Here is a 230,686-nt window from a genome sequence, read left to right on the forward strand (position 1 = left end):
GTCCTCGCGGGCCAGCAGCACCGCCTCGTTGATACCGGGGAGCTGATTGAGGCGGGTCTCGATTTCGCCCAACTCGATGCGCATGCCACGGATTTTTACCTGATCGTCGTTACGCCCCAGATAGTCGAGCGAGCCGTCTTCGCGCCAGCGGGCAAGGTCACCGGTGCGGTACATGCGCGCATTCGGCGCGCGGCTGAACGGGTCGTGCAGGAAACGTTCGGCGGTCAGGTCGGCGCGGTTCAGATAACCCCGGGCCACGCCCGCGCCACCGACGTACAACTCGCCCATCACGCCCATTGGCACCGGGCGTTGCTGCTCGTCGAGCAAATAAACCGCCGCGTTCGCCACCGGTTTGCCGATGTGCAACGCCGCGCCCACTTCGACATGCCCGGAGGTGGCGACCACGGTGGCCTCGGTCGGGCCGTAGTTGTTGATCACGGCGAAGCGCTGCTGACGGCTGAACTGACGCAAGCGATCGCCACCGATCAGCAAGGTGCGCAAGGTCGGATGATCAAGGTTCTGGCTGAACGCGTATTCGGCGACCGGTGTCGGCAAAAAGCTCACGTCCAGCGGTTGCGCGCGCCACCAGTCGAGCAACGCATCGATGTCTTCAGCGCCGTCATGGGTCGGTGCCAGGTGCAAAGTCGCGCCCGCGCACAGGGCCGGCCAGACTTCCCACGCCATCGCATCGAAACCGAAGCCAGCAAGACTGGAGGTGTGGTTGCCGGCGCGTAAATCGAACGTTTCACAATGCCAGTCGACCAGGTTGGACAGCGTCTGATGCTCGACCATGACCCCTTTTGGCAGGCCGGTGGAACCCGAGGTGTAGATCACGTACGCCAGGTGCTTGACCGTCAAGTCTGGTACCAGAGGGTTGTGCTGCGCGTGCGCCGGCCATGCGCTCAGGTCGACATCGATCACTGGCACGCTCAGCAACGGCAGTCTCTGGTGCAGATCGCTTTGCGTGAGCACCGCGACCGGTGCGCTGTCGTTCAACAAATAGCTGATCCGCTCGGCGGGATGCGCCGGATCGATCGGCACATAGCCGGCGCCGGCCTTGAGAATGGCGACCAGACCGACCAGCGTATCCAGTCCACGGCGGGCGACGATGGCCACGCGGTCATCCGGTTTCACGCCCAATTCGATCAAGTGATGCGCCAACGCATTGGCCTGGCGATTGAGCTGCAAGTAAGTCAGTGGCTGTCCGCCAAACACCGCGGCCACGGCCTGCGGACGCTCGGCGACCTGCGACTCGAAGCGCTGGGCAATCGTCAGTCCACGCGAGTAATCGGCCTCGGTTGCATTGAAGCGCACCAGCAACTGTTCGCGCTCTGCTGCCGGCAGGATCGACAAGCGATCAAAGCCTGCGTGCGGCGTATGCTCCAGCGCCTCCAGCAAAGTCATCAACGCAGCCTGCATGTAGCCGCAGATACGCAGCGCATCAATGCCGGCCCCGGCCAATACCTTCAGGCGGAAGTCTTCACCGAGATCATCAACGCTGAGGGTCAGGCGATAGTTGCTGTGTTCCTCGGCATCGAGCAGTTGCATGCCGTGCCACGCCGCTTGCACCTCGGCGGATATCGGCCCGATCGGGGTGCTGTGACGATAATTGAGCAGCGTGCTGAACAGCGGCGTGCCCGTCGGCATGGCGCTGCACTGTTGCACCTGTGCCAGTTGCGCATGCTCGTGGGCGAGCAACTGACTCAGGCGTTCATGGGTCGCCAACGCGGCGCCTTTGACGCTGTGCGCATTGAGTTCGATGCACAACGGCAAGGTGTTGATGAACACCCCAAGCGCACGCTCCGAGCCTTCACCACCCTGCAATCGGCCGAGCAACACCGTGCCGAATACCACGGCGTCGCGCCCGGACAATTGCCCCAGCACCTGCGCCCAGGCGAGGTGCATCAGGCTGGCGGCGCTGACACCCAGGCGTCGCGCCTGTTGCCGCACGCTGTGGCTCAGCGAATGTGGCAACGCCAACTGCGCCTCTTGCGCTGGCGCGTCGTCGACCCGTTGCTGACCATACGGCAAAGTCGGTTCATCAACAGCGCCGAGCATCTCGCTGAAAAAGCTTTGGTGCTCTTGTTCGCTCAGCCCGGAGCGGGTGTGCGCCACGTAATTGCGGTACGGCACCGGCTCGCTCAATTGCTCGGCATTGCCCAGCAGAAACGCCTGCATCTCGTGCTGCAGCACTTCGAGCGCGACGTGATCCATCACCAGGTGATGGAACAGCAGCAATGCCACCACACGTTGACGGGCTGCATCGCGGCTGTAGACCATGCGCATCAGCGGAGCTTCGGTAACCGGCATACGGTAGGTATCGACGGTGAATCGCGCATGCAACCGGCTCAGTGCATCGCCTGCTTCGGCGTCCAGTTGCAATGCCTCGCAGCTCAGCGAAGCCTGACGCCAGACCACTTGCACCGGCTCGTCGAGACCTTCCCAGAACAGCGAAGTACGCAGAATGTCGTGGCGCTCGATCACCCGTTGCAGGGCGTCGGTGAAGGCTTGCAAACGCTGTTCATCGGCGAAGGCAAACTGCGCCTGCAACACGTACGGATCGCCCTGCGCGGCTGACAGATGATGGAACAGGATGCCGGTCTGCAACGGCGCCAGCGGATAGATGTCCTGCACGTTGCGCGCACCGCCGGGAACACTCGCGACGATCCGGTCGATCGTCGCTTGATCCAGCGCCACCAGCGGCAGAAGTTCGGGGGTGATGCGCGGGCAATCGGCCGGAATCAGGTTTGCCGGCACCGCCGCTTCAGGCTCCCCGCCCACTGCCGCCGCCAGCGCGGCCAGCGTCGGTTGGCCGAACAGCACGCGAATATCCGCCGACAGCCCGGCGCGGCGCATGCGCGCAACCAGATTGACCGCCAGCAACGAATGGCCGCCCAGTTCGAAGAAATGATCGAAGCGCCCTACTCGCTCGACCTTGAGCAACTCGGCCCAGATCCCTGCAATCACGGTCTCGATTTCACCGACCGGGGCTTCGTACGCGCGGGTCAGCAGCGCCGAATGGTCAGGGGCCGGCAAGGCCTGGCGATCGAGTTTGCCGTTGGGGCTCAGTGGCAAGGCCGGCAGATGCACAAACAGCGCAGGCACCATGTAGTCCGGCAAATGCTTGAGCAGTTGACTGCGCAGCTGATCGATGTCCAGCGGCTCGCCGCTGTAGTACGCGACCAGACGCTGATCGCCCGGCACATCTTCACGGGCCAGCACCGCCGCTTCGCGCACGCCGTCGATGTGCGCCAGATGCGCCTGGATCTCGCCCAGTTCGATGCGCAAACCACGGATCTTGACCTGATCGTCATTGCGCCCCAGGTACTCGATGTTGCCATCGGCCAGGTAACGCGCAACGTCGCCGGTGCGGTACAGACGCGCGCCTGGCTGATCGCTGAACGGGTCGTCGAGGAAGCGTTCGGCCGTCAGCTCAGGCCGATGCAGATAACCCCGCGCCACCTGCACGCCGCCGAGATACATCTCCCCGACCACGCCGAATGGCACCGGTTGCTGATGAGCATCGAGGATATACACGCGGGTATTGCACAGCGGTTTGCCGATCGGCGGCGTGCCTTCCGGTACCGGCGAATCGGGCTCCAGCGTCCACACCGTGCTGTCAACGGTGGCTTCAGTCGGGCCATAAACGTTGTGCAGGCGCACCTGCGGCAGGCGCTCGCGCACGCTGCGCACCAATGCGGCTGTCAGCTCACCGCCACCACAGAACACATCGGTCAGGCTGCGGCATTCACCGACTGCTTGCTCTTCAAGGAACTGCTGCAACAGCGCCGGTACGAACTGGATGACATTGACCTGTTGCTGACGAATCAACTGCACCAGCGCGGCCGGATCGCGGTGCTCGTCCGGGCCGGCGAGGACCAGGCGCATGCCGCTGGTCAACGGCCAGAACAGCTCCCACACCGAGGCATCGAAACTCAACGGGGTTTTCTGCAACAGCGCAGCACCGCTCGCCAGCGGGCACAGGTTGGCGCTCCAGTGCAGAAGATTGCCCAGATTACGATGCTCGACCATCACGCCTTTCGGGGTGCCGGTGGAACCGGAGGTGTAAATCACATAAGCCAGGTTCGCGGCGCTCAGGTCCGGCACCTGCGGATTACTCGGTTCAAGGTCTTGCCAGGTGCACTGGTCGAAATCGACCAACACGCCGGCCCACTCGCCGATCAACACGCGCGTCGGCGCATGCACCAGCGCCGCCACGGGCGCGCTGTCCTCGAGCATGTACGCCAGACGCTCGGCGGGATAACTGGGGTCCAGCGGCACATAAGCGCCGCCGGCCTTGAGAATCGCCAGTAGACCGACCAGCAGTTGCGGCCCGCGCTCGACGCAGATCGCCACCCGCGCATCGCGATCTACACCGCACTGGCGCAGGTGATGGGCGAGTCGGTTGGCGCGGCGGTTCAACTCGGCGTAACTCAAGCGCAGCTCACCGGCTACCACGGCGTCAGCGTCGGGCGTGCGCAACACCTGCGCCTCGAAACGACCGTGAACGGTCTGCTCAAGATCGTGTTTGACGGCGGTGTCGTTCAGATCAACCAGCAGATGCTGACGTTCGTCGTCCGCCAACAACGCGACCTGATCCAGTACCGCTTGATCGTTGCTGACCATCGCCTGCAACAGTCGCTGGAAGTAGCCGACATAACGCTCAATGGTCGATTCGTCGAACAGGGCAATCGCGTACTCCAGCACACCGCGAATCCCGCCCGGCGCGTCTGCCAAAGTCAGCGACAGATCGAATTTGGCGAAGTGGCTCGGTTCGGCGACGCTTTCCAGGGTCAGATCGCCGAGGCTCAGACTGGCGCCATGGCCGCTGTCCCAACTGAACATCACCTGAAACAACGGGCTGTGCGCCATGCTGCGCGCAGGTTTGGTGATTTCCACCACTTGTTCGAACGGCAGGTCCTGATGGGCCTGCGCTTGCAGTGTCCGCGCCTTGACCCGCGCCAGCAGCGCTTCGCTGCTCAACTCACCCGACGTATCGATACGCAGGGCCAGGGTGTTGACGAACATGCCGATCAGGCCTTCGATCTCGGCACGAGTGCGGTTGGCCACCGGCGAGCCGATGACCACTTCCGATTGCCCGGACAAACGACTCAACAGACTCGCCCAGGCACTGAGCATGAGCATGTACATCGTCACACCGTGACGCTGGGCCAAAGCCTTGAGTCCGGCACTCAGGCGTTCATCGAGTACCACGTCGACGGTGCTGCCGGCGTAATCCTGCTGTGCCGGGCGCACGCGGTCGGTCGGCAGCGTCAACAGTGCCGGCGCGCCGGCCAGGGTCTGTTGCCAATATTCACTTTGGCGCTGCAACACCTCGCCACTGAGCCAGCGCCGCTGCCACACCGCGTAGTCGGTGTATTGCAGCGCCAGCGGCGGTAGCGGATCCGGCTGGCCATGGCTGAACGCTTGATACAACGCCATCAGTTCACGGGTCAGAATCCCCATCGACCAGCCATCGGAGATGATGTGGTGCAGGGTCAGCAACAGCACATGATGATCGTCGGCGAGGCGCACCAAGCGACCGCGAATCAGCGCATCGTCCTGCAAATCGAACGGCCCTGAAGCCTCGCCCTGAATCAGCGCCTGCAAGGTTTCGTCGGGTTGCGGATGCTGGCGCAGGTCCTCGACGCGCAGCAGCAGACCGCTGTCGAGCGGGGCGATCAGTACTTGCGCCTGATCATTGAACTGGGCAAAACGGCTGCGCAGGGTTTCATGCCGCGCGACGATGCGCGCCAAGGCTTGTTGCAGCGCAGGCTCATTCAGTTGGCCGCGCAGACGCAGGCCGATGGGAATGTTGTAGGCGGTGTTGGCGCCTTCCATTTGCGCCAGAAACCACAAGCGTTGCTGAGCGAATGACAGCGGCAAGGCGCCGTCACGGGCCACTGCGATAATCTCCGGTTGCGTGCTGCGCCCGGCCTGCGCCACGGCCTCGGCGACCGCCGCCAGTTCGGCGTTGGCAAACAGATCACCCAGCGCCAGTTCGACGCCAAGGCGCTGGCGAACCTGGGACACCATGCGCATGGCCAACAGTGAATGGCCGCCGAGTTCGAAGAAGTGATCCTGACGACCTACTCGCTCGACTTGCAGCACCTGCGCCCAGATCTGCGCCAAGGCACTTTCCAGCTCATTAAGCGGCGCCTCGTATTCGCGGGTGAACAGCGCCGCACGCTCGGGTTTCGGCAGGGCTTTGCGGTCGACCTTGCCATTGGCGGTCAATGGCAGTGCGTCGAGCCGGACGAAGGCCACCGGCACCATGTACTCCGGCAACTGGGTCAGCAGGTGCGCGCGCAACTCGGCCACGGCCAGCGGTTCGACCTGGCTCTGCTCGGTGAAATAGGCCACCAGGCGCGGCTGACCGGGTTGATCTTCGCGCGCCAGCAGCACGGCTTCCTGAATGCCGGGCAACTGATTGAGGCGAGTTTCGATTTCGCCGAGTTCGATGCGCACGCCACGGATTTTCACCTGATCGTCGTTACGCCCCAGGTATTCAATGGTGCCGTCGGCGCGCCACCGTGCGAGGTCGCCGGTGCGATACATGCGCGCGTTCGGCACGGGGCTGAACGGGTCATGCAGGAAGCGCTCGGCGCTCAGATCGGCGCGGTTCAAATAACCGCGCGCGACCCCGGCGCCGCCGACGTACAACTCGCCCATGACGCCAATCGGTACCGGACGCTGCTGTTCATCGAGCAGGTACATCGTGGCGTTGGCCACCGGTTTGCCGATGTGCAAGGCGTCGCCCGCCTCGATTCGCCCTGAGGTCGCGACAACGGTGGCTTCGGTCGGACCGTAGTTGTTGATCACGTCGAATTGCTGATTGCGGCTGAACTGGCGCAAGCGGTCGCCACCGATCAGCAGCGTGCGCAACGTCGGGTGTTCGAGGTTCTGGCTGAAGGCGTATTCGGCGACGGGCGTCGGCAGAAAACTCACGTCCAGCGGTTGCGCGCGCCACCAGTCGAGCAGTGCATCGATGTCCTCGGTGCCTTCGTGAGTCGGGGCCAGGTGCAGGGTCGCGCCGGCACACAACGCCGGCCAGACTTCCCAGGCCATGGCGTCGAAACCGAAGCCGGCAAGACTTGAAGTGTGGCGACCGGCGCACAGGTCAAACGCGCTGCAATGCCAATCGACCAGATTCGACAAGGTGCGGTGTTCGACCATCACCCCTTTGGGCAGGCCGGTGGAACCTGAGGTGTAGATCACGTAGGCCAGGTGCGCGGCAGTCAGGCCCGGGACGTGCGGATCATCGGCTTCGCTGAGCGGCCAGCTCAGTGGATCGAGATCGATCACCGGCACCTGCAACGCCGGCAAGCGCTCACGCAGAGTGTTCTGTGTCAGCACGGCAACCGGCGCACTGTCGCTGAGCAAGTAGTGCAGCCGCTCGGCCGGGTGCGCCGGGTCGACCGGTACATAACCGGCGCCCGCCTTGAGAATTGCCACCAGCCCGACCAGCGTGTCGAGGCCTCGGCGGGCGACGATGGCGACGCGATCGTCGGGCTTCACCCCTAGCGCGATCAGATGATGGGCCAAGACGTTGGCCTGTCGGTTGAGCTCGCCATAGCTCAGTTGCTCACCCAAGAATTGTGCTGCCAGCGCTTCTGGTCGCTGCGCCGCTTGCGCCTCGAAACGTTGGGCAATGGTCAACATCGCCGGAAAATCAGCGTGGCTGGCATTGAACGCCATCAACACTTGCTCGCGCTCGGCCGCCGGCAGAATCGGCAATCGGTTGATCGCGGTATCGGGCGCCTGCTCCAGCGCCAGCACCAGACTTTCCAGCGCGCAGTGCAGGTAATCGCAGAGGCGCTGTGGATCGACCTCGGTGGTCGCCAGCAACGTCAGGCTGAAGGCATCGCCGAAATCATCGACGCTCAGGGTCAGTGGGTAGTTGGTGCGTTCTTCGGAGCTGATCGTGCTGATGCCTTGCCACGCGGCGAGGGTCTCGGCACTCGCGGTCGCCGCCGTGTGGCTGTGACGGTAGTTGAGCAACGCGCTGAACAACGGCGTCGGCGCGACCACGCCGCTGCAACGCTGGGCCAACGCCAGTGGCGCGTGTTCGTGGCGCATCAGCGTGGTCAGGCGTTTGTGGGTCGCCTCCACCGCCGCACGCACGCCCTGCGCATCGACATCGACCCGCAGCGGCAGGGTGTTGATGAAAATCCCCAGTGCACGCTCAGTGGCTTCGGCGCCCTGCATGCGTCCCATCAACACCGTGCCGAAGACCACGTTGTGCTTGCCGGTGAGCACCGCCAATACCTGCGCCCAACCCAAGTGAAACAGGCTCGCGGCACTCACGCCGAGCTGCCGCGCCTGTGCGCGCAGACGCTGGCCAAGCAGCGGTTTGATCGGCAGGCTCAGCTCGGCGATGCCGAGGCCGTCGCCCTGCACATCCTGTAAACCGTACGGCAGCGTCGGCTCGGCAATGTCACCGAGCATCTCGCGGAAAAACGCCTCGTGTTCGGCTTCGCTGATGCCCAGCCGCGCTTGCGCCACGTAATTGCGAAACGGCACCGGGCGCCCGAGCGATTGATCCTGGCCGGTAAGGCAGGCGAGCAGTTCGTGACGCACCACGTCGAGCGCCGAGTGATCCAGCGCCATGTGATGGAACAACAACGTCGCGACCACGCGCTGGCCGTCCTCATCCCACGCGTAGGCCAGTCGCATCATCGGTGCGTACTTGACGTCGAGACGGTAATGCCGCGCATCGAAGCGCTCGTGCAATTGCTGCAGTACAGCGCGTTCGCTGTCGTCCACCGCGACTTCTTCCATCGGCAACTGCGCCTGACGCCAGACCACTTGCAGCGGCACGTCCAGCCCTTCCCAATGCACCGCCGTGCGCAGGATGTCGTGGCGGTCGATGACCTTTTGCAACGCTTGGGCGAAATCCTGCAAACGCTCACGGCTGTTGAACGCGAAGTACGATTGCATGACGTACGGATCGCCCTGCTCGTTGCTCGCGTGGTGATAGAGAATGCCTTCCTGCAACGGCGCCAGTGGGTAGATATCCTGGACATTGGCGGCGCCGCCGGGTACGTCGGCGATCAAGCGGTCGAGGGTCGGCTGATCGACTTCAGCCAGGGTCACCATCGCTGGCGTGATGTGTGTACTGCCGGGAAGAATGCCGTTGGCCGGAACGTCGATCTGGCCTGCTCGATTGGCCGAGTATTGGCCGGCCTTGATCAGTTCGATCAGTGCCGGTTTGTGCTCGCGCAGCGCCGCCAGCAGCGCCGGATCGCTCAACGCCTGTTTGTTGCCATTGACGCGCAATTGTTCATCGGCCACCGCCAACTGAATGTCTTTTGCCTTCAGGGTTGCCAACAGTTCGAGCACATTCACAGGACGATCTCCATTCTTTCCGTATTTGCGGCGTAGCCGGCCAGGGTCGGTTGTTCGAACAACGCCCTGACGTCGGCTTCCATGCCTTCCTGACGCAACCGGCCGATCAGACTGACCGCCAGTAATGAGTGACCACCCAGTTCAAAGAAATGGTCGTGGCGCCCTACCCGCTCGACGTTGAGCAGCTCGGCCCAGAGCCGTGCGAGGGTGATTTCGACGTCGCCGACAGGGGCTTCGTATTCGCGTGTTTGCAGCGATTGCTGATCCGGCGCCGGCAGCGCCTTACGGTCGAGTTTGCCGTTGGGGCTCAGCGGCAAAGCGTCGAGATGCACGAACACGGCGGGCACCATGTAGTCCGGCAAATTTTCCAGCAGATGGGCGCGCAGTACGTCTATTTCCAGCCGCTCACCGGTGTAATACGCGACCAGGCGTTTGTCGCCCGGCACGTCTTCACGGGCCAGCACCGCCGCCTCCTGCACACCAACGATCCGGGTCAGGCGTGCCTGGATTTCACCCAGTTCAATGCGCAGACCGCGAATCTTCACCTGATCATCGTTACGCCCCAGGTACTCGATATTGCCGTCCGCCCGATATCGCGCGACGTCGCCGGTGCGATACATCCGCCCGTTCGGATGGAAAGGATCATCGAGGAAACGTTCGGCACTCAGCTCAGGCCGGTTCAGATAACCGCGCGCCACCTGCACGCCAGCGATGTACAGCTCGCCGATCACGCCTTGCGGCACCGGTTGCTGTTGCGCATCGAGGATGTACATGCGGGTGTTGGCGATGGGTTTGCCGATTGGCGTGTTGTCCGGGGTCTGCTCGATCGGACCGGCGCAGTCCCACGCGGTGACATCGACGGCCGCTTCGGTCGGGCCGTAAAGATTGTGCAAGCCGCTGCCCGGCAATTGCAGTTTGAAGCGCCGCACCAGACTGCCCGGCAACGCCTCGCCGCTGCACATCACCTGACGCAGACCGCTGCAGCGCGCGGTGTCGCTGTTGGCGAGGAACACGTCGAGCATCGATGGCACAAAGTGCAGCGTGGTGATGTTTTCGGCTTCGATCACTTGCGCGAGGTATTGCGGATCCTTGTGCCCGTCCGGCCGCGCCATGACCAGGCGTGCACCGGTCATCAACGGCCAGAAGAACTCCCACACCGACACGTCGAAGCTGAACGGGGTTTTCTGCAACACCGTGTCGGCAGCCGTCAGGCGATAGGCGTCCTGCATCCACAGCAAACGGTTGACCACACTGGCATGCTCGTTGACCACGCCTTTCGGTTGGCCGGTCGAGCCGGAGGTGTAGATCACGTAGGCAGTGTGTTGTGGTGTCAGCGCCGGGATTTGCGGATTGTCGGCGGACAGGGATTGCCAGGTGTTCTGGTCAAGATCGACCGCCTTGATATCCCCCAGCAACTCGCGGGTCGCCCCGTGCACCAACACCACGGCCGGCGCGCTGTCTTCGAGCATGTAGGCGAGGCGTTCCGGCGGATAGGCCGGGTCCAGCGGCACATAACCGGCACCCGCCTTGTTGATCGCCAGCAAACCGATGACCATGTCCAGGCTGCGTTCGACGCAGATTGCTACCCGCGAATCCACTTGCACACCGAGGCTGATCAAGTGCCGGGCCAAGCGGTTGGCGCGCTCGTTCAACTGCGCGTAGCTCAATGCCTGTTCGCCAGCGACGACGGCCACAGCCTGTGGCGTACGCCGCACCTGCGCTTCGAACAAGCCGTGCAGCGTCTGCTGCAAATCGTAATCAACGTCGGTGTCGTTGAGGCCGAACAGCAACGTCTGCCGCTCCTCGTCCGACAACACCGTCAGGCGATTCAACGCTTGCTGTGGTGTGTGCTCCAAGGCTTCAATCAGTGCGATCAGCGCGTTGTGCATGTACTGACCGAGACGTGCCGCACCAATGCGCGACGGGGTCATTACGGTCAGTTCAAAACCGCTGCCCAGATCATCGACGTTGAGGGTCAGCGGGTAGTTGGTGCGCTCCTCACCGGCCAGGGATTCGATGCCCTGCCAAGCCTCACGCTGGGTATTTTGCTGAGTTTCACTGTCGCTATGCCGGTAATTGAGCATCGCGCTGAACAGCGGCGACGGCGCCGCGACACCGCTGCAACGCTGGGCCAGCGCCAGCGACGCATGTTCGTGCGCCAGCAGCGCACTGAGCCGCGCATGGGTCGCCTTGACCCCGGCGCGCACATTGCTTTCGTCAACGTCCACGCGCAACGGCAAGGTGTTGATGAACATGCCCAGCCCGCGATCCGCGCCCGCGCCGCCCTGCATGCGGCCCAGCAGCACCGTGCCAAAGACCACGCGCTCGTGACCGGACGTTGCCGCCAGCACCCGCGCCCAGGCGAGATGAAACAGACTGGCGACGCTGACGCCGAGCAACCGCGCCTGACTGCGCAGACGCTGCGCCACCACGGCAGGCAGCGGCTGGCAGACTTCCTCGATGTCATTGCCGTCGCCCTGCACATCCTGCAAGCCGAACGGCAACGTCGGTTCGTCGATGTCGCCAAGCATCTCGCGGAAGAACACCTCATGCTCTTGTTCGCTGACGCCAAGGCGGGTCTGCGCAACATAATTGCGGTATGGCACAGCGGCCATCGGCAATCGCTCATCACCGCGCAAAATCGCCTGCATTTCTTCGCTGACCACCGCCAGCGCGGTGTGATCCATGGCGATGTGGTGGAACAACAGCATGGCAACCACGCGCTGATTGTCCGGATCGAGGGCATACACCAGACGCAGCAGCGGTGCCTGATCCAGCTGCAGACGCCAGTGCCGCGCATCGAAGCGCGCACGCAACTGATCGATGGCTTCCCCCTGCGCCGGCTCCAGCGCCACAGCGTGTACCGGCAGCTCGGCAAGCCGCCAGACCACTTGCACCGGCGCCGCGAGTCCTTGCCAGACAATCGATGTGCGCAGGATATCGTGGCGTGTCATGACCTGACGCAACGCCGCCGCGAACGCTTGAAAACGCTCGATACTGTCGAATGCCAGACACGATTGCAGTAGGTACGGATCACCCTGCGCGGCGCTGAGGTGGTGATACAGAATCCCTTCCTGCAACGGCGCCAGCGGGTAAATATCCTGCACATTGGCCGCGCCGCCCGGCACCGTCGCAACGATGCGCTCGACACTGGCCTGATCCAGTTGCACCAGCGGCAGCATGTCCGCTGTGATGTGCGTGCAATCGGCAGGAATCAGATTGTCCGGCACGCTGACCTCGCGACCGCTGCCCACCGCTGCGGCCAACGCAGCCAACGTCGGTTGGCTGAACAGCACACGCACGTCGGTGCTCAGATCGACCTGACGCATGCGCTCGATCAGCGTCACCGCCAGCAAGGAATGCCCGCCGAGTTCGAAGAAATTATCGTGACGACCGATCTGCTCGACCTTGAGGACGTCCGCCCAGATCTGCGCCAGCGCGATTTCCACCGCGCCCTGCGGCGCTGCATATTCGCGACTCAGCCAGGCGTTCTGATCAGGCTCCGGCAGCGCTTTGCGATCAAGTTTGCCGTTGGCCGTCAGCGGCAGTGCTTGCAGGCGCACGTAAGCGGCGGGCACCAAGGCTTGTGGCAACTGCACTTGCAGATGCTTGCGCAGATCTTCGATGTCGACGTTCAGGCGTTCGGTAAACCACGCCAGCAACTGGCCGTCGCGCACCAGCACCACGCAATCCTGCACGGCCTCGTGACCGCTTAACGCCGCTTCGATTTCCCCCAGTTCGATGCGCACGCCGCGCAGTTTGACCTGATCGTCGTTGCGCCCCAGGTATTCGACGGTGCCATCCGCGAGCCAGCGTGCGAGGTCGCCGGTGCGGTACATGCGCGCCTGCGGTTCGTCGCTGAACGGGTCGTCGAGGAAGCGTTCGGCAGTCAGCTCGGGACGATGCAGATAACCGCGCGCGACACCGGCACCGCCGACATACAACTCACCCGCCACGCCGACCGGTACCGGGCGCTGCTGGTCGTCGAGCAGATAAATTTTCGCGTTGGCCATCGGCCGACCGATGTGCAGCACCTGCCCGGTTTCAACCGCACCAGACGTCGCGACCACCGTGGCTTCGGTCGGGCCGTAGTTATTGATCACCGCGAAAGTCTGCTGACGGGGGAACTGCCGCAGTTTGTCGCCGCCAATCAACAGCGTGCGCAAGGTCGGATGACCGAGGTCACGACTGAAGGCGTATTCGGCAACCGGCGTTGGCAGGAAGCTCACCTGCAACGGCTGCGCGCGCCACCATTGCAGCAACTCATCGAGGTGCTCGTTGCGCACCGACTCCGGCGGCAGGTGCAGGGTCGCGCCGACACACAGCGCCGGCCAGACCTCCCACGCCATGGCATCAAAACCGCAGCCGGCAACGCTCGACGTGTGACTGCCGGCGCGCAGCTCGAAAGCCTCGCAGTGCCAGTGCACCAGGTTCTCCAGCGTCGCGTGTTCGACCATCACGCCTTTTGGCTGGCCGGTGGAGCCGGAGGTGTAGATCACATAGGCCAGATGCGCCGGGGTCAGCGTCGGCAATTGCGGATTACTCTCGGAGAGCTGTTGCCAGGTCGGATTGTCGAGATCAATCAGCGGCACGCTTCCTAGCAAATCAGCCGTTGAAGCCTGCGCCAGCACCGCCATCGGCGCGCTGTCCTGCAACAGATAGGCGATGCGTTCTGCCGGATACGCCGGATCGACCGGCACATAACCGGCGCCGGCCTTGAGGATCGCCAGCAACGCGACAAGCATGTCCGGGCTGCGGCGCAGACACACGGCGATGCGGTCATCGGGCTGCACGCCGAGCCCGAGCAAGTGATGAGCCAGGCGATTGGCGCGCTGATTGAGCTGGGCGTAGGTCAGATGCTGAGCGCCCTGAACCACTGCCAGTGCATCCGGCTGCTGCTCGGCCTGAACCTCGACCAAGCGCTGAATCGTTGCGCCACGCGGATAGGCCGCGCAATGCGGGTTGAAGCCCACCAGCAGGTGCTCGTATTCCGCCACCGAAAGCACCGGCAAACGGTTGAGCGGACGTTGCGGCGCCTGTTCCAGAGCTGTCACCAGATGTTCGAGTGCGGTGTGCATGTAACGGCAGATCCGTTGCGCACCGATCTCGGCGACCGCGAGTACGTTGAGGGCAAAAGCTTCGCCCAGATCATCCACCGACAACGTCAGCGGATAATTGCTGCGCTCCTCGCCGCCAAGCATGCGCACACCCTGCCAAATGCCTTGGCCGTCGCGCGGCTGCTGGGCGGCAGCGCTGTGCCGGTAGTTGAGCAAGGCGCTGAACAGCGGCGCCGAACCGGCCATGGCCGTGCAACGCTGGGCCAGCGCCAGCGACGCGTGTTCATGGCCGAGCAGCGCCGTCAGCCGTGCATGGGCGGTTTTCACCCCGGCGCGCACACCTTCAGCGAGATCGACGCGCAGCGGCAAGGTATTGATGAACACCCCCAGCGTGCGGTCGGCGCCCTCGCCGCCCTGCATCCGCCCCATCAGCACCGTGCCGAAGACCACGTCGCGGCGCCCGGAAACCACGCCCAGCACCTGCGCCCAGGCCATGTGCATCAGGCTCGCCGGGCTGACGCCCAACTGCCGGGCCTGTTCGCGCAGGCGCAGATTGAGCGCGGCATCGACCGATTGCAGCGCTTCTTCGATGCCACGCCCGTCGCCCTGCACATCCTGCAGACCGAAGGGCAAGGTCGGCTCGTCGATATCGCCGAGCATCTCGCGGAAGAACGCTTCATGTTCCTGCTCGTCGGCGCTTAAGCGTGCCTGCGCCACATAGTTGCGGTAAGGCATCGGCGGCGTCAGCGTGTCGGGCTGATCGAACATCAACGCGTGCATTTCCCGGCCGATCACCTCCATCGCGGTGTGGTCGAGAATCGAGTGATGGAACAGCACGATGGCGACGACTCGCTGTTGCGCCGGATCCTCGGCGTAGACCATGCGGATCAGCGGTGCGAGGGTCAGATCGAGGCGGTAATGCCGTGCATCGAATCGCGCATGCAGCTGTTGCAGAATATCGCCATCCCGAGCGTCCAGCGGCACTTGCTGCACGACCATCTGCGCCTCGCGCCAGACCACTTGCTGCGGGCTGGGCAAGCCTTCCCAGACCACGCTGGTACGCAGAATGTCGTGACGCGCGATGACCTGCTGCAAGTGCTCGGCGAAGGTCTGTAACCGTTCGAGACTGTCGAAGGCCAGACGCGATTGCAGCAAGTACGGATCGCCCTGTTCGGCACTCAGATGGTGATAAAGAATGCCTTCCTGCAACGGCGCCAGCGGATAGATATCCTGCACATTGGCCGCGCCGCCCGGCACCGTGGCGACGATGCGCTCGATGCTGGACTGATCCAGTGTCGTCAGCGTCAGCATGTCGGGCGTGATGTGCGTGCAACCGGCTGGAATCAGGTTGGCCGGCACCTCGATTTCCCGGCCACTGCCCAACGCGCGCGCCAAAGCAGCCAGGCTCGGCTGATTGAACAGCACGCGCACATCGGCGCTCAAACCGACCTGACGCATGCGCTCGATCAGGCTCACCGCCAACAGCGAATGGCCGCCGAGTTCGAAGAAGTTGTCGTGACGGCCGATCAGTTCGATGTTCAGGACATCGGCCCAGATCTGCGCCAACGCGATTTCAACCGGGCCTTGCGGCGCCTCATATTCGCGGCTGAGCCAAGCGTGTTGATCCGGTTCGGGCAAGGCCTTGCGGTCGAGTTTGCCGTGGGCGGTCAGCGGCAGGCTGTCGAGTCGCACGTACGCGGCCGGGACCAATGTGTCCGGCAGTCGCGCTTGGAGATGCCGGTGCAGATCGCTGATGTCGACCGATCTGATTTCGGTAAACCAGGCGACCAAGCGTCCGTCACGCACCAGCACCACACATTCCCGGACCAAATCGTGAGCGTTCAGCGCGGCTTCGATTTCACCCAGTTCAATGCGCACGCCACGCAATTTCACCTGATCGTCATTACGTCCCAGGTATTCGATATTGCCGTCGTCCAGCCAGCGCGCGAGGTCGCCGGTGCGATACATCCGCGCGTGCGGCTCGTCGCTGAACGGGTCGTCGAGGAACTGCGCAGCGGTCAGTTCCGGGCGATTCAGATAGCCGCGCGCAACCCCGGCGCCACCGACATACACCTCGCCCTGCACACCGCTCGGCACTGGCTGTTGCTGACGGTCCAGCAGATAGACTTTGGCATTGGCAATCGGCCGGCCAATGTGCAGAACCCGCCCGGGTTCGATGCGCGCGGAAGTCGCCACCACCGTGGCTTCGGTCGGGCCGTAATTGTTGATCACATCGAAGGTCTGAGCACGCGGAAACTGGCGCAACTTGTCGCCACCGATCAGCAGTGTGCGCAGGGTCGGATGACCCAGCCCGCGACTGAACGCGTATTCGGCCACCGGGGTCGGCAGAAAGCTCACCTGCAACGGCTGCGCGCGCCACCATTCAAGCAGTTCATCGAGGTGTTCGTTGCCGATCAACGCCGGCGGCAGATGCACCGTCGCGCCGACGCACAGCGCCGGCCAGACTTCCCAGGCCATGGCGTCGAAGCCGCAACCGGCGACGCTGGCGGTGTGGCTGCCGGCGTGCAGATCGAAGGCTTCGGCGTGCCAGTGCACGAGGTTTTCCAGGGTGCGGTGCTCGACCATCACGCCTTTCGGTTGCCCGGTAGAACCCGAGGTGTAGATCACGTAGGCGAGATTTTTCGGGGTCAATTCCGGCTGTTGTGGGTTGGTGTCCGGCAGGTCCCGCCAGTCGCTGGCGTCCAGATCGATCAAGGGAACAGCGCCGAGCAAGTCACGCGTCGACGCCTGCGCCACTACCGCGATCGGATCGCTGTCCTGCAACAGATAGGCGATGCGCTCTGGCGGATAATCCGCATCGATCGGCACATAACCGGCGCCGGCCTTGAGAATCGCCAGCATCGCAACGAGCATGTCCGGGCCGCGACGCAGGCACAGCGCGACACGGTCATCGGCTTGCACGCCAAGGCCGATCAAGTGATGCGCGAGGCGATTGGCGCTTTTGTTCAATTCGCCATAGTTCAACCGGTGCTCGCCCTGCACCACCGCCAACGCCTCGGGATGCGCCAGGACTTGCGCTTCAACGAGGCGCGGCACTGTCTGCGCAGGCGGATACTCACGATCACTGATGTTGAAGCCGACCAGCATCCGTTGCCGCTCGCTTGGCGACACGATCGTCAGTTGCTGCAATGGCGTCGTCGGCGTGTATTCCAGCGCCGTGACCAGACTGTGCAACGCGGTTTGCAAGTAATCGCAGACCCGCGCGCCGTCCACTTGCGGCACGGCTTGCACGCTCAAACGGAAACCTTCGCCGAGGTCATCGACACTGACCACCAGCGGATAATTGCTGCGCTCGCGCGAGCTGAGAATCTGCACGCCGTCCCAGGTGACAGCGGCCGATTCCGGCGCACTGTGGCGGTAGTTGAGCAAGGTGCTGAACAGCGCCTGCGAACCGGCGACACCGCTGCAACGCTGGGCCAACGCCAGCGACGCCTGCTCATGGCCGAGCAACTGCGCCAGACGCGCATGGGTGGCACGCACGCCATGCTCTACCGAATCGGCACCCACACTGACGTGCAACGGCAAGGTATTGATGAACATGCCCAACGCCCGATCGGCGCCCTCACCGCCCTGCATGCGCCCGAGCAGCACCGTGCCGAACACCACATCTTGTTGACCGGAGACCTGCGCCAGAACCTGAGACCAGGCTTGATGCACCAGGCTGGCGACGCTGATACCAAGCCGCCGCGCCTGCTCGCGCAGACGTTGGCCAAGGCCGGCGTCCAACTCCGAATGACTGTCGAGGATATCGCTGCCATCGCCGTGCACGTCCTGCAACCCAAAGGCCACGGTCGGTTCGTTGATGTCGCTGAGCATCTCGCGGAAGAACACCTCATGCGCCTGATCATCGACGCCGAGCCGTGCCTGCGCGACAAAGTGGCGGTATTGCACCGGCGGCGGCAGGTCGCTGCTGCGACCGAGCATGACGTCGTTCATTTCCGCGATCAGCACTTCCAGCGCCGTATGATCGAGGACGATGTGGTGCAGCAGGAGCATGCCTATCCAGCGCTTGTTTGGCTGATCTTCGGTGTAGGCGAAACGCATCAGCGGCGCGCGATTGAGGTCGAGGCGATAGTGGCGCGGATCGAAACGCGCCTGCATCTGCTCCAGCACGTCGCCGTCGAGTTCGTCGGCATCGACGCGTTCCAGCGCCAGTGGCGCCTTGCGCCAGACCACTTGCACCGCCTCTTCCAGGCCTTCCCAGACGATGCCGGTGCGCAAAATGTCATGGCGTGCGATCACGCCGTTCAAGGCGCGAACGAAGGTTTTGATCTGCGCCAGACCGTCGAAGGCAAATTGCGCCTGCAACACATACGGATCACCGGCGCGGGTTGCCAGATGGTGATAGAGAATCCCCGCCTGCAACGGCGCCAGGCCATAGATGTCCTGCACATTGGCGACGCCGTCCGGCACGCTGGCGACGACACGGTCGATAGCGGCCTGATCGAGATTGGTCAGCGGCAACATGGCCGGGGTAATGCGCGTGCAACCTGGTTCGATACGGTTTTGCGGGACGATAATCGCGCGTTCGCTGCCCAAGGTTGCCGCCAGCGCCGCCACAATCGGCTGACCGAACAGAACACGCACGTCGCAATGCAGATCCTGTTGGCGCATGCGCTCGATCAGCTTCACCGCCAGCAGCGAATGACCGCCAAGTTCGAAGAAGTTGTCATGGCGGCCGACCTGTTCGACACCGAGCAACGTCTGCCAGAGCCCGGCGATCAGGTTTTCCACGGCACCGACCGGCGCTTCGAAACCACGCCGGGCGAAGGCCTCGCTGTCCGGCGCAGGCAGGGCTTTGCGGTCGAGCTTGCCGTTGCTGGTCAGCGGCAAAGCGTCCAGACGGACGAAAGCGCTCGGCACCATGTATTCCGCCAGCGAAACCAGCAATTGATCGCGCAATTGCGCCACGTCCGGCGCCGCACCTGCGTCGGCCAGCCAATAAGCAACCAGACGCTGATCGCCGGGGCTGTCCTCACGAGCGATCACCACGGCTTCGCGCACACCTGCGCAAGCGGACAGGCGCGCCTCGATCTCGCCCAGTTCGATGCGGAAACCGCGAATTTTCACCTGATCGTCATTGCGGCCCAGGTATTCGAGGCTGCCGTCAGCGGCCCAGCGAGCAAGGTCGCCGGTTTTATACAAACGTGCCTCGGCGTTTTCACTGAATGGATCATTGATAAAGCGTTCGGCCGTCAGCGCTGCGCGATTCAGATAACCGCGCGCCACGCCGGCGCCGCCGACGTACAACTCGCCAATCACGCCGACCGGCACCGGTTCACGCTGCGCATCGAGGACATACAGTTGCAGGTCCGGAATGCGCACGCCAATCGGGCTGACGCCGAGTAACTGCGCGTCGGCGGCTTGCAGCGGCCGATAGGTCACGTGCACCGTGGTTTCGGTGATGCCGTACATGTTCACCAGCCGTGTGCCGGCGTTGCCAACCCGCGCATACCATGGTTTGAGCAAGCCCGGCTCCAGCGCTTCGCCACCGAAAATCACTTCGCGCAAAGAGTGCTGCAACTGACTGCGACCCTGCGCGGCGATCAGTTGGCGGAACGCGCTCGGCGTCTGGTTGAGCACGGTCACGCCGCTTTTGCAGAGCAGTGCATAGCAGTCGTCCGGCGCACGGCTGACAGCTTGCGGGACCAGCAGCAATTGCCCGCCGAACGCCAGCGCGCCCCAGATTTCCCACACCGAGAAGTCGAAGGCGAAAGAATGGAACAGCGCCCAAATGTCCTGCTGATTGAACTGGAACCCGTCATGGGTGGCGGAGAACAGCCGCGCCACGTTGCGGTGCTCGACCATCACGCCTTTGGGCAAACCGGTGGAGCCGGAGGTGTAGATCACGTACGCCAGATGCGCCGGGGTCAGCTCGGGAATCTGCGGATTGCTGTCGAGTTCGGCTTTGAGTTGGCCGCTGTCGAGGTCGATCTGCGGCACGTCGAGATCGGCCACGCAGTCGCGCGTCGCGGCTTGCAGGAGCACCGCTGCCGGGGCACTGTCCTGCAAGGTGAAGTGGATACGTTCCAGTGGATAAGCCGGATCGATCGGCACATAACCAGCGCCGGCCTTGAGTACGCCGAGCAGGCCGATGATCATTTGTGGGCCGCGTTCGACGCAGATGGCCACGCGGTCGTCAGGGCGTATGTGCAGCGCCAGCAAATGGTGGGCGACCTGATTGGCGCGGCGGTTGAGTTCGCCGTAGTTGAGCGTCTGCCCGTCGAAAATCAGCGCTGTGGCGTCAGGTCGGGCCTGCGCGTGGGCTTCGAATTGCTGGTGGATCAGCGGCTTTTTGGGGAACTGCGTCACCGGCGAATTGATGCCGCGCAGCAGTTGTTCGCGTTCGCTGGCAGGGAGGATTTTCAGCGTTTGCAGCGCCACATCGGCGCTGGATCGCAGGGCCGCCACCAAACTCTCCAGCGCCGTTTTCAGATAGCTCGCCATGCGCTCAGCACCCAGCGCCGCATCCGCCAGCGCGGTGATGCGCAAGTCCACGCCGAGGTCATCGATGTTGATGGTCAGCGGATAGTTGGTGCGCTCGCGGGCGCCGAGCACCTGCACACCAGGGGCGATATCGACCACGTCCGCGACTTCTTCGACGCTGCTGTGCCGGTAATTGAGGATCGCGCTGAACAGCGGCGCCGGCACCTCCACGGCGCTGCAGCGTTGCGCCAGGGCCAGCGAAGCTTGCTCGTGCGCCAGCAACGCGGTCAGGCGCCGATGGGTCGCCAGCACGCCGGCACGCACGCTTTGCTCGCCGACATCAACGCGCAGCGGCAAGGTGTTGATGAACATTCCCAGCGCCTGCTCACCACCCTCGCCCGCGTCCATCCGCCCGAGCAGCACAGTGCCGAACACCACCGCCGTGCGCCCGGACAATTGCCCCAGCACGCGGGCCAGGGCCAGATGCGTCAGGCTCGCGACACTCACGCCGAGCTGCCGCGCCTGCTCGCGCAACTGCCGGCTCAAGCGACTGTCGAGCAGCAACGCGGCTTCCTCGATGGCGTGGCCGTCGCCCTGCACATCCTGCAAACCACACGGCAGCGTCGGCTCGTCGATGTCGGCGAGCATCTCGCGGAAAAACGCTTCCTGCGCCTGCTCGTTGCCGGCACTGCGCGCCATCGCCAGGTGATCGCGATACGGCACCGGCGCCGGCACTTGCGCGGTCTGCCCGAGCAGGAAGGCCTGGATTTCCCGGCGCAGCACATCCAGCGCCACGTGATCCATGATCATGTGATGAAACAGCAACAGTGCGACCACGCGGTCCTGAGCGGGATCCAGCGCGTAGACCATGCACAGCAGCGGTGCTTGCTGCATGTCGAGGCGGAAGTGCTGCGGGTCGTGGCGTTCCAGCAGTTGTGTGAGCACATCGCGGTCGCTGTCGACGCTGATGTCTTCACACACCAGCGGCGCCTCGCGCCAGACCACTTGCACCGCTTCGTCGAGGTATTCCCAGACAAACGAGGTGCGCAGGATGTCGTGGCGCTTGACCACCCAGCGCAACGCCTCGGCAAAAGCCTCCAGCCGTTGCGGGCTGTCGAACACGAAGCGCGCCTGAGAGATGTAGGGATCGCCGGCGACGGCCGAGAGATGGTGATAAAGCATGCCTTCCTGCAACGCCGACAACGGATAGATGTCCTGCACGTTGGCAGCGCCGCCCGGCACCGTGGCGACGATGCGGTCAAGGGTGTCTTGACTGAGCTGCACCAGCGGCAGCATGTCCGGGGTGATGCGAAAGGCCGGGCTCAGCCAGTCGCCGCCGTGTTCGGCGACCAGTTCCAGCAGTTGCGCCTTGTGCGCCGAGAGGCTGTCCCACAACGCGTCGTCCAGCGCGTCGTCGCTGCCCAGAATGACCAGGTCTTCATCTTCCTGTTGAAGGCGGATCGCATGGGTGGAAATAACAGCCATCAGTTCGCTGAAATGCATGAGGTAACCTGCTGTAAATGCGGAAAAAAGGAGCGCGCAGCAGCGAGTCCGTGCACGCGGCGCGCAGCCTGGAAAAACTAAAACATCGAGCCGTGGGTGTCTGACATGGGAAGCGGGGACAAGCCGCCCTCCCGCTACTCGCCTCTGTAGGAGCTGCCGCAGGCTGCGATCTGTTGATCTTGCTTTTAAAAACAACATCAAAAGATCGCAGCCTTCGGCAGCTCCTACAGGGAGGGTTCAGATTGCGAGGTCAGAGGCGGCGTTTGCGGTTGAGGTTGGGGATGGTGGTCGGGGCGATCTCGACCTGCTTCGCCTGCCGCGAGGTCTGTGCCGCCAGTGCGGCCAGTGTCGGCTGGCTGAACAGCGTGCGCGCGTCGACATGCAACCCGGCCAGGCGCATGCGCGCGACCAGACTCACCGCCAGCAACGAGTGCCCACCCAGTTCGAAGAAATTGTCGTCGCGCCCCACCTGCTCGACCTTGAGCACCTGCGCCCAGATCTGCGCCAGGGCCGTTTCCACGTCGCCTTCGGGCGCGGCATAAGGCCGGCTGAGCAGCGCCTCCGCCCCCGGTTCCGGTAACGCCCTGCGATCAATTTTGTCGTTGGGCGTCAGGGGCAGCGCCGCCAGCAGCACGTAGGCGCCGGGCACCATGAACTCCGGCAACCGCGCCAACACATGCGCGCGCAACGCTTCAAGTGTCGGTGCAGCCGACTCGGCACGCACGCTGTAATAAGCCACCAGTCGCTCATCGCGCACCAGCACCACCGCCTCACGAATGGCCGGATGCTCCAGCAGACGCGCTTCAATCTCGCCCAGCTCAAGGCGAACCCCGCGCAACTTGACCTGAAAATCATTGCGCCCGAGAAACTCGAGATTGCCATCAGCGCCGTAACGCACCAGATCACCGGTGCGATAGAGGCGATCACCGGCCACGAACGGGTTGTCGATAAAGCGTTCGGCCTGCAATTGCGGCAGCCCCAGATAGCCGCGCGCCACGCCCGCCCCACCAATGTGCAGATGACCGCTGACGCCAAGCGGCACCGGTTGATCGCAGCCATCGAGGACATACAGCCGCGTGTTGCTCAGCGCCTTGCCGATCGGCACCCATGTCGGCGGCACAGGTTCACCGGGTTCCAATGTCCAGCCGCTGCTATCGACCGTGGTTTCGGTCGGCCCGTAGACGTTGTGCAGGCGCACCCACGGCAGGCGCTCGCGCACTTGCCGGGCCAGCGCAACGGTCAATTCGCCGCCACCGTTGAGCACATCGGTGAGGCTGGTGCACTGGCTGACGTCGTCCTGTTCGATGAACTGCTGCAACAACGCCGGCACGAACTTGACCACGGTAATGTTCTGCTCGCGGATCACTTGCGTCACATAGGCCGAATCGCGGTTGCCGTCGGCCCGCGCCAGCACCAGGCGCATGCCCGAGCACAGCGGCCAGAAAATTTCCCACACCGAACTGTCGAAACTGTACGGGGCCTTTTGCAGCAACGCCCCGTGTTCGGTGGGCGGCGCCAGTTGCGAGCCCCAGTGCACCATGTTGCAGGCGCTGCGGTGTTCGATCATCACGCCTTTCGGCGTACCGGTGGAGCCGGAGGTGTAGATCATGTAGGCCAGATTCGTCGCGCCGAGATCCGGCACCTGCGGGTTGTCGTGCGGCTGGTCCTGCCATAAACCGAGGTCGAGATCGATCAACGGCACGCCGGGTTCGCCGAGCAGATCGCGCGTCGCCGCATGCACCAGCAGCGCGACCGGTGCGCTGTCCTGCAACATGTAGTTGAGCCGTTGCAGCGGGTAATCCGGATCGAGCGGCACGTAAGCGCCGCCAGCCTTGAGAATGCCCAGCAGACCGATCACCAGTTCAGGGCCGCGTTCGACGCAGATCGCTACCCGCGAATCCGCTTGTACGCCGAGTCCGCGCAGGTGATGGGCCAAGCGGTTGGCTTGCTCGTTCAGTTCGCGATAGGTCAGGCGCTGCTCGGCAAATTGCACCGCAATCGCATCCGGCTTGCGCAGCACCTGTTGCTCGAACAGCGCCTGCAGCGGCTGGTCCATCGGGCAATCGACGGCCGTATCGTTGAACTCGACCAACAGCTGGTGCAGTTCTTCTTGCGGCAGCAACGCCAGACTGTTCAACGGCCGTTGCGGCGTAGTCTCCAACGCCTCGACCAAACCGTTCAAAGCCGCCTGCACGTAAGCGCAAATCCGCTGCGCGCCAATGTTCGACAAGGTTCTGCTGGTCAGGCGCAAGCCCGTGCCGAAGTCATCGACACTCAAGGTAAACGGGTAGTTTGTGCGTTCCTCGTTGGCCAGGGTCTCGATGCCCTCCCAGGTTTGCCGGGAGTTTTTTTGCTCGACATCATCGCTGTGCCGGTAGTTGAGCAAGGCGCTGAACAGCGGCGCTGGCGCGGCGACGCCACTGCAACGCTGGGCCAGTGCCAACGAGGCATGTTCATGGGCGAGCAAAGCGCTCAGCCGTGCATGGGTGGACTTCACCGCAGCGCGCGCGCCTTCACCGACATCGACCCGTAGCGGCAAGGTGTTGATGAACACCCCCAGCGCGCGATCGGCCCCGGCGCCACCCTGCATGCGGCCCATCAGCACCGTGCCGAACACCACACTTTGCTGAGCGGATGTCGCCGCCAACACCTGCGCCCAGGCGAGGTGGATCAAACTGGCGACACTCACGCCGGCCAGGCGTGCCTGCTGCTGCACGCGTTGATAGAGATCGGACGCCACAGCTTGCTCGGCTTCTTCGATGTTGCTGCCATCGCCCTGAACGTTCTGCAAGGCGAACGGCAAGGTCGGCTCGTCGATGTCGCCGAGCATCTGCCGAAAGAACGTTTCATGTTCCTGCTCACTGACGCCCAGACGCGTCTGCGCCACATAGTTGCGGTATGGCACCGGTGCCGCCAGCGGTTCGGCGCTACCCGAAAGGCAGGCGTGGATTTCTTCGCGCATCGCCTCCAGCGCGATGTGATCCATCGCCAAATGATGGAACAACAAGATGCCGACCACGCGGTTATTTGCCGGGTCAGGGGCAAACATCAGACGCAACAGCGGTGCCTGACTGACATCGAGGCGATAGCGCCGCGCGTCGAAGCGCTCGTGCAATTGATCGATGATCGCGCCGTGGACAGGGTCAAGTTCAACCTCCTGCACCGGCAAAATGGCCTCACGCCAAACCACTTGCACCGGTGACGTCAGCCCTTCCCAGACCACGGCCGTGCGCAGGATGTCGTGGCGTGCCATGACCTGACGCAACGCAGCGGCGAAGGCCTCGACCCGCTCGGTGCTGTCGAACGCCAGCAGTGATTGCAGCAGATACGGATCGCCCTGCGCGGCGGTGATGTGGTGATAGAGAATGCCTTCCTGCAACGGCGCCAACGGGTAGATGTCCTGCACGTTGGCGGCGCCGCCCGGCACTGTCGCGACGATACGTTCGATCATCGCCTGATCCAGTTGCACCAGTGGCAGCAGGTCAGGCGTGATGTGCGTGCAATCGGCAGGAATGCGGTTGGCCGCCACCTCGACTTCGCGACCACTGCCCTCCGCCGCTGCCAGCGCTGCCAGTGTCGGCTGGTTGAACAGCACCCGCACATCACTGCTCATGCCGATCTGGCGCATGCGTTCGATCAGGCCGACCGCCAACAACGAGTGGCCGCCCAGCTCAAAGAAATGGTCGTGACGCCCTACCCGCTCGACCTGTAAGACCTCGGCCCAGATCTGCGCCAAAGCGATTTCGACGTCACCCTGTGGCGCCTCGTACTGACGACGGATCAACGCTTCCGGCCCCGGTGCCGGCAGGGCCTGGCGGTCGAGCTTGCCATTGGCCGTCAGCGGTAACGTCGCCAAACGTACGTAAGCGGCCGGCAGCATGGCGGCCGGCAAGCGCGAGGTCAGGTGCGCGTGCAATTGCAGGATGTCCAGCGCTTCACGCTCGGTGAACCACGCCAACAGTTGGCCGTCGCGCACCAGCACCACGGCCTCCTGCACCGCCGCATGGCTGGCGAGAGCGGCTTCGATTTCGCCCGGCTCGACACGCACACCGCGAACTTTCACCTGATCGTCGTTACGGCCGATGTACTCAAGATTGCCATCGGCGCGCCAACGGGCGAGATCGCCGGTGCGGTACATGCGCGCATCCGGCTGCGTGCTGAACGGGTCGTCAAGGAAGCGTTCGGCGGTCAATTGCGGCCGGTTCAGATAACCGCGGGCGACACCGGCGCCGCCGACATACAACTCGCCGATGATGCCGAGCGGCACCGGGCGCTGCTGCTCGTCGAGCAAGTAAGCCGTGGCATTGCTCAGCGGTTTGCCGATGTGCAACGCCTGCCCCGGGGTGATCAGGCCTGAAGTGGCGACCACCGTGGCTTCGGTCGGGCCATAGTTGTTGACCACCGCAAACGACTGCGCACGATTGAACTGACGCAGGCGATCACCGCCGATCAGCAAGGTGCGCAAGGTCGGGTGATCGAGTTGTTTACTGAAGGCATATTCGGCAATCGGTGTTGGCAGGAAGCTGACGTCCAGCGGTTGCGCACGCCACCAGGCGAGCAGTGCGTCGATGTCTTCGTTGCCTTCGCTCGCGGGTGAAAAATGCACCGTCGCCCCGGCACACAGCGCCGGCCAGATCTCCCACGCCATCGCGTCGAAACCGAACCCGGCGAGGCTCGACGTGTGCTGCCCGGCGCCGAGAGCGAAGGCCGCGCAGTGCCAATCAACCAGATTGGCCAACGTGCGGTGTTCGACCATCACCCCCTTGGGCAGCCCGGTCGAGCCGGAGGTGTAAATCACATAGGCGAGGTTGCCGGTGTTCAGCCCGGGTACGTCGAGATTAGTGATGTTGTCGAGAGACCATTCGCGTCGATCAAGCTCGATCACTGGCAACGCGGTGGCGGGTAAACGCTCGCGCACAGCGCTTTGCGTCAGCACCACCACGGGAGCGCAGTCGCTGAGCAGATAACTCAGGCGCTCGGGCGGATGCGCCGGGTCAATCGGCACATAAGCGGCGCCAGCCTTGAGCGTCGCCAGCAGCCCGACCAGTGTTTCCAGGCCCCTGCGCGCAACAATCGCAACCCGCTCATCAGGCCGTACGCCAAGGCCCAGCAGATGATGGGCCAGCGCATTGGCCTGCCGATTCAGTTCGGCGTAGCTCAGCGTTCGTCCCTGATAAGTGGCGACGACCGCGTCCGGCTGTTCGGCTGCCCGCGACTCGAAGCGCTGATGAATCATCTGGCCTTGCGGATAGCCGACCCCAGTGTCGTTCCACTCATTGATCCGGGCGATTTCTGCCGGCGTGCTCAGGTCGAAATCGGCGACCGCCCGTTCGGGAGATTCCAGGCCTTGCTCAAGGATCAGCAACAAGCGCTCAGTGAACGAGGCGATCTCATCCGCCGCGAAATATGCCGGCGAATACACCAGATGCAACCAGGCCTTGTCGTTGTAACGGTTGCTGCGCAGGTGAATGGCCAGCGGTGTCGCTTCGTGCTGGTTGGAGACCTTGATCACGTGCCCCGGCGCCTCACCGTAGCGATATTCATGGTCATCCTGCTCGTAGGACACCGACAATTCGAACAGCTGCGAACGGTCTTCGCGCAACAGGCCCAGCGCGCGGTTCATCTCGCTCAGCGGGTAGCGCTGATGACGGAAATCCTGCTTCAGGCCAGCGCCGATCGCCTTGATCAATTCGGCAAATGAAAGTGTTCGACCAAAGCCCATGCGCATCGCGCTGACCTGAGTGAACAAGCCCAAAGTGCTTTTGAAAATGGCCCCGGAGCGATTGAGGATCGGCAAGCCGACCACCCACTCGTCACGTTGCGCGGTGCGACTGAAATACACGTGCAGCGCTGCCAGCAGCACATGAAACGCCGAGCCGCCGAGCTGCCGCGCGGTGTCTTTCATGCGTTCGTGCAACAGCGTCGGAAAAGCCTCGACATGGATCAGGCTGGGCGCCGTTTCAGGGTCGAGGGGTTCGTGATGACGCGGCGTCAGCAAGGGTTCGGGAATACTGCGGTACTTGTCCAGCCAGTAGCGTTGATCGAGTTCATAGCGCGATGACTGCCGGTAGCGCGCGTCATCGTCGATGAAGCCGACATAGGACGGCGCCGCCACGGCTGGCTGCTCGCCACGGCACAACGCGCTGTAGATTTCCCCCAGCGATTTGAACAACAGACCGAAACCCCAGCCATCGATGATCAAATGGTGCGCCTGCGCCGCAAGCCAGTGACGGTGCCGATCAAGGCGAATCAGGCTGAAGCGAAACAATGCTTGGCCGCTCAACAGGCACGCCTGCGCCATCTGTTTTTCGATCAACGCCTGTGCCGCTGACTGTGGTGCTGGATGCTCGCTGACATCATGCAGCGGCATGGCCACCGGCAACTGCCGGGCAAATCCCTGCAACGGCAGGCCGTCGTCACCGACCTCGGCGAGCAGCACCGTGCGCAAGCCATCGTGGCCTGCAACCAGTCGCTCAAGTGCCGCTTGCAGCACCTGCGGATCCAGAGGCCCGCTCAGTTCGACGTAACCGCCAATGTTGTACAGCGGCGAATCTCCGCGACACAGTTGGTCCAGCCAGATATCCCGTTGGGCGGCAGTCAGAGGGAACGTCTCGACAGGCGCGGACTGATCGTCCGCCACGTTGGCAGAAATAGGCGGCATAAGATCCATCTCATGTAATTTGCCGGGTATTCAAGCATCGGCCCCGACACCGACATGACACCTGAAACCCGGACAACCACATCGCCTGCACGCGGCTGTTTGGCCGTTCTGGCGTGGCTAGCGTAGGCACTGCCTAGAAGTTCGGAGAGGAAATTCTGAAAAGCTTGTAGGAAAAGAACCACATAGCAGCGCCGCCATTTGCCTGGGCATCGCCGATCAGCCAAAAGCATTACCCCGGTTTTCAGGGTCTTGGCATGACTGAACAGTCACTTGCGACGCCTCGCTGGTGTTGCGCCCCGCCAGAACCCCGGCGCCAAGATTCAGAAATAGTGGCACTTTGTGTCCCTGTTTTCCCCTACAGACGTAGGACAAATCCATAGGCTTAAATCCCCCACCGGATCATGTTCAAGGAGAAATGACTGCGTGGGCGGCTTTTACATAGACGGCAGACGATTCAGTGATGGCTCTGAAACAGGGATGACAAGGATATGAATCTGACCGGCAGCATTCGCAACATGGAAAACCCGCACTTTTACTGGCAACTGGGGGAGCTGATTGCAAGCACGGGCGACGATCACTTCGCCACCAACATGTTCCAGTTGGTCGACACCCTGGTGCCGGTCAACCGCGTCGATCTGAGTGAATGGACGCTGGATGAGCGTCAGGCCAGCGTGGTCGAGATCAAGCCGCTGGGCAGCGCCGGGCAGGCGCAGACTTTCCCGCCGCCCGACCCGTTGCAGCGACCGGACGATCATCCGTTGCTACAGAAGATGATCGAGATGAACGACTCGCTGTTGATCCAACTGAAAGCCTCGCTCCAGCCACGCCACCCGCAGCACAGCGCCCACCAGTGCAATCTGGTCTCGCGCACCTCGAACCGCCGATGCGTCATCTCGTTTTACCGACCGCACACCCAACGCGTGTTTTCCCTGCCGGAACTGTCATTTCTCAAGAGCCTTTCCGACACCTTGCTGCCGCTGATCGAGCGCCATGCGCAGATCAGTCGGCAACTCCTCGCCAGACAACCGCGCCAGCCCTTGGCCGAACTGGATCAAGCCCCGCTGGCGCAGGTATTCGATGAACGCCTGGGACTGAGCGGCATCGTTCTCTCGGCACGCGAAAAGGAGGTGTGCCTGGGCCTGTTGACCGGCGGCACGGTGCCGCAAATGGCAGAACAGCTGAGGGTCAAGAACAGCTCGATCGAGACTTATCTCAAGCGCGCCACGGCGAAACTGGGGGTCAGTGGCCGGCATGGGCTGGCGAAATGGATGGCCGGGGCCTGAGCCGGTTCAACTGACTTCCCCCCCTGTAGGAGCTGCGGCACGCTGCGATCTTTTGATTCTGCTTTTTTTGGATCAAAAGATCGCAGCGTGCCGCAGCTCCTACGGGGGGAGTGTCTGGCTTAGGTTATTCACTACAAGCATCTGCTCTTTCATGAACGAGGCTGTTTGATGTCGACGTTGCGATTTTCTCTGCTGTCCATGGCCATGCTGATGGCCGGCTGCTCCTTGATTCCCGACTACCAGCGGCCCGCCTCACCGGTTGCAACGCAATATCCGCTGCCAACGCAGGCCGCCACGTCCAGCGAAGACTGGCGCACGCTGTTCAACGATCCGGCCCTGCAACGACTGATCGAAAGCGCCCTGGTCAACAACCGCGACCTGCGCGTCGCGGCGCTCAACGTCGAAGCGTTTCAGGCGCAATACCGCATTCAACGCGCCGACTTGTACCCGGCAGTGTCGGCCAATGCCAGCGAATCACGCCAGCGCATGCCGCCTAGCGTGACCCAAGGCAAGGCGCTGATCAACTCGACCTACGCGGTCAACCTCGGTATCAGCGCCTACGAACTGGATTTCTTCGGCCGGGTGCGCAGCCTCAGCGAGCAGGCGCTGCAAACCTGGCTGGCGACCGAACAGGCGCGGCGCAGCGCACAATTGAGTCTGGTGGCCAACGTCGCCAATGCCTACCTGACCTGGCGCGCCGATCAGGAACTGCTCGAACTGACCCGCGACACCCTCGCCGCCGACGAGCAAAGCCTGCACCTGACCACGCGCAATCGCGATGCCGGCAAATCCTCGGCGCTGGAGCAGGCGCAGGCGCAAACCAGCGTCGACAGTTCACGGGCCAATCTGGCGCGCTACCAGCGCCAGGTCGCCCAGGACCTGAACAGCCTGACCTTGCTGGTCGGCACGCCGGTGCCGGCGTCCTTGCCCGGGCAACCGCTGGCCAGCGATCTGGTCGAGCAACTGCCGGCCGGCTTGCCCTCGGACTTGCTGCAACGGCGCCCGGACATTCTCCAGGCCGAATACAAACTGAAAGCCGCCAACGCCAATATCGGCGCGGCGCGGGCGGCGTTTTTCCCCAGTGTCAGCCTGACCGCCAATGCCGGCACTTCCAGCCGCGATCTGTCCGGGTTGTTTGGCGGTGGTTCCGGCGCGTGGACCTTTCAACCGCAAATCAACCTGCCGATCTTCAACGCCGGCAGCCTGCGCGCAAGCCTGGATTATTCGAAACTGCAGAAAGACGTTGCCGTCGCCGAATACGAAAAATCGATTCAAACGGCGTTTCAGGAAGTCGCCGACGGGCTCGCCGCGCGCGCCACCTATCAGCAGCAATTGCAGGCGCAACGCGATCTGGTCGAGGCCACGCAAACCTATTACAACCTCGCGCAAAATCGTTACAAGAACGGCGTCGACAGCAGCCTGACGTTCCTCGATGCGCAGCGTTCGCTGTTCAGTTCGCAGCAAGGATTGATCACCGACCGCCTCGCGCAACTGGTCGCCGAGGTCAACCTGTACACCGCGCTGGGCGGCGGCTGGCGGGCCGATGCGGCGCAAGCGCAGTAAGCACTCGTCACTTTTTCTTACACCTTTTGTCGCCAGATCCCACACCGCGCGGCGATCCGCAGCCGTCGTCTGGTCTCAGTTTGGTATCATGCGCCGCTTTTACGGTTAACCCCCCGCCAGTCCTGTCGACTGACGGGCTGCAAAAGGCGGTATTAGATGACGGCTTTGTTGACTCGCCGCAAGGTGCTTGCGGGAATGGGCGTACTCGGGCTCGGCCTGCTCGCCGGCTGCGACACCCGCGGCCAACTGTCGTACAAGTACGGCAAGGATCTGAGTAACAAGATCATGGGACGCACCTTCAAACTGAAGAACACCGATGGCGAAACCATGACGCTGTCGAGCTTTCGCGGCATGATGCCGATGGTGTTCTTCGGTTTCACCCAGTGCCCGGCAGTCTGCCCGACCACCCTCGCCCGCGCGGCGAAAATCAAGAAGCTGATGGGCGCCGATGGCGACCGCTTGCAGGTGATTTTCATCAGCCTCGATCCCGAACGCGACACCCCGGAAATCCTCGACGCCTACATGAAAGCCTTCGACCCGACGTTCGTTGCGCTGTACGGCACGCTTGAGGAAACCGCGGCCACGGCCAAGGAATTCGACGTGTTCTACGAGAAAGTCCCGGCCGGCGACACCTACACCATCTCGCACACTGCCACCAGTTACGTTTACGACTCCAATGGCGGTCTGCGCCTGGGTCTGTCCACATCGCTTTCGGCAGAACAATGCACGGAAGATTTGCTTACTGTTATGGAGGTTTGCTGATGCACCCTGTTCTGAACCACATCAAACGCGCCGCGCTGACCCTGTCGCTGATGGGCCTGGCGTTCCAGGCGTCGGCACAGACCCAAATCGACGACGCCTGGGTCCGCGCCACCGTGCCGACCCAGACCGCCAGTGGCGCGTTCATGACCCTCACCGCCGACAGCGACAGCAAACTGCTCAGCGTCGCCACACCAGTGGCCAAAGACGTGCAGATCCACGAAATGACCATGAAGAACGACGTCATGAGCATGGGCCCGGTGAAGTTCGTCGAACTGCCGGCCGGCAAAGCCGTCAAGCTTGATCCGAACGGCTACCACGTGATGCTGATGGGCCTCAGCGGTCAGTTGAAAGAAGGCGAAACAGTGCCGCTGACCCTGACCGTCGAGAACGCCAAGGGCGAGAAAGAAACCATCGAGGTCAAAGCGCCGGTGCGCGCGCTGACCAACATGGAAGGTCACGATCACAGCAAGATGCATTGATCTGACTGGGCTGTAAAAAAAGGGGCGGCCTGATCGATGATCAGGCCGCCCCTTTTTTGTTTTGGGTATGCACTAACGCTTGCGGGCCAAAGCCCTGCGCACGCTTTCCCGTGACATCCCCGAGGCGGAACGGGTCACGGCTTTATCTACGGGCGCCTTGGCCAACTGTTCCTTGCGCTTCTCAACCTCACTCCACTGGTAACCGAGATATCCGCCTGCCGCCACAATCCCCAGCCAACCAAACACCGAACTGACGAAGAACCACAGCCCGAGGGTGATCCATACGGTTTTCGAGGTGAATAACTTCAAGCTGTCATCGGCAGGCACCGGTTCAACCGGCGTCTGTTGCGTCGCCGTTACTTTTTGCACGCCGTCCAGATCAAAGCGCAGCGCGAAGTCCGCCCCGGGCACCGGAACGTCTAGCTGATTGCCTTCAGCACGATGCACCCGAATCTCGCCATCGACGAGCGACATCGAGCTGAAACTGATCTGCGTTTCACAACGAATCTCGCCGTTGACCAGGGTCACGACCGTTCGTTGCGGATCATTGGGGGTGTCACGCATGTCGATTCCTTGAGCGTTCCACGTCGGACGACGTGCGAAGGGATAATCCGTTGGAATCGAATGCTACTGAGTGGCTATTACGCTGTCCAGAAACAACCCCCGGTGTTCCCACCTTGACCCGGCGTTCCCTCCTTGACCCGGCGTTGTCAGTTCCCCGCGCCGCCATGCGCTTCCTCAAAGAAATAATACTTCCAGCTCTCTGCCTTGTTCTTCAGCACGCCCGGCTCCTGCAATTTCTCGGCATAGATAAAGGTGCGCTGCGGCACCACGGTGAAATCGATTTCCGGGTCTTTGACGATTTGCTCGACCAAGGCCAGCGGATTTGCTAAAAGGCCGGACTGTATCGCTATAAAAAACTTACATTAAATACCTTTATTGCATATCGATAGCACGCGGCTGCTTGGCGGGCAGAAAGCGTCGGGCGGTATCTACAAAGGGCATGACGATCAGGCTGTACAGCGTCAGGTAGCGATCGCGATCCGCCTCACCGGTGCCGAAGCGCAATGGCTCCGGCGTTGAGGTGGTGACGTATAACGTGCCAAACATCCAGTCCCACACCGACAGATTGGTGGCGAAGTTCCTGTTGCGGTGGCGCGCGGCGTCACTGTGATGGATCTGGTGCTGCGCCGGGCTATTCAGTACGTGTTCGATCGCCGGGCCGAACGACAGCCAGACATGGCTGTGGCGCAGGTTCGACGCGAGGCTATTGAGGATCAGCACCAGCCAGGTCACGCCGAACAAGGTGTAGCGGCTGATTTCGCCACCACAGTAGTACCAGACCGCTCCGGCAAACGCAGCGATGCCGACGGTCATCACCAACCGCTCGACCAGGGTTTCGACAATATGAATCCGGCTCGCCGTGGCGGGCACCAGCACCGGCGCCGAATGATGCACCTTGTGAAACTCCCACAGGTAGCGCGAATGAAAGGCGCGATGAATCCAGTAATGCAGGAAGTCCTTGAGCAGAAATACGCCGACGCCGTAGAACAGTGCGATGAAGGGGTGATTCGGCACTTGTTCGCGCGCGCCCCACAGATGGCTGAAAAACTGCTGATAGTCGCCGGAACGCAGGATCCACGGATCGACCAGCGCGACGATCGGCAGCACCCAGATGACTTTGAGAATGGCCTTGATGAAGTAATAGCGATAATCCAGCCATGCCGAGCGATGCCCGAACACGCGGTTGCCGCCGATGAATTGCCAGAACGACGGCGCTGCCGTGAGGTGCCGGGATTTACGATAGCGAAACAGCACGTAGGCGACGCTGTAGGAGGCGACGATAAACCCCACGCCGAGGCGCCCATTCAGATCGAACAGACCGACAAACTGCCCGCTGACCGGGGCGATGATCCACCGATCAAGGTGAACATAGAGTTGTTCGAGAACATCCACGAAGGCTGATCTCCATCAGAGGTCGGCCATTGTAAATCGCAGCGTTTCGCAAATGCAGCTTTAACAGATCAAAGGCCCGTTCAACACCAATCCCCTGTAGGCGCTGACGAGTGCAACGAGGCTGCGATCTTTTGATCGTGTTTTTTAAAAAATCAGGATCAAAAGATCGCAGCGTGCCGCAGCTCCTACACGGATCCGGTGCCGGCTAAACAGCCTGAAACAATAAATCCGCCGTCGGCAATATCGCTGATTACCCGCCGACGCGAGGGCTGGCCGGGGTTACAGGTATTTCATCGGTATCGGAAGCCGCTGCGTCGGCGCATCAGTTGAGCGTTTAAAAGAGCGATCAGACAGCCCACCCTTGGTATCATCGCGCACACTTTTATGACGTTTTAATGGCTGGAAGGTCTTTTTTGTGAACGCTCTTTTTAACCGGTTACGGCAGCCCTCTGCCCGCCTCTTTTCGCTGATCTTTCTCACGCTGATCGTGCCGCTGTGCCTGCGCGCGGCGCTGGGCTGGTCGACCCCGTTGGGTTATCTGTCGGATCTGGCCATCGGCAGCCTGCTGGTCGTGCTGTTGCATCGCCGGGCGTGGTGGCTGGCGCTGCCGCTGCTGCTGTTCTGCGGCCTGCTGGCAGTGGCGACTGCCGAACTGGTCAGCGCCGTCGGCCGCTTGCCGACACCTTCGGACATTCATTACCTGATCGACCCGCAATTCGTCGAAAACTCCACCGGCGGTGGCCTCGCGCATCCGGCGTTGGCCATCACCCTGCTGCTGGCGCTGCTGTTCTGGCTGCTGACGCAATTCACTGCACGTGGTACATCGCGCCCAGCCCTGCCCCGCGTGGTCTGGAGCGCGCCGCTGGTGCTGTTCGCCGCACATTGGGCAGTGCAGAACCTGTGGCCGAGCGAGGCTGATCCATGGCGTGCCTACAACCTGCCGCATCAACTGATGGCCAGCGAGGTCGCGGACCTGCAGATCCGCGCCGAGGAATGGCTGGATGGCGATGTCGAAGAACCCGCGCCGGCCATGGCCGGGCTGACTGACGTCGATCTCAACGGGCAAAAACTGCTGGCCGCGCCGGGTCAGGCGCGCAACGTCTTGATCATCGCCCTGGAAGGCATTCCCGGTGCCTACATCCGCGCCAACCGCGAAGCCATCGGCAGCCATTATCAGGAAGACCTGATGCCCAACCTCAGCCGCTGGGCCGAGCGCGGCATGAACACTCCGGATTACGTGCTGCACACGCACCAGACCATTCGCGGTCTGTACGCGATGCTCTGCGGCGATTACGACAAGCTCAATAACGGCACGCCCAAGGGCGTGGAGATGCTGACCCTTAACGAACGCAATCAGGCTTGTCTGCCGGCGCAACTGCGCGAACACGGCTTCAGCACGCACTACCTGCAAGGTGCCGGCCTGCGCTTCATGGCCAAAGACAAGATCATGCCGCACATTGGTTTCGATGCGACCCATGGCCTGGAATGGTTCACCAACAGCAACTATCTGGAATTCCCCTGGGGCAAGGATGACAAGGCGTTTTTTGAGGGTGCGCTGGATTATGTCGGCCAACTGAAAAAGCAAAAACAACCGTGGATGCTGACGTTGTTGACCGTCGGCACTCACCAGCCCTACTCCGCACCGGAAGACTATCTGCAGCGCTATGAAACGCCCAAGCAAGCCGCCGTCGGTTATCTCGACGATGCGCTGGAGCAGTTCCTCAGCGGGCTGGAACGCCAAGGCGTGTTGAAAGACACGCTGGTGGTGATCACTTCGGATGAATCCCACGGCATCGACGGCGTGCGACTGGCCTCGTCGTGGGGGTTCAATCTGACGCTGGCGCCGGAGCACGAACAGCTGCCACGGCTGAACAAAGGCGTGTATGGCCACGTCGATCTGAGCACCTCGATCCTCGATTATTTCGACCTGCCGGTGCCCTCCGCGCTGAGCGGTCGTTCGTTATTCCGCGATTACGATACCGGGCGCGAGATCATGTCGTTCACCAACGGCAAACTGCGCTACCACAATGGCCAGGGAATCTTTTCCGAATGCGACATGCCGCGCCGCTGTCGTTATTACCAAAGCGCCGGCTTCATCGCCGAAAACGCCACGTACAAAGGCACCTACAGCGGTCACCCCGCCCGGCAGATCGCCGCCCGCGCCAACGCGCTGGACCTGTCGTTGCTGCGCACACCGCTCAATCATCGCTATCAGTTCGGCAGCACCAACGTCATCCCGCTGCAAGCGCAGATCAAGGATGACTGGGCCGACAACCTGATCGGCGCGCAGTATCTGGAAATGCCCAAGGGCTCGCACACCCGCGTGCGCCTGACCGTGCGTTCGGTTGATCCGCAGCAGGCGGCGTACATTCAACTCAAGGCCAAGGAGTTTGAACAGGACGTGCAGATCGGTCTGCCAGCAGAAATGGTGGCAACTGCCGACCAGCCGCTGCAAATGAATTTCAGCTTCGACAACCCGCAAGAGCGCAAAGCGTTTTCCTTTCATTTGCTGGGTTATGGCTTGGGCGCCGTCGAGGTCACGGACTTCAGCGTGATCACTGAACTGCCGGGGCAAGAGGACATGCTCGACGACGTGCCGGACGACGACACCGCGCAATCCACTTGATCACCCATCTGATCATCCACCTGTAGGAGCTGCCGCAGGCTGCGATCTTTTGATGTTGTTTTTAGAAAGACAAGATCAACAGATCGCAGCCTGCGGTAGCTCCTACAGGGATGGGGGTCAGAACGTTGTGCGCAACCCGACCTGAATGCTGCGTCCTTCTGCCGGCGCAATGTCGCGCAGGATCGAACTGGCGTAACGCACGGTTTGATTGGTCAGGTTCTCGGCATTGACGAAGGCCAGCCATTTGCTCTGGCCGACGTCGAAGTGATAACCGAGATTGGCACCCAGCGTGGTGTAGCCATCGGTGCTGCTTTCATTGGCCGGCACGCGATGTTGTGCACTGGCGTGCTCGACATCGATCCGCGCCTGCCATTTGTCCAGTTCCCACAACAACCCGCTGTTCAAGCGCAACGGCGCGATGCGTGGCAAGTCTTCGCCGGTGTCGAGGTTCTTGGCACGGGTGTAGTCGCCGGACAGCTCCAGGGCAAACTTGCCGTAGGCATTTTCGCCAAGCGTCCAGCGATCCTGCGCTTCGATACCGCTGAAGCGTGCACGTACGCCGGAGTAGGTGTATTCAGGGATGCCGTTGGCGTCCACCTCACCTTCGTCATTCAGCGTGCGGCCGGTGCCGAGCAAGCCGATGTAATTGGAGAAATGGCTGTAGAACACGCCGAAGCTGCCCTTGTGCGTGCCGTTGTCGAATCGCAGCGCGAGGTCGCTGGACACGGCTTTTTCTTTCGACAGTCCGGCATCACCGACCTCATAGGTGCCGGTCGCGACGTGGGCACCGTTGGCGTACAGCTCGTAGAAGGTTGGTGCGCGTTCGGTGTAGCCCAGCGTCGCGGCCACCGACCAGATCGGCGTCAGCGTGTACACCGCACCGGAGGAAAGACTGCCGGCGGTGAAACTGCTGGAGCGCTCAGCGTTGGCAAACCGTTCGTTGCCTTTGGCGTCGGGATCGACCGTGGTGTGTTCCAGACGTCCGCCGAGGGTGAACAGCAATCGATCGGTGGCTCGCAGCTCTTCAAGAATGAACAGTGCACCAGCGTCGGTATCGGTCTGCGGCACAAACGCTTCCTCGCCGAGTGCCGAGAATTCATTGCGGCTGACCTGCGCGCCGATCACTCCATTGAACGGCCCCAACGGCTGGTGCCGCGCCTCGATTCGCGCCTCGTAGCCCTTGTTCTTGAACGTCGTCCCGACCTCGCCGCCTTCGATTTCGCGGTGCTGGTAATCGGTGTAACCGGCATCCAGCTTGATCGAACTGAACGGCCCGTCGAGATTGCGCATCTCGGACGCGAAAGCGTAATGCTCCTGTTGCATGCGAATACGCACATCGTCTTCGGCCGGCGAGCCGTAATTCGAATCGTAATTGCTGTAGGACAGCCCGGCATAACCATCATCCCAGGTGTAGGAGCCACCCACCGCACCGCCGTCCTGACGCCCATCGCTGTTGGCCAGGCGATGTTTTTTCGAATCACCGTCGTCTGCACGTTCGCGAGCGGTTTTCGCATATCCGGGGATCTTCAGATCATTGAATTCGCGGGCGCTGGCGTCCAGGTGCAAAGCGAATTCGCCGTTGCCCGCCTCAAGTTTGCCTGCGCTGCTGCGCGTGGTGTCGGCACCGCCATAACGCAATTCGCCGGCACCGTGGATACCGTCGATGGCCTCGGTCGGAATGCGATTGTCGAAGGTGTTGATCACCCCGCCGATGGCGCTGCCGCCATACAGCAAGGCTGCCGGGCCGCGCACGATTTCAATGCGCTCGACGTTGACCGGGTCGAGTGGCACGGCGTGATCGTAAGACAGCGATGAGGCGTCCAGTGCGCCGACACCGTTACGCAGAATACGAATGCGGTCACCGTCCTGCCCTCGAATGATCGGCCGGCTCGCGCCCGGGCCGAAATACGATGACGACACGCCGGGTTGCTTGTTCAGGGTTTCGCCGAGGCTGCCCTTTTGTTGAAACGTCAGGTCGTCGCCGCCCAGCACGGTTGAGGGCGAGGCGAGTGTCTGGCTGCCAAGCGGATTGCCGGTGATGACCTGGGGTTGCAGTTCGAGGGTGTCGGCGGCGAACACCGGCGCGGCAAAAAGCAGCGCGGCGGCCAACGGATTCAGGCGTCGTTGCAGGGGGTGGGAACGGGCAGGCATTGCAGAACTTCCATGAGCTGAAAAGTGACGATCGCTGCCAGCGCTTGTAGAAAACGCCGGCAGAAACAAAATGAAACCGATTTAATGTTATACAATAACATTTCTTTCTACCATCCCGTTTCTTGTTTCATTCATCACAACAGCTGCTCAAGGACACGGCTTTCGGGCTGGCATCGGGTCTGCGGCGAGGCCCGCACCGCACGGTGAAAGCGCTAAAAGACTTTACCTATCGGCGCCCAATAGTCGGCCTATTAGCTGCATCTCCAAGTCGGGTCTAGCCTTACTAGTCCGAAGTCGGCACGAGCCGGCCGTAGCAGACCTGATAAGGACCCGAACATGGCAAACGAATCGAAATGCTCGTTCAACCACGCCGCCGGTGGTGGTACGACGAACCGTGACTGGTGGCCGAATCAACTCAACCTGAAAATCCTCAGCCAGCATTCGCCCAAGTCCGATCCGCTCGGCAAGGATTTCGACTACGCCAAAGCCTTCAAAAGCCTCGATTTTCAAGCGCTGAAACAAGACCTCACGGCGTTGATGACCGACTCTCAGGACTGGTGGCCAGCAGACTTCGGCCACTACGGCCCCCTCTTCATCCGCATGGCCTGGCACAGCGCCGGCACCTATCGAACCGCGGACGGCCGCGGTGGCGCCGGCTCCGGCCAGCAACGGTTTGCTCCGCTAAACAGCTGGCCGGACAACGTCAGCCTCGACAAGGCCCGCCGCCTGCTGTGGCCGATCAAACAGAAATACGGTCGCAATATTTCCTGGGCCGACCTGATTGTCCTCACCGGCAACGTCGCGCTGGAATCGATGGGCTTCAAGACTTTCGGTTTCTCTGGCGGACGGCCGGATGTGTGGGAGCCGGACGAAGATGTCTATTGGGGTTCGGAACACGAATGGCTGGGCGGTGACAGCCGCTACGGCAAAGACAAGTCCGCCATGCAGGAACCCGGTGACGGCACGCTGGTAGCGGAGCCAGATCTGCACGGCAAGGAAGAAAGCCGTACCGATCAGGGCGAACGCAATCTGGAGAATCCGCTGGCTGCGGTGCAGATGGGCCTGATTTATGTCAACCCGGAAGGCCCTGAGGGTAATCCGGATCCCGTGGCCTCGGCGCTGGATATCCGCGAAACCTTCGGCCGCATGGCCATGAACGATGAAGAAACCGTGGCCCTGATCGCAGGCGGCCACGCCTTCGGTAAAACCCACGGCGCCGGCCCCGCCGACAACGTCGGACCTGAGCCGGAAGCTGCCGGACTTGAAGAACAGGGTCTGGGCTGGCGCAACGCCTTTGGTACCGGCAAGGGTGGCGACACCATCACCAGCGGCCTCGAAGTGACCTGGACCACAACGCCCACCCGCTGGAGCAACAACTACCTGGAAAACCTCTTCGGTTTCGAGTGGGAGCTGAGCAAAAGCCCGGCCGGCGCGCATCAGTGGATACCGAAAAATGGCGGCGGTGCCGGCACCGTCCCCCACGCCCACGACCCGAGCAAGAAACTTTCGCCAACCATGCTGACCTCTGACCTGGCGCTGCGTTTCGATCCGGCGTACGAGCAGATTTCGCGGCGCTTCCTGGCCAACCCGGATCAACTGGCCGATGCCTTTGCCCGCGCCTGGTACAAACTCATTCACCGTGACATGGGCCCGTTGTCGCGCTACCTCGGCCCGGAACTGCCCAATGAAGAACTGCTTTGGCAAGACCCGATTCCCCAGGTCACGCATGCACTGATCGACAACAACGACGCTGCAGCACTGAAAAGCAAAATCCTCGCCTCTGGATTGTCGGTAGCGCAATTGGTCTCGACCGCGTGGGCGGCGGTTTCAACGTTCCGTGGTTCGGACAAACGCGGTGGCGCCAACGGTGGTCGTCTGCGCCTGGAGCCACAGCGTTCCTGGCAAGCCAATCAGCCGGAACAATTGGCCAAGGTCCTGCAAACGCTCGAGGGGATTCAGAACGAGTTCAATGGTGGCGCCGCCGGCAAGCAAGTCTCGTTGGCGGATCTGATCGTGCTGGCAGGTAATGCGGGGGTCGAACAGGCGGCGAAAAACGCTGGCCATTCCGTCTCAGTACCGTTCACACCGGGCCGTACCGATGCCACCCAAGCGCAAACCGATGTTGAGTCGTTCGGCTTCCTCGAACCGATTGCCGATGGCTTCCGCAACTACAGCAAAGGCAAATACACCGTTTCGGCCGAAGCACTGCTGATCGACAAGGCGCAACTACTGACGCTCACCGCGCCGCAAATGACTGTGCTGCTGGGTGGCCTGCGGGTGTTGAACACCAACGTCAGGCAAACCCGGCATGGTGTGTTCACTGCGCAAACTGAAGCGCTGAGCAATGACTTCTTCACCAACCTGCTGGACATGGGCGTGGAGTGGAAGCCGACTTCAAGGGATGCGGATGAGTTCGAAGGACGCGACCGTAAAACCGGCAGCGTGAAGTGGACGGCGACGCGGGTTGATCTGGTGTTTGGTTCCAATGCGCAATTGCGCGCATTGGCCGAGGTGTATGCCAGCTCGGATGCCAAGGAGCAGTTCGTCAAAGACTTCGTCGCAGCCTGGACGAAAGTCACCAACCTCGACCGTTTTGACCTGAAGTAACTTTTAGTCAATAAAAAACGCCGCATTGATTAATGCGGCGTTTTTTATGTATATGGCTTGGGCTTAGTAGTGAGGTTTACATCTTACCCCAGCCCTCTCCCCCAGGGGGGCGAGGGGGAAAGGGAGCCGATCTTCGTGCTGTTCAAAACCTGAGTTCGACTCCGGACTTTCAGGTCGGTGTAACTCGAACATGCACCCCGGTCAGTCCCCTCTCCCACTGGGAGAGGGTTAGGGTGAGGGCCGGTCCACAGCTGGAACACCGACTTCAACACATAATCAAGCCAGGCTCTTGCTCACCACCTCAAACACGTCACTCGACAACTGCCCCGACGCCCGAATCCGCTCCAGCTCAGCCTTCATCAACGCCTGACGGGCGCTGTCGTATTTGCGCCAGCGGGTCAGTGGCGCCAGTTGGCGCGAGGCGATCTGCGGGTTGAAGCCGTTCAGCTCGATTACCAGATCCGCGAGGAAGCGATAGCCGGAGCCATCTGCCGCGTGGAAGTTGATCAGGTTCTGCCCGGCAAACGCGCCGACCAGCGCACGCACCTTGTTCGGGTTCTTGATGTTGAACGCCGGGTGCTGCATCAACGCTTTCACGCGTTCCAGACCACCCGGCAAGGTGCTGCCAGCCTGCACACTGAACCACTGATCCATGACCAGCGGGTTGTCCTTGAAGTGTTCGGCGAAACTCGCCAGCGCCGCCGCCTTCTGCTCTTCGAACGGCGAGTTGACCAACACCGCCAGCGCAGTCAGGCGCTCGGTCATGTTGTCGGCCGCTTCGAATTGCTCCAGCGCCGCGGCCAGCACTTCCGGCTTGCCGCTGAGCATCAGGTACGACAGCGCAATGTTCTGCAGCGCGCGACGGGCGAAATGCTCGGCTTCGGCGACGTACGGGGTTTTCTTCGACAGGTCACGGTTGACCTGATAACGCAGCCACAGCGCCTCGAACAAGCCTTCGGCCAATTGCTTGCGGGCGAACTCACGAGCGATATGGATCGCATCGACGTCAGCCACTTCGCTGATTTCGGTGAGGTACGCCTCACCTGGCAGCGAAAGCATTTCCGCGACCATCGCCTGATCCAGCGATTCGTCCGACAGCACCGTGCGCAGCGCCGACACCAGACGCGGGTCAAGCTTCAGACTCTCGCCCTTCTGCTGCTGGCCGATCAGTTCTTGCAGGACTTGTACCGACAGTTGCTGCCCGGCATCCCAGCGGTTGAAACCGTCGCTGTCGTGCTGCATCAGGAACATCAACTGATCGCGGTTGTACGGGAAGCTCAGTTTCACCGGTGCCGAGAAGCCGCGCAGCAGCGATGGCAGCGGCTGTTCAGCGACGTCGACGAAAGTGAAGGTCTGCTCGGCTTCGGTCACCGAAATCACGCGGGTGGTGCCCTGCGCTGATGCTTCGCCAGCCAGACGCAGGGCAATTTCGTTGCCTTTGCTGTCGAGCAGGCCGAGCTCGACCGGGATCACGAACGGCAGTTTTTCAACTTTGTCCGGGGTTTCCGGGCAGCTCTGGCGGAAGGTCAGGCTGTAGGTTTTTGCCGCTGCATCATAAGACTCGCTCACCGCCAGACGCGGTGTACCGGCCTGACTGTACCAGCGCTTGAACTGGGTCAGGTCGACGCCGTTGGCATCTTCCATGGCCTTGATGAAGTCATCGCACGTCACTGCCTGACCATCGTGGCGTTCGAAGTACAGATCGCTGCCCTTACGAAAGCCTTCGGCGCCGAGCAAGGTGTGGATCATGCCGACCACTTCCGAGCCCTTTTCGTACACGGTCAGGGTGTAGAAGTTGGAGATCTCGATGAAGCTGTCCGGGCGCACGGCGTGGGCCATCGGGCCGGCATCTTCGGCGAACTGGTGGGTACGCAGATAAGCCACGTCCTGAATGCGCTTGACCGTGGCCGAGTTCATGTCGGCGGAGAAGCCGGAATCACGGAACACCGTGAAGCCTTCCTTCAGCGACAACTGGAACCAGTCGCGGCAGGTCACGCGGTTGCCCGACCAATTGTGGAAATATTCGTGGGCGACGATCGCCTCGACGCGCTGGTGTGCAGCATCGGTAGCGGTTTCGGCGCGAGCGAGCACGGCGCTGGAGTTGAAGATGTTGAGGCCCTTGTTCTCCATCGCACCCATGTTGAAGTCATTCACGGCGACGATCATGAAGATGTCCAGATCGTACTCGCGACCGTAGACCTCTTCGTCCCAGCGCATCGACTTCTTCAGGCTGGTCATCGCGTGCTGGCACTTGTCGATGTTTTCCGGCTCGACGTAAATGCGCAGCGCGACGTTGCGCTCAGTCATGGTGGTGAAGGTGTCTTCAACGCACCACAAATCACCGGCCACCAGTGCAAACAGGTACGCCGGTTTCATGAACGGATCTTCCCACGTCGCCCAGTGCCGGCCGTCTTCGCCCGGGCCCGAGGCAATCGGGTTGCCGTTGGAGAGCAGCACCGGATAGCTGTGCTGTTCGGCGACCACGGTGGTGGTGAACTTGCTCATCACGTCCGGGCGGTCGAGGTAATAGGTGATCTTGCGGAAACCTTCGGCCTCGCACTGGGTGCAGAACATCGTGCCGGACTTGTACAGGCCTTCCAGTGCGGTGTTGGTTTCCGGGTGGATCTTGACGCTGGTGTCGACCGTGAAGGTTTCGCTGGTCGGTTGCAGGGTCAGGTGGTTCTCGGACAATTGATAATCAGCGGCATCAAGCTCTTTATCGGCCAGGGTCACCGAGAGCAATTCCAGCTGCTGGCCATCAAGTACCAGCGGCGGCAGGCCCGGGCCACGCGCCGGGTTGCGGCGCATCACCAACTGCGCGTGCACCAGGCTGTGATCCTCGAACAACTCGAAGGTCAGGTGTGTTTCGTCGATCAGGTACTCGGGCGCCTGATAGTCCTTCAGGTAAATCATCTTCGGTTGTTCGGTGCGCATGCTGAAGTCCTTATTGATGCACGGCGAGCTGGTAAGCCGTGTATTTACGAATGTTGATCACGCCGGTGTCGAAGATCAGGTACTGGCCCTTGATCCCCAGCAGCGTGCCTTCGGCAATCGGGTTCTTGTCCAGGTTGAAGCTGACAATCTTGGCCGGGTATTGCTCGACTGGATAGCGGATCTCCAGCGGTTCTACATCGGTAATTTTCTGAATTGCCTGTAGGCCGAATCGCTCCTGCAAACCGAGCAAACCTTCGGCGCAGCTGTCGAACAACTGCTCGCGCACCTGCGCCAGATCCACCGCCACGGCATCGCCCTTGAGCAATGCGCGCCAGTTGGTCTTGTCCGCCACCTGGCTGCGGAACAGGTCTTCGACGAAACCCGACTGCTGCCGCGTGGCCACGCGCACGATCGGCAACGCCTGACTGGCGCCCTGATCGAGCCAACGCGTCGGCAATTGCGTAGCACGGGTGATGCCAACCTTGATCCCCGACGAATTGGCCAGGTAAACCACGTGGTCGGTCATGCAGAACTGCTCGCCCCACACCGGATCGCGGCAGGTGCCGGCATCAAAGTGGCAGCGCTCCGGGCTCATGATGCACAGGTCGCACTGCGCCAGTTTGGTCATGCACGGGTAGCAATAACCCTGACTGAAACTGGTTTTGGTCTTGCGCCCGCAATGGGTGCAGTGGATCGCCCCGAGGTATTCCAGACGCACCGTGGTGCCGATCAATGGATTGACCGGCACCTCGACGTCATCCAGACGAAACGCGTATTGCACGTTCGGCCCGTCCAGGCGCGCCGACATTTTGCTGATTGCACCACGGCCAATCTCGATCAATGGATGGCATCCGACTTGAACAGGATGTTCGGCACTTCGATCGACTTCGATGCACATTCCTGCGGGCCCATGTAACCGGTGCGCTGGTCTTCAGGCAGGTTCTGGATTTCCCAGGCGATCATCGCCTGCAGCGACAGCTCGCGCTGCTCGGCGGTGAGTTTGCCACCGTCGGACCACTTGCCGATTTCGACAGCCAGTTTCAGGCTCTCGTAGATGTCCGGGGTAATGTTGTTGATCATGTCGTTAAAAGAGGACATCAAGGTCTCCGTGCTCTTTATCTACAGTAAAATTTCAGGCCGCCAGTTTACGGCGGTTATACAAACCGCCCAACAAACCGGTGAAGCATCCGATGAGTAACCCGCCGACGTGGGCGGCGTTGGCGATTTCGCCGAAACCGATCATCGAGATCAGCCCGGACATGCACACCAGCAACCACACCAGCATCATCACCAGCACGCCGCGCGGCAGACGATAGGCCGGGTTCGGCGCCAGCAGCTGGAAGATCCAGCAATGCCCGAGCAAACCGTACAGCACGCCGGACAGACCGCCGAACAAGGTCGCGCCGCTCCAGGCAAACTGCGCGTAGTTCGACACCAGGCTGAACAACAGCGTCAAGCCGATCAGGTTGATACTGCCCTGACGCGACTCGATGCGCCGCCCCAGCTCCCAGTACCACATGCCGTTCATGGCCAGATGCAGGATGCCGAAGTGAATCAGCATCGGTGTGACCAGACGCCACCACTGCCCCGCCGCCAGGCTGTCGGCCAATGGCGTGAAATGGATGTACTCGCCGACCACCTGGAAATCGAGGAAGGTCAGCCAGCGCAAGGTTTGCAGGTTTTCACCGAGGTAAGTCAGGCCGCCAACGATCAGGCACAGCAGCAAAATGAACCCGGTGGCCTTGGCGTGTTTCAGCTGTTCGGCGAAGCTCGGGCGCTTGAAGGTTGGTGCGACGGGAATGTCCATTTGCTGGTCGGGATCGCCCGCCGGGAAGCGTTCGTACAGTGAACGCACGTCCTCGCTGATCTCCGCCGGCGCCCACAACACCTGTTCGCCGGCCTCTTCGCTGACCCGATGCGGGACCTGCATGCGTTGCAGCAGTTTGACGAAACCGCTCAAGTCCACCGCCAATGGCAGACGCAATACCACTACCGCACTCATTGCAGCACCTCCGGCCGCTCGACATCGACCCAGACAAATTTATGCGGATCCAGACGTGTTTCCTGATCCAGACGATAGGCGACGAGTTTGCCGTAGAGCACCGCGCTGTAATCCAGGCACGCGAGGTTCGGGCGGATCGGCGCCGGTTTGCCGCTGCGCCAGTAGTGGCCGACGAACAACAAGGGTTCATCGACGCCGTAGCGCAGCAGATTGTTTTTCTCGCTGGAGGTCAGCGGCTTCTGCGCCACCGGTTCCGGCAGTGCGTCAGGCTGGAAGACGATATCGCCGTAGGTTTTCGGGTCGTCTTCCCAGAACTTGGTACGGAAGAACGAGCGCACCAGGCCATCGCCGCTGGTCATGGTCAAACCATCGGGCAGGCGCATGTCGGTGCCGCGCAACAAGCGGTCGAACACGGTGCAGGCAAAACTGCCGGGCACGGCGGACGCCTGAAGAAAATGTTCGTCAATGCAGCCATTCGCAAATTGCGCGCGCAACGGCTCAATCAGACCGGCATCCCAACAGGCATGCACGACACGGAAGCGTCCGGCATCGACAAACAGCGGCAGCTCATAGAACCAGCGCTGGAAATCGTGCCAGTCGCCAGGATGGTCTTCGAACTGGGTCAGGGTTTCATGCAGCAGGCGCGCATGACGCGGCGTGTGTTCACGGACGAACTGCTTGCCGCTGCCCGGTAGTGCTGGCGTGCTCCAGCCGAGGGCGTTGAATTCGTGGTTGCCCATGATGCACAAGGCCTGACCGGCCTCGACCATGTCGTGGACGATGTGCAGCGCCTCGCGGATGCGCGGGCCACGGTCGATGATGTCGCCGACGAACACGGCCATGCGCGATGGATGCCGCCAGACCCCGCCCTGCTTGTGATAACCGAGTCGGTCAAGCAAGTGTTCGAGGGTCAGGGCGCATCCGTGCACGTCACCAATCAGGTCATAACTGCGCGCGGGATCGAGCATCAGTCGCCTCCACCGCCCAGCTTGCTGCCCCAACCGAGCTTGGTGCGGCAGACTTCGTAGTAATTGTGGTCGAGCGGGTGAATCAGCCGCAGCTTCTGCGCTTTCTTGCTGACGGTGATGGTGTCGCCCGGCGCGCAGGTGAAGTGGTTCTGCCCATCGCAGGAGACTTGCGGGTAAATCTGCATGTTTTTCGACACGACGATTTTCAGCTCACTGTTGCCATCGACCACAATTGGCCTGCTCGACAACATATGGGGGTACATCGGCACGATCACAATGGCATCGAGCTTGGGATGCATGATCGGCCCGCCGGCAGACAGCGCGTACGCGGTGGAGCCGGTCGGGGTCGCGACGATCAGGCCGTCGGCCTTCTGGCTGCAGACGAACTGGCCGTCGATGTACAGCTCGAACTCGATCATTCGTGTCGATTTGCCAGGGTGCAGGACCACGTCGTTGAGCGCATCGCCCTGGCCGATGGCCTCAGCGTGGCGGCGAACTTCGGCTTGCAGCAGGAAGCGGTTTTCCACCAGATAGTGGCCGTCGAGCACCTTGGCGACTTCGACTTCCAGCTCGTCCGGGCGAATGTCTGTCAGAAAACCGAGGCTGCCACGGTTGATGCCCAGCACCGGAATATTGTGTTTGGCCAGCGCCCGCGCGGCGCCGAGCAGGCTGCCATCACCGCCGACGACGATGACCATGTCACAGACTTCACCGAGCATCTTGCGCGACGAGGTTTGCAGGCCGTGGCCCGGCAGGACTTCAGCGATGGTGTCTTCGAGGATCACATGCAGGTGACGATCGAGCAGAAACCGTTTCAGTCGGCGGACGGTATCCAGCACCTGGGAACTGCCCAGGCGACCGATGATGCCGATATTACGAAATTGCTCCATGGGACCTCTGCGGACAATCGAAAACGCGAAAAGGACGATTATGGGCGAAAGCGCCGGTTAGACAAAATCCTTTCAGCCTCAAGGGTGTGCTCGTGTTTACAGCTATGCTCGCAAGATGATCCTATTTCCTGACTTGCTGCAGTTGCCCCACCAGTTGCGCCATCCGGAAGTGCGGGATCTGGCGTGGGTGATCCTCGCCCCGCCGATGCTCGCCACCACGCCGTGGCCGCAGCGCCATCCGCTGGCCGGCAGCGATTGGGTGGCTGACCCTCAACGTCTGGAACACTGGCTGCGTCAACTCGATCGTGACAGTTATGGCTTGCTGCACTGGCTGTCGCAGGCCCGCACGCGGCGTCTGGGTCTGTATTACGAGCGGCTGTGGCAGTTCGCCGTACAGCATGCGCCGGGCATTGAACTGCTTGCGGCCAATCTGCCGATCCGTCGCGAGGGCCACACCCTTGGCGAGCTGGACATGCTCCTGCGTGATCGCGATGGCGTGCATCACCTGGAGCTGGCGATCAAACTTTATCTCGGCCCGCAGGATGGCGATGGTCGTGATTCGGCGCAGTGGTTGGGGCCGGGTTGTCATGATCGACTGGACCGTAAACTGGCGCATCTGGCCGAGCATCAATTGCCGATATCGGCGCGCCCGGAAAGCCGCGAGGTATTGGCGGCGCTGGATATCGAGGTGTTCAGCGCACAACTGTGGCTGGGCGGTTATCTGCTGTATCCATGGCCCGGCCAGGCGCAATCGCCGGGCGGCGCGCACCCGCAGCATTTGCGCGGTAGCTGGTTGCATCAGAAGGACTGGCCAGCGTTCGTCGCGCAACGTCCGGCCGGGCGCTGGCAACCGCTGCCCCGCCATGCCTGGCTGGCGCCGGCGCATTATCCGGCGGATCAGACCTGGACTTCAGAGCATCTGCGGATGTGGCTGGAGGATTTGGAACCGCTGGCCCCGGCACAGCTGATGGTGCGCCTGACCGAGAATGCGCGGGGAGAATGGGAAGAGGCCGAGCGGTTGTTTCTGGTCTCGGATCTTTGGCCGAATGTCCCGGGCCAGCCCTGAGAATTTCAGTGCCGGACCCGGCCTCTTCGCGAGCAGGCTCGCTCCCACATTTGGACTGCATTTCAAATTGGGGGAGGCGATACATTCCCCTGTGTGAGCGAGCCTGCTCGCGATGGGGCCGACTCGGTCTAGAGCGAAAGCCGCAAAGCCAATGCCGCCAACGTCACCAACAACACCGGCACCGTCAGCACAATCCCCACCCTGAAATAATACCCCCAGCCAATATGAATCCCCTTGCGCTCCAGCACATGCAGCCACAGCAACGTCGCCAGACTGCCAATCGGCGTGATCTTCGGCCCCAGATCGCTGCCGATCACGTTGGCGTAAATCATCGCCTCCTTGACCACCCCACTCGCCTGGCTCGCATCAATCGACAGCAAGCCGATCAGCACCGTCGGCAAGTTGTTCATGATCGACGACAGCAACGCGGTCAGCACGCCGGTGCCCAGTGCCGCGCCCCACACACCGTGACCGGCGAAAACGTCCAGCCAACCGGCCAGATACCCGGTCAGCCCGGCATTGCGCAGACCGTAGACCACCAGGTACATGCCCAACGAGAAAATCACGATCTGCCACGGCGCTTCTTTCATCACCTTGCGCGTGGAAATCTTGTGGCCGCGCGCAGCGATGCCCAGCAATAACGCGGCACACACAGCGGAAATCGCACTGATCGGAATGCCCAACGGTTCCAGCGCGAAACAGCCGATCAACAGGATCGCCAACACCGCCCAGCCGGCATAGAACGTGGCTTTGTCGTGGATCGCGGTTTGTGGATGCTCAAGCTGTTCGGGATCGTAGGCCTTGGGAATGTCACGGCGAAAGAACCACAGCAACATGCCCAGCGTCGCCGCCACGCTGACGAAGTTCACCGGCACCATCACCGCCGCGTAACGGTTGAAGCCGATGTGGAAGAAGTCTGCGGAAACGATGTTGACCAGGTTCGACACCACCAGCGGCAGGCTTGCGGTGTCGGCGATGAATCCCGCGCCCATCACGAATGCTAACGTCGCCGCCGGGGAAAAGCGCAGCGCCAGCAACATCGAAATCACGATCGGCGTGAGGATCAACGCCGCGCCGTCATTGGCGAACAACGCTGAAACCAGCGCGCCGAGCAGCACCATGAAGGCGAACAACTTGCGGCCGTTGCCGCGCCCCCAACGCGCGACATGCAGCGCAGCCCAGTTGAAGAATCCGGCTTCGTCGAGCAACAGGCTGATGATGATCAGCGCAACGAAAGTGCCGGTGGCGTTCCAGATGATCTGCCACACCAGCGGGATGTCACTCAGATGCACGACGCCGAAGATCAGCGCGAGTACGGCGCCAAGCGTCGCGCTCCAGCCGACGCCGAGGCCTTTGGGTTGCCAGATGACAAGGGTGATGGTCAGCAGGAAAATCAGTGACGCAGCTAGCATCCGCAACAGCCTTAAATTATCAAATCAGTGAAGGTCCAAAGTGGGAGCGGGCTTGCTCGCGAAGGCGTCGGGTCAGTTACTGCATCAGTACCTGACATATCGCCTTCGCGAGCAAGCCCGCTCCCACTTTTTTACCGAGTGCGGTTTATTTTTTGTGTTGCTCGACGAATTGTCCGTACGCATTGATAAAGCTTTGCAGGAAAGGTTTCACCGTCTCGCTCAACTTGCCCGCCTCGTCAAACGCCGAGCCCGCGCCACCCAGATACGCCTCCGGCTGCTGCATGCACGGCACATTGAGAAACACGAACGACTGCCGCAGATGCTGGTTCGCGCCGAAACCACCGATGGCGCCCGGCGACACGCTGATCACCGCGCCAGGCTTGCCGCCCCAGACGCTTTTGCCGTAAGGCCGCGAGCCAACGTCGATGGCATTCTTCAATGGCGCCGGCACCGAACGGTTGTACTCCGGTGTTACAAACAGCACCGCGTCGGATGAACCCACTTTTTGCCGGAAAGTGCTGTAGGCTGCCGGCGGTGAATCACCGTCGATGTCTTCGTTATAAAGTGGCAGCTCGCCAATCTCGACAATTTCCAGCTTGAGGTTCGCCGGGGCCAGCTCCGCCAGTGCCAAGGCGACTTTGCGATTGATCGATGCTTTGCGCAGGCTACCTACTACTACGGCGACGTTGTAGACATTGCTCATGGAAGACTCTCGACTGTCCGTGGGGGGGAGCCTGTAGTTATAGATGATCCGGTGACGATTCCACCAGCAGGCGAGGGAAATTCGCGCGTGCTGATTATTTTTTTCCTGTAGGAAAACTTACAGCGCTCGATGACGGTCTACCAAGCCGAAATCAAGTGTTTTATCTCCAGAGGTTCTAAGCAGATGGCAGCAGTACTCGTCGGTCAGTTCCATGCAAGAGATGCGGAAGGCCGCGTTTATTCCGTGCATGAGTTCCAGGAATCCAACCCGTCGGTAGACGGTATCACCGGCTCGGAGCCCGTTTACAAACTGGCCATCGGCGATCGCATCAGAAAGATCGATGAGCAAACGTTCGAGCTGGTTCAGTCAGGCATCACCCTGACGCGCGAACCTGAGCCAACCGTCGCTTCATAACCGTGCGTTATGAGCAGAAGTCATATGCGCAGAGTTGGGGTAGGATTCAGCCTCTGACCCCACCTGCTGAACATGGACTTCACGCATGCGTTTACGTCATATCGAAGTGATCCAGGCGCTCTTGCAGACCGGTCACCTGGGCACCGCCGCCGAATGGTTGCAGTTGCCGGTGACCGAGGTCGAAGAACGTTTGCGCGAAGCCGAGAGTCAGTTGGGGTTTATGCTCTTTGCCAGCGTTCGCGGGCGCCTGCAATCAACTGCCGAAGCGCGGGCGCTGCAAGTCGAAATCGCTCACGTTTACGAAGCGCTGGAGCCTGTGCAACGTCTGGCCAGCAGCCTCAAGCAATACCTCGCCCCGCCCTTGCGCATCATCGGCACCCCGCCGCTGGCGCAACAATTATTGCCACAAAGCCTTGCCGCCCTGCGCCGACGCCTGCCCGACGCCCCTTGCAGCCTGCTCAGCGCACCGACTCGCGACATCGTTCGCAGCCTGTTATTGCGTGAAAGCGATCTCGGCTTGAGCCTGCACGACCCCGAACATGCCGACATCGATTGCCAGCCGCTGGCCCAGGGCAAACTGCAATTGCTCGCGCCCCACGGCTGGCTGCAACCGAAACAGAAATACATTTCCCTGCAGGATCTCGCCGGTCAGGCGATGCTCGGCCTCGTAGGCCAGGATCCGCTGAGCCCGGCGCTGGAAAACAAACTGCAGGCTTTGCGCCCGGCACCGAGCATCCAGACCCGCGTACAAACCCACCAGATGATGCGCAGCATGGTCGAGGCCGGCGAAGGTCTGGCCATCGTCGACCCGTTCACCGCACTGGGCGCGCGCGCCGGTGGGCTGGATGTCTGCCCGTTGTCGCCAGCGGTGCCGATCAGCCTCTACGCCCTGACCTTCAAGCACGCCGCGCCATCAGCGGCGATTCAAAGCTTGCTGGCGATCATCACGGAACAAGCCGCGGCGATGCTGTCGAGCTGAGTGGATTTTCCAGCGGGTTATCGAACAATCGATACCAGAACAACGCCACTTCAGCGGTGTTCGGGTCGATGCCGCGATAACGTAACTGGTCGATACCGCCGATCACGTAACCGCAGCGCTCATACAATCGACAGGCACCGAGGTTGTTGTTCTGGGTTTCGAGCATGATCCCCGGGAGCTTTTTCTTGCGACTCCAGAACTGCGCGACATCCAGCAACGCCTTGGCCACGCCATGCCGCCGCGCCGGCGCGTGCACCGCCAGTTCATCGATATGGGCGAAGCCGTTCCAGTTGGTACTGATCACCAGATGGCCGACCGGCTCGTCGTCGAGATAGGCCATGAAAATCGCGCTGTCAGCCGCATCACGGAAACTGCTGAACTCCTCGGGATCGATGCCGTAGCACTTGCGATACGGCACGATCGGCGTCACCGGCCAGTGCTCGACCGCTTTGCCGATCACTGCCGCGCCGTACGCAGCGACTTCGAAGCTGAAGTCGCTGCCCCAGATATAAGGCGCAAAACCTTCATCGGCGACACGCACCGACAGCCCTGGGTATTTTGGATTCATGACCGGTTGCATACTCGGAAAAGTCCTCATTCCTTGACGCAATCGACGGTGTAGTGCCGCCCATTGCCTTCGTCTTCATGTTGCAGTCCATGCACATCAGCGACAAAACCGGGGAAGCTGCTATCGAACGTGCGGGCAAATTTCAGGTAATCGATGATCGAGCGGGTCGCCTCAGTGAAGCGTTCACCAGGCATGATCAACGGAATCCCCGGCGGATACGGCACCAGCATCACCGCAGCAATCCGCCCTTCCAGCGCATCGATCGGCACCGCCTCGACTTCGCCGCGTACCAGATGATCGTAGGCATGTGCGGGTTTCATGGCGATCTCGGGCAGCACGGTGTACATGCGTTTGAGGTGCTTGGCCGTGGCATTGCTGCGGTAACAGGCGTGCAGCTGATCGCACAGATCGCGCAGACCCATGCCGCGATAGCGCCCGGCATCTTCTTGGGCGACGCAGGGCAGACAGCTGTCCAGACGCACGTTGGCGTCGTAACTGCGCTTGAACTCGAGCAGTTCGGTCAGCAGCGTGCTCCATTTGCCCTTGGTGATGCCCATCGAGAACAGCACCAGAAATGAATACAGGCCGGTCTTCTCGACCACCAATCCGCGCTCCCAGAGAAACTTGCTGACCACCGCCGCCGGGATGCCCTTCTCGCTCAGCGCACCACCGGCATTCAAGCCCGGCATCACCAGCGTGACCTTGATCGGGTCGAGCAACACGTAGTCGTCACTGACCTCGCCGAAGCCGTGCCAGTCAGCCTCGGGCTTGAGCAACCAGTCTTCGGTTTGCACGCGATCGATGCCTTCGACGCCCGGCGGCTGCCAGATCGAAAACCACCAGTCATCGGCAGCAATGTGCTGGCGCAGATTGGCCAGCGCACGGCGGAAGCTCAGCGCTTCATCAAAGGTTTCCTGCAACAGCGAACGCCCGGCCGGGCCTTCCATCATTGCCGAGGCAACGTCCAGCGAGGCAATGATGCTGTATTGCGGTGAAGTCGAGATGTGCATCATGAACGCTTCGTTGAAACGATCGCGATCCAGCTGCCGCGCGCCGCCGTCCTGCACATGAATCATCGATGCCTGACTGAACGCCGCGAGCAGTTTGTGCGTGGAATGCGTGGTGAACACCAGCGGGCTGTCTTCGCTGCGCGAGGTGGCCATGCCATAGCGCCCGGCGAAGAACTCGTGAAACGCCGCGTAGGCATACCAGGCCTCGTCGAAATGCAGCACTTCGACGCTGTTGCCGAGGCTTTGCTTGATCAGTTCGGCGTTGTAACAGAGGCCGTCGTAGGTCGAATTGGTCACCACGGCGAGTTTGACTTTCGGCGCGCGGCCCTTGGTCAACGGGCTGGCGTCGATCTTCGCCTGGATCGACTCGCGACTGAATTCACTCAACGGGATCGGCCCGATGATGCCCAGCTCATTGCGCTCCGGGCACAGGTACAGCGGGATCGCGCCGGTCATGATGATCGCGTGCAGCACCGACTTGTGGCAGTTGCGATCGACCAGCACCAGGTCATCACGCGCGACCATCGAGTGCCAGACAATCTTGTTGGCGGTCGAGGTGCCATTGATCACGAAAAAGGTGTGATCGGCACCGAAATTACGCGCGGCCCGCGCCTCGGCTTCGGCCAGCGGCCCGGTGTGATCAAGCAGCGAACCGAGTTCCGGCACCGAGACCGACAAGTCCGAACGCAGGGTGTTTTCGCCAAAGAACTGGTGAAACGCCTGGCCTACCGGACTTTTGTGATACGCCACACCGCCGCCATGGCCAGGCGTGTGCCAGGAATAATTGGAATCGGCCGTGTGCTGCACCAGTGCCTTGAAGAACGGTGGCAGCAGACCATCGAGGTATTTACGCGCGGCCCGCGCAACTTGCCGGGCGAGAAACGGCACGGTGTCTTCGAACAGATAGAGAATGCCGCGCAGCTGGTTGAGTTCAGCCATGGCATCGGCCGGCGCGTTTTCCAGGGTGACTTGCTCGCCCAAGGCAAAGATCGGCAGTTCCGGCGCGCGCACCCGTGCCAGGCCGATCAGTTCGGCCATGTTCTGCAACAGGTGGGAATTCGTGCTGGCGTCTTCGGCGGCAATCAGCATGCACGCGAGGCCGTGATGGGTCGACGCGACCAACCGGCCTTCGGCGTAGTCGGTGGCCGAAACAATACTGAAACCTTCCTGCTCCAACTCCCGGGCGATGCCACGGATACGGTCACCGGCGACCGTGTCGGCCTTGATGTCGCGATGGACGATCAATACCGGAAACTTCAAATCTTTGTACATGGGGCTCAGTGTCCTGAGGCGGCAGGTTTGCAACTGCCAATGCACTCAGGGTAGAGGGTTGCAGGCAAAGTGGCGAGGGTGGCCAGTTGTCAGTATTTCCAGAAACAGAAAGATCGCAGCCTCCGGCAGCTCCTTGTATCTCGACTATCGCTCCGCCAGGAGCGATAGTTCTCGACTGATCATCGAGGGAGGGATCTGGAAGCCGTGCAGCTCCTTAGGCTTTTTGCCTGTGATGTATATTGTGCTCCACCCCTCCACACTCACTCGTATAGTTCGAACGGTATCTTGGGCCCGTCTCTGACGAGAGCCCGCATTCGCAAGGTTGGACAGAGTGCAGTGATGATCGAAAACGGATCAATGGAGAAACAGTATGTCCAATTTCATCGGTATCGATGTCGCTAAAAACACCTTTGATATCGCTACTCATCTGCCAAATGGCAAACACAAAACCAAAGCCAAACTGACCAACGACCCCAAGGGCTTCAAAGAGTTTGAAGCCTGGCTGAGCAAGCAGGTCGAGCCTTCGTCCTTGATCGTGATGGAAGCCACCAGCGTTTATCACTTGGAACTCGCCGAGTTTGTTTACAACAAGGGCTATCGGGTCTGCGTCGTCAATCCGGCCACGACCAACGCTTACGCTGGCAGCGAGTTACGCCGGATCAAAACCGATAAAAGCGACGCCAAGCTGATCGCAGACTTTGCTCGGGAAAAGGCAGAAAAGCTTCCACTGTGGGCGCCGGAGCCGCTGAAGTATCGCCAGTTAAAGGCGATGGTACGTCGGCTCGACGACCTTCAGGAAATGGAGCAAATGGAGCTCAATCGGCTGGACGTTTCCGACGAAAAGGTCAAAGACTCGATCAACTCCGTGCTGCGCCACATCGAAAAAGAGATCGTTGAAACGCACAAAGCGATCAAAAAACACATCGATGATGATCCGGACATGCGGCAAATGCGCGACTTGATCGTGACCATCGACGGCATCGGGCAGAAAACGCTCGAGCGGCTACTGGCTGAACTGGGCGACCTGCGCAAATATGACGATCCTCGCAAACTGGTCGCTGCCGCCGGGTTAAACCCCAAGCTACAGGATTCAGGATTGCTGAAGGGCCGAACAGTCATTTCGAAGATCGGCTCAGCGCGGGTGCGGGCAGGTCTGTACATGCCAGGTTTGGTGGCGTTGAAGCACAACAAAGCGATCATCGCCATGAAAGACCGCCTGAAGGCCAATGGCAAAGCTCCCAAGCAGATCATTTGCGCAGCGATGCGCAAGCTGCTGCATTTCGTTCACGCCGTTCTCAAATCAGGACAGCCATTTGACCCAGAATTTGGTCTTGCCCGATGAGGGGCAAGACGGTATCTACATTGGAATGTGATCCTCTGTAGGAGCTGCCGTAGGCTGCGATCTTTTGATCTTCAACCCTGAGCGTCAGCTTCTGCGATCTGTGTCCACATCGCAGGCCCACCCGCCGACTTGGCAATAATCTCCAACCGCACCAGATGCGCCGCCAGTTCATCTTCAGTCGCACGAATGATCCGCGCGGGCTGACGATCCGCCGGCAAACGGCGAATCTCGGTCGCCGAGTTGTCCGCGCCCTCGCCCGAGCCATTACCGTCAGAGGCATTGCCGGCCAGCGACAGGCTGGTCTGGCCACCGGTCATGGTCAGGTAGACGTCGGCGAGAATCTCTGAGTCGAGCAAGGCGCCGTGCAGTTCACGGCCGGAGTTGTCGACGCCATAACGTTTGCACAAGGCATCGAGGCTGTTGCGCTGACCCGGGTGACGTTCCCGGGCCATCATCAGGGTGTCGAGGATCGAGCAATGTTGCGTAATGTCGGCGCGATCCTTCTGCCCCATCAAGGCGAATTCGTTGTTGATGAAGCCAACGTCGAACGCCGCGTTGTGGATGATCAGCTGCGCGCCTTTGATGAATTCAAAAAATTCATCGGCAACTTCGTTGAAACGTGGCTTGCCGACGAGGAATTCGTTGGTGATGCCGTGAACGCCGATGGCGCCTTCGTCACTTTCGCGATCCGGTTGCAGGTAGACGTGAAAATGCCGGCCCGTCAGGCGCCGACCGATCAGTTCGACACAACCGATTTCAATGATCCGGTGACCATCGGTCACCGGCATGCCGGTGGTTTCGGTATCGAGTACAACGGATCTGGTGGCCATCAGTGCTCAGCTCTCAACGGGTCAATCGGGCAAAAACGCGGATGTTAACACGCCCGCGGTTCGCATCGCGCGCGCCGGCTTGAATGACACACCGCCACCTGTAGGAGCTGCCGAAGGCTGCGATCGTTTGATGTTGGTTTTTAAAATCAAGATCAAACGATCGCAGCCTGCGGCAGCTCCTACAGGGGTACGTATTGGAGATCAGGTTTGCTTGTAACCGCGTACGTCATCGACGCCACGGTTGGCCAACTGGTCAGCTCGCTCGTTACCGTGATGACCAATGTGCCCACGCACCCACTTCCACTTGACCTTGTGGCGGTTGACCTGCTCGTCGAGTTCTTTCCACAGGTCAGCGTTCTTCACCGGCTCTTTCGCGGCGGTTTTCCAGCCGCGCTTCTTCCAGTTGACCATCCACTCGTTGATGCCCTTCATCACATACTGCGAGTCGGTTACCAGCAGCACTTCGCACGGCCGCTTCAAGGCTTCGAGGCCGCGAATGGCGCCGAGCAGTTCCATGCGGTTGTTGGTGGTGTTGGCTTCGCCGCCCCACAACTCCTTTTCAACGCCCTTGCACACCAACAAGGCGCCCCAGCCGCCCGGGCCGGGGTTGCCTTTGCAGGCGCCGTCGGTGAACAGTTCTACGGTGTCGACGCTTTCAACGCTTTCGCTCATGCCACTCTATCCAGAATAAATGCCTGCCTCGCCGATCACGGATCGACGATGGCCCGGGCCGGGACATACCCGGCCACAAATAAAACAAGGTTTACGGTTCGATGCGGCGGCGATTGACCTTGGCCATCGGCAGCGGAATCAGCTTGCCCATTGGCTCGCGGCGCTCCTGACGCAATGGCCGCAGGCCCACCACGATCTTGCGCGCCACCAATAAATAGAAGCCGCCGCCCGACAATTGCCAGTCACCGGCCTTGCGTTCCCAGCCGGCCAGTCGGGCCTGCCACTTGGGTGACGCGAGCGGCGGACGATAGCACCCGAAGCGGCGTTTCTCCAGCGCAAAGCCCAGCAGGTTAAGCCAGTCGGCGACCCGTGACGGCGAGATGCAGCGCGCCTGGCGCAAGGCATCGTGGGCGAAGACATGCCGCAATCCCCAGGTGCTCCAAGGATTGATGCCGATGATCAACAGATGCCCGCCGGGGCGCACGCTGCTCGCCGCTTCACGCAGCAAACCGTGGGGCGACAGGCAGAAATCCAGACCGTGCTGCATCACCACCACGTCGGCGGCATGCTCGCTCAAAGGCCAGGCCTGCTCTTCGCAGACAATCTCGACCCCGGGCAACGGCGCACCGAGACGCACGTTACGCTGCACCTGCGGCGCCGACGGTGGGGTTTCGGCCGACGGCCCGTAATGCACCAGATAGCCGCCAAAGAACCGGCCCAGCTCGTCGTCGAGCATGCGCCGTTCTTCATCCAGCAGAAATTGCCCGAGCGGCCCCGACAGCCATTCGCGGGCGGCGCTGATCAACGCCAGCCAGTCCGGATCAGCCTGAGCGAACGCTTTATCGGTCATGTCATTCTCCAACGCGCCAGGAACTACTAAGATGCGCCAATGTTTTCCGCTTGGCGAATTCCGACGATGATACAGATCAGTGCCCTGCCCGCGTTCACCGACAACTACATCTGGTTGTTACAGGATCACCGCACCCAGCGCTGCGCGGTGGTCGACCCAGGCGATGCCGCGCCCGTAATGGCATGGCTCGTGGCCCATCCGGGCTGGGTCTTGAGCGATATCCTGATCACTCACCACCACCATGATCACGTCGGTGGCGTCGAGCGTCTGAAAGCGCTGAGCGGCGCGAAAGTCTACGGCCCGGCCAGCGAAAGCATCCCGGCGCGCGATGTCGCGCTCAAAGACAACGATAGCGTCAGCGTGCTCGGCTGGGACTTCGACGTCTATGCCGTGCCCGGTCACACTCTCGGCCACATCGCCTATTACCATCACGGCCTGCTGTTCTGCGGTGACACCCTGTTCGCCGCCGGTTGCGGCCGTTTGTTCGAAGGCACGCCGGAACAGATGCATCACTCGCTCAGCCGTCTCGCCGCGTTACCGGAAGATACGCTGGTCTACTGCACCCATGAATACACCCTGAGCAATCTCAAGTTTGCCGCCGCCGTCGAACCGACGAACCCGGACATTGCCGCCCGTCTGGAAAAAGTCACCCAGCAACGCCAGAATGGCGTCATGACTTTGCCTTCGACGCTGGCCCTGGAAAAGCTCACCAATCCGTTTTTGCGCACCGGTGAAACATTAGTTACACAAAAAGTGGACGAACGGGCAGGCGCTCAAAACCGGGCGCCGAGTGAGGTTTTTGCGGCTCTGCGGGCATGGAAAGATAAGTTCTAAGCCCCCCTCTGCTTGGTACAAAAATTCTGAATGGTTGACCGCAAGGGGTGCGCTTTCTAGAATCGCCCGACATTTTTGCCCGGAACTTACTTCCAGCCAATGTCGTCATCCATACGTAAGTCCGTCAATTCAGACGCATTGACCCGCTTGGCGCAAGCCATCGCGGTGGCTGTGTCCGCCACGCTGGCGGGCTGTTCCAGCCATGCTCCGCAAACTGAAGCGACCCATACGCCGAACATTGCTGCGCGAGCCAAGCAGAAGCCGATCTGGCTGAGCGAGAAGCCCACCCCACAGGTTCCCCAGGATATCTGGGAACGCATGCGCCAGGGCTTCCAGTTGCAGGAAGGCCTGGGCGTGAACCCGCGCATCGAACAACAGCGCCTGTGGTTCGCCAGCAATCCCTCTTTCCTCGAGAACGCCGGTGAACGCGGCAGTCTCTATATTCACTACATCGTCGAACGCCTCGAAGAACGCAACATGCCGCTGGAACTGGCCCTGCTGCCAGTGATTGAAAGCGCCTACAACCCGATGGCCTATTCGCGGGCCGATGCTGTGGGTCTGTGGCAATTCATTCCCTCCACCGGGCGTTACTTCAACCTGCGCCAGACTCGTTTCTACGATGGCCGTCGCGACATCACCGCCTCGACCACCGCAGCGATGGATTACCTGACCCGTCTGCACGATATGTTCAACGGTGACTGGTTGCTGGCCTTGGCCGCGTACAACGCTGGCGAAGGTACGGTCAGCCGCGCCATCGAACGTAACGAAAAACTCGGTTTGCCTACCGACTACTGGAACCTGCCGCTGCCGGCAGAGACCCAGGCGTACGTGCCGAAACTGCTGGCGCTGTCGCAAGTGGTACTCGCGCCAGAAGCCTATGGCGTGAACCTCAGCCCGATCGCCAACGAACCATACTTCCAGGTCGTCGAAATCAACCAGCGCATGGACCTGTCCAAGGTCGCTGCGGTGGCGAACATCGACGAAGACGAACTGTTCCAGCTCAACCCGGCGTTCAAGCAGCGCACCACCATCGACGGCCCCCAGCATCTGCTGGTGCCGACGTCCAAGGCGCAATTGCTGACTGCCAGCTTGCAGACCATGCGGCCGGAAGAGTTGATCAGCCCGCGTTCGCTGAAACCGGTGTTCGAAGGTTCCGATCCGTCTGAAGTGGCGCAGCTCAAGCGCGCCTATCGCGTCAAGCGTGGCGACAACCTCGGCTCCATCGCCAAGGCCAACAAGGTCGAAGTCAAGGATCTGCAACGCTGGAACAAGCTCACCGGCAAGAACCTCAAGGTCGGCCAGACCCTGGTCATGCAGGACGCTACCAAGCGTAGCCCGGCGCGTAAGTCCGGCCGGGTCAACACGGTGATTGCGTCGAACAGCAAGACCAAAAGCAAGGACGACAGCGCGCAGCAGACTCAGTACAAGGTCAAGCGCGGCGACACGCTGTACGTCGTGGCCAAGCGATTCAACGTTGAGATGCAGCATCTCAAGCGCTGGAATCCGGGTGCAGGCAAGGCTTTGAAGCCGGGGCAGATGCTCACGGTTTACCAGCCGCACTGACAGAAGAGCCCCTGAATTTTCGGGGGCTTTTTTTTGGATGAGACTTTTATGTTGCACTCAGGATCCATCCCCCCTCACCCCAGCCCTCTCCCCCCAGGGGGCGAGGGGGAAAGGGAGCCGATCTCCGTGCTGTTCAAAATCCGAGTTCGACTCGGTATTCCACGTCGGTGCAATTCGTCCAAACACCACGATCAGTCCCCTCTCCCCCCGGGAGAGGGTTAGGGTGAGGGGGCTTCAGGTCGGTGTAGCTCGAAGAAACAACTCGGTCAGTCCCCTCTCCCTCCGGGAGAGGGTTAGGGTGAGGGGCTCTTAAACCCGCATCTTTTTCCTGTCCAGACAAGCTGTTACTGTACGGCCCACAAAGCCCAAGCCGCCTGGATCGGATCTGACTTGAAGCGTCCCCTCCTCCTGCTCCTGATCAGCCTGGCCTTGAGCTCAACCGCAAGCGCGACGATTACCGAAAGTCACGGTTATGCGCAGTTCGGCACGCTCAAGTACCCGGCCAGATTTACCCACTTCGACTGGGTCAACCCGCAAGCGCCCAAGGGCGGTACGTTGCGGGTGATGGCGTTCGGCACCTTCGATACGGTCAACCCGTACACCTTCAAGGGCACCAGCCCGGTGACCACGCCGAATTTCCTCCAGTACGGCATCAACGAGCTGAACGAGCCGTTGATGGTCGGCACCGGTCAGTATTCGCCATCCGGTGACGAGCCGGCGTCGAGTTACGGCTTGATCGCACAATCGGTGGAATACAGCGAAGATCGCAGCTGGGTGGTGTTCAATCTGCGCCCCGAGGCACGTTTTCACGATGGCACGCCGATCACCGCCTACGACGTCGCGTTCTCCTATCGCCTGTTGCTCAAGGAAGGTCATCCGCTATACCGCACCGCGCTGCAGGAAGTATTGCGGGTCGACATCCTCAACAAGCAGCGGATTCGCTTCGTGCTCAAGCGCTCGGGCAATCCTCTGTTGATCCTGCGCCTTGGTGAATTACCGGTACTGCCGCAGCATTACTGGAAAGACCGCGACTTCAAGGCCACCACCTTCGAACCGCCGCTGGGCAGCGGCCCTTACCGCATCACCGCAGTGACGCCGGGCCGGCAGTTGATCTTCGAGCGGGTCAAGGATTACTGGGGCAAGGATCTGGCGGTCAATCGCGGCAAGTACAACTTCGACCGCATGGAAGTCGAGTTCTACCGCGACAGCGATGTCGCCTTCGAAGCGTTCAAGGCCGGCGAGTTCGACATCTACATCGAGCATCAGGCGAAGAACTGGGCCAACGGCTACAACTTCCCGGCCATACGCCGTGGCGATGTGATCAAGGCACAGATCCCGCATCAGATCCCGACGCAGAGTCAGGGCCTGTTCATGAACACCCGCCGCGCCACCTTCGCTGACGTCAAGACCCGCGAAGCGCTGGGCCTGATGTTCGACTTCGAGTGGACCAACCGCGCACTGTTCAGCGATGCCTACAAACGCACGACCAGCTATTACCCCAACAGCGAATTCAGCGCCAGCGGCCTGCCGGTCGGCCACGAATGGCTGATGCTCAAGCCGTATAAAGATCAGTTACCGGCGAAGTTGTTCACCGAGCCATTCACCTTGCCGCAAACCGATGGACGCGGTATTCCTCGCGAGACCATGCGCAAGGCCCTGGCGCTGCTCAACGAGGCCGGCTGGAAGCTCAACGGCCAGCGCCTGCAGAACGCCAATGGCCAGCCGCTGAGCTTCGAACTGTTGCTGGTCAACCCGAATCTGGAGCGCATCCTCCAGCCGTACATCGAGAACCTCAACAGCATCGGCATCGACGCGCGCCTGCGCACGGTCGATCGTGCGCAGTACAAACAACGCCTCGATCAATTCGATTTCGACATGATCCTGATGACGCTCAACCAGACCCTCAGCCCAGGCCTTGAGCAGTGGCAGTACTTCCACTCCAGCCAGGTCGCGGTCAAGGGCAGCAAGAATTACGCGGGCATCGCCAACCCGGTGGTCGATCACCTGCTCGAACAATTGCTCGCCGCGCGCACCCGCGACGAACAGGTCGCCGCCGGCAAGGCTCTCGACCGCGTGTTGCTCTGGCAGCACTACAGCATTCCCAACTGGTACCTCAATTATCACCGCCTGGCCTACCGCAACCGGTTGGCCTTTGTCACCACGCCGCCCTACACCCTGGGCCTGAGCGCATGGTGGCTGAAGTCTTCGGAGAAAGATCAATGACGCCCATCCGCGCCCTGCTCGTCCAGGCCAGCGGCTTGCTGTTCGCCGGGCTGGCCTGTGCCGCCCCGCAACACGCCGTGACCCTGTACAACGAGCCGCCGAAATACCCGGCCGATTTCAAGCAATTCGACTACGTGAACCCCGACGCGCCGAAGGGCGGGATTTTCCGTCAGGCTGGTTTCGGCGGCTTCGACAGCCTCAACCCGTTCATCAGCAAAGGCGTGCCGGCCGATGACATCGGGCAGATCTACGACACCCTGACCAAGCACAGCCTCGACGAACCGTTCACCGAATACGGCCTGATCGCCGCCAGGATCGAAAAGGCCCCGGACAACAGCTGGGTGCGTTTCTACCTGCGCCCGGAAGCGCGTTTCCACGATGGCCATCCAGTACGCGCCGAAGACGTCGTGTTCAGTTTCGACACGCTGACCAAAGAAGGCTCGCCACTGTTTCGCGGCTACTACAGCGACGTGTCCGAAGCGATCGCCGAAGACCCGCTCAAGGTGCTGTTCAAGTTCAAGCACAGCAACAACCGCGAGTTGCCGTTGATCCTCGGGCAGTTGCCGGTGCTGCCGAAACACTGGTGGGCCCATCGCGATTTCAGCAAGGGCAACCTGGAGATTCCGCTGGGCAGCGGCCCGTACAAGGTCGCCCAAGTGAAGGCCGGCCGCTCGGTGCGCTACGAGCGGGTCAAGGACTACTGGGGCAAAGACCTGCCGGTCAATCGTGGCTTCTACAACTTCGACACGATGACCACCGATTACTACCGCGACAACACCGTCGCCCTCGAAGCGTTGAAGGCTGGCCAGTTCGATTACTGGCTGGAAATGACCGCGAAAAACTGGGCCAACGCCTACAACATTCCGGCCGTCACCGAAGGTCGCCTGATCAAGGAACAGATCGCCAACAGCAACCCGACCGGCATGCAGGGTTTCGTTTACAACCTGCGCCGTCCAGTGTTCCAGGACGTGCGGGTGCGTCAGGCGCTCGGTCTGCTGTTCGATTTCGAATGGACCAACAAACAACTGTTCAACGGCGCTTACTTCCGCACCCGCAGTTATTTCGAGAACTCGGAAATGGCCGCCACAGGGCTGCCCGACGCCGATCAACGGGCGATCCTCGAGCCGTTCCGCAGCAAGCTGCCGGCGCAGGTGTTCAGTGAAGCGTTCGACAATCCCAAGACCGACGCCAGCGGCATGATCCGCACCCAGCAGCGCGAGGCCTATCAACTGCTGCAAGAGGCTGGCTGGAAGATCGTCGATGACAAAATGGTCGACGCCACCGGCAAACCGGTAGTGATCGAATTCCTGCTCGCGCAGACCGAATTCGAACGCGTGCTTCTGCCGTTCAAGCGCAACCTCAGCGACCTTGGCATCGATCTGGTGATCCGCCGCGTTGACGTCTCGCAGTACATCAACCGCGTGCGTTCGCGGGATTTCGACATGATGGTCGGCAGCTTCCCGCAGTCCAACTCGCCGGGTAATGAACAGCGCGAATACTGGATGAGCGCCGCCGCCGATAAACCGAGCAGCCGCAACACCATGGGTTTGAAGGATCCGACCGTCGATCAACTGGTCGAAAACCTGATCAACGCCGAGTCGCGCGTAAGCCTGGTGGCCCATGCCCGCGCGCTGGATCGCGTATTGCAATGGGGTTACTACGTGGTTCCCAACTGGCACATCAAGACCTGGCGCGTGGCTTACTGGAATCACATCGGTCACCCAAAGGTCTCACCCAAATACGACATCGGCATCAGCACCTGGTGGGTCAAGCCTGACGCGAAACCTGCGGTAGAAGTCGAAACCAAACTGCAAGCCGACCCTGTGGGCACGGAGTAATCAGATGCTGGCGTATATTTTTCGGCGACTGCTGCTGATCATCCCGACCCTGTTCGGCATCCTGCTGATCAACTTCGTGATCATCCAGGCCGCGCCCGGCGGCCCGGTGGAACAGATGATCGCCAAGCTCGAAGGCTTCGAAGGCGCCACCAGCCGGATTGCCGGCGGCGGTGCCGAAGTGTCGGTCGCCGGCTCGTCGTATCGCGGCGCGCAAGGGCTGGACCCGGCGCTGATCAAGGAAATCGAGCACATGTACGGGTTCGACAAATCGGCCCCGGAACGCCTGTGGATCATGGTCAAGAACTACGCGACGCTGGATTTCGGCGACAGTTTTTTCCGCGACGCCAAGGTCATCGACCTGATCAAGGAAAAGATGCCGGTGTCGATCTCGCTCGGGCTGTGGAGCACGCTGATCATGTACCTGGTGTCGATCCCACTGGGGATCGCCAAGGCCACGCGGCACGGCAGCCACTTCGATGTGTGGACCAGTTCGGCGATCATCGTCGGTTATGCGATTCCGGCGTTCCTCTTTGCAATCCTGCTGATCGTGGTGTTTGCCGGCGGCAGTTATCTCGACTGGTTTCCGCTGAGAGGCCTGACCTCGAACAACTTCGATGAACTGAGCTTCGGCGGCAAGATCCTCGATTACTTCTGGCACCTGGCGCTGCCGGTGACCGCGCTGGTGATCGGCAACTTCGCGACCATGACCCTGCTGACCAAAAACAGCTTCCTCGACGAGATCAACAAACAATACGTGGTCACCGCCAAGGCCAAAGGCCTGACCCGCCATCGCGTGCTCTACGGCCACGTGTTCCGCAACGCCATGCTGCTGGTGATTGCCGGGTTCCCGTCGGCGTTCATCGGCATCTTTTTCACCGGCTCGTTGCTGGTGGAAGTGATCTTCTCCCTCGACGGCCTCGGCCTGATGAGCTTTGAAGCAGCGATCAACCGCGACTACCCGGTGGTGTTCGGCACCCTGTTCATCTTCACCCTGCTGGGGCTGGTGGTGAAACTGATCGGCGACCTCACCTACACCCTGGTCGATCCGCGCATCGACTTCGAAAGCCGGGAGCATTGAGATGAACCTGTCCCCTCTCAACCGCCGCCGCTTCGAACTGTTCAAGGCCAACAAGCGTGGCTGGTGGTCGCTGTGGCTGTTTCTGATCCTGTTCGGCGCAAGCCTCGGCGCCGAGCTGATCGCCAACGACAAACCGCTGGTGGTGCATTACGACAACAACTGGTACTTCCCGGCGATCAAGCGCTACCCGGAAACCGCCTTCGGCGGAGAATTCCCGCTGGAAGCCAACTACAAGAGTCCGTATATCCGCGAACTGCTCAAGGCCAAGGATGCATGGGTGCTGTGGGCGCCGATTCCCTATAGCTACCAAAGCATCAACTACGACCTGAAAGTCCCGGCCCCGGCGCCGCCGTCGGCGGACAACCTGCTGGGCACTGACGATCAGGGCCGTGATGTGTTGGCGCGGGTGATTTACGGTTTCCGCATTTCGGTGCTGTTTGCGCTGACGCTGACCGTGTTGAGTTCGATCATTGGCGTGATTGCCGGCGCGTTGCAGGGATTTTATGGCGGCTGGGTCGATCTGGCCGGGCAGCGTTTCCTGGAGATCTGGTCGGGGTTGCCGGTGCTGTATCTGCTGATCATTCTCGCCAGTTTCGTGCAGCCGAATTTCTGGTGGCTGCTGGGGATCATGCTGCTGTTCTCGTGGATGAGCCTGGTCGACGTGGTGCGCGCCGAGTTCCTCCGTGGCCGCAACCTCGAATACGTCCGAGCAGCACGGGCGCTGGGCATGCAGAACGGCGCGATCATGTTCCGCCATATCCTGCCCAACGCGATGGTCTCGACCATGACGTTCATGCCGTTCATCCTCACCGGCGCCATCGGCACCCTCACCGCGCTCGACTTCCTCGGTTTCGGCTTGCCGGCCGGCAGTCCGTCGCTGGGTGAACTGGTCGCTCAGGGCAAATCCAACCTGCAAGCGCCGTGGCTGGGCATGAGTGCCTTTGCTGTGCTGGCGTTGATGTTGAGTTTGCTGGTGTTTATCGGCGAGTCCGCTCGCGATGCCTTCGACCCGAGGAAGTGAAATGAATCAGGACAATCTGATCGAAGTGCGCGACCTCGCCGTCGAATTCGGTGTCGGTGAGCGCGTGCACCGGGTCGTTGAAGGCGTGAGTTTCGACATCAAGCGTGGCGAAACTCTTGCGCTGGTCGGCGAATCCGGCTCGGGCAAATCGGTGACCGCGCACTCGATCCTGCGCCTGCTGCCCTACCCGATGGCCCGTCATCCGGCCGGCAGCATTAATTACGCCGGGCAAAACCTGCTGGGCCTCAGCGAAAAGACCATCCGCCATATTCGCGGCAACCGCATCGCGATGATTTTTCAGGAGCCGATGACCTCGCTGAACCCGCTGCACTCGATCGAGAAGCAGATCAACGAAGTCCTCGGCATCCACAAGGGCCTGTCCGGCAAAGTCGCAACCAGGCGCACGCTGGAGCTGCTGGAGATGGTCGGCATCCCCGAGCCGCACAAGCGCCTCAAGGCTCTGCCCCACGAATTGTCCGGCGGCCAGCGTCAGCGCGTGATGATCGCCATGGCCCTGGCCAACGAGCCGGAACTGCTGATTGCCGACGAACCGACCACGGCGCTGGACGTGACCGTTCAGCTGAAAATCCTCGATTTGCTTAAAGAATTGCAGGCCCGCTTGGGCATGTCGCTGTTACTGATCAGTCACGATTTGAACCTGGTGCGAAGAATTGCGCATCGTGTATGTGTCATGCAGCGCGGTTGCATCGTCGAACAGGCATCGTGCGAAGAGCTGTTCCGTTCGCCGCAGCATCCGTACACTCGGGAATTGCTCGGCGCGGAGCCCAGCGGAGGCCCGGCGAGCAATAAAATCGGAGCGCCGTTGCTCGAAGTCGAGGACTTGAAAGTCTGGTTCCCGATCAAGAAAGGCCTGCTCAAGCGCACGGTGGATCACGTCAAGGCAGTGGACGGCATCAATTTCAGCCTGCCTCAGGGTCAGACTTTGGGGATTGTCGGGGAAAGCGGTTCCGGCAAATCCACGCTGGGTCTGGCGATTTTGCGGCTGATTGGCAGCAAAGGCGCGATCCGCTTTGAAGGCAAGCAGCTAGACTGCCTGACGCAGAACGAGGTTCGCCCGTTGCGTCGGGAGATGCAGGTGGTATTTCAGGACCCGTTTGGCAGCCTGAGCCCGCGCATGTGCGTCAGCGATATCGTTGGCGAAGGCCTGCGGATTCACAAGATGGGCACCGCTGAGGAACAACAGGCGGCGATTATTGCGGCATTGAAGGAGGTAGGTCTGGATCCGGAAACCCGGCACCGCTACCCCCACGAATTTTCCGGTGGGCAACGGCAACGAATTGCCATTGCCCGGGCCTTGGTGCTGAAACCGGCGCTGATCCTGCTGGACGAGCCGACTTCGGCGCTCGACCGGACGGTGCAGCGGCAAGTGGTGGAGCTGTTGCGTTCACTGCAAGCCAAGTACAACCTGACGTATTTGTTTATCAGCCATGACCTGGCTGTCGTCAAAGCGCTGAGCCACCAGTTGATGGTGGTCAAGCATGGCCAAGTGGTCGAACAGGGAGACGCGCAAAGTATTTTTGCCGCCCCCCAACATCCGTATACACAGCAGTTGCTGGAAGCCGCTTTTTTGGCACCAGCCACTGCGCAATAACCTGAAAGAGGAGCAACACATGGGTTTTCTCGCCGGTAAGCGCGTACTGATCGTCGGTGTCGCCAGCAAGCTGTCCATCGCATCCGGCATCGCTGCCGCCATGCATCGCGAGGGCGCTGAGCTTGCCTTCACTTATCAGAACGACAAACTGAAAGGTCGTGTTGAAGAATTCGCCCAAGGCTGGGGTTCGAGCCCTGAGCTGTGCTTCCCGTGCGACGTGGCCAGCGATGAAGAAATCGCCAAGGTCTTCGAAGCACTGAGCAAGAAGTGGGACGGCCTGGACTGCATCGTGCACTCCGTTGGTTTCGCCCCGGGCGACCAACTGGACGGCGACTTCACCGAAGCCACCACCCGTGACGGTTTCCGCATCGCTCACGACATCAGCGCCTACAGCTTCGTGGCCCTGGCCAAAGCCGGCCGCGAAATGATGAAAGGCCGCAACGGCAGCCTGCTGACCCTGTCGTACCTGGGCGCCGAGCGCACCATGCCGAACTACAACGTAATGGGCATGGCCAAGGCTTCGCTGGAAGCTGGCGTACGTTACCTGGCCGGCTCCCTGGGCCCGGACGGCACCCGCGTCAACTGCGTATCGGCTGGCCCGATCCGTACCCTGGCAGCGTCGGGCATCAAGAACTTCCGTAAAATGCTGGCCGCCAACGAAGCGCAAACTCCGCTGCGTCGCAACGTCACCATTGACGAAGTCGGCAACGCCGGCGCTTTCCTGTGCTCCGACCTGGCGTCGGGCATCAGCGGCGAAATCATGTACGTCGACGGCGGCTTCAACACCACCGCCATGGGCAACATCGAAGAGTGATCTTCGCTTAGCCCATAAAAAAACCCGCCGATCTGGCGGGTTTTTTTATGCCTTTGTGGGAGCGGGCTTGCTCGCGAAGGCGGTGGGTCAGTCAATGACGATGTTGAGTGGACGGACGCTTTCGCGAGCAGGCTCGCTCCCACAGGGGATTTGTGGTGAACCGGGATTTTGAGAACACCCGAGAACCCTGTGGGAGTGAGCCTGCTCGCGAAAGCGGTGGGTCAGCCAGCTAATAATCGATTGAAAAAATGCCTTCGCGAGCAAGCCCGCTCCCACAGGGGATCTGCGGTGCATTCACTAACACCGCTTCAGGGCCTGCTTGTGCGCATACATTGCCCCATCGGCATCCGCCAGTAAGCGATCGACGGTTTCGTGGCGTTTGACGTCGTATTCGATCTGGCCGACGCTGAAGCGAATCGCATAACCCCGATGCAACGTGGCATTGCGCTCTTCGAGAATTTCCTTGAGCCGCGCCATGATCGCTGTGGTTTCGATATGGCTCGACCCCGTCAGCAACGCGACAAACTCATCCCCGCCCAGCCGCCCGACCACATCACTCTCGCGAAAAGCAATGCGCAGCACGTCGGCAAAAGTCTTCAGCGCACTGTCGCCCTCGGCATGCCCGTAAAGATCGTTGATCTGCTTGAAATCATTCAGGTCAAAAAACAGCAATGTCGCCGGCCGCTCCAGCCGAGCGCAGGCGTCCAGCGCATGTTGCGCCAGTTGCTTGAAGCCGCGGCGGTTGGACAGCAACGTCAGCTCGTCCATGCTTGCCATCTGCACGGCGGTCAACTCTTGCTCGGCCATCTCCGCCAGATCACGCAGCAGCGCGCGTTCTTCGTCGTCGAGTTCACGCGGCTTGGTATCAATCAGGCACAGCGTGCCCATTTTGTTGCCATTCGGCACAGTCAGCGGGTAGCCGGCGTAGAAGCGAATATTCGGTGCTCCTGTGACCAGCGGATTGTCATGGAAACGCACGTCCTCGCGGGCATCGGGCACCAGCAACAAATCGTTTTGCAGGATCGCGTGACCGCAGAACGACACATCCCTCGGCGTTTCAGTGGCGTCCAGGCCCACGCAGGACTTGAACCACTGCCGATCCTTGTCCACCAGCGTGACCAGGGCAATCGGCACATTGAACAGGCGTTTGGCCAGCCGCGTCAGCCGGTCGAAACGCTCCTCCGGCGCCGAGTCGAGAAGGTTCAGACCGTGCAGCACTTCAAGCCGCACGGTTTCATTGGCGGGTTTTCCTGGAACCAGCATCAGCACACTCCATTGGCAACAATGCTTGTAAGCGTAGCGTTAATTCGGCAAGCGTTCACCTGATCAGAGGCCTGCCACCGGACACGGCCCGCCCGCATCGGCCCAGAGCTTGAATTGCGCGACAAAAATATCGTGCGGCACCGGCACCGGCGCGCGCCCTGCCCCGGGATTCCAGCCCCACAACACCAGTTTGTCTTCATTGACATGCTTGAGCAGTGCGGCGAAATCACGGTCGCCGTTACTCGAGCGATCCTTGATCAGCGCGCAGAGCTTGTCCGGCGGCAAACCGATCCAGGCCATTTTGTGCGACGCCGGCGGCAGGCTCCAATGCGGCGCACCCGGTGGCGCATGCGGGCCGTAACTGGCCGGCGGATTGCTTTCGGCGTGACAGGTTGCGCACGGCAAACCGGCCGCACCCTTGCCATCCATGCCGCGCACCACGTTCATTGCGTGCGGGATGCCCGCATCGAACTGCAACGGCGAATCACCGGGAATGTGGCAGTTCTGGCAGCGCGGGCTCTGGAAGACTTTCTGCACCGTGCCGAATGCCTTCAACGCTTCCTGATCATCCGCGAACAAGTCCGAGGCATAACCGCCGAGCCCCAACAGAATCACCCCACCCAACAACAGATGTCGTTTCATCTCACACCCCCGACAGTTGCAGTGGCAGTTCACGCAGACGCTGTCCGGTCAGGGCGAACACCGCGTTGGCCACCGCCGGCGCGGTCGGCGGCACACCGGCTTCGCCGATGCCGCCGGGTTTGTCGCTGCTGGGCACGATGTGCACTTCGACCACCGGCATCTCGTTGAGCCGCAGCACCTGATAATCGTGATAGTTGGACTGCAACACCGCGCCGTCCTTGAGCGTCAGTTTGCTGTGCAGCGCCATACCCAGGCCGAAGGTGATGCACGACTCCATCTGCGCAGCGATGCTCTGCGGGTTCACCGCAATTCCGCAGTCCACCGCGCAAACCACGCGATGCACACGAATCACCAGATTGTCCTGCGACACCTCGGCGACCTGCGCCACGTAGCTGCCGAACGACTCGTGTACGGCGACGCCGAGGGCATGACCGTCCGGCAGTGGCGCTTTCCAGTTGGCCTTTTCCACCGCCAGATTGAGTACGCCCAAATGCCGAGGATGATCCTTGAGCAGCGTTCGTCGGTACTCGACCGGATCCTTGCCCGCCGCCGTGGCCATTTCATCGATCAGCGATTCCATGACGAAACCGGTGTGGCTATGGCCCACCGAGCGCAGCCACAGCACATTGATCCCGGTCTGCGGCGAATGCAGATCGACCTGATGATTGGCCAGGCCTTTGACGTAAGGGCTATCGGCAACGCCTTCGACCGAAGTCGGGTCGATGCCGTTCTTGACCATCGTCGCCTCCATCAGCGTGCCGGTCATGATCGACTGCCCGACCAGCACGTGCTGCCAGCTCGACGGCAACCCATCAGCGCCCAAGCCGATTTTCGCCTGATGCAGGAACATCGAACGGTAATAACCGCCACGAATATCGTCTTCGCGCGACCACACGGTTTTCACCGGCATCGCGGCGGCTTTCGCCACTTGCACCGCTTCGGCGACGAAGTCTGAGGTCGGGTTGGCGCGACGGCCAAAACCACCGCCGAGGAATTCAGTGTGGATTTCCACTTGTTCCGGCTTCAGCCCGGTGATCTTGCCGGCGACCATCTGATCCAGCGTCTGAAACTGCGTGCCGGTCCAGATTTCGCATTTTTCAGCGCTGATCTTTACCGTGCAATTGAGCGGTTCCATCGGCGCGTGAGCCAGATACGGCACGCTGTATTCGACGTCGATTTTCTTCGCGGCTTTGCCGAAACTGCCCTTGGCATCGCCGGCCTGACTGGCAGAAGTGCCTTGTGTCGTGGCCAGTTTGCGGAAACTTTCCAGCAGTTTTTCACTGCTCAGATCGGCAAGCGGGCCCAAGTCCCAATCAACTTTCAGCGCATCCCGGCCCAATTTCGCCGCCCAATAATGATCGGCAATCACCGCGACACCGGTCGGCACCTGCACCACTTTATGCACGCCCGGCACGGCCAGTGCTTCGGCGCCTTCGAAGGATTTGACGCTGGCACCGAACACCGGCGCGCGCGCGACCATGGCCGTCATCAAACCTTCAAACTGCACGTCCATGCCGAACTTCGCGCGGCCGGTGATTTTCTCCGGCGTATCGAGGCGCTTGGTCGGTTTGCCGATGACTTTCCAGTCCTTGGCTTCCTTGAACGTGATCGACTTCGGATCCGGCACCGGCAGTTGCCCGGCGGCATCCGCTAATTCACCGTAAGTGGCGCGTTTGTCGCCGGCAATCACCACGCCCGATTCAGTTCGAATGGCCGACGGCGCCACCTCAAAACGTTTCGCCGCCGCCTCGACCAACATCTGCCGCGCCGTCGCGCCCGCCAGTCGATAGCGATCAAATTCCATCCACGTCGACGTCGACCCGCCGGTAATCTGCATGCCGCCAAACCCCGGCATGCCGTAATCCGCCGCCGATGCGGGGGAATGCTCTACGTGGATTTTCGACCAATCGGCGTCCAGCTCTTCAGCAATCAACATGGTCAGGCCGGTCCAGATGCCCTGGCCCATCTCCGAATGCCCAAGCAACACGGTGACACTGTTGTCCGCCGCAATGCGCAAGAAGGCATTCGGCGCAAAGACCTTGCCTTCGTTCTCGGCCGCATAGGCAAACTTGTGCCCGCCGGGGACGACAAACGCCACCACCAGGCCACCGCCCAACACGGCGCTGCCCTTGAGAAAACCCCGACGCGATACAGGACTGTTCATCGTCTATCTCCCCACAAAATCAGCCGATTTCCGAAGCACGCTTTACTGCCGCGCGGATTCGCGGATAGGTGCCGCAGCGGCAGATGTTGCCGGAGAGCGCCTGATCGATATCGCTGTCGGTGGGTTTGGGGATTTTCGCCAGCAAGGCGGCGGCCGACATGATCTGCCCCGACTGGCAGTAACCGCACTGCACCACGTCGAGTTCGGCCCAGGCTTGCTGCACCGGGTGCGAACCGTCGGTGGAGAGGCCTTCGATGGTGAGAATTTTCTGCCCGTGGGCCACGGCGGTCGCGGGCGTGATGCAGGCGCGCAACGGCGCCCCGTCGACATGCACGGTGCAGGCCCCGCACTGGGCCATGCCGCAGCCGAATTTGGTACCGGTCAGGTGCGCGACGTCGCGCAGGACCCAGAGCAACGGCATGTCCGCGGGGACATCGAGCTCCTGATCCTTGCCATTGATATTCAAGGTCAGCATCGGGGGATTTCCTCAGACTCACGGTGTTCTGAAGGGGCGCCGCTGTGGCCATTGATGCCTACGCGCGCCTCGGCTTATCCCTTTCAGCAAAGCCTAATTTGCGCCTGAAGCCAGACGTTGCGACCACCGGTCATGCAGATGTCGACTTTAATCCTACAGTTGATAACGGCTCGCACCCGAGCCATTAGAAGCCACGTCATGAGCGAAACCGGTCCGCGCCCACCGCGCGGGTTATCCATCACATTGGTCTGGAGTAGCGAACATGGGATTTGTCACCACCAAAGACGGCGTCGAAATCTTCTACAAGGATTGGGGCCCGAAAGACGCGCCGGTGATCCACTTCCACCACGGCTGGCCGCTCAGCTCGGACGATTGGGATGCACAGATGCTGTTCTTTCTCGGCAAGGGCTTTCGGGTGATTGCCCATGATCGGCGTGGGCACGGGCGTTCGAGCCAGGTCTGGGACGGGCACGATATGGATCACTACGCGGATGATGCGCTGGCGGTGGTCAATCATCTGGGCTTGAAGAATGTCGTGCATGTCGGTCATTCGACCGGTGGCGGCGAGGTCATTCATTACATCGCCCGGCATGGTCAGGACAACGTCGCCAAGGGCGTGTTGATCAGTGCGGTGCCGCCGCTGATGGTGCAGACCGAGAGCAATCCGGGTGGTCTGCCGAAATCGGTGTTCGATGAGTTTCAGGCGAATTTGGCGGCGAATCGCGCGCAGTTTTATCGGGATATTCCGACCGGACCGTTTTATGGCTACAACCGGCCAGGGGCTACACCTTCAGAGGGGATTATTGCCAACTGGTGGCGTCAGGGCATGATCGGTGGGGCGAAGGCGCATTACGACGGGATCGTCGCGTTCTCGCAGACGGATTTTACTGAGGATCTGAAGAAGGTCACCGTGCCGGTGTTGGTGATGCACGGCGAGGATGATCAGATTGTGCCGTATGCGAACTCGGGGCCGTTGTCGGCGAAGTTGCTGCCCAATGGCACGCTGAAGTCGTATCCGGGGTTCCCGCACGGGATGCCGACGACGGAGGCCGAGACGATCAACGCGGATCTGCTGGCCTTCATTCGCGGTTGAAATCATTGGCAGCCGTACACTTCCCCCCTGTGGGAGCGAGCCTGCTCGCGAAAGCAATCTGTCAGTTGAACTTGAGCTGAATGACCCACCGCTTTCGCGAGCAGGCTCGCTCCCACAAGGGGGATGTGATTGGGCTCACGTCCATTATTCCTCTGTGCGACTTGTACTCTCGCGATCACGTTCGTAATGGTGGGCCAGCGGAAGCGCCGGCAACCACGCCTCGCGGCGAATCGTCCAGAGTTCGTAAGTGGGTTTGAACTGGTCCGGTTCATCCAGCGATCCAACGTTGACTTCCACCTCGTCTGCCGAGCGCGTGAAAACGGGTGAACCGCAGCGTGGGCAGAAAAACCGGCCGTTGTAGTCGCGGGTTTCGCCGCTGACCGTTAGTGCGCTCTCAGGGAATATGGCCGAGGTGTGAAACAGCGCGCCGTGGCGTTTGCGGCAGTCGAGGCAATGGCAGATGCCGACGCGGTAAGGCTGACCTGCCACTTCGAAACGGACATCGCCGCACAGGCAGCCGCCGGTGAATGGATTCATGGTGCACCTCCTCCTTTTTCCTGTGTTTAGCGTAAATAAACACAACTTTGCACGCACGTTTAAATTACACAAACCGTTACGCCACAAGCCCTACAACGCCTTGCGCCGTTACCTACGCTTACGCCAGAATCCGCCGGCATACGCGCTTTGGTGCGGGCTATATCGTTTCCCTGTCACTGCAAAACAGTGATCGGGTTTGGTAGCCCGTTTCTAAGTGTGTGTTGACGCCCTATGCAGTCCCTTTTTTGGGGACGCAGTCTTTATGGCGGCCATGCGTGGGGCTCCTTCGGGAGCGCCGGGGTTTTACTCCGCTTAGACCGGTCTACCAACCTGCGCCTGGCCGCCACCCTCGTTTGGTAGCGAGAGTGATGGCTCCTCATTTTGCTTAGCGGAGTTCCATCAATGTTCAAACCAACACCAAACCCACCGGACGTCGATCCGATCCCGTATGACCCAAATCTCGAACCTCAAAAAATAAAAGAGGCGACTGACCGCGCCATCAACTTCTATCTAAACCCCGGCTCACTGAAGCTCTCAATCCCTTCCCGCAAGACCAGCAAGATCTTCCTCATCGACCCCGCCGTGGACGAAGAAACTCTGCTCGTAGAAGCCTGCGAATCGTTAGCCGCTGCCAGCGACATGGCCCGTGATATCGGCGATGTCGTCGACAACACACAACGCCGGGCCATGCTGATGCTGCATCAGGTGATCATGCTGAGTGAGCTGATGGTCAATCGAGTCCTGGACAGCCGCCGCTTGCCGCACTAGCAAACTCGCCGCAGTCCCCTGTAGGAGCTGCCGCAGGCTGCGATCCTTTGATCTTTAACAATCAAAGGCAAGATCAAAAGATCGCAGCCTGAGGCAGCTCCTACCGGGTGTCATTCTTTCGCAGTGCCTCGAGGAGTTTCAGTTGATGTCCGAAACCACAAAACCGCTGGTCACAGATCCGGCTTCGCCCTACGAATCATTCGATTCGAAGAAGCTTCACGCCGCCGCCGAACGCGCCCTCGATCATTACCTTGCGCCCGCGCAGATCATGGCCACGCCCTACAGCCCCAGCAGCATGTTCATGGTCAACCCGAAAACCGATACCGAATCATTACTGGCGAATGCGTGCGAGTCTTTGGCCTCGGCAACGGTCATGCTTGGCGATTTTGCGGGATCGCTGGACGGCCCCAATCGCAATACGCTGCTGGGCATTGCCCAAGTGGTGATGCTGGGGGAACTGGCGGTGAATCAGGCGCTGGATAACGTCGGCTTGAAGGAGTAAGCGCTGTTGTTCGCCGTCGCCTGCAGAGCCGATTTGAATTCAGCGAACGCGCGCGGTGGCGTCCATACTGTGGGTTTTCAATAATACGGACGCCGACATGCCCTCCCCCGAATCCAGTCTTTTGCAGAGCTGGCACGACAACGCCGATGCCTGGATCGAAGTGATCCGCAGCGGCGGCATCGAAAGCCGTCAACAGGTGACCAATCAGGCGATTCTGCTGGCGATCATGGGCCGCCAGCCGGAGCGTGTGCTTGATCTGGGGTGCGGCGAAGGCTGGTTGTTACGGGCGCTGGCGGACCTGGGGATTGCTGCGGTGGGCGTGGACGGTGATGCGACGCTGGTTGAAGCGGCGCGTCTGGCCGGGTCTTCGACGGTGCATGTTGCCGACTACGACGCGCTGGTCGAGGCCAAGATTGATATCGGCTGTGACTTCGATTTGATCTGCGCGAATTTCGCGCTGCTGCATCAGGACATTATTCCACTACTGGCCGCGATGAATGTGCTGCTGGTTCCCGGCGGTGCGCTGGTGATTCAGACATTGCATCCGTGGGCAGCAGCGGCTGGCGATTATCAGGACGGCTGGCGCGAGGAATCCTTCGCCGGGTTCAAAGGCCAGTGGCAGCCAATGCCGTGGTATTTCCGCACGTTGTCGAGTTGGTTCAATGCGCTGGACATGGCCGGATTCCGCCTGACCGGCATGCAGGAACCCCAACACCCGCAAAGCCCGGTGCCGCAGTCATTGTTGATGGTGGCTGAGCGACGCTGAAATTTCAGTAACACCGTTCCCCCAGGATTTTGCGTTGACTGCAGATTCTGGAAACCCTGCTGCCATTGTGGGAGCGCGCCTGCTCGCGAAAGCGGTGTGTCAGGCAACATAGACTCCGACTGTGCTGACGCCTTCGCGAGCAGGCTCGCTCCCACAGGGATTACGCGGTTTGCGGAATCATCCGTGGGCCGCGCAGGCGATATTGCGCCAGCAGGCGCATGACGTAGCCGATCTTGATCAAGGTCGGGCCGAGGATGGTCAGGGCATGCATCGCCACCAGCAGTGCAATCGGCATGTGACCGTTGTAGAGATAAGCACCGTAGATGCCCGCCAGTAGCATGATCAGGCCGACGACGAGGACTTTGCTCGACAGGTGCAGAACGTGCAGCGGGCTTTCGAAGAAGGTGAACATGGTGGCGTACTCCTGATCGGTTCGTTTAGGTAGGTTGAGTACATCAAGTCTCGTGCCAGATTTTAAATTCAATAGAATCAGTTAGTTGCACGATAACAAGTCAATTTGACACAACCCGGACATAGTCAATTCGACCTGAAACCTTGTCATTACGACTACCGAAAGACACGGTAAGAAAATGCGGTCTGCGGCTCGTTGTCTCCGTCGTCAGGATTTCCAATGCTCGGCAATTGTCGATCTACGGCACCGGCAATCGACCAAGGACTGTCTACGCTGATAGTCCAGCGTGTCTAACCTGCCGAGGATGACTGCCATGCAACGCTTTCAAAAACTCACGCCCTGCCTGTGGTTCGACGATCAGGCCGAAGCGGCGGCGAAATTCTATTGCTCGATCTTCGATCATTCGAAAATCACCGGCCTGACCCACTACAGCAAGGTCGGTCAGGAATTTCATGGCAAGCCCGAAGGTGCGGTGATGACCGTCAGTTTCGAACTCGACGGTCAGACCTTCACCGGCCTCAACGGTGGGCCGATGTTCAAATTCAGCGAGGCGATCTCGTTTCAGGTCAATTGCCAGAATCAGGAAGAAGTCGACCACTTCTGGGGCAACCTGTCCGAGGGTGGCCCGGTCGAGGCCCAGCAGTGCGGTTGGCTCAAGGACAAGTTCGGGGTGTCGTGGCAGATCGTGCCGGTGGCGTTCATGCAGATGATGCTGGACGCCGACACCAGCAAGTCGCAACGGGCGATGCAGGCCATGTTCAAGATGAAAAAACTCGACATTGCCGAACTCGAACGGGCCTTTGCCGGCCAGAGCTAATACACTCGTGCGCTGGCCTGCCGGGAATAATCACAATGAAACACGCTGCCGCCAAAAACCCTGAAAAAGCCCCGCGCTTCTGGCGCGACGATGCCCTGCCCTTCATCGAAGCGCGGGCCATCGCCGATGGCCGCGAAGTCTGTTATGCCCGGCATTCCCACGCGCATTTCTCGATCGGTGCGATCACCGCCGGGCGCAGTACTTATGTGCACGAGCAGGCGCAATTCGAGGTCGCCACGGGCACGGTGGTGTTGATGAATCCCGGCGATGTGCATGCCTGCAATCCGATTGATGATCAGCCATGGTCGTACGTGATGCTGTACGTCGAGACGCCGTGGTTGACGGATTTGCAGCATCAATTGGGCTTTGCCGAGGACTTGGCGTTTCGCCGGTTTTCGGCCACGCATTTGCAGGACACCGGACTGTTTCGCGACTTGATCGCGCTTTACCAGGTGCTGGTCGACGAGCAGCAGGATGCGCTGCGCAAACAGAGTACGGCGGTGGAGTTTTTCAGTGATCTGCAACTACGCCTGAACCCTGCCGGGCAAGCGTTGCGCGAGCCGAATTTCAAGCTGGAACGCGCCGCTGATTTCATCCGCGAACATTGCACCGACCTGCTCAGCCTCGAGGACATCTGCGCCGCGGCGCAGCTGTCACCCTCGTACCTGATCCGCGCCTTCAAACAGCATTACGGCATGACCCCGCATGCGTTTCTGGTCAACCAGCGCATCCAGTTCGCCCGCGAGCGATTGCGCAGCGGACAACTGATTGCCGATGTGGCGCTGGAGGCCGGGTTTGCTGATCAGGCGCATTTCCAACGGGCGTTCAAGCAACACCTGGCCGCAACCCCCGGCCAATATCGCGGCTGACATTTCACCTGAAATTGAACACTTCCCCTTGTGGGAGCGAGCCTGCTCGCGAAAGCGGTGGTTCAGTCGACATATCCAGTGACTGACGCACAGCATTCGCGAGCAGGCTCGCGCCAACAGGGTCAAGTGAACAAAAAGTAGATTGCGCTCAGCGCCAACAACAACGCCATGCTCCGATTGAACAAGCGCATGCCTGCCGCATTGCTCAAATAGCCGCGCAGGAATGTCCCGGCATACACCCAACAGCCGACCGACACATAGCAAATCACCAGATACACCGCCGCAAACTGCCAGACCAGCTGCGCCTCGCCATCCGCCACGAACGCGCCCATCCCCGCCACGCAGGCCAGCCACGCTTTCGGGTTGAGCCACTGCATCACCGCGCCGTACAGCATCGACGGCGCCCGAGCGCAATCCTTGGCGTTCAATTGCCCGTCGTCAGTGGCCAGTTTCCAGGCCATGAACAGCAGAAACGCCACCCCGGCCAGTTGCACCACGCGGGTCATGAACGGCCACAGCTGCAGAACCTCATGCAGGCCCAGGCCCATCAACACCAGCAACAAAACGAACCCCAGCGTCGCCCCGGCGACATGCCGCTGGCTGGCGCGAAAGCCGAATTGCGCCCCCGAACTCAATGCCACGATATTCACCGGTCCCGGCGTGATCGACGCCGCCAAGGCAAACGCCGCCATCGAAACAATCAGACTCATCGCACACCCGCTTCAAATCGAGGAACAAGGTGCTCACGGTATCGAGCGCCCGATCCTGGGTATTGAAGAAAATGCCCCTGTGATCCTGATCGTTCCCACGCTCTGCGTGGGAATGTAGCCCGGGACGCTCCGCGTCCCTTCCAGAGCCGAACGCAGAGCGTCCATTGCGGCATTCCCACGCGGAGCGTGGGAACGATCACATCAACAGATCGCAGCCTGCGGCAGCTCGTACAGGGGGGTCAGTCGAGGCGTGGCACGGTGAAGCGGAACTCGCTGCCCAGCCCTGGCTCGCTCTCGGCGAAAATCCGCCCGCCGTGGGCTTCGACGATGCCTTGGGTGATGTACAAACCCAGGCCCGTGCCGGTCGGGTTGCCTTCTTTTACGGTCCAGTAACGGTCGAACACGTGCGGCAAATGTTCCTTGGGAATGCCTTCGCCACTGTCACGCACGGTGAAGACGATTTCATCGCCGACTGATTTGGCATGCACGCCGACGGTGCCCAGTCGCGGGGTGAACTTGATCGCGTTGCCGACCAGATTCGACAGCACCTGAAACAGCCGCTCAGGGTCGGCGTGAATGCGCAGATCGGGATCGGCGTCGAAGGAAATGCTGATGTCCTTGTCCAGCGCCAGCGGCGCGAGCAGCGCCTGCGCCTCCTCGAACATCTGCCCGACATGCAGTTTCTGCGGGGTGATGGTGTAGCGTCCGGCGTCGATCTTCGAGGTGTCGAGCAAGTCTTCGAGCAGCGTGTTCATCCGCCCGGCGGCCTGCTGCATGGTGTCGATCGCCGTCGAGATGCGCCGCGAGGTGTGCGGCCCATCGGAGCTGAACGCTTTGTGCAGCATGCCGCAGAGCATCGAGATCACGGTCATCGGGTTGCGCAGGTCGTGGGAGACCACCGCCACCAGCTCATCACGAGCGCGCACCGCTTCCTGTTCGCGACGGACCTGGCGGGCCAGATCGTTTTCCAGCGCCGAACGACGCAGGTCGTTGGCGGCAAACAGATCACCGTGGCTCCATTTGGCGGAGATGCCGGCCATCTCGACCTTCCAGATTTCGAACGAGGTACGCGGCCGCAGGCGCAGCCCGGCGTCGGAGTTTTCCAGGTCCAGCGGCTTGCGCGGATCACCGCTCCAATTGATGTTCTCTTTGACCTCGGGGCGAAACCACAGCACACCGTTGTCGACCGGTTTGGGCAGGCTCATGGCGAGCACACCGCTGGCCACCTGCTGAAACTGCGCGGCCTGTGGGTAGACGCTCGCCAAGTGATGGCTGGCGAACACCGGCTCACCGTGGTCCTGCAACCACCGGTGCAGGGCACGGATTTGCGCCGGTTCCGGGCAGTTGCCGTAACGGTGCAACTGGTTGTCTTCAATGATCGCGATGCCGCCGGCATTGGCCAGCGCCATGAGCACTTGCGGCTGGTTCGCCAGGCCGTCGAAGACGTTTTGTGGCGAATCGATCATCGCCTGATTGAGCAAGGCCAGCGCTTCGACTTTCTCTTCACGCTGACGGCTGATTTCCAGCGCTTCCATCGCGCTGATCTGCAACGACAGCACCTGACCGATGGTCTGGCACGCCGCGCGCAATTCATGCGGCACGTGCAGCGGCTGGCGGTTGCCGCAACTGATCAGGCCCCAGAGCTTGTCGCCCTTGAGCAGCGAGATGCTCATCGACGACAGCACGCCCATGTTCTTCATGTACTGGCAGTGGATCGGCGACACGCTGCGCAGGGTGGCGAAACTCAAATCCAGCGGAGCCTGCGTATCGGGCCGCAGCTTCGGCAGCAATGGCACCGGTTGGTAGTCGGCATTGGGGATGATCCGCAGCCAATTGGTCCGATACAACTCGCGGGCCTGCTCGGGAATGTCCGAGGCCGGGAAGAACAGACCGTTGAACACTTCCATCGACGGATCGGACGCTTCGGCGATGACCTGGCCGTGCCCTTCCTCTTCGAAACGGTAGATCAGCACCCGGTCGTAACCGGTCATGGCCTGGATTTCCTTGACGCTGATGTCGTACAGCGCCTGCAACGAAGTGGCCGCTTGCAAGCGCTGGAGCATGCGCCCCAAATGGGTCTGGTTGCCGGCGACATTACGTGGCTGGAAGTTTTCGACGTGGATTTCCAGCTCCAGAATCAGCACGTCCTGATGGCGGTGCAGCAGGCCTTCGAACGCCGTGCCGTTGAGTCGAAAGTGCAGTGGCGGCGTGTCGGACAACGCCGGTTGCGACAAGGCCTCGCGCACTTGCGCAGCCTCGGCGTCGCCAAGCAGTTGCGCCAATGGCTGGCCGATCAGGCTTTGCGGCTCTCGGGCCAGCAAGGTTGCAACGTTGGCGCTGACCTGAATGATCGCCAGCTCAGGCTCACTCAGGGTCAGCAGCAAGCCGTGCGGCTGGATCGCGCCGGGGAAACGGATCGGCTCGTCGGCACAGTTGGCCAGCAGCTCTTCAAAGGCTTCTTTGTCTTGTGGGGTCATGCCAATACCTCCCGGCTTTCGAGCCAGTGCTCGAAACAGCTGAATGTGCTTTGTGCTGCGCCGACAACTGCGGCGCGCTCCTCGGCGCTCATCGGCCGGGAGCTTAGGTATTCAATAAAATCACGCCAGCGGCGGCCGGTGGCGGCGCCGTAGATATCGAGAAACGCCGCGCCGTTATCGGCTTCCAGCCCCAGTCGCGTGGCGATCTCGCGGCGCAGGATCTGCCCGCCGAGTGTCGCGCCTTCAAGTACGTAGAGCGCGCCGAGGCAGGTGGCGCCCGAGTCGATGAAGGGCAGTTGCTCGCATTGCGGCAGACGTTGCAGCGCCTCGGCGCCCAAACCCAACGCTTGCAGGTCGGCGCGTAAGGTTGGTGCCTTGAGACGTGGCTGCAGATCAAAGTCGCCGGGGATCGAACCACTGTTCTGCAAGGCGTTTTCCAACGGCAGATAGAAGCCGTAATAGGCCTGCATCAGCCGCACAAAAGCGTGTTTATCGAGGGTATCGGAGAAAAACGGAAGGCGTTTTTCCAGTGCGATGTGCAGTTCGGCAGTGCCGGCTCGCAGATCTTGCAGCACCGGTGGCACATAAACTTCACGGGCCTTTGCTTGCATGTAGATCGCTCTTGGTGGGGCCGCCTGGGGCCATGCGGGGTGGGTGATACAGAGGGCAATTTCTACCTGACCGGCTGGAGGGTTTTCCGCCGAGGCCATTGCCGTCTGACTGTTTCAGAGTTGCGGCCGGCGCAAAAAGTTCGACCGCGTTGTCCAGCATGGCCGGGCTGTACCGCGACAGCGCTGCCTGACTGTATGGGTCTGACGGCGTGTGGGCTGTGATAAAAATGGCGCACTCGTTTCCGGAGCGCCGTCATGGACCTCGCCACCCTCTCGCTGTTTCTCCCCGCCTGTTTCGCCCTGAACATGGCTCCCGGCCCGAACAACCTGTTGTCGGTCAGCAACGCCACGCGCTATGGCTATCGCCGTGCCTGTGCCGCCGGTATCGGACGGATTCTGGCGTTCGCCGGGATGATCGCAATGGCCGGCGCCGGGTTGTCGGTGGTGCTGCAAACGTCCGAATGGCTGTTTCATGCGATCAAGATTATTGGCGCGGGGTATCTGCTGTATCTGGCCTGGCAATTGTGGCGCGCCAATCCCGAGGCCGAACAGCAGGTGGCGGGAGCGTCGGTGGGCTTGTTCAGGCTGGCGCGTCAGGAGTTTCTGGTGGCGGCCGGCAATCCCAAGGCGATTCTGCTGTTCACTGCATTCCTGCCGCAGTTTGTTGATCCAGCGCGCCCGGTGCCGGCGCAATTTGCCGTGCTCGGCGCACTGTTTCTGTTGCTGGAATGGATCGCCATCGCCGCCTATGCCTGGATGGGCCTGCGCATGCGCCGCTGGTTCGCCGAGCCGCGCGGCAAGCGGATGTTCAACCGCTGCTGCGCGGGGCTGCTGTCGGGGGCGGCTTCAGTGCTGTTGCTGGCCAAACGCGCGTGAGGCTTACGCTTCGGACGGGCCTTTGAGTTCGACCTGATTGCCGTCCGGATCGAAGCAATACAACGACAGGCCATAACCTTCAGCGCCAAAGCGTCGAGCGGCTTTTTTCACGGTCAGTCCGGCCGATTGCAGGTGCGCCGTCAACGCTTGTTCGTCGAACGGCTCGATGCGCAGACAGAAGTGATCGACATTGCGCCGTTCGGCCCCGGCCGCCCCGCCGCCCTTGCGCCCGAGTTCACCGGCCAGGTCGACGAGATCGATCATCGAGGTGCCGGCACGCAAGTGCACCAGCCCCAGCGGTTCGTTGTGCCTGACCACTTCGGCGCCGAACGCCCGAGCGTAGAACTCGATGCTGCGTTGCAGGTCTTTCACGCGCAGCACAATGTGATCAATATGTTGAATGGAAAACGGATGCATAAACCAACACCTCACAATCTCTGTAGGAGCTGCCGCAGGCTGCGATCTTTTGATGACGGGACGCGGAGCGTCCCCGGCTGCATTCCCACGCAGAGCGTGGGAACGATCATCAAAAGATCGCAGCCTTCGGCAGCTCCTACACAGTAGATCAGCAGACGGAAAATTCACTGTCGATTTTCCGGTGGAGCCATCGACAATCTGGTTTTACAGTCATGCCATGAACATACAAACCGCTGTCCTGCCGCCCCACGCCGAGATGGTTCGCGCCATGCTCGAAAGCGACACTGCCTATGAAGGCGTGTTCTTCACGGCCGTGAAAACCACCGGGATTTTCTGCCGCCCCAGTTGCACGGCGCGCAAGCCGAAACCGCAGAACGTCGAGTTCTTTGCCCACGCTGACGAATGCCTGTCCGCCGGTTATCGCGCCTGCCTGCGCTGCAAACCGCTGGACGCCGCCGCCATTGCGCCGGACTGGGTGCAGCGCTTGCTGAAAAGCGTGGATGCCGACCCCGAGATGCGCTGGAGCGATGCGCAATTGCTCGCCGAAGGCATCGAGCCGCTGAAGCTGCGGCGCTGGTTCAAGCAGCATTTCGGCATGACTTTCCATGCCTGGCTGCGTACTCGCCGACTGGGCATGGCGTTGGGCGGGATCAAGCAAGGCACGTCGATCGATCATGCCGCGTTCGATTCGGGTTATGAATCGCTCAGCGGCTTTCGCGATGCTTTCCAGAAGTCGTTCCACATCACCCCGGGCCGCGCCGCCGAGAGCGAGCCGCTGCTATTCACGCGGCTGACCACGCCACTGGGGCCGATGCTGGCGATGGCCGAACGCCGTGGACTGGTGTTGCTGGAGTTTCTCGATCGACCGGCGCTGACCACTGAAATAGAGCAATTGCAGAACCGCCATGGCTACGTCGTCGTACCGGGACACAATACGCACTTGCAGCAGATCGAACAGCAACTGGCGGAGTACTTTGCCGGCACACTCAGCGTGTTCAGCGTGCCATTGCATTTGCCCGGCAGCGAGTTCGCGCAACAGGTCTGGGCGGCCCTGCTGCAAATTCCTTACGGTCACACCAGCACCTACGGCACCATCGCCGCAGGGTTGGGCAAACCCGGCGCGAGTCGCGCGGTCGGGCTGGCCAACGGGCACAATCGGCTGTCGATTGTCGTGCCTTGTCATCGGGTGATTGGCGCGGATGGCTCGCTGACCGGCTATGGTGGAGGACAACCGCGCAAGGCATTCTTGCTGAGGCTGGAAAGCGCCGCGCTACAGCTCAGCCAACCGTTGGCTTTCTGACAAATTTTGCACCATCAACAACAAGGAATTTCGATGAGCACGCTCGACACCCGGTTTCACCAGTTGCATCAGCAAGGCCTGCTGATGCTGACCAACGTCGCCGACGCTACCGGCGCGCGACTGGTCGAACACCTCGGCGGTCAGGCCGTCGCCACCAGCAGTGCGGCGGTGGCCTGGGCCCACGGTTATCCGGACGGCAACACCTTGCCCCTCGAACGCCTGGTATCCACGGTGGAATCGATTGCCCGGGTGATCAGCGTGCCGTTGACCGTGGACGTCGAGGCCGGTTATTCCGATGATCTCGGGCGTGTCGCCGAGGTGCTTGAAGCGGTCATTGCGGCGGGTGCCGTCGGGATCAATATCGAGGACGGTTCCAACGCGCCGGAGTTGCTCGCGCGCAAGATCGAGGTGGCGCGGCAAATCGCCGACAAACGTTCGGTCAAGCTGTTCATCAATGCGCGCACCGATGTCTATCTGAAAAGCCTGGTGCCGGCTGAAGATCGCGTCGCCGAAACCCTGCGGCGCGCCGCGTTGTATCAAGCGGCCGGTGCCGATGGCTTGTTTGCCGCCGGTGTCACCTCGGCCTACGAGATCGAAGCGATCTGCAAAGGCACGACGCTGCCGGTCAACGTACTCGGCTTCGCCTGCCTGCCCTCGCCCGAAGAGCTGCAAGCGCTGGGCGTGCGCCGCTTGAGCGCTGGTTCCGGCATCGCCGAATTCCTTTACGGGGCGATGGGCGGGCTGGTGAAAAGCTTCCTCGCCAGCGGCAAACTCGACACCCACGACCTCAAGGCCTTCACGTATGGCGAAGTCAACGGCTTGCTGAAATAGCATGCCCGGGCACTATCAGGCAGCGAGCGAATTCCTCGCTACGCTCGACCCGCACTGGCAGCAGCACATTGCCGCTGTCGGCCCTTGCCTGCATCAGCCGCATCCGGCGCGCGATCCTTATGAATCGCTGGTGCGGGCCATCGCCTATCAACAACTGCACGCCAAGGCCGGCGACGCGATTATCGGCCGGCTGATGGGTTTATTCCCTGAGCAATCATTCCCGCGCCCGGAACACATCCTCGCGAGCGATTTCGAGCGGATGCGCAGTTGCGGATTTTCCGCCGGCAAGATTGCGACGATTCAGGGCATTGCCCAGGCAACGCTGGATGGTGTGGTGCCGGATTACGCCACGGCGCTGGCGATGGACGATGAAGCGTTGATCGAACGCTTGATCAGCCTGCGCGGAGTGGGCCGATGGACCGTGGAGATGCTGCTGATCTACAGCCTGGAGCGCATGGATATCCTGCCGGCCGATGACTTTGGCGTGCGCGAGGGCTATCGGCGGTTGAAGGGACTGGAAGTGCAACCGACGCGCAAGCAAATGATCGAGATCGGCCTGGCGTGGAGCCCTTATCGAACGGTGGCTGCGTGGTATTTGTGGCGTGTGGCCAAGGGATAGACCGCGTTATCGTTCTTCGTCGCTCGCCCCCACAGGGACATGCGTTCCAAATGTGGGGCTTGCTCGCGAAGGCTGACTCGCAGACAACACACACTCTGCCGACATAAAAAACCCGCCGCCCCCGATCAACCGGGGCGGCGGGTTTTGTATTTTCGGTCAGCGCACTTCGACCGTTTGTCTTAAACCTGTCTGCACCTGTCAGATCTGACAGGTGTACATCCCTCGATAAAACGCTTTGATAGTTCCTGGCCTTTTCCCGCTCAGGAGCCTCCGTCATGAACACCCGCGAACGCCCCGAGAACACCGTGTTGGCACTGTCACCACCCCGTGTTCCAGAGGCAACAACACCGGTGATCGGCGCCCACTATGGCGTGCCCAAGCATGTCTATGACCTCAAACCCATGGGCCTGAAAGTCGATATCGATCCGCCGCTCGCGGGTACGCTGCAACCTGGCGATGTCATCACGCTGGTACTGAACGGGCTGTCCGGGAACAGCAAATCCATCAATGCCGGTGAAGAGAACTTCGTCACCACGCTGTACATCAACAAAGGCCTGTTGTTACCGGACAGAATTAACGAACTCGTTTACACCATCACCCGTGGCAGTTCGAATATCGGCACTTCGACGCCGGTGCTGACCGTGTTGTACAACGCAATTCGCCCTGGCATGGAAGACCGCACACCCGGCGATGGCGCGCATTCGGAGCTGGGACTGATCCTGCCGGCAGACGTGCTTGAAGACGGCATCGACGCAGAGCGCGCCAAACAAGGCGTGCTGTGTTGTTTTTCCTACCCCTATTGCCGTGCCCACGACGTGATATGGCTGAACTGCAACGGTCAGGACGTCTACCGCACTGTCAGCGTTTCGGAAGCGCCGGCGACGCCTTCCAGTGAGCCCACCACGCTTTGTGTGATGGTTGAAGAAGAGGTATTTATACGTGCGGGAGATCACCCCAACTTCGTATTCTCCTTCACCGTCACCGACCAGCTCGGCAATGGCCCGGACACCGATTCCCCGTGGTCAGGCATCGTGCCAGTGGATGTAAACCTCACACAACAGCGTCTGGTGGCGCCCGACGTGACGGAAGATCCGGACGACCCCAACGACGATCCGGCGACTATCGATCTGGACAAACTCGGCAGCAAAGACCTGACCGTGCTGGTACATGCCTTTGCCCCGCTGTGGCAGCTCAACGACGTGATCCGTATGCTTTACAGTGCTACCCCACCCAGCGGCCCCGTTGTGCAGCACACCGTGGAAACCAGCGTTGGGCGGATTCCATTCACCTACAAATTGCTGGTGCCCAACGCCAAGGTCATCGCTGACAGCGTGGTGCGGGCCAAGTATGAGTTGGTGAGAACCGGGGCAGTCATTGCCACCTCGAAAACCACCACGGCTCAGGTGACGGGAGGGGACACGATTGATCTGCTACCCCCTTCTCTGGTGTCGCCGGCGCTGAGTCCGATTGATATTCCGGCTTATCCCGACGGCGTGACCGTGCGCATCGAATACCTCGGCGCACAGGCAGACGATCGGGCACGGCTGGTGGAAGTCAATCCGCCAGCGGGTTCGCCGCAGTTTCCATTGGTGGGCTTCAACGCCAATAAACGTGTGAACACCCTTCTGACTCCCGCGTTCCTGACAGCACGGCAGGGCAAGGATATTGAATTACGCTGGAACCTGAATCGTGATGGTGGGCAGGCCGGAAAGTCGCCGCCATTGAATTTGAGCATCTTGCCAATAACAGAAGCCCCGACCATCGCCTCGGTCAAAGGCTCGCCCAGTGGCGTGGAAATTCCGGATGGCGGCACCACCATCGACACCACCGTCATTTTGACAGGCACAGCGACCGCGAACCTCGAGGTCGAAATCTTTGATGGCACCACCTCCAAAGGCCGTAGTCCTGTCAACGCCAGTGGCACCTGGACCCATCGCTTGGAGAACCTGATCGACGGGCTGCACAGTCTGACCGCCAAAGCCCTGTACGGTTTGGAGCCGGTGTCGACCCCACACACTATTACGGTGGCGAAGGCTCCAGAGTTGATTATCGACCCGACGCCGATGGTGCTCGACGGCATAAAACTGATTCAGGACTACGGCTGGCCGACAAAGGAGGTAGTAGGCAACGTCAAGACCCGGGTCCCCAGCGGTGGCGTGGGTCCGTATACTTATTCATCCTCCAACCCGTCCATCGCCAGCGTAGATAGCGGCGGAAAGGTATCGGGGCTTAAACAAGGTTCGGCCACCATCACCGTGAGGGGCGCAGGCGGGAGCACCGGGTCGTACTCAGTTATCGTCACCAACGTGTATCGGATGAGAAGAAACTGGACGTTGATGGAGGCCAACGCCTGCCGAGCATGGATCAGCAGCTCAGGAGGTGAACCGGCCATGCAAGACAAGGGGGCGCGAGCTATCCTGGCGAATTTTCTTAACCTCGACCAAGCTGGTCCGTTTATCCCTAATTTAAGTTTAGCATTCCCAGACCCTTATCAATCCTACGTAGCCCTGGGACCCACCCCCCAGGACCCGAACCGCCATCTATGGGTGATGTTGTACGTCATTGACGGCCAGCCACCCATGATTCATATGGATTCAGGGACAATTCAAAATTCACTCCTACCCGCTTTTGTATTCACCCCCGAGTAGGATGACCTCTGATACGAAAAAACGGTAATCCACGACCGGCACCGCCCTTTAACCCGGTGGTGCTTGTCGCTTGCTCCTGAAGCTGACGTTTTTTCGATAGGCCGACGTTAACCCAGGAGGCTATTGGACGGGGTAACGCTTTCCCAGGAAAGTGAAGCCCCGCTCGATAGGCCGAGTTGGGTTTTGTCCGGGTGTTTCTGCAGTTCGAGTTCCTCAAACAGACGATTGACCACGCATATACCCTGACGCAACTTGTTGCGTGTTGCTGCCAGCACCAACACGTCATCCATATAACGCAAATAAAACAGGTCTGGCCGCGTCATGGCCACGTCCAAACGGTGCAGATAAAAACCACCCAGTAGAGGGCTGAGCGAACACGCCAGCGCGATACCCCGGGTGTAATCCAAAACAAGCCACCGCGCTCAGCGTTGCGCGTCAGCTATTGGATCAGCACGTCACCCCCTTCGCGAGCAAGCCCGCTCCCACCGGTCACCGCGTTCCAATGTGGGAGCGGGCTTGCTCGCGAAGGCGCCAGTCGATTCAACCTCAAATCAGAGACCAGACTTCAACCGGCTGAACGCCCGAATCAAAGCCCGATTGAACGCCTTGCCATTGTCATTCTTGCTGTACAGCGAAGCCCGCACCGCCTCTGACGGGTACGTCCCCGGATCATTGCGGATCGATGCATCGACCAAGCCATCCGCCGCCGTGATCGCATTAGCGTAATGAATGGTGTCGGTGATTGGCGCCATCACTTCCGGCGTCATCAAGTAATCCATCAACGCCAATCCGGCCTGAGGGTGCGGGGCGTCCTTGGGAATGACCATCGCGTCAAACCAGATCAATGTGCCCTCTTTCGGAATCCGGTAACTGAGCTTGAATGGCTTTTTCGCCGCCTGCGCCTGCCCTGCCGCAATCGCCACGTTGCCGTTCCACGACATCGCCACACAGGTGTTGCCATTGGCCAGATCACTGATGTTCAGGTCATTGTCGAAGTAGCGGATGTACGGGCGGATCTTCGCCAATTGCTGCTCGGCGAGTTTCAGGTCATCGAGGTTCTGCCGGTTGATGTCCAGGCCCATATACTTCATGACGGCGGCGAACACTTCGTTCGGGTCATTAAGCAAACTCACCCCGCAGTCGGCAAATTTCGAAACCACCGCCGGATCGAACAGCATCGCCCAACTGTCCGTCGGCGCATCAGGCAAACGTTGCTTGATCGCCTCCTCCTGGTACCCCACGCCAGTGGTACCCCAAGCGTAGATGCCGGCGAAACGATTGCCCGGATCAAACACCGCCATGTGCTGGCGGAACTCCTCGCCGACCCCGGCAAAGTGTGGCACCCGGGCCTTGTCCAGCGGCTGGATCGCACCGCTTTCAATGGCCCGCGACAGGTGCTGGCCAGCGGTCAGCACCAGGTCGTAGCCGCTGCGCCCGGTAAGCAGTTTGGTCTCGACGGTTTCCAGCGAGTCGAAGTGATCGGCGACCACATGAATGCCGGTTTTCGCCTCGAAATTCTTCAAGGTGTCCGGGGCCAGGTACTCGCCCCAGATGTACAGGTTGACCACCGGTTTCGCGGTGTCGGCGGCCTGCACACACAAGGGTGCAAGCACCAGCAATAACGCTTGAGTCAGTTTGTGCAGGCGCATGGTCAGGCTCCCTTCTTGTGGTCAGGCGTGCCGGCGTATTGCGGCATGGTGATGCACGCGACGTTGCCGCCGCCGAGGAGGATTTCCCGGGAGTTTTCGATGCCGACGATTTTGTGCTGCGGAAACAGTTCGGCGAGCGTCGCCAAGGCTGCCTGATCCTGACGATCGCCAAACAGCGGCACTACGATCGAGCTGTTGCCGGCGTAATAGTTGATGTACGACGCGCAGATCTTAGTGCCGGCCTGACGGGTGTGGGTGCTGTCCTGGCGGTCGAGGCCTTCGGCTTCTTCGGCAGTCCATTCGAGCACGTCCGGTTGCGGCAGTTTGTGCACGATCAGCTCGCGGCCACGGCTGTCACGGGTGCTGCGCAGAATATCGTATGCCTCCTGATAGATTTCCCATTGCGGATCGTCGCGATTGTCGGTCCATTGCAGCACCACTTCGCCGGGACGGACGAAACAGGCGAGGTCATCGACGTGGCCATCGGTTTCGTCGAATTTGCAGCCGCGCGGCAGCCAGATCACTTGTTCGGCGCCGAGGTAATCGGTGAGCCTGCGGGTGACTTCATCCTTGCCCAGATGCTGGTTGCGATTGCGATTGAGCAGGCACTGTTCGGTGGTGAGGATGCTGCCCTGGCCGTCGCTCTGGATGCCGCCGAGTTCGGCAATCAATGGCGCGCGGTAGCGGTCGAAACGCTCGATTTCAAGGATCTTGCTGGCGATCTGATCGTCCTTGTCCCACGGGTAGTAGAGGCCGCCGTCGAGACCGCCATAAGCATTGAATTCGAAGTCGACACCACGCACTTCGCCGCTCTGGTCATTGACCACAAAGCACGGGCCGCTGTCGCGGAACCAGGTGTCGTTGCAGGTCATTTCCACGACGCGTACTTGCGGCGGCAACTGTCGGCGCGCGGTGGCAAATTGCGCGGCCGAGGCGCAAACGGTGACCGGTTCGCTGTGGGAGATCGCGGTGACGATCTGCACCCAGACTTTCTGCGCAGGCTTGGCGCCGTTGCGCCAGACGTCGGTGCGCTCCGGCCAGCCGAGCCAGCAGCCGGACTTGCTTTCGAATTCGCCGGGCAGACGGAAGCCGTCGTGTTTGGGGGTGGAGTCGAGCAAACGTGCCATGGTCAAACCTCGTTGTTGGCGATGGGAATGACCACAGGCTACGGTCGCAGGCAGAGCACCCGCCAACGATGATTATTGCGGAACAGTTGAATTCAACTCATCAATCCGTCAGTTGATCGTTGAACCATTCGAGCATTTGCGCGACTGCCGGACGCTCCATGCGCACCCGTTCACAGACCAGCGCGTATTGGCCGAGGGCGGTCATGCTCGAGGCGAACGGCCGCACCAGCCGGCCGTTCTGCAAATCTTCCTGCGCAGTGAGGTTGTCGCCCATCGCAACGCCCTGCCCTTGCGCCGCCGCTTCCAAGGCCAAGCCTGCGTGGGCGAAATACAACTGACGCTGCGGACGTTGATCGCCGGCATGACTGGTCAGCCATGCGGTCCAGGTCTTGCCGTCCTGATCGTCGTGCAGCAAACAATGGCGGGCCAGATCCTTCGGCGTCTTCAGCGTGCCCTGGTTGAACAGGCCGGGGCTGCACACCGGGAAGAATTGCAGCGCCGGCAACGGTCGGACGAAATAGGCGCTGCTGTCGACCGGGCCGGTGCCGTAGGTGATTGCCAGGTCGATGTCTTCGCCAGGGGCGCTGGCGTCGATCGGTTGTTCGTAGAGGTGCAAGGTGATGTGCGGGTAGCGCGCGTAGAAATCGCTGAGACGGCTCATCAACCACTTTTGCGCGAGTTCGGCGGTGACGGCCAGTCGCAATACCGCCAGTGACGATGGATCACGTAACTCATCGCAGGCGTCGCCGATCAGTTCGAAGGCCTGCTGCAGGCTCTGCATCAGCCGTCCGGCGGCGATGGTCGGGCGAATCTGCCGGCCTTCGCGGATGAACAGCGAGACGCCAAGTTGCTCTTCGAGCTGGCGGATCTGATGGCTGACGGCGCTGTCGGTGACGCACAGTTCAGCGGCGGCCCGGCCGAAATGCGCGTGACGGGCGGCGCATTCGAAGGTTCTGAGGGCGGCCAGTGAGGGCAGTCTACGCATGGGTTGAGATCCCTGTTTTTAGGACGACATGCTGACCGCAGCTGTCGCACGAGTCCAGTAGGAGCTGCCGTAGGCTGCGATCTTTTGATGGTGTATTTTGAAGGGCCAGATCAAAAGATCGCAGCCTGCGGCAGCTCCTACAGGGGAAACGCTTGCCAGCGAAGGCGGCAGCATGATCGCCACAAACCTTCTAGGCTGAACCGCACCACTTCAGCCCACCGGAGGCCCCTCATGCACCTCGAAGGCTCCTGCCACTGCGGCGCCGTCACCTTCAGCCTGACCAGCGCCCACCCCTACCCTTATCAACGCTGCTACTGCTCGATCTGCCGCAAGACCCAGGGCGGTGGTGGCTATGCGATCAACCTCGGCGGCGACTCGGCCAGCCTCAAGGTTCAGGGGCGCAAACACATCTCGATCTACCACGCGAAGATGAAGGACGAAGGCGACAAACGTGCACACCGCAGCACCGCCGAACGGCATTTCTGCTCACTGTGCGGCAGCGGTTTATGGCTGTTCAGCCCGGAGTGGCCGGAGCTGATCCACCCCTTCGCCTCGGCCATCGACACGCCGTTGCCGGTGCCGCCGGAGCACACGCACTTGATGCTCGGTTCGAAGGCGCCGTGGGTTGAGGTGAACGCAAAGCCCGCAGACAAGCAGTTTGAGGTTTATCCCCAAGAGTCAATTGCGCAGTGGCATGAGCGGTTGGGGTTGCTCAAATGAGTGGGGAATTGTGGTGTGATTGATGGCCTCTTCGCGAGCAAGCTCGCTCCCACATCTGGAATGCATTCAATCTGTGGGAGCGAGCCTGCTCGCGAAGAGGCCGGGACTGGCAACGCAGATCAATCCAGATGCGCCCAGGTCATCCGAAACGATGCCCCGCCCCATTCCGATTCACCGACTTCGACCTGCCCGCCATGCGACTGCGACACCCGTCGCACCAGCGCCAGGCCCAAACCAAACCCGCCGGTACGCCGATCGCGGCTGGCATCCAGCCGCGAAAATGGCTCGAAAATCTTCTCGCGCCCATCCAGCGGCACCCCCGGCCCGTCGTCGTTGACCCGCACTTCGTAGTATTCGCCATTGCGCTCCAGCGTCACTTCCACGCGCTGCTCGGCATAACGAATGGCATTGCGCAGCAGATTGATCACCGCCCGCGCCATGAACCGCGGTTCGATGCGCACGGTATCGAGCAGGCAATCGCCAATCAGCAACTGCACCCCCGCCGCTTCCGCTTCCAGCGCCACGCTGCCGACGACGCTGTCGAGCCAGTTGGCAGCCTGGATATTCTCGCGTTTGATCACCGTCGCGCCGCGCTCAAGGCTGGCGTAGGTCAACAGTTCGGAGACCATCTCTTCCAGCTCGCCAAGGTCGGCATACATATCGGCAATCAGCTCGCGGTTCTGGCTGGCGCCCGGTTGTTGCTTGAGTTGGTCGAGCTCAAACGACAACCGCGCAATCGGCGTGCGCAGTTCATGGGACACGGCGTTGGTCAGCTCGCGCTGATTGGCGATCAAACCTTCGATACGCGCCGCCATCAGGTTGAAGTGCTCGGCCAGGTCGCGGATGTTCGAGCGTTTCGACAATTGAATGCGAGACGACAAGTCGTTGCCGCCAAAACGCTCGGCGGCCAGCCGCAGTTTTTCCAGATCACGCCAGTGCGGGCGCACCCAGAAAAACAGGACGATACCGATCACCACGGCAATCATCAGGTACGCCGCGACGATGTAGAAAGGCATCAGGCTCGGTTCTGCGGGCAGGCGAATACTCAGCAACTGCGGGCCGCCATCGATGGCGGAAATGTATTGGCTGTATTTGTCGCGGATGACCAGCAAGCCATCGGCCAGCTCGGTTTTTTCCTCGTCGGTCAGGTTCAGTTGGTCGGCATCGACCAGCGTCAGCCCCAGCCCGTAGTGCGGGCGTATCGATTGCAACTGGTTTTCCCGCGCAGGGCCATCGAGTTCACGTAACTGCTGAGTGAGCGTCCAGGCCTGACCGCGTACGGCTTCACGGTTGTAGTCACGTTGCTGATAATCGAGCAGCGCATCGAACGTGTGTTCAACCGTCTGCAACGCCAACACCAGCCCCACCGTCATGACCAGAAACAGCCCGAAAAATAACCGCAGCATCTACAGCTCCCAGGCGAACGGATTGAACAGATAACCTTTGCCCCATACGGTCTTGATGCACACCGGTTCGCGAGGGTTGTCCTTGAGTTTGTTACGCAGTTTGCTGATGTACACGTCGACGCTGCGATTGAGCCCGTCGAAGGCAATGCCGCGCATGCGGTTGAGAATGTCATCGCGCGAGAGCGTCTTGCCCGCCGCGCTGGCGAGCAACCACAACAGCTCGAACTCCATGGTGGTCATTTCGATGACTTCCCCGGCCAGGCGCACTTCGCGGCAACTGCGGTCGATCCTCAAATGGCCGAACTCGAGCAGACTGACCACGTTGCTGTCCGGCACCTGCCGCCGTTGCAACGCCCGCAGGCGGGCCAGCAAGACCGGCGGTTTGATCGGTTTGATCACGTAGTCATCGGCACCCGATTCCAGGCCGAGAATGTGGTCGAGGTCGTCTTCCTTGGCGGTCAGAATCACGATCGGCGTATCCGACACGCTGCGAATTTCGCGGCACACGTGCAGGCCACTCTGCCCCGGCAGCATCAGGTCGAGCACCACCACTTTCGGCTTGAATTCGAGAAACGCGGCCACCGCCAGATCGCCGCGATGCACCGAGCGGACTTCGTAGCCGTGTTGTTCGAGGAAGTGGGCGATCAGCGCGGCAAGACGCTCGTCGTCTTCCACCAGCAGGACTTTGCCAAAACCCAGATTATCCATATCGACCGTGTGCCAACCCATGTGTAAGGGCCGACATTATGGCGGCATTCGCAGGCGAGGACCGTTTTGCGCTGATGTTTCATACTCTTAAGAGTTTTTAACAATCACACGCGCAAAGATCGCAGCCTTCGGCAGCTGCTACATCTTGAATGCGTTTCCCTGTAGGAGCTGCCGAAGGCTGCGATCTTTTGATCTTAACGGTTTACAGGCACACCACTGTGAAAGCGGAATTCTTCATCCGGCGATTCAATCAGCTCCTGCTCGGCAGCGCGGACCCGCTCGATCACCTGCGCAACATCCTTGGCCTCGCCGTACTGATAAGCCAGCTTCAGATAACCCTGAAAATGCCGCGCCTCGCTTTTCAGCAGGCCAAAGTAGAACTTGCCGAGTTCTTCGTCCAGATGCGGCACCAGCGCTTCGAACCGCTCGCAACTGCGCGCTTCGATAAACGCCCCGACCACCAGCGTATCGACCAGCTTCACCGGCTCGTGGCTGCGCACCACCTTGCGCAGGCTCGACGCGTAACGGCCGGCATGCAGCTGGCGCAGCTCGATCTTGCGGCGTTTCATCAGGCGCATGACCTGTTCGTGGTGCACCAGCTCTTCCCGGGCCAGACGCGACATCATGTTGATCAGGTCGACGTGGGAATGGTACTTGGCTATCAGGCTCAGCGCGGTGCTGGCAGCCTTGAACTCGCAGTTCTTGTGGTCGATCAGCAGGGTTTCCTGATCGGCCAGTGCGGCCTGGACCCAGGCGTCGGGGGTGCGGCAGCCAAGGAATTCGTGGATTTCGGGAAGGATCATGGGGCTCACGGTAAAGGTGTTCGAGCGAAGGGCGCCGATTATACCGGCCTGCCCGCAGACCACCAGTCGCCCGCGTTGATATGCATCAAGTCGCAAGCGCATGAGCAGCAACTATAGTTGTGCAACGCCGTGCCTTTTCTTTGCTGGAGACTCCGCTCATGCAAGCCATTCGCAGCATTCTGGTGGTCATCGAACCCGAACATTCGGAAAGTCTGGCGCTCAAGCGCGCCAAGCTGATCGCGGGCGTGACCCAGGCCCATCTGCACCTGCTGGTGTGTGACAAGAAGCACGACCACGCCGGCATGCTCGGCGTACTCAAGGCCGCGCTGTTGGCCGAGGGTTACAGCGTGACCACCGAACAGGCGTGGAACGAGAGCCTGCACGAAACCATCATCGATGTGCAGCAGGCCGAGGGCTGCGGGCTGGTGGTCAAGCAGCACTTCCCTGACAGTCCGCTGAAAAAGGCCCTGCTGACGCCGGCGGACTGGAAACTCTTGCGCCACTGTCCGACCCCGGTGCTGCTGGTGAAAACGTCCACTTCATGGAAAGACCGCGTGATCCTGGCTGCCGTCGATGTCGGCAATGCCGATGGCGAACACCGGCATCTGCACACCACGATCATTGATCACGGCTATGACATTGCCAGGCTGGCCAAAGCGCACCTGCATGTGATTGCGGCGCATCCTTCACCGATGCTGTCGGCGGCGGATCCGACTTTCCAGCTGAGCGAAACCATCGAAGCGCGCTATCGCGAGCAGTGTCGGGCGTTTCAGGCGGAATTTGATGTCGATGACGAACATTTGCACATCGAGGAAGGCCCGGCGGATGTGCTGATCCCGTTCATGGCGCACAAGCTGCAGGCGGCGGTGACCGTGATTGGCACGGTGGCGCGGACCGGTTTGTCAGGAGCGTTGATCGGCAATACCGCAGAAGTGGTGCTGGACGAGCTGGAAAGCGACGTACTGGTGCTCAAGCCGCAGGAGGTCGAGGATCATCTGGTGGAGTTGGCGGTGAAACATTAAGACCTGTGGTGCCTGAGCCGGCCCTTCGCGAGCAAGCCCGCTCCCACATTGGTTTTGTGAACGACACCAATCCAATGTGGGAGCGGGCTTGCTCGCGAAGCTTTTGATCTTCAGGCGCCGAAGGCGTCTTTGAGGAATCCGGGGGCGATGTAGCGCTGATAATGCGCTTCCGACAGCAGGAAGAATTCCCGATCAATGGCATCGCGTAATTCCGGCAGGTTCCACTCGCGAAACTCCGGCAGCAACACCATCCCGTACGCTTCCAGATTAATGATCACCCGCGCACCACGAGCGATCAGCTGATACGCCCAGCAATATTCCGATTGATGCGGCACGAAGCGGATCTTGCGCTGTTCGAGCTGCTCGCGCAGGCGCGCCGAATCGAAAATCTCGACCTTTCCCGCCATCACTTGTGACAGCAATTGTTCCAGACGCAGCCACACCGCGCGTTTTTCCTCCTCGTTGTAACCATTCCAATGGATCACTTCGTGGTGGAAACGCTTGCAGCCACGGCACACCAGATCACCGTAAACAGTGGAGCAGAGGCCGACGCAGGGGGTCTTGATGGTCTGATTGGGCATAAAGTAGGCAAAGGCACTGAAACGCGGAACAGGTCGGCATGTTAGCCCTTTGTCTAACATTCATCACCCCTCAAACTTCAGGGACGAACTTACGTTTAATTTTTTTTTGCCGTAGAATCAGCCAGCCTTTTAAGGCGCCAATGTCCGTTAGAAGCTGTTTTCAAAGCGTCACGAGCACAGTCGTTCCTTCAGAGCGGTGTTGGCGAGGGGTTTTTCCAGCGGGGAAAAGCCCATCGCCAACCCTCATCAGCTCCCCGTTCTGCAGGCGTAAAACTTTGAAAGCAGCTTCTGTAAGGAATGGTCGGTAATTCTGGCTAAGCGGCCCACAACGCCACGCAGCGCATGAGTACGAGCATTTCGGGATGAGCGTCCCGGACACCCATTTGGGACCACTGATGAGGGTAATAACTGTGCTTGAAGCCTACCGCAAACATATCGAAGAGCGTGCAGCCCTGGGTATCGTTCCCCAGCCGCTTAACGCCGAACAAACAGCAGGCCTGGTCGAGCTGCTGAAAAACCCTCCGGCTGGCGAAGAAGAATTTCTCGTTGACCTGATCACCAATCGCATTCCACCCGGCGTGGACGAAGCGGCCTATGTCAAAGCCGGCTTCCTGTCTGCACTGGCCAAGGGCGAAGTTTCCTCCCCGCTGCTGGACAAAAAGCGCGCTGTAGAACTGCTCGGCACCATGCAGGGCGGCTACAACATCGTCACTCTGGTTGACCTGCTGGACGACGCCGAGCTGGCGCCAGTCGCTGCCGCGCAACTCAAGCACACCCTGCTGATGTTCGATGCGTTCCACGACGTCGCGGAAAAAGCCAAGAACGGCAACGCTCACGCTCAAGCCGTGCTGCAATCCTGGGCTGACGGCGAGTGGTTCAAGAACCGTCCGACCCTGGCCGACAAGATCAGCCTGCGCGTATTCAAGGTTACCGGCGAAACCAACACCGACGACCTCTCCCCTGCTCCTGATGCCTGGTCGCGTCCAGACATCCCGCTGCACGCCCTGGCCATGCTGAAAATGGCCCGCGACGGCATCGTTCCTGATCAGCAGGGCGCCATCGGCCCGATGAAGCAGATCGAACAAATGCGCGGTGAAGGCTTCCCGATCGCCTACGTCGGTGACGTGGTCGGTACCGGTTCTTCGCGTAAATCCGCTACCAACTCGGTACTGTGGTTCTTCGGCGATGACGTTCCTTACGTGCCGAACAAGCGCGCTGGCGGTTTCTGCTTCGGCAGCAAAATCGCTCCGATCTTCTACAACACCATGGAAGATGCCGGCGCACTGCCAATCGAGTTCGACGTTTCCAACATGAACATGGGCGACGTGATCGACCTGTACCCGCATGCTGGCAAAGTCTGCAAACACGGCACCGACGAAGTCCTGACCACCTTCGAAATGAAGACTCCGGTGCTGTTGGACGAAGTCCGTGCTGGCGGCCGTATCCCGCTGATCATTGGCCGTGGCCTGACCGAGAAGGCTCGCGCCGAACTGGGTCTGCCGGCGTTCGACCTGTTCAAGAAGCCTGATGCACCGATCGAAAGCACCAAGGGTTACACCCTGGCGCAGAAAATGGTCGGCAAGGCTTGCGGTCTGGCAGAAGGCAAAGGCATCCGTCCTGGCACCTACTGCGAACCGAAAATGACCACTGTGGGTTCTCAGGACACCACCGGTCCAATGACCCGTGACGAACTGAAAGACCTGGCGTGCCTGGGCTTCTCCGCTGATCTGGTGATGCAGTCGTTCTGCCACACCGCGGCCTATCCAAAGCCGATCGACGTGACTACCCACCACACCCTGCCTGACTTCATCATGACCCGCGGCGGCGTTTCCCTGCGTCCGGGCGACGGCATCATCCACTCGTGGCTGAACCGCATGCTGCTGCCAGACACCGTCGGTACCGGTGGTGACTCGCACACCCGTTTCCCGATGGGCATTTCGTTCCCGGCCGGTTCCGGTCTGGTTGCGTTTGCTGCGGCCACCGGCGTCATGCCGCTGGACATGCCGGAATCGATTCTGGTGCGCTTCAAAGGCAAAATGAAACCTGGCATCACCCTGCGTGACCTGGTTCATGCGATTCCTTACTTCGCTATCCAGAACGGTCTGCTGACCGTCGAGAAGAAAGGCAAGAAAAACGCCTTCTCCGGCCGCATCCTGGAAATCGAAGGTCTGGAAGGTCTGACCCTCGAGCAGGCGTTCGAACTGTCCGACGCCTCGGCCGAACGTTCGGCTGCCGGTTGCACCATCAAGCTGTCGAAAGAGTCGATCACCGAGTACCTTAACTCCAACATCACCCTGCTGCGCTGGATGATCGGCGAAGGCTACGGCGATGCGCGTACTCTGGAACGCCGTGCGCAAGCGATGGAAGCCTGGGTGGCCAACCCGGAACTGATGGAAGCCGATGCCGACGCCGAATACGCCGAAATCATCGAAATCGATCTGGCCGACATCAGCGAGCCTGTACTGTGCGCGCCGAACGATCCGGACGACGCCCGTCTGCTGTCCAGCGTTGCTGGCGAGAAGATCGACGAAGTGTTCATCGGTTCGTGCATGACCAACATCGGTCACTTCCGCGCTGCCGGTAAATTGCTGGATCAGGTCAAGGGTCAGCTGCCAACCCGTCTGTGGCTGTCGCCGCCGACCAAGATGGACGCTCACCAGCTGACCGAAGAAGGCTACTACGGCATCTACGGCAAGGCTGGCGCGCGCATGGAAATGCCGGGCTGCTCGCTGTGCATGGGTAACCAGGCACGTGTAGAGCCGAACGCGACTGTTGTGTCGACTTCGACCCGTAACTTCCCGAACCGTCTGGGTGACGGCGCGAACGTCTACCTGGCTTCGGCCGAGCTGGCGTCCGTCGCTTCGATCCTGGGTCGCCTGCCGACCGTCGAGGAGTACATGGAATACGCTGGCAAGATCGACAGCATGGCGGCCGATATCTACCGCTACCTGTCCTTCGACCAGATCGCCGAGTTCCGTGAAGCTGCTGCGAACGCCAACATTCCGGTCGTTCAAGCCTAACGCTGCAACGCAATGAAAAACGCCGCCCATCGAGAGATGTGCGGCGTTTTTTTATCCCTGAAAAACGCGGGGACCTGTGTTCACATACCTTCTGCCCTACATCGGACTCTGTAGGAGCTGCCGCAGGCTGCGATCTTTTGATCTTTGTCTTAAGATCAAAAGATCGCAGCCTTCGGCAGCTCCTACAAAATCGGGTTGAGGTTGAGGGCTTGCTGGACGGCGCCGTCGACGCTCAGGCCGCTGAGGATCACATCATTGGCCGACACCTCCGGCAGTTCCGCCAACGCGCTCAGCGCCTCGTGCTTGAGCCGCGCCAGAATCAACCGTTTGCCCTCCAGGTGCACCCGCAGGAAAAACTCCTGCATCGCCTCAATGCTGGTGCCATCCAGATCCGGCGTTTCTTCCAGACTGAGAATCACCGTGTGCACCGGTACCTGCGAATGCCGCACCAAGCGCAACGCCGCCCCCAGAATCCGTTCGACGTTGGCAAAGAACAACGCCTCGCCCGGCCGAATGATCAAAATGCCGGGTTCCGTCTGCGCAATGGGATGGCGCTGAATATCGACAAAATCGTGCCCGCCGTCGATCCGCCCCAACACCTGGATGTCCGCCGCCGACATCTGCTTGAGCATCAACAAGACACTGATCGCCACCGCTACCAGCAAGCCGTCCAGCACGCCAAGCACCAACACCGCCGCCACCGCACAAATCACCAGCACCCGATCCCGGCGCCAGACGAAATAACGCCCCAGCGGCTGCAAACTCAAACCCCGCCCCAACGCATGCATGACAATCGCGGCGAGGATTGGCTCCGGCGTCAGCGCGATCCATGGCAGAACGGTCAGCACGATGGCCAGCACCACCAGCGCCGCCACCGCGCCAGCCATCCGTGAAGTAGCCCCCGCGGCCTCATTCGCCGAGGTTGCCGAATACCCCGCTCCCGCCGGCATGCCATGGAACAACCCGGACAGCAGATTCGCCGCACCGAGTGCCAGCAAGTCGCGGTTCGAGGTCACACGGTCGCCATGCTTGAGTGCATACGAACTGATCGAGCCGTAGGACTCCGCGTACAGAATCATCACCAGCGCAAATCCCACCTCCCCCAACCGCAGCCAGTCGGCGAACGGCAAGGCCGGTAAATTCGGCACCTCCAGGCTCAGATCAATCACCCCGATCAACTTCACGCCATACGCCGGCAAGTGCAGCCATTGCCCGGCGAGGATGCCGATCACCACCACCAGCAATCCGCCGGGCACCCGCGGGAATCGCGCAAACACGCCGAGCAACACCAGCGCCACGGCAGCGACAGCCGCTGCCGGCCAGTTCCACTGTGGCAGTTGCTCCAGCAGTTGCGGAGCGAAGCGCACCAGATTGGCGTCGGTCAGATGCACGCCGACCACACTGGCAACTTGCTTGAGAATGATCGTCAGCGCCAGACCGAAGGCAAACCCGCGCAAGACCGGTTTGGCGATAAACGAGGTGACGCTGCCGAGGCGAAAGATCCCGGCCAGCAGAAACAACGCGCCGGTGACCAGCACCAGCCCGACCGCCAGCGTCGAGCGCAGTTGCGGATCACCATTGGCCAAGGTCGCCGTGGCTGCCGCGAGCACCGCCGCTGACGATGACGTCGCCGACACAATGGCGAAGCGACTGGTGCCGAACAGCCCGTAACACAGCAACCCGGCAAACAAGGCGATGACCCCGGCCTGAGGCGCCAGTGCGGCGATGGTCGAGTACGCCACGGCTTCAGGCAGCAACAGGCCGGCGATCGACAGGCCCGCGAGGGCGTCCTGCCAGCGATTGGGTTGTTCCACAGGTGGCGGGGCGCTCGACAATCCACTGTCTCCAGACGAAAAAAAGCCGCTACGCATCAGGGATGCGTAGCGGCGTACTGTAGCTTAAAAGCCAAAGATCGCAGCCTGCGGCGGCTCCCGCACGGAGCTATGCGATCTATTGGTCTTTAAACGGCCAGCTTGTAAACCAGCGCCGAAATCGCCACCAGGCCAACCGCCGCGACGAAAACGTTCGACGCCTGGCCACGATAACGCGCCATCGCCGGAATCTTGCGAATCGCGTACATCGGCATCAGGAACAGGATCGCTGCGATGACCGGGCCACCGACGGTTTCGATCATGCCGAGAATGCTTGGGTTCAGGGTCGCGATAATCCAGCAGACCACCAGCATCAACGCTGCAACGATGCGATCCAGTGCCTTGGCGCTCGGACGCTTGCCGCTCTTGATGATCAGGCCTTTGAGGCCTTCGCTGGCACCGATGTAGTGACCGAGGAACGACTTGGAAATCGCCACGAACGCAATCAGCGGAGCGGCAAATTCGATGGTCGGATTGTTGAAGTGGTTGGCCAGGTAAGACAGGATCGACAGATTCTGATCTTTCGCTTCAGCCAATTGCGCGGGTGACAGGGTCAGTACGCAACTGAACACGAAGAACATCACCATCAGCACCATCAGTGCATGGGCGCGGAACAGGATCTGCGAGCTGCGCTCGTCGGCATTCACGCCATAACGACGCTTCTGATCCACCGCGAACGCCGAGATGATCGGCGAGTGGTTGAACGAGAACACCATCACCGGAATCGCCAGCCACAGCGTGTGCAGCAGCGCGGACGGCGCGGGCACCTGCGAAACGGTGGTGAGAATGCCGCCGTTCCAGTGCGGAATCAGGTACACCGCGAGGAACAGCAGCGCGACGATGAATGGATAGACCATCAGGCTCATCGCCTTGACGATCGCCTGCTCGCCGCAACGCACCACCGCCAGCAAACCGAGGATCAGCACGAACGACAGCAGCGCGCGCGGTGGCGGCGTGATGTGCAGTTGATGTTCGAGGAAACTGGCGACCGTGTTGGTCAGGCCGACGCTGTAGATCAGCAGGATCGGGAAGATCGCGAAGAAGTACAGCAAGGTGATCAACGCACCGGCCTTGATGCCGAAATGCTGCTCCACCACTTCAGTGATGTCGGCGCCTTCGCGACCGGACAGCACAAAGCGGGTCAGGCCACGGTGCGCGTAGAACGTCATCGGGAACGCCAGCAGCGTCAGGATCACCAGCGGCCAGAAGCCACCGAGCCCGGCATTGATTGGCAGAAACAGGGTGCCGGCGCCGATGGCCGTCCCAAACAGTCCCAACATCCAGGTGGTGTCCTGGCGATTCCAGCTCGAAAGTTCAGCGGGTGCTGCTGCATCAAAGCGCTCTTCGACGCTATTGGCCTGATCATTCATCCGGTCGGATCTCCGCATTCCGGTCACTTGCCACTCGGTCAGGACGCGTCGGAAAAAACCGACAGACATGCTCCGGCCGAAACAGGGGCGCGATTCTCCGCGATAAATGTGCAGAAGCAAAGACTTAGCTGAGGAATGGTTATGCGGTGCAGATCAACGGGTTGTCGTTTTCGGGAAAATAACTGTCGGCTACGGATACGTACAATGTCGTTTTCCGACAGCCTCCAGCGTCGAACATGAACGGAAAAACCAGATCAGATCGATCGAGCCAATATGAATCCCAATGACATGCAAAAGATGCCGAAAGCCAGCATCCCCCAGATTGGGTACATATCGCCTTTGCCCTGGATACGCATTTTTTCGACCCACTCATCGTGCTCGCGATCTGATTGTTCCATCATGGCCTTGCGGTCAAATGTGTTCATGCTGATTCCTCTCTGGGTCATCGATTTGATGGTTGTCGAACACCTGCTCAGAACTTGAAAAAAACACCCGCGACTCGCCCAAGCTGCCTTGTGCCCTGATGATTTCGCATTCATCGCCTGCCGGATAGCAGATGGATCTTTCAAGTTCGTAGGCAAAATCCGGCATCCCTGTAGGAGCTGCGGCACGCTGCGATCTTTTGATCTTCAGGGTCAGGATCAAAAGATCGCAGCCTCGTTGCACTCGACAGCTCCTACAGGGGTTCAGGATTCAGGGTTGGGTAACGAGGGGCATAAGCTTTCAATTTCGCGCACATGATCTAGCGTGATACCAGTCCCCTGCCCCATGGAGTCATTACTCATGCCGCTCGTCCGCGTCGAAATCAAAAAACACCCCGACCCCACCTTCGCCAAACGCATCGGCGAGCAGATCTACGCCGCCATGCGCAGCGCCATCAATGTGCCGGAGCACGACAATTTCCAGATTCTCAATGAGCACGATGCCGAGCACTTCATCTTCGACCCGCAATATCTGGGCATCCAGCGCAGCGACCAACTGGTGATCATCCAGATCACCCTCAACGAAGGCCGCACCCTGGAGCAGAAAAAAGCCCTGTACCAGACCATCGCGCAAAATCTCAACACGCACCTGTCCGTGCGCCTGGAAGACGTGTTCATCAATCTGGTCGAAGTGAAAAAAGAGAACTGGTCGTTCGGCAACGGCATCGCCCAATACGCCGGTTGACAGCCCGTCGATGCCACCCGCATGATCGGCCGATGAACCTTCGCGCGCTGCACCTCACCCGCACCACCACGACCGCCAATGGCGGGTCGTGGTGTTTCTGTGTGAGTTAACTCCAGCGCAGCAACCCCAGGGCCCCGCCAGCAATGGACGGGGCCTTGTTGTTTCTCCCGTCCGTGCGGCATCCGCAGCACTCAAGGAGAACCACGATGCCCGCAGCACTGTTGATCATCGATATGCAGGTCGGCCTGTTCCATGGCCAGGAAAAGCCCTACCGAGGCGAACAGGTTCTGGCCAACATCCAGCGTCTGGTCGCTCAGGCCCGAGTGAATCAAGTGCCAATCTTCGCCGTGCGCCACACCGGCCCGGACGGCTCACCGATTGCCGCTGGCAGTCCATTCTGGCAATTGTTGCCCGCGCTTGAACTGGACGCTGAAATCGACACCCTCTTCGACAAATCCCGCCCCAATGCTTTCCATGGCACTGACCTAGCGCAGCAACTCAAAGCCGCACAGATCGAAGACCTCTATGTGGTCGGCATGAAAAGCCAGTTCTGCATCGACAGCACCTGTCGCAGCGCTGCCGATCTGGGCTTCAGACCATTGCTGGTCAGCGACGCCCACACTTGCATGGACACCGCTGCGCTATCGGCCGAAGTGATCATCAACCATCACAACACGACTCTCGGTGCCGCTTTCGCACGGTTAATCGACAGCGCTGCAGTGAGGTTCTAAGCAAGCGTCCCGAAATAGACGCAACTTCACTTGCTGCGGTTGCGTCAACCAGAGATTTGTTACGGCATCCCTTGTCCTACAGCATCGTGTAAATAGTTAATGGCGCCAGCGACGTTAACCGCAGAAAACGCCAATAAATAAATGAATCAACCAACAACCCTGCAGAACAATCCTACAAGTTACACAGCCAAAAATACTTACAACAAAACATTACTTAAAATCGAATGCCAGCCATTTGTTACAAGCGACTACCCAGCCATTGAACATTATTCCATGGCAGGTCAATATTTTTATCGCCCCGAATTCGAAGACTGATAATTAAAGTGTGATCGAGAGGACACAGCATGCAAAAGAACATGATGACCGGCCTGTTGTTGGCCGCACTGCTTGCGCCGCTCGCCAACGCCCACGCCGATGTCCGCGAGCTGGCTTCTTCGCCGCGATGGCTGACCACCAAGGTCTATATCGACGGCGCCCCTGAAACCGACGTCAAAGCCAGGTACCCCGGCGTAGTTGGCATATCGACGTGGGATCCCGAGCGTAATCGATACGAGTTCTTTTACACCGATACAGGCGAATCAAAGTACAACAAAGGCGGTGGTGGTTACTTCTTTGTCACCGGCGATCAGCAGCAACACATTCTTGTACCGGATATCGGCCCGACCAAAACATGGGTCAGGCGCCTGGAAACATTGAACAACCGTGAATTCACTTATTCTCGGGAAGTCCCCCGCGACATGGTCGACAACAATCCTCTCGTTCGCATTCATGTCGTTCACGCGCCCTATACCGGAACGATAGAAACCAAGTCTGCCATCAAGCAATAAAACCAGGAGTTCAATATGCAAAAGTCACTAAAAAGCCTGCTGATGTCGACGTTACTGATGTCTTCCGTCTATTGCGCCGGGGTCAGCGCGCAAGCCGCTACCCAACCCGCAAACACTGTCGTCACCACTGCCGACAACGCAATGATGCTGACTGTGTTTCTGAAACATGATCAAACCCGACCGTTAAGTGAACTCAAGGCTCAGCTCGCGAAACAGGGTTTCCATAAAACGTTTCCCCCGGCCGGGGTCGAAGTGGTGAGCTGGAACATCATGATGGGTATCGGCCAAGTCGTTACCGTGCGCTTTCCTGTCACGCGTCTGGCGGAAGTGAACCTCGCCCTGGAAAACACCGCGTGGGGCAGTTATCGCACCGAGTTCTATCCGACCTACGATTTCAAGCCGATTGCCTTGGCTGAACAAGCCAAGGCCCAAGCGGCCCAATGATGTCGACAGCACACCGGATCACCGGTGTGCTGCCTACCTTGCTTCTTGCCCGAAGCCGTCCAGAATCAAAGCACCACTGCGCGAATGACAACGATTGCCAAGTCGGCGCGGATTCAGCACTCTGAAACGACTTTCGCGACCAACTCGCCGACGATCACAGGAGCCGCGCAATGCCCGCAACCGTTCTGGTACTGGTTGAAACCATCAACGATTATTTGCCGATTCTCGAACATCAGGGCTTTCACCTGATCCTCGCGCCGACGCCCGCCGAACGTGCACAAGCCATCGCCAGCCACGGCAGTCGCATCGATGCGGTATTGACCCGTGGCCCGTTGGGCCTGACCGCTGACGAAATCGCTGCCCTGCCCGCGCTGAAAATCATCACCGTGATCGGTGCCGGCTACGAACACGTCGACCTGCAGGCGGCCAGCGATCGCGGGATTACCGTGACCAACGGCGCCGGGGTCAACGCTTCGTCGGTGGCCGACCATGCAATGGCCATGCTGCTGGCGCTGGTGCGTGATATTCCGCGTTGCGATGCTGCCGTGCGTCGGGGCGAATGGCCGAAAATCATGCGTCCGTCGCTGGCCGGAAAACGCTTGGGGATTCTTGGCTTGGGTGCGGTGGGCATGGCCATCGCCAAGCGGGCAGCCCTCGGTTTCGACATGCAGATCAGCTATCACAACCGTCAACTGCGTAACGACGTGCCCTACGCGTTCTGCTCGACGCCGACCGAGCTGGCCCGCGCTTCGGACTTTCTGATCGTCGCCACGCCCGGCGGGATCGGCACGCAGTCGCTGGTAACGCGCCCGGTGCTCGACGCGCTCGGCCCGAACGGGTTTATCGTCAACATTGCCCGCGCCAGTGTGATCGCCACGGCGGATCTGATCACCGCCCTCGAGCAACGCCGCATTGCCGGCGCCGCACTCGATGTATTCGACCACGAACCGCAAGTGCCGGATGCCCTGAAAGCGCTCGGCAATGTGCTGCTCACCCCGCACGTCGCCGGCCTTTCACCGGAAGCCACGCAAGGTACGGTGGAGCTGGTCGGGAAAAACCTGACCGCGTTCTTCTCCGGGCAACCGGTACTGACGCCCATCGCCCTGCCGCCGAAAATCAGCAACCAGCGGGTGCACTAAAGCACCCCGAGCAGCGTCCACAAGCGGCGCGATTCGGCGTCGGCAGAGATCAACTCACCGAGCAGTTCGCTCAGCGGTTTATTGCCCCATTCGACGCCGCGGCGGATCAGATACGGCACCGGGCTGTGGGGTTCGGTGCGGGCCAGGTATTCGGCGATCGACAGCAATTGCCGATAGGCCTCTTCACGGTTGGCCGGCTCGCGAAACACCGCTGCGGCTGGTGCTTGTTGTTCAGGCTGCGTCACCAGCACAGGCGCTTCGATCACGGGCGGTGGCGGCGCCGGTTGTTGTGGGTGCATGGCGATAAACTCCTGAACCAGTGTCAGCAGCGCTTGAATGGTTTCCTGCAACGGACGCAATCCCGGTGCCTGATCGCCCAGGAAGGCATCGCTCCAGCGGTCCAGCCGTTGCAGGTGTTGCAGGCTCAGCAGCAGATTGCCCTGCGTGCGTAACCAGAATGCCAAGGGCGTCGCGCGAATCTGCTCGTTGATTTTCTTCTGTTCGCTGCGCGCGGTTTCTGCCGAGGTCTTGGCATTTTTACTGTCGTTGGCCTGCACTTGCTGAATCTGCAAACGGCGCCAGACTTCCAGGGTGCAAGCCTCGAAATCGCTGTTGCGCGCACCGAACAGCGGCACTCGCGTGAGCAATATTTCACTGTAGCGACGCACCAGCCATTCCAGCGGAATCACCCGCCACGACTGATCGCCATCCTCGGCCTGCGGGTGCAAATGCTCGGGAAAGCGCTCGCACAATCCGGCGATCAGCGCCAGGCTGCCGGGCAGTCCGTCCAGCGCTTGCAGGTGCAGCCAGGCTTCGCCCAGCCAGGCGCTGAGCATCAGGTCCTTGCTGCGTTCGAGCAACAGCGTGGTGGTGAGTTTCTCGACTTCGGGCCAGCTCGCCCGTTTCAACGTCGACTGCCAGACCCCGGTCGGCAGACTGGCGTCGTCCTCGCGGCGCAGGTCGCGCAATTGGTCGAACTCGCGCTCGTAACGCAAATCGACGCCACAGGGCGCGTCCGCGCTGATTGGCGCGAGCAACTGCTCAATCAGGTCCGGCAGTGTGGTCGATGGCAGGCTCACAAGCCCTCCTTCTGCGATTCAATGGCGGCGGTGCTACTGCTCAACTGAAACGGCGAGCGCGGTGCGCGGGTCGGCAACGGCGCAATCGACAGCGGCAGTTTCGAGCCTTGGCTCATCAGCGAGAGGCGCACAAACATCCGCGTGAACTCACTGGTAACGCTGTCGCTGGATGCGGTCACCGGCAGGCGCAAGGCCAGTGGAAACTCGGTGTAATCCATGCTCGGCTGACGCTGCACGGAAAAATGCGTGCGCATCATCCGCAGCAACGACCAAGGGCCGCCGTACTCCCAACCGGCCTCCAGATCACGTACGACCAGATTCGGTTGCAGCGGATCGTTGACCGGGCGCTCCTTGCCATTGCGCGCCCAACGCAGGGTCAGACGAATCGGTTGACCCACCATCCAGCGCAGATTGGCCTGCTCGCCGGGCACCGGATAATTGATCTGCTGGTTACCGGCCAGCAGGCCCCCGGCGATCACTTGATCGGCGCCCTTCTCGTCATCGCGGTCAGTGCGCCAACGCACGTCGAGTTCGACGCCGAGAATGCCGCTCTTGTCGCGCACGAACAGCGGCGCCAGCCAGGTACTGGCCTGTTTCAGCCGATTGAGAAAGTCTGCTGCGGCCACACGTTCCGGGGTCTGATTGGTGGCCAGTCCCGCCTGCGCCACCGGTAGGCGTTTGTCGATCAGCTCCAGTAAATACTGGACCCGCGCCGGGTCGGCATCTTGCGCCTGCACACCATTGGCAAAGGGAAACCGATCCGCCAGATATTGATTGAAGTAGTTAGCCAGCTCATTCCACGCCGCCGCCGCTTGCTGCACCTGGAGCATCTGGCAGCGCTGCATGGCCGTCTGTTGCAGCTCCAGTGCGCGCATCGCCAGGGTTCCACGGCCGCCAGACAGATTGGCGGTCTGCAGCATCTGCAAGCAGGTATCGGTGTCCATCTCGACGAAATCGCGGCTGACCAGTTGCTCGATCTGCGCAGGTGAACTGGCCGGGTTGGCCTCCTTGTACTTGAGCAATTCGTCATTGAGCGCGCTGAACTGCGTCACGCGTTCGTAATCGAGCGCGGACAGATTGGCCTGCTGCGTCATCAACCACTGCAACGATGTCGCCCGTCGCTCGGTGATGCCGAGCATGGTGTTGAACTGCTGCTTGAGGCTCAGTTTCAGGTCCTGTACATCGTTGGCGCCGAACAATTGCAGACCAAGGTTTTTCGAGCCGTCCCACTGGTTGATTTCAGTACGCCCGCCGAACAACGGTTGCGCGGTGATTTCATCCAGACCATTGATGATCTGCGCCAAGGCGCGGCGGTTGAGCGCGGTTTGCAGGCGCGTCGCCAGGTCCGTGCGATGAACTTCGACAAAAGCCTTTTGCAGGTCCATGGCTTGTTCGGCGCGGACATTGAACACGGCGTAAGGATGCGCCTGATCGTTGTGATCCTTGAGGCTTAACCACATGGCCTGAGCGGCGGCGCTCTCGGCGGTTTTCATCAACGCACTGCGATAATCCGGCGGAATGCGCGGCAGTTCTTCGGCGACGTAGCTGTTGTAATCGGCGAAGTATTTCAACGACTCATTGAGGTCATCGCCGTCCACCGTCTGCCCTTGCATATTGACGTTGTCCTGGCTGGCCCGCAGGGCCACCGAGACAAAATCACGCTTGAACAACGCCTGAATCGCGTTGTGCAGCTTCACTACCTGCTCTTGCAACGCCAGTTGCCCGCTGGCCTGTTGCACCAGCAAATTGTCGCGCGAGCCGACCTGGGCGATCCATTGATCGCGAAAGCTCTGCTGCAACTGCGCGGCCTGAGTGTCGAGGTCTTGTCCGACCTGCTGCCCCAACAACGAGCTCTTGCGCACCTTGTCGATAAAGTCGCGATAGCCCGGCACCAGTTCCTGACCCTTGCCGCGACTCCAGGTGGAATTGGTCAGGGCAATCGCCGCTTGCAGATCGTCGATCAGCGCGCTGAGGTCTTCCAGCTCACGCAGGCTATTGCCGCTGCCGGCCTGTAGTTGATCCAGGTGCAGTTTCAGGTAACCGGCGCGGCTGACAAAGTTGTCGGCGAGAAAGTACTGATCGAGCCAGCGCTGCATCAGTCCGGAGAAATTGCTGACGATCTGCGGGCGGTCGACGCTCAGGTCGAGAGCCTGCAAATTGTCGCCGTCGCTGTTACCGGCTACCAGCAATCGGTTGTAGAACGGCGCGTAGGGCAAGATCGCGCTGTTGAGGTTCAGCGACAGCGCGCTGTTGCTCAGCTGCACCAGATCATCCAGCGGCGCGCGCTGATCGGTTTGCACCTGATTGAACAATTGGTTCTGTTGTTCCAGCCGCAACGCGCGATCGACCAGATCGGTAGCTTTTTGATAATTCTGCCACTGCGCCGGGTCTTCGCTCTCGACGCTGCTGCGCCGGTCGGTGCTGCGGATCGCTTTGATTTTCGCCAGATCGGAGATCAGCAATTGATGCAGAGGCAAGAGAATATGCCGTTGCGTCGACTGAAAGACCTCTTGCTCAAGTTGCGTATCGAGCGAAGAAAACCATGAGGTCGGAAACGCCAGCGAGACATAGTTCCAGTGCGGAGCCTTTTCCAGCACCCGCCAAAAAGACTGGACGTTGCGCCGGGTCGGTTCGATGCGATGCGCGTCATCAGTCACCGCCACATAGCTTTTCTGCGCGTTTTGCATCAGCCGCGCCAGCTCGTGCGCGTCCCTGACCGAGACATGCCAGGCCCAGACCATCGCCACCGCCCAGACCACCCCGATCACCAAGGCCACGCCGGCAGTCAGCCGTTGCCAGCGCTGGCGCAGACGCAACAGGCGCGGCACGCTTTGCGCCAATCCGCGCTCACCGACCAATCGCTGCCGCCATAACTGTCGCGCGAACGCGCTGCGCTGCAGGCCGCTGTCGTCGGCGGAAAAACCATCCTGCGCATCTTCGCCGGCAATGTTGGCAGTGAAATACACGCCGCGAAAACACGGCGCTTCGCCCTGTGCGTTGCCCTGAAAAACCGGTTCGAGAACATTCTGCAAACCACGCCGCAATGTCTCCAGACGATCCGGCAAGGCGTACAGATCCGCACTCAATTGCCCGGACAAGGTGCCGATTTCGATCACCGCTTCCGCCACCGCCCGATGCAGGCGATCCAGCGCCTGATCACTCCATTGCCCCTGCCAGACGGCGTCACGCGGGTACGGTGACGACCAGCCCAAAGTGCGTTCGCGCGCCTCTGCCGGCAGCGCGCTGATCAACTCCTGAAACCCCGGCAAATCTTCCAGGCCGGTGACAATCACGTACACCGGCACACTCAGACCGAAGCGTTGCAGCAGATCGATGAAGCGCCGGCGCGCGGCTAAACCAAGGCTGGTGGCTTGTTCGAGATTGCTCAGGCGACTGGCCGGCACCGTCCAGATCACTGCGTCCAGTGGCCGTTTGCTGCGCAGCCGCAGGATCAGCCCGAGCAGGCGCCACCAGCCGCCGCGTTGCAGATGCATGCCGTCATCCGGCAGGAACAGCGCTTGCGGCACCACCAGCACCGCGCCTTCGGGGTCCGACCACCAGCGGCCGAACCAGGCGGGTTTGTCGGTCGGCTGCAAGCGCCATTCGCTGACCAGTTGCGTGCCTTGGGTTTCATCGCCAAGCATCAGCAGCCACGGCATCTGATAACGATCCTGACTGCCCTGCTCCTGCTCCATATGACGCACCGACGCATAAAAACTGCGGATCGCCGCGCCACTCTGGGTGCGCAACCACCACACCGCCACGGTGGTGATCACCAGCAGCAGTAACAGCGCGATCACCCACGCGACAATCGCCAGCGGGCTCATGAGCCTTGCTCCGGTGCGGCGACCACATCGCTGGTTTGCAATACCGGTTGCAACTCCTGAGCGATATCGCGCCACAACCAATGACCCAGACCAGTCAGCAACAGCAGCATCGCCAGAATCCCCAAAGCCAGGCGAAAGCCGTCCGGCAGCGCCGTGCGCACCGGCAACTGCAATGGAGTCGCGAGCGAAGGCTGCACCAGCCGCCGGCTGACATCGTCATACGTGGCTTCGTCCTGCCAGGCAAAGTTGAACAGCGCCAGCCGCCACTTCGCCAATTGCGCGAGGCTGTGCTCACCGCGCAGGCGTCCATGGAAACCCAGAATCAAGCATTGCAAATAGACGTTGGCCAGATCGCGTGTGAGCGGTTGCTGATCATCGAGCAGACTTTGAATTGCCGCCGGCACCTGCTCGCCGGCCTGACGACTGGCATAAAGCCGCGACTCCAGCGGTTTGTCCTGCCACGCCGCTTGCCCCGGCCAGGGTTCGAACAACAGGGTTTCATCAATCAAGGCGACGAAGGCATAAACCAGCGCCTTGACCTGTTCGGTCGCCGAATCGCCAACCCGCGAATACGCCGTGCGCCACAATCGTTGCGAAGCCTGCGTCGACAACTCGACCACGGTCTCGACCAGCGCTGTTTCGTCCTCGCTGTCCTTGGGCAAATGCACCCAGTCGTGTTGCCATTGCTGCCATGCTTCGCGGAACGCGCTGCTCAACGGTGCGTCCTGCAACCCCAGGCTTGCGGCACTTCCTTGCGACATACGGCGTTCCTTGTGTGATCAGGCACTTTCACTGTTCTGGGCAATAAACAGAACCACTTGCCACGGACTGCTGGTCAACTTCGCCGCCGGGGCAGCGATCATCAGCGGCAGCTGCGCATCGAACCAGGCACCTTCGGCAGTGATCACAAACAGCCGCGTGTCGTCGCCGACGCTGTAGGCCACCTGCTCGCTGCGGCTCATGGCCTGATGGCTCAAACCGCTCATGCGCTGACGGCTGAGCAGCGCGATGTGCGGCGCCGAGGCGATGATCGCGCCGCGCAGCCAGTCGTTCGCCGCTTGCTCGCTGGCACCGTTGGGCATGCGTAAACCGATGACCAGACGCTGGCTCGGTTGCTCGTCCGGCAACTGAATCGAGAAGCTCTGTTCACCACGTTCGAAGGCCAGGCTGCGATAGCCGGCGCGGATCAGTTCGAGGGTGGTTTCCAGCCATTGCAGCACGGCGTCGTAACCACGCTGCAATTCGAGAAAATCCAGCGCTGCAAACGCCGGCACACCGGCCAGCGGATCGAGCGCCGACCATGCGCCGGCCAGGCCGAGCAAGTGCACGTAGAGGATCTGCGGCTGCGCGATGCGGCTGTTCAGCAGGCCTTCGATTTCCGGCAGGCGCAGCCACAGCGCGGTCAACTGACGACGGATTTCCAGCGCATCGTCCTGATTGCCGGCCTGCTGCGCCTGACGCAAACGACCACCAAGAAACAGGCACTTCTCCCGCGCCCGCGCGCACAGTCCGGCGATGCGCCGACCAAGCGGCGATTCCGGCAGCAGCAGCGGTGTTGGCGGCGTGTAGGACAACGGCAGAAAACCGCCGCCCTCCTTGCGGATTTTCAGCAGCGGCAAGCAGATCGAATCGGCTTTGTTCAGTTGCGTGCATAACCGTGGATTGGGACGCCAGACGGTGATCGACTCCGGGAATTCGCCGCTGGTGAGATCCGGCAGCGCCTCGCCGACCACCGACTGCAAGCGGCCCTTGAGCGGCAGCAACTGACCGGCACGCCACATCGGGCTGATCGCCAGGTACACGGTGACCGTCGCATCGTCGCTGACATCGATCGCCGCACCGACATCCAGTTCCAGGGTCGGGCCAATGCCGGCCTGCAGGTCCACCGGCAAACCGTCGGGCATTGTCCCTTGCAGCGACAACACCCGCACCACCCCGGCGCTCAACGCCGAAGGATCGATCTCCATGTGGCTGACGCCCCAGAACCACGGGTTGCACGCCAGCGCCAGATGCGCACCGAGTGCTTCGGCACGCAGCCCTTGCAACTGAAAATGCTGTGGCAGCAATTGCATGCCTTCGTGCCAGCAAACCGCGTCAGGTAGCAGACTCATACGACTCCCTTCGACCAGGCCGCGATCCGGCGGCAGCGGTGGCATTTCAGTGCTCGTCGGCGTTGACCAGACTCATCTCGCGGCTGTCGAATTTCAACCACGCTTCGCTCTGATCATCGAGCCGCAAGCGGTGCGCTCCGGGAGTGTTATAGCTGGCGAAGACCAAAAGTCCAGCGGCCTTCTTGCCGCCCAAAGGGAACGGTTGGCGGTCGATGAATTGCCCCGGCACCAGCTCCAGTCCCCAGACGCTCATCAGTTGACGATAGTCGCGCTGATACTGCTCGCGCCCGGCAAACCACTGGCTGGCACTGATCGCCGATAATTGCTTGAGCAGATCGGGGTCGGCGACCGCAATGAAATCCACGGCGATCGGCGTGTCGTCGTTGGCCTTGGGCGCGACATCGAGGGTCAGGCTGTCGAGGTCGACCTTCGGCCCGAAAAAGGAACAGCCCGCCAGCAGCGCAAACAGAAACGCTACAAAAAATCGTCCGTACAAAATGAATTTTCCTTTTCCCGAGCCTGTCCAAAAATGTTTTCGCTTGCATTTTTATAGACCTGTTCTAGCGTCTTGGGTAGTTCGGCAGGCACTGCCGAATGAGGAAGGTTTGTCAAAGGAACGACAGGTCATCTGCTCCCCTTTCTAACCTACGGTCCAGTAAGGGAAAGCGATGAACGGGCCTCCCGATGCATTGCGCCCGCCCATCGCATCGGAGTCCGCCGACATGGCAGAAAGTACTCAGCACAAGCTCGACCGGGTGCGCCCGCCCCGAGTGCAAATCACCTACGACGTCGAAATCGGCAACGCCATCGAGAAAAAGGAACTGCCGCTGGTGGTCGGGATTCTTGCCGACCTCTCCGGCAAGCCGCTTGAACCATTGGCAAAACTGACTGAACGGCGTTTTACCGAAATCGACCGCGACAACTTCAACGAAGTACTCGCCTCGATCGGCCCGCGCGCCACGCTGCAAGTCAACAACACCCTCAGCGGCGACGACAGCAAGCTCAATATCGAACTCAATTTCAAACACATCGACGACTTCGACCCGGTCAAGGTGGTGGAGCAAGTCACCCCGCTGCGCCGTTTGTTCGAGGCCCGCCAGCGTCTGCGCGATCTGCTGACCAAGCTCGACGGCAACGATGATCTGGACAAGCTGTTGCGCGATGTCATCGCCAACACCGAAGGCTTGCAAGAGATCAAATCGGCCCGCCCAGACACCGCTACCCCGGCAGCTGATGCCGAGGCGCCGGCCGAACCGCAAGCCTGATCATCCACCTGATTCGAGGGAGAATTCGTCATGCCCGCTTCTGCTCAGAAACAAGCCAGCGACAGTACGACCGAGACACTGTCCCTGCTCGACCAGATCATTCTCGACGGCCGCATGGCCCACGATGACAGTCAGCAGGATTACGCCCGCGACATGCTCGCGGAATTCGCCACCCAGGTGCTTGACGAAGGCATGGCCATCGACAAGGACACGGTGGCGATGATCAACGACCGCATCAGCCAGATCGACGAACTGATCAGCGCCCAGCTCAACGAAGTGCTGCACCATCCCGACCTGCAGAAACTCGAAGCCTCGTGGCGTGGCCTGCACATGCTGGTGCAGAACACCGAAACCAGCACCCGGCTGAAACTGCGCCTGCTCAACGTCACACAAAAAGAGTTGCAGAACGACCTGGAAAAAGCCGTCGAATTCGACCAGAGCGCGCTGTTCAAGAAGATCTATGAAGAGGAATACGGCACCTTCGGTGGCCATCCTTTCAGCTTGCTGGTCGGTGACTACACCTTCGGCCGTCACCCGCAGGACATTGGCCTGCTGGAAAAACTCTCGAACGTTGCCGCTGCCGCGCACGCACCGTTCATTGCCGCCGCCAGCCCACGCCTGTTCGACATGAACAGCTTCACCGAACTGGCAGTGCCGCGTGATTTGTCGAAAGTCTTCGAGAGCCAGGAGCTGATCAAGTGGCGCTCGTTCCGCGAAAGCGAAGACTCGCGCTACGTCTCTCTGGTGCTGCCGCATTTCCTCCTGCGCCTGCCGTATGGCCCGGACACATCGCCGGTGGAAGGCATCAATTACGTCGAAGACGTCAACGGCACCGATCACAGCAAATACCTCTGGGGCAACGCCGCGTGGGCGCTGTCGCAACGCATCACCGAAGCGTTTGCCAAGTACGGCTGGTGCGCGGCGATTCGCGGTGCCGAAGGCGGAGGTGCGGTGGAAGGTTTGCCGGCGCATACCTTCCGTACCAGCTCTGGCGATCTGTCGTTGAAGTGCCCGACCGAAGTGGCGATCACCGACCGCCGCGAGAAGGAGCTCAACGACCTCGGTTTCATCGCCCTGTGCCACAAGAAGAACAGCGACGTCGCGGTGTTCTTCGGCGGCCAGACCACCAACAAATCCAAGGTCTACAACACCAACGAGGCCAACGCTAACGCGCGGATCTCGGCGATGTTGCCGTACGTGCTCGCGGCATCGCGGTTCGCGCATTACCTGAAGGTGATCATGCGCGACAAGGTCGGTAGCTTCATGACCCGCGACAACGTGCAGACCTACCTCAATAACTGGATCGCCGATTACGTGCTGATCAACGACAACGCGCCGCAGGAAATCAAGGCGCAGTACCCGTTGCGCGAGGCACGCGTGGACGTCACCGAAGTGGCCGGCAAGCCGGGCGCCTATCGCGCGACGGTGTTTCTGCGGCCGCACTTCCAGCTTGAGGAACTGACGGCGTCGATCCGCCTGGTGGCGACGTTGCCGCCGCCGGTTGCTGCCTGACGAAAACAATTTTTTGCGCCAGTGAAGAACCCTGTGGTGAGGGAGCTTGCTCCCGCTGGGTCGCGAACCGGCCCTTCCTTTAAAGGCATGGGCCTGCTGCGCAGTCCAGCGGGAGCAAGCTCCCTCGCCACAGGTTCAATGTTCAGCCCATTTGCCTAATGTGATCTTCTTCAGGAGTTTCAAGCGATGGATGCAATCATTCTCGACCTCGGCGGCGATATCAAAGGCGACAGCCTGCTCGAAGGTTTTGCGGACAAGATCGAAGTCATGTCCTACAGCCACAACGTCGCCATGCAAGTCACCAACGACGTCAGCAACTCGGAGCGCACCTCCGGCAAACCGCACGTCGGCGAGTTCACCCTGACCAAATTCGTCGACAGCTCGACGCCGTCCCTCAACGAATACTGCTGCGCCGGCAAACCGATTCCCGAAGCCATCATCACCATCGGCCGCAACGCCGCCGAGGGCAGCGGGCAATTGATGCCGTTTATCGTCTACACCCTGACCAACGTGGTGATTTCCAACGTCAGCGTCAGCGGCGGTACCGGCGGCAAACCGGTGGAAACCCTGTCGCTGAACTTCACCAAGATCAAATGGGAACTCACCGCACAGAAGGACGATGGCACCAAGGAAGGCACCGCCGCGTCGACCTGGGACATGGCCGCCAACAAGCTTGTCAGTTAACCCGGCGTCGCGGCCATGGCAGGCACCGGCATCCTCCCACCGTTGTTCGAACGCCTCGCTTCCAGCGAGGCGGACGGTGCGCGGGAGTTCGATCGGCAGGATCTGCTCGACTCGGTGCACGCCGAGCTCGGGCGCCTGTTCAATACCCGCCGTGGCCCACGCACGCTGACCCAGCCTCCCAGCGTGATCGACTACGGCATCGCCGACTGGAGCGCTCTGCAACAGCAGCGCAGCGATGACCGGCGGCGACTGGCGCGGGACATCCGCGAAGCCATCAACCACTTCGAACCGCGCCTGCGTCTGGGCGAAGTTCAGGTCAATCCCGTGCCCGAGCAACCGCAGCAGATGAGCATTCGCCTGATCGGCGAGTTGCGCAGCGGCCAGCAGCACTGGCCGGTAGCGTTTGTCATCGAGCCCGGCGGACAAGGACTGGAGGTGCGCCATGAGCGACTCGATTGACCCGCAACTGCTCGACTATTACCAACGCGAACTGACCTGGCTACGGCACGCCGGCGGCCAGTTCGCCGAGCGTTATCCGAAAGTCGCGCGGCGCCTGGAACTGTCGCCCGGCGAATGCCCCGACCCGCATGTCGAGCGTTTGCTCGAAGGTTTTGCGCTGCTCGCCGCACGCCTGCAACGGCGCCTGGATGACGACTACGCCGAGTTCAGCGATGCCCTGCTCGAACAACTCTATCCGCTGGCGATGCGTCCGCTGCCGTCTTGCGCCATCGTCCAGTTCGAACCGGATCCGAGCAAAGGCAACCTCGACGAAGGCTATCCCCTGCCCCGCGACACGCCGTTGTTCGTCACCACTCACAAGGGTGAAAGCCTGCACTTTCGCACCTCTGCCGCCGTGTGCCTGTGGCCGGTTGCAGTGACCGAAGCGCTGTTGCTCGGCAGCGATGAAGCGCAGGCGTTGACCGGCGTGGCGCAATCACGTTCGGCATTGCGCCTGAGCCTGAGCTGCCTGGGTGAAAGCCAGTGGTCCGAGCTGGGCATTCAACAACTGCGCATTCATCTGGCCGCCTCGCCGGTGGTCAATGCCTGCCTGTATGACTTGCTCGGTGCGCATGCCGTGCAGGTGCTCGCGGGATCACCCGGCAGCGTGCCGGCGACGGTGCCGGGTTTACCGAAAGTCGTCGGTTTCAGCGATGACGAAGTGCTGTTGCCCGATGAAGATGGCGTGCACCCGGGCATGCGCCTGTTGGCCGAGTACTTTGCCTTCCCGGACAAATTCCATTTCTTCGACCTGCCGCTGAGCGGTGTCAGCAGCGACAGCCAGACCTTGTATCTGTACATCGTTTTCGACCGTGCACCCACCAGCCGCGTGCATTTGCAGGCCAGTGATATCGCCCTCGGCTGTGCGCCGGTGATCAACCTGTTCCCGCGCACGTCGGAACCACTGCGCCCCGACGGCACGCGCAGCGAATACCGGCTGATCGCCGACAGCCACCGCGAAAACAGTGTCGAGATCCACAGCATTCGCAGCGTGCGCGCCAGTTCCAGCGCCGGCGTGCAACGGCTGCCGGCGTATTACGGCAGCCAGCACAGCGGCGGCGATCAGCAGCGTTACTGGCATGCGCGGCGCGTCAGCGGAATGACCCCGAACCGCCTCGGCAGCGATATCTTGCTCAGTGTGGTCGACACCCGCTTCGACCCACTGACCGATCTGCCCGATTACAGCCTCACCGCCGAATTGCTCTGCACCAATCGTCATCTGGCGCAGAGTTTGCCCGCCGGCACCCCGCTGGGTTTCGAGCGTCCCGGGCCGGTGGCCTGGGCACGCCTGCGCAATCCGCCGAGCCCGCAAAGCCTGCCGCGACTGGACGGTGATTCGCGTTGGCGGCTGGTGTCGCAACTGACCCTCAATCACTTGTCGCTGGTCGAAGGCCCGCAGGCGCTGGACGCGCTGAAGGAGATTCTGCACCTGCACAACCTGCGCGATGAGGCCAGCGCAATCCGCCAGATCGAAGGCCTGCTGAGCCTCGGTTGCGAGCGGGTGATCGGTCATGTCGGCGCCGATGCCTGGCGTGGTTGGCGCAATGGTCTGGAGGTGCAACTGCAGCTCGATCCACAGCATTTTGTCGGCAGTAGCGCGGTGTTGTTTTCCGCCGTGCTGGCGCAGTTCTTCTCGGTGTACGCCACGGCCAATCGCTTTGTGCGCACGGTACTCATGCAGGCTGACAAGGAGGTCAAGGCATGGCAACCCCAAGCCGGCATGCCGCTGTCGCTCTGACCCTGAGCCAGCGTCTGCGCCGTGATCCGCAGGCGTTTGAATTGTTGCAGGCGTTGCTGCTGCTGGAGCGCGAACAACCGCAAGCCGAATCCCTCGGCAGCGGCACAGCGCCCCAAGCGGAAGCGCTGAAACTGCGCGGGCCGTTGACGCCGATGTTTGCCGCCAGCCAGATCGAAGATCTGCGCGAAGAACCCGGTGAGCCGTTGACCATCGACACACCGGTCTTCGGTCTTGGCGGACCGGACGGCCCCCTGCCCTATGCCTACCAGGAATGGCTGCAACAGCGGGCGCGGGCCAAGGATCATGCGCCGGCGGCGTTTCTGGATCTGTTCCAGCATCGCCTGCTCAGCCTGCTCTACAAGGTGATGCGCAAACACCGGATCGCCCTGGGTTTTGTCACGCCCGGTGCTTCGCCCGTGCAGGCACAACTGCGCGCACTGACCGGGTTACTACCGAAATCCTTGCAGGAACGCCAAGCCGTTCCCGATTGTGCAGTGCTGGCCTGTACCGCGCTGTTTGCCGATGGCCGACGTTCGCTGGCCGGGTTTGCGGCGATCGTTCGCGAGCAATTCGCCGTGCCGGTTGAGCTGAGTGCCTACGAAGGTGCGTGGCGCGAAATCCCGCTGGCCAGTCGCAGTTTGATCAAGGCTGGCGGACGCAATCTGCAGCTCGGTCGCACCGCCGTGGCGGGGACTCGGGTCTGGGATGAACACGCCGGCATCCGCTTGACGCTGGGGCCGCTGCCCGCGACGCAAGCCGGGCGTTTTTTGCCGGACGGCGAAGCGCATCCGGCCCTGGCCAACCTCGCCGCGTTGTATTTCGGCCCGGACCTCGACGTCAGGCTGGTGTTGCTGGTGCGTGGCGCCGGGCCGATGAAGCTTGGGCGTCAGGCGCCAGCGCTACTCAGCTGGAATGGCGGTTTGCAACGTCAGGCCAGCCTTGCGGTGCAAACCATTGAAACCCGTCTTCGTCAGCTGGAGATCACCTGAAATGGAACTGGCCAGCCTGATCGGACGCCTCAACCCGGACAATCGCCGGGCGCTCGAACGCGCGGCGCAACGGTGTTTGCAACGCGGGCATCACTTTGTCGAGATTGAGCATTTGCTGCTGGAACTGCTCGACATCGAGGGCGGCGACCTGGCTTTTCTGCTGCCGCGTTTTGGTCTGGAACGTGATGCGCTGACGGCGGAAATCAACAAGGCACTGGACCTTTTCAAGGCTGGCAGTACCCGCACGCCAGCCTTGTCGGGGCATACGCTCGGGTTGCTGGAAGACGCGGTGGTGCAGGCCAGCGTGCTGGGCATCGACAGTATTCGTTCCGGGTTGCTGTTGCTGGCGTTGATTGATCGCGATGAGCGCCGCAGCCTGCTGCTCAACAGTGCGTCGTCGCTGCTGCGTATCCCCAAGGAAGCCCTGCGCGCCAACCTGTTGGAGTGGACGGAAAACTCGCGCGAACATGTCGGTGCGCGAAACGTATCCGCCGGTCATCCTGCGCCACGGCAAGACTCGGTGCTCGATCAATACACTCAGGATCTGACCGCCGACGCCCACGCCGGACGCATCGACCCGATTGTCGGGCGCGACGGCGAGATCCGTCAGTGCATCGACATTCTGTTAAGGCGCCGGCAGAACAACCCGATTCTGGTCGGCGCTCCCGGGGTCGGTAAAACCGCCGTGGTCGAAGGCCTGGCCTTGCGCATCGCCGCCGGCGATGTGCCGCCGTCATTGCAAGACGTCAGCCTGCGCGTGCTCGACCTCGGTTTGTTGCAGGCTGGCGCCGGGGTCAAAGGCGAATTCGAGCAACGTTTGAAAGGCGTGATCGACGCGGTACGCAACGCCGACAAACCGATCATCCTGTTCATCGACGAAGCCCACACGCTGATCGGCGCGGGCGGTGCCGAGGGTGGCAGTGATGCCGCCAACCTGCTGAAACCGGCGCTGGCCCGAGGTGAGTTGCGCACCCTCGCCGCCACGACCTGGATGGAATATAAAAAATACTTCGAGAAAGACCCGGCCCTCGCCCGGCGTTTTCAACTGGTGCAGGTTGAAGAGCCGGACGAAATCACCGCCGTGGAAATGCTCCGTGGCGTCGCCGCCAAACTCGAGCAGCACCACGGCGTGCAGGTACTCGATGCGGCGATTCACGAAGCGGTAAAACTCTCGCACCGCTACATCTCCGGCCGCCAGTTACCGGACAAAGCCATCAGCGTTCTCGACACTGCCTGCGCCCGCGTCGCCCTCGGCCAGCACGACGTGCCGCCGCCACTGGAAAGCCTGCGCCACCGGCAGAACAGCCTGAAAGACGAAGTCGAACGCCTGCGCCGCGAACAGGCCACAGGCCTCGATCACCGTGAGCGCATCACCCTGCTGGAAGATGAATCGAAAACCAATGTGCAAGCCATTCGTGAACTGGAAACCCGCTGGGGCGAGGAACGTGTGGCCGTGCGCGAACTGCTCGTGACCCGCCGCGAATTACTCGATTTGAGTGAGCGCGCCGACAGCGACAAACCCGATGAGGCCACCGACAGCCGCATCGATCATCTGGCCGCCGAACTGCTGCGCCTTGAGGCCGGACTGGACGCGATTCGCCAGGACGATCCGCTGGTGCCGGAACAGGTCGACGCGAAAACCGTCGCCGCCGTTATCGCCGGCTGGACCGGCATTCCCGTGGGCAAGATGCTCGCCGACGAAGCCCACGCCGTGCGCACCCTTGGCACGCGGATGGGCCAGCGCGTCATGGGCCAGAGCACCGCGCTCAACACCATCGCCCAGCGCTTGCAAGCCTACCGCGCCGGCCTCACCGACCCGCAAAAACCGGTCGGGGTGTTCCTGCTGGTCGGCCCCACCGGCGTCGGCAAAACCGAAACCGCCTATGCGCTGGCCGACGCCTTGTATGGCGGCGAGCGCAACCTGATCAGCATCAATCTTTCCGAGTACCAGGAAGCCCACACCGTCAGCCAGCTCAAAGGTGCGCCGCCCGGTTATGTCGGCTACGGCAGCGGCGGCGTGCTGACCGAAGCGGTACGGCGCAAACCCTATTCGGTGGTATTGCTCGATGAAATCGAGAAAGCCCATCCGGATGTTCTCGAAGCGTTCTACAACGTTTTCGACAAAGGCTTGATGGAGGACGGCACCGGGCTGGTGGTGGATTTCAAGAACACCGTAATGCTCGCCACCAGCAATGTCGGCGCGGAACTGTTGCTCGACACCCCGGTCGCGCAACTCGGCAGCGATGCCTTTAACGAAGCGCTGCACAAAGTCCTCCTGCAAGCGTTCCGCCCGGCGTTTCTGGCGCGCATGACCGTGGTCGCGTATCGGCCACTGGACGAGGCGACGCTGGAAGGCATCGTGTTGGCCAAGCTGGAGAAATTGCGTGGCCGCTACAAGGCGGCGACCGGCAAACAGTTCGAATTTGATTCAGGGATTGTTAAAGCGGTGCTCGCCAAGTGCAGCGCAGCGGGCGCGCGCGATGTCGAGAATGTGTTGATGACGCAGGTGACGGGGAAGTTGGCGGAGTGGGTGTTGGAGTAAATGGGTAACTCAATTTACTAACATGTGATCAAGGCATCGAAATGACTACTTACGCAACGCTGTGCACAGCGGAAATGTCCAAGGCAGAAAGCGATAGAAACCATGTAGGAGGCGTGTGCAGAGTCAATAAGGACGATAAATACCTGGTCACCTTCCACAACAATGGTTACAGCACACCTGCCTCCCCGCCGATGATGGGCGAAACGGTTCTGCAACTCGATCCTGCACCACGGATTCCTCCTGTCAGGGCTTCCGTCAAGAAAGACATGGAAATGCTGCACCAACACTCTGCCCAGCGGGAATATGCCTATTGGGAGCAAATGCACAAAGCCGTCTCTACCGGTCAGACAAGCTACGAGTTCGAAGCCATGCAACTGCATCGGGAAAGACTCCAATGCGGGCTGGATGACTATGCAAGGTGCGTAGCGATCGTCAAGGCACGCCAACTGGCCAGTGTGGAGGAAAAGCGCAAGGCCGCGGCTAAAACCATGTCTGATCGATTTGACGCGAGCGCGCATGCCACGATGATTTCGGCAAAAACCGAAGAAGAATATGTTGCCTTGCAGAAAAGATCTTTGACCTACCCCCATGAATACACCACACCACAGATCGCCAATACGATGGGCGGCCATGCGGAAGAAAACTTCATCCGGGCGTGGGCATCCCTGTGCACGCATATTCCTGAAAAAATAACCTTCATCGAACTGTTCATCACTCGCATGCCTTGCCCGGATGATTCATCCGGCTTCTGGATCGGGGCGAATCTTTATAAAGAAGGCTGCATGGGCAAACTCGCCAAGCTGATATCGCTGGCGGATGAGGCCATACACTGGGAAATAACTTACACACAAACCTTGAATGGTCATGACCAGGCGTTTGCGCAGTCGCTTTCAAGATTCTTTCCGCCTGAGCGGGTGGTCTTTGCCGCAATGGGCACCTGATCTCCCGCGAATGAAAGAAGATTTATGACCTGGCCTGTAAGCGACGAAGGTTGCCCCCGATGAGAATTGGTAGTTTCAATATCGAAAAAAATGGCAAGTCCTCGACTTTGGACAAACAGACTCAGGTCGAATTCTTTCTCAGCAAGTGCTGTTCCAGCGATGACTGGAACGCCGATATAGTTTTTTTATGCGAAATACATTCGGCGCAAACGGATAACTATTCTTCGTACTTGGCGTCGGTCTATCCCCTCTACAGGGTTTGTGCCTTTACGGGTGGTTATTCAAACGGGTACATCGTCATGGTCAAGGCTTTCGAAAAGCTACAAGTGTGTAGCCAAGGCAGTCTGCATGGACTGAATCGTGATCTGATCGCTATAGAGGTTTCTGGTGTAAACGGCTACACGGGTTATGTTTTTCTCGCGCATTTCAAATCCGGCCAAACCGGGCTGACCAAAAGCCAACTCAAGTCCTGCACCGCGCTGGGAGGCAAGTGGGTCGCCACCGGCGATCTCAACCTGGATTACACCAAAGTCGGCCAGCTCGACACCGCTGGCTTGGCCTATGAATGTTGGGGCGGGCAGCAGACTCAAGCCAAAGGCGGGATTCTCGACTGGGTCCTGGCGTCGGCAGACGTGACCGTCAACGTCGTCGACATCACCGGGCTGGCGCATACCTTCGACATGTCTGGCCCGGATCACCGGCCGATTCTTTTCGACGTCACCGGTTGAAGTGCAATTTCTGCTGACTTTGAGGATGTTCGATGCCGCGTTCCGTCGACAGCAATACTTCGCTCTCCCTCACCGCCACCTCACTGTCGGCGCTTTTCCCTGAATCGCTGTCCGGCGAAGAAGCGCTCAATGCGCTCGGCTCACAAATCCTCAACGGCCTCAATGACGGCACCGCGCTCACCCTGACCAGCGCTGTCGCCAGCCACGTCACCACGACGTTGCACAACGATGCCCTGGTCCGCCCGTTCGATGCGCTGGTCGCCGAGATCCGCCAGCTCCCCGCCGATGCTACCGCTGAGCGCTATCAGCTGTTGTTGAGGCCGTGGCTGTGGTGGCTGACGCTCGGCAGCAACAATCGTATTTTCCAGAACCTTGCCACCTCCGACATCGTCACGACGATTTTCAAGGCGTACGGTTTTACCGATTTCAAACTGTCGCTGACCGACAGCTACACGCCGCGCGAATACTGCGTGCAGTACGGCGAGAGCGATTTCGCCTTCGTCTCGCGGCTGCTCGAAGAGGACGGCATCTTCTGGTTTTTCACCCACGACGCCGGTAAGCACACACTGGTTTTGGGCGACAGCAATGACGCCTTCGTGCAGATTCCCAACGGGCCGAAGGTCAGCTATCTGGGGCAAGGCCTGGGGCTGCGCGAGTTGCACGGGATCCGCTCGGGGCAGGTGTGTTTGCAGGCGGTGGCCGGGGTCTATCGGGCCACCGATTACGAATTCACCACGCCGACCACCTCGCTGTATGGCCAGGCTGAAGCAGTGGCCGGCCCGCTGTCAGTCTATGAGCATCCGGGCGGTTACAACGCCAAAGCCCAAGGTGATGCGCTGACCAAGCAGCGCGTCGACGGTTTGCGCAGTGAAGAGAAACGCTTTGTCGGTGAGAGTGACTGTCGCTGGCTGATTCCCGGGCATTGGTTCACCCTCGACGGGCATGACGACAGCAGTCTGAACATCGATTGGGTGGTGACGCGGGTCACCCATGACGCCAGTCACGAAAGCTATCGCAACCGCTTCGAAGCGATCCCCAAAAGCACCGCGTTTCGCCCGCAGCGCACCACTCCGAAACCACGCATGCATGCGCAAACAGCGATCGTCGTTGGCAAATCCGGCGAGGAAATCTGGACTGACGAATACGGGCGGATCAAGTTGCAGTTCCCCTGGGATCGCGACGGCAAGAACGACGAGACCAGTTCCTGCTGGGTGCGCGTGGTGCTGCCGTGGAGCGGCAAGGGTTTCGGCATGCAGTTTGTGCCGCGCATCGGTCAGGAGGTCATCGTGACCTTTATCGACGGCGATCCGGATCGACCGCTGGTGACCGGTTGCGTCTACAACGGCGACAACGCCCTGCCCTATGCGCTGCCGGCCAATCAGACTCAGTCGGGGATCAAGACCCAGTCGTCCAAGGGGGGTGGCGGCTTCAATGAATTGCGCTTCGAGGACAAGAAAGACGCCGAAGAAGTATTCTTGCAGGCGCAGAAAGATCTGAACATCAACGTGCTCAACGACACCACCGCCACCGTCGGCCACGACGAAACCCTCACGGTACAAAACGCGCGCACGCGCACGGTGAAGGACGGCGACGAAACCGTCACGCTGGAAAAGGGCAAACGCAGCGTCACGATTCAGACCGGCAGCGACAGCCTCGAAGTGAAAGACAGCCGAACGGTGAAAGTCGGCGCCGATCAGAACCACAGCACCGGCGGCAACTACACCGACAAGGTCACCGGCGATTACAGCCTGACCGTGGATGGCAACCTGACCATCAAGGTCAGCGGCACCCTCACCCTGCAAAGCGGCGGCAGTTTCACCATCAAGAGCGGCGCCGATCTGGCAACGTCGGCCAGCACTTCGATCACGCAGAAGGCCGGCACGGCGCTGACCAATCAGGCCGGCACTTCGCTGGACAACAAGGCCGGCACGACGCTGACCAACGACGCCGGCATCAGCCTGACCAACAAGGGCGCGGCCTCACAGACCGTCGACGGTGGCGGCATGCTGACCATCAAGGGCGGCCTGGTGCAGGTCAACTGACAAGGACAAGCCATGGCGATCATACCGCTGGATCTGCAGCAGGCGGACAAGCAGCTCAAGGGACGTTTGCAGGACGGTCAGCTCGACGGGCCGCTGAACATCAAGGATGACGGGCGCAAGCAGGCCGATCTGCATTACCGCGAGGGTGAGTTGCAAGGCACGTCACTGCTGTATCACCCGAATGGCAAGGTCTCGGCGCAAATGCCGTTCGTGCGCGACAAGCTGCAAGGGGTCGCGAGTTTTTACGCACCGGAGGGGTTTCTCCAGCGCAAGGCGACCTATCGGCGGGGGTTGTTGCATGGCGAGGCGTTCAATTACTTCCCGGACGGGCAAGTGGCGGAGGCGGAGTTTTATCGCGATGGCGTACGTGAGGGGCGTTATCAGCGCTTTCATGCCAATGGCAAACCGGCGCTGGAAGCTCGGTATCTGAATGGGCAGTTGATCGAGCCGGAGCAAGGTTATGCCGAGGACGGTCGACCGCTGGGCGCCGATGGCAAGCCGATTTCGCGGGTGCGCTGGTGGTATCAGCGGTGGATGGATCCGCAGCAGGTCTGAAAGCTCAGAAAAGCCCCTCACCCTAGCCCTCTCCCAGAGGGAGAGGGAACTGATCGGGGGAGATTGGCGAATTACGGCGATTTGAAAGACATGCTGTGAATCCGTAATCGACTCGGTCGCCTAGATAGGCACTGTGCTAATAATCGACTCGGTGATTCAGGTCGATGTATAGCGCAAGACATCTCGGTCGGCCCCCTCTCCCTCCGGGAGAGGGCTGGGGTGAGGGTAACGGTTCAGGGAATCAGCATCTGCATCTGCCCCGGCATGACAATCTTGATCACCCCCGCCCACGTGCACATCAGCGTGCTGTTGGCGTCGATCGCCGGCATCCCGCCCAGCAACAGCGTCGGCGCTCCACCGGGGATCCATGGCGCTGCGGTCGCCGGGATGCACGGCATCGGCGTCAACACGCCAAGCGCAGCAGCCGTCGCGGCGGCGACCATCGGATTGGCCAGGCTCATGCATACCCCGAACGGCAGGATGTTGACCAACGGGATGTGGTCCATGATGTTCGCCGCCGGCATGCCGCCAGTCAGCGTGCGATTCACCGGCAGCACGTTGAGCATCGACGGCGCGGCGCCAAAACTGCATTGCAATGTGGCACTGGCACAGACTTGCGGACAGCCCATCTCAAGCCTCCTTGGCGAACACGGCATACCCGCTAAACCTTAGCCTGCGATCGCCCGGCGCGCACATTCCCAAAGGTGATTATCCGGCAACACGCTAACCTATAAGACCGACCCGCGCTTGTGACCGCCCGAGCGCGCCATTAGATTAGCCAATGATGTCTGGCCTCCAAAATAAGCAGAAGGGATAAGCATGGCGCTTACTGACCAGTCCACCCGTATCCGCTCTGGCGAAGAACTCGATGCCAGCCTGATCGATCCGTACCTCAAGGCGCATATTCCGGGCCTGAGCGGCTTACCTGCAATCAGCCAGTTTCCCGGCGGTGCGTCGAACCTGACCTACCTGCTCGAATACCCGGAGCAGGAATTCGTCCTGCGCCGTCCGCCGTTCGGCCACAAGGCCAAATCCGCCCACGACATGGGCCGCGAATTCCGCATTCTCAATCAGCTGCGCGACGGCTTTCCGTATTGCCCGAAAGCCTACGTGCACTGCACCGACGAATCGGTGATCGGCGCCGAGTTCTACGTGATGGAACGGGTCAACGGGATCATTCTGCGCTCGGAACTGCCGTCGGAACTGGGCCTCGATTCGGCGAAAACCGAGGCACTGTGCAAAAGCTTCATCGACCGTTTCGTCGAACTGCACCGCGTTGACTACAACGCTTGCGGCCTCGGCGATCTGGGTAAACCCGAAGGCTACGTCGCCCGCCAGATCAAAGGCTGGAGCGAGCGCTACGAAAAGGCCCTGACCCCGGACGCGCCGCACTGGCAAGCGGTGAAAGCCTGGCTCAACGACAAGATGCCGGCCGACCACCCGACGTCGAGCATCGTCCACAACGACTACCGCTTCGACAACGTCATCCTCGACCCGCATAACCCGATGCAGATCATCGGCGTGCTCGACTGGGAACTGACCACCCTCGGCGATCCGCTGATGGACCTGGGCAACACCCTCGCCTATTGGATTCAGGCCGACGATCCGGCGCCGGTGCAATTGATGCGCCGCCAGCCGAGCCACGCGCCGGGCATGCTCACCCGCCGCGAATTCGTCGATTACTACGCCGAACGTTCGGGCATCCAGATCGACAATTTCGACTTCTACTACACCTACGGCCTGTTCCGCCTGGCCGGCATCGTGCAGCAGATCTACTACCGCTTCTACCATGGCCAGACCCAGGACAAACGCTTCGCGCAGTTCATTCACATGAACAAACTGCTGGAGCAGATGAGCTTGCAGGTCATTGCGAAATCGAGCCTCTGACGGCCCACAACCAGGAACCCTTATGTCCAAGACTCAGTTGTTCGACCTCGACGGTAAAATCGCTTTCGTTTCCGGCGCCAGCCGTGGCATCGGTGAAGCGATCGCCAAACTGTTGGCCCAGCAAGGCGCCCACGTCATCGTCTCGAGCCGCAAACTCGACGGCTGCCAGCACGTCGCCGATGCGATCATCGCGGCTGGCGGCAAAGCCACTGCGGTGGCCTGCCACATCGGTGAAATGGAACAGATTGCCCAGGTGTTCGCCGGGATCAAGGAACAGTTTGGCCGCCTCGACATCCTGGTCAACAATGCTGCGACCAACCCGCAATTCTGCAACGTGCTGGACACTGATCTGAGTGCATTTCAGAAGACCGTTGACGTCAACATTCGCGGCTACTTCTTCATGTCGGTCGAAGCCGGCAAGCTGATGCGCGAAAACGGTGGTGGCAGCATCATCAACGTGGCGTCGATCAACGGTATCTCGCCGGGCATTTTCCAGGGCATCTACTCGGTGACCAAGGCGGCGGTGATCAACATGACCAAAGTCTTCGCCAAGGAATGCGCGCAGTTCGGCATCCGTTGCAACGCCTTGCTGCCAGGCCTGACCGACACCAAGTTCGCCTCGGCGCTGGTGAAGAACGACGCGATCCTCAAGCAGGCGCTAACGCAGATCCCACTCAAGCGCGTGGCCGATCCGAGTGAAATGGCCGGTGCGGTGTTGTACCTGGCGAGTGATGCGTCGAGCTACACCACCGGCGTTGCGCTGAATGTGGACGGTGGTTTCCTGTCCTGACCTCCTGCCACCCCATGTACTGATCGACTGACCTATGTAGGAGCTGCCGCAGGCTGCGATCTTTTGATGTTGTTTTAAAGACAAGATCAACAGATCGCAGCCTGCGGCAGCTCCTACATGGTTTGAATAATTATTCTGAAATTTGCATTAAGGGAATTTTTATTCCATAAATAGCCTTCCTGAAAATAAAAATCCAAAGGAAGACGGCTATGCGCGAACTCGGTATCGGTCTCATCGGCACAGGTTTCATGGGCCGTGCCCATGCCTTGGCGTTTCGCAATGTCAGTGCAGTCTTCGAACTGCCGTTCAAACTCAACCTCGCCGCCCTCGCCGACGCCGATCCACAGCGTGCCCGCCAGTGTGCCGACGCTTGGGGATTTGCCGCCCATCACAGCGACTGGCAACACTTGATCAATGATCCCAAAGTCAATCTGGTCGCCATCACCACCCCCAATCACCTGCACTATCCAATGGCCATGGCCGCCCTGGCTGCCGGCAAAGCGGTGTACTGCGAAAAGCCCCTGGCGGTGAACCTCGAACAAGCCAGCGCGATGCGTCAGGCGGCGAGAGACGCCGGTGTGGTCACGCGTGTCGGCTACAACTATCAGCACAACCCGATGATCACCTTGGCGCATGACTTGATTCGCGACGGCGAACTCGGCGAGATCATCAGCTTTCAGGGCGAGTTCAGCGAAGACTTCATGGCCGACCCCGATTCGCCGTGGTCATGGCGCTGCGACCCGGCGCATGCCGGCGGTGCACTGGCCGATCTTGGCAGTCACTTGCTGTCGATGGCGCGCTATCTGGTCGGCGACGTTGAAGCCGTTTGTGCCGACACTCACACCGTGCACAGCCAACGCCCGGCCGGCACCACGCAAAAACCGATCAACGTCGACGATCAAGTGCACGCCCTGCTGCGTTTCGCCAACGGCGCCCGAGGCACGTTCAGCAGCAGTTGGCTCAAGCACGGCTACAAAAATCACCTGAGCTTTGAAATCAGCGGCACGCGCGGCACCCTGACGTTCGATCAGGAGCGTTTGAATGAACTGCGTCTGTTCCGCGCCGGGCAGGACGGCTTCCAGCGCCTGCTCGCCGGCCCCAACCTGCCGGGCTACGCCGCATTCAGCCCAGCCCCGGGTCATCAATTGGGCTACAACGAACTGAAGACGCTGGAGGTGCATGACGTGCTGATGGCGCTGGCCGGCAACCATCAGGGTGGCACCGACTTCGAACAGGCCTGGGCGGTCGAGCGTCTGGCCACGGCGATTCGCCTCGCTGCGCGCGAGCAGCGTTGGGTCAGCCTGGAAGAGGTTTGAGATTCAGGCGTCAATGACTTTCGGCAACTGCCAGCCGAAATGCACTGACAACAGGCGCAGCAGCAGACACGCTGCGCCTGCCAGCAACGCTGCTGCCACCGGCGACACACCGCAGCGCCGCGCGATGATCAACACCGCGGCACCGGTAAACGCCGAACTGGCATACAGATCCGCCTGCAGCACCACGGGAATCCGCGCCAGCACGATGTCACGAATCACCCCGCCGCCGACGCCGGTAATCGTCCCCATCAGCATCGCCACAAACGGCGTAATCGCGAAATTCAAAGCCTTCTGCGCACCGGCCACGGCAAACAGCGCCAACCCGGCGGCGTCCAGCACAATCAGGGTCGAACCGGACCAGCCCAGCACGTGTTCATGGAACACGAACGCCAGCCCGCCCATGAAAAACGCCAGCGCCGGATAGCGCCAATCGGCCACCGCGTTGGGTGGCGTGGCGCCAATCAGCAAGTCACGCGTCACGCCACCGCCGAGCGCGACGATAAACGCGATGACCATCACCCCGAGCAAGTCGAGCTGACTGCGCATCGCCGCAATGGCGCCTTCCACGGCAAACACCGCCGTGCCGAGCAGATCGGCCACCAGTACAATCCGCTCAACCCGGGACGTGTGCCCCGCCGGCGTTATTGAGTGACGCAACGGGTGGTGGTGGTGTGTCGAGTCACTTGCCCGTCGACGTACATGTCGCCGGCGACCTCAGTGTTTTCGAGGACCTGGCATGTACGTTCCGGCGGTGGGGGTGGAGCAACAGGAGGCGGTGGCGGCGGACTGGCACAGCCCGCCAGTAGCATGGCAAAAAAAGCCAACGGCAACACGCGTTTCCCAGGATTGTTCATAGGACGACCCGCGATAAATGGAAGACAAACTTGCGCGACCCAACCGGCCACGCAAGACCTGACCACTCATTCTTTATAGCCGAGGCCACCGCAAGCGCCAGTAAAGGCGCCAGATCAGCCTGCACGGGCTGTCGATTTCGCGCGCACAACCCGGTTTTGCGCTGACAACCCGGATTTGCGTTCACACCCTGATCTCGCGCTGACAACCTGATTTGCGTTCGCACCCTGTAGGAGCTGCCGCAGGCTGCGATCTTTTGATCTTGATGTTCAGATGCAAGATCAAGATCAGGATCAACAGATCGCAGCCTGCGGCAGCTCCTACATGGGTTATGCCAGGTCGGGGTCTCTTGAGGCGCGCAGGGAGTTGCTTTCGAGTTCGTAGCGCAACTCTTCGATCAACGCCTCCACCGACTCAGGCGTACGCAGCGCATCGAGTTTCAGCCCACTGATCACCAGGTCCACCTGCCCCGACTCCGGGTGGTATAACTTCACGGTCAGCGAATGATCACCATCCACCAGACATTCACACGCCAGCGGCGAAAAACTGCGCTCAAGCTGTGCGCGCAATTGCGCAAGGTTCATCATTGAGTTGTTCCTTTGACGGCTTCGACGGGACACGATCCCAAGCCCGAAAAGGCTCGTATCGCACCCCACCAGACTAGGAACAGCGGCCTCGTCAAGACACCTCAATTTGCACCCCTCGCACTAGTGCATTTGCACCTCATCGCTGGCCCTTGCCGGCCCAGTCGCCGGCAAACAGACCACGCTCCCGCGCCCAGACAATCGCCTCGCTGCGGCTGTGCACATCGAGCTTGGAATACACTGTTGCGACATGATTGCGCACGGTATTTGGCGCGAGTTTCAGCCGTGCGGCGATCTCCTTGTCCGCCAACCCTTCGCAGATCAACCCGAGTACATCGCGTTCACGTGCCGTCAGGTCAGTGAACGACACGCTCGGCAGCTGCGGCGAGTTGACCTTCTTCACATTGGCCAGCTTTTCGATCAGCGTACGGCTGAACCACGAAGCGTCTTTCATCACCTCTTCAATCGCTGCCACCAGCTCAAGCTCGGTGCGCTTGCGCTCGGTGATGTCCATCAATACCAGCAGATAGCAGGGAATGTCCTGGATATTCACAGTGTCGGCAGACAGCGCGAACTCGAGCAGTTCGGCGTCCTTCTTGCGCACGCGCACATCGACCCGATCAACCCGGCCATTTTTCTCCAGCGCTGCCAGCAACCGCGTGCGTGCGCCGTTGTCATCGATGAAATCCAGCTGCGTCACGGTCTTGCCGAGCACCTCGCTGCTGTCGTAGGCGAGGGTTTCGAGGAAGGCTTGATTGACGTCGATGATCTGCTGCTCGTCAGCGCTGCAAATCAGGATCGGCACGGGCGTCAGACGGAACGCCTTGGCAAAGCGCTCTTCGCTTTGGCGCAGCGCCACTTCAGCCTTGTGGCGCAATTCCATATCGACGAAGGAGAACAGCATGCAATCCTCATCGTTGAGCGTCAGCGTTTGCCCGGCAACGATCACTTGCTTGCTGCTGCCATCGGGCAAGCGCAGCTCAGCCTGCATTTGCGGAATGGTCGCAACGTCGCGCAGACGCTGGATCGCCAGATCCCTTTTCTCGGCTCGCTCAAAAATATCGATCTCATAGGCCGAGGTGCCGATCACTTGATCACGGGTGTAGCCGGTCATTTCCAGAAACCCCGGATTGACCTTGATGTAGCGCAGGTCGCTGAGACGGCAGATCACCGCCGGCGCCGGATTGGCGTTGAAGGTCTTTTCGAAGCGCTGCTCGGCGTTGGCCCAGTCGGTGACGTCGCTCATGATCAGCACCAGCGACTCGGGCTGCCCTTCGCGATCGGTGAGGATCATGCTGCGCACGCTGTGTACCCAGATGCGCTCCGGATCATCGGTTGGCGACACTTCGATCAGCACGTCATTAAAACTCTCACAGCGCGCCACGCGGCTGATCGGGTAGTTTTCAGCGGTGATCGAGTGATTGTTGCGATAGCGCAGGTTGAACTGTTTGGCGTATTCATCGGCATTGTGGCCCAGGTCAGTGATCCGGCTGACACCGTGCATGGCCAGCGCGGCTTCGTTGGCCCAAAGAATGCTCTGGTCCAGCTCCAGCAAAATCACCCCGTCCGACAGCCCGGCGATGATTTGCTGCAACTGGCGGCGATTGGTTTCGGTGGTCAGGACTTCCTGGCTCATTGGATCTCCACAAGTGATACGCCCATGTGAAGATTACGACCGCAGCGCCCCGTGATCGTGCCGAACCAATAATTTGCGCAACACCACCTATCCCCTGTAGGAGTGAGCCTGCTCGCGATAGCAGTGTGTCATTTAGCTTATATCTTGACTGACACACCGCTATCGCGAGCAGGCTCACTCCTACAGGGGTTCAGTGTTGGCTTGAGGTTTCGGCCAACTCACGCAACGTGTCGAGGAAGAGTTTCAGGACGGGGGAGGCATCATCTGCGCGGTACGTCGCGTACAACGGCACTTCCGGCAACGCCGGGGTCAGGCGTCGAAACACCAGCCCCGCCGGCGCCAATTGCTCGATGGACGCTGGCAACAGCGCCACGCCGAAACCTGCGCGCACCAGGCTGAGCAAGGTCTGCACCTCGATCACCTGCTGGCGGATCTGCGGCGTAAACCCGGCCTGAATGCAGCACTGATAGAGAAAATTGGCGAACCGCGACTGCTTCAGCTCCAGCGCGACAAACGGCTCCTGCGCCAGGTCCGCCGGCGCCAGCACTTCCCGCTCAGCCAATGGATGATCCGCCGGCATCACCACATGAATCGGTTCATAGATCAGCAGTTCATTGCGCAACAGCGGGTCGTCATAACCGACGCGAAACACGCAGGCATCGATGCGTTTCTCCTTCAATGCCTTGACCTGCGCCGCCGGGGTCATCTCGTGCAAGCGCCAATTGACCTGCGGGTAGCGCTCGCGAAACAGGTGCAAGGCTCGCGGCAGCACGCCGACCATCACCGAACTGATCATGCCGATTTCCAGTTCACCGAGCTGACCACGGCCGGTCTGCCGCGTCAGATCCAGCGCCCGCTCGAGCTGCTCGAAGACCAGCGGCGCCTGCTCCTTGAGCATCTGCCCCGCCGCCGTCAGCTCGACCCGATGATGGCTACGCTCGAACAGCGGCGTGCCGAGTTCTTCTTCCAGCAAACGAATCTGCTGACTCAGCGGCGGCTGGCAGATGTGCAAGCGCTCGGCAGCGCGACCGAAGTGCAACTCATCGGCCAACGCCATGAAGTACCGCAACAGGCGCAAGTCCATGGCGATTTATCCCAGGCTCAGTGGCGTCGAACGCTGGCGTACGCCAGTCAGCGCGAACAAGGCATTGGCGATGGCCGGCACCACCGAAGGGCTGCCCAACTCGCCAACGCCGCCGGGTTTGCTCGGTTCACCGTCAAGCACCAGGATGTCGGTGGCCGGCATATCGGACATGCGCGTGACGCGGTAGTCGTGGAAGTTGCTCTGCACCACCCTGCCCTGTTTGATCTCGAGTCGATCGAACAACGCGTGACCAAAGCCCCACATCAAGCCGCCGTAGATCTGCTCCTCGACACCGCCCGGCGACACGGCCAAACCGCAATCGACCACGCAGGTGAGTTTCTCGATTTTCGGCTTGCCATCCACCGTCGCGACCCGCGCGACTACCGCGATAAAACTGGTGTAGCCCTGATTGGTCGCGATCCCCAGCGCCGTGCCCGCTGGCAACGGCTGCCCCCATCCCGCACGCTCGGCAGCCTGTTTGAGCACCGCGACATGGCGAGGCCGCTCGTGCATGTTGGCCAGCCGGAACGCCAACGGATCTTCGCCCGCCGCATGGGCCAGTTCATCCATGAAACTTTCCACGGCAAACACGTTGGGGATGAAACTCACCGAGCGATACCAACCGCTCGGCACATCGCTTTCGTGCTTGACCCAGTTCAATTCCAGGTGCGGCGGACGATAGGCGAAGTCCCACGCAGTGATCGCTTCGGTGGTGCTGTAATCCATCTTGTCTGGACGTTCGAAATAACCCGGCTCCCACTGCTCCGGCGAGGCTGGCGACACCGCGTGCAGTTGCAGCGCGGTGAGTTTGCCTTGAGCGTCGAGCGCGCCTTTGACCCGATGCAAGGTCGCCGGGTGATTGAACAGCGCATGCATTTCGTCTTCGCGACTGTTGAGCAACTTCACCGGTACGCCGGTTTTCTGCGCCAGATACGCGACCTCGAACAACCAGTATTTGGCCTCCCGCGCACCGAAGCTGCCGCCAGAGACCAACTCATGAATGGTCACGTTGGCCTTGTCGATTCCGCACACGGTTTGCGCCGCTTCCAGCGCCGACGACGGCACCTGCACGCCGCCCCAGTAAGTGATCGCGCGGTCCTTGACCTGCGCGGTGATGCAGATCGGTTCCAGCGGGTTTTGTACTTTGTAGGGCATGGTGTAATCGGCTTCGATCAGCTTCGCCGCGCCCACCCATTGCCCGGCGACATCACCGTGGGTCATGGCTTTGACGGTTTGCGATGCAGGATCGCCGATGGCTTTGGCTTGAGCGCTGGACAACTGTTCACTGTCAAAACCGGCCAGCGGCGAATCGCTCCACTTGATCTCCAGCACTTTGCGGCCCTGCTGCGCCGCCCAGAAGGTATCTGCCAGCACCGCGACGCCTTCCAGATTACCGCCGAGCACATCGGGACGCCCCGGAATCGCCAGCACTTTACGCACGCCCGGCATTTGCAGAGCGGCTGCTGAATCGACGCTGAGCACTTTTGCACCGACCACTGGCGCACGTTGAATCACTGCGACCAGCATGTCCGGCAGTTGCACGTCGATGCTGTACTTGAAGCGCCCGCAGACCTTGGCGGCTGCGTCACGCTTGTGGCGCAGCTTGCCGATGTATTTGAACTGCGCCGGTTCTTTCAGGGTGACGTGGGCCGGCGCCGGCAGATGCGCCGCCACGCCGACCAGTTCGCCGTAGCCGAGGCTGCGTTTGCTCGACGCGTGCACCACCCGACCGTCCTCGGTGGTGCAACTGTCGGGGCTGACTTTCCACTGTTTCGCCGCTGCTGTAATCAATAGCGCCCGCGCTGTGGCGCCGGCCATGCGCAAGCGATCGTATTCGAGGGAAACGCTGGTGCTGCCGCCAGTCGAGAAGACTTTCCAGATCGGATGAATGTAGGTTTCGAAGAATGGATCTTCCGGTGTGATCACCTGCACGGTCATCGGGTTGACGTCGAGCTCTTCGGCCACGCACGCAGCCAATGCCGTTTGTGTGCCGGTGCCGGAATCGTGCTTGTGTACGACCAGTTTCACCGTGCCGTCGGGGAAGATGCGCACCCAGGCATTCGGTTCGAATTCGTTGGCCGGTGCCGGGGCTTTCGGGTCGCTGGTGGCAATACCGCTCGGCAGGTACAGGGCAATCGCCAGGCCTGAAGCCACGGTCGCCGCTTGCTTGAGAAATACCCGGCGCGGCAGTTCGATGCGGGTATCGTCGATGAGGCTCATCAGGCTTCCTTCGGCGCATTCGCCGCGCGTTTGATGGCTTTGTTGATGCGCCCGTAGGTGCCGCAACGGCAGATATTTCCGGACATCGCATTGCGGATCGAATCGTCAGTCACCGCCGCACCGGTGTTGAGCAACGACGCAGCGGACATGATCTGCCCGGATTGACAGTAGCCGCATTGCGGCACATCTTCGGCGACCCAGGCCAGTTGCAGCGGATGGTTTTGTGTCGGCGACAACCCCTCGATAGTGGTGATGCTATGGCCCGCGACGGCGGCCGCCGGCAATTGGCAGGAACGCACCGCGACGCCATCCAGGTGCACGGTGCAGGCACCGCACAGGCCCATGCCGCAACCGAACTTGGTGCCGGTGAGTTTCAGTTGATCACGCAAGACCCATAACAAGGGCATGGAGGAGGACGCTTCATCCAGCTCGCGTCGTTCGCCGTTAACCGTGAATGCAATCATTGTCAGGCTCCAAAAGAGCGGCCCGTCTTTGTGCGGGCCTGGTCACCGATTATTGGAACCCTGAGCAACACGCGGCCAGCGACGATTTCTGCCAACCGCTGTAAGCAGGACTAACAACATGTACAAGCGATACCCGTCGGTACAGTCCATGAGCGCGTTTATCCACGCGGCGCGTAGCGGCAGTTTCTCCAGCGCCGCGCGCAAACTTGATCTGACCCACAGCGCGATCAGTCAGCAGATCCGCGCGCTGGAAGATTTCATCGGCCAGCCGCTGTTCGTGCGTGAAGGCGGCGGCAGCAATCTGACCGATGCAGGGCAGTTGTTTGCCAGTGTCTTGTCGGATGGTCTGGCGCAGATTGACCGGGCGATTTCCTCGGTGAAAAACCGCAGCGTGGCGCAGCGTTTGACCCTGGATGTCGACAGTGAACTGGCACAGAGCTGGCTCAATCCGCGACTGCCGCAGTTGCTCGATGGGTTGCCGGATTACGAGGTGACGTTACTGTCGATGCCGCGCAGTGATCGCTGCACGTTTGAGCGGGTTGATCTGGCGTTGCGCTATGGCTATGGCGATTGGGATGACTGCGAGATGACGCAGATTTGTGGCGATCGGGTGCTGGCGGTGGCTGCGCCGGCGTTGCTGGAGCGCTATGGTTTGCAGGTGCCGTTGAGTCCGGCGCAGATTCTTCAGTTACCGTTGCTGGGATATACGCGGCGCTCGTGGATTCCGTGGCTGGATGCGGCCGGGATGACGCCGACAGAGCCAGCGGCGCGGGTGATTTTTGATAATGCTGCCAACCTTATCGCCGCTGCCGAAGCTGGCGTTGGTGCGGGGCTGGTGCGCGGATTACTCGCCGCCGATGCCTTGCGCAGTGGGCGGTTGGTGGCGTTGAACGAGGCGCAGATTGCGGCGCATTACAACCTCTATGCGGTGTGGCCACATGGGCAGGCTGAGCGTGTGGCGCCGGTGGTTGAGGCGATCAAACTGTTGGCTTTGCAAACACAGTCCTGACGCCTTCGCGAGCAAGCCCGCTCCCACATTGGAATGGGTTCCCCCTGTGGGAGCGAGCTTGCTCGCGAAGAGGCAGCCACAACCACCGAAGATCAAAAGATCGCAGCCTGCGGCAGCTCCTACACCGATCCCCGTAGGAGCTGCCGAAGGCTGCGATCTTTTGATCTTGATGCACCCATATCGAACAAGTATCACCACCCCGCCCAATTAATATTGTACGAACCCAACCCCGCCTTCCAATACTCGCCCTCAGCAGCCACCCACCCGGGCCGGATGCGAACAGGCGAGGGAATGCGCGTGTCTTGCGCATAGCAACGGCCGATTGCCCGGGACGTGGATGCCGAGAGCCGCAAGGCTCCCTTCCCCGCTATCAGGAGATCGACTGCAATGATCATCGATATCAGCTGCTATCCCACGGATCTCGTGGACCTCGCCTGGAGGCATGACGGTGACCCGTTCACCGGCGAGCGTCTGCTGGAGATGATGGATGGCCCGTACATGGTCAATGGCAAGGCTCGCCGCATTGACAAAGCCTTCATCCAGCCGCCGCAAGGCAACACGATTTACACCTGGACCGACGGCGACCTGACCGGCCGTGAATCCATCGACGCTTACATGGCCTACACCCTGAAAATGGTCCAGACCTACCCGGATCGCTTCATCGGCTGCTTCGTCTACAACCCGCGCTGCGGTGTGGAAAACGGCGTCGAAGCGATCGAGCGCTACGTCAAGGAACACGGTTTCGGCATGGTGCAGATGCAGGCCAACATGCACGCCTACCGTCCTGATCGAGCGCTCGACTGGGTGCGCCCATGCTTCGAGAAATGCGCCGAGCTGGGCATTCCGGTCAAGCTGCACACCGGCGACGGCCCTTACAGCATCCCGTCGGAATGGGTGCCGATGATCAAGGAATTCCCCAACGTCAATTTCATCATGGCCCACTTCGGCGTGCAGACCGGCGGCGTCTATGTGTTCGAACCGATGCAATGGGCGATGGAATTGCCCAACGTCTACTGCGAATCCGGCTGGTGTCTGCAATCGCGAATCGTCGAATTCGCCAAGGTCTTGCCGACGCACAAAATCCTCTTCGGCACCGACACGCCGCCGAACGAACCGGGCATGTGGCTGCGCCTGCTCGAAGTGCTCTGCCACGAGCCGCCACAAGGCCTGAATCTCGACGAGGACACTCTTGAAGACTACTTGGGCAACAACACCGCGCGGATGATCGGCCTCGAACCGACCCCGCCACCACGTTCCGTTTCCGAAGCAGAGGCGCAACTCAAGCGTCCCGTCACCACTCAACTGGCCAGGAGCTGAACCGATGATCATCGACACCCATCTGCACCCCACCAACCTGGTCGACGAGGCCTGGCGCCACACCGGCGAACCGTTCACCGGCGAGCGCATGCTCAAGTTGATGGACGGCCCATACATGATCAACGGCAAACCACGCCGCATCGACATGGGTTTCATCCAGCCGCCACCGGGCAACACCGGCTATCGCGACGGCAACCGCCGGGGCCGCGAAGGCGTGCGCGACTACATGTCGTACATCGCCGAACTGTGCATGAAATACCCCGATCGCTTCATCGGCAACTTCAACTTCAACCCGCGCTGGGGACCGGAAAACGGTGCAGCGGAGCTGGAATTCCACATCAAGGAATACGGCTTCAAGATGCTCAAGCTGCACGCCAACATGCACGGCTATCGCCCGGATCGCGCACTCGACTGGCTGCGTCCGGCGATGAAAGTCTGCGCCAAGTACAACATCGTTGTGTTGATCCACACCGGCGATGGCCCATACACGATTCCGACGATGTTCTACCCGATCATCCGCGAGTTCCCGATGGTCAATTTCATCATCGGCCACTTCGGTATCCAGACCGGCGGCAACTACTCGTTCGAAGCGTTCTGGATGGCGATGGACACGCCGAACGTGTATTGCGAATCGGGCTGGTGCTTCCAGTCGCGGATCGTCGAATTCGCCAAGGAACTGCCGCGCAACAAGATCGTGTTCGGCACGGACTCACCGCCGAATGAGCCGGGGATGTGGCTAAGGGAACTGGAGGTGTTGTGCTCGCCGGCGCCGCAGGGCTTGGGGATTGATGAGGATCATCTCGAGGACTACCTGGGCAACAACATCGCCCGGTTGTGCGGGATCGAACCGACGCCACCGCCGAAGGATCTGGCCGAGGCCGACATACGCCTGACCACCACCTATCTGTAGCCACACACAAAACCCAATGTGGGACCGGGCTTGCTCGCGAAAGCGGTGGATCAGTCACCGTAATTGCTGAATGACACACCGCATTCGCGAGCAAGCCCGCTCCCACAGGGGATCCGGGCTCAACCCAGGCACACAGCGACTTTACAGGCACGAAGATGACCCGGCGTTTCGCTCGACCGGCAGGCCAACGGCTGGCCGCGCGAACGCCCTCTCACCCCTGCGTGCCTGCTTTTTACGAGGTGAAACCATGACCCGTTCGACGCTCGGCGATTCTCAGGACTTTCACGTGTTCATCGACGCCTATCGCCGTGAGTACCCGGACGATGTGCTGACCATCACCCAAACCATTTCTGCCGATCAGGACGTTACCGCCCTGGTCGATGCCCTCGCCGCCCAGGGCCGCGATCCACTGCTGATCTGCGAAAATGTCGGCAACCTCGGCGTGCCGGTGGCAAGCAATATGTTCGCCTCGCGGACCCGCATCGCCCGGCTGTTTGGCGTAACGCCGGCGCAGCTGCACGAAACCTTCCAGACCCGCGCCAATAATCCGATCGCACCGCGTTACGTGGAGAGCGGCCCGATTCTCGATGAAGTCTTTGAAGGCGAATCGCTGGATCTGGCGCTGCTGCCGATGCTCAAGCATTTCGACAGCGATCGCGGCCCGTACATCACCAACGCGATCATCATCGCCGAAGACCCGCTGACCGGCATCGCCAACATGAGCTATCACCGCTCGATGCGCCACGCCCGCCAAGCCCTCGCCACCAGCCTGCACTCACGCGGCCACCTGTGGCGGATGCTGCAAACCGCGCGCGAACGTGGCGAAGAATTGCGTGTGGCAATGGTGGTGGGCGCGCACCCGCTGTTCATGCTCGCCGCTGCTGCGCGCTTGCCGTATGGCGCTGATGAACGCGCCGTCGCCGGCGGGCTGTTCGGCGCACCGCTGGAGTTGGTGAAAACCCCGCGCTACGGCATCGGTGTCCCGGCCTCTGCCGAGTTCGTGCTGGAAGGCACTATCGATCCGGCGGCGTATGCCGAGGAAGGTCCGTTCGGCGAGTTCAGCGGTTATTCCTCGGATCGCTCGACCAACAACGTCTTGCGCGTCGATACCCTGTTGCGGCGCAAGGACGCCTGGCTGGTCGACGTGATGGGCGGCCGCTATGCCGAGCATTTGACCCTCGCCCGCCTGCCGCGCGAAGCGGAAATGAGCGAAAAACTCAAGGCACGTTTCCCCGCCGTCACCGCTGTGCATTACCCGAACTCCGGCACGCATTTTCATTGCTATGTGGCGCTGGACCAGAGCCGCGACGGCGAAGCGCGGCAGATCATGCTGGCCCTGCTCGGCTGGGATCCGTACCTGAAAACCGTGATCGCGGTGGACAGCGATATCGACATCAGCGATGACAGCCAGGTGCTGTGGGCGCTGGCCACGCACTTCCAGCCGCATCTGGATATTTTCACCATTGATGGCTTGCCGGGCAGTCCGCTCGATCCTTCGTCCTCGGTCAATGGCACCACTTCGCGGATGGGCCTGGATGCCACACGCGGTTCGGCTTTCGACGGGATCAAGGCGCAGCTCGATCAGGATGTACTCGAACGCGCGCGGCTTTTGCTCAAAGGTCTTGAGTCGTGAACCGGCAACGGATGGTGGTCGGCATCAGCGGCGCGTCCGGCTTCATCTACGGCGTGCGCCTGCTGCAATTGCTCGCCGAGCTGGACATCGAAAGCCACCTGATCATCAGCCGCGCCGCACTGCTGACCATGGCCCACGAGACGGATTACAAACTCGCCGACGTCACCGCGCTGGCCAGTCATTACCACCGCGCCGATGACGTCGCCGCCGGGATTGCCAGCGGCTCGTTTCGCTGCCTCGGGATGGTGGTGGCGCCGTGTTCGATGAGGACGCTTGCAGAGATTGCCACTGGCACCTCATCGGGGCTGATCGGCCGCGCCGCCGACGTCACCCTCAAGGAACGCCGCACGCTGGTGCTGATGGCCCGCGAAACCCCGCTGACCCTCGCCCACCTGCGCAACATGACTGCCGTCACCGAGATGGGCGGGATCATCGCCCCGCCGGTGCCGGCCTTCTACGCCCGGCCGGAAAACCTCGCGCAAATGGTCGACCACAGCCTCGGCCGCGTGCTCGACCTGTTCGGCCTTGATGCCGGCGTCGCCCAACGATGGCGAGAACACCAAGAACCCAGTGGGAGCGAGCCTGCTCGCGAAAGCGGTGAATCAGTCGCCATTACCGCTGGATGACACACCGCATTCGCTAGCAGGCTAGCTCCCACATTTGATCTCACTCCGACAAAAACACCTGAGGAGCTTTAGATGAACACTCCATTCAACGCCCCAACGCGCAACACCAAAATTCCCGTGACCATCCTCACCGGCTTTCTCGGTGCCGGTAAAACCACCCTGCTCAATTACATCCTCAAAGAAAACCACGGTCGCAAAATCGCCGTTATCGAAAACGAATTCGGTGAAGTCGGCATCGACGGCGACCTCGTCCTCAGCTCGGAAACCGAAGAAATCTACGAGATGGTCAACGGCTGCGTATGCTGCACCGCCGAGGTTCGCGAGGATCTGGTGCGCATCGTCCGTGAGCTCGTGGCGCGCCCGGTGCGCCTCGATCACATCCTCATCGAAACCAGCGGCCTGGCCGATCCATACCCGGTGGCGCAAAGCTTTTTCATCAATGATCCGATCGCCGATGAAGTCGAACTCGACGCGATCGTGACCATGGTTGACGCCAAACACATCGCCCAGCACCTGGAGGATCTGCAACTCGATGGCGTCGATAATCAGGCGGTGGATCAGATCGTCTGCGCCGACCGGATCGTCATCAACAAGGTCGATCTGGTCAGCAGCGCCGAAGTGGAAACGCTGCGCAGCAAGATCCGTGGCTTGAATGCCACAGCGGAACTGGTGACCTCGACCCATGCGCAAATCGACCTGACGAAAATCCTCGGTATCGGCGCATTTGAATGCACGCAGAAGCTCATGGAAATCGGCGCGGAGCAGCACGATCACGATCATCACGACCATGAGCATCACGCTGAGCACTCTATTGAAGAGCAGGATCACCAACACGATCCAAGCGTGTCATCGGTAGGCATCGCCGTCGACGGCGCGGTCAACCTGATGGCGTTCCATCGCTGGATCAGCGAACTGCGTTCGTCCCAGGCCGACAACCTCTATCGCATGAAAGGCGTGCTCGCCGTGGCCAACGAGAACCAGCGCTACGTGCTGCAAGGCGTGCACAGCCTGGTGGAGTTCCGCGCCTCGACCGCGTGGGGCACGGAGCCGCGCTCAAGCAAGATCGTCTTCATCGGCCGCGACCTGGACCGCGCGGCTCTGAACCAGGGCTTCGCCGCCTGCCTGGCAGGCTGAAACAAGGCATCGAAGCCGGTGGATGGCGGCTTCGCAGCACGAATGACTGATGCCGATCAGCGAAACGCTGCAAAACCTGTGGGAGCGAGCCTGCTCGCGAATGCGGTGGGCCATTGAACAATGATGTCAACTGGCACAACGCTTTCGCGAGCAGGCTCGCTCCCACAAGGGATCTCAGTGTTTCAGGATTCAAAGGCATCAGACGAATACCCCTCTCTACCGCATAAAAACAGCCAGAGGTGTTTCCCCATGTCGTCAGCCACATCCCCAGCAAAAAACGCATCCATCGTGCATCCCGTCGACCGCATTCTGCCGGTGCGACAGATGCTCACCCTCGGCCTGCAGCACATGGCCGTCTCGTACATCGGCGCCATCGCCGTGCCGTTGATTGTCGCCAGCGCCTTAAAAATGTCCCACGCCGACACGGTGGTGTTGATCAGCACCACGCTGTTCTGCTCAGGCATCGCCACCCTCCTGCAAACCGTCGGTTTCTGGAAATTCGGCGTGCGCCTGCCGATTCTGCAAGGCGTGGCGTTCAGCAGCGTCGGCCCGGTGATCGCCATCGGCAGCAACCCGGACGTAGGGTTTGCCGGGGTTTGCGGGGCGGTGATCGGCGCGGGGATCTTCACCATGCTGATGGCGCCTTTCGTCGGTCGATTACGGCGCTTCTTCCCGCCCGTAGTGACCGGTTGCATCGTCACTGTGATCGGTTTGCAGCTGTTCCCGATTGCCTATGAATGGGTCGGCGGCGGGCGCAACGCGAGCAACTTTGGCGCGCCGGCATTCCTCGGCGTGGCCGTAGTGGTGTTGCTGACGATTCTGCTGGTCAACCGTTATGGCAGCCCGCTGCTGCGCAACATGGCGGTGTTGATCGGCATGCTGATCGGCGCCGGTCTGGCGTATGGCCTCGGGATGGGCAGTTTTCACAGCGTTGAAGAAGCGCCGTGGCTGACCGTGCCCTACCCGTTCTACTTCGGTTTGCCGACCTTCAGCCTGATCCCCATCGCGACCATGGTGGTGGTGATGATCGTGCAGATGGTCGAGTCGATGGGGCTGTTCGTGGCCATCGGCGACATCGTCGAAAAACCGGTGGAAGACAAACAGGTGATCAACGGCCTGCGCGCCAATGGTCTGGCCAGCACCATCGCCGGGATGTTCGCGGCGTTCCCTTTTATCGCCTTCATGGAAAACGTCGGCCTGGTGATCCTCACCGGCGTGCGCAGCCGTTGGGTGGTCGCGGTCAGCGGCTTGCTGATGTGCTCGATTGCCTTGGTGCCCAAGGCCGGCGCGATCATCGCCTCGATGCCCACCGCCGCCCTCGGTGGCGCTGGCATTGCGATGTTCGGCGTGGTCGCGGCGGCGGGTATTCAGACCCTCGCCAAGGTCGATTACGAGCGCAATCGCTACAACGTTTTGATCGTCGGTTTCACCATCGCCGCCGCGCTGGTGCCGGTGCTCGCCCCCACCCTGTTCAAACAACTTCCCGAGTGGTCGCAGCCGTTCCTGCACAGCAGCGTGGTCATCGCCTGCCTGGTGTCGGTGCTGCTCAACGCCGCGCTGAATGGCGTCAGCGTGGCGGAAACCACCGCCAGCAAATCCGCCTCGCACATCCTTTAGTTTGGAGCTGCCCATGACTCAACTTCAGAACATCCTGATCAAGCACCCGGTCGCGGTGATGACCGGCCTGCGCGGCCCTCGCGCACGGGCCGGCGCTGTGGACATCCGCGTGGTCAATGGCCGCATCGCTGAAATGGCCGCGAACCTCGAGCCGCAACCCGGCGAACGAGTGATCGACGCGCGCAATTGCGTGGTCTATCCGGGCTGGATCAACACTCACCATCACCTGTTCCAGAACCTGCTCAAAGCCGTACCCGAAGGGTTGAATCAGGATCTGCAAGGCTGGCTGGCGAGCGTGCCCTACCCGCGCCTCAACCGCTTTACCCCGCAACTGGCGCGGATCGCCGCACGGCTGGGCATGGTCGAGTTGCTGCTGTCCGGCGTCACCACCTGCGCTGATCACCACTACCTTTACCACGCCCACGGCAGCACCGAGACCGGCGACCTGTTGTTTGATATGGCTGATGAATTTGGCCTGCGTTTTGTGCTGTGCCGTGGCGGCGCACTGGAGTCGGCCAGCGCACATCCGGGCTTCTCGAAAACCGCGCTGCAACCGGAGAGCCTCGAACAGATGGTCGGTGACATCGAGCGGCTGAAATCGCTGTATCACCAGGACACCCCGGACGCGATGCGCCGCGTGGTCGTCGCCCCGACCACACCGACGTTCTCGCTGCCGCCAACGCTGCTGCGCGAACTCGCGCACACCGCACGCGGCCTCGGTTTACGCCTGCACACGCACCTGTCGGAAACGCAGAACTACGTGAATTTCTGCCGCGAAAAATACAACTGCCTGCCGGTGGAGTTCGTCGCCGAACACGAATGGCTCGGCCCCGATGTCTGGTTCGCCCACGCCGTGCACCTGCAACCGGGCGAAATCCGCATGCTGGCGCAAACCGGCACCGGCATCTCCCATTGCCCGGTGAGCAACGCCCGGCTGGGCAGCGGCGTCGCACCGGTGCCGCAGATGTATGAGGCCGGCGTGCCGATTTCCCTGGGTGTGGACGGCGTGGCGTCGAATGAATCCGGGAGCATGGTCGGCGAAGCCAACACCGCGTGGCTGATCCACCGCGCCGAACAAGGCGCCTCGGCGACTACCGCTGAAGATGTCATTCACTGGGGTACGGCGGCTGGCGCGCAGGTGTTGGGCCTTGGCGCCGTCGGCACCCTCGAAGTCGGGCAAGCGGCGGATCTGGTGGTCTACAGCCTCGATCATCCTCGGTTCTACGGCTTCCACGACAGCGCCGTCGCCCCGGTGGTCGCGGGCGAACCGATCAGCGTGAAATACAGCCTGGTGGGCGGCAGAATCGTCGTCGACAACGGCGTGATCCCGGGCCTCGACATCGAACGCATGCGCGCCGAAGCCTGGCAAGGCGTCCAACAACTGATGAACATCGACGACTGACCCAAACCCACCACAACACCCTGTGGGAGCGGGCTTGCTCGGGAATACGGTATTTCATTCAGTAATTGTGCCGACTGAACCACCGCTTTCGCGAGCAAGCCCGCTCCCACAGAAACGCCAGCCATTCGCGCGTCTTGGGTTTGTCGACTAAGGTTATTCCCTCATCGGATTGAGCCCCTGCCAGCAAGATCGGGCTCTTGATCAAGGAGAGACTGATGACGTCGCGTCGCAACATCGAACAGACTTATCGCACCTGGTCCAGCCCCATTCTGCTGGAGCTGAAAAAGCGCGAACACCAAATGGCGCCGTTCGAGCGCCAGGCGCTGGAGAATGTGTTGGTGGAAAGACGGTTGCTGGATATCGGCAATCCGAAGGGCAATGATCGCCGCCAGAGCCCGACGAACAAAAACGACCAACCTGGCTAATCGCATGACTCAACTGCACGCATGAATGACTTGTAGGAGTGAGCCTGCTCGCGATGGCGGTACATCAGACAATATTGCAGTGTCTGACAGCCCGTTATCGCGAGCAGGCTCACTCCTACAAATTCCATATGCGTTTTCAGGATTTGCTACAGGAGGCCACTGAAAGGCTCAGCTTCAGAAGTTCTTTGCGTAACATCGATGGCTCGACAACAGCCATTCCAGAGCACCATCCAAGCTGCATCAGCCTATTGAGCTTTTGTTGACTGAGTTCGGGTTCGACCAGCAAACAACTTTTCCGGTCGCGGATGCTGATGACATTCAGCAGCCAGTCTTCGCCCTGCTCCGCCATCCATTGGCTGATCGTCGGCCGGTATTTCTGCAGTAATACGTCGGCATCCCACACGGTCATTTGCGCGAAAATCTGCGGCAGGTTGCTTTCGGGCTTAATCCGTTTCAAGTCGGCTGCCAAGGCATTGGCGAGGTCTGATTCGATGTCGGCCTGGCATTCGAGGAAGTAGTGCTCGGGCCAGTTCGTTGCGAGTTTCGCCCGAAACGCGAGGTCGGCGTAGGCGTCGATGTCCGCTGGCGTGGTCATCTGGCTGGTGAAATTCAGGGTGTTGTCGAGAATTGCGGTGGCCAACAGAGCGGCGCTTTGCTGACTGATTTTTGGTAGCAAACCTGCGGCCTGCCAGCGTTGAAACACCTGAGTCGCCGCTGCGCCGATCGGGCGAATGTCGGCGGCCGATCCAAGTTTGTCTGCCCAATAATCTTCGTAACCGGGATGATGGTCGATGACTTCCACCACCCTGTCGAGCACCACCATTGGGTCGAAATGGTGATGGTCGGAGACGTCGACCAAGATGAATTCATCGGTCGGCGATGGTTCATGCGTTTGAAAAGCGCAGCCCCAATCAAGCACGGTTTTCGAGACACTGGCGTTGGCTGTTGCGCTGCTGACGGCGCGGGCGGGGATGCCTTGCAGGTTGAGCAGTTCTGCGTAGGCGATGCAGCAAGCGTAGGCGTCGATGTCCAGATAGGACGCGCCGGAGGTGATGATTTTCATGAGGCGGCAACGTCGCATATTTTCATGACATTGGGGTGACAGGAAAAGATCGCAGCCTGCGGCAGCGCCTACACAGGGCTGCGATCTTTTGATGTTTATGCGGCGGCTTTACCGGCCGCCACCATCGCCGAAGCCGCCAGCATCGCCCGCAACAACACCGCACAGCCCGCCGCCAGATCATCCGGTGCGGCGTTTTCGATTTCGTTGTGGCTGATCCCGCCTTCGCACGGCACAAAGATCATCCCCGCTGGGCCAAGCTCAGCGAGGAAAATCGCGTCATGCCCCGCGCCACTGACGATGTCCATGTGCGACAACCCCAATCCTTTCGCCGCACCGCGCACTGCTTCCACGCAGCCTTTTTCGAAGTACAGCGGCGGGAAGTCGGCGGTCGGCGTTAGCTCATAGGTCAGGCCATGTTCCTCACAGGTGGTTTCGATGACTTGCTTCACCTCAGCAATCATCGAGTTCAGCCGCGCCGGTTCCAGATGACGAAAATCGAGGGTCATGCGCACTTCGCCGGGGATGACGTTGCGCGAGCCGGGATAGGCTTGCAGACAGCCGACCGTGCCGCAGGCGTGTGGTTGATGGCCGAGGGCAGCGCGATTGACTGCACCGACGATCACCGAGGCGCCAACCAGTGCGTCCTTGCGCAGGTGCATCGGCGTTGGGCCGGCATGCGCCTCGACGCCGCGCAGTTTGAGGTCGAACCACTTCTGCCCCAGCGCGCCGAGCACCACGCCGATGGTTTTCTGTTCGTCTTCAAGGATCGGGCCTTGCTCGATGTGCGCTTCGAAATAGGCGCCGACCTTGTGCCCGCTGACCTTGCGCGGCCCGGCGTAGCCGATGGCATTCAGCGCTTCGCCAACGGTGATGCCCTCGGCATCGACCTTGGCCAGAGTTTCTTCGAGGGTGAATTTCTCGGCGAACACGCCCGAGCCCATCATGCACGGGGCGAAGCGTGAGCCTTCTTCATTCGTCCAGACCACCACTTCCAGCGGTGCTTCGGTTTCCACTTTGAGGTCGTTGAGGGTGCGCAGCACTTCGACACCGGCGAGCACGCCGAAGCAGCCGTCGAACTTGCCGCCGGTGGGTTGCGTGTCGATGTGGCTGCCGGTCATCACCGGCGGCAGGTCGGGATTGCGTCCCGGGCGACGGGCGAAAATGTTGCCGACTTCATCGACCGTGACGCTGCATCCGGCGTCCTTGCACCATTGCACGAACAGGTCGCGGGCCTGGCGGTCGAGGTCGGTCAGGGCCAGGCGACAGACGCCGCCCTTGACCGTGGCGCCGAGCTTGGCCAGTTCCATGAGCGAGGCCCACAGGCGATCGCGGTTGATGTGCTGATGGGTCGATTGCAGAACGTCTACGGCTGCGTTCATGGGGATCTCCTCAGGCTGCATTTCTTATGGATATTGCTGTGGTGTCTGGTAGATCGCCTTCGCGAGCAGGCTCGCTCCCACAGGGAAATGCATTCCAAATGTGGGAGCGGGCTTGCTCGCGAAGAGGCCATCCGTTACACCGCCGACTTGATTGCAGAAGGCTGTGCGCGCATCACGCACAACCCGTAATAAATCAATCCGCCCAACGCCGAGCCAGTGAACCAGCCGTAGCTGTAAAACCAGCTGAACGCATCGCTGCCCAACGACAACAACGTCAGCACCACCGGCACACCAAACGCGAGAAACCCGGCCCAGTTCCACGCTGGATACACGTCGTCGCGGTACAGCCCGGCCAGGTCCAGTTGCTGTTTCTTGATCAGGAAATAATCCACCACCATGATCCCGGCAATCGGCCCGAGCAGGCTCGAATAACCGAGCAACCAGTTGGAATAGACGCTTTCCAGACTCACGTCGGAAACGATCCAGCCGAGTTTTTTCAGCAGTTCATGGGCCATCAATATCAGCCCGACCAACCCGGTCAGCAACACCGCTTTGGTGCGGTTGATGACCTTCGGCGCGATGTTCTGGAAATCGTTGGTCGGCGACACGATGTTGGCAGCGGTGTTGGTCGACAGCGTGGCGATGATGATCAGCGCCATGGCCACCGCGACCCACACCGGACTCTGGATGTGGCCGATCAACGTGACCGGGTCAGACACCGTGACACCCACCAGTTTCACCGAAGCGGCGGTCATCACCACGCCCAGCGCGGCGAACAGGAACATGGTCAGCGGCAGGCCGATAATCTGCCCGAGGATCTGATCCTTCTGGCTCTTGGCGTAGCGGCTGAAGTCGGGAATGTTCAACGACAAGGTGGCCCAGAAACCGACCATCGCCGTCAGCCCGGCGGCGAAGTAGCCGTACACGCTCGCGCCTTCCGGACGTTTGGCTGGAATTGCCATCAGCTCTGTCATCGACACATTGGGCATCGCCCACACCAGTAACCCCACGCCGACCGCCACCAGCAATGGCGCGGACAAAGTCTCCAGCCACTTGATCGACTCGGCGCCGCGAATCACCACCCACAGGTTGAGCGCCCAGAAGATCATGAAACCGATCACCTCCCCCGTGCCACCGAGGGATTTCCAGCCGTCGAACACCGAGCCGAGAAACAGGTGAATCGCCAATCCGCCAAACATCGTCTGGATGCCGAACCAGCCACACGCCACCAACGCGCGGATCAGACACGGCACGTTGGAGCCGAGAATGCCGAACGACGAACGCAGTAGAACGGGAAAAGGAATACCGTATTTGGTGCCGGGAAAGGCGTTAAGTGTCAGCGGAATCAACACGATGACGTTGGCGAAGAGAATCGCCAGCAGCGCTTCGCCAACGCTCAAACCGAAGTACGCCGTCAGCACACCGCCGAGGGTGTAGGTCGGCACGCAGATCGACATGCCGACCCACAGCGCGGTGATGTGCCATTTGTTCCAGGTTCGTTCGCGCACCTTGGTCGGTGCCATGTCGTGGTTGTAACGGGGACTGTCGAGGACGTCGCTGCCGGCTTCGAGTTCGAACAAGCCGTCGCGCTCGGTCACTTGCGATCTGTTCTGTTGCATGGCCGCTCCACTGTTCTTCTGATTATTTTTTTGCTCATCAGGCGGCTGGCACACGAGGCGCGAGCCGGACGATGGCCGGAGGAACTGACAACTTTCGTGCACCGGCCATGGTGTCAGCGGCGGCATCAATAAACGTGCCGGGTGCCCCGCTTACGCATCGGGCCGAGGGTTAAACGCTTTGCAACTTTCTGATATTCATCAGTTTTAATTATTCACCGGATGAGTTCGCGGAAACTTGTCTGGGTGCTCAGGCTAAACACTTGGCAAGTTGTCCGAACAGACAGGACTCAAACTGGTGCACTGCATTTATTTTCATTGTGAACGAGCAACCGCAGCTCAACTTCAAGCGGCTGATTTCACATAGGAAATCTTGCTCATATTTCCATCCTGTCAAGTGCGTCAAAATGGTGAACGGCCTCACCATTTTGGTGATTCACGTTTTTTATCGTTATTTTTCATACACTTAAAACAGTAATAAGCTTATAAAAAATAATCTTGATCTATTGCAAATCTGCGACTAGCTTCTATTCCTGACAGCGCTGACAGGAATACACCCTGCAACGCCGTACATCAATAAAACATCTAGAACCGGCACAAGTCGGTCATGCCTGCGAGGAACTCGGAATGTCTCTGTTGATCCGTGGCGCCACCGTTGTTACCCATGATGAAAGTTATCGCGCCGACGTCTATTGCGCCGACGGCGTGATCAAAGCCATTGGCGAAAACCTGGATATTCCCGCCGGTGCCGAAGTGCTCGACGGCAGCGGCCAATACCTGATGCCCGGCGGCATCGATCCGCATACGCACATGCAACTGCCGTTCATGGGCACCGTCGCCAGTGAAGACTTTTACAGCGGCACGGCGGCTGGTCTGGCCGGAGGCACCACGTCGATCATCGACTTCGTCATACCCAATCCGCAGCAGTCGTTGATGGAAGCGTTTCATCAATGGCGCGGCTGGGCAGAAAAGTCTGCGTCGGACTATGGCTTCCACGTTGCGATCACCTGGTGGAGCGAGCAGGTGCGTGAGGAAATGGCCGAGCTGGTCAGCCATCACGGGATCAACAGCTTCAAGCATTTCATGGCCTACAAGAACGCGATCATGGCCGCCGACGACACGTTGGTGGCGAGTTTCGAGCGTTGCCTGGAACTCGGCGCGGTGCCGACCGTGCATGCGGAAAACGGCGAACTGGTCTATCACCTGCAACGCAAGTTGATGGCCCAGGGCATCACCGGGCCGGAAGCGCATCCGCTGTCGCGGCCTTCGCAGGTTGAAGGGGAAGCGGCGAGCCGGGCGATTCGTATCGCCGAAACCATTGGTACGCCGTTGTACCTGGTGCACGTCTCGACCAAGGAAGCCCTCGACGAAATCACCTATGCACGGAGCAAGGGCCAGCCGGTTTATGGGGAAGTGCTGGCCGGGCATTTGCTGCTCGACGACAGCGTCTATCAGCACCCGGACTGGCAGACCGCCGCCGGTTACGTGATGAGCCCGCCGTTTCGTCCGCGCGGTCATCAGGAGGCGCTGTGGCACGGATTGCAAAACGGCAATCTGCACACCACCGCCACTGACCATTGCTGTTTCTGCGCTGAGCAGAAAGCCGCCGGGCGTGATGATTTCAGCAAGATTCCCAATGGCACCGCTGGTATCGAAGACCGTATGGCCGTGCTGTGGGATGAAGGGGTCAACTCCGGTCGCTTGTCGATGCAGGATTTCGTCGCCCTCACGTCCACCAACACCGCGAAGATCTTCAATCTCTATCCGCGTAAAGGTGCGATCCGCGTCGGCGCCGATGCCGACCTGGTGCTGTGGGATCCGCAAGGCAGCCGCACCATCTCCGCGAAGACCCACCATCAGCAGGTGGACTTCAACATCTTCGAAGGCAAGACCGTGCGCGGCGTACCGAGCCATACCGTCAGCCAGGGCCGCGTGGTCTGGGCCGATGGCGACCTGCGCGCCGAGCGTGGCGCCGGGCGCTACATCGAAAGGCCGGCGTATCCGGCGGTGTTTGATTTGCTGAGCAAGCGGGCTGAGCAACATAAGCCAGTTGCTGTGAAACGCTGACATCGAGGCCTTCGGCCTTCGCGAGCAAGCCCGCTCCCACATTTGAAATGCATTCCCCTGTAGGAGCTGCCGAAGGCTGCGATCTGTTGATCTTGTTTTTTAAGATCAAGATCAACAGATCGCAGCCTTCGGCAGCTCCTACACGGGGATTTGGCCAATGCCCGATAGAGGCAGTTACTGTGAGGCAAAAAACCGTGATCGAGACCCTGAACCATCTCCCCCACCCGCACGAAAGCGCGGCCGCCCTCGCCGGTCATTTCGCCGATCTGGCGCCGCCGCTCAATGACCGCCAGGCGCATCTGGAAGCCTCGCGCTGCCTGTATTGCTACGACGCGCCATGCGTGAATGCCTGCCCGAGCGAAATCGATATCCCCTCATTCATCCGCAATATCCATCAGGACAACGTGCCCGGCGCCGCGCAGAAAATCCTTTCGGCAAACATCCTCGGCGGCAGTTGCGCGCGAGTCTGTCCAACCGAGATCCTCTGCCAGCAAGCCTGCGTGCGCAACAACGCCCACGAATGCGCGCCGGTGCTGATCGGCCTGCTGCAACGCTATGCCGTCGACAACGCGCACTTCACCGAACACCCATTCCAGCGCGCCGCCGCCAGCGGTAAACGCATCGCCGTGGTCGGTGCCGGGCCGGCGGGGTTGTCCTGTGCACATCGCAGTGCCATGCACGGGCATGAGGTGGTGATTTTCGAGGCGCGCGAGAAGGCTGGCGGACTCAACGAGTACGGGATCGCCAAATACAAACTGGTCGACGATTACGCGCAGAAGGAACTGGATTTCCTCCTGCAGATCGGCGGCATCGAGATTCGCCACGGGCAGAAACTCGGTGAGAATCTGACCCTCAGCGAACTGCATCAGCAGTTCGACGCGGTGTTCCTCGGCCTAGGCCTGAATGCCAGCAAACAACTTGGTTTGGCCCACGAAGATGCGCCCGGCCTGCTCGCCGCCACCGATTACATCCGCGAATTGCGCCAGGCCGATGACCTCACGCAACTGCCGCTGGCCGAGCGCTGCATCGTCCTCGGCGCCGGCAACACGGCGATCGACATGGCTGTGCAAATGGCTCGCCTCGGTGCTCGCGACGTGAATTTGGTGTACCGCCGTGGCGCCGCCGACATGGGCGCTACCGGCCACGAACAAGACATTGCCAAAGCCAATCAGGTACGCCTGCTGACCTGGGCGCAACCGGAAGAAGTCTTGCTCGACGATCAAGGCAACGTGCGCGGCATGCGTTTCGCCCGCACCGATCTGGTCGACGGGCGCCTGCAAACCACCGGCGAAACGTTCGAACTGGCCGCCGACGCGATCTTCAAAGCCATCGGCCAATCCTTCGACAGCTGCGCCCTCGCCGACCCGTTGGCCCGCGAACTCAAGCGCCAGGGCGAACGCATTCAGGTCGACGAAAACCTGCGCACCAGCATCCCCGGCGTGTATGCCGGCGGCGACTGCACCAGCCTCGATCAGGACCTCACCGTGCAAGCCGTGCAGCACGGCAAATGCGCCGCCGAGGCGATCAACGCTCAACTGATGCTCAACGTGGAGGCTGCGTAAATGGCCGATCTTTCGATTGTCTTCGCCGGCATCAAAGCACCGAATCCGTTCTGGCTGGCCTCCGCGCCGCCGACCGATAAAGCCTACAACGTCGTCCGGGCGTTTGAAGCAGGCTGGGGCGGCGTGGTCTGGAAAACCCTTGGCGAGGACCCGGCGGCGGTCAACGTTTCGTCGCGTTACTCGGCGCATTACGGCAACAACCGCGAAGTGCTCGGGATCAACAACATCGAGCTGATCACCGACCGTTCGCTGGAGATCAACCTGCGTGAGATCACTCAGGTGAAGAAGGACTGGCCGGATCGCGCGTTGATCGTGTCGCTGATGGTGCCGTGCGTCGAGGAGTCGTGGAAACACATTCTGCCGCTGGTCGAAGCCACCGGCGCTGACGGTATCGAGCTGAATTTCGGCTGCCCGCACGGCATGCCCGAGCGTGGCATGGGCGCGGCGGTCGGTCAGGTGCCGGAATACGTCGAGCAGGTCACGCGCTGGTGCAAGACCTATTGCTCGCTGCCGGTGATCGTCAAATTGACGCCGAATATCACCGACATCCGCGTCGCTGCCCGCGCGGCGCATCGCGGTGGTGCGGATGCGGTGTCGCTGATCAATACGATCAACTCGATCACCAGCGTCGACCTGGAACACATGGTCGCCCTGCCCACGGTCGGCAGCAAAAGCACGCATGGCGGTTATTGCGGCTCGGCGGTGAAGCCGATTGCGCTGAACATGGTCGCCGAGATCGCCCGCGATCCGCAGACCCAGGGCTTGCCGATCTGCGGCATTGGCGGCATCGGCAGTTGGCGCGATGCGGCGGAATTCATGGCGCTCGGCAGCGGCGCGGTGCAGGTGTGCACAGCGGCGATGCTGCATGGTTTCCGGATTGTCGAGGAGATGAAGGACGGCCTGTCGCGGTGGATGGACAGTCAGGGTTACGCCAATATCAGCGAGTTTGCCGGGCGCGCGGTGGGCAATACCACCGACTGGAAGTACCTCGATATCAACTATCAAGTCATTGCGAAGATTGATCAGGACGCGTGCATCGGTTGCGGGCGCTGCCATATTGCTTGCGAGGACACTTCACACCAGGCGATCGGCAGTTTGAAGCAGGCGGATGGCACGCATAAATACGAAGTGATCGATGAGGAGTGCGTGGGCTGCAATCTGTGCCAGATCACTTGTCCGGTGGCGGATTGCATCGAGATGGTGGCGATGGAGACTGGGAAGCCGTTTCTGGACTGGAATCATGATCCGAGGAATCCGTATCACGTTGCAGTCTGAAAAAGCCCCTCACCCTAGCCCTCTCCCAAAGGGAGAGGGGACTGATTGGGAGATATTGGCGAACTGCACCGACGTGAAAGATCTGCTTCGAATCCATTATCGATACAAGCACAGACTAGAAATGCTTTAAATCCATAATCGACTGGATTTTTCAGGTCGATGTATGACGCAAGACACCTCGGTCGGCCCCCTCTCCCTCCGGGAGAAAAGGGAGAGGGGACTGATTGGGGGATATTGGCGAACTGCACCGACGTGAAAGATCTGCTTCGAATCCATTATCGATACAAGCACAGGCTAGAAATGCTTTAAATCCATAATCGACTGGATTTTACAGGTCGATGTAACCCGCAAGACACCTCGGTCGGCCCCCTCTCCCTCCGGGAGAGGGCTGGGGTGAGGGTCTTCTTTAGGGTTCCAACCCGATCCCGCGCAAGATCACACTCGTCACCGTCTGCACCGCCCGCTCAAACTGCATGTCCGACAACGGCTGATGCTCGTTGAGGATATTCACCTGATGATCAAAGTCGGCATAGTGCTGCGTCGACGCCCAGATCATGTACAGCAAACTTGACGGTTCCACCGGCAAAATCCGCTTGTCCTCGACCCACTGGCGAATCTTCGCTTCCTTCATTTTCGCCCAGTCATACAGGCTGACATCCAGCGCCTCGCCCAGTGTCGGCGCGCCATGGATGATCTCGTTGGCCCAGACTTTCGAGCCGTAAGGGCGACTGCGCGAGTGGTTCATCTTGGCGCGGATGTAGCTGCTCAGGACCACACGCGGGTCATCGAACATCTCGAAGCACAACGCGTCCTGCTTCCACACTTCCAGCAGATCAAACAACACCGCGCTGTACAGCTCGCTCTTGGTGCTGAAGTAATAATGCAGATTGGAACGCGGCAGTTGCACTTCGGCGGCGATGTCGGCCATCGCGGTGCTGCCGAAGCCTTTTTCGGCGAAGACTTTTTCCGCCGCGAGCAGAATTTTCTCGACGTTATTGCGGCGAATTTCGATCTTGTGATTGCCCATGTGGGCTCCCTGACAACAGCGTTGCCCAAGACTAGCATCCGCTCTGGTGCGCGGGCGACCGCTGCAAACAAAACTTCGTACAGCGGCGAGCGGATGGCTAAACTGACGATTCTTTGATCCTGCCCCAGAGGTATCCGCGATGCTGTTCAAGAACGTCATGACCACCACTGCCCTGCTCGCCTCGCTGTTCGCCGCTTCCTCGGTATTTGCCCACGCCCACCTGAAAAGCCAGACCCCGGCGGCCGACAGCACTGTCGCTGCTCCGGCCGATTTGCGCCTGACCTTCTCCGAAGGCGTCGAAGCCAGTTTCACCAAAGTCACCCTGACCCGCGATGGCGCACCGGTCGCCGTCAAAGCGCTGACCACCGAAGGCGAAAAGAAAACCCTCATCGTCACCCCGGCCGCACCACTGACGGCCGGTGAATACAAAGTCGAATGGCACGCGGTGTCGGTCGACACGCACAAGAGCGAAGGCGCCTATCAGTTCAAGGTTGGCCAATAATTCATGAGTGAAGCGCTGGTGCTGTGCCGCTTTGTGCATTTCATCGCGGTGTTGATGTTGTTCGGGGCCTGGCTGTTCAGGCCGTTGCTGCTCAAGGATGAAACGCCGCCAGTGGACCGGCAGCTGGCGCGACTGGCGCGTTGGTGGGTTGCCGTTGCGCTGATCAGCGGGATTGCCTGGGCGCTGTTGATCACGGCGAGCATGGCCGGTTCGGCTGCGGCAGCGTTTGATCCGGACACGGTTGCGCTGGTGCTGGGCAACACGTTTTTTGGTCAGGTATGGCGCTGGCATCTGTTGATCAATGCCGCGCTGTTGGCCTTGCTGTTTACGCCTTGGCGCTCAAGCATGCCTTTGCGCCTGGGCTTGAGTGGCTTGCTTTTGGCGACGCTGGCACCGGTCGGACACGGCGCGATGCTGGATGGTCTGAGCGGGCAACTGCTGATTCTCAATCAGATCGTTCATCTGACCTGCGTCGCCGCGTGGCTTGGCGGGCTGTTGTTGCTGGTGATAATTCTGCGTCAGCCAACGGAACCGATGTCGGTGGTTCTGCGGCGTTTCAGTGGAGTGGGTTATGCGTTGGTCGCGGGGCTGCTGATCACGGGTTTGATCAACGTGCGCGTTCTGACCGGCCAATGGTGGCCGACGCCACTGTTCAGCGGGTTTGCGCTGATTCTGTTGATCAAGGCAATGCTGGTGTTGGCCATGCTCGGATTGGCATTGTTCAACCGCTTGCGCATCGATGACTGCGAACAACGCATGGGCACCCTGCGGCGCAGCGTGATGCTTGAATGGCTGCTCGGCATTGGCGCCGTAGCCGCCGTCTCGCTACTCGGCACCCTACCCCCGATGATCGCCGCCTGAAAAACAAAAGATCGCAGCCTTCGGCAGCTCCTACAGATTACCCATGTAGGAGCTGCCGAAGGCTGCGATCTTTTGATCTTAATGGTGCTGGGTATCACCCGCTGCAGTATCGATGCTGACCACCACCGACATCCCCGGCCGCAACCGCTCCTCCTCCTGCTGATCCGCATCAATAGTGATCCGCACCGGCACCCGCTGGGCAATTTTCACAAAGTTGCCGGTGGCATTGTCCGCCTGCAACAAGGCAAATTCCGACCCGGTCCCCGGTGAAATATGCTGCACATGCCCGGTGAATTTACGGTGGTTCAACGCATCGACGCTGAAGCGCACCGGCTGCCCGACCCGCACGTTGTCCATCTGCGTTTCCTTCATGTTGGCGATCACCCATTTCTGGTTCGGCACCAACGCCATCAACTGCGCCCCCGAGTTGACGTAGGCGCCGAGGCGCACGCCAATTTGCCCGAGCTGGCCGTCGCGCGGGGCAACGATGCGCGTATTCGACAGGTCGATTCGCGCCAGTTGCACCGCCGCTTCAGCGCTGGCCACCGCCGCTTCCAGCGAGCCACGATTGACGATTACTGTTTGCAGATCCTGCCGGGCGATTTCCAGATTGGCCTTGGCCTGCGCCACCGCTGCAACGCTTTGCGCATTGGCCGCCAGCGCTACGTCCATCTCGCGTTTGGACACCGAGCCGTCGCTGACCAATTCCCTGTTGCGGCGCAGATCCGCCTCGCTCTTGCGCAACTGCGCTTCGCTGTCAGCCTGCACCGCCTGGCGTAATTTGATCGTCGCTTCGGCGCTGTTGCGTTGCTGCACGACATTGGCCAATGCGGCTTTCTGCACTGCCAATTGCGCCAGCGACTGGTCGAGGCGTTGCTGATAGATCCGATCATCCAGACGCACCAGCAAATCGCCGGCCTTCACGTACTGAAAATCCTGCACCGGCACTTCAAAAACATAACCGGCGAGCTGCGGGCCGATGATCGTCACCTGCCCGCGAATCAGCGCGTTTTCCGTGGTTTCGACCGCGCTGCTGAACGGCGGCAATTGCCAGGCGTAGAGCACGATCAACACACCAACAATGGCAATCGCGGCAAAGCCCATTGAAGAGATGATGCGCACCCGCAGCGAGCGTGGCTCGGTGTTCGGCGATGACGGCGGCGCCACACCCTCAGGCGTGGCGGCGATGGCATTGGTGGTTGTGGTGGTCGGTTCGGTCATTGAGAAGTGGCACCGCTGGAAGGTGTGGATGGCGCTGGGGCGACGGTTTTGGTGGTGCTCATCAGCCACAGTGCGCGAATGGACAGCCAGATCATGGTCAGCACCGCAATAACGGCGATCAGCATGAACACGTCGTTATAGGCCAGCACGTTGGCCTCACGCGTGGCGGCGTTGGACAGGCTACGAATACCCGCCAGGTTGCGCAGGCTCGGATCGGCGAGCAGCGAACCGTACGCCGACCCGCCGCTCTGTACCCGCGCGGCCACCAATGGATCGGACATCACCAGATGCTCGACGATCTGGCTGGAGTGGAATTTCTCGCGGACGATCTGAAAGGTGCCGAGCAGCGCCGCGCCAAGCAGGCCGCCGAGGTTATTGCAGATCCCGAACAGCACGGAAAAACTCACCAGGTTGCGCGGATTGGTCAGCACGTTGCGCGTGCCTAGAACCATGGTCGGGCCGAGAAAAAACGTGCTGCCGAAGGCCAGCAGGAACTGACTGAAATAGAGGTTTTGCGGGCGGGTCAGGTTGTTGGAAAAACTGTCCATCACCGACCCGGTGGCCATCAGACCCAGCGAGATGATCAACGGCATCAGCAGGTGCTTGGGGTTGATCGTCAGCGCGCTGGTCAACAACCCCGCGACGCTGCCGATCAGCATCACCACGTACAGGCTGTGCAACTGCTCATAACCCATGTTCAGGTTCTGCATGAAACCCACCGCCCCGGTGGACTGCTCCGAGGTAACCATACGAATCAGGGTCACCGCCAGCGCCAGACGGATCATCGTCCCGCTGCCAAGCCAACGAGTCATCAGCATCGGGTTGCTGCGATTATGTTCGATGGCCAGGCCGGCGAGGATCAACGCGATGGACGCGGCCAGCGCAACGCCGATCCAGTCGGCCTCCAGCCACCAATCGATGCGCCCCAACGACAACACCGCGCACAACAATGCGACGCCACTGGCGAGAATGGCGAAGGTCAGGAAGTCGAGTTTTTCGAACGTTTTGAAGCGATCGCCGGGCGGCAACTTGAGCATCAATACACAACCGAGCGAGAGCAGTGCCATGCCCAATTCGAACAGGTACAAGCCGCGCCATTCGGCGATTTGCAGCAAGTCTTCGGAGAACAATCGCGCCAGCGGCAAGGCCAGTTGTGAGGTGCCAAGACCGAGCACCAGCGCCTTCATCCGCCACTTCGCCGGGAATGCCTGGACCATGTAATACAGGCCCAGAGAACTCAACGCCGCACCGACCATGCCGTGCGCCGCACGCACCGCCACGGCCGAATTCAGGTCGTTGACGAACAAGTGGCCGAAGGTCACCAGCGCATACAGCACCAGGAACACTTCGGTGAACGCGCGCAAACCGAACTGCTGACGAAACTTCACCAGCAGCAGGTTCATCGACACGTTGGTCATCACGTACGCGGCCGGCAGCCAGGCCATTTCGGCGGTGGTCGCGCCGAGGGCGCCCTGCAGATACGGCAGGTTGGCGACCACCAGCGAGTTGCCCAAACCACCGGTCAATGCCACCAGCAAACCGACCAGCGCATAGGCCAGGCGCTTGCGGTTGGAGTGCAACGGCGTCGAGGGAGAACCGGGCAGACTGGGCTTCTCGTGGGGCTGCCAGTTGCGCGGGGCGTATTGATCCATTGAAAGGCCTTGTGCGGAAGGTGGATGAAGTTTGCCGCAAATTCACCGGCAACACACATCCCATGGACAACACAAACCCCTGTAGGAGCTGTCGAGTGAAACGAGGCTGCGATCTTTTTATTTTAAAAAAGCTAGAGCAAAAGATCGCAGCGTGCCGCAGCTCCTACAGAGTTATCGTACAACCAAAGGTTGACATTCCCGGAAAACGCAGGAAATATCCGCAACCATGTTGTACGACGACGTATGACAAATAATAAAAACAACAAATGAAACAGGGAGCGTCACAGTGAGCACACTCGTCCGCAATTCCGTCCGCCCTTCGCGTTTTTCCGTTATTCGCCCGCGTTCCACCCTGAGCCTGATTGGCTGCAGCAGCCTGGCCCTCGCCCTACCGATGAGCGCCGATGCCGAAGGCTTTCTCGAAGACAGCAAAGCCACGCTGAACCTGCGCAATGCCTACTTCAATCGCAACTTCGTCAACCCGGCCAATGCCCAGGGCAAAGCCGAAGAGTGGACGCAGAACTTCATTCTCGATGCCAAATCCGGATTCACTCAGGGCACCGTCGGTTTCGGTCTTGATGTGCTGGGGCTGTATTCGCAAAAGCTTGATGGCGGCAAAGGCAGCGGCGGCACGCAACTGTTGCCGATCCACGATGACGGACGTCCGGCGGACAACTTCGGGCGCCTTGGTGTCGCGCTGAAGGCCAAGGTGTCGAAGACTGAACTGAAGGTCGGTGAATGGATGCCGGTGCTGCCGATCCTGCGTTCCGACGATGGCCGCTCCCTGCCGCAGACCTTTCGCGGCGGCCAGATCACTTCCACCGAGATCAATGGCCTGACCGTCTACGGCGGCCAGTTTCGCGGCAACAGCCCGCGCAACGACGCCAGCATGGAAGACATGTCGATGAATGGCCGCGGCGCGTTCACCTCGGACCGCTTCAACTTCGGCGGCGGTGAATACACCTTCAATGACAAGCGCACCCTGATTGGCGTGTGGTACGCCGAACTCAGCGACATCTACCAGCAGCAGTATTTCAACCTCAGCCACAGCCAGCCCTTGGGCGACTGGACGCTGGGCGCCAACCTCGGTTTCTTCACCGGCAAGGAAGACGGCAGTGCCCAGGCTGGCGATCTCGACAACAAAACTGCGTTCGCCATGCTCTCGGCCAAATACGGTGGCAACACCTTCTACGTCGGCCTGCAAAAACTCAGCGGCGACGATGCCTGGATGCGGGTCAACGGCACCAGCGGCGGCACGTTGGCCAACGACAGTTACAACGCCAGTTATGACAACGCCAGGGAGCGCTCCTGGCAACTGCGTCACGACTACAACTTCGTCGCCCTCGGCATTCCCGGTCTGACCCTGATGAACCGCTACATAAGCGGCGATAACGTGCACACCGGGACCATCACCGACGGCAAGGAATGGGGCCGCGAGTCGGAGCTGGCTTACACCGTACAGAGCGGCGCGTTGAAGAACCTCAACGTGAGATGGCGCAACGCGACCATGCGCCGGGACTTCAGCACCAACGAGTTTGACGAGAACCGGATCTTTATCAGTTATCCGATTTCGTTGTTGTAATTGGGCGCTGCACCGCTTCCCTTGTGGGAGCGGGCTTGCTCGCGAAGGCGGTGTGTCTATGAATGATGATTTGACTGAGCCGCCGCATTCGCGAGCAAGCCCGCTCCCACAGGTATCGAAGTTGTTTTCGATGTCTGTGTCCACCACAAAACCCTGTGGGAGCGGGTTTGCTCGCGAAGGCGGTGTGTCAGTCGATGAAAGAGTTGCCTGCACCGGCCTTATCGCTGGCAAGCCAGCTCCCACATGTATCGAAGTTGTTTTCGATGCCTGTGTCCACCACAAAACCTTGTGGGAGCGGGCTTGCTCGCGAAGGCGGTGTGTCAGTCGATGAAAGAGTTGCCTGCACCGGCCTTATCGCTGGCAAGCCAGCTCCCACAGGTATCGAAGTTGTTTTCGATGCCTGTGTCCACCACAAAACCTTGTGGGAGCGGGCTTGCTCGCGAAGGCGGTGTGTCTATGAATGATGATTTGACTGAGCCGCCGCATTCGCGAGCAAGCCCGCTCCCACATGTATCGAAGTTGTTTTCGATGCCTGTGTCCACCACAAAACCCTGTGGGAGGGGGCTTGCTCGCGAAGGCGGTGTGTCAGTCGATGAAAGAGTTGCCTGCACCGGCCTTATCGCTGGCAAGCCAGCTCCCACAGGTATCGAAGTTGTTTTCGATGTCTGTGTCCACCACAAAACCTTGTGGGAGCGGGCTTGCTCGCGAAGGCGGTGTGTCAGTCGATGAAAGAGTTGCCTGCACCGGCCTTATCGCTGGCAAGCCAGCTTGTATGCTGGGACTTGAAGGGAGGAGGAGGGACAAAGCCAGATTCTGACTGTTGACGCAGTACAGATCCGTGGGAGATTTCGCCCCTCCTCCTTTCACCCAAGCGCCGATAAAGAATGCATCTGGCCAGGACCGACGATAGGAACAAGCCTGCGCCCCTGGGTGAGCCCTTCAAGTGTTCAAAACCATATCTCGGGGGATGTTCAATGGCAATGCCGGTTTCTGTCGTAAAGCCTATTGTGGGCGTGGATGTCGCCAAGAATGAACTGGTCATCTATCAGGCCGAGCTGGATCTGCTCGAGACTATTTCCAATGACAAGACAGCCATCAAAAAATGGCTGAAAGCCTTGCCTGCACCTGTTGATTTGGCTATCGAATCGACCAACATCTATCACCTGGCGTTCGCCGATCTGGCCCATGAAGCCGGGTGCACGATTTACATGGTCGATGGCTACGCGTTGAGTCATTACCGAATAGGGGTGAAAGTTCGCGCCAAAACCGATGCGCTGGACGCCAAGCTGCTCGCTCGTTATCTAAAAAACGAATACGAAGAGCTTCATCCTTGGATCCCGCCATCGCCTTTATATCGCCGCCTTCTGAGCCTTTTCCGCCGTCGTGCAGCGCTGGTTCAGGCACGGGTTGGTCTGGTGCAAAGCTGGGCGAATGAACCGCTGCTCAAAAGCGCGTTTGCTGAGCAAGTGGCCTCAATGCAGAGGCTCGAAACATTGGTCGAGAAGATGATCAACGATCAATTAAAAGAGGCTGGGCTGCTCGCAGATCTGAAGCGCTGCACAAAAGTTGAAGGTATTGGTTTTTTGACCGGAGCCCGTTTGATCGCAACATTTCAGCGGGGCGACTTCAAAAACGCGGATGCATTTATTGCGTTTTTGGGGATGGATTTGCGCGTGTCGCAGTCAGGACAAAAGGACGGTCGCCGGAGCCTGACCAAACGCGGAGACCCAGAGGCCCGGCGACTGCTCCATAACGCAGCCATGTCGGCCAGCCGTACACCGGCTTGGAAAAGCTTCTACGAGGAGCAAAGAAACCGTGGGTTCAGTACGACACAGGCGCTGGTGATATTGGCTCGCAAGCTTGCGCGAGTCGTATTCGCGCTGCTGAAGGGGCAAAGCGAATACCAGCCGAAGGGAGGTTGAGGGCTTCCCCTCAACCATAGAATCTCCCACAGGTATCGAAGTTGTTTTCGATGCCTGTGTCCACCACAAAACCTTGTGGGAGCGGGCTTGCTCGCGAAGGCGGTGTGTCTATGAATGATGATTTGACTGAGCCGCCGCATTCGCGAGCAAGCCCGCTCCCACATGTATCGAAGTTGTTTTCGATGCCTGTGTCCACCACAAAACCCTGTGGGAGGGGGCTTGCTCGCGAAGGCGGTGTGTCAGTCGATGAAAGAGTTGCCTGCACCGGCCTTATCGCTGGCAAGCCAGCTCCCACAGGTATCGAAGTTGTTTTCGATGTCTGTGTCCACCACAAAACCTTGTGGGAGCGGGCTTGCTCGCGAAGGCGGTGTGTCTATGAATGATGATTTGACTGAGCCGCCGCATTCGCGAGCAAGCCCGCTCCCACAAGGGGATTGCATTGCAAACACATAATTGTGCGTTTGAAGACTGGACTGGGCCTTCCGTCATTTACACCGAAAGTCGCGTTGACAAGTTCCTGAAACCCTACCGATACTTCACGCAGTCATACGACAACCTACAACAAACCTAATAACAATGTGTCCAGGGATTGCCATGACGTCTACCTCTACTCCCCGCGCCCCTTTCAATCGCCTGCTGCTGACCGGCGCTGCCGGTGGCCTCGGCAAAGTGCTGCGCGAACGCTTGCGCCCGTACGCCAATGTGTTGCGCCTGTCCGATATCGCCGCCCTCGCCCCAGCCGTCGATGATCGCGAAGAAGTGATGCTCTGCGACCTTGCCGACAAACACGCCGTGCACCAACTGGTCGAGGGCGTCGACGCGATCCTGCACTTCGGCGGCGTCTCCGTTGAACGTCCCTTTGAAGAGATCCTCGGCGCCAACATCTGCGGCGTCTTCCATATCTACGAAGCCGCGCGCCGGCATGGTGTGAAGCGGGTGATCTTCGCCAGTTCCAACCATGTCATCGGCTTCTACAAACAGGACGAACACCTCGACGCCAGCTCCGCGCGCCGCCCCGATGGCTACTACGGTTTGTCCAAGTCCTACGGCGAAGACATGGCCAGTTTCTACTTCGATCGCTACGGCATCGAGACCGTCAGCATCCGCATCGGCTCCTCGTTCCCCGAGCCGCAAAACCGCCGAATGATGCACACCTGGCTGAGCTTCGACGACCTCACGCAACTACTCGAACACTCGCTGTACACGCCGAACGTCGGCCACACCATTGTCTACGGCATGTCCGCCAACAAGGACGTGTGGTGGGACAACCGCTTCGCCAGCCACCTCGGTTTTGCCGCCAAGGACAGCTCCGAAATATTCCGCGAAAAAGTCGAAGCACAGCCGCTGCCGGCCGCCGATGACCCGGCGCGGATATACCAGGGCGGCGCCTTCGTCGCAGCCGGTCCGTTTGGCGACTGAACACTCTGACAACGACACAAGGGATTGAGTATGCAAGCCGAATTGATCGTCGATGCTCGCAACGCCGTGGGCGAAAGCCCGGTCTGGGTGCCAGAGGAAAACGCGTTGTACTGGGTCGATATTCCCAACGGCAGCCTGCAACGCTGGAGCGCCGACACTGGGCATGTACAGGCCTGGAAAACCCCGGAAATGCTCGCCTGCATCGCCCGCGACAGCCGTGGCGGCTGGATCGCCGGCATGGAAAGCGGTTTCTTTCATCTGCACCCGCACAGCGACGGCAGCCTCGACAGCGAGCTTCTGGCCAGCGTCGTACACAGCCGCGAAGACATGCGTCTCAACGATGGTCGCTGCGACCGTCAGGGCCGGTTCTGGGCCGGCAGCATGGTCTTGAACATGGGCCTGAATGCGCCCGAGGGCCGGCTCTATCGTTACGGCGCCGGGCAGTCTGGCGTGGTCGACGCGCAACTCGACGGTTTCATCGTGCCCAACGGCCTCGGCTTCAGCCCCGACGGCAAAACGATGTACCTGTCCGACTCGCATCCCGACGTGCAGTTGATCTGGGCGTTCGATTACGACACTGACAGCGGTACACCGTCGAACCGACGCGTTTTCGTCGACATGAACCACTTCCCCGGTCGCCCCGATGGCGCGGCCGTGGACGCTGAAGGTTTTTACTGGATCTGCGCCAATGACGCCGGCCTCATCCACCGTTTCGCACCGGACGGCCGACTCGATTTTTCGCTCGAAGTCCCGGTGAAAAAACCGACCATGTGTGCCTTCGGTGGTAGCGCGATGGACACCTTGTTCGTCGCCTCGATCCGCCCCGGTGACGACCATGATCCGCATTCCCTGGCCGGCGGCGTGTTCGCCCTGAACCCCGGCGTCAAAGGCCTGCCGGAACCGTTATTCGACGCTTTGCTGTAACCCGCCTCTGCTGCACCGCTGCGCCTTGAACACAACAATAACAAGACTGGAGACACCCCCAATGGACTTCAAACGCACCTTGCTCGCCGCTGCACTTCCGCTGATGTTCACCTTCGCCGGTGCCGCGCAGGCACTGGAAATCAAGTTTGCTGATATTCACCCCGCCGGTTATCCGACCGTGGTCGCTGAAGAGAGCATGGGCAAAACCCTGACCAAGGAAACCAATGGCGACCTCACCTTCAAGTATTTCCCCGGCGGCGTGCTCGGTTCGGAGAAAGAAGTCATCGAACAGGCACAGGTCGGCGCGATCCAGATGACCCGCGTCAGCCTCGGCATCGTCGGTCCGGTGGTGCCGGATGTGAACGTGTTCAACATGCCGTTCATTTTCCGTGACCAGGCGCACATGCGCGCAGTGATCGATGGTGAAGTCGGCGATGCGATCCTCGACAAGATCACCAATTCCGAATTCGGCCTGGTCGCGCTGGCCTGGATGGACGGCGGCACGCGCAACATCTACACCAAGAAACCGGTGAGTAAACTCGAAGACCTCAAAGGCATGAAAATCCGCGTGCAAGGCAACCCGATGTTCATCGAGACCATCAACGCCATGGGCGGCAACGGCATTGCCATGGATACCGGGGAAATCTTCAGCGCGCTGCAGACCGGGGTCATCGACGGCGCGGAAAACAACCCGCCGACCCTGCTCGAACACAACCATTTCCAGAACGCCAAGTTCTACAGCCTGACCGGGCACCTGATCCTGCCCGAGCCGATCGTGATGTCGAAAATCACTTGGGAAAAACTCACCCCAGACCAACAGACGCTGGTGAAGAAAGCCGCCAAGGATGCACAGCTTGAAGAGCGCAAGTTGTGGGATGCCAAGTCCGCCAGCAGCGAAGAAAAACTCAAGGCTGCCGGCGTCGAGTTCATCACCGTCGACAAGAAACCCTTCTACGAGGCCACTGCCTCGGTTCGCGAGAAATACGGCGCACCTTATGCCGACCTGATCAAGCGCATCGAAGCCGTGCAATAACCCTCCCAGCCCTCAATGAAAGGCCCGGCAGCGCTGGCGTCCGCAGACGCTTGCGACTGCCCGGTTACGGTGGAACCCGATGAAGAATTCGCTGCTGCGCCTCAATGACAAGCTGTACATGACCTGCATCTGGGTCGCCGGCCTGTCGGTACTGGCCATCGCCCTGATCATTCCCTGGGGCGTGTTTGCCCGCTATGCCCTTGGCACCGGTTCGAGCTGGCCAGAGCCTACCGCGATCCTGCTGATGATGGTCTTCACCTTCATCGGCGCGGCGGCCAGTTATCGCGCCGGCGCACACATGGCGGTGGCGATGGTTACCGACCGGTTGCCACCGAACCTGCGCAAAACCATGAGCATCATTTCTCAACTATTGATGGGCACCATCTGCCTGTTCATGACCATTTGGGGCGCCAAGCTGTGCGCTTCGACCTGGAACCAGTTCATGAGCGCCCTGCCGACCTTGCGCGTCGGTATCACTTATATGCCGATCCCGATTGGCGGCGCGCTGACGCTGGTGTTCGTGCTGGAAAAACTGTTTTTGGGCGACCAGAGCAACCGTCGGGTTGTGCGGTTCGATCTGGTTGAAGAAAACGAAGGGGCTGCCTGATGGACGCATTGATTCTGCTGGGCAGTTTTATCGTATTGATTCTGATCGGCATGCCGGTCGCCTACGCCCTCGGGCTGTCGGCACTGATCGGCGCGTGGTGGATCGACATTCCGTTTCAGGCCTTGATGATTCAGGTCGCCGGCGGAGTCAACAAGTTCTCGCTGCTGGCGATTCCGTTCTTTGTCCTGGCCGGGGCGATCATGGCCGAGGGCGGCATGTCGCGGCGGCTGGTGGCGTTTGCCGGGGTGCTGGTCGGCTTCGTGCGCGGCGGCCTGTCGCTGGTCAACATCATGGCCTCGACGTTTTTTGGCGCGATCTCCGGTTCATCGGTAGCCGACACGGCTTCGGTAGGCTCGGTGTTGATTCCAGAGATGGAGCGCAAAGGTTATCCGCGCGAGTTCTCTACAGCGGTGACCGTCAGCGGTTCAGTGCAGGCCTTGCTGACACCGCCAAGCCACAACTCGGTGCTGTATTCATTGGCGGCCGGTGGCACGGTGTCCATTGCATCGCTGTTCATGGCAGGCGTGGTGCCGGGCCTGTTGATGAGCGCGTGCCTGATGGTGCTGTGCCTGATCTTCGCGCGCAAACGCGACTACCCGAAAGGCGACGTCATTCCGCTGCGTGAGGCGCTGAAAATCTGCGGCGAAGCGCTGTGGGGCATGATGGCGATGGTGATCATCCTCGGCGGCATTCTCTCGGGGATTTTCACCGCAACCGAGTCGGCGGCGATTGCCGTGCTCTGGGCGTTCTTCGTCACCATGTTCATCTACCGCGATTACAAGTGGAGCGAACTGCCAAAACTGATGCACCGCACGGTGCGGACGATTTCGATCGTGATGATCCTGATCGGTTTCGCCGCGAGCTTCGGCTACATCATGACCCTGATGCAGATCCCGGCGAAAATCACCACGCTGTTCCTGACCCTGTCGGACAACCGCTACGTGATTCTGATGTGCATCAACGTCATGCTGCTGTTGCTCGGCACGGTGATGGACATGGCGCCGCTGATCCTGATTCTGACGCCGATCCTGATGCCGGTGATTCTCGGCATTGGCGTAGACCCGGTGCAGTTCGGCATGATCATGCTGGTGAACCTGGGGATCGGATTGATAACACCGCCGGTAGGTGCGGTGCTGTTTGTCGGTTCGGCGGTGGGCAAGGTGAGTATTGAAAGCACGGTGAAGGCGCTCATGCCGTTTTACGCGGTGCTGTTTCTGGTGTTGATGCTGGTGACCTACGTTCCGGCGATTTCGCTGTGGTTGCCGCATCTGGTGTTGTAACAACTTAAAAGATCGCAGCCTTCGGCAGCTCCTACAGAAATCGCATTCCCATGCAGGAGCTGTCGAGTGAAACGAGGCTGCGATCTTTTGATCTTCAAATAATCAAGCCCGCAACAACATATACCCCGCCACCACCAGACAGACACTGGCAAACCCCACCTGCAACGCCCGCGCCGGCACTCGCGCGCACAGCTTGCGCCCGATGATCATGCCAACAATGCTGGCAACGATGAACGCACCACCCTGCCCGTCAATCCGCACACCAGCGTGAAACGAGCCGATCACCCCGATCGCCGAAATCAGACTGATCACCATCAACGACGTCGCGACAATCCCGCGCATCTGCACATCGGTCAGTTGCTTGAACGCCGGCACGATCAAAAAGCCGCCGCCCACCCCCAGCAACCCCGACACCACCCCTGTGACCGCGCCCAATGCGGCGAGGGTCGCGGTGCATTTGGCGGTCCAGTCGAAGCGCCCGGTTTCTGCATCAAGCATGCAGTTTTTCTGGCCCCAACTGCCGTGACCGTGATCGCTCGGGCCTGCTTCCTGACGCTCACGCCGCAGCATGCGCCAGGCGACCATGACCATCAGCAGGCTGAACAGAATCATCAGGATCTTCTCCGGCAACTGATGCGCGAAGTAGATGCCCAACGGCGAGAACACCGCGCCCAACGCGGCAATCAACAGTGCCGCACGATAACGCACCAGACCATGGCGCAAACCGTCGATGGCACCGACCGCCGCCGCACTGCCGACGGCAAACAGCGCCACCGGCGCCGCTTGCGTCATCGTCCAGCCAAGCCCAAGCACCAGCGCCGGCACCGCCAGAATGCCGCCACCGGCCCCGGTCAAGCCGAGGACCAACCCCATCACCACACCAAACAGACTTGCCAGCAACATAGGGTTTTCTCAGTCGACCTTGGACAGGCTGGTCAGCCACTCACGACCCTTGAGCATGCCGTTCCAGTAGAACCACGGCAGCAGCGTCGCCTTGAGAAACCACGCGGAACGTCGCGCCTGCGTCGGGTCTAGCGGAAAGGTCGGCAGCAACTTACCGGCGTAGCCGAACTCGGCGAGGATCACCTTGCCCTTCTCCACCGTCAGCGGGCACGAGCCGTAGCCGTCATACTTCAATGGCAGCGGCTGTTGCTTGCGCAAAGCCAACAGGTTTTCCGCCACCACCACGACTTGCTTGCGCACCGCAGCGGCGGTTTTTGCGTTGCTGGTGCCGCAGATGTCGCCGAGTGCGAACACCTCGGGATAACGCGGGTGCTGCAGGCTGTGTTGATTGACTTCGCACCAGCCAGCGGCGTCGGCCAACAGACTGTTCGCGATGAAATCCGGCGAGACCTGCGGCGGCACGACGTGCAGCAGATCGAAGGTTTTCGCCTCAAGGGTGACGTTGCCGTCGGCGTCCCTGGTCTCGAACCAGGCGGTTTGCGCCGGGCCGTCGACCTTGACCAAGTTCGAGTTGAACGCCAGTTGCGCGTTGTATTTTTTGATGTACTTCATCAGTGGCGGCACGAACGTCGCCACGCCGAACAGTGCGGCGCCGGCGAGGTTGAACTCAACATTGATATTGTTCAGCACAGCGGTTTTGAGCCAGTGGTCGCAGGACAGATACAAGGCCTTTTGCGGCGCGCCGGCGCATTTGATCGGCATCGCCGGCTGGGTGAACAGGGCTTTGCCGCCGCGCAGTTTCTGCACCTGATCCCAGGTGTATTGCGCGTGCTGGTAGCTGTAGTTGGAGGTCACGCCATGTTGGCCGAGGCTTTCTTGCAAGCCTTCGATTTTCTCCCAGGCCAGGCGCAGGCCGGGGCAGACGATCAGATTCTGGTAGCTGACCGTGCGTTGATCGTTGAGGGTCAACTGGCGTGCGTCCGGGTCAACGGCGGCGACGGCGGCCTGCACCCAATTGACCTGTCGCGGCATCACCTTGGCCATCGGCCTGACGGTGTCCTTGACGTCGTACGCACCACCGCCGACCAGCGTCCACGCCGGTTGGTAATAGTGCTGTGAACTTGGTTCGATCACGGTGATTTTCAGGTCCGGATCGCGCTTGAGCAGACTGGCGACGAAGCCGATACCGGCGGTACCGCCGCCGATGACCACGATGTCTGCACTGATGGATGGGCCCCAGTGTTGATCGTTCATTGCTTGTTCCTTTTGCTGCACGCAAGGATTTCAGCCATCACCCAAAACCAATGTGGGAGCGGGCTTGCTCGCGAAGGTGTCGTGTCAGTCGACATTAATGTTGAATAATCTACCGCTTTCGCGAGCAAGCCCGCTCCCACAGGGTAAGTGGTGTGATGGCTGGCATTTATGGGTGTTCCCAGCTCTTGAGCACCGCCCCGCAATAAAGCCCCGACAGGGTCTTCATCACTTGAATCACTTCGTGACTGGCGAGGCCGTAGAAAATGTATTTGCCTTCGCGGCGAGTGGCGACCATGCCTTCGTCACGCAGGATGCCCAGTTGCTGTGACAGCGTCGGCTGACGCACGCCGGTCATCTTTTCCAGTTCGCCGACATTGCGTTCGCCCTGGGTCAGTTGACACAGAATCAACAGGCGATCTTCATTGGCCAATGCCTTGAGCAACGCACAGGCCTTGGAGGCTGAGGCGCGCAGTTGGGCGACTTCACATTCGGTCAGACTGGATTGCATTTGCACGATGCCTTCAACGTCACTTAAGCTGCGAACATTATGTTTTTAGATAAAGTGTTGCAACCCATTTCCCTTGTTCAGGTTGGTGTCCATGCCCGCGCAGATTGAAGCTTTCCTCGACCCCGCCTCCTCGACCTACAGCTATGTGGTCTATGAAGACGACGGCGGGCAATGCGCAATTGTCGATCCCGTGCTCGATTACGACGGCGCCGCCGGCCGCACCTGTACCGCGCAGGCCGACAAAATCATCGCCTTCGTGCGCCAACACAATCTGCAAGTGCAGTGGCTGCTGGAAACCCACGCCCACGCCGATCATCTGTCCGCCGCGCCGTACCTGCGCAGGGAACTGGGCGGCAAGATCGCCATTGGCGAGTCGATCAGCAAAGTGCAGAACGTGTTCAAGGCCCTGTTCAATCTCGAGCCGGAATTCTGCGTCGATGGCTCGCAGTTCGATCAGCTGTTTGCGCCGAACGAGTCGTTCCGCATCGGTAACCTCATGGCCACGGCCCTGCATGTGCCGGGGCATACGCCAGCGGACATGGCCTATTTGATCGATGGCGAGCAGATTCTGGCGGGCGACACGCTGTTCATGCCCGACGTGGGTACGGCACGCTGTGATTTCCCCGGTGGTAATGCGCATCAACTGTTCAACTCGATCCAGAAGCTGTTGGCTTTTCCGGCGAGCGTGAAGCTTTACGTCTGCCACGACTATCCGCCAGAGGGCCGCGAGTCGCAGTGCCAGAGCACGGTTGGCGAGCAGCGTAAAAGCAATATTCATGTGCATGACGGGATTGATGAAGCGGCGTTCGTCGAGATGCGTACCCAGCGTGACGCCGGGTTGGGCATGCCGACGTTGTTGTTGCCGGCGATTCAGGTGAATGTGCGGGCGGGGAATTTGCCGGCGGCTGAGGACAATGGCGTGGTTTATTTGAAGATCCCGATCAACAAGCTTTAACGGCAAAAGATCGCAGCCTGCGGCAGCTCCTACAGGGAATGCATGATGGTTCCCATGCGCCGCGTGCTAATTCCGTGTAGGAGCTGCCGCAGGCTGCGATCTTTTGATCTTCACGTCCCCAGGGTCAGGCCATTCGCCGGCAACGGCAGCGCAGTTTTATAGCGCACCTGCTTCAGCGCAAAGCTTGAGCGGATATTCGCCACCCCCGGTACTTTGGTCAAAAAGTCCATCATGAACCGCTCCAGCGACTGAATCGTCGGCACCAGCACCCGGATCAGATAATCCGGGTCGCCAGCCATCAGATAGCACTCCATCACTTCGGGCCGATCGGAAATCGCTTCCTCGAAATGCTGCAACGCCTCCTCCACCTGTTTCTCCAGGCTGACGTGAATAAACACGTTCACATGCAGCCCAAGCAGATCGGCATCCAGCAGCGTCACCTGCTCGCGAATCAGGCCTAATTCTTCCATCGCTTTAACCCGATTGAAGCACGGCGTCGGCGACAGATTCACCGAGCGTGCGAGGTCGGCGTTGGTGATGCGTGCGTTCTCCTGAAGGCTGTTGAGAATGCCGATGTCGGTACGGTCCAGTTTGCGCATGAGACAAAACCACCTGTTTTTTATGTTTATGCAGAATTTCTATCTGCAAATCGTCTCCAGCGCAACGAAACAGAGATAAATATTCTTCTTGCCCGGGCCTATGATTGTTGTAGGACAAGATTTCCTCTACCGAGGAATGACTGCCAGCTCACTACAAGAAATTCACAAGATCGAGCGTAGAAGCCATGACCCAAGCGTATGAACCGCTGCGTCTGCACGTCCCTGAACCCTCGGGCCGTCCAGGCTGCAAAACCGATTTTTCCTACCTGCATCTGACCGATGCCGGTACGGTGCGCAAACCTTCCATCGACGTCGAACCTGCCGACACCGCCGACCTGGCGCGTGGGCTTATTCGTGTGCTCGACGATCAGGGCAACGCCCTCGGCCCATGGGCCGAGAACGTGCCGGTCGAGATTCTGCGTAAAGGCATGCGCGCCATGCTCAAGACGCGCATCTACGACAACCGTATGGTCGTTGCCCAGCGTCAGAAAAAAATGTCGTTCTACATGCAGAGCCTCGGCGAAGAAGCCATCGGCAGCGCCCAGGCGTTGGCCTTGAACATCGACGACATGTGCTTTCCGACCTACCGTCAGCAAAGCATCCTGATGGCTCGCGAAGTGCCACTGGTCGACCTGATCTGCCAACTGCTGTCCAACGAGCGCGATCCGCTCAAGGGTCGCCAGTTGCCGATCATGTACTCGGTCAAGGAAGCAGGTTTCTTCACCATTTCCGGCAACCTCGCGACCCAGTTCATTCAGGCCGTCGGCTGGGGCATGGCGTCGGCGATCAAGGGCGACACCAAAATCGCCTCGGCGTGGATTGGCGACGGCGCCACCGCCGAATCGGACTTCCACACCGCCCTCACCTTCGCCCACGTTTATCGCGCGCCGGTGATCCTCAACGTGGTCAACAACCAATGGGCAATTTCGACCTTCCAGGCGATTGCCGGCGGTGAAGCCACCACTTTCGCCGGACGCGGCGTCGGTTGCGGCATCGCTTCGCTGCGGGTTGATGGCAACGACTTCTACGCTGTTTATGCGGCATCTGCCTGGGCTGCCGAACGCGCCCGCCGCAACCTCGGCCCGACCATGATCGAATGGGTCACCTACCGCGCCGGCCCGCACTCGACCTCCGACGATCCGTCGAAATACCGTCCGGCCGATGACTGGAGCCACTTCCCGCTCGGCGACCCGATAGCGCGCCTGAAACAGCACCTGATCAAGGTCGGCCACTGGTCGGAAGAAGAGCACGGCGCCGTCAGCGCCGAACTCGAAGCCGAAGTGATTGCTGCGCAGAAACAGGCCGAACAGTACGGCACCCTCGCCGGCGGGCAGATTCCAAGCGCCGCAACCATGTTCGAAGACGTCTACAAAGAGATGCCGGAGCACTTGAAGCGCCAGCGTCAGCAGTTGGGGATCTGACATGAACGATCACAACAACAATATTCAGTTGGAAACCGCCATGACCACGACCACCATGACCATGATCCAGGCCCTGCGCTCGGCCATGGATGTGATGCTTGAGCGTGACGACAACGTGGTGGTGTTCGGTCAGGACGTCGGCTACTTCGGCGGCGTGTTCCGTTGCACCGAAGGCCTGCAGACCAAGTACGGCGCCTCGCGTGTGTTCGATGCGCCGATCTCGGAAAGCGGCATCGTCGGCGTCGCCGTGGGCATGGGTGCCTACGGCCTGCGCCCGGTCGCCGAGATCCAGTTCGCTGACTACGTTTACCCGGCGTCCGACCAGATCATTTCCGAAGCGGCGCGCCTGCGCTATCGCTCGGCCGGAGAGTTCACCGCGCCGATGACCCTGCGCATGCCTTGCGGCGGCGGCATCTACGGCGGGCAGACGCACAGCCAGAGCATCGAGGCGATGTTCACTCAGGTGTGCGGTTTGCGCACCGTAATGCCATCCAACCCGTATGACGCCAAAGGCCTGCTGATCGCCTCCATCGAAAACGATGATCCGGTGATCTTTCTTGAGCCGAAACGCCTGTACAACGGCCCGTTCGACGGCCACCACGACCGCCCGGTAACGCCGTGGTCGAAACACCCGCAAGCGCAGGTTCCGGACGGTTACTACACTGTGCCGCTGGACGTTGCCGCGATCACCCGTCCGGGCAAAGACGTGACGGTGCTGACTTACGGCACCACCGTGTATGTCTCGCAAGTCGCTGCCGAAGAAAGCGGCGTCGATGCCGAAGTCATCGACCTGCGCAGCCTGTGGCCGCTGGACCTGGAAACCATCGTCAAATCGGTGAAGAAAACCGGCCGTTGCGTGGTGGTACACGAAGCCACTCGCACCTGCGGTTTCGGCGCGGAGCTGGTGTCGCTGGTGCAAGAGCATTGCTTCCATCACCTGGAAGCGCCGATCGAACGCGTCACTGGTTGGGACACTCCCTACCCGCACGCGCAGGAGTGGGCGTATTTCCCAGGGCCGTCCCGAGTGGGCGCGGCGTTGAAACGGGTTATGGAGGTCTGAATGGGCACGCACGTTATCAAGATGCCGGACATCGGCGAAGGCATCGCAGAAGTAGAACTGTCGCAATGGCACGTCAAGGTCGGCGATCTGGTGGTTGAAGATCAGGTGCTGGCGGACGTGATGACCGACAAGGCGATGGTCGATATTCCGTCGCCGGTGCACGGCAAGGTGATTGCCCTCGGTGGTCAGCCGGGTGAAGTGATGGCGGTTGGCAGTGTGCTGATCAGCATTGAGGTTGAAGGTGCTGGCAATCTGAAAGAATCCGCTGCGCCGACTGCCGTCAAAGAAGCGCCGGCTGCGCCGAAAGTTGAAGCCGTTGTTGAGAGCAAATCTGCTGCTGCCGCCCCGCGTCCGGCTGCCGTTTGCCAAGGCCCGATGGTTGCTCGCGAAGCAGACGAACGCCCACTCGCCTCCCCGGCCGTGCGCAAACATGCGCTGGATCTGGGCATTCAATTACGTCTGGTGCGCGGTTCCGGCCCGGCCGGTCGTGTGCTGCATGACGACCTTGAAGCCTATCTTGCGCAGGGTCAGTCGAACGCTTCGGCCCCGGTTGCTGCTGCTTACGCCCAGCGTAATGACGAAGAACAGATTCAAGTGATCGGCATGCGCCGCAAAATCGCCCAGCGCATGCAGGACGCGACCCAGCGCGCCGCACACTTCAGTTATGTCGAGGAAATCGACGTCACTGCGATTGAAGAGCTGCGTGCGCACCTGAACGAAAAACACGGCGCCAGCCGTGGCAAGTTGACCTTGCTGCCGTTCCTCGTCCGCGCCTTGGTCGTCGCCCTGCGCGACTTCCCGCAAATGAACGCCCGTTACGACGACGAAGCCCAGGTCATCACTCGCCTCGGCGCCGTGCATGTCGGCGTCGCCACGCAAAGCGATGTCGGCCTGATGGTGCCGGTGGTGCGTCACGCCGAAGCGCGCAGCTTGTGGGACAACGCCGCCGAGATCTCGCGCTTGGCCAACGCCGCGCGCAATGGCAAGGCCAGCCGCGATGAGTTGTCCGGTTCGACCATCACCCTGACCAGCCTCGGTGCACTCGGCGGCATTGTCAGCACGCCGGTGCTGAACCTGCCGGAAGTGGCGATCGTCGGCGTCAACAAAATCGTCGAACGGCCGATGGTCGTCAAAGGCCAGGTGGTGATCCGCAAGATGATGAACCTCTCCAGCTCGTTCGATCACCGCGTGGTCGACGGCATGGACGCGGCACTCTTCATCCAGGCCATTCGTGGCCTGATCGAACAACCTGCCACTTTGTTTGTGGAGTAAGGCGCGCATGCAATCTCTGAACACTACGCTGCTGATCATCGGCGGCGGCCCCGGCGGTTATGTAACGGCGATTCGCGCCGGGCAACTGGGCATTCCGACGATTCTGGTCGAAGGCCAATCGCTGGGCGGCACGTGCCTGAACATCGGCTGCATCCCGTCGAAAGCGCTGATCCATGTCGCTGAGCAGTTTCACCAGACTCAACATCACAGTCAGCATTCGGCGTTGGGTATCAGCGTTTCCGCGCCGACGCTCGACATCACTAAAAGTGTCGAGTGGAAGGACGGCATCGTTGATCGCCTGACCACTGGCGTGGCTGCCCTGCTGAAGAAAAACAAGGTTCAGATCATCAATGGCTGGGCGAAAGTCATCGACGGCAAAACCGTGGATGTCGGCGACACGCGCATTCAGTGCGAGCACTTGGTGCTGGCGACCGGTTCGACCAGCGTCAATCTGCCGATTCTGCCGATTGGCGGGCCGGTGATCTCTTCCACCGAGGCGCTGGCGCCGACATCCGTGCCGAAACGTCTGGTGGTGGTGGGCGGTGGTTACATTGGTCTGGAACTGGGTATCGCGTATCGCAAGCTCGGCGCCGACGTCAGTGTGGTCGAGGCGCAGGATCGTATCCTGCCAGCCTACGACGCCGAACTGACGCAACCGGTGCATGACGCGTTGAAGCAACTCGGCGTGAAGCTGTATTTGAAACACAGCGTGCTGGGTTTCGACGGCACCTTGCAGGTGCGCGATCCCGAGGGCGAAACCCTCAATCTGGAAACCGATCAGGTGCTGGTCGCCGTGGGTCGTAAGCCGAATACCCAGGGCTGGAACCTCGAAGCACTGAATCTGGACATGAACGGTTCGGCGATCAAGATCGACAGCCGCTGCCAGACCAGCATGCGCAACGTCTACGCCATCGGCGACTTGAGCGGCGAGCCGATGCTGGCCCACCGTGCGATGGCTCAGGGCGAGATGGTTGCCGAGTTGATCAGCGGTAAAACCCGCGAATTCAGCCCGACGGCGATTGCTGCGGTGTGCTTTACCGATCCGGAACTGGTGGTGGTCGGCAAGACGCCGGACGAGGCCAAGGCTGCCGGGCTGGACTGCATCGTTTCCAGTTTCCCGTTCGCCGCCAATGGCCGGGCGATGACGCTGGAGTCGAAAAGCGGCTTCGTGCGCGTGGTCGCTCGTCGGGATAACCATGTGATTGTCGGTTGGCAAGCGGTGGGCGTCGGGGTTTCCGAATTGTCCACGGCGTTTGCGCAAAGCCTCGAAATGGGCGCGCGGCTGGAAGACATCGGCGGCACCATTCATGCGCATCCCACCTTGGGTGAAGCGGTGCAGGAAGCAGCGTTGCGTGCCCTCGGGCATGCGTTGCACCTGTAGGCCCCTTCGCGAGCAGGCTCGCTCCCACATTTGAAATGCACTTCCCTGTGGGAGCGACGGTGCGACGATTCGACCTGCTCGCGAATTCTTGAGGTCAACACGAACTATCTGTCTGTCATCCGATAGTCCGGGCTGCGAAACCGCTCAAGAATGAAGTATTGTTGTGCCCATCCAAAAAACGTCAGAAGCCTTGAACCGTTTCGACGGTTGTTCAGTGATAGAGGGTGTCATGGGTAACGAAAGCATCAATTGGGACAAGCTGGGTTTTGACTACATCAAGACCGACAAACGCTATCTGTCGTACTTTCGCGATGGCGAGTGGGACAAAGGCACCCTGACCGAAGACAACGTGCTGCACATCAGCGAAGGCTCGACTGCCCTTCACTATGGCCAGCAGTGCTTCGAAGGCATGAAGGCCTATCGTTGCAAGGACGGCTCGATCAACCTGTTCCGCCCGGACCAGAACGCCCTGCGTATGCAACGCAGCTGCGCGCGTCTGCTGATGCCGACAGTCGACACCGAGCAGTTCATCGAAGCCTGTAAGGAAGTGGTGCGTGCCAACGAGCGCTTCATTCCGCCATACGGCACTGGCGGCGCGCTGTACCTGCGCCCGTTCGTGATCGGCGTCGGTGACAACATCGGCGTGCGCACTGCCCCCGAGTTCATTTTCTCGATCTTCTGCATCCCGGTCGGCGCCTACTTCAAGGGCGGCCTGACCCCGCACAACTTCCAGATCTCCAGCTACGACCGCGCTGCCCCACAAGGCACCGGCGCGGCCAAGGTCGGTGGCAACTACGCGGCCAGCCTGATGCCGGGCTCGAAAGCCAAGAAAGCCAACTTCGCTGACGCGATCTACCTGGACCCGATGACCCACACCAAAATCGAGGAAGTCGGCTCGGCCAACTTCTTCGGGATCACCCACGACAACAAGTTCATTACCCCGAACTCGCCGTCCGTTCTGCCAGGCATCACCCGCCTGTCGCTGATCGAACTGGCGAAATCGCGTCTGGGCCTGGAAGTGGTTGAAGGCGACGTGCTGATCGACAAACTGTCGGACTTCAAGGAAGCCGGCGCTTGCGGTACCGCGGCGGTGATCACGCCGATCGGTGGCATCAGCTACAACGATCATCTGCATGTATTCCACAGCGAGACCGAAGTGGGTCCGGTTACCCAGAAGCTTTATAAAGAGCTGACGGGTGTACAGACCGGCGACATCGAGGCGCCAGCGGGTTGGATCGTCAAGGTTTGATTTGACGGGTGTTGATGTAGAAAAGCCCTCCACCGAGTGATTGGTGGGGGGCTTTTTTGCGTTTGGTGGGGATTTTTGTGTAAGGCTGGAGATCTTTTCCCCCTCACCCCAGCCCTCCCGAAACGTCGGACCGCCCCCAAGGGGGCGAGGGGGAAAGGGGGCCGATCTCGGTTGTTCTCCAGACCGAAGTTCGACGCAAACTTTCAGGTCGATGTAGGTCGGGAGAACACCTCGGTCGGCTCCCTCTCCCTCCGGGAGAGGGCTGGGGTGAGGGTAGGCTTTTCGCTCTTCAAGGCAATTCGTTTGCCAGAACGATCAGCTATCCCACTCGCCTGCCCATTCTGCTGCTTGCCCATCCGCGCCTGTGTAATCAGTCCAGGGATCAACTCGCCCTCCGGCAGATTCTTCCAGAACCGCACCGGCAAATGCCCTTGCATGACTTTCTCGTTCAACCGCGCCGGGTTGAAGATGTGGCGGTAATAGGTCAGCCACAGTTCGCCATGCGGATCGTCGACGTTCTGCGCCAACTGCTGCCATTCCAGCGGGCATTGGCGCTGATGGATCAGTTGTTCGCCATCGTAATAAACCCCGTCACGCGGCGTGGCGATCAGCCAGCGATGCTGGCCCATGCGCCCGACGAAATGCTCGCTGGCGCTGCGCAGGATGTCGTGGGCCGGTTCGTGCCACGCGACATATTGCGGGCCAGCACTGGATGACGGGCGCTCGATGAAACGCACAAAGGCATGCAGGTGATGCGCTTCACGGTTGACTTGTTTGATCCGCCGCTGCAACTCGCTGCCCAGTTTGTCACCGGCCATCATTGCCGTGCGATCGCCGTGGCTGACGCGCCACAACACTTCGTAAAGCAGACTCCAGCGTTGATCGCCTCGATATTGCGCCGCTTGCTCCAATGTATCGAGCAACACGCGCGGGATCTTCGCCATAAACGGCCCCTGCCCTTCCGGCACCGGATCATCATCATTGGCAAACAGATCGCCCACGCCTTCCGATGCCCAACTCACCAGGCTTGGATCGACTTCATGGCTGAGTAGCCAGCGCGCTTGTTGGCGCCAGGTGCCGAACAGGTCGTCGCAATCGAGATTGATCATCCCCACAGTCCCATCTGCTGCGGCATCGGCCGGTCGCGCAATTGCTGATAAAGCAAATGGCTGGTGACTTCGGCCTGCTGCGGATGGTAGTCGCTGGTGATGATGAACGGTTTGGCCTTGGCCAGTACGCAGCGCATGCGCGCGACATCTTCATAGCGGATCTTTCGTTGCCGGCGCAGTTCGACCAGACGTTCGGTGGTGCGCAGGCCGATGCCCGGGATGCGCGCGATCAGCGACGCTTCGGCGCGGTTCAAATCGAGTGGAAACACCTCGCGATTCTGCAACGCCCACGCCAGTTTCGGGTCGATGTCCAAGGCCAGATTGCCTGGCCCCTTGAGCAACTCGTCGGCGCGGTACCCGTAGCTGCGCAGGAGAAAATCGGCCTGGTACAAACGGTGTTCGCGCATCAGCGGCGGCGCGGCCAGCGGCACGCTTTTCGGGCTGTCGGGGATCGGGCTGAACGCGGAATAGTAAACGCGGCGCAAGCGGTAGTTGCCGTACAGCGACTGAGCGCTGTGCAAGATTGTGCTGTCGTCGGTGTCATCGGCGCCGACGATCATTTGCGTACTCTGTCCGGCAGGCGCGAACTTCGCCGAACGGGGTTCGTTAAGCACTGTTTGCACACCGGTGTAGATGGTGTTCATCGCCTGTTTGATCGAGACAATATCTTTCTCCGGCGCCAGGGTTTGCAGGCTGGCATCGGTGGGCAGTTCGATGTTCACGCTCAGGCGATCGGCGTAGCGCCCCGCTTCCTCGATCAGCGCCGGATCCGCGTCGGGAATGGTCTTGAGGTGGATGTAGCCGCGAAATTCATGCACTTCACGCAACAGCTTCGCCACCCGCACCAGTTGCTCCATGGTGTAGTCCGCCGAACGGATGATCCCGGAGCTGAGGAACAGCCCGCTGACGCAGTTGCGCCGGTAGAAATCCAGGGTCAGCGCCACCACTTCTTCAGGCGTGAAGCGCGCGCGGGGAACGTCGCTGGAGCGGCGATTGACGCAGTACTGGCAATCGTAAAGGCAGAAATTGGTCAGCAGGACTTTCAACAACGACACGCAACGCCCGTCCGGCGTGTAGCTGTGGCAGATGCCCATGCCATCAGTCGAGCCCAGCCCGCTCTTGCCCTCGGAGCTGCGCTTGGGCGCGCCGCTGCTTGCGCAGGAGGCGTCGTACTTGGCGGCGTCGGCGAGGATGCTGAGCTTGTCGATGATTTGCATGGCGCGGGCTCTTTACTGTTTGGATATACAGTATAGAGTCGGATGCGGGGTTACAAGGTGGCAGATGCGCACCTCGTCGGGCGGAAGCTCAAGATCAAAAGATCGCAGCGTTCCGCAGCTCCTGCATGGATTCGGTAAAGTCGGGTTTATCCGGTGATCAAACTCCCTGTAGGAGCTGCCGAAGGCTGCGATCTTTTGATCTGGCCGTTTTCACTCGCCAACTCAATGCCAAACCGCGCAGCGATTTCCTTGCGCCCCACCACCGTCAACGCCAGCGCCCGACTGTCCAGATCCTGCGTCACCCATTTACGCTTCAACGCCGCTTGCAACAATGCCGCCCCCAGCGACCCACCGAGATGCGGCCGACGCATGCTCCAGTCCAGGCACGGGCAGGCAAATTTACGCCGCAACGCGCTCAAATCCTCCACCTCAATACCCAAACCTTCGAACAACGCCGCACCACTGTCGCTCAATCGATACGCCTGCTCGTCGGTCTCCAGCAACCACCCCGCGTCAAGCAAACGGTCATGCAGCAACACCGCCAGCGTCCCGGCCATGTGGTCGTAACAGGTGCGGGCGAATTGCAGGCGATCCGGCGTGTGCGGCTTGAACGTCGGCGCGGCGTTCTGCCCAATCACCATCAATGCTTCCAGCGCCTGCGCCACGCGCTTGTCGGCCAGGCTGTAATAACGATGGCGACCCTGCAAGTGCAGGCGCACCAGCGCCAGATCCTTGAGTTTGGCCAAATGCGCGCTGGCGGTGGAGGCGCTGACTTCGGCAATGGCCGCCAATTCGGTGCTGGTACGCGCATGGCCGTCCATCAGCGAGCAGAGGATTTTGGTGCGCGCCGGCTCTGCGATGGCAGCGGCCACCTGCGAGACGCCGATGTCTTGATGTTCTGCGTGCATATTTCGCTCCCCGACGAATCATCGTCGCTGTGGACTGAAGATACTCGCATCACTTTCACGACGACAAGGCTGCGAACCATGGACCCGATCAACGCTGCGACTGCTGCCGATCCCTACCCTTATTACGCCGAACTGCGGGCTCAGGGCGGATTGACCTTCCATCACGAGTTGAAACTGTGGGTCGCCAGCAGTGCGCGCGCGGTGTGTGCAGTGTTGGCTCACGTCGATTGTCGGGTGCGCCCGCTGCAGGAACCAGTGCCCAAAGCGATTGCTTCAGGCCTGGCTGGCGAGGTGTTCGGGCAGTTGATGCGGATGAATGATGGCGAGCGTCAGCGCTGCCCGCGTTCGGCGATCGAGCCGGAACTGGCGCTGATCGATGTTGCTGCAGTGAACGCATTGGTGGCCGCGCGACTGATCACGGTAGACGCCGAAGGGTTGTACAAAGCGATGTTTCGCGGCCCGGTGTGCGTGGTCGCCGCACTGCTTGGGTTTACCCCCGCGCAGGGTCGGGCGATCAGTGAGCTGACCGCTGATTTCGTCGCGTGCCTGTCCCCCTTGAGCAATGACCTGCAATTGGCAGCGGCACACGCGGCGGCTGAGCAGTTGCGCGGATATTTCATCGAGTTGCTGGCCGAGTCGGACAGCGAAATGCTGAGGCGTATTCAGCAGCGATTCGAAGGCGATGAACTGCGGTTGATCGCCAATCTGATCGGCCTCTGTTCACAGACTTACGAGGCCAGCGGCGGTTTGATTGGCAATGCGTTGCTGACGTTGCGCCGTCAGCCTGAGTTGCGCACTGCGTCGATGCCGGCTCTGTTGGCCGAAGTGCAACGCTTCGATCCATCGGTGCAGAATACTCGGCGATTTGTCGCCGCCGGGTGTGAGATTGACGGTGTGCGGGTCGAGGCCGGAGAGGTCATTCTGTTGTTACTCGCCTCAGCCAATCGCGATCCGGCGCTCAACGAACGGCCTGACGCGTTTTTACTCGAGCGCCCGAATCGGCGCAGTTTCAGTTTTGGCGGTGGTCGGCATCAGTGTCCAGGGCAGTTGCTGGCAATGAGCATCGCCAGCGCTACGGTCAGCGAAATCCTCGCTCACGGCGTCGACCTGGACCCGTTGCACTGGCATTACCGCCCTTCTCTCAACGGGCGCATGCCAGTGTTCACCGAGGCCACGCCTTAAGCGCTACGCAGCTCGATGGTCAGGTGTGACAGCTCATGCACCGGCGCCAGTCGCTCGCGAATCGCCTCTGCCGTGACACCTGCTGCCGCGACCACACTGACGATTGCCGCCCGCGCCTGCGGGCCGACTTGCCAGACGTGCAGGTCGCTGATGCGCACATCGTCAGAGGTTTCCAGCAGTTGGCGAATCTCTGCAGCCACCGGTTCATCGGTGGCGTCGAGCAGCACCGCAGCACTGTCGCGCATCAGGTTGTACGCCCATTTGGCAATGACGATGGCACCGACAATCCCCATCGCCGGGTCCAGCCACACCCAACCCAGATAACGCCCGGCCAGCAACGCGGCAATCGCCAGCACCGAGGTCAAGGCATCGGCCAGCACATGGACGTAGGCCGAACGCAGGTTGTTGTCGTGATGGTGATGATGGCCATCGCCATGATCATGCGAGTGTCCGTGGTCGTGGCCATGCTGGCCCATCAGCAGAACGGCGCTGATCAGATTCACCGCCAACCCCACGATAGCAATCACCGTGGCTTCGCCAAACGCCACCGTGGTCGGCTGGAACAAACGCAAAGCGGATTCACCGGCAATGCCCAGCGACACCAGTCCCAAAATCATCGCCGAGGCAAAACCAGCCAGGTCGCCAACCTTGCCAGTGCCGAAACTGTAGCGGCGGTTGTTGGCGTTACGCCGAGCGAAACCGTAAGCCGCTGCGGCAATGCCCAATGCGCCGGCGTGGGTGGCCATGTGGAAACCGTCGGCCAGCAGCGCCATCGAACCGGTGACGTAACCGGCGGCGATCTCGGCAATCATCATCACGAATGTCAGCACGACGACCCACAACGTGCGGCGGGCATTTTCATCGTGCGAGGCGCCGAGAAACTGGTGATCGTGGCTGAAGCGATCAGCCTTGGGAGTCAGGGTCATGATGTTTGCGCTCTATTTGGAGTAACGGCGGATGGCTTGCAGCAATTCTTCAACGCCCTGTGCGCGTTCGTCGTCGCGCAGGCCCGCAAGGGCAACGTGTTCGCGGGCGTGGGCCTCGATGAATTGCTCCATCAGCCCATTGACCGCACCGCGAATTGCCGCGACCAGGTGCAGCGTCTTGGCGCAATCGGCATCACCCTCCAGCGCTTTCTCGACCGCCTGCACCTGCCCGGCTATCCGCCGTACGCGGTTGAGCAGTTCGTCTTTGTGTTGGTGAATGTGCGACATACCAATACCCCCTACCCCTATATGGTGAGGATGATCATCGATGGCTTCGACAATCGCAAGTTTGGCTTGGTCTGAACGGGATGAATGGGATGCAATGAACGACATCGTCCCCTGTGGGAGCGAGCCTGCTCGCGAAAGCGGTGTGTCAGAGAACGAAGATGCTGATGGTGCCGGCCTCTTCGCGAGCAGGCTCGCTCACACAGTTTTTCAGCGGTGTGATCGAACTCCCCGCCCGACACAAATCCTTGTATGAGCCAGCCTGCTGGCGATGGCGGGCTGAAAAACGCAGCATCATTTCGGCATCATCGGGGAGGCTACAGCGCCTTGCGCCTTTGCCTACAACTACGCCAGAATCCGCCGGCTTGTGCGGTTTGAGGGCTGCCGGTAGCTTGGTTCGCGTCACTGAATGTTCAGTGATCGGGTTTAGTCGCTCGGTGGTTTGACAATTCGTAAAGCGTCCATTCAGTCAGGTAACCCCCTGTACTCAATGGTGGCTGCGCGCGGGGCGCCTCAGGGCGCGCCGGGTATTGTGAGACCACCGGTCGACTAACCTGCGTGCAGCCGCCTCCCTACGTTTAGTCGCGACAGGTTGGCAGCCCTGATTAAAGGTCTCGCAAATGTTAAAAGTAACGCCAAATCCGCCAGAAGCGGATGCCACAAGCGAATCAGATCCAGTATCCCCCTACTCCACGCTCGACCCGACAAAACTCAACGACGCCGCCGAACGCGCCCTCGATCACTACCTCAAACCTCACGCCCGGCCCCAGCGAACACCCAGCACCATGTTCCTCGTCGCCCCGGACATGGACACCGAATCCCTGCTGGCCCACGCCTGCGAATCCATGGCCTCGGCCAGCATCATGCTCAGCGACTTCGCCGCCATGCTCGAAACGCCCTACCGCAACACCCTGCTGGGCATTCAGCAAGTGGTCATGCTTGGCGAACTCGCGGTCAACCGTGCGCTCGACAACCTGGAGCCGGACCTGAGGCAATGACCATGGCCAACAAAACAGATGCACAGGTTGTCGCGGTATTGATGGCCATAGGCTTCAACGAACGAGACGGACGCTGGGCGCAAAACGCCTGCCTGGTGCTGTGCGAAAGTGAGCAAGAAACCATCGTCGCCTGCGCGTCACCGCCTCCGGCCAACTCGATGAACTGGAAGTCGACGCCGTGCTACCCGCACTGCGCCGCGTGACTCGACGATTCCCATCACTGCAAAGGACCGTGGCCGACACACTGGCCGAGATGGCGCACGCAGCCTGATCGATCGCGTAAGCGTTCTTCGCGAGCAGGCTCGCTCCCACAGTTTCGCGGTGGCTCACAGCATTTGAGTACACCGCCATTCCAATGTGGGAGCGAGCCTGCTCGCGAAAGCGTTCTTAAACAGGAGGCTTCAGATGTTTTTATGGATTAGCGGTTTCTTAAAAGGTGACGACGAAGACGACACCTTAAAGTACGAACTGACAATTGGGCTGGAATTTGAATCCGCAGTACTGGCTGCAATGGGCTGGAAAAACCTTGGTAAAAGTCCTGAGGGCGAGTACTTGCTGACTCCCGACCAAGTTCTAAAAATCGGCTTGGCGATTAACCAACAGTTACCATCGGAACTCGATCTTTTTATCGGCATCAGGGGGAACTTCGCCAATGAGCCTCATTTATCAAGACCCATCATTAAGCCAAGACGAGGTTCTAAGACTTCTGGCCAACGGCGCAACCGCAAACGTGGTTGCTGCGCTGACTTCTATCGGCCTGAATGAAGTGGACAGAGCCTGGGCTCAGGACCTCTGCCTGAAACACCTCTTCAACGAAACCGAAGCAATCGTTGCCTCTGCCATTACCGCTCTTGGTCACATCGCTCGCCGACATGGCGAATTGGATACCGACACGGTTCTGCCAGCGCTCGAAATAACCAAGGGGAAATTCCCCTCTCTGGTCGGGTCTATCGAGGACACACTTGACGATATCGGCGCATTCACCGCCGAAAATCCGCCAGGATGAACGGAGTGTGAGCCCTGAGATAAGCTTCGACGTCTTCCAGCGTAGGGAGTAAATCACTGGATTGGGTTTTACCCTCTTCATCGTCGTGCGTCACTTTGACGATGTAGGCGTCATTCTCCTCAAGCAATACGCCAGAGATTTTGACCCGCCGTCCATTTTTCTCGGTAAAGGACATCGCCGTCAGGGCTGCCTTTTTTAAAACTTGCGCAGTGCTGGTTGTGAAGGCTTTGCGTTTTGCCAGGGCACTTTTCGATACGAACATTGCGAAAATACAGCCGAGCCCCATCAACACGATTTCTATGTTGTGAATCGGCCCTCGCCGCCCTTCATGCTCCAGACTCAGCCACGCGACTGCGTTGTAAATAATCTGATCAACATCCATTTATCCGGCCCCCGAACGATACTCTGGTAATCAATCCTCCCGCGTCAAAACCTCCAGCAACTCAATCTCGAACACCAGATTCGAATTCGGCGGAATCTTGCCCATCGTCCGATCGCCATAGCCAAGATGCGCCGGCACCAGCAATTTACGTTTGCCGCCCACCTGCATGCCCATCAGCCCCTGATCCCAGCCCTTGATCACACGGCCTGTGCCAATCACGCACTGAAAAGGTTTGCCACGGCTGTAGGAAGAATCGAACTCGCTGCCGTCTTCCAGCCAGCCAGTGTATTGCGTGGTGATCAGCGCGCCTTTTACGGCGGCTTTGCCCTCGCCCACCTGAAGATCGATTACCTGCAATTCATCATTCATAACAATCACTCTATTGTTCAGCAGGCCGCCGTTTTCCCAGAAATGGCGGTTATTGGCAACCCGCACGCGCAGATCAACGCTGTATCCGAATCGAGTGATGAAGAATTAAGATAGCCAACCGCCATTACTTCACGGATCGATTCGCCATGCTGGCAGCGCCCGAATGATTCAGCTCTGGATCGTCCTTGCCATTGGCATGACCATGCTGGCCGTGATTGCTTTGCTGATCTGGCGCGAACGCGGTTTGCGCCGCCAGCTCGCCGAATACCGCGACTTGTTGAATCGCTCCGCTGAAGGCCGGAACATCCATCAGGACGGCGACGCCGAGCGCTTCAAGCGCAGCCAGTATTTCGCGCGCATCGGTACCTGGGACTGGGAAGTCGACACGGATCGGCTGTACTGGTCGGACGCGATCTACGGCATGTTCGGGTTCAAGATCGGGGAAATCACGCCGTCCTATGCACTCTTTTGCTCCTGCGTGCACCCGGACGATCGCGTCAGGGTGCGCGACGGTGAACTGCGTTGTCTGGAAACCGGCGAAAACCACGACGAGGAATATCGCGTGGTCTGGCCTGACGGCATGATCCGCTGGCTGCGCGAGACCGGCAACGTGGTGCGTAACGATCACGACGCGGTGATCAAAATGATGGGGGTGGTGCGCGACATCACCGAAGAAAAAGCCTCGGCCAGCTACCTCAAGCACCTCGCCCATTTCGACCCGCTGACCGGGTTGCCGAATCGTCTGGTACTGGAAGAACGGCTGTCGGAGGCCCTGGATCAAGCGCGCCAAAGCAGCACGCGGGTTGCGCTGGTGTTCGTCGACCTCAACAGTTTCAAAACCATCAACGATCACTATGGCCACGCCGCCGGCGACCGGGTGCTGATCACCATGGCGTCGCGACTGAAACGCATCCTGCGCAGCACTGACACCGTTGCCCGAATCGGCGGCGACGAATTCGTGGTCATCCTGCAAGACTTGGCACCGGGCCTCGATCTGCAGGACGAAGCCCGGCGCATCTGTCAGAAAATTTTCATCGAGCTATCGCCACCGATCAGCATCGGCAATGACCAGCGCCACATTGGCACCAGTCTTGGGGTTGCAGTGTTTCCGGATCATGCGACGGCGATGGACCGGCTGCTGCACATTGCCGATCTGGCGATGTACGAGGCCAAGCGCAGTGGCAATAATCAGTATCGGCTGGGCGGAGAAAGCCCTGCACGCGTGCATGCGCAGGGCCTTTAAATCCTGGGTTTAACGCGGAACCGGTTTCATCTCGACAATGGTCCCGTTGGTGATCATCACCATGACGTACTGGTCATTGATCTGCACCCACTGCGCCTGATCGACCGGTTGCTTCAGGCCTTTGGTTTTCCAGTCGATAGCTTTTTCACTGCGTTGGTAAATATCCGGGGCGCGGTCGTTGACCTTCAACTCGCGTTCACTGACCGGGGATTGAACGGAGGGTTCGCTTGAGGTTTGCGCCGCTTGAACAAGTGGGCTGATCCCGGCGATGCCGGCAACGAGGGCCAGGCTGGCGATTAGGGTTTTGCTGTTCATCGGTGAACCTCCATTGATGTGTGATACCTGAACTCGGACTGCGGGGTTCGGGAATCATTCCTTGTTTTTTGCCTGGGAGGGCTCGGGGATTGTAGTCGCCAGTCGGGCCGCCATCGCTGGCAAGCCAGCTCCCACAAGGGGCCAGGGTGTTAGCGAAAGTTGCAGGCACCCCGAAAACCTGTGGGAGCGAGCCTGCTCGCGAATGGGCCAGCACAATCGACATTTCATCGCCTGATTCACCGCTTTCGCGAGCAGGCTCGCTCCCACAGGGTTAGTGAGTTGGTTGAGATTTGGGTATTGATCGGCTTTGCACATCAATCCATGCCAATAATGCAATTAACATCCTGTTACACCTAGGCCACCATCCGCCTCAATAACATCCGTGCGCTGACTCTCCGTGGCGCACGTCATAAAAGCGGTGGAGTCCTTTGCTATGACAGCCTCAATCCCACACGGCGGCTCGCGGGCCGGCGCCATTTTCCGGGTGACCTCGGGCAATTTCCTCGAACAGTTCGACTTCTTTCTGTTCGGTTTCTACGCCACGCAGATCGCGTCGGTGTTCTTTCCGGCGAGCAGTGAATTCGCCTCTCTGATGATGACGTTCGCAGTGTTCGGCGCAGGCTTTTTGATGCGTCCGCTGGGGGCCATCGTGCTCGGTGCGTACATCGATGACGTCGGTCGCCGCAAGGGTTTGATCGTCACGTTGTCGATCATGGCCAGCGGCACGATATTGATTGTGCTGGTGCCCGGATACGAAAGTATCGGTCTGTTCGCGCCGGCGCTAGTGTTGCTCGGGCGCTTGTTGCAGGGCTTCTCCGCCGGTGCGGAACTGGGCGGGGTTTCGGTGTATTTGTCCGAGATCGCCACGCCGGGCCGCAAAGGTTTCTTCACCGCTTGGCAGTCGGCCAGTCAACAAGTGGCGATCATCGTTGCTGCGGCGCTGGGCTTTGCCCTGAACGCGTGGATGGCGCCGGAGGTGATTGCCGCGTGGGGCTGGCGGATTCCGTTTTTCGTCGGCTGCATGATCGTGCCGTTCATCTTTCTGCTGCGCCGTAACCTGGCAGAAACCGAAGAGTTCGCTGCGCGCAAACACCGTCCGAGCATGGGCGAAGTGTTCCGCACCCTCGGCCAGAATTGGGTCGTGGTGCTCGGCGGGATGCTGATGGTCGCCCTGACCACCACGGCGTTTTACCTGATCACCGTGTACGCACCGACCTTCGGCAAAACCGTGCTGCACCTGAGCACCTCCGATGCGTTGCTGGTGACGCTGCTGGTCGGCGTGTCGAACTTCTTCTGGCTGCCGATTGGCGGCATGTTGTCGGATCGTATCGGTCGTCGTCCGGTGTTGATTGCGATGTCGTTGCTGGCGCTGGCCACCACCTATCCGGCGCTGTCGTATCTAGTGCAGGCGCCGAGTTTCAGCCACATGTTGCTGTCGCTGCTGTGGCTGTCGTTCATCTATGGCATGTACAACGGCGCAATGATTCCGGCGTTGACCGAAATCATGCCGGTCGAAGTGCGCGTCGCCGGTTTCTCCCTCGCCTACAGCCTGGCGACGGCGATTTTCGGCGGGTTCACCCCGGCGATGTCGACCTTCCTGATTCAGTACACCGGCGACAAAGCCGCGCCAGGTTACTGGATGAGCATCGGCGCGTTGTGCGCGTTGTGCGCGACGCTGTACCTCTATCGCCGCGCGGGCGGTCGACTGCAACCAGTGGCGGCATAAGGAGCGATGACCATGAAAAAACTTTTCAGCTTCACTGCCATCGCCCTCTTCGCTTTCAGCGCTCTGGCACACGCAGAACAACTGAACGTGATGACGTCGGGCGGCTTCACTGCAGCCTATAAAATTCTCGGCCCGAAATTCGCCGCCGCCACCGGCAATACCCTCGACACCCAACTCGGCCCGTCGATGGGCAAGGCACCGGAAGCAATCCCCAATCGTCTCGCGCGCGGTGAGCACGCCGACGTGGTGATCATGGTCGGTTACGCCCTCGATGAGTTGATCAAGCAAGGCAAGGTCGACCCGGCGTCTCGCGTTGAACTGGCGGATTCACGGATCGGTCTGGTGGTGCGTGAAGGCGCGCCGAAACCGGACATCAGCAGCGTCGATGGCCTGAAGCAAACCCTGCTCGACGCACAATCGGTGGCCTACTCCGACAGCGCCAGCGGCGTGTACATCGAAGAGCAGTTGTTCAAAAAACTCGGCATCGAAGAGCAGCTGAAACCGAAGGCGAAGATGATCGCGAAAATCCCGGTGGGCTCGGTGGTTGCCACCGGCGACTATCAACTGGGATTCCAGCAGGTCAGTGAATTGCTGCCGGTGCCTGGGGTGAGTTTTGTCGCGAAGATTCCGGAATCGGTGCAGTCGGTGACGCGTTTTGCTGCCGGCATCCCCGTCGATGCGCAACATCCGCAAGAGGCGAAAGCCCTGCTCGCCTACCTCGCCGCGCCTGCCGCACAAGCGGATGTGCAGGCCACCGGGCTGGATTCGGTCAAGCGTTGATCGTCGGCGGCTGGACTTTCATTTCCACCACCAGCCGCTCCAGTTCCAATGCCGCCGGGGTCAACGTGCGGTCCCGGCGCTTGATGATGCCGACACTGCGCATCACTTGCGGATCGGTCAGCGGTATCCGCGTCAGGATCGGATGATCCGGCCCCGGCATCGCCATCAATGGCACCGCCGCAACGCCTAATCCCGCCTCGACCAGACCAATCATCGTTGTCACATGCTTGGTTTCGCAGATGCTCTGACGCTGCGGCACCACACTGCTCAAGGCCTGATCGAGCAAGAAGCGATTGCCCGAAGTCTTGTCCAGCGAGATGTAATCCTGCTGATAGAACTCGTCCCATGTCACGCTGCTGCGCCCGGCCAACGGGTGATCGCGGCGGCAGGCGACCACGTAGCACTCCTGCACAAGCGCTTCGAAGTCGACTTTGGCATCCTGCGTGCCGAGAAAACTCAAACCGAAATCCGCCTCGCCGTTAACCACCGCGCTCAATACATCGTGGGCGCTGGAATCGAGGACTTTGACTTTGATGCGCGGGAATTGCTGGTGATAGCGGGCGACCACGCGCGGCATGAAGTAGTACGCCGCCGACGGCACGCAAGCCACGGTGACATGGCCCAGACGCGTCGAGGCCACTTCGCTGATGCCCAGCAACGCCACGTCCAGATCATCCAGCAAACGCTCGACACTCGGCATGAAGGCGCGCCCGGCCTGCGTCAGGCTGACCTTGCGCGTGGTGCGTTCGAAGAGTTTCACACCGAGGGCGTCTTCGAGTTTTTCGATGCGTCGGCTCAAGGCCGGCTGCGACAGGCGCACGGTGTCGGCGGCCTTGCGAAAACTGCCCTTCTCGACCACGGCGCGAAAGGCTTGCAGGTCGTTGAGGTCGAAGTTGATGGCCATGGCGGACTCTAGAGATTGATACGCAGAGGTTATGAATGTAACCAATTGATGCCAATTATTACAGAATCCCTGAAAATCCCCCTGTAGGAGCTGCCGCAGGCTGCGATCTTTTGATCTTGCTTTCGATTTCACCGAAGCCAGATCAAAAGATCGCAGCCTGCGGCAGCTCCTACGGGGGATCTTTGGTGGATGTAAAGTCTGTGTAGACCTTATCCTTGTCGCCCCCGCCGTACCGTTGTCAGGAGTCATTCCATGCCCCATGAAGGCAATCTGTTGCAAGCCGCTGTCGTGTTTCTGTTCGCGGCCGTGCTCACCGTGCCTTTGGCCAAACGTCTGCAACTGGGCGCCGTGCTCGGTTACCTGTTTGCCGGGGTGATCATCGGCCCGTCGGTGTTGGGCCTGATCGGTAATCCGCAAAGCGTTGCGCATATCTCCGAGCTGGGCGTGGTGTTGTTGCTGTTTATCATCGGCCTTGAGTTGTCGCCGCGACGGTTGTGGGTGATGCGCAAATCGGTGTTCGGCGTCGGGCTGGCGCAGGTGTTGCTGACCGCTTCGGTGATCGGCGTGCTGGCGCTGTCGGTGTTCGGTCAACCGCTGAACAGTGCGATTGTGCTGGGTCTCGGCCTGGCGCTGTCGTCTACCGCGTTCGGCCTGCAAAGCCTTGCCGAGCGCAAGGAACTGACCAGCCCCCACGGGCGGCTGGCGTTTGCCATTCTGCTGTTCCAGGACATCGCTGCGATCCCGCTGATCGCGCTGGTGCCGATGCTGGCGGGCGGCACCCATGAAAGCAGCAATGCGCAAAGTCTGAATCACGGCTTGCAGGTGCTCGGCGGTATTGCCGTGGTGGTGGTCGGCGGGCGTTATCTGTTGCGCCCGGTGTTTCGCGTGGTGGCAAAAACCGGTCTGCCGGAGGTGTCCACGGCCACCGCGTTGCTGGTGGTGATCGGTACGGCATGGTTGATGGATCTGGTCGGTGTGTCGATGGCGCTCGGGGCATTTCTCGCCGGGCTGCTGCTGGCGGACTCGGAATATCGCCATGAGCTGGAAGCGCAGATCGAGCCGTTCAAGGGCCTGCTGCTCGGGCTGTTTTTCATCAGCGTCGGCATGGGTGCCAATCTCGGCCTCCTGCTCAGCGCGCCGATCACGGTGCTGGGCCTGACGCTGTTGCTGATTGGTCTGAAGTTGCCGCTGCTGTTTGTGGTCGGGCGTCTGGCCGGTGGGTTGAACAAGATCAGTGCGATCCGCCTCGGCATCGTTCTAGCGGCGGGTGGTGAATTTGCCTTTGTGGTGTTCAAGATCGGTCGCGATCAGGGTCTGTTCGAACCACGTTTGTACGACCTTTTGGTACTGACCATTACCCTGTCGATGGCGGTAACGCCGCTGCTGCTGTTGATCTGCGCGCGGCTGGTCAGCCCGAAAGTGCAACCGGTGGAAGTGCCGGAAAAATTCCGCCAGATCGATACGCAAACGCCACGCGTGGTGATTGCCGGCATGGGCCGGATGGGGCAGATCGTCGCGCGTATCCTGCGGGCGCAGAACATCAAGTTCGTCGCGCTGGACACCTCGGTGGAGACCATCGAACTGTCACGCAGTTTTGGCGGTGTGCCGGTGTTCTACGGCGACCCGATGCGCCCGGAGATCCTCAATGCGGCCAAGGCCGGCGAGGCGGAGTATTTCGTGATTGCCACGGACGATCCGGAGACCAACATCAAGACGGCCGAGGTGGTGCGCAAGCTCTATCCGCACATGAAGATCATCGCCCGGGCACGTAACCGTCAGCACGTGCACCGCTTGGTCGATGTCGGCGCTGAAGCGATTCGCGAGACTTATTACTCAAGTCTGGAGATGAGCCGGCGCACGCTGGTCGGCCTCGGTCTGACGCAAGCTCAGGCCGATGCGCGGATCAAGCGCTTCAAGCATCACGACGAACAGGTGCTGGAGGCGCAACACGCGGTCTATGACGACGCGGCGAAAGTCCTGCAAACCGCCCAGGAAGCCCGGGCAGAACTGGCGCGGTTGTTCGAATCGGATCAACTCGAAGAAGAATCCCGCAACACCTGACGTCTTTGCACAGATCCAAATATGAGGTTGGCCGGACTGGCGCCTTCGCGGGCAAGCCCGCTCCCACAGTGGTCGAGTCGTACCCATATTCTGTACACGACCCAGAACCCTGTAGGAGCTGCCGAAGGCTGCGATCTTTTGATCTTGATCTTAAAAACCAGATCAAAAGATCGCAGCCTTCGGCAGCTCCTACAGGGGATTGGGTCAGGCTAGCTCGAGCTCGGGCGCTGGTCGAACCGGGGTGGCTTCAAAGCGGTCCGCCAGGAACGGCGTGATGTCCAGCGGCAGCGGCTCGTCGTTGACCAGTTTGTCGAGCAGCACGCCCGTGATCGCCGAAGTCAGGATGCCAGTGCGGAAATGTCCGCAGGCATTCAGGTAACCCTCCACGCCACGCATCGGTCCGAGGATCGGCAGCTCATCCGGCGAACCCGGACGTAATCCCGCCCAAGTGCGTTTGAGGTTGACGTCTTTCAGCTCCGGCAGACACCGCACCGCACCCTGCACCAGTCCGGCGATTTCCGGGTAGGTGGTGGTCACGTCGAAGCCTTTGTCTTCGGTGGTGCTGCCGATCAGGATCTCGCCATTGTCCTTTTGCGCGACGTAACAATCGCTGGTGGTCAGGCAGCCGTTGAGGATTTTCGGCATGCGTTCGGTCAGCAGGATCTGGCCCTTCACCGGTTTCACCGGGATACGAATGCCGCTGGCCCACTCACTCAGATCCGCCGCCCAGGCGCCCGCCGCGTTGATCAGGGTCTTGCAGTGGAACACGCCCTCCTCGGCTGTCTGCACGCCGGTCACGCGCGAGCCGTGATGCAACACGCCGGTGACGTTGGTGTTGACGTAGAAGTCGACGCCATTTTGCCGGGCACCTTCGGCATAGGCATCGGCGAGGCGAAACGGGCTGACCTGATGGTCGCAGAGAAACTCCAGCGCCCCGCGCGCTTCATGGCTGACGCTTGGTTCGGCCTCGCGCAGCGCCGCCTGATCGAGCCAGCGCACCTGATCGGCCAGATGCGGAATGCAGCTGACGATGTGCTCGGCGTAGAGCCGGTCTTCATCGTCATAAATGACGAATTTCAGCCCGGTTTTTTCGAACTTGAAATCCATGCCGTGCTGTTCTTTCAACTCGCGGTGCAACGCCGGGTACAGCGCGTTGGACTGCAAGGCGAAATCGAAGAACGACTCCGGCAGAATGTGCGGCGTGCTCGCGTCCACGGCCACCGCCGCGCCCTGGGTTTCGCGCTTGCGATTGGCCGACATCATGCGGAAGAAAATCACCCCGCAACCGAGCCCGACCGACTCACCGATCGCCCATAAGCCACCGGCAGAAGCACGGGTCGCGTTGCCCGGGCGCTTGGCATCGATCAGCGCGACCTTGAGGTTTTTGCGCTTGGACAATTGATAGGCGCAGGAGGCCCCGATCACGCCGCCGCCGGCAATGATCACGTCATAGAACTTACTCATGGGCAGCGGCCTCCGTGCCGATGGACTGGAACGCGGAAAAAGGAATCGGATCAATCGGGAAACGCGGACGCAGCCAACCGACATCCTTGCGCCCGGTGGCCTGGCGCAACCTGTCGCTGCAGTAGCCGACGCACATCCGGCCCTGACAATCGCCCATGCTCACGCGGGTGCGCATTTTCAGGCTGGCGATGTCTTGCACGCCCTGCTCCAGCGCCAGATCGATGTCGGCACGGGTGGCATGCTCGCAACGGCAGATCACCGTATCGGCGGCCGGCAAAGCGGTCTGGCCGACGCCACGTTCGGTGTAGCGATCGACGGCCGCGCGGAACCGCACGATCGCACGGAGTTTGCTCAGGTAGCGGTCGCGGCGCACGCCGGCCAGTTCTTCTTCGAGGACACCGCGTTGCAGGAGGATCGAAGTCGCCGCGATCTTGCCCGCCAGCATCGCCGCTTCACCGCCGCGAATCCCGCCCATGTCGCCGGCCAGATGCACGTGAGATTCATTGCTTTGCTGCCAGACATTCGAATTGGCGCGCAGATATCCGTCATCGCTGAAGCCGTGATCGAGGCCCATTTGCTGGCTGAGCTGGGTACGCGGAATAAAGCCGTAACCGACCGCCAGCGTCTTCGCTTCGAAGCGTTCGACCCGGCTCAGATCAGGCTCCCACGTCGCCGAGTACGGGGCGACGCTGACGCTTTTCAGTTCGCCTTCGCCATGCGCTTCGACCACGCCCCAGCCGTAGTTCATCGGGATGCCGTGCAGTTTCAGATAGGCGAGCATGCTCAAGCCATCAAGGAACAGCTGCGGTTTGTTCAGCAATGCCAGGCTCTCGCGGGCGATCTTGCCGAATGCGCAGGCCTCATACACGCCGGCGACACTGACGCCGGACGCATGCAACTGCGTCGCCACCAGTGGCAGCAACGGCCCGGTGCCGGCGATGATCACCGGCCCTTGCGGCTTGACCACACCACTTTTGATTTGCAGTTGCAGACCGCCGAGCATGATCACTCCCGGCAAGGTCCAGCCGGGAAACGGCACGCTGCGTTCGTGGCAACCGGCCGCCAGCAGCAGCTGCGGATACGCGATCTCGTGCAGTTGCTCGTCGCCGTCCAGCACCACCAAGGCGCGGCTGCCTTCGGCGCCGACCACACGATGGTTGAGGCGCACGTCGATCAGCCCGGACTGTTCCTGAAATTCACCGTGCAGTTTGCCCAGTGCTTCGGAGTAGCGCGGCCCCAGGTAATCCAGTTGCACACCGTCCCGCAGCGGCCCGCGATAGACCACGCCGCCGAGGCGCGAGGCCTCTTCAAGCAAGGTGCAGCGCACACCATGACGAGCCAGTTCGATGGCCGCCGCCATTCCCGCCGGGCCACCGCCGACGATCACCGGTTGCAGGTTCATACGACCTCCTGCGCAGTGATGCGGTTGACCTGGGTTTCGATCTGCATGCCGTCGCGCACTACCGTCTGGCAGGCGCGGCGCTTGTGTCGGCCATTGATTTTCACCAGGCAGCACTGGCACACGCCCATGCCGCAGTAAGCGCCGCTGATCTGGTCATGATCGTTACGCGCGATCTGGCGTACGCCGAGGGATTGAATGACGCTGAGGACGGTTTCGCCGATTGCAGCGGTGACCGCTTGGCCGTTGATGTGGACGGTCATATCCGCCTGCGCCAAGGGCTGGATATCGAAGGTTCTTTCTAGGCAGTGCATTGCAATGATCTTCCGTGAAAATTTAGTGGAGTTTTGCGCCAGCTCCTTGCTGCACTACACCGTGTCGACCCGTTTTTCTAATGCATTTTGAAGGTCGGACTACGGTACTCCGTCAGCGCAACCTGGTGCGCGTGCAGGTAATGTAGTCGATCCCGCGGCAAGGGCTTGGATCTTTTAAGTTAGGGGATATCGCCGCGGGAAATATTGATCCAGGCCAGTGAAAGCGGTCGGATTGTCCAACGATCAATTGGAGAAGACGAACTGCCCTTTTATTTTCTTCGCGCCAATCAACCCCAGATCCGGGAACAGCAGCGATTTGACCCAGGCGGCGTAGAACACCATGGCCAGGGTGATGACGACGCCAATCACGGTCGATACCGGATCTTCTTCATAACCCTTGAACATGCGTGAAACCTGACTGATGGTCAGGATAATGTAGACGGTATAAGCCGCCGCCACGTTCTTGTAAAAGCACCATGCAAACAACAACGGAATGCCACCAGCGATCAACAGCATGGTCAATGCCAGGCCGGCGCTCGCGTCATAGAACAGGAAGAAGCCGGCGACTGAGCCGACAAATGCCTGGATGCAGGTCAACACAACCAGCAGGGTGACTTTGAGTGAATGCTTTTCCCTGAGTGCCGGATCCGGACGACCCGCAATCCAGGCCGCCAATACGCGATCTTTAACCGCACCACCCGACAACGCCTTGAAGGTTTCAGTTTTCGAGCGCCCGCCTTCGAGCATTTCAACCAACTGGCGCCTGGTTTCCTTCTTGTCCAACGTGTTCATCCTTAAAGAGAGTTAAAAGCGGCCAATCCACTTCCGGCGCCGATTCTCGCCGCTGTTCCCGCAGAAAGCAAAAAGCCGCTTCCACCCGAAGGTGGAAGCGGCCGAGGCATGGGCCTCAATGGAGCAATCAGTGCACGAACAGAGCAATCAGAATGATGATCGGGATCGGTACGCCGAGGAAAAACAGCAGTAATGAGCGCATGGTCATGCTCCTTGTTTAACGGACTGGAGTGGTCGTGGTGTAGGTATCGACTTCAACGTATTCAACTGCATCGCGACGGCGACCGCCGAAAGTAGCCGCGAAACTGGCGAAGAACGCACCGGCCAGCAGCGAGATGAACATCCACAGCGAAGTCCAGGCAGCGACTTTGGCAGCGGTGTCGGCGGCTTGTTGAGCTTTCAACTTGGCGTCGGCCAGGGCTTTCTGGGTACGGGCGTAGATCTCGTCAACACGACGCTCGGCATCGGCCTGCGTCAGGTTGGTCCGCTGGGCCACCAGTTGTGCGAGGTAGGTGCGGTCTTCGGCGCTGAGCTGACCGTTGGCCAGGCTTTGCGCGAAGATGCGGGTTACGGCGCCATGCGCGGCGTCATCGCTGACGGAAGCCGGACGGTCATCGCGGAACAGGCTGTCGATGTAGTAGCCGTATTGATTGCTGTCGGTGTTCGCCGCAGCGGAACCTGCTGCCTGAGTCATGGCGCTGGCTGCACCGCCAGCGACACTGGCACCGGCCTGTACACCGCCACTGATGACGCTGCTGACCGAGCCAACCACCAAAACCGCGGTGACCAACGTCGCCACACACCAGGCAAGGAAGCCGTGCGCGGTGTCGCGGAAATACACCTCATCGCCGTGCATGTTCGCCCACTTCACCCGCAGGCGACCGGCGATGTAACCGCCCATGCCGGAGGCGATGATTTGCGTCGCCGCCAGCCAGACAATGGTTGAAATGCCCAGGCCCTTGGCGCTGACGCCCTCTCCGGCCCACGGTGAAACGGCAGAGAAACCCAAACCGAAACCGAGCAGGACCAAAATCATCGACAGGGCAGCGGCAGCCGCAGCACCTGCGAAAATCGCGCCCCAGGACACGCCCGAAACGCTGCTCGACTCTTCGAAGGCAGGATATAACCCATCAGAGGATCTATTCATTGTTGTTCTGCTCCAGGCATGAAAAATGGTGTTACAACTCGTCATCAGATGAATTGCAGTGACCGTGCCAGTCGCAGAAATTAAATAAATCGTTTTGTTTCAATAAGTTAGAAAGAATGAACTTCCCAGGACCATGCAAATTGCAACAACAGCCGGATAACAGCGGGTTTTATGCATTGGCACAAATGCCAGCTATTTGCGTTTGTAGCTTTTGTTACCGCTGGGCGTCAGGCAATACACGCCACCGCGTGGGCCAGTGCAGAACGAACCGCTGCCGCAGGCGCAGCCATCGTCGCTCTGCAGGAAGTTTTGCGGTCGGGCCTGCTGGCGCTCGCCAAACATGGCCGCGCAGCTTTTCTTCGAACCGCTGATCGAGCCGTCATTGCACAGGAACAGGTCGCCATCGCAACGAGCAATACCGCCCTTTTTCCCGGAACACGGGGTGTTGGCCGCCCAGGTTGAAGCGCTGAACAGCAACAATAACAACCCGGTGATTGGCATCCAGCCACGGCGAATGGAGATACGCACAGAACCGCTCCTGATTGAATTTATGGCCAGATGATATCAACGTTCTCGCAAATTAATCGCCAAGGCGCGCAAATGACAGCTACAACATGAAAGTTAATTTAAAGCGTCAGCGGATTTTCTTGGCAAAATGCTGCCATTCCGTTTGAACCGATCAGCAGGCCTGCCTATGACTCGTATCTTGACCATCGAAGACGACGCCGTGACCGCTCGGGAAATCGTCGCCGAACTGAGCAGCCACGGGCTGGACGTAGACTGGGTCGACAATGGCCGTGAAGGCCTCGACCGCGCCGTAAGCGGCAACTACGACTTGATCACCCTCGATCGCATGCTCCCCGAACTCGATGGCCTGGCCATCGTCACCACGCTGCGCACCATGGGCGTGGCCACGCCGATTCTGATGATCAGCGCCCTCTCCGATGTCGATGAACGCGTGCGCGGCTTGCGTGCCGGCGGCGATGATTATCTGACCAAGCCGTTCGCCACCGATGAAATGGCGGCGCGGGTGGAAGTGTTGCTGCGTCGGCAGAACAGCGGCGCGACTCAGGCCACCACCTTGCAGGTCGCCGACCTTGAGCTGGACCTGATCAGCCACGAAGCGCGCCGTGCCGAACAGGTGCTGACGCTATTGCCGACCGAATACAAGCTGCTCGAATTCCTCATGCGCAACAGCGGCCAGATCCTTTCGCGGATGATGATTTTCGAAGAAGTCTGGGGTTATCACTTCGACCCGGGCACCAACCTGATCGACGTGCACATCGGCCGTCTGCGCAAGAAGATCGACGCAGTGGGCAACGTTCCGCTGATCCGCACGGTACGAGGCTCGGGTTATGTCATTGCCGAACCCGTCTGACGGCTGGCGCTCCTCCAGCAGCCGTTTGCTGGCGCTGTACAGTTCGCTGTTCGTGGCGTGGAGCGCGATCCTCATGGGGGTCATGTACTACGAAGTCTCCGGTTACCTCGACAACCTCGCCAAACATTCGTTGATGCAACGTCAGCATCTGTTCTCGCACTTTCGCGGTGAGCAACTGGAAGAAGCCCTCGCTGCGAGCATGACCTTCGACATTCGCGGCATCGACGCCTACGGTCTGTTCGACGCGCAGGGCGTCTACCTCGGCGGCGCCTTGCAGCAGATCCCCGAAGGCCTGCCGCTGGACGGCAAGATCCACATGCTCGCCGATTGCGCCGACTCCGATGACCCGACCCTGCCCAATGACAGCTGCGATGCCGTCGCCACGCAAACCCGCGATGGGCGCTGGCTGGTGTTGCTGCGCGACAACGGCTCGCTGTTCGCGGTGACGCGAATCATTTTGCATGCGCTGTTCTGGGGTGTGTCGCTGACGATTCTGCCGGGGATTGCCGGTTGGCATTTGCTGCGGCGCCGCCCGTTGCGGCGGATTCGGGCGATTCAGGCCAGCGCGCAGTCGATCGTTGCCGGTGACCTGACGCACCGTTTGCCGTTGTCCAACCGCCGCGATGAACTGGACATGCTCGCGGCCATCGTTAACGCCATGCTCGAACGCATCGAGCGCTTGATGAATGAGGTCAAAGGCGTCTGCGACAACATCGCCCACGATTTGCGCACCCCGCTGACGCGCCTGCGCGCGCAGTTGTATCGCATGCAGCAACAGGCCGGCGAAGGCTCGCAGGAGGCGGCGCAACTGGATCTGGTGCTGGCGGAAGCGGACACGTTGATGGCGCGTTTTCGCGGCCTGCTGCGGATTTCCGAGCTGGAGGATCGGCAGCGGCGTTCAGGGTTCGTCGAGCTGGATCCGGTGCAACTGCTGGAAGAATTGCATGAGTTCTACCTGCCGCTGGCCGAGGAAGGCGAGCTGTGTTTCGAGCTGAACATGCCGGAGACATTGCCGCCGCTCAATGGTGATCGGGCGTTGTTGTTCGAGGCGTTGGCGAACCTGCTGAGCAACTCGATCAAGTTCACCCCGCCCGGCGGCACGGTGATGTTGCGCGGGGTGAATGCCGGTGGGCAGACGCGGATCGAAGTGCACGACTCAGGACCGGGAATTCCCGAATCGGAGCGTGAGGCGGTGTTCCAGCGCTTCTATCGTGCTGAAGGTGGGCAGCCGCAAAGCGGCTTTGGTCTGGGCTTGTCGATAGTGGCTGCGATTGTCAGCTTGCACGGCTTCAACCTGGAAGTCGGCAGCAGCGATCTGGGCGGGGCGAAACTGCTGCTCGATTGCCGGCAGAGCCTGATCGAAAACTCCTGACCTCCCCCTTGGAATGCAACCCCTGTAGGAGTGAGCCTGCTCGCGATAGCGGTGTGTCAGTCAACTTACTCGTTACTGACAGATTGCTATCGCGAGCAGGCTCACTCCTACATTGGATTGTGGTGTTCTTCAGGTTGGGTAATTGGCGCGCAGGGCTTCGAGGCCACCCTGGTAGATGCCGCTGAACAGCGCTACTACTTCCTCATCGCTCACGCCTTTGGCATTGAAGCGCCCCGACCACGTGACCCGTGCGCCCTGCCCCTGGGCTTCGACCTTGATCGTCGCCAGATAATCCGTGGCCGGGAACGGCGCTTGCTCGATCGAATAGCTGTAGGTCTTCGCTGTGTTATCGAACGCCTGCAGACGCTCGATCACCACGCCGCCATCAGCGGTCTGCAAGGTGCGCACACGGCCACCGTCACTCAGTTCGCTGTTGGGAATGAAGGGTAGCCAATCGGGCAGCGTGTTGAAGCCGCCGATCAATTGCCAGACCTGATCGGCCGAAGCCGGGATTTCGATGGTTGCTGATGCTGTTGGCATAAAAAACAGTTCTCCAGATACTTAGATTGTCAGGCTGTCGACCACGCCGCCATCGACGCGCAAAGCGGCGCCCGTGGTGGCCGAGGACAGCGGCGAAGCGATGTAGGTGACCAGATGCGCGACCTCTTCGACATCCGCGACACGCTGGATGATGGAGGTCGGGCGGGCCTTGAGCACAAAGGCGTCGGCCTCATCACGCAGGTTGCGCCCGGATTCGGCGGCCGCATCCTTGAGCATGTCTTGCAGGCCATCGGTGAAGGTCGGCCCCGGCAGAATCGCATTGACCGTCACGCCGGTGCCAGCCAGACGTTTGGCCAAACCGTGGGACACCGCCAGATTGGCACTTTTGGTCACGCCATAGTTGATCATGTCTGCCGGGGTTGCCACGCCGGATTCCGAAGACAGGAAAATCACCCGGCCCCAGCCCTGCTCGACCATCGCCGGCACATAATGCCGCGCCAGGCGCACGCCGGAAATCACGTTGACCTCGTAGAAGCGCGTCCACTCGCTGTCCGGCGCTTCGAAGAAATCGACAGCGTCGAAGATGCCGAGGTTGTTCACCAGAATGTCCGCACGTGGCTCGGCGGCGAACAGTTTCTGCGCGCCCTCCGCCGTGCCCAGATCGGCAGCCAGACCGCGCAATTGGGCGCCCGGCACTTTCTCCCGGATGCTCGCCAGCGCCTGTTCGACCTTGCCGGCGTCACGGCCAATGACAATCACCGTGGCCCCCGCCTCAGCCAATGACTGGCTGATGCCCAGACCAATGCCCGCCGTACTGCCACTGACAATCGCCAGCTTGCCACCCAAGTCAATCTTCATTACACACCTCCCATGTAGGAGCTGCCGAAGGCTGCGATCTTTTGATCCGGCAACGGCGCCCGTTCAGAAACCAGTTTCGCTTCACGCAATGCCTGCCAGAAACCGGCAGGAATGACCGCCGACAACGCCGCGACATCTTCAGCAATCCGCCCCGGCTTGCTCGCGCCCGGAATCACCGCCGCGACCGCTGGGTTGGCCAGCGAAAACTGCAGCGCGGCGGCTTTTACATCAACGTTGTAGGCTGCGGCGATGCGCTTGATCTGTTCCACTCTGGCGATGATCTCAGGGCTGGCTTTCTGGTATTCGAAGTGCGAGCCACCGGCCAGAATGCCCGAGCTGTAAGGACCTCCGACGACGATTTCAACGTTCTGTGCCAGCGCCGCATCCATCAGGCGTTGCAGCGGCCGTTCGTGGTCGAGCAGCGTGTAGCGTCCGGCGAGGAGAAAGCCGTCAGGCTGCGCCTCGGCCAGATCCAGAGTCAGTTCGCACGGCTCGACTTTGTTCACGCCCAGGCCCCAGGCCTTGATCACGCCTTCTTCACGCAAACGGGTCAGCACCTTGAAAGCGCCGGTGCGCGCCTGATTGAAGTATTCCAGCCATTGATCGCCGTAGAAATCCTGAGCGATGTCATGCACCCAGACGATGTCGAGGCGATCGGTTTGCAGACGCTTGAGGCTGTCTTCGATGGAGCGCAGGGTGGCGTCGGCGCTGTAGTCGTTGACGATCTTGTTCGGCCGGCCGTGTTCGAATACACCGCTTTTTTCACCGAGATCGCGGGCGGCGGCGTCTTCGACTTCGTCGAGAATCACCCGCCCGACTTTGCTGCTGAGTACGTAGTCGTCACGCTGATATTGCTTCAAGGCTTCGCCAAGGCGGATTTCCGACAGGCCCGAGCCGTAAAACGGCGCGGTGTCGAAGTAGCGTACGCCAGCATCCCATGCGGCATGCACGGTGGCTTGCGCTTCGGCTTCCGGGATGGCGCGGAACATGTTGCCCAGTGGTGCGGTGCCGAAGCCCAGTTGGCCGGGCAGTTTGTCTTTCAAGCTCATCGGATTGTCCTCATTCGTTCTGGGTCTGTGTGACCGTTGAGCAGATCCTAGATTGCGACGCTTAGACCGTCCAAGACATAATGTGCAGCACTTGAGTCCCTACAGGTCTGACATGATCGACATCCGCCAATTGCGCTACTTCGTGGTAGTCGCCGAAGAAGAACACGTCGGCCGCGCGGCCGAACGCCTGCACATTTCCCAATCGCCACTGAGCCGGCAGATCGCCCAGCTTGAAGAACGTCTGGGTCTGACCCTGTTCGAACGCAGCCAGCAACGCATTCGCCTGACCCGCGACGGGCAGACGTTTCTCGCCGAAACCCGTGCCCTTCTCACGCACGCCAATCGCCTGGAATCGCTTGGCAAACGTCTCGGCCGTGGCGAAGAAGGCGGCTTGTGCATCGGTTATATCGAGAACGCCATGCATGCCGGGGTGCTGCCGAATGCCTTGCGCGTATTACGCGCGGATCGGCCGAATGTCCACGTCGCCTTGTACAACCTCAGTTCCGCTGAACAACTCGAAGGCCTGCGACAGCGTAGTCTCGATATTGCACTTGTGAGTGAGCCGCCGACCGATGACGATCCGGATTTGCTGGGTTTCCAGGTGCTGGATGACCCGATGTTGCTGGCGCTGCCGGAACAGCATCGGTTGGCGCAGCAGGCGCTGTTGAGTCCGCAGGATCTGGCGGATCAGGAGTGGATTGGCGTACAGCCGCGCCAGGACGCCAGCGATGAGTTTGTCAGCGCGTGCATCCGCGCGGGGTTTACCCCGGATGTGCGCATGCACGCAACCGAACCGTTTACCGCGCTGGGGCTGGTGGCCTCGGGGCTGGGGATTGCGATGATTCAGAAAGGCCTGAGCCATAACGCGCCACCGGGCGTGGTACTGCGAGAAGTGCCGTGGCTGGCGTTCACCACTCCGCTGTGGGCAGCATGGCACCGGATCAATTTGCGACCGCTGGTGGAAACGTTCAGGAAAGTGCTCACCGACGGCGAAATTTGCGCTGACTGAAACGGCCCCTTCGCGAGCAAGCCCGCTCCCACAGGGGTTATGTGTTGCGCCAAAGATCTCCTGCCAAGCCAAATTCCCTGTGTAGGAGTGAGCCTGCTCGCGATGGCGTCGTGTCAATCGCTCTCTTTGTTGGCAGCTACACCGCTATCGCGAGCAGGCTCACTCCCACAGGGGTTATGTGTTGCGCCAAAGTTCTATTGCCACGCCAGCTACCACGATGTTTTGTGGCAATCCTCAAGTCCGTGGCCGGCTCCAATCCCCCACAGGGTTTGTGGCGATCTACACTGAACGGATCAGCCATCTGTCGTGAGATTGCCATGAGAATGTCTGCGCAAATGACCGTCGTCGCTGTGCTCGCCACCCTCGCCTATCTGGGCCTGGCGGTATGGGGCATTGGCGGGGTGGCGATTTTTTTCTCTCACGGTTCGCTGGTGCTGGTGGCGCTGGCCACCGTGGCGATGGTCGTGGCTTCGCTGTTTACCGAGGTCAATCTCAGTTCCGGCGAACGCGAAGACCGGGCCAATCGCTGGGTGCTTCCGGCGTTCGGGGTCATCGGCTTGATCAGTGGTTTTCTGCCGGCCTACTGCGACCGGGTGAATGTCTGGACGTTCGGTGGCGAAGGCGTGCGCTGGCTCGGGGCGTTGCTGTTTATCGTCGGTGGCGCGCTGCGGTTGTGGCCGGTGTTTGTGCTGGGCCGACGCTTCAGCGGGTTGGTGGCGATTCAACCGGGGCATCGGTTGGTCACCGATGGCATCTATCAACGGCTGCGCAACCCGAGTTATCTGGGGCTGGTGATCAACGCCGTGGGCTGGGCGCTGGCCTTCCGCTCAACTGTCGGCCTGCTGCTCGCGGCACTGACGTTGATCCCGCTGATCGCCCGCATTCATTCCGAAGAAGCCTTGCTGCGCACCCAGTTCGGCGCCGAATACGACGCCTATTGCGCCCGCAGCTGGCGCTTGCTGCCAGGCATCTACTGACCCCAATCCCTGTAGGAGCTGCCGCAGGCTGCGATCTTTTGATCTTGTCTTGTTAAAAACAACATCAAAAGATCGCAGCCTTCGGCAGCGCCTACACGACGTCAGTTGGGTTGCAGGTGCAGTTGGCCGGTGCTGTCGATCTTGACGCTGATGTCGGTGTAACTCGCCAGCGTCGCGTGGCTCGTTTGCAGCGGGTGCTGATGCGTCGTGGTGATGATCATCAGCGGCGCGCCAGCAGCTTGCGCAGCCTGGATACCGACGGTGGCATCTTCGAAGATCAGACAATCACGCGGCTCAAGCCCCAAGCGTTTGGCCGCGAGAATATACCCGGCCGGATCAGGCTTACCCGCCTGCACATCCTCGGCAGTAATCATCACCGCTGGCGCCGGAATGCCCGCCGCCGCCATCCGCCGCAACGCCAGATCCCGCGGCGCCGAGGTCACCATCGCCCAGCGATCTTTCGGCAGGCTATCGAGAAACGCCGCCGCACCGGGGATCTCGACGATGCCTTCAACGTCTTCGATCTCCGCCTCAGTGATGAACGCGGCTTGTGCCTCGGCGTCCACCCCCGGCAGGTTCAGACGATTGATGGTGTCGATGGCCCGTGCGCCATGAATGGTCGGCAAAAACTTTTCGACATCAACGCCATGGCGCACCGCCCAGGCAGACCAGATCCGCTCGGCGGCAGCAATGGAGTTGAGGACAGTGCCGTCCATGTCGAACAGAAACGCGCCGAACGCGCGCGCAAAAACAGTTTCGTTAGCAGACAAAGGTTTGCATCCTCTGGCAAAAGACCGGGCCGGCAATGTAGCACTTGCCCGGCCGATCCACCCAGCGTCAGTGCAGGCGCGGGGCCTTGGATTTGAACGCACTCTCGACGCAATCGAGCAACTGACCGATGGCCCACGGCTTTTTGATGAACGCCACCGAATGCTTGACCCCCGAGGTCTCGGGCGTTTCATAACCGGACATGACCATCACCGGTTTTTCCGGCCAGCGCTCGCCAACCAGGTTGGCCAGGTCGGCGCCATTCAAGGTGCCGGGCATGGTGATGTCAGTGAGCAGCAGCGCAACTTCCGGCGCGTGCTGCTCAAGATAAAGTGATGCGGCGTCGGCGCTGGTTTGCGGCTCGACCTTGAAACCTTCCTCCTGAAGAATTTCGCAGAGAAACTCCAGAATCAACGGATCATCTTCAACGACCAGAATCAACCCGCCAGGAAGGTGCGCGCTCGCCGTAGGTGTTGGGCACATGAACTGGCACTCCCGGTTTTTGCATTAACGATTTAGCGGCTTGAATCCGCTGCTTATCTGGTATGAGCAGTACGCCCTGCAGAAATTCATTTTTGATACAGGTCTTTTCCAAAAGGCTTTTTTGGCATTGCCGTGGCAAGCGTTCGCAACGGTCTATTTGTGGTTAAAATGCCGGCCCTTTTGCTTGCCGACCCTGACCGATGAACCCTGAAGCCCTCGCCACCCTCTATGCCCATCTGCTGCCCGCGCTCGCGGCGGCGCCGAGCGAAACCCGTCGCCTGTTTCACGGGCGCGGACGTTGCTGGCCGGGGCTGGAGCAGTTGACCGTGGACTGGCTGCAAGGCGTGGTGCTGGTGTCGCTGTTCAAGGAACCGGCGCCTGAGCAACTGGAAAATCTCAAGGAATTGCTGCTGGACATCAGCACTTCGAATGAATGGCAGCAGTCTGGCGCACACACCTTGCTGATCCAGCATCGCTATCTGCCGCAGAGCACCGCCGAATGGCTGCTCGGTGACGAGATCGACGAAATGACCATCGTCGAGGGCGGTTTGCACTACCTCGTCGATCTGGGTCGCAAGCAGAATACCGGGCTGTTTCTCGACATGCGCTACGGCCGTGACTGGGTTCGTGAACAGGCCAATGGCAAGCGCGTGCTGAATCTGTTCGCCTACACCTGCGGTTTTTCCGTGGCGGCCATCGAGGGTGGTGCCAACCACGTGGTCAATCTGGACATGTCACGCGCGGCGCTCAGCCGGGGCCGCGACAATCACCGCTTGAACGGCCACGACCTGAGCAAAGTCAGCTTCCTGGGGCATGACCTGTTCAAGTCCTGGGGCAAGGTGATCAACAGCGGCCCGTACGATCTGGTGATCATCGATCCACCGTCGTTCCAGAAAGGCAGTTTCCTGCTGACCAAGGATTACCAGCGCGTGCTGCGCCGCTTGCCGGAACTGCTGACCGCCGAGGGGACGGTGCTGGCGTGCATGAATGATCCGGCGTTCGGTTCGGCATTCCTGATTGATGGCGTGACCCAGGAGGCGCCGGAGTTGCGCTTTGAGCAGCGGCTGGAAAACCCACCGGAGTTTCCGGATATCGACCCGCAAAGCGGCCTCAAGGCCCTGGTCTTCCAACGCACAATATAAAGGCAGCCCTGTAGGAGCTGCCGCAGGCTGCGATCTTTTGATGTTGTTTTTAAAAAAGACAAGATCAACAGATCGCAGCCTGCGGCAGCTCCTACACAGGCCTTGGAACAGTTCGCCATGCCCGGTGACGTTGAGCTTGTGATACAGGTTGCGCCGATGGACTTTGACGGTCTCCGGCGAAATGCCCATTTGCTGGGCCATCGCCTTGCTGGAAAAGCCCCGCAGAATCAGCCGTGCCGTGTCGACTTCGCGCACTGTCAGCCGCGCATCGAAGCGATCCAGCAAGGTCGCCAGATCCCCCGCCACTCCTTCCGCCGCCGGCCCTTGCGGCGGCAACAACTGCACATGTCGGCGCATCGCCGCCAACACCCAATCGCGCACGCACAGCAAGCGGCCTTGCTCGGCCATCGCGAACGTCGTCGAGCGTCCCAGTGACAAACCGAGCACGCCGCCCTCAACGTTGATCATGAACTGCAACTCGTCTTCGCCCACCACCGAACGGAAGTAGCTCAGGTAATACTCGCTGTGCAGAAACTGGTCCGGCGCCACGCTGGCGAGGCTGTGCAAGCCATCGGCAATGCCGGTGGACGCGCTCTGATAGAACGGGTCGAGCAGGTACATCCCGGCCGTGTAGCTGGCCAATTCTTCCTGCTCGTCGGATCGGCCTTTGCTGTCGAAGTCGATCAGCAATTGTGGCGCCTGCCCCGCTTTCATCAGCGCCACCAGTGCGTTATCCAGCGGCACCAGCAAGCGCAAGGTGTCGACCAGCGCCCGCCAGAAACCCTCCTGCCCGACGCCGGCAAATACCCGCGCGAGACTTTGATGCACCGGCATTTCCTGCAACAACGCGTCCACGCACTACCCCTTTTGAGTAACCCATGATGGGAATGGGTCCGGCGCGACCGGCCCGATAGGCTGACCACTCCTGTTCATCACCGGCCTGCACAGGCCTGGAGTGCCGCATCATGCGTCGTCACCGTGGCTATATCAACCTGGGCATCAACCTCGGCCTACTCGCCAGTATTGGCGCCGCCGCGACCGTCATGGCCGGCGATGCGCCGAGCGTGCACGTCTACAATTGGTACGACTACATCGGCCCGACCACCCTCCACGATTTTCAGCGCGACAGTGGCATTCAACCGGTCTACGACACCTTCGACAGCGCCGAAGTACTCGAAGGCAAATTGATGACCAGCCACAGCGGCTATGACGTGGTGGTGGCGAGCAATTTCAGCCTGCCGACGCTGATCAAGGCCGGCGCCCTCGCCCCGCTGCCCCGGGCGCAGTTGTCGGGCTGGAACAACCTCGATAGCGATCTGCTGAAAAAACTCGCCAACAATGATCCCGGCAATCAATACGCGGTGCCGTATCTGTGGGGCACCAACGGCATCGGCTACAACGTCGACAAGGTTCGCGCTGCGCTCGGCGAGAGGGCGCCGGTGGATTCGTGGGACCTGGTGTTCAACGAAGACAACCTCGCCAAGCTCGGCCAGTGCGGCGTGGCGATGCTCGATTCGCCGTCGGAAATGCTCCCGGTCGCTCTGCACTATCTCGGTTTGCCACCGAACAGCACCGATCCCGAAGACTATAAAAAAGCCGAGGCGCTGCTGCTGAAACTGCGCCCGCACATTGCCTACTTCAACTCGTCGAAGTTCATCAGCGATCTGTCCAACGGCAACATCTGCGTGGCGGTCGGCTGGTCCGGCGCCATGCTCGAAGCCAAGACCAATGCCGAGCAGGCCAACAACGGCGTGAAGATCGCCTACAGCCTGCCGAAGGAAGGCGCGCCGGTGTGGTTCGACACGCTGGTGCTGCTCAAGGACGCGCCGAACCCGACCCAGGGCCTGGCCTTTATCGACTACCTGCTGCGCCCCGAAGTGATTGCGCCGGTCAGCGATCACCTGTCGTACCCGAACGGCAATCGTGCGGCGACGCCGCTGGTGGCCGAAGCCACCCGCGACAATCCGGCGGTGTACCCCTCCGCCAAGGCGATGTCCACGCTGTACACCCTCGAACCGCTGCCCAAAGCCACCGAACGCGTACGGACGCGGGTGTGGAGCAAGGTCAAGAACGGCCAGTAACGCCACCCGCAGACAACACAAAACCCTGTGGGAGCGTGGCTTGCCCGCGATGACGGTGTGTCAGGCGACACATGCATTGGCTGAACGGACGCCATCGCGGGCAAGCCTCGCTCCCACAGGGTTTTGTGTTCAGCCCCGCTCATTCATTTCTGCCCTTTTATAGAGAGACAAATCATGAAACCCCGTGCCCGTGACCTCAATATCCGCATCGGCCAGATGCTGCCCGGCCCGCTCAATGCGATCACCGATGTGCCCGGCGTGCGCGTCGGCCATAGCAATGTGCGTGGCCGCAGCAGCGCCGGGCGCGATATCTGCACCGGCGTCACCGTGATCGAACCGCGCCGTGGTTCAACCAATCAGCAACCGTGTTTCGCCGGCGTGCATGTGCTCAACGGTAACGGTGACGCCACCGGACTCGAGTGGATTCGTGAAGCCGGTTTGCTCACCAGCCCGATCGCTTTCACCAATACCCACAGCCTCGGCGTGGTGCGCGATGCACTGGTGGCGCTGGACCGTGAGCAGCAACCGGACGATGGTCGCCTCTACTGGAACATGCCGGTGGTGCTGGAAACTTTCGACGGTCTGCTCAACGACATCAACGGTTTTCATGTCCAGCCCGCGCATGTCGCCGAAGCCCTGAGCAACGCGGTCGACGGCGCGGTAGAGGAAGGCGCGGTCGGTGGTGGCAGCGGCATGATCTGCCATGAATTCAAGGGTGGCATCGGCACCGCGTCGCGCCGTTTGAGCAGCGCTCAGGGCGGTTGGACGGTGGGCGCAATCGTCCAGGCGAATCACGGCATTCGCAGCGAATTGCGCGTCGATGGTTATCCGGTCGGACGCTATATGGAGCAGAAGGACTCGCCGTTTTTGCGCGCATCGTTACCGCATCCGGGCATGGGTTCGATTGTCGTCTGCCTGGCCACCGATGCGCCGCTGTTGCCGCATCAATGCACGCGTCTGGCGCAGCGCGCGAGCCTCGGACTGGCGCGTACCGGGGGCGGCAACGAGGACCACAGCGGCGATATTTTCATCGCATTCGCCACGGGTAATCAGGTGCCGCCCGCCGCTTATGAAGGCAAAGGCGCGCCGACCTGCGAGGGCTTGCGCATGGTCAACAACGACCACATCAGCGAGCTGTTTCTGGCGGCGACCGAGGCGGTTGAAGAAGCGATCATCAATGCCTTGCTGGCCAGTGAAAGCACCGCAGGCAACGGGCATTCGGTGCCGGGGCTGGATGCGCAAACGCTGCTTGCCGCACTGGACAAGGCTGGCTGGCCGGGCTCGCGCTAAACCCTGCCTGCCTCAATTACCTCAATTGAACTGTAGGAGCTGACGAGTGAAACGAGGCTGCGATCTTTTGATCTTGAAAAACAACATCAAAAGATCGCAGCCTCGTTTCACTCGTCAGCCCCTACAGGGGTATGTATGAATAGGGGGGAAATGGCTTTTTTTGGGTGCGCGGATCAGTGCACAGTCAGGCGCTGGCGAACGAATTCTTCGGCGTGGCGCGTGGTCTGATCGAGATGCCGATCGCGCTGTTTCTCGGCATCGAGCATGGCGCGCTTGCCGTTTTTTTGCAGCAGATAGGTGTGAATCTGCTGCACTTCCAGCGAACGGTAGATCGGCGTGGTGTCGATAAAACCGCGCAAGCCGTTACTGCGGTAATGCCGGGTGCTCATCAGCACCTGCGTCTCGCGCGAGCCGATCACTTCGAAGCCCATCGCTTCGAAATACGGCACTTTGCCGACCGTGCAGGCCAGTTCGGCATGCGGATAGCGCCCGACCATTTCGCTGATCAGCGCCCGCGCCACGCCCTGACGCCGATGCCCTTCGCGCACCGCCATGTAGGCAACGCTGCACGCCTCCCAATCGCCCTGCACTGGCAGGTACAAGAGGAAACCGGTGACCTGTTCCGGGTCTTCCTCAGCCGTGGCAATCAGCAATTCCACCTCAGTGCCTTTCTCGCCATTCAGCGCTTCCAGATACAGATGCACCTCATAGCCGACCGCGTATTGATAGACGTTGTACAGCAGATTGCTCGGGCCGAGACCGACCGCGCTGATGTCGGTCAGGTAATCGACGACCATTTGCAGAATCTGGCTGTTGACGCCTTCGGGGCATGGGGATTTGAAGTGGGTGACGCGTGGCATGGTGGGTGAGCTCCGACGGAAAACCGCGACATCATACCTTGTGGGTCAGCTGAGCTTGTAACTGTGGTGACGGGACCAGCGTTTGCTCACGAATAACCGAGGGTTTTTAGTTCAAACCGCCCGGCATAAAACCCAAATCACACGCACTGCGTCCCTGACAAAAATTTCATCCGCGCCAGACGCGATCTTTCGCCAATACAGCGTCCAATTGCTCAGCTGCGTTGACTTTTCGACGCAGGCCTCGAGGAGTTGTCATGAGCGTGTTGCGTTCCCTGTCAAAATGGCGGAAATCCCTGTTGCTGGTGCCGTTGACACTTGCCGCGCTGAGCAGCGCGCCGGTGTTTGCGCAACCAGTGGTGATCGTCCAGCAAGCCCCGCCGCCAATGCGCATGGAAGTGATGCCCGGCGCGCGTCCCGGTTATGTCTGGGATCAGGGCCATTGGCGCTGGCAAGGACGCGGTTATGTGTGGATGCCCGGACACTGGCAACCGGTGCGCTATGGCGCCCGCTGGAAACCGGGCCACTGGCAGGCTCGCGGGCCGAACTGGTTCTGGATCGAAGGGCATTGGGTGCGTTGATTTGCCCCAGCGCCTGCTCACCTCATCTGCTGGGAAATCCCTATGTCGAAAAATCTGAAAACACTGCTAGGCGCCACGCTGGTGGCAATCACCCTGTCCGGTTGCGTCGTCGCGCCGGCCCGCCCACACCGGCCTCCGCCACCCGTGGAAGTGGTAACGGTGATGCCGGCGCCGGGTTATCACTGGATCGGCGGCCACTATCGTTGGGCCGGTAATCAGTGGCGTTGGGTGCCGGGGCACTGGCGCGCGTATTGATGGGCGCGCGTGGCGTCACTGTTGTGGCGCCACCACCTTGAACTTGATCGCGATGTCCTTGGACACCACGGTGTCCGCCCACTCCCCCGCGCCGAGACCGAACTCGTCGCGTTTAAGCAACAGTTCGCCGTCGAAGATGCCGATCGCGTTGTCCGGTTTCAATTCCACCGGCACCTGCACCTCGCGGGTAATGCCTTTGAGGGTCAGTTGGCCGGCAATCAGGTAGCGGTTTTGCGCGACCTCGGTGAAGTGGCTCGATTCGAACACGGCCACGGGGAATTTCTCCGTGTCGAACCACGCCGGTTTCACCAGTTCGGTATTGGCATCCTCGCTACCGGCATCGATGCTCGCCAGATCGATGTGCAAGGTGGTGTGGGCGCGGTCGAGATGCTCGCTGTCAAAATCCAGCGTCGCCTCGAACTTGCCGAAGGTGCCGTACATCCGCGAACCCATCTGGTTGTAGGTGAAGCTGATCTGACTGGCGTGGGTGTTGACCCGTGTGTATTCGACGGCTTGCGCAGCGGGAATGGCGCACAGGACAAACGCAGCGGCCAGCAGCAATCGCAACGACATGGGATTCTCCGGGCAGCGCTAGACGTCATGGGCCTCGATTGACTTAAGCAAACATCCACCGGTTACGCCAGTTGCCACCGTGGCGCGCCTGGGATCAGACCAGCGCTTCAGCGCTGCGCGTTTCAGTTGCTCCCGCTCGCACGCCTGCCCGAAGCCGATGGCGCAATTTCAACGCCGGCCGTTCGATGCAGTAGTAAGTCAGGTAGCTGAACGAAAAGGCGACCAGCAACACGCCCAGAATGATTGCGGCGTCGTACGTGCCCGACCAGAAACCGTGCAGCGCGTAAATCAGCACAAAGTGATTGAGAAACACGCCATAACTGAGGTTGCCGAGAAACTCGTCGACCCGGTGATACTTGAGCCGGCTCAGCCAATACACCGCTGGAATTCCCAATGCGGTGCCCAACGTCACCTCGGCGTTGTAGGGCTGACGCTCGATCACGCCCGCCATGATCGCCGCGAACAGCAACCCTGCGCCGATCGTTGTCGCGGCCACCACTACCCGTCCTCTGCTGTTGGCTTTGTACAGATAGCTGCCGCACAGAAACATGAACAGAACGCCCGGCAACAAGCGATAGCCGTAGTAATCGGTGTTGATGTAGCCGAAACACGCCAGCACAAATACGCCGACAGACAAGGCGAACGCCGCGCCGCGCCACTTGAAGATAAGCAGAAAGGGAATCACCAGGTAAAAACACATCTCCAGCCCCAGCGACCACGCGGGCGGCAGAATCCACAGGCTCGAAACCCCGAACATATAGAAACCCAGCGGCACCATGGACAGGCTCGCGGCCACGCGCGGCACCGTCAGTTCGAGGTCAGGCGCCGAACCGGGCATCAGCACGTGCACGACGATGCACGACGCAATGAAGTAGAACAAAAACTGCGGATACAGGCGCAAGGCCCGGTCCAGATAGAACGAGGCGATTTTACCGGTCGAGCTGTAGTTACGCTCGATCAGCGAAGTCATGACGAAACCGCTGATGATCAGAAAGGAAATCACCGCCACCACACCGGGATTGAGCCCGGCGAACGTTACGCCCATATGCGAAACGGCAACCAGCACCGCCAACAGCAGTCGAAAAGCCCCCATTTACACCCTCAAACGTCCTTATCGTTATGGCGCGTAACCTACGATGCTTTCTCCCCGGACAACAGCAAAATATCCATCCCTGTAGGAGCTGCCGCAGGCTGCGATCCGTTGATCTTGCTTTTATTACGCCGGCGCAAGATCAAAAGATCAAAAGATCAAAAGATCAAAAGATCAAAAGATCGCAGCCTTCGGCAGCTCCTACACGAGTCGTTCGATCTTCTGGTGTTGCCAGACCAGTTTGTAATACAGCGTCTGCAAGATCAGCATCCCCAGATACGCCACCGGAAACGCCATCCACACACCCGGCAACCCGTATCGCGCATCCAGCCAGTAAGCCGCCGGCAACTGCACGCCGACCACGCAGATAATCGCGATGGCCACCGGCACCAGCACCGTACCGCTGGCACGCATGATTCCGCCGATGATCGCCTGGAAACCGAACACCAACAGGCTCCACAACATGATGTGCAGCAGATGCTCGGCCATCAACCGGGTCGAGTCCTCGGTGAGGAACAGCCCGAGCAGCCAATGCGAGAGCAGATAGCCCAGCACGATCAGACCGCCGGTCAGGCACACGTTGATCAACAGCCCGGTGCGCAGAATCGGCCCCATGCGTTCCAGGCGCCCGGCACCGATGGCTTGCGCGCCAAGGATCGACGCGGTGATCGCAATCGACAACGCCGGGAACTGCACGTAGTTGACGATCTGTGTCACCGCACCATACGCCGCCGTCGCTTGCGAGCCGTGCTGGTTGACCAGCGCGAGGATCACCAGCTCCGACAACGACAGCACAATCATCTGCACCCCGGTCGGCAGGCCGATGCGCAACACTTTGCCGAGAATCGCTCCGTTGAGTCGCAGTGCGGCAAAGAACTCGCGGTCCGGCGCCAGCGGATGGCCTTTGCGAATCAACCGCCACGCCAACCACGCCATCGCCGCAAGGTTACCGGCCAGGCCGGCATACGCCGCACTCTGAATGCCCAGTTGCGGCAGGCCGAACCAGCCGCGAATCAGTGCCGGCGTCAGCGCCAGGCCAACCGAGGTCGACACGAGTAGCGCCAGCAACGGCGACAGCGTGTCGCTGACCCCGCGCAGCAGTTGCGTGAACAATACGAACACCAGCAACGACGGCAGAATCCACATCATCACATGGGCATACGCCACCGCATCGTCGAGCACATCCGCCGGCGTCCCCAGCCCGCTCAACGCTTGGCGCGCAAACACACTGCCGAACACCGCCGCCACCAGACCGATCAACACCCCGAGCAACAGCGTCGCCCCGGCAATCGCCTTGACCATATGCGGTTCGCGCGCGCCCCACGCCTGACCGATCAACACGCCCGCGCCGGCACCGAGACCGATCACCAGGGCAATGAAAAAGAACACGATGGGAAACATCCCGGACACCGCCGCCAGCGCCTGAGTACCGAGCATCTGGCCGATGTAGATGCTGTTGACCGTGCCCGACATCGATTGCAGGAAGTTGGACAGCACCATGGGGGCCAGGAACAGCAGGTAGGTGTGCCAGAGGGGTTTGACGGCGGTGGCGGTTTGCATTGAATGGAGGTCCATCTCGACGGCGGGAGGGCTATGACAGGATAGCTTCGGCGAGTTGCTCGCGGGGCGCAATTAACATTTCAAATCGGTGTCGGCTGGCTGCTCCATTGCTTGTTTTTTCGGTAAGGGCCGGTAGGTGCGGAGCGGCAGCTGTGATAAACAACACGCCTTGCATTTTTTACTGATTGAGGCCTGATTAATGCCCCACGTTCGCCACCTGCTGAGCTGCGCCTTCCTCGCTTTATTGGCCAGCGGCGCGCACGCCGCCACCGCCACAGCGCCCCCGGAATCGTTGCAGCCATTGCTGGAAACCCTGAACGAACGCCTGAACATCGGCGACCTCGTTGCGCTGACCAAATGGGACAGCGGCAAACCCATCCAGGACAGCCCGCGCGAGGCGCAAGTCATCGCCAATGCGCGCACGTTGGCCGCCGAGCGCAAGCTCGATGCGGAGGAAGTCGCGCAGTTGATCGGGGCGCAGATGGAGGCAAATAAACTGGTGCAGTACGGTCTGCTCGCACAATGGCAGGCGGCCGGTACCGCACCGGAAACGCCGCGCCCGGATCTCGGTCAGCAGATCCGCCCACGCCTCGACGAATTGCAAACCCGGCTGCTGCAGCAATACGCCGCTTTCCTACCGTATCGCCAAGACCCGAACTGCCCGGCGTGGCTGGCCAGGGCACGCAGCGGTCTGACCAAGGATGCGTTGCATGAACTGGCGCTGACGCGTGCCACCGGTGAGTTGTGTATTCGCACGAAGGCCCCGTAAATCGGGGCTGAGGCAACCATCGCTGGCGTCGATAGTCACCATCACGTCAATGAAGTTCTCATAAAAAATCCGCGGCGTAAGATCGGCTCCAGACAAACAAACAACTTCTGGAGCACACGATCATGAAACGCCAAACCCTTCTCAGCATCGCTTTCTCGGTTTTCGCAGTTAACGCTTTTGCCGCTACCCCGGCCCACACCATGATCGCCGAAGGCGGTTCGGACAAGCTGATTGAAAGTCGTGTCGCTGAAGGTGGTTCTGATCGTCTGCTCGAACGCCGTGTTGCCGAAGGTGGCTCCGACCGTCTGCTCGAACGCCGCGTTGCCGAAGGTGGCTCCGATCGTCTGCTCGAACGCCGTGTTGCTGAAGGTGGCTCCGATCGTCTGCTCGAACGCCGTGTTGCCGAAGGTGGCTCCGACCGTCTGCTCGAACGCCGTGTTGCCGAAGGTGGCTCCGACCGTCTGCTCGAACGCCGTGTTGCCGAAGGTGGCTCCGACCGTCTGCTCGAACGCCGTGTTGCTGAAGGTGGCTCCGATCGTCTGCTCGAACGCCGTGTTGCCGAAGGTGGCTCCGACCGTCTGCTCGAACGCCGTGTTGCCGAAGGTGGCTCCGACCGTCTGCTCGAACGCCGTGTTGCTGAAGGTGGCTCCGACCGTCTGCTCGAACGCCGTGTTGCCTGAATCAATCGTTCTACCGCTACACCCACAAAAAAGCCCGGCCTGATCAGCCGGGCTTTTTTGCGTTCAACCGTGGCTTATTGCACGGTCTTCAGCTTGACCACGTCACCGGAAATCTTGGTGGTGTAGCCGGTCAGGACCCATGCCCAGAACCAGTTTTCCTGGACTTGGGTGTTGATCATGGCGTCGCCACCCTTGGCTTTGATCGCGGCAGTCTGGGCGCGGACGAAGCGGTTGTTCTGCTGGATCGGGATCACGCCGAACAGCAGCAGACCGGTGGCGGTGGCTTCACTGTGACCAACCACGGTGTATTGGCTGCTGTCGTAATGCTGGGTGTTCATCGGGGTGCCGGTGCAACCTGCCAGAACCGCACCGAACAGGGCGGCGGCGACTACTTTGCTGAGATACTTCACTGTAAAACTCCATGGAAAACGCCCGGGATCCGTCTCTCGAGCGGCGCACACCTTACCCAAAATAGTGGCTCATTGGTATCAACCTGGGAAAGTTTCATCTTGCGCTTCGCTGGCAGCCCGTTGGCGATGTCGCATACCATGGCGCCACGCCAATCAAGACAGCCATTGCCCATGTTCAAAGCCAGTCTGCGTAGCCATCTCACTCTTTGGTTTGCCGGTTTGTCCCTGCTGACGCTGTTGAGCGTGGGTTTCTATGTCGGCCATATCGCCACCGAACAGATGAAGCAGGCCAGCGGCAATGCGTTGCTCAATACCGCGCGCTCGGCAGCGGCGTTGCTCGGCGAACAATTGCGTGAGCGGCAGTTGGAGGTTTATCTGCTCAGCCGCGCGCCACATCTTGAGCGCGGTGATCTGGATAACCCGGCGATTCTCAAGTCGATGCAATTGCGCACGCAGGCCCGCGCCGAATATGCGTGGATGGGCGTGACCGATGCCGAAGGCAAGGTGCATCAAGCAGTGAACGCTTTGCTGGTCGGTCAATCGGTGCAGCAGCGCCCATGGTTCCAGGCCGGACTGCGTGGCGAATACACCGGCGACCCGCACGAAGCCGTGCTGTTGGCCAAACTGCTGCCGGGTTTGCCGAATGGCGAACCCCTGCGTTTTATCGATTTCGCCGCACCGATTCGTAACGCCGACGGCCAGGTTATTGGCGTACTGGGCGCGCACGCGCACTGGAACTGGGTCACGCACATTGTCGAATCGGCGACGTTTTCGCATAAGAATTCAGCGCCGGACATCGAAGCGTTGATCATCGATCACGACGGAAAAGTGCTGTACCCCGAGGCCTTGATGGGCCAGCAATTACCGGTGAGTGATGCAAAGTCGCCGGGCTGGACGGTGGGCAACGGTTATCTGACCAGCATGGTCACCGTGCCGACTCCGTCAAGCACGCAATTGTCCTGGTCGATTGCCGTGCGCCAGCCACTGGAAACCGCGCTGCAACCGGCGCGTCTGCTGCTGTATAAGTTGCTGATCGCCGGTGTCTTGGCGGCTGTGGTGTTCGGCCTCGTTGCCTATTATCTGGCGCTGTACCTGAGCCGGCCCATCGAGCAACTCGCACGCTCGGCCAAGCAGGTGCAGGACAACCAGCCCGGCGCGCATTTCCCGTTGCAGCATCCGGTGCGTGAAATTGCCCAGCTCGGCCAATCCATCGATGCGATGACGCAATCGCTGCTCGGCAAAGAGCGCGAGTTGCAGGAAGCAAATGCCTCGCTGGAAGCGACCGTGGCGCAACGCACCGCCGCACTGACTCAGGCCAACGCCGAACTGTTGAGCCTGGCAACGCACGATGCCTTGAGCGGCGTCTACAACCGCCGGCGTTTCGACGAAAAGATCAGCGAATACACCCTGCTGTCGCGACGGACGGGACGCCCGTTTGCCCTGCTGTTGATCGATGCCGACCATTTCAAACGCATCAATGACACGTACGGTCATGCCATCGGCGATGAGGTTTTGCAGCAGTTGGCGCAATTGATTGAGAGCAGCCTGCGCACCACCGATTTCGTCGCTCGTTACGGCGGCGAAGAGTTCGCGGTGCTGCTGCCGGAAATTGCCCAGCCCGATACCCCTGAAGTGGTCGCCGAGAAGATTCGCACGGCGATTGCGGCGGCGCACTTCCCGGACGTCGGGCATGTGACGGTGAGTATCGGCGTCGCTCTGGCGGACCCGGCGGACAACAGCCACACGGCGCTGATCAAACGCGCCGATCAACAGCTGTATCAGGCAAAAGCGGCGGGCCGCAATCAAGTCGCCAGCCACCACACCACGCCCACATCCACATCCACATCCACATCCACATCCACGACCCTGTAGGAGCTGCCGCAGGCTGCGATCTTTTGATTGTAAAAAACAAGATCAAAAGATCGCAGCCTGCGGCAGCTCCTACAGGTAACGTCGCGTCACGTCGCATCAGGTTGGGTTGGATTGAATTGGCTCAGGTATTGGTTTTCAGCTTGGTCCACAACCGCGTCGACAGGCGTGCGATCTTCGCCGGCAACTCTTCCACGGTGAACAGTTTCTCCATCACGCTTTTCGGCGGGTAGATCGCCGCGTCCTCCTTCACGTCCGGGTTGAGGAACTCATTGGCCGCCGCGTTAGGGTTGGCGTAGTGAATGCTGTTGCTGATGTTGGCGATCACTTTCGGTTCAAGCAGGTAATTCATATAGGCGTAGCCATTGTGCTCATGCGGTGCGCTTTTTGGCATCACCAGCATGTCGAACCACAAGGTCGTGCCTTCGTCGGGAATCGAATAAGCGATGTCGATGCCGTTTTTCGCTTCCTTGGCGCTCGCCGCTGCCTGAACGATGTCGCCGTTGAAACCAATCACCGCACAGACGTTGCCGTTGGCCAGGTCGCTGATGTATTTCGAGGCGTGGAAGTACTGAATGTACGGACGGATCTTCAGCAATGCCTGTTCGGCCTTTTTGTAATCGTCCGGTTCGTGGCTGTGCGGCGGCAAGCCGAGATAATTAAGGGTGATCGGCAACACCTGCGTCGGGTTGTCAATGATCGCAACGCCGCACTGGCTGAGTTTCTTGATGTTTTCTTCGGCGAAAAACATCTTCCAGGAATGCGTGACATCGGCGTTGCCGAAGATCGCCTTGATCTTCTCGACGTTGTAGCCGATGCCGGCAGTGCCCCACATATACGGATAGCCGTACTGGTTGCCGGGGTCGTTGACTTCAAGTTTCTGCATCAACACCGGATCGAGGTTTTTCCAGTTGGGCAACTGCGACTTGTCGAGTTTCTGGATCGCTCCGGCCTTGATCAACCGTGAGAGAAAATGGTTCGACGGGCTGACCACGTCATAGCCGGTGTTGCCGGTCATCAACTTCGACTCCAGCACTTCGTTGCTGTCGTGGATGTCATAAGTGGTCTTGATGCCAGTGGCCTGGGTGAAATTGGCCAACGTGTCCGGGGCGATGTAGCTGTTCCAGTTGGAGATGTTCACGGTTTCGTCGGCGCAAGCGCTCGCTGTCGTTGCGGCGAGGGCGATTGCCAGGGAAAGTCGGTGGATGCGCATGTTCTGTCACCTGTAGGGAATGGCTTTTGTTCTTGTGTGATAGGCGGAAATTCAGATTTCTGTTCTGGCCCTGACCGCCTCCACGCGCATGCGAAGCATGGCACCGATATCGAAAAAAGGACGTGGCGGCAGCCAGCCCGGTTCGGCCCGTTGCATCACTGATTGCAACAGCGGCGAGTCGACGCCCGACGCCAGCTCCGCCAACAGGCGGCCCCACAACGTGCCGCGCGCAACGCCGGAACCATTGCAGCCGGCCACGGCAAACACGCCCTCCTCGACCCGATCGAAAAACGCCTGGCCGCTGCGGCTCGCGCTCAAGTGACCGGTCCAGGAGTAGTCGATGTCTTGTTCGCCGAGGAACGGAAAACGTCGCTGCAAGCCGCGAACGTGGTGTTGGCGGCGCACCGCCAGTTCGCTGTTGGAGAGATCGCGCGTACGGTATTCGGCGGTGTTGCGGATCATCACCCGACGATCCGGGGTCAAGCGCACCGTGGCCCCGAGCGGCCGCGTCGACAGCACGCCCCAAGGCTCGACGGCGCCGATGGCCCGGAACTCCTGATCGGTGAGCGGCCGCGTCAGGCTGGCACTCAGTTCCATCGGGAACGTGGCGCTGTCAGCGATTCCGACCCGGGGAATGAAAGCGTTGAGGCACACCAGGACTTTTTTCGCTTCAATGCT

Annotated in this window: 189 protein-coding genes and 2 pseudogenes (2 of these 191 cut by a window edge); 98 read left to right on the forward strand and 93 right to left on the reverse strand. The window is 60.5% G+C overall.

Annotated features, from left to right (window positions below; all coding sequences use genetic code 11):
* The 3 genes from C2E19_RS17285 to C2E19_RS17295 all read right to left on the reverse strand — a co-directional run.
* Positions 1-9,348: the 5' portion of a non-ribosomal peptide synthase/polyketide synthase gene (locus C2E19_RS17285; RefSeq protein ID WP_129394308.1), read on the reverse strand. The gene continues 8,496 nt to the left of window position 1, outside the view; the window shows 9,348 of its 17,844 coding nt (coding positions 1-9,348); the start codon lies at positions 9,346-9,348; its stop codon lies off the left edge, out of view.
* The gene (locus tag C2E19_RS17290; protein WP_129394309.1) at positions 9,345-22,355 is read right to left on the reverse strand and encodes a non-ribosomal peptide synthetase; all 13,011 of its coding nucleotides are present in this window, start codon (positions 22,353-22,355) and stop codon (positions 9,345-9,347) included. Before C2E19_RS17290 ends, C2E19_RS17285 begins: the two co-directional genes overlap by 4 nt.
* Before the next feature lie 250 nt (positions 22,356-22,605).
* The gene (locus tag C2E19_RS17295; RefSeq protein WP_129394310.1) at positions 22,606-29,016 is read right to left on the reverse strand and encodes a non-ribosomal peptide synthetase; all 6,411 of its coding nucleotides are present in this window, start codon (positions 29,014-29,016) and stop codon (positions 22,606-22,608) included.
* A gap of 488 nt (positions 29,017-29,504) precedes the next feature.
* Between C2E19_RS17295 and C2E19_RS17300 the strand changes: the two genes are divergently transcribed.
* From C2E19_RS17300 to C2E19_RS17315, 4 genes are all read left to right on the forward strand, one after another.
* On the forward strand, positions 29,505-30,299 hold the full coding sequence (locus tag C2E19_RS17300; protein WP_129394311.1) for a helix-turn-helix transcriptional regulator: 795 nt from the start codon (positions 29,505-29,507) through the stop codon (positions 30,297-30,299).
* Between the two features lie 168 nt (positions 30,300-30,467).
* Positions 30,468-31,862 (forward strand): efflux transporter outer membrane subunit, encoded by a 1,395-nt coding sequence (locus C2E19_RS17305; protein ID WP_129394312.1) that lies wholly within the window; start codon positions 30,468-30,470, stop codon positions 31,860-31,862.
* A 156-nt stretch (positions 31,863-32,018) separates the two neighbouring features.
* Positions 32,019-32,624, forward strand: coding sequence for an SCO family protein (locus C2E19_RS17310; RefSeq protein ID WP_008079652.1), 606 nt, complete (start codon positions 32,019-32,021; stop codon positions 32,622-32,624).
* Complete coding sequence (locus C2E19_RS17315; RefSeq protein ID WP_129394313.1) at positions 32,624-33,103, forward strand: copper chaperone PCu(A)C; 480 nt, start codon at positions 32,624-32,626, stop codon at positions 33,101-33,103. Before C2E19_RS17310 ends, C2E19_RS17315 begins: the two co-directional genes overlap by 1 nt.
* Before the next feature lie 72 nt (positions 33,104-33,175).
* Here the strand turns inward: C2E19_RS17315 and C2E19_RS17320 are convergent, their stop codons facing one another.
* The 3 genes and pseudogenes from C2E19_RS17320 to C2E19_RS17330 all read right to left on the reverse strand — a co-directional run bounded on the left by C2E19_RS17320 (position 33,176) and on the right by C2E19_RS17330 (position 35,059).
* Positions 33,176-33,667 (reverse strand): hypothetical protein, encoded by a 492-nt coding sequence (locus tag C2E19_RS17320; protein WP_129394314.1) that lies wholly within the window; start codon positions 33,665-33,667, stop codon positions 33,176-33,178.
* Between the two features lie 146 nt (positions 33,668-33,813).
* Positions 33,814-33,987 (reverse strand): annotated as a pseudogene (locus tag C2E19_RS17325) (sulfonate ABC transporter substrate-binding protein); the annotation flags it as partial.
* A 52-nt stretch (positions 33,988-34,039) separates the two neighbouring features.
* A complete protein-coding gene (locus C2E19_RS17330; RefSeq protein ID WP_129394315.1) occupies positions 34,040-35,059 on the reverse strand; it encodes a sterol desaturase family protein in 1,020 nt (339 codons plus the stop codon).
* A 415-nt stretch (positions 35,060-35,474) separates the two neighbouring features.
* On the opposite strand from C2E19_RS17330, the gene C2E19_RS17335 reads away from it, so the two are divergent.
* Positions 35,475-37,685, forward strand: a complete 2,211-nt coding sequence (locus C2E19_RS17335) for an LTA synthase family protein (RefSeq protein WP_129394316.1) — start codon at positions 35,475-35,477, stop codon at positions 37,683-37,685.
* A gap of 117 nt (positions 37,686-37,802) precedes the next feature.
* On the opposite strand, the gene C2E19_RS17340 is transcribed toward C2E19_RS17335, so the two are convergent.
* Positions 37,803-39,836: a TonB-dependent receptor gene (locus C2E19_RS17340; RefSeq protein ID WP_129394317.1), complete on the reverse strand. Its 2,034-nt coding sequence runs from the start codon at positions 39,834-39,836 to the stop codon at positions 37,803-37,805.
* A 336-nt stretch (positions 39,837-40,172) separates the two neighbouring features.
* On the opposite strand from C2E19_RS17340, the gene katG reads away from it, so the two are divergent.
* On the forward strand, positions 40,173-42,443 hold the full coding sequence (gene katG, locus C2E19_RS17345; protein ID WP_129394318.1) for a catalase/peroxidase HPI: 2,271 nt from the start codon (positions 40,173-40,175) through the stop codon (positions 42,441-42,443).
* Positions 42,444-42,719: 276 nt separating this feature from the next.
* Here katG and pepN read toward each other — a convergent pair whose 3' ends face one another.
* Genes pepN through C2E19_RS17375 form a run of 6 tightly spaced genes read right to left on the reverse strand, consistent with a single transcriptional unit; the run spans position 42,720 to position 49,237 of the window.
* Positions 42,720-45,377 carry an aminopeptidase N gene (gene pepN, locus C2E19_RS17350; protein ID WP_129394319.1) on the reverse strand — a complete coding sequence of 886 codons (2,658 nt, stop codon included), beginning with the start codon at positions 45,375-45,377 and terminating at the stop codon, positions 42,720-42,722.
* Positions 45,378-45,387: 10 nt separating this feature from the next.
* A complete protein-coding gene (locus tag C2E19_RS17355; RefSeq protein ID WP_129394320.1) occupies positions 45,388-46,218 on the reverse strand; it encodes a DUF2797 domain-containing protein in 831 nt (276 codons plus the stop codon).
* Complete coding sequence (locus C2E19_RS17360) at positions 46,215-46,475, reverse strand: YeaC family protein (protein WP_007919229.1); 261 nt, start codon at positions 46,473-46,475, stop codon at positions 46,215-46,217. The genes C2E19_RS17355 and C2E19_RS17360 overlap by 4 nt, the downstream gene beginning before the upstream one ends.
* 34 nt (positions 46,476-46,509) lie before the next feature.
* Complete coding sequence (locus tag C2E19_RS17365) at positions 46,510-47,379, reverse strand: rhomboid family intramembrane serine protease (RefSeq protein WP_129394321.1); 870 nt, start codon at positions 47,377-47,379, stop codon at positions 46,510-46,512.
* Positions 47,376-48,347 carry a metallophosphoesterase gene (locus C2E19_RS17370; RefSeq protein ID WP_129394322.1) on the reverse strand — a complete coding sequence of 324 codons (972 nt, stop codon included), beginning with the start codon at positions 48,345-48,347 and terminating at the stop codon, positions 47,376-47,378. Before C2E19_RS17370 ends, C2E19_RS17365 begins: the two co-directional genes overlap by 4 nt.
* The gene (locus C2E19_RS17375) at positions 48,347-49,237 is read right to left on the reverse strand and encodes an NAD(+) kinase (RefSeq protein ID WP_003224174.1); all 891 of its coding nucleotides are present in this window, start codon (positions 49,235-49,237) and stop codon (positions 48,347-48,349) included. Before C2E19_RS17375 ends, C2E19_RS17370 begins: the two co-directional genes overlap by 1 nt.
* Before the next feature lie 115 nt (positions 49,238-49,352).
* Here C2E19_RS17375 and C2E19_RS17380 point away from each other — a divergent pair, with 115 nt between their 5' ends.
* Positions 49,353-50,303, forward strand: coding sequence for a DUF1853 family protein (locus tag C2E19_RS17380; protein ID WP_129394323.1), 951 nt, complete (start codon positions 49,353-49,355; stop codon positions 50,301-50,303).
* A 128-nt stretch (positions 50,304-50,431) separates the two neighbouring features.
* Here the strand turns inward: C2E19_RS17380 and C2E19_RS17385 are convergent, their stop codons facing one another.
* Both C2E19_RS17385 and C2E19_RS17390 read right to left on the reverse strand, forming a co-directional pair.
* Positions 50,432-51,715, reverse strand: coding sequence for an arsenic transporter (locus C2E19_RS17385; RefSeq protein WP_129394324.1), 1,284 nt, complete (start codon positions 51,713-51,715; stop codon positions 50,432-50,434).
* Positions 51,716-51,860: 145 nt separating this feature from the next.
* Positions 51,861-52,418, reverse strand: a complete 558-nt coding sequence (locus tag C2E19_RS17390) for an NADPH-dependent FMN reductase (RefSeq protein ID WP_129394325.1) — start codon at positions 52,416-52,418, stop codon at positions 51,861-51,863.
* Positions 52,419-52,601: 183 nt separating this feature from the next.
* Between C2E19_RS17390 and C2E19_RS17395 the strand changes: the two genes are divergently transcribed.
* Both C2E19_RS17395 and C2E19_RS17400 read left to right on the forward strand, forming a co-directional pair.
* Entirely contained in the window at positions 52,602-52,832 is a 231-nt protein-coding gene (locus C2E19_RS17395) for a hypothetical protein (protein WP_129394326.1), read from the forward strand.
* An 85-nt stretch (positions 52,833-52,917) separates the two neighbouring features.
* A complete protein-coding gene (locus C2E19_RS17400) occupies positions 52,918-53,811 on the forward strand; it encodes a LysR family transcriptional regulator (protein ID WP_129394327.1) in 894 nt (297 codons plus the stop codon).
* Here the strand turns inward: C2E19_RS17400 and C2E19_RS17405 are convergent.
* Together C2E19_RS17405 and C2E19_RS17410 are read right to left on the reverse strand one after the other, a co-directional pair.
* Positions 53,777-54,391, reverse strand: coding sequence for a GNAT family N-acetyltransferase (locus tag C2E19_RS17405; RefSeq protein WP_129394328.1), 615 nt, complete (start codon positions 54,389-54,391; stop codon positions 53,777-53,779). The two genes, C2E19_RS17400 and C2E19_RS17405, sit on opposite strands and share 35 nt — an antisense overlap.
* Positions 54,392-54,405: 14 nt before the next feature.
* On the reverse strand, positions 54,406-56,661 hold the full coding sequence (locus C2E19_RS17410; protein ID WP_129394329.1) for an Orn/Lys/Arg decarboxylase N-terminal domain-containing protein: 2,256 nt from the start codon (positions 56,659-56,661) through the stop codon (positions 54,406-54,408).
* A 370-nt stretch (positions 56,662-57,031) separates the two neighbouring features.
* Here C2E19_RS17410 and C2E19_RS17415 point away from each other — a divergent pair, with 370 nt between their 5' ends.
* A complete protein-coding gene (locus tag C2E19_RS17415) occupies positions 57,032-58,003 on the forward strand; it encodes an IS110 family transposase (protein WP_129394330.1) in 972 nt (323 codons plus the stop codon).
* A 71-nt stretch (positions 58,004-58,074) separates the two neighbouring features.
* On the opposite strand, the gene dnaQ is transcribed toward C2E19_RS17415, so the two are convergent.
* From dnaQ to C2E19_RS17435, 3 genes are all read right to left on the reverse strand, one after another.
* Positions 58,075-58,833, reverse strand: a complete 759-nt coding sequence (gene dnaQ / locus C2E19_RS17420) for a DNA polymerase III subunit epsilon (RefSeq protein WP_129394331.1) — start codon at positions 58,831-58,833, stop codon at positions 58,075-58,077.
* Between the two features lie 201 nt (positions 58,834-59,034).
* Positions 59,035-59,505 carry a ribonuclease HI gene (rnhA, locus tag C2E19_RS17430; protein WP_129394332.1) on the reverse strand — a complete coding sequence of 157 codons (471 nt, stop codon included), beginning with the start codon at positions 59,503-59,505 and terminating at the stop codon, positions 59,035-59,037.
* Between the two features lie 91 nt (positions 59,506-59,596).
* Positions 59,597-60,355: a class I SAM-dependent methyltransferase gene (locus tag C2E19_RS17435; RefSeq protein ID WP_122594331.1), complete on the reverse strand. Its 759-nt coding sequence runs from the start codon at positions 60,353-60,355 to the stop codon at positions 59,597-59,599.
* Between the two features lie 66 nt (positions 60,356-60,421).
* On the opposite strand from C2E19_RS17435, the gene gloB reads away from it, so the two are divergent.
* The 8 genes from gloB (at position 60,422) to fabI (ending at position 71,338) form a co-directional block, all read left to right on the forward strand.
* Positions 60,422-61,189, forward strand: coding sequence for a hydroxyacylglutathione hydrolase (gene gloB, locus C2E19_RS17440; protein ID WP_129394333.1), 768 nt, complete (start codon positions 60,422-60,424; stop codon positions 61,187-61,189).
* A 99-nt stretch (positions 61,190-61,288) separates the two neighbouring features.
* Complete coding sequence (locus C2E19_RS17445; protein ID WP_129394334.1) at positions 61,289-62,752, forward strand: transglycosylase SLT domain-containing protein; 1,464 nt, start codon at positions 61,289-61,291, stop codon at positions 62,750-62,752.
* Between the two features lie 390 nt (positions 62,753-63,142).
* Positions 63,143-64,975: an extracellular solute-binding protein gene (locus C2E19_RS17450; RefSeq protein ID WP_129394335.1), complete on the forward strand. Its 1,833-nt coding sequence runs from the start codon at positions 63,143-63,145 to the stop codon at positions 64,973-64,975.
* Positions 64,972-66,813 carry an extracellular solute-binding protein gene (locus tag C2E19_RS17455; protein WP_129394336.1) on the forward strand — a complete coding sequence of 614 codons (1,842 nt, stop codon included), beginning with the start codon at positions 64,972-64,974 and terminating at the stop codon, positions 66,811-66,813. Before C2E19_RS17450 ends, C2E19_RS17455 begins: the two co-directional genes overlap by 4 nt.
* Positions 66,814-66,817: 4 nt before the next feature.
* Positions 66,818-67,891, forward strand: a complete 1,074-nt coding sequence (locus C2E19_RS17460; RefSeq protein ID WP_016987121.1) for a microcin C ABC transporter permease YejB — start codon at positions 66,818-66,820, stop codon at positions 67,889-67,891.
* A gap of 1 nt (position 67,892) precedes the next feature.
* Positions 67,893-68,912 (forward strand): ABC transporter permease, encoded by a 1,020-nt coding sequence (locus C2E19_RS17465; RefSeq protein WP_016987120.1) that lies wholly within the window; start codon positions 67,893-67,895, stop codon positions 68,910-68,912.
* 1 nt (position 68,913) lies between these two features.
* Entirely contained in the window at positions 68,914-70,524 is a 1,611-nt protein-coding gene (locus tag C2E19_RS17470; RefSeq protein WP_129394337.1) for an ABC transporter ATP-binding protein, read from the forward strand.
* A gap of 19 nt (positions 70,525-70,543) precedes the next feature.
* Positions 70,544-71,338, forward strand: a complete 795-nt coding sequence (gene fabI / locus C2E19_RS17475) for an enoyl-ACP reductase FabI (protein WP_007910591.1) — start codon at positions 70,544-70,546, stop codon at positions 71,336-71,338.
* A gap of 297 nt (positions 71,339-71,635) precedes the next feature.
* On the opposite strand, the gene C2E19_RS17485 is transcribed toward fabI, so the two are convergent.
* The 4 genes from C2E19_RS17485 to C2E19_RS17500 all read right to left on the reverse strand — a co-directional run bounded on the left by C2E19_RS17485 (position 71,636) and on the right by C2E19_RS17500 (position 75,882).
* On the reverse strand, positions 71,636-72,601 hold the full coding sequence (locus C2E19_RS17485) for a sensor domain-containing diguanylate cyclase (protein ID WP_129394338.1): 966 nt from the start codon (positions 72,599-72,601) through the stop codon (positions 71,636-71,638).
* A gap of 63 nt (positions 72,602-72,664) precedes the next feature.
* Positions 72,665-73,243: a hypothetical protein gene (locus C2E19_RS17490; protein WP_129394339.1), complete on the reverse strand. Its 579-nt coding sequence runs from the start codon at positions 73,241-73,243 to the stop codon at positions 72,665-72,667.
* A gap of 1 nt (position 73,244) precedes the next feature.
* A complete protein-coding gene (locus C2E19_RS17495) occupies positions 73,245-75,407 on the reverse strand; it encodes a xanthine dehydrogenase family protein molybdopterin-binding subunit (protein WP_129394340.1) in 2,163 nt (720 codons plus the stop codon).
* Between the two features lie 19 nt (positions 75,408-75,426).
* Positions 75,427-75,882, reverse strand: coding sequence for a (2Fe-2S)-binding protein (locus C2E19_RS17500; protein ID WP_003224136.1), 456 nt, complete (start codon positions 75,880-75,882; stop codon positions 75,427-75,429).
* Positions 75,883-76,144: 262 nt separating this feature from the next.
* Between C2E19_RS17500 and C2E19_RS17505 the strand changes: the two genes are divergently transcribed.
* Positions 76,145-76,975: an alpha/beta fold hydrolase gene (locus tag C2E19_RS17505; RefSeq protein WP_129394341.1), complete on the forward strand. Its 831-nt coding sequence runs from the start codon at positions 76,145-76,147 to the stop codon at positions 76,973-76,975.
* A gap of 144 nt (positions 76,976-77,119) precedes the next feature.
* Here C2E19_RS17505 and C2E19_RS17510 read toward each other — a convergent pair whose 3' ends face one another.
* A complete protein-coding gene (locus C2E19_RS17510) occupies positions 77,120-77,512 on the reverse strand; it encodes a GFA family protein (protein ID WP_129394342.1) in 393 nt (130 codons plus the stop codon).
* 402 nt (positions 77,513-77,914) lie between these two features.
* On the opposite strand from C2E19_RS17510, the gene C2E19_RS17515 reads away from it, so the two are divergent.
* From C2E19_RS17515 to C2E19_RS17525, 3 genes are all read left to right on the forward strand, one after another.
* Positions 77,915-78,280 (forward strand): DUF6124 family protein, encoded by a 366-nt coding sequence (locus tag C2E19_RS17515; protein WP_129394343.1) that lies wholly within the window; start codon positions 77,915-77,917, stop codon positions 78,278-78,280.
* A 145-nt stretch (positions 78,281-78,425) separates the two neighbouring features.
* Positions 78,426-78,782: a DUF6124 family protein gene (locus C2E19_RS17520; protein WP_129394344.1), complete on the forward strand. Its 357-nt coding sequence runs from the start codon at positions 78,426-78,428 to the stop codon at positions 78,780-78,782.
* A 97-nt stretch (positions 78,783-78,879) separates the two neighbouring features.
* Positions 78,880-79,548: a bifunctional 2-polyprenyl-6-hydroxyphenol methylase/3-demethylubiquinol 3-O-methyltransferase UbiG gene (locus C2E19_RS17525; RefSeq protein WP_129394345.1), complete on the forward strand. Its 669-nt coding sequence runs from the start codon at positions 78,880-78,882 to the stop codon at positions 79,546-79,548.
* 160 nt (positions 79,549-79,708) lie between these two features.
* On the opposite strand, the gene C2E19_RS17535 is transcribed toward C2E19_RS17525, so the two are convergent.
* Positions 79,709-79,960: a transmembrane sensor/regulator PpyR gene (locus tag C2E19_RS17535; protein WP_129394346.1), complete on the reverse strand. Its 252-nt coding sequence runs from the start codon at positions 79,958-79,960 to the stop codon at positions 79,709-79,711.
* A gap of 313 nt (positions 79,961-80,273) precedes the next feature.
* Here C2E19_RS17535 and C2E19_RS17540 point away from each other — a divergent pair, with 313 nt between their 5' ends.
* Complete coding sequence (locus tag C2E19_RS17540; protein ID WP_129394347.1) at positions 80,274-80,777, forward strand: VOC family protein; 504 nt, start codon at positions 80,274-80,276, stop codon at positions 80,775-80,777.
* 35 nt (positions 80,778-80,812) lie between these two features.
* Complete coding sequence (locus C2E19_RS17545; protein ID WP_129394348.1) at positions 80,813-81,646, forward strand: AraC family transcriptional regulator; 834 nt, start codon at positions 80,813-80,815, stop codon at positions 81,644-81,646.
* 122 nt (positions 81,647-81,768) lie between these two features.
* On the opposite strand, the gene C2E19_RS17550 is transcribed toward C2E19_RS17545, so the two are convergent.
* The 3 genes from C2E19_RS17550 to C2E19_RS17560 form a co-directional block, all read right to left on the reverse strand.
* Complete coding sequence (locus C2E19_RS17550) at positions 81,769-82,356, reverse strand: LysE family translocator (RefSeq protein WP_129394349.1); 588 nt, start codon at positions 82,354-82,356, stop codon at positions 81,769-81,771.
* A gap of 239 nt (positions 82,357-82,595) precedes the next feature.
* Complete coding sequence (locus tag C2E19_RS17555) at positions 82,596-84,833, reverse strand: ATP-binding protein (protein ID WP_129394350.1); 2,238 nt, start codon at positions 84,831-84,833, stop codon at positions 82,596-82,598.
* Positions 84,830-85,444, reverse strand: a complete 615-nt coding sequence (locus C2E19_RS17560) for a biliverdin-producing heme oxygenase (RefSeq protein WP_129394351.1) — start codon at positions 85,442-85,444, stop codon at positions 84,830-84,832. Before C2E19_RS17560 ends, C2E19_RS17555 begins: the two co-directional genes overlap by 4 nt.
* Positions 85,445-85,699: 255 nt before the next feature.
* Between C2E19_RS17560 and C2E19_RS17565 the strand changes: the two genes are divergently transcribed.
* The gene (locus C2E19_RS17565) at positions 85,700-86,320 is read left to right on the forward strand and encodes a LysE family translocator (RefSeq protein WP_129394352.1); all 621 of its coding nucleotides are present in this window, start codon (positions 85,700-85,702) and stop codon (positions 86,318-86,320) included.
* 3 nt (positions 86,321-86,323) lie between these two features.
* On the opposite strand, the gene C2E19_RS17570 is transcribed toward C2E19_RS17565, so the two are convergent.
* Complete coding sequence (locus C2E19_RS17570; protein WP_129394353.1) at positions 86,324-86,737, reverse strand: VOC family protein; 414 nt, start codon at positions 86,735-86,737, stop codon at positions 86,324-86,326.
* Between the two features lie 217 nt (positions 86,738-86,954).
* Between C2E19_RS17570 and C2E19_RS17575 the strand changes: the two genes are divergently transcribed.
* The 4 genes from C2E19_RS17575 (at position 86,955) to C2E19_RS17590 (ending at position 92,135) form a co-directional block, all read left to right on the forward strand.
* Positions 86,955-88,037 carry a bifunctional transcriptional activator/DNA repair enzyme AdaA gene (locus C2E19_RS17575; RefSeq protein ID WP_129394354.1) on the forward strand — a complete coding sequence of 361 codons (1,083 nt, stop codon included), beginning with the start codon at positions 86,955-86,957 and terminating at the stop codon, positions 88,035-88,037.
* Between the two features lie 33 nt (positions 88,038-88,070).
* On the forward strand, positions 88,071-88,868 hold the full coding sequence (locus tag C2E19_RS17580) for an isocitrate lyase/phosphoenolpyruvate mutase family protein (protein ID WP_129394355.1): 798 nt from the start codon (positions 88,071-88,073) through the stop codon (positions 88,866-88,868).
* Position 88,869: 1 nt separating this feature from the next.
* A complete protein-coding gene (locus C2E19_RS17585; RefSeq protein ID WP_129394356.1) occupies positions 88,870-89,487 on the forward strand; it encodes a DNA-3-methyladenine glycosylase in 618 nt (205 codons plus the stop codon).
* 275 nt (positions 89,488-89,762) lie between these two features.
* Complete coding sequence (locus tag C2E19_RS17590) at positions 89,763-92,135, forward strand: Ig-like domain-containing protein (protein WP_129394357.1); 2,373 nt, start codon at positions 89,763-89,765, stop codon at positions 92,133-92,135.
* Positions 92,136-92,242: 107 nt separating this feature from the next.
* Here the strand turns inward: C2E19_RS17590 and C2E19_RS17595 are convergent, their stop codons facing one another.
* From C2E19_RS17595 to C2E19_RS17610, 4 genes are all read right to left on the reverse strand, one after another.
* Positions 92,243-92,542: a reverse transcriptase domain-containing protein gene (locus tag C2E19_RS17595; RefSeq protein ID WP_129394358.1), complete on the reverse strand. Its 300-nt coding sequence runs from the start codon at positions 92,540-92,542 to the stop codon at positions 92,243-92,245.
* A gap of 144 nt (positions 92,543-92,686) precedes the next feature.
* On the reverse strand, positions 92,687-93,784 hold the full coding sequence (locus C2E19_RS17600; RefSeq protein ID WP_129394359.1) for an extracellular solute-binding protein: 1,098 nt from the start codon (positions 93,782-93,784) through the stop codon (positions 92,687-92,689).
* Positions 93,785-93,786: 2 nt separating this feature from the next.
* Complete coding sequence (gene aguA, locus C2E19_RS17605; RefSeq protein ID WP_129394360.1) at positions 93,787-94,911, reverse strand: agmatine deiminase; 1,125 nt, start codon at positions 94,909-94,911, stop codon at positions 93,787-93,789.
* 100 nt (positions 94,912-95,011) lie between these two features.
* The gene (locus C2E19_RS17610) at positions 95,012-95,896 is read right to left on the reverse strand and encodes a LysR substrate-binding domain-containing protein (RefSeq protein WP_129394361.1); all 885 of its coding nucleotides are present in this window, start codon (positions 95,894-95,896) and stop codon (positions 95,012-95,014) included.
* A gap of 231 nt (positions 95,897-96,127) precedes the next feature.
* On the opposite strand from C2E19_RS17610, the gene C2E19_RS17615 reads away from it, so the two are divergent.
* The gene (locus tag C2E19_RS17615) at positions 96,128-96,616 is read left to right on the forward strand and encodes a GFA family protein (RefSeq protein ID WP_129394362.1); all 489 of its coding nucleotides are present in this window, start codon (positions 96,128-96,130) and stop codon (positions 96,614-96,616) included.
* A gap of 119 nt (positions 96,617-96,735) precedes the next feature.
* Here C2E19_RS17615 and C2E19_RS17620 read toward each other — a convergent pair whose 3' ends face one another.
* From C2E19_RS17620 to C2E19_RS17630, 3 genes are all read right to left on the reverse strand, one after another.
* Complete coding sequence (locus C2E19_RS17620) at positions 96,736-98,022, reverse strand: ATP-binding protein (protein WP_129394363.1); 1,287 nt, start codon at positions 98,020-98,022, stop codon at positions 96,736-96,738.
* Entirely contained in the window at positions 98,023-98,730 is a 708-nt protein-coding gene (locus C2E19_RS17625; RefSeq protein ID WP_129396146.1) for a response regulator, read from the reverse strand. It lies immediately after the preceding gene.
* A gap of 194 nt (positions 98,731-98,924) precedes the next feature.
* The gene (locus C2E19_RS17630; protein WP_129394364.1) at positions 98,925-99,533 is read right to left on the reverse strand and encodes a tRNA-(ms[2]io[6]A)-hydroxylase; all 609 of its coding nucleotides are present in this window, start codon (positions 99,531-99,533) and stop codon (positions 98,925-98,927) included.
* Positions 99,534-99,691: 158 nt separating this feature from the next.
* Here C2E19_RS17630 and C2E19_RS17635 point away from each other — a divergent pair, with 158 nt between their 5' ends.
* On the forward strand, positions 99,692-100,555 hold the full coding sequence (locus C2E19_RS17635; RefSeq protein WP_129394365.1) for a universal stress protein: 864 nt from the start codon (positions 99,692-99,694) through the stop codon (positions 100,553-100,555).
* A 110-nt stretch (positions 100,556-100,665) separates the two neighbouring features.
* Here C2E19_RS17635 and C2E19_RS17640 read toward each other — a convergent pair whose 3' ends face one another.
* Positions 100,666-101,136: a DUF1289 domain-containing protein gene (locus C2E19_RS17640; protein WP_045123298.1), complete on the reverse strand. Its 471-nt coding sequence runs from the start codon at positions 101,134-101,136 to the stop codon at positions 100,666-100,668.
* A 410-nt stretch (positions 101,137-101,546) separates the two neighbouring features.
* Here C2E19_RS17640 and acnB point away from each other — a divergent pair, with 410 nt between their 5' ends.
* Positions 101,547-104,156: a bifunctional aconitate hydratase 2/2-methylisocitrate dehydratase gene (gene acnB, locus C2E19_RS17645; RefSeq protein ID WP_129396147.1), complete on the forward strand. Its 2,610-nt coding sequence runs from the start codon at positions 101,547-101,549 to the stop codon at positions 104,154-104,156.
* A gap of 182 nt (positions 104,157-104,338) precedes the next feature.
* Here acnB and C2E19_RS17650 read toward each other — a convergent pair whose 3' ends face one another.
* The 4 genes from C2E19_RS17650 to C2E19_RS17660 all read right to left on the reverse strand — a co-directional run bounded on the left by C2E19_RS17650 (position 104,339) and on the right by C2E19_RS17660 (position 108,063).
* Positions 104,339-105,991 carry a SulP family inorganic anion transporter gene (locus C2E19_RS17650; protein WP_129394366.1) on the reverse strand — a complete coding sequence of 551 codons (1,653 nt, stop codon included), beginning with the start codon at positions 105,989-105,991 and terminating at the stop codon, positions 104,339-104,341.
* A gap of 125 nt (positions 105,992-106,116) precedes the next feature.
* On the reverse strand, positions 106,117-107,397 hold the full coding sequence (locus C2E19_RS17655; RefSeq protein ID WP_129394367.1) for a serine/threonine transporter: 1,281 nt from the start codon (positions 107,395-107,397) through the stop codon (positions 106,117-106,119).
* Between the two features lie 254 nt (positions 107,398-107,651).
* Complete coding sequence (locus C2E19_RS29015; RefSeq protein WP_164979437.1) at positions 107,652-107,822, reverse strand: hypothetical protein; 171 nt, start codon at positions 107,820-107,822, stop codon at positions 107,652-107,654.
* Entirely contained in the window at positions 107,809-108,063 is a 255-nt protein-coding gene (locus tag C2E19_RS17660) for a hypothetical protein (RefSeq protein WP_129394368.1), read from the reverse strand. The genes C2E19_RS29015 and C2E19_RS17660 overlap by 14 nt, the downstream gene beginning before the upstream one ends.
* 117 nt (positions 108,064-108,180) lie before the next feature.
* Here C2E19_RS17660 and C2E19_RS17665 point away from each other — a divergent pair, with 117 nt between their 5' ends.
* The 5 genes from C2E19_RS17665 (at position 108,181) to C2E19_RS17685 (ending at position 111,705) form a co-directional block, all read left to right on the forward strand.
* Positions 108,181-108,564, forward strand: a complete 384-nt coding sequence (locus tag C2E19_RS17665; RefSeq protein ID WP_129394369.1) for a tautomerase family protein — start codon at positions 108,181-108,183, stop codon at positions 108,562-108,564.
* Between the two features lie 206 nt (positions 108,565-108,770).
* A complete protein-coding gene (locus C2E19_RS17670; protein WP_129394370.1) occupies positions 108,771-109,295 on the forward strand; it encodes a cysteine hydrolase family protein in 525 nt (174 codons plus the stop codon).
* 344 nt (positions 109,296-109,639) lie between these two features.
* Positions 109,640-110,122: a DUF4822 domain-containing protein gene (locus C2E19_RS17675; protein ID WP_129394371.1), complete on the forward strand. Its 483-nt coding sequence runs from the start codon at positions 109,640-109,642 to the stop codon at positions 110,120-110,122.
* A 15-nt stretch (positions 110,123-110,137) separates the two neighbouring features.
* Complete coding sequence (locus C2E19_RS17680; protein ID WP_129394372.1) at positions 110,138-110,566, forward strand: hypothetical protein; 429 nt, start codon at positions 110,138-110,140, stop codon at positions 110,564-110,566.
* A 170-nt stretch (positions 110,567-110,736) separates the two neighbouring features.
* Positions 110,737-111,705 (forward strand): 2-hydroxyacid dehydrogenase, encoded by a 969-nt coding sequence (locus tag C2E19_RS17685; RefSeq protein ID WP_129394373.1) that lies wholly within the window; start codon positions 110,737-110,739, stop codon positions 111,703-111,705.
* Here the strand turns inward: C2E19_RS17685 and tssA are convergent.
* The 5 genes from tssA to C2E19_RS17710 are packed head-to-tail and all read right to left on the reverse strand — an operon-like array spanning position 111,702 to position 119,218.
* The gene (gene tssA, locus C2E19_RS17690; RefSeq protein WP_129394374.1) at positions 111,702-112,784 is read right to left on the reverse strand and encodes a type VI secretion system protein TssA; all 1,083 of its coding nucleotides are present in this window, start codon (positions 112,782-112,784) and stop codon (positions 111,702-111,704) included. The two genes, C2E19_RS17685 and tssA, sit on opposite strands and share 4 nt — an antisense overlap.
* Positions 112,781-116,611 carry a type VI secretion protein IcmF/TssM N-terminal domain-containing protein gene (locus C2E19_RS17695; protein ID WP_129394375.1) on the reverse strand — a complete coding sequence of 1,277 codons (3,831 nt, stop codon included), beginning with the start codon at positions 116,609-116,611 and terminating at the stop codon, positions 112,781-112,783. Before C2E19_RS17695 ends, tssA begins: the two co-directional genes overlap by 4 nt.
* Positions 116,608-117,372: a DotU/TssL family secretion system protein gene (locus C2E19_RS17700; protein ID WP_129394376.1), complete on the reverse strand. Its 765-nt coding sequence runs from the start codon at positions 117,370-117,372 to the stop codon at positions 116,608-116,610. The genes C2E19_RS17695 and C2E19_RS17700 overlap by 4 nt, the downstream gene beginning before the upstream one ends.
* Positions 117,373-117,390: 18 nt before the next feature.
* Positions 117,391-118,722 carry a type VI secretion system baseplate subunit TssK gene (tssK, locus tag C2E19_RS17705; RefSeq protein ID WP_129394377.1) on the reverse strand — a complete coding sequence of 444 codons (1,332 nt, stop codon included), beginning with the start codon at positions 118,720-118,722 and terminating at the stop codon, positions 117,391-117,393.
* Positions 118,723-118,768: 46 nt separating this feature from the next.
* Positions 118,769-119,218, reverse strand: a complete 450-nt coding sequence (locus C2E19_RS17710) for a type VI secretion protein (RefSeq protein WP_129394378.1) — start codon at positions 119,216-119,218, stop codon at positions 118,769-118,771.
* 226 nt (positions 119,219-119,444) lie between these two features.
* Between C2E19_RS17710 and tssB the strand changes: the two genes are divergently transcribed.
* The 11 genes from tssB to C2E19_RS17770 all read left to right on the forward strand — a co-directional run bounded on the left by tssB (position 119,445) and on the right by C2E19_RS17770 (position 132,216).
* Positions 119,445-119,987: a type VI secretion system contractile sheath small subunit gene (gene tssB / locus C2E19_RS17715; RefSeq protein WP_064117633.1), complete on the forward strand. Its 543-nt coding sequence runs from the start codon at positions 119,445-119,447 to the stop codon at positions 119,985-119,987.
* 30 nt (positions 119,988-120,017) lie between these two features.
* Positions 120,018-121,499 carry a type VI secretion system contractile sheath large subunit gene (gene tssC, locus C2E19_RS17720; RefSeq protein ID WP_129394379.1) on the forward strand — a complete coding sequence of 494 codons (1,482 nt, stop codon included), beginning with the start codon at positions 120,018-120,020 and terminating at the stop codon, positions 121,497-121,499.
* A gap of 186 nt (positions 121,500-121,685) precedes the next feature.
* On the forward strand, positions 121,686-122,183 hold the full coding sequence (locus tag C2E19_RS17730) for an Hcp family type VI secretion system effector (protein ID WP_129394380.1): 498 nt from the start codon (positions 121,686-121,688) through the stop codon (positions 122,181-122,183).
* Positions 122,184-122,198: 15 nt separating this feature from the next.
* Positions 122,199-122,642, forward strand: a complete 444-nt coding sequence (gene tssE, locus C2E19_RS17735) for a type VI secretion system baseplate subunit TssE (RefSeq protein WP_129394381.1) — start codon at positions 122,199-122,201, stop codon at positions 122,640-122,642.
* Positions 122,626-124,419 (forward strand): type VI secretion system baseplate subunit TssF, encoded by a 1,794-nt coding sequence (gene tssF / locus C2E19_RS17740; RefSeq protein ID WP_129394382.1) that lies wholly within the window; start codon positions 122,626-122,628, stop codon positions 124,417-124,419. The genes tssE and tssF overlap by 17 nt, the downstream gene beginning before the upstream one ends.
* Positions 124,383-125,408: a type VI secretion system baseplate subunit TssG gene (tssG, locus tag C2E19_RS17745; RefSeq protein ID WP_129394383.1), complete on the forward strand. Its 1,026-nt coding sequence runs from the start codon at positions 124,383-124,385 to the stop codon at positions 125,406-125,408. Before tssF ends, tssG begins: the two co-directional genes overlap by 37 nt.
* A gap of 1 nt (position 125,409) precedes the next feature.
* Complete coding sequence (gene tssH, locus C2E19_RS17750) at positions 125,410-127,950, forward strand: type VI secretion system ATPase TssH (protein WP_129394384.1); 2,541 nt, start codon at positions 125,410-125,412, stop codon at positions 127,948-127,950.
* A gap of 41 nt (positions 127,951-127,991) precedes the next feature.
* Positions 127,992-128,891, forward strand: coding sequence for a hypothetical protein (locus C2E19_RS17755; RefSeq protein ID WP_129394385.1), 900 nt, complete (start codon positions 127,992-127,994; stop codon positions 128,889-128,891).
* A 59-nt stretch (positions 128,892-128,950) separates the two neighbouring features.
* Positions 128,951-129,619 (forward strand): endonuclease/exonuclease/phosphatase family protein, encoded by a 669-nt coding sequence (locus tag C2E19_RS29425; RefSeq protein ID WP_129394386.1) that lies wholly within the window; start codon positions 128,951-128,953, stop codon positions 129,617-129,619.
* Positions 129,620-129,651: 32 nt separating this feature from the next.
* Positions 129,652-131,661, forward strand: a complete 2,010-nt coding sequence (gene tssI, locus C2E19_RS17765) for a type VI secretion system tip protein VgrG (protein WP_129394387.1) — start codon at positions 129,652-129,654, stop codon at positions 131,659-131,661.
* Between the two features lie 12 nt (positions 131,662-131,673).
* Positions 131,674-132,216, forward strand: a complete 543-nt coding sequence (locus C2E19_RS17770) for a toxin-antitoxin system YwqK family antitoxin (RefSeq protein ID WP_129394388.1) — start codon at positions 131,674-131,676, stop codon at positions 132,214-132,216.
* Positions 132,217-132,449: 233 nt separating this feature from the next.
* On the opposite strand, the gene C2E19_RS17775 is transcribed toward C2E19_RS17770, so the two are convergent.
* Positions 132,450-132,845: a DUF4280 domain-containing protein gene (locus C2E19_RS17775; protein WP_129394389.1), complete on the reverse strand. Its 396-nt coding sequence runs from the start codon at positions 132,843-132,845 to the stop codon at positions 132,450-132,452.
* Positions 132,846-133,035: 190 nt separating this feature from the next.
* Between C2E19_RS17775 and C2E19_RS17780 the strand changes: the two genes are divergently transcribed.
* From C2E19_RS17780 to C2E19_RS17790, 3 genes are all read left to right on the forward strand, one after another.
* On the forward strand, positions 133,036-134,103 hold the full coding sequence (locus C2E19_RS17780; RefSeq protein WP_129394390.1) for a phosphotransferase family protein: 1,068 nt from the start codon (positions 133,036-133,038) through the stop codon (positions 134,101-134,103).
* Positions 134,104-134,125: 22 nt separating this feature from the next.
* Positions 134,126-134,893: an SDR family oxidoreductase gene (locus tag C2E19_RS17785; RefSeq protein WP_016985259.1), complete on the forward strand. Its 768-nt coding sequence runs from the start codon at positions 134,126-134,128 to the stop codon at positions 134,891-134,893.
* A 209-nt stretch (positions 134,894-135,102) separates the two neighbouring features.
* Complete coding sequence (locus C2E19_RS17790; RefSeq protein WP_129394391.1) at positions 135,103-136,209, forward strand: Gfo/Idh/MocA family protein; 1,107 nt, start codon at positions 135,103-135,105, stop codon at positions 136,207-136,209.
* A gap of 3 nt (positions 136,210-136,212) precedes the next feature.
* Here C2E19_RS17790 and C2E19_RS17795 read toward each other — a convergent pair whose 3' ends face one another.
* The 6 genes from C2E19_RS17795 to C2E19_RS17820 form a co-directional block, all read right to left on the reverse strand.
* Positions 136,213-136,809: a trimeric intracellular cation channel family protein gene (locus tag C2E19_RS17795; protein ID WP_256661215.1), complete on the reverse strand. Its 597-nt coding sequence runs from the start codon at positions 136,807-136,809 to the stop codon at positions 136,213-136,215.
* Between the two features lie 581 nt (positions 136,810-137,390).
* Positions 137,391-137,648 carry a DUF1652 domain-containing protein gene (locus tag C2E19_RS17800; protein ID WP_129394393.1) on the reverse strand — a complete coding sequence of 86 codons (258 nt, stop codon included), beginning with the start codon at positions 137,646-137,648 and terminating at the stop codon, positions 137,391-137,393.
* A gap of 136 nt (positions 137,649-137,784) precedes the next feature.
* Positions 137,785-139,281 (reverse strand): helix-turn-helix transcriptional regulator, encoded by a 1,497-nt coding sequence (locus tag C2E19_RS17805; RefSeq protein ID WP_129394394.1) that lies wholly within the window; start codon positions 139,279-139,281, stop codon positions 137,785-137,787.
* Between the two features lie 190 nt (positions 139,282-139,471).
* Positions 139,472-140,365: a LysR substrate-binding domain-containing protein gene (locus tag C2E19_RS17810; protein ID WP_129394395.1), complete on the reverse strand. Its 894-nt coding sequence runs from the start codon at positions 140,363-140,365 to the stop codon at positions 139,472-139,474.
* A 6-nt stretch (positions 140,366-140,371) separates the two neighbouring features.
* Entirely contained in the window at positions 140,372-142,585 is a 2,214-nt protein-coding gene (locus C2E19_RS17815) for a xanthine dehydrogenase family protein molybdopterin-binding subunit (RefSeq protein ID WP_129394396.1), read from the reverse strand.
* Entirely contained in the window at positions 142,585-143,049 is a 465-nt protein-coding gene (locus C2E19_RS17820) for a (2Fe-2S)-binding protein (RefSeq protein ID WP_129394397.1), read from the reverse strand. The genes C2E19_RS17815 and C2E19_RS17820 overlap by 1 nt, the downstream gene beginning before the upstream one ends.
* Positions 143,050-143,167: 118 nt before the next feature.
* Here C2E19_RS17820 and C2E19_RS17825 point away from each other — a divergent pair, with 118 nt between their 5' ends.
* From C2E19_RS17825 to C2E19_RS17875, 9 genes are all read left to right on the forward strand, one after another.
* On the forward strand, positions 143,168-144,058 hold the full coding sequence (locus C2E19_RS17825) for a LysR substrate-binding domain-containing protein (RefSeq protein ID WP_129394398.1): 891 nt from the start codon (positions 143,168-143,170) through the stop codon (positions 144,056-144,058).
* Positions 144,059-144,445: 387 nt separating this feature from the next.
* Positions 144,446-145,375: an amidohydrolase family protein gene (locus C2E19_RS17830; RefSeq protein ID WP_129394399.1), complete on the forward strand. Its 930-nt coding sequence runs from the start codon at positions 144,446-144,448 to the stop codon at positions 145,373-145,375.
* 4 nt (positions 145,376-145,379) lie between these two features.
* Positions 145,380-146,285: an amidohydrolase family protein gene (locus tag C2E19_RS17835; protein WP_008081961.1), complete on the forward strand. Its 906-nt coding sequence runs from the start codon at positions 145,380-145,382 to the stop codon at positions 146,283-146,285.
* A 247-nt stretch (positions 146,286-146,532) separates the two neighbouring features.
* A complete protein-coding gene (locus C2E19_RS17840; RefSeq protein WP_129394400.1) occupies positions 146,533-147,918 on the forward strand; it encodes a UbiD family decarboxylase in 1,386 nt (461 codons plus the stop codon).
* Positions 147,919-147,929: 11 nt separating this feature from the next.
* Positions 147,930-148,544 (forward strand): UbiX family flavin prenyltransferase, encoded by a 615-nt coding sequence (locus C2E19_RS17845; protein ID WP_164979476.1) that lies wholly within the window; start codon positions 147,930-147,932, stop codon positions 148,542-148,544.
* 72 nt (positions 148,545-148,616) lie between these two features.
* Positions 148,617-149,678 carry a GTP-binding protein gene (locus tag C2E19_RS17850; protein ID WP_129394402.1) on the forward strand — a complete coding sequence of 354 codons (1,062 nt, stop codon included), beginning with the start codon at positions 148,617-148,619 and terminating at the stop codon, positions 149,676-149,678.
* A 249-nt stretch (positions 149,679-149,927) separates the two neighbouring features.
* Positions 149,928-151,295, forward strand: a complete 1,368-nt coding sequence (locus tag C2E19_RS17860; RefSeq protein ID WP_129394403.1) for a nucleobase:cation symporter-2 family protein — start codon at positions 149,928-149,930, stop codon at positions 151,293-151,295.
* A 13-nt stretch (positions 151,296-151,308) separates the two neighbouring features.
* Positions 151,309-152,697 carry an amidohydrolase family protein gene (locus C2E19_RS17865; RefSeq protein WP_129394404.1) on the forward strand — a complete coding sequence of 463 codons (1,389 nt, stop codon included), beginning with the start codon at positions 151,309-151,311 and terminating at the stop codon, positions 152,695-152,697.
* Between the two features lie 215 nt (positions 152,698-152,912).
* A complete protein-coding gene (locus C2E19_RS17875; RefSeq protein ID WP_129394405.1) occupies positions 152,913-153,122 on the forward strand; it encodes a hypothetical protein in 210 nt (69 codons plus the stop codon).
* A gap of 136 nt (positions 153,123-153,258) precedes the next feature.
* Here the strand turns inward: C2E19_RS17875 and C2E19_RS17885 are convergent, their stop codons facing one another.
* The 3 genes from C2E19_RS17885 to C2E19_RS17895 form a co-directional block, all read right to left on the reverse strand.
* Positions 153,259-154,185 carry a DHH family phosphoesterase gene (locus C2E19_RS17885; protein ID WP_129394406.1) on the reverse strand — a complete coding sequence of 309 codons (927 nt, stop codon included), beginning with the start codon at positions 154,183-154,185 and terminating at the stop codon, positions 153,259-153,261.
* A gap of 95 nt (positions 154,186-154,280) precedes the next feature.
* Positions 154,281-155,564 (reverse strand): Zn-dependent hydrolase, encoded by a 1,284-nt coding sequence (locus tag C2E19_RS17890; protein ID WP_129394407.1) that lies wholly within the window; start codon positions 155,562-155,564, stop codon positions 154,281-154,283.
* Between the two features lie 134 nt (positions 155,565-155,698).
* Positions 155,699-157,183 carry an NCS1 family nucleobase:cation symporter-1 gene (locus C2E19_RS17895; RefSeq protein ID WP_129394408.1) on the reverse strand — a complete coding sequence of 495 codons (1,485 nt, stop codon included), beginning with the start codon at positions 157,181-157,183 and terminating at the stop codon, positions 155,699-155,701.
* Positions 157,184-157,807: 624 nt separating this feature from the next.
* Here C2E19_RS17895 and hydA point away from each other — a divergent pair.
* The 3 genes from hydA to preA all read left to right on the forward strand — a co-directional run bounded on the left by hydA (position 157,808) and on the right by preA (position 162,084).
* Positions 157,808-159,247: a dihydropyrimidinase gene (hydA, locus tag C2E19_RS17900; RefSeq protein ID WP_129394409.1), complete on the forward strand. Its 1,440-nt coding sequence runs from the start codon at positions 157,808-157,810 to the stop codon at positions 159,245-159,247.
* 194 nt (positions 159,248-159,441) lie between these two features.
* Positions 159,442-160,809, forward strand: a complete 1,368-nt coding sequence (locus C2E19_RS17910) for an NAD(P)-dependent oxidoreductase (protein WP_129394410.1) — start codon at positions 159,442-159,444, stop codon at positions 160,807-160,809.
* On the forward strand, positions 160,810-162,084 hold the full coding sequence (gene preA / locus C2E19_RS17915; RefSeq protein WP_129394411.1) for an NAD-dependent dihydropyrimidine dehydrogenase subunit PreA: 1,275 nt from the start codon (positions 160,810-160,812) through the stop codon (positions 162,082-162,084).
* A gap of 406 nt (positions 162,085-162,490) precedes the next feature.
* Here preA and C2E19_RS17920 read toward each other — a convergent pair whose 3' ends face one another.
* Positions 162,491-163,111, reverse strand: a complete 621-nt coding sequence (locus tag C2E19_RS17920; RefSeq protein ID WP_129394412.1) for a TetR/AcrR family transcriptional regulator — start codon at positions 163,109-163,111, stop codon at positions 162,491-162,493.
* Between the two features lie 139 nt (positions 163,112-163,250).
* Here C2E19_RS17920 and copC point away from each other — a divergent pair, with 139 nt between their 5' ends.
* Positions 163,251-163,613, forward strand: a complete 363-nt coding sequence (gene copC, locus C2E19_RS17925; RefSeq protein ID WP_129394413.1) for a copper homeostasis periplasmic binding protein CopC — start codon at positions 163,251-163,253, stop codon at positions 163,611-163,613.
* Between the two features lie 3 nt (positions 163,614-163,616).
* Positions 163,617-164,474: a copper homeostasis membrane protein CopD gene (gene copD, locus C2E19_RS17930; protein ID WP_129394414.1), complete on the forward strand. Its 858-nt coding sequence runs from the start codon at positions 163,617-163,619 to the stop codon at positions 164,472-164,474.
* A gap of 78 nt (positions 164,475-164,552) precedes the next feature.
* Here the strand turns inward: copD and C2E19_RS17935 are convergent, their stop codons facing one another.
* Together C2E19_RS17935 and C2E19_RS17940 are read right to left on the reverse strand one after the other, a co-directional pair.
* Positions 164,553-165,695 carry an HlyD family secretion protein gene (locus C2E19_RS17935; protein WP_129394415.1) on the reverse strand — a complete coding sequence of 381 codons (1,143 nt, stop codon included), beginning with the start codon at positions 165,693-165,695 and terminating at the stop codon, positions 164,553-164,555.
* A complete protein-coding gene (locus C2E19_RS17940; protein ID WP_129394416.1) occupies positions 165,692-167,347 on the reverse strand; it encodes an MFS transporter in 1,656 nt (551 codons plus the stop codon). The genes C2E19_RS17935 and C2E19_RS17940 overlap by 4 nt, the downstream gene beginning before the upstream one ends.
* Positions 167,348-167,633: 286 nt before the next feature.
* Between C2E19_RS17940 and C2E19_RS17945 the strand changes: the two genes are divergently transcribed.
* From C2E19_RS17945 to C2E19_RS17980, 7 genes are all read left to right on the forward strand, one after another.
* Entirely contained in the window at positions 167,634-168,929 is a 1,296-nt protein-coding gene (locus C2E19_RS17945) for an OprD family porin (RefSeq protein WP_129394417.1), read from the forward strand.
* A 974-nt stretch (positions 168,930-169,903) separates the two neighbouring features.
* Entirely contained in the window at positions 169,904-170,851 is a 948-nt protein-coding gene (locus C2E19_RS17950) for a transposase (RefSeq protein WP_129388636.1), read from the forward strand.
* A gap of 594 nt (positions 170,852-171,445) precedes the next feature.
* Complete coding sequence (locus C2E19_RS17960; protein WP_129394419.1) at positions 171,446-172,270, forward strand: NAD(P)-dependent oxidoreductase; 825 nt, start codon at positions 171,446-171,448, stop codon at positions 172,268-172,270.
* Between the two features lie 30 nt (positions 172,271-172,300).
* The gene (locus C2E19_RS17965; RefSeq protein WP_129394420.1) at positions 172,301-173,194 is read left to right on the forward strand and encodes an SMP-30/gluconolactonase/LRE family protein; all 894 of its coding nucleotides are present in this window, start codon (positions 172,301-172,303) and stop codon (positions 173,192-173,194) included.
* A 61-nt stretch (positions 173,195-173,255) separates the two neighbouring features.
* Positions 173,256-174,227 carry a TRAP transporter substrate-binding protein gene (locus C2E19_RS17970; RefSeq protein WP_129394421.1) on the forward strand — a complete coding sequence of 324 codons (972 nt, stop codon included), beginning with the start codon at positions 173,256-173,258 and terminating at the stop codon, positions 174,225-174,227.
* A 79-nt stretch (positions 174,228-174,306) separates the two neighbouring features.
* Entirely contained in the window at positions 174,307-174,834 is a 528-nt protein-coding gene (locus C2E19_RS17975) for a TRAP transporter small permease (RefSeq protein ID WP_129394422.1), read from the forward strand.
* Positions 174,834-176,114: a TRAP transporter large permease gene (locus C2E19_RS17980; RefSeq protein ID WP_129394423.1), complete on the forward strand. Its 1,281-nt coding sequence runs from the start codon at positions 174,834-174,836 to the stop codon at positions 176,112-176,114. Before C2E19_RS17975 ends, C2E19_RS17980 begins: the two co-directional genes overlap by 1 nt.
* Positions 176,115-176,216: 102 nt before the next feature.
* Here the strand turns inward: C2E19_RS17980 and C2E19_RS17985 are convergent, their stop codons facing one another.
* The 3 genes from C2E19_RS17985 to C2E19_RS18000 form a co-directional block, all read right to left on the reverse strand.
* Complete coding sequence (locus C2E19_RS17985; RefSeq protein WP_129394424.1) at positions 176,217-177,017, reverse strand: sulfite exporter TauE/SafE family protein; 801 nt, start codon at positions 177,015-177,017, stop codon at positions 176,217-176,219.
* A gap of 9 nt (positions 177,018-177,026) precedes the next feature.
* A complete protein-coding gene (locus tag C2E19_RS17990) occupies positions 177,027-178,271 on the reverse strand; it encodes an FAD/NAD(P)-binding oxidoreductase (protein ID WP_129394425.1) in 1,245 nt (414 codons plus the stop codon).
* Between the two features lie 166 nt (positions 178,272-178,437).
* Entirely contained in the window at positions 178,438-178,779 is a 342-nt protein-coding gene (locus tag C2E19_RS18000; RefSeq protein WP_129394426.1) for a helix-turn-helix transcriptional regulator, read from the reverse strand.
* 91 nt (positions 178,780-178,870) lie between these two features.
* On the opposite strand from C2E19_RS18000, the gene C2E19_RS18005 reads away from it, so the two are divergent.
* Positions 178,871-179,734 carry an MBL fold metallo-hydrolase gene (locus C2E19_RS18005; RefSeq protein WP_129394427.1) on the forward strand — a complete coding sequence of 288 codons (864 nt, stop codon included), beginning with the start codon at positions 178,871-178,873 and terminating at the stop codon, positions 179,732-179,734.
* 110 nt (positions 179,735-179,844) lie between these two features.
* On the opposite strand, the gene bkdR is transcribed toward C2E19_RS18005, so the two are convergent.
* On the reverse strand, positions 179,845-180,333 hold the full coding sequence (gene bkdR / locus C2E19_RS18010; RefSeq protein ID WP_008059350.1) for a Bkd operon transcriptional regulator BkdR: 489 nt from the start codon (positions 180,331-180,333) through the stop codon (positions 179,845-179,847).
* Positions 180,334-180,518: 185 nt separating this feature from the next.
* Here bkdR and C2E19_RS18015 point away from each other — a divergent pair, with 185 nt between their 5' ends.
* The 5 genes from C2E19_RS18015 to C2E19_RS18035 all read left to right on the forward strand — a co-directional run bounded on the left by C2E19_RS18015 (position 180,519) and on the right by C2E19_RS18035 (position 186,716).
* Positions 180,519-181,754, forward strand: coding sequence for a 3-methyl-2-oxobutanoate dehydrogenase (2-methylpropanoyl-transferring) subunit alpha (locus C2E19_RS18015; protein WP_129394428.1), 1,236 nt, complete (start codon positions 180,519-180,521; stop codon positions 181,752-181,754).
* A 1-nt stretch (position 181,755) separates the two neighbouring features.
* On the forward strand, positions 181,756-182,814 hold the full coding sequence (locus tag C2E19_RS18020) for an alpha-ketoacid dehydrogenase subunit beta (protein ID WP_008086973.1): 1,059 nt from the start codon (positions 181,756-181,758) through the stop codon (positions 182,812-182,814).
* Positions 182,815-184,086, forward strand: coding sequence for a dihydrolipoamide acetyltransferase family protein (locus tag C2E19_RS18025; protein WP_129394429.1), 1,272 nt, complete (start codon positions 182,815-182,817; stop codon positions 184,084-184,086).
* A gap of 7 nt (positions 184,087-184,093) precedes the next feature.
* Positions 184,094-185,467: a dihydrolipoyl dehydrogenase gene (gene lpdA, locus C2E19_RS18030; protein ID WP_129394430.1), complete on the forward strand. Its 1,374-nt coding sequence runs from the start codon at positions 184,094-184,096 to the stop codon at positions 185,465-185,467.
* A 229-nt stretch (positions 185,468-185,696) separates the two neighbouring features.
* Positions 185,697-186,716: a branched-chain amino acid aminotransferase gene (locus C2E19_RS18035; protein ID WP_053121443.1), complete on the forward strand. Its 1,020-nt coding sequence runs from the start codon at positions 185,697-185,699 to the stop codon at positions 186,714-186,716.
* A gap of 203 nt (positions 186,717-186,919) precedes the next feature.
* Here the strand turns inward: C2E19_RS18035 and C2E19_RS18040 are convergent, their stop codons facing one another.
* The 3 genes from C2E19_RS18040 to C2E19_RS18050 all read right to left on the reverse strand — a co-directional run bounded on the left by C2E19_RS18040 (position 186,920) and on the right by C2E19_RS18050 (position 189,950).
* The gene (locus C2E19_RS18040) at positions 186,920-187,825 is read right to left on the reverse strand and encodes a TIGR03915 family putative DNA repair protein (protein ID WP_256661216.1); all 906 of its coding nucleotides are present in this window, start codon (positions 187,823-187,825) and stop codon (positions 186,920-186,922) included.
* Positions 187,822-189,042, reverse strand: a complete 1,221-nt coding sequence (locus tag C2E19_RS18045; RefSeq protein WP_129394431.1) for a putative DNA modification/repair radical SAM protein — start codon at positions 189,040-189,042, stop codon at positions 187,822-187,824. Before C2E19_RS18045 ends, C2E19_RS18040 begins: the two co-directional genes overlap by 4 nt.
* A 146-nt stretch (positions 189,043-189,188) precedes the next feature.
* Positions 189,189-189,950, reverse strand: a complete 762-nt coding sequence (locus tag C2E19_RS18050; RefSeq protein WP_129394432.1) for a helix-turn-helix transcriptional regulator — start codon at positions 189,948-189,950, stop codon at positions 189,189-189,191.
* A gap of 78 nt (positions 189,951-190,028) precedes the next feature.
* Between C2E19_RS18050 and C2E19_RS18055 the strand changes: the two genes are divergently transcribed.
* A complete protein-coding gene (locus tag C2E19_RS18055; RefSeq protein ID WP_129394433.1) occupies positions 190,029-191,132 on the forward strand; it encodes a cytochrome P450 in 1,104 nt (367 codons plus the stop codon).
* Here the strand turns inward: C2E19_RS18055 and dmeF are convergent.
* The 3 genes from dmeF to C2E19_RS29020 form a co-directional block, all read right to left on the reverse strand.
* Complete coding sequence (dmeF, locus tag C2E19_RS18060) at positions 191,129-192,058, reverse strand: CDF family Co(II)/Ni(II) efflux transporter DmeF (protein ID WP_129394434.1); 930 nt, start codon at positions 192,056-192,058, stop codon at positions 191,129-191,131. The genes C2E19_RS18055 and dmeF overlap by 4 nt on opposite strands.
* 12 nt (positions 192,059-192,070) lie before the next feature.
* Complete coding sequence (locus C2E19_RS18065) at positions 192,071-192,346, reverse strand: metal/formaldehyde-sensitive transcriptional repressor (RefSeq protein WP_064390590.1); 276 nt, start codon at positions 192,344-192,346, stop codon at positions 192,071-192,073.
* A 145-nt stretch (positions 192,347-192,491) separates the two neighbouring features.
* A complete protein-coding gene (locus C2E19_RS29020) occupies positions 192,492-192,641 on the reverse strand; it encodes a hypothetical protein (RefSeq protein WP_164979438.1) in 150 nt (49 codons plus the stop codon).
* A gap of 322 nt (positions 192,642-192,963) precedes the next feature.
* Here C2E19_RS29020 and C2E19_RS18075 point away from each other — a divergent pair, with 322 nt between their 5' ends.
* The 3 genes from C2E19_RS18075 to C2E19_RS18085 all read left to right on the forward strand — a co-directional run bounded on the left by C2E19_RS18075 (position 192,964) and on the right by C2E19_RS18085 (position 194,106).
* Positions 192,964-193,341 carry a DUF6124 family protein gene (locus tag C2E19_RS18075; protein WP_129394436.1) on the forward strand — a complete coding sequence of 126 codons (378 nt, stop codon included), beginning with the start codon at positions 192,964-192,966 and terminating at the stop codon, positions 193,339-193,341.
* 2 nt (positions 193,342-193,343) lie between these two features.
* Positions 193,344-193,544, forward strand: a complete 201-nt coding sequence (locus C2E19_RS18080; protein ID WP_256661217.1) for a hypothetical protein — start codon at positions 193,344-193,346, stop codon at positions 193,542-193,544.
* Positions 193,545-193,746: 202 nt separating this feature from the next.
* Positions 193,747-194,106, forward strand: a complete 360-nt coding sequence (locus tag C2E19_RS18085; protein ID WP_305955835.1) for a pyocin S6 family toxin immunity protein — start codon at positions 193,747-193,749, stop codon at positions 194,104-194,106.
* A 215-nt stretch (positions 194,107-194,321) separates the two neighbouring features.
* On the opposite strand, the gene C2E19_RS18095 is transcribed toward C2E19_RS18085, so the two are convergent.
* A complete protein-coding gene (locus tag C2E19_RS18095) occupies positions 194,322-194,729 on the reverse strand; it encodes a hypothetical protein (protein WP_129394438.1) in 408 nt (135 codons plus the stop codon).
* A 30-nt stretch (positions 194,730-194,759) separates the two neighbouring features.
* Positions 194,760-195,098, reverse strand: coding sequence for an FKBP-type peptidyl-prolyl cis-trans isomerase (locus C2E19_RS18100; protein WP_129394439.1), 339 nt, complete (start codon positions 195,096-195,098; stop codon positions 194,760-194,762).
* A 163-nt stretch (positions 195,099-195,261) separates the two neighbouring features.
* Between C2E19_RS18100 and C2E19_RS18105 the strand changes: the two genes are divergently transcribed.
* Entirely contained in the window at positions 195,262-196,341 is a 1,080-nt protein-coding gene (locus C2E19_RS18105; RefSeq protein WP_129394440.1) for a sensor domain-containing diguanylate cyclase, read from the forward strand.
* Positions 196,342-196,350: 9 nt separating this feature from the next.
* Here the strand turns inward: C2E19_RS18105 and C2E19_RS18110 are convergent, their stop codons facing one another.
* Positions 196,351-196,656: an RcnB family protein gene (locus C2E19_RS18110; protein WP_129394441.1), complete on the reverse strand. Its 306-nt coding sequence runs from the start codon at positions 196,654-196,656 to the stop codon at positions 196,351-196,353.
* Between the two features lie 433 nt (positions 196,657-197,089).
* Here C2E19_RS18110 and C2E19_RS18115 point away from each other — a divergent pair, with 433 nt between their 5' ends.
* Both C2E19_RS18115 and C2E19_RS18120 read left to right on the forward strand, forming a co-directional pair.
* Positions 197,090-198,382: an MFS transporter gene (locus C2E19_RS18115; RefSeq protein ID WP_129394442.1), complete on the forward strand. Its 1,293-nt coding sequence runs from the start codon at positions 197,090-197,092 to the stop codon at positions 198,380-198,382.
* 12 nt (positions 198,383-198,394) lie between these two features.
* The gene (locus C2E19_RS18120; RefSeq protein WP_129394443.1) at positions 198,395-199,162 is read left to right on the forward strand and encodes a substrate-binding domain-containing protein; all 768 of its coding nucleotides are present in this window, start codon (positions 198,395-198,397) and stop codon (positions 199,160-199,162) included.
* Here the strand turns inward: C2E19_RS18120 and C2E19_RS18125 are convergent.
* On the reverse strand, positions 199,152-200,066 hold the full coding sequence (locus C2E19_RS18125) for a LysR family transcriptional regulator (protein WP_129394444.1): 915 nt from the start codon (positions 200,064-200,066) through the stop codon (positions 199,152-199,154). The two genes, C2E19_RS18120 and C2E19_RS18125, sit on opposite strands and share 11 nt — an antisense overlap.
* Positions 200,067-200,318: 252 nt before the next feature.
* Here C2E19_RS18125 and C2E19_RS18130 point away from each other — a divergent pair, with 252 nt between their 5' ends.
* On the forward strand, positions 200,319-202,127 hold the full coding sequence (locus C2E19_RS18130; protein ID WP_129394445.1) for a monovalent cation:proton antiporter-2 (CPA2) family protein: 1,809 nt from the start codon (positions 200,319-200,321) through the stop codon (positions 202,125-202,127).
* A 204-nt stretch (positions 202,128-202,331) separates the two neighbouring features.
* Here C2E19_RS18130 and hcnC read toward each other — a convergent pair whose 3' ends face one another.
* From hcnC to C2E19_RS18160, 6 genes are all read right to left on the reverse strand, one after another.
* Positions 202,332-203,591, reverse strand: a complete 1,260-nt coding sequence (gene hcnC / locus C2E19_RS18135; protein ID WP_129394446.1) for a cyanide-forming glycine dehydrogenase subunit HcnC — start codon at positions 203,589-203,591, stop codon at positions 202,332-202,334.
* A complete protein-coding gene (gene hcnB / locus C2E19_RS18140; RefSeq protein WP_129394447.1) occupies positions 203,584-204,993 on the reverse strand; it encodes a cyanide-forming glycine dehydrogenase subunit HcnB in 1,410 nt (469 codons plus the stop codon). Before hcnB ends, hcnC begins: the two co-directional genes overlap by 8 nt.
* Positions 204,990-205,304 (reverse strand): (2Fe-2S)-binding protein, encoded by a 315-nt coding sequence (locus tag C2E19_RS18145; protein WP_129394448.1) that lies wholly within the window; start codon positions 205,302-205,304, stop codon positions 204,990-204,992. Before C2E19_RS18145 ends, hcnB begins: the two co-directional genes overlap by 4 nt.
* Positions 205,305-205,547: 243 nt before the next feature.
* Positions 205,548-206,087 carry a hypothetical protein gene (locus C2E19_RS18150; protein ID WP_129394449.1) on the reverse strand — a complete coding sequence of 180 codons (540 nt, stop codon included), beginning with the start codon at positions 206,085-206,087 and terminating at the stop codon, positions 205,548-205,550.
* Positions 206,088-206,313: 226 nt separating this feature from the next.
* Entirely contained in the window at positions 206,314-207,243 is a 930-nt protein-coding gene (locus tag C2E19_RS18155) for a hypothetical protein (RefSeq protein WP_129394450.1), read from the reverse strand.
* Between the two features lie 192 nt (positions 207,244-207,435).
* Entirely contained in the window at positions 207,436-207,744 is a 309-nt protein-coding gene (locus tag C2E19_RS18160; RefSeq protein ID WP_174823973.1) for a hypothetical protein, read from the reverse strand.
* 193 nt (positions 207,745-207,937) lie between these two features.
* Here C2E19_RS18160 and C2E19_RS18165 point away from each other — a divergent pair, with 193 nt between their 5' ends.
* Together C2E19_RS18165 and C2E19_RS18170 are read left to right on the forward strand one after the other, a co-directional pair.
* On the forward strand, positions 207,938-208,621 hold the full coding sequence (locus C2E19_RS18165) for a response regulator transcription factor (RefSeq protein ID WP_129394452.1): 684 nt from the start codon (positions 207,938-207,940) through the stop codon (positions 208,619-208,621).
* A complete protein-coding gene (locus C2E19_RS18170) occupies positions 208,599-209,993 on the forward strand; it encodes a HAMP domain-containing sensor histidine kinase (protein WP_129394453.1) in 1,395 nt (464 codons plus the stop codon). The genes C2E19_RS18165 and C2E19_RS18170 overlap by 23 nt, the downstream gene beginning before the upstream one ends.
* A 129-nt stretch (positions 209,994-210,122) precedes the next feature.
* Here the strand turns inward: C2E19_RS18170 and C2E19_RS18175 are convergent, their stop codons facing one another.
* From C2E19_RS18175 to C2E19_RS18185, 3 genes are read right to left on the reverse strand one after another with little or no spacing between them, the layout of a single operon-like run.
* Positions 210,123-210,533: an SRPBCC family protein gene (locus tag C2E19_RS18175; protein ID WP_129394454.1), complete on the reverse strand. Its 411-nt coding sequence runs from the start codon at positions 210,531-210,533 to the stop codon at positions 210,123-210,125.
* Positions 210,534-210,554: 21 nt separating this feature from the next.
* The gene (locus tag C2E19_RS18180) at positions 210,555-211,352 is read right to left on the reverse strand and encodes an SDR family NAD(P)-dependent oxidoreductase (protein WP_129394455.1); all 798 of its coding nucleotides are present in this window, start codon (positions 211,350-211,352) and stop codon (positions 210,555-210,557) included.
* Positions 211,352-212,401 (reverse strand): aldo/keto reductase, encoded by a 1,050-nt coding sequence (locus C2E19_RS18185; RefSeq protein WP_129394456.1) that lies wholly within the window; start codon positions 212,399-212,401, stop codon positions 211,352-211,354. The genes C2E19_RS18180 and C2E19_RS18185 overlap by 1 nt, the downstream gene beginning before the upstream one ends.
* A gap of 112 nt (positions 212,402-212,513) precedes the next feature.
* On the opposite strand from C2E19_RS18185, the gene C2E19_RS18190 reads away from it, so the two are divergent.
* Positions 212,514-213,410: a LysR substrate-binding domain-containing protein gene (locus C2E19_RS18190; RefSeq protein ID WP_129394457.1), complete on the forward strand. Its 897-nt coding sequence runs from the start codon at positions 212,514-212,516 to the stop codon at positions 213,408-213,410.
* Positions 213,411-213,727: 317 nt separating this feature from the next.
* Positions 213,728-214,387, forward strand: a complete 660-nt coding sequence (locus C2E19_RS18195; protein WP_129394458.1) for an isoprenylcysteine carboxylmethyltransferase family protein — start codon at positions 213,728-213,730, stop codon at positions 214,385-214,387.
* A 101-nt stretch (positions 214,388-214,488) separates the two neighbouring features.
* Here the strand turns inward: C2E19_RS18195 and C2E19_RS18200 are convergent, their stop codons facing one another.
* Both C2E19_RS18200 and C2E19_RS18205 read right to left on the reverse strand, forming a co-directional pair.
* Positions 214,489-215,157, reverse strand: a complete 669-nt coding sequence (locus C2E19_RS18200) for an HAD-IA family hydrolase (protein ID WP_129394459.1) — start codon at positions 215,155-215,157, stop codon at positions 214,489-214,491.
* 67 nt (positions 215,158-215,224) lie between these two features.
* Entirely contained in the window at positions 215,225-215,638 is a 414-nt protein-coding gene (locus C2E19_RS18205) for a response regulator (RefSeq protein ID WP_129394460.1), read from the reverse strand.
* Positions 215,639-215,838: 200 nt separating this feature from the next.
* Between C2E19_RS18205 and C2E19_RS18210 the strand changes: the two genes are divergently transcribed.
* A complete protein-coding gene (locus tag C2E19_RS18210) occupies positions 215,839-216,780 on the forward strand; it encodes a class I SAM-dependent methyltransferase (protein ID WP_129394461.1) in 942 nt (313 codons plus the stop codon).
* A gap of 105 nt (positions 216,781-216,885) precedes the next feature.
* Here C2E19_RS18210 and C2E19_RS18215 read toward each other — a convergent pair.
* Positions 216,886-217,635, reverse strand: a pseudogene (locus C2E19_RS18215) (LuxR C-terminal-related transcriptional regulator); the annotation flags it as partial.
* A gap of 110 nt (positions 217,636-217,745) precedes the next feature.
* Here C2E19_RS18215 and C2E19_RS18220 point away from each other — a divergent pair.
* Complete coding sequence (locus C2E19_RS18220) at positions 217,746-218,861, forward strand: polyamine ABC transporter substrate-binding protein (RefSeq protein ID WP_129394462.1); 1,116 nt, start codon at positions 217,746-217,748, stop codon at positions 218,859-218,861.
* A 174-nt stretch (positions 218,862-219,035) separates the two neighbouring features.
* Entirely contained in the window at positions 219,036-220,151 is a 1,116-nt protein-coding gene (locus tag C2E19_RS18225) for a P1 family peptidase (RefSeq protein WP_129394463.1), read from the forward strand.
* 173 nt (positions 220,152-220,324) lie between these two features.
* Here C2E19_RS18225 and C2E19_RS18230 read toward each other — a convergent pair whose 3' ends face one another.
* Positions 220,325-221,011 (reverse strand): GNAT family N-acetyltransferase, encoded by a 687-nt coding sequence (locus C2E19_RS18230; protein ID WP_129394464.1) that lies wholly within the window; start codon positions 221,009-221,011, stop codon positions 220,325-220,327.
* A 254-nt stretch (positions 221,012-221,265) separates the two neighbouring features.
* Here C2E19_RS18230 and C2E19_RS18235 point away from each other — a divergent pair, with 254 nt between their 5' ends.
* Complete coding sequence (locus tag C2E19_RS18235) at positions 221,266-221,589, forward strand: YXWGXW repeat-containing protein (protein WP_129394465.1); 324 nt, start codon at positions 221,266-221,268, stop codon at positions 221,587-221,589.
* Positions 221,590-221,631: 42 nt separating this feature from the next.
* On the forward strand, positions 221,632-221,844 hold the full coding sequence (locus tag C2E19_RS18240; protein WP_129394466.1) for a YXWGXW repeat-containing protein: 213 nt from the start codon (positions 221,632-221,634) through the stop codon (positions 221,842-221,844).
* Between the two features lie 15 nt (positions 221,845-221,859).
* On the opposite strand, the gene C2E19_RS18245 is transcribed toward C2E19_RS18240, so the two are convergent.
* From C2E19_RS18245 to C2E19_RS18255, 3 genes are all read right to left on the reverse strand, one after another.
* Entirely contained in the window at positions 221,860-222,417 is a 558-nt protein-coding gene (locus C2E19_RS18245) for a YceI family protein (protein WP_129394467.1), read from the reverse strand.
* Between the two features lie 94 nt (positions 222,418-222,511).
* Positions 222,512-223,510 carry an acyltransferase gene (locus tag C2E19_RS18250; protein WP_129394468.1) on the reverse strand — a complete coding sequence of 333 codons (999 nt, stop codon included), beginning with the start codon at positions 223,508-223,510 and terminating at the stop codon, positions 222,512-222,514.
* Between the two features lie 198 nt (positions 223,511-223,708).
* Complete coding sequence (locus C2E19_RS18255) at positions 223,709-225,067, reverse strand: MATE family efflux transporter (protein WP_129394469.1); 1,359 nt, start codon at positions 225,065-225,067, stop codon at positions 223,709-223,711.
* A gap of 199 nt (positions 225,068-225,266) precedes the next feature.
* Here C2E19_RS18255 and C2E19_RS18260 point away from each other — a divergent pair, with 199 nt between their 5' ends.
* Entirely contained in the window at positions 225,267-225,836 is a 570-nt protein-coding gene (locus C2E19_RS18260) for a chorismate mutase (RefSeq protein ID WP_129394470.1), read from the forward strand.
* Between the two features lie 122 nt (positions 225,837-225,958).
* On the forward strand, positions 225,959-226,516 hold the full coding sequence (locus tag C2E19_RS18265) for a phage infection protein (protein WP_129394471.1): 558 nt from the start codon (positions 225,959-225,961) through the stop codon (positions 226,514-226,516).
* A gap of 74 nt (positions 226,517-226,590) precedes the next feature.
* Here C2E19_RS18265 and C2E19_RS18270 read toward each other — a convergent pair whose 3' ends face one another.
* Entirely contained in the window at positions 226,591-226,926 is a 336-nt protein-coding gene (locus C2E19_RS18270; RefSeq protein WP_129394472.1) for a hypothetical protein, read from the reverse strand.
* Positions 226,927-227,097: 171 nt separating this feature from the next.
* Here C2E19_RS18270 and C2E19_RS18275 point away from each other — a divergent pair, with 171 nt between their 5' ends.
* The gene (locus C2E19_RS18275; protein ID WP_129394473.1) at positions 227,098-228,798 is read left to right on the forward strand and encodes a sensor domain-containing diguanylate cyclase; all 1,701 of its coding nucleotides are present in this window, start codon (positions 227,098-227,100) and stop codon (positions 228,796-228,798) included.
* 121 nt (positions 228,799-228,919) lie between these two features.
* On the opposite strand, the gene C2E19_RS18285 is transcribed toward C2E19_RS18275, so the two are convergent.
* Both C2E19_RS18285 and C2E19_RS18290 read right to left on the reverse strand, forming a co-directional pair.
* Positions 228,920-230,008 (reverse strand): polyamine ABC transporter substrate-binding protein, encoded by a 1,089-nt coding sequence (locus tag C2E19_RS18285; RefSeq protein ID WP_129394474.1) that lies wholly within the window; start codon positions 230,006-230,008, stop codon positions 228,920-228,922.
* 51 nt (positions 230,009-230,059) lie between these two features.
* Positions 230,060-230,686, reverse strand: the final stretch of a protein-coding gene (locus C2E19_RS18290; RefSeq protein WP_129394475.1) for an FAD-binding oxidoreductase. 675 nt of this gene lie beyond the right edge of the window; only the last 627 of its 1,302 coding nucleotides appear in the window; its start codon lies off the right edge, out of view; its stop codon occupies positions 230,060-230,062.

The sequence above is a fragment of the Pseudomonas sp. DTU12.3 genome (assembly GCF_004124275.1).
Lineage (GTDB): Bacteria > Pseudomonadota > Gammaproteobacteria > Pseudomonadales > Pseudomonadaceae > Aquipseudomonas > Aquipseudomonas helmanticensis.

Excerpts from the sequence above, each read along its gene's own strand:
- C2E19_RS17290 (WP_129394309.1), bottom strand. The coding sequence starts at position 22,355 with ATGCATTTCAGCGAACTGATGGCTGTTATTTCCACCCATGCGATCCGC.
- C2E19_RS17295 (WP_129394310.1), bottom strand. The coding sequence starts at position 29,016 with ATGCCGCCTATTTCTGCCAACGTGGCGGACGATCAGTCCGCGCCTGTC.
- C2E19_RS17300 (WP_129394311.1), top strand. The coding sequence starts at position 29,505 with ATGAATCTGACCGGCAGCATTCGCAACATGGAAAACCCGCACTTTTAC.
- C2E19_RS17305 (WP_129394312.1), top strand. The coding sequence starts at position 30,468 with ATGTCGACGTTGCGATTTTCTCTGCTGTCCATGGCCATGCTGATGGCC.
- C2E19_RS17310 (WP_008079652.1), top strand. The coding sequence starts at position 32,019 with ATGACGGCTTTGTTGACTCGCCGCAAGGTGCTTGCGGGAATGGGCGTA.
- C2E19_RS17315 (WP_129394313.1), top strand. The coding sequence starts at position 32,624 with ATGCACCCTGTTCTGAACCACATCAAACGCGCCGCGCTGACCCTGTCG.
- C2E19_RS17320 (WP_129394314.1), bottom strand. The coding sequence starts at position 33,667 with ATGCGTGACACCCCCAATGATCCGCAACGAACGGTCGTGACCCTGGTC.
- C2E19_RS17340 (WP_129394317.1), bottom strand. The coding sequence starts at position 39,836 with ATGCCTGCCCGTTCCCACCCCCTGCAACGACGCCTGAATCCGTTGGCC.
- katG (WP_129394318.1), top strand. The coding sequence starts at position 40,173 with ATGGCAAACGAATCGAAATGCTCGTTCAACCACGCCGCCGGTGGTGGT.
- pepN (WP_129394319.1), bottom strand. The coding sequence starts at position 45,377 with ATGCGCACCGAACAACCGAAGATGATTTACCTGAAGGACTATCAGGCG.
- C2E19_RS17360 (WP_007919229.1), bottom strand. The coding sequence starts at position 46,475 with ATGTCCTCTTTTAACGACATGATCAACAACATTACCCCGGACATCTAC.
- C2E19_RS17365 (WP_129394321.1), bottom strand. The coding sequence starts at position 47,379 with ATGAGTGCGGTAGTGGTATTGCGTCTGCCATTGGCGGTGGACTTGAGC.
- C2E19_RS17370 (WP_129394322.1), bottom strand. The coding sequence starts at position 48,347 with ATGCTCGATCCCGCGCGCAGTTATGACCTGATTGGTGACGTGCACGGA.
- C2E19_RS17375 (WP_003224174.1), bottom strand. The coding sequence starts at position 49,237 with ATGGAGCAATTTCGTAATATCGGCATCATCGGTCGCCTGGGCAGTTCC.
- C2E19_RS17380 (WP_129394323.1), top strand. The coding sequence starts at position 49,353 with ATGATCCTATTTCCTGACTTGCTGCAGTTGCCCCACCAGTTGCGCCAT.
- C2E19_RS17385 (WP_129394324.1), bottom strand. The coding sequence starts at position 51,715 with ATGCTAGCTGCGTCACTGATTTTCCTGCTGACCATCACCCTTGTCATC.
- C2E19_RS17390 (WP_129394325.1), bottom strand. The coding sequence starts at position 52,418 with ATGAGCAATGTCTACAACGTCGCCGTAGTAGTAGGTAGCCTGCGCAAA.
- C2E19_RS17395 (WP_129394326.1), top strand. The coding sequence starts at position 52,602 with ATGGCAGCAGTACTCGTCGGTCAGTTCCATGCAAGAGATGCGGAAGGC.
- C2E19_RS17400 (WP_129394327.1), top strand. The coding sequence starts at position 52,918 with ATGCGTTTACGTCATATCGAAGTGATCCAGGCGCTCTTGCAGACCGGT.
- C2E19_RS17405 (WP_129394328.1), bottom strand. The coding sequence starts at position 54,391 with ATGCAACCGGTCATGAATCCAAAATACCCAGGGCTGTCGGTGCGTGTC.
- C2E19_RS17410 (WP_129394329.1), bottom strand. The coding sequence starts at position 56,661 with ATGTACAAAGATTTGAAGTTTCCGGTATTGATCGTCCATCGCGACATC.
- C2E19_RS17415 (WP_129394330.1), top strand. The coding sequence starts at position 57,032 with ATGTCCAATTTCATCGGTATCGATGTCGCTAAAAACACCTTTGATATC.
- dnaQ (WP_129394331.1), bottom strand. The coding sequence starts at position 58,833 with ATGGCCACCAGATCCGTTGTACTCGATACCGAAACCACCGGCATGCCG.
- rnhA (WP_129394332.1), bottom strand. The coding sequence starts at position 59,505 with ATGAGCGAAAGCGTTGAAAGCGTCGACACCGTAGAACTGTTCACCGAC.
- C2E19_RS17435 (WP_122594331.1), bottom strand. The coding sequence starts at position 60,355 with ATGACCGATAAAGCGTTCGCTCAGGCTGATCCGGACTGGCTGGCGTTG.
- gloB (WP_129394333.1), top strand. The coding sequence starts at position 60,422 with ATGATACAGATCAGTGCCCTGCCCGCGTTCACCGACAACTACATCTGG.
- C2E19_RS17445 (WP_129394334.1), top strand. The coding sequence starts at position 61,289 with ATGTCGTCATCCATACGTAAGTCCGTCAATTCAGACGCATTGACCCGC.
- C2E19_RS17455 (WP_129394336.1), top strand. The coding sequence starts at position 64,972 with ATGACGCCCATCCGCGCCCTGCTCGTCCAGGCCAGCGGCTTGCTGTTC.
- C2E19_RS17460 (WP_016987121.1), top strand. The coding sequence starts at position 66,818 with ATGCTGGCGTATATTTTTCGGCGACTGCTGCTGATCATCCCGACCCTG.
- C2E19_RS17465 (WP_016987120.1), top strand. The coding sequence starts at position 67,893 with ATGAACCTGTCCCCTCTCAACCGCCGCCGCTTCGAACTGTTCAAGGCC.
- C2E19_RS17470 (WP_129394337.1), top strand. The coding sequence starts at position 68,914 with ATGAATCAGGACAATCTGATCGAAGTGCGCGACCTCGCCGTCGAATTC.
- fabI (WP_007910591.1), top strand. The coding sequence starts at position 70,544 with ATGGGTTTTCTCGCCGGTAAGCGCGTACTGATCGTCGGTGTCGCCAGC.
- C2E19_RS17485 (WP_129394338.1), bottom strand. The coding sequence starts at position 72,601 with ATGCTGGTTCCAGGAAAACCCGCCAATGAAACCGTGCGGCTTGAAGTG.
- C2E19_RS17490 (WP_129394339.1), bottom strand. The coding sequence starts at position 73,243 with ATGAAACGACATCTGTTGTTGGGTGGGGTGATTCTGTTGGGGCTCGGC.
- C2E19_RS17495 (WP_129394340.1), bottom strand. The coding sequence starts at position 75,407 with ATGAACAGTCCTGTATCGCGTCGGGGTTTTCTCAAGGGCAGCGCCGTG.
- C2E19_RS17500 (WP_003224136.1), bottom strand. The coding sequence starts at position 75,882 with ATGCTGACCTTGAATATCAATGGCAAGGATCAGGAGCTCGATGTCCCC.
- C2E19_RS17505 (WP_129394341.1), top strand. The coding sequence starts at position 76,145 with ATGGGATTTGTCACCACCAAAGACGGCGTCGAAATCTTCTACAAGGAT.
- C2E19_RS17510 (WP_129394342.1), bottom strand. The coding sequence starts at position 77,512 with ATGAATCCATTCACCGGCGGCTGCCTGTGCGGCGATGTCCGTTTCGAA.
- C2E19_RS17515 (WP_129394343.1), top strand. The coding sequence starts at position 77,915 with ATGTTCAAACCAACACCAAACCCACCGGACGTCGATCCGATCCCGTAT.
- C2E19_RS17520 (WP_129394344.1), top strand. The coding sequence starts at position 78,426 with ATGTCCGAAACCACAAAACCGCTGGTCACAGATCCGGCTTCGCCCTAC.
- C2E19_RS17525 (WP_129394345.1), top strand. The coding sequence starts at position 78,880 with ATGCCCTCCCCCGAATCCAGTCTTTTGCAGAGCTGGCACGACAACGCC.
- C2E19_RS17535 (WP_129394346.1), bottom strand. The coding sequence starts at position 79,960 with ATGTTCACCTTCTTCGAAAGCCCGCTGCACGTTCTGCACCTGTCGAGC.
- C2E19_RS17540 (WP_129394347.1), top strand. The coding sequence starts at position 80,274 with ATGCAACGCTTTCAAAAACTCACGCCCTGCCTGTGGTTCGACGATCAG.
- C2E19_RS17545 (WP_129394348.1), top strand. The coding sequence starts at position 80,813 with ATGAAACACGCTGCCGCCAAAAACCCTGAAAAAGCCCCGCGCTTCTGG.
- C2E19_RS17550 (WP_129394349.1), bottom strand. The coding sequence starts at position 82,356 with ATGAGTCTGATTGTTTCGATGGCGGCGTTTGCCTTGGCGGCGTCGATC.
- C2E19_RS17555 (WP_129394350.1), bottom strand. The coding sequence starts at position 84,833 with ATGACCCCACAAGACAAAGAAGCCTTTGAAGAGCTGCTGGCCAACTGT.
- C2E19_RS17560 (WP_129394351.1), bottom strand. The coding sequence starts at position 85,444 with ATGCAAGCAAAGGCCCGTGAAGTTTATGTGCCACCGGTGCTGCAAGAT.
- C2E19_RS17565 (WP_129394352.1), top strand. The coding sequence starts at position 85,700 with ATGGACCTCGCCACCCTCTCGCTGTTTCTCCCCGCCTGTTTCGCCCTG.
- C2E19_RS17570 (WP_129394353.1), bottom strand. The coding sequence starts at position 86,737 with ATGCATCCGTTTTCCATTCAACATATTGATCACATTGTGCTGCGCGTG.
- C2E19_RS17575 (WP_129394354.1), top strand. The coding sequence starts at position 86,955 with ATGAACATACAAACCGCTGTCCTGCCGCCCCACGCCGAGATGGTTCGC.
- C2E19_RS17580 (WP_129394355.1), top strand. The coding sequence starts at position 88,071 with ATGAGCACGCTCGACACCCGGTTTCACCAGTTGCATCAGCAAGGCCTG.
- C2E19_RS17585 (WP_129394356.1), top strand. The coding sequence starts at position 88,870 with ATGCCCGGGCACTATCAGGCAGCGAGCGAATTCCTCGCTACGCTCGAC.
- C2E19_RS17590 (WP_129394357.1), top strand. The coding sequence starts at position 89,763 with ATGAACACCCGCGAACGCCCCGAGAACACCGTGTTGGCACTGTCACCA.
- C2E19_RS17600 (WP_129394359.1), bottom strand. The coding sequence starts at position 93,784 with ATGCGCCTGCACAAACTGACTCAAGCGTTATTGCTGGTGCTTGCACCC.
- aguA (WP_129394360.1), bottom strand. The coding sequence starts at position 94,911 with ATGGCACGTTTGCTCGACTCCACCCCCAAACACGACGGCTTCCGTCTG.
- C2E19_RS17610 (WP_129394361.1), bottom strand. The coding sequence starts at position 95,896 with ATGCGTAGACTGCCCTCACTGGCCGCCCTCAGAACCTTCGAATGCGCC.
- C2E19_RS17615 (WP_129394362.1), top strand. The coding sequence starts at position 96,128 with ATGCACCTCGAAGGCTCCTGCCACTGCGGCGCCGTCACCTTCAGCCTG.
- C2E19_RS17620 (WP_129394363.1), bottom strand. The coding sequence starts at position 98,022 with ATGCTGCGGTTATTTTTCGGGCTGTTTCTGGTCATGACGGTGGGGCTG.
- C2E19_RS17625 (WP_129396146.1), bottom strand. The coding sequence starts at position 98,730 with ATGGATAATCTGGGTTTTGGCAAAGTCCTGCTGGTGGAAGACGACGAG.
- C2E19_RS17630 (WP_129394364.1), bottom strand. The coding sequence starts at position 99,533 with ATGATCCTTCCCGAAATCCACGAATTCCTTGGCTGCCGCACCCCCGAC.
- C2E19_RS17635 (WP_129394365.1), top strand. The coding sequence starts at position 99,692 with ATGCAAGCCATTCGCAGCATTCTGGTGGTCATCGAACCCGAACATTCG.
- C2E19_RS17640 (WP_045123298.1), bottom strand. The coding sequence starts at position 101,136 with ATGCCCAATCAGACCATCAAGACCCCCTGCGTCGGCCTCTGCTCCACT.
- C2E19_RS17655 (WP_129394367.1), bottom strand. The coding sequence starts at position 107,397 with ATGAATGATCAGGCCAATAGCGTCGAAGAGCGCTTTGATGCAGCAGCA.
- C2E19_RS29015 (WP_164979437.1), bottom strand. The coding sequence starts at position 107,822 with ATGAACACATTTGACCGCAAGGCCATGATGGAACAATCAGATCGCGAG.
- C2E19_RS17665 (WP_129394369.1), top strand. The coding sequence starts at position 108,181 with ATGCCGCTCGTCCGCGTCGAAATCAAAAAACACCCCGACCCCACCTTC.
- C2E19_RS17670 (WP_129394370.1), top strand. The coding sequence starts at position 108,771 with ATGCCCGCAGCACTGTTGATCATCGATATGCAGGTCGGCCTGTTCCAT.
- C2E19_RS17675 (WP_129394371.1), top strand. The coding sequence starts at position 109,640 with ATGCAAAAGAACATGATGACCGGCCTGTTGTTGGCCGCACTGCTTGCG.
- C2E19_RS17680 (WP_129394372.1), top strand. The coding sequence starts at position 110,138 with ATGCAAAAGTCACTAAAAAGCCTGCTGATGTCGACGTTACTGATGTCT.
- C2E19_RS17685 (WP_129394373.1), top strand. The coding sequence starts at position 110,737 with ATGCCCGCAACCGTTCTGGTACTGGTTGAAACCATCAACGATTATTTG.
- C2E19_RS17695 (WP_129394375.1), bottom strand. The coding sequence starts at position 116,611 with ATGAGCCCGCTGGCGATTGTCGCGTGGGTGATCGCGCTGTTACTGCTG.
- C2E19_RS17700 (WP_129394376.1), bottom strand. The coding sequence starts at position 117,372 with ATGTCGCAAGGAAGTGCCGCAAGCCTGGGGTTGCAGGACGCACCGTTG.
- tssK (WP_129394377.1), bottom strand. The coding sequence starts at position 118,722 with ATGAGTCTGCTACCTGACGCGGTTTGCTGGCACGAAGGCATGCAATTG.
- tssB (WP_064117633.1), top strand. The coding sequence starts at position 119,445 with ATGGCAGAAAGTACTCAGCACAAGCTCGACCGGGTGCGCCCGCCCCGA.
- tssC (WP_129394379.1), top strand. The coding sequence starts at position 120,018 with ATGCCCGCTTCTGCTCAGAAACAAGCCAGCGACAGTACGACCGAGACA.
- C2E19_RS17730 (WP_129394380.1), top strand. The coding sequence starts at position 121,686 with ATGGATGCAATCATTCTCGACCTCGGCGGCGATATCAAAGGCGACAGC.
- tssE (WP_129394381.1), top strand. The coding sequence starts at position 122,199 with ATGGCAGGCACCGGCATCCTCCCACCGTTGTTCGAACGCCTCGCTTCC.
- tssF (WP_129394382.1), top strand. The coding sequence starts at position 122,626 with ATGAGCGACTCGATTGACCCGCAACTGCTCGACTATTACCAACGCGAA.
- tssG (WP_129394383.1), top strand. The coding sequence starts at position 124,383 with ATGGCAACCCCAAGCCGGCATGCCGCTGTCGCTCTGACCCTGAGCCAG.
- tssH (WP_129394384.1), top strand. The coding sequence starts at position 125,410 with ATGGAACTGGCCAGCCTGATCGGACGCCTCAACCCGGACAATCGCCGG.
- C2E19_RS17755 (WP_129394385.1), top strand. The coding sequence starts at position 127,992 with ATGACTACTTACGCAACGCTGTGCACAGCGGAAATGTCCAAGGCAGAA.
- C2E19_RS29425 (WP_129394386.1), top strand. The coding sequence starts at position 128,951 with ATGAGAATTGGTAGTTTCAATATCGAAAAAAATGGCAAGTCCTCGACT.
- tssI (WP_129394387.1), top strand. The coding sequence starts at position 129,652 with ATGCCGCGTTCCGTCGACAGCAATACTTCGCTCTCCCTCACCGCCACC.
- C2E19_RS17770 (WP_129394388.1), top strand. The coding sequence starts at position 131,674 with ATGGCGATCATACCGCTGGATCTGCAGCAGGCGGACAAGCAGCTCAAG.
- C2E19_RS17775 (WP_129394389.1), bottom strand. The coding sequence starts at position 132,845 with ATGGGCTGTCCGCAAGTCTGTGCCAGTGCCACATTGCAATGCAGTTTT.
- C2E19_RS17780 (WP_129394390.1), top strand. The coding sequence starts at position 133,036 with ATGGCGCTTACTGACCAGTCCACCCGTATCCGCTCTGGCGAAGAACTC.
- C2E19_RS17785 (WP_016985259.1), top strand. The coding sequence starts at position 134,126 with ATGTCCAAGACTCAGTTGTTCGACCTCGACGGTAAAATCGCTTTCGTT.
- C2E19_RS17790 (WP_129394391.1), top strand. The coding sequence starts at position 135,103 with ATGCGCGAACTCGGTATCGGTCTCATCGGCACAGGTTTCATGGGCCGT.
- C2E19_RS17800 (WP_129394393.1), bottom strand. The coding sequence starts at position 137,648 with ATGATGAACCTTGCGCAATTGCGCGCACAGCTTGAGCGCAGTTTTTCG.
- C2E19_RS17805 (WP_129394394.1), bottom strand. The coding sequence starts at position 139,281 with ATGAGCCAGGAAGTCCTGACCACCGAAACCAATCGCCGCCAGTTGCAG.
- C2E19_RS17810 (WP_129394395.1), bottom strand. The coding sequence starts at position 140,365 with ATGGACTTGCGCCTGTTGCGGTACTTCATGGCGTTGGCCGATGAGTTG.
- C2E19_RS17815 (WP_129394396.1), bottom strand. The coding sequence starts at position 142,585 with ATGAGCCTCATCGACGATACCCGCATCGAACTGCCGCGCCGGGTATTT.
- C2E19_RS17820 (WP_129394397.1), bottom strand. The coding sequence starts at position 143,049 with ATGATTGCATTCACGGTTAACGGCGAACGACGCGAGCTGGATGAAGCG.
- C2E19_RS17825 (WP_129394398.1), top strand. The coding sequence starts at position 143,168 with ATGTACAAGCGATACCCGTCGGTACAGTCCATGAGCGCGTTTATCCAC.
- C2E19_RS17830 (WP_129394399.1), top strand. The coding sequence starts at position 144,446 with ATGATCATCGATATCAGCTGCTATCCCACGGATCTCGTGGACCTCGCC.
- C2E19_RS17835 (WP_008081961.1), top strand. The coding sequence starts at position 145,380 with ATGATCATCGACACCCATCTGCACCCCACCAACCTGGTCGACGAGGCC.
- C2E19_RS17840 (WP_129394400.1), top strand. The coding sequence starts at position 146,533 with ATGACCCGTTCGACGCTCGGCGATTCTCAGGACTTTCACGTGTTCATC.
- C2E19_RS17845 (WP_164979476.1), top strand. The coding sequence starts at position 147,930 with ATGGTGGTCGGCATCAGCGGCGCGTCCGGCTTCATCTACGGCGTGCGC.
- C2E19_RS17850 (WP_129394402.1), top strand. The coding sequence starts at position 148,617 with ATGAACACTCCATTCAACGCCCCAACGCGCAACACCAAAATTCCCGTG.
- C2E19_RS17860 (WP_129394403.1), top strand. The coding sequence starts at position 149,928 with ATGTCGTCAGCCACATCCCCAGCAAAAAACGCATCCATCGTGCATCCC.
- C2E19_RS17865 (WP_129394404.1), top strand. The coding sequence starts at position 151,309 with ATGACTCAACTTCAGAACATCCTGATCAAGCACCCGGTCGCGGTGATG.
- C2E19_RS17875 (WP_129394405.1), top strand. The coding sequence starts at position 152,913 with ATGACGTCGCGTCGCAACATCGAACAGACTTATCGCACCTGGTCCAGC.
- C2E19_RS17885 (WP_129394406.1), bottom strand. The coding sequence starts at position 154,185 with ATGAAAATCATCACCTCCGGCGCGTCCTATCTGGACATCGACGCCTAC.
- C2E19_RS17890 (WP_129394407.1), bottom strand. The coding sequence starts at position 155,564 with ATGAACGCAGCCGTAGACGTTCTGCAATCGACCCATCAGCACATCAAC.
- C2E19_RS17895 (WP_129394408.1), bottom strand. The coding sequence starts at position 157,183 with ATGCAACAGAACAGATCGCAAGTGACCGAGCGCGACGGCTTGTTCGAA.
- hydA (WP_129394409.1), top strand. The coding sequence starts at position 157,808 with ATGTCTCTGTTGATCCGTGGCGCCACCGTTGTTACCCATGATGAAAGT.
- preA (WP_129394411.1), top strand. The coding sequence starts at position 160,810 with ATGGCCGATCTTTCGATTGTCTTCGCCGGCATCAAAGCACCGAATCCG.
- C2E19_RS17920 (WP_129394412.1), bottom strand. The coding sequence starts at position 163,111 with ATGGGCAATCACAAGATCGAAATTCGCCGCAATAACGTCGAGAAAATT.
- copC (WP_129394413.1), top strand. The coding sequence starts at position 163,251 with ATGCTGTTCAAGAACGTCATGACCACCACTGCCCTGCTCGCCTCGCTG.
- copD (WP_129394414.1), top strand. The coding sequence starts at position 163,617 with ATGAGTGAAGCGCTGGTGCTGTGCCGCTTTGTGCATTTCATCGCGGTG.
- C2E19_RS17935 (WP_129394415.1), bottom strand. The coding sequence starts at position 165,695 with ATGACCGAACCGACCACCACAACCACCAATGCCATCGCCGCCACGCCT.
- C2E19_RS17940 (WP_129394416.1), bottom strand. The coding sequence starts at position 167,347 with ATGGATCAATACGCCCCGCGCAACTGGCAGCCCCACGAGAAGCCCAGT.
- C2E19_RS17950 (WP_129388636.1), top strand. The coding sequence starts at position 169,904 with ATGGCAATGCCGGTTTCTGTCGTAAAGCCTATTGTGGGCGTGGATGTC.
- C2E19_RS17960 (WP_129394419.1), top strand. The coding sequence starts at position 171,446 with ATGACGTCTACCTCTACTCCCCGCGCCCCTTTCAATCGCCTGCTGCTG.
- C2E19_RS17965 (WP_129394420.1), top strand. The coding sequence starts at position 172,301 with ATGCAAGCCGAATTGATCGTCGATGCTCGCAACGCCGTGGGCGAAAGC.
- C2E19_RS17970 (WP_129394421.1), top strand. The coding sequence starts at position 173,256 with ATGGACTTCAAACGCACCTTGCTCGCCGCTGCACTTCCGCTGATGTTC.
- C2E19_RS17975 (WP_129394422.1), top strand. The coding sequence starts at position 174,307 with ATGAAGAATTCGCTGCTGCGCCTCAATGACAAGCTGTACATGACCTGC.
- C2E19_RS17980 (WP_129394423.1), top strand. The coding sequence starts at position 174,834 with ATGGACGCATTGATTCTGCTGGGCAGTTTTATCGTATTGATTCTGATC.
- C2E19_RS17985 (WP_129394424.1), bottom strand. The coding sequence starts at position 177,017 with ATGTTGCTGGCAAGTCTGTTTGGTGTGGTGATGGGGTTGGTCCTCGGC.
- C2E19_RS17990 (WP_129394425.1), bottom strand. The coding sequence starts at position 178,271 with ATGAACGATCAACACTGGGGCCCATCCATCAGTGCAGACATCGTGGTC.
- C2E19_RS18000 (WP_129394426.1), bottom strand. The coding sequence starts at position 178,779 with ATGCAATCCAGTCTGACCGAATGTGAAGTCGCCCAACTGCGCGCCTCA.
- C2E19_RS18005 (WP_129394427.1), top strand. The coding sequence starts at position 178,871 with ATGCCCGCGCAGATTGAAGCTTTCCTCGACCCCGCCTCCTCGACCTAC.
- bkdR (WP_008059350.1), bottom strand. The coding sequence starts at position 180,333 with ATGCGCAAACTGGACCGTACCGACATCGGCATTCTCAACAGCCTTCAG.
- C2E19_RS18015 (WP_129394428.1), top strand. The coding sequence starts at position 180,519 with ATGACCCAAGCGTATGAACCGCTGCGTCTGCACGTCCCTGAACCCTCG.
- C2E19_RS18020 (WP_008086973.1), top strand. The coding sequence starts at position 181,756 with ATGAACGATCACAACAACAATATTCAGTTGGAAACCGCCATGACCACG.
- C2E19_RS18025 (WP_129394429.1), top strand. The coding sequence starts at position 182,815 with ATGGGCACGCACGTTATCAAGATGCCGGACATCGGCGAAGGCATCGCA.
- lpdA (WP_129394430.1), top strand. The coding sequence starts at position 184,094 with ATGCAATCTCTGAACACTACGCTGCTGATCATCGGCGGCGGCCCCGGC.
- C2E19_RS18035 (WP_053121443.1), top strand. The coding sequence starts at position 185,697 with ATGGGTAACGAAAGCATCAATTGGGACAAGCTGGGTTTTGACTACATC.
- C2E19_RS18040 (WP_256661216.1), bottom strand. The coding sequence starts at position 187,825 with ATGATCAATCTCGATTGCGACGACCTGTTCGGCACCTGGCGCCAACAA.
- C2E19_RS18045 (WP_129394431.1), bottom strand. The coding sequence starts at position 189,042 with ATGCAAATCATCGACAAGCTCAGCATCCTCGCCGACGCCGCCAAGTAC.
- C2E19_RS18050 (WP_129394432.1), bottom strand. The coding sequence starts at position 189,950 with ATGCACGCAGAACATCAAGACATCGGCGTCTCGCAGGTGGCCGCTGCC.
- C2E19_RS18055 (WP_129394433.1), top strand. The coding sequence starts at position 190,029 with ATGGACCCGATCAACGCTGCGACTGCTGCCGATCCCTACCCTTATTAC.
- dmeF (WP_129394434.1), bottom strand. The coding sequence starts at position 192,058 with ATGACCCTGACTCCCAAGGCTGATCGCTTCAGCCACGATCACCAGTTT.
- C2E19_RS18065 (WP_064390590.1), bottom strand. The coding sequence starts at position 192,346 with ATGTCGCACATTCACCAACACAAAGACGAACTGCTCAACCGCGTACGG.
- C2E19_RS29020 (WP_164979438.1), bottom strand. The coding sequence starts at position 192,641 with ATGATGCTGCGTTTTTCAGCCCGCCATCGCCAGCAGGCTGGCTCATAC.
- C2E19_RS18075 (WP_129394436.1), top strand. The coding sequence starts at position 192,964 with ATGTTAAAAGTAACGCCAAATCCGCCAGAAGCGGATGCCACAAGCGAA.
- C2E19_RS18080 (WP_256661217.1), top strand. The coding sequence starts at position 193,344 with ATGGCCAACAAAACAGATGCACAGGTTGTCGCGGTATTGATGGCCATA.
- C2E19_RS18085 (WP_305955835.1), top strand. The coding sequence starts at position 193,747 with ATGTTTTTATGGATTAGCGGTTTCTTAAAAGGTGACGACGAAGACGAC.
- C2E19_RS18095 (WP_129394438.1), bottom strand. The coding sequence starts at position 194,729 with ATGGATGTTGATCAGATTATTTACAACGCAGTCGCGTGGCTGAGTCTG.
- C2E19_RS18100 (WP_129394439.1), bottom strand. The coding sequence starts at position 195,098 with ATGAATGATGAATTGCAGGTAATCGATCTTCAGGTGGGCGAGGGCAAA.
- C2E19_RS18105 (WP_129394440.1), top strand. The coding sequence starts at position 195,262 with ATGATTCAGCTCTGGATCGTCCTTGCCATTGGCATGACCATGCTGGCC.
- C2E19_RS18110 (WP_129394441.1), bottom strand. The coding sequence starts at position 196,656 with ATGAACAGCAAAACCCTAATCGCCAGCCTGGCCCTCGTTGCCGGCATC.
- C2E19_RS18115 (WP_129394442.1), top strand. The coding sequence starts at position 197,090 with ATGACAGCCTCAATCCCACACGGCGGCTCGCGGGCCGGCGCCATTTTC.
- C2E19_RS18120 (WP_129394443.1), top strand. The coding sequence starts at position 198,395 with ATGAAAAAACTTTTCAGCTTCACTGCCATCGCCCTCTTCGCTTTCAGC.
- C2E19_RS18125 (WP_129394444.1), bottom strand. The coding sequence starts at position 200,066 with ATGGCCATCAACTTCGACCTCAACGACCTGCAAGCCTTTCGCGCCGTG.
- C2E19_RS18130 (WP_129394445.1), top strand. The coding sequence starts at position 200,319 with ATGCCCCATGAAGGCAATCTGTTGCAAGCCGCTGTCGTGTTTCTGTTC.
- hcnC (WP_129394446.1), bottom strand. The coding sequence starts at position 203,591 with ATGAGTAAGTTCTATGACGTGATCATTGCCGGCGGCGGCGTGATCGGG.
- hcnB (WP_129394447.1), bottom strand. The coding sequence starts at position 204,993 with ATGAACCTGCAACCGGTGATCGTCGGCGGTGGCCCGGCGGGAATGGCG.
- C2E19_RS18145 (WP_129394448.1), bottom strand. The coding sequence starts at position 205,304 with ATGCACTGCCTAGAAAGAACCTTCGATATCCAGCCCTTGGCGCAGGCG.
- C2E19_RS18155 (WP_129394450.1), bottom strand. The coding sequence starts at position 207,243 with ATGAATAGATCCTCTGATGGGTTATATCCTGCCTTCGAAGAGTCGAGC.
- C2E19_RS18160 (WP_174823973.1), bottom strand. The coding sequence starts at position 207,744 with ATGCCAATCACCGGGTTGTTATTGTTGCTGTTCAGCGCTTCAACCTGG.
- C2E19_RS18165 (WP_129394452.1), top strand. The coding sequence starts at position 207,938 with ATGACTCGTATCTTGACCATCGAAGACGACGCCGTGACCGCTCGGGAA.
- C2E19_RS18170 (WP_129394453.1), top strand. The coding sequence starts at position 208,599 with ATGTCATTGCCGAACCCGTCTGACGGCTGGCGCTCCTCCAGCAGCCGT.
- C2E19_RS18175 (WP_129394454.1), bottom strand. The coding sequence starts at position 210,533 with ATGCCAACAGCATCAGCAACCATCGAAATCCCGGCTTCGGCCGATCAG.
- C2E19_RS18180 (WP_129394455.1), bottom strand. The coding sequence starts at position 211,352 with ATGAAGATTGACTTGGGTGGCAAGCTGGCGATTGTCAGTGGCAGTACG.
- C2E19_RS18185 (WP_129394456.1), bottom strand. The coding sequence starts at position 212,401 with ATGAGCTTGAAAGACAAACTGCCCGGCCAACTGGGCTTCGGCACCGCA.
- C2E19_RS18190 (WP_129394457.1), top strand. The coding sequence starts at position 212,514 with ATGATCGACATCCGCCAATTGCGCTACTTCGTGGTAGTCGCCGAAGAA.
- C2E19_RS18195 (WP_129394458.1), top strand. The coding sequence starts at position 213,728 with ATGAGAATGTCTGCGCAAATGACCGTCGTCGCTGTGCTCGCCACCCTC.
- C2E19_RS18205 (WP_129394460.1), bottom strand. The coding sequence starts at position 215,638 with ATGTGCCCAACACCTACGGCGAGCGCGCACCTTCCTGGCGGGTTGATT.
- C2E19_RS18210 (WP_129394461.1), top strand. The coding sequence starts at position 215,839 with ATGAACCCTGAAGCCCTCGCCACCCTCTATGCCCATCTGCTGCCCGCG.
- C2E19_RS18220 (WP_129394462.1), top strand. The coding sequence starts at position 217,746 with ATGCGTCGTCACCGTGGCTATATCAACCTGGGCATCAACCTCGGCCTA.
- C2E19_RS18225 (WP_129394463.1), top strand. The coding sequence starts at position 219,036 with ATGAAACCCCGTGCCCGTGACCTCAATATCCGCATCGGCCAGATGCTG.
- C2E19_RS18230 (WP_129394464.1), bottom strand. The coding sequence starts at position 221,011 with ATGCCACGCGTCACCCACTTCAAATCCCCATGCCCCGAAGGCGTCAAC.
- C2E19_RS18235 (WP_129394465.1), top strand. The coding sequence starts at position 221,266 with ATGAGCGTGTTGCGTTCCCTGTCAAAATGGCGGAAATCCCTGTTGCTG.
- C2E19_RS18240 (WP_129394466.1), top strand. The coding sequence starts at position 221,632 with ATGTCGAAAAATCTGAAAACACTGCTAGGCGCCACGCTGGTGGCAATC.
- C2E19_RS18245 (WP_129394467.1), bottom strand. The coding sequence starts at position 222,417 with ATGTCGTTGCGATTGCTGCTGGCCGCTGCGTTTGTCCTGTGCGCCATT.
- C2E19_RS18250 (WP_129394468.1), bottom strand. The coding sequence starts at position 223,510 with ATGGGGGCTTTTCGACTGCTGTTGGCGGTGCTGGTTGCCGTTTCGCAT.
- C2E19_RS18255 (WP_129394469.1), bottom strand. The coding sequence starts at position 225,067 with ATGCAAACCGCCACCGCCGTCAAACCCCTCTGGCACACCTACCTGCTG.
- C2E19_RS18260 (WP_129394470.1), top strand. The coding sequence starts at position 225,267 with ATGCCCCACGTTCGCCACCTGCTGAGCTGCGCCTTCCTCGCTTTATTG.
- C2E19_RS18265 (WP_129394471.1), top strand. The coding sequence starts at position 225,959 with ATGAAACGCCAAACCCTTCTCAGCATCGCTTTCTCGGTTTTCGCAGTT.
- C2E19_RS18275 (WP_129394473.1), top strand. The coding sequence starts at position 227,098 with ATGTTCAAAGCCAGTCTGCGTAGCCATCTCACTCTTTGGTTTGCCGGT.
- C2E19_RS18285 (WP_129394474.1), bottom strand. The coding sequence starts at position 230,008 with ATGCGCATCCACCGACTTTCCCTGGCAATCGCCCTCGCCGCAACGACA.